Origin of the sequence: Bradyrhizobium roseum (assembly GCF_030413175.1) — a bacterium.
In the GTDB taxonomy this organism is placed as follows: domain Bacteria; phylum Pseudomonadota; class Alphaproteobacteria; order Rhizobiales; family Xanthobacteraceae; genus Bradyrhizobium; species Bradyrhizobium roseum.
On sequence record NZ_CP129212.1, the window covers coordinates 3,233,272 to 3,452,740 of the forward strand.

General features: G+C 63.7%; 240 protein-coding genes, 4 tRNA genes and 3 pseudogenes (1 of these 247 cut by a window edge). 150 read left to right on the forward strand and 97 right to left on the reverse strand.

Annotated features, from left to right (window positions below):
* The first annotated feature begins 118 nt into the window (after positions 1–118).
* Positions 119–1,681 carry a porin gene (locus QUH67_RS15325; protein WP_300947508.1) on the forward strand — a complete coding sequence of 521 codons (1,563 nt, stop codon included), beginning with the start codon at positions 119–121 and terminating at the stop codon, positions 1,679–1,681.
* A 208-nt stretch (positions 1,682–1,889) separates the two neighbouring features.
* Here the strand turns inward: QUH67_RS15325 and QUH67_RS15330 are convergent, their stop codons facing one another.
* On the reverse strand, positions 1,890–4,040 hold the full coding sequence (locus QUH67_RS15330; RefSeq protein ID WP_407080460.1) for a lytic transglycosylase domain-containing protein: 2,151 nt from the start codon (positions 4,038–4,040) through the stop codon (positions 1,890–1,892).
* Between the two features lie 331 nt (positions 4,041–4,371).
* Between QUH67_RS15330 and dapA the strand changes: the two genes are divergently transcribed.
* From dapA to QUH67_RS15350, 4 genes are read left to right on the forward strand one after another with little or no spacing between them, the layout of a single operon-like run.
* A complete protein-coding gene (dapA, locus tag QUH67_RS15335; RefSeq protein ID WP_300947509.1) occupies positions 4,372–5,262 on the forward strand; it encodes a 4-hydroxy-tetrahydrodipicolinate synthase in 891 nt (296 codons plus the stop codon).
* 46 nt (positions 5,263–5,308) lie between these two features.
* On the forward strand, positions 5,309–5,725 hold the full coding sequence (mscL, locus tag QUH67_RS15340) for a large conductance mechanosensitive channel protein MscL (RefSeq protein WP_300947510.1): 417 nt from the start codon (positions 5,309–5,311) through the stop codon (positions 5,723–5,725).
* 1 nt (position 5,726) lies between these two features.
* The gene (gene smpB, locus QUH67_RS15345; RefSeq protein ID WP_300947511.1) at positions 5,727–6,200 is read left to right on the forward strand and encodes an SsrA-binding protein SmpB; all 474 of its coding nucleotides are present in this window, start codon (positions 5,727–5,729) and stop codon (positions 6,198–6,200) included.
* Positions 6,201–6,243: 43 nt separating this feature from the next.
* The gene (locus QUH67_RS15350; RefSeq protein ID WP_300947512.1) at positions 6,244–6,819 is read left to right on the forward strand and encodes a peroxiredoxin; all 576 of its coding nucleotides are present in this window, start codon (positions 6,244–6,246) and stop codon (positions 6,817–6,819) included.
* Between the two features lie 59 nt (positions 6,820–6,878).
* Here QUH67_RS15350 and QUH67_RS15355 read toward each other — a convergent pair whose 3' ends face one another.
* Together QUH67_RS15355 and QUH67_RS15360 are read right to left on the reverse strand one after the other, a co-directional pair.
* Positions 6,879–8,132: an ABC transporter substrate-binding protein gene (locus QUH67_RS15355; RefSeq protein ID WP_300947513.1), complete on the reverse strand. Its 1,254-nt coding sequence runs from the start codon at positions 8,130–8,132 to the stop codon at positions 6,879–6,881.
* A gap of 52 nt (positions 8,133–8,184) precedes the next feature.
* Positions 8,185–8,892, reverse strand: a complete 708-nt coding sequence (locus QUH67_RS15360) for a DJ-1/PfpI family protein (protein ID WP_300947514.1) — start codon at positions 8,890–8,892, stop codon at positions 8,185–8,187.
* A gap of 104 nt (positions 8,893–8,996) precedes the next feature.
* On the opposite strand from QUH67_RS15360, the gene QUH67_RS15365 reads away from it, so the two are divergent.
* Positions 8,997–9,983, forward strand: coding sequence for a GlxA family transcriptional regulator (locus tag QUH67_RS15365; protein ID WP_300947515.1), 987 nt, complete (start codon positions 8,997–8,999; stop codon positions 9,981–9,983).
* An 87-nt stretch (positions 9,984–10,070) separates the two neighbouring features.
* Here QUH67_RS15365 and QUH67_RS15370 read toward each other — a convergent pair whose 3' ends face one another.
* On the reverse strand, positions 10,071–10,724 hold the full coding sequence (locus tag QUH67_RS15370; protein WP_300947516.1) for a uracil-DNA glycosylase: 654 nt from the start codon (positions 10,722–10,724) through the stop codon (positions 10,071–10,073).
* 133 nt (positions 10,725–10,857) lie between these two features.
* A complete protein-coding gene (locus QUH67_RS15375) occupies positions 10,858–11,490 on the reverse strand; it encodes a LabA-like NYN domain-containing protein (RefSeq protein WP_300947517.1) in 633 nt (210 codons plus the stop codon).
* Between the two features lie 355 nt (positions 11,491–11,845).
* Between QUH67_RS15375 and rpoZ the strand changes: the two genes are divergently transcribed.
* The 4 genes from rpoZ (at position 11,846) to acpS (ending at position 16,146) form a co-directional block, all read left to right on the forward strand.
* The gene (gene rpoZ, locus QUH67_RS15380; RefSeq protein WP_024512695.1) at positions 11,846–12,238 is read left to right on the forward strand and encodes a DNA-directed RNA polymerase subunit omega; all 393 of its coding nucleotides are present in this window, start codon (positions 11,846–11,848) and stop codon (positions 12,236–12,238) included.
* A gap of 280 nt (positions 12,239–12,518) precedes the next feature.
* Entirely contained in the window at positions 12,519–14,813 is a 2,295-nt protein-coding gene (locus tag QUH67_RS15385; RefSeq protein ID WP_300948054.1) for a RelA/SpoT family protein, read from the forward strand.
* A 152-nt stretch (positions 14,814–14,965) separates the two neighbouring features.
* Entirely contained in the window at positions 14,966–15,730 is a 765-nt protein-coding gene (locus tag QUH67_RS15390) for a pyridoxine 5'-phosphate synthase (protein ID WP_300947518.1), read from the forward strand.
* A complete protein-coding gene (acpS, locus tag QUH67_RS15395) occupies positions 15,727–16,146 on the forward strand; it encodes a holo-ACP synthase (RefSeq protein ID WP_300947519.1) in 420 nt (139 codons plus the stop codon). Before QUH67_RS15390 ends, acpS begins: the two co-directional genes overlap by 4 nt.
* A 180-nt stretch (positions 16,147–16,326) precedes the next feature.
* Here the strand turns inward: acpS and QUH67_RS15400 are convergent, their stop codons facing one another.
* Complete coding sequence (locus tag QUH67_RS15400) at positions 16,327–16,494, reverse strand: hypothetical protein (RefSeq protein WP_300948324.1); 168 nt, start codon at positions 16,492–16,494, stop codon at positions 16,327–16,329.
* Between QUH67_RS15400 and lepB the strand changes: the two genes are divergently transcribed.
* From lepB to QUH67_RS15440, 8 genes are all read left to right on the forward strand, one after another.
* Complete coding sequence (gene lepB / locus QUH67_RS15405) at positions 16,433–17,191, forward strand: signal peptidase I (RefSeq protein WP_300947520.1); 759 nt, start codon at positions 16,433–16,435, stop codon at positions 17,189–17,191. The two genes, QUH67_RS15400 and lepB, sit on opposite strands and share 62 nt — an antisense overlap.
* Positions 17,188–18,003 carry a ribonuclease III gene (rnc, locus tag QUH67_RS15410; RefSeq protein WP_300947521.1) on the forward strand — a complete coding sequence of 272 codons (816 nt, stop codon included), beginning with the start codon at positions 17,188–17,190 and terminating at the stop codon, positions 18,001–18,003. Before lepB ends, rnc begins: the two co-directional genes overlap by 4 nt.
* A complete protein-coding gene (era, locus tag QUH67_RS15415; protein WP_300947522.1) occupies positions 17,993–18,919 on the forward strand; it encodes a GTPase Era in 927 nt (308 codons plus the stop codon). The genes rnc and era overlap by 11 nt, the downstream gene beginning before the upstream one ends.
* A 47-nt stretch (positions 18,920–18,966) precedes the next feature.
* A complete protein-coding gene (locus QUH67_RS15420; protein ID WP_300947523.1) occupies positions 18,967–19,347 on the forward strand; it encodes a hypothetical protein in 381 nt (126 codons plus the stop codon).
* Between the two features lie 150 nt (positions 19,348–19,497).
* Positions 19,498–20,250 carry a DNA repair protein RecO gene (recO, locus tag QUH67_RS15425; RefSeq protein ID WP_300947524.1) on the forward strand — a complete coding sequence of 251 codons (753 nt, stop codon included), beginning with the start codon at positions 19,498–19,500 and terminating at the stop codon, positions 20,248–20,250.
* A 201-nt stretch (positions 20,251–20,451) separates the two neighbouring features.
* Entirely contained in the window at positions 20,452–22,707 is a 2,256-nt protein-coding gene (gene parC, locus QUH67_RS15430) for a DNA topoisomerase IV subunit A (RefSeq protein WP_300947525.1), read from the forward strand.
* 105 nt (positions 22,708–22,812) lie between these two features.
* Entirely contained in the window at positions 22,813–23,760 is a 948-nt protein-coding gene (locus QUH67_RS15435; RefSeq protein WP_300947526.1) for a cation diffusion facilitator family transporter, read from the forward strand.
* A 154-nt stretch (positions 23,761–23,914) separates the two neighbouring features.
* On the forward strand, positions 23,915–25,153 hold the full coding sequence (locus tag QUH67_RS15440) for an MFS transporter (RefSeq protein WP_300947527.1): 1,239 nt from the start codon (positions 23,915–23,917) through the stop codon (positions 25,151–25,153).
* Between the two features lie 9 nt (positions 25,154–25,162).
* Here the strand turns inward: QUH67_RS15440 and QUH67_RS15445 are convergent, their stop codons facing one another.
* Positions 25,163–25,417: a hypothetical protein gene (locus QUH67_RS15445; protein WP_300947528.1), complete on the reverse strand. Its 255-nt coding sequence runs from the start codon at positions 25,415–25,417 to the stop codon at positions 25,163–25,165.
* Positions 25,418–25,817: 400 nt separating this feature from the next.
* Between QUH67_RS15445 and QUH67_RS15450 the strand changes: the two genes are divergently transcribed.
* Complete coding sequence (locus QUH67_RS15450) at positions 25,818–26,033, forward strand: hypothetical protein (protein ID WP_300947529.1); 216 nt, start codon at positions 25,818–25,820, stop codon at positions 26,031–26,033.
* A gap of 15 nt (positions 26,034–26,048) precedes the next feature.
* Here the strand turns inward: QUH67_RS15450 and QUH67_RS15455 are convergent, their stop codons facing one another.
* The 7 genes from QUH67_RS15455 to QUH67_RS15485 all read right to left on the reverse strand — a co-directional run bounded on the left by QUH67_RS15455 (position 26,049) and on the right by QUH67_RS15485 (position 33,406).
* Positions 26,049–27,203, reverse strand: a complete 1,155-nt coding sequence (locus QUH67_RS15455; protein WP_300947530.1) for an MFS transporter — start codon at positions 27,201–27,203, stop codon at positions 26,049–26,051.
* A complete protein-coding gene (locus tag QUH67_RS15460) occupies positions 27,200–28,363 on the reverse strand; it encodes an MFS transporter (protein WP_300948055.1) in 1,164 nt (387 codons plus the stop codon). The genes QUH67_RS15455 and QUH67_RS15460 overlap by 4 nt, the downstream gene beginning before the upstream one ends.
* Positions 28,364–28,415: 52 nt before the next feature.
* Positions 28,416–29,780: an NAD(P)-binding domain-containing protein gene (locus tag QUH67_RS15465; protein ID WP_300947531.1), complete on the reverse strand. Its 1,365-nt coding sequence runs from the start codon at positions 29,778–29,780 to the stop codon at positions 28,416–28,418.
* A gap of 56 nt (positions 29,781–29,836) precedes the next feature.
* Positions 29,837–30,166: an ArsR/SmtB family transcription factor gene (locus tag QUH67_RS15470; protein WP_300947532.1), complete on the reverse strand. Its 330-nt coding sequence runs from the start codon at positions 30,164–30,166 to the stop codon at positions 29,837–29,839.
* 94 nt (positions 30,167–30,260) lie between these two features.
* Positions 30,261–31,490 (reverse strand): organoarsenical effux MFS transporter ArsJ, encoded by a 1,230-nt coding sequence (gene arsJ / locus QUH67_RS15475; protein ID WP_300947533.1) that lies wholly within the window; start codon positions 31,488–31,490, stop codon positions 30,261–30,263.
* 2 nt (positions 31,491–31,492) lie between these two features.
* Positions 31,493–32,536: an ArsJ-associated glyceraldehyde-3-phosphate dehydrogenase gene (locus QUH67_RS15480; RefSeq protein ID WP_300947534.1), complete on the reverse strand. Its 1,044-nt coding sequence runs from the start codon at positions 32,534–32,536 to the stop codon at positions 31,493–31,495.
* Between the two features lie 12 nt (positions 32,537–32,548).
* A complete protein-coding gene (locus tag QUH67_RS15485; RefSeq protein WP_300947535.1) occupies positions 32,549–33,406 on the reverse strand; it encodes a metalloregulator ArsR/SmtB family transcription factor in 858 nt (285 codons plus the stop codon).
* Positions 33,407–33,652: 246 nt separating this feature from the next.
* Between QUH67_RS15485 and arsB the strand changes: the two genes are divergently transcribed.
* The 3 genes from arsB (at position 33,653) to QUH67_RS15500 (ending at position 36,353) form a co-directional block, all read left to right on the forward strand.
* Positions 33,653–34,711, forward strand: coding sequence for an ACR3 family arsenite efflux transporter (gene arsB / locus QUH67_RS15490; RefSeq protein ID WP_300947536.1), 1,059 nt, complete (start codon positions 33,653–33,655; stop codon positions 34,709–34,711).
* 82 nt (positions 34,712–34,793) lie between these two features.
* Positions 34,794–36,050, forward strand: a complete 1,257-nt coding sequence (locus tag QUH67_RS15495) for an adenylate/guanylate cyclase domain-containing protein (protein WP_300947537.1) — start codon at positions 34,794–34,796, stop codon at positions 36,048–36,050.
* A gap of 87 nt (positions 36,051–36,137) precedes the next feature.
* Positions 36,138–36,353, forward strand: a complete 216-nt coding sequence (locus QUH67_RS15500; RefSeq protein WP_300947538.1) for a hypothetical protein — start codon at positions 36,138–36,140, stop codon at positions 36,351–36,353.
* On the opposite strand, the gene QUH67_RS15505 is transcribed toward QUH67_RS15500, so the two are convergent.
* Complete coding sequence (locus QUH67_RS15505) at positions 36,340–37,560, reverse strand: multidrug effflux MFS transporter (protein WP_300947539.1); 1,221 nt, start codon at positions 37,558–37,560, stop codon at positions 36,340–36,342. The two genes, QUH67_RS15500 and QUH67_RS15505, sit on opposite strands and share 14 nt — an antisense overlap.
* A gap of 160 nt (positions 37,561–37,720) precedes the next feature.
* On the opposite strand from QUH67_RS15505, the gene QUH67_RS15510 reads away from it, so the two are divergent.
* Positions 37,721–39,340: an ABC transporter substrate-binding protein gene (locus QUH67_RS15510; RefSeq protein WP_300947540.1), complete on the forward strand. Its 1,620-nt coding sequence runs from the start codon at positions 37,721–37,723 to the stop codon at positions 39,338–39,340.
* A gap of 107 nt (positions 39,341–39,447) precedes the next feature.
* Positions 39,448–39,615, forward strand: a pseudogene (locus tag QUH67_RS15515) (EamA family transporter); the annotation flags it as partial.
* A gap of 24 nt (positions 39,616–39,639) precedes the next feature.
* Here QUH67_RS15515 and QUH67_RS15520 read toward each other — a convergent pair.
* A complete protein-coding gene (locus QUH67_RS15520; RefSeq protein WP_300947541.1) occupies positions 39,640–40,239 on the reverse strand; it encodes a TetR/AcrR family transcriptional regulator in 600 nt (199 codons plus the stop codon).
* 112 nt (positions 40,240–40,351) lie between these two features.
* Here QUH67_RS15520 and QUH67_RS15525 point away from each other — a divergent pair, with 112 nt between their 5' ends.
* The gene (locus QUH67_RS15525) at positions 40,352–41,125 is read left to right on the forward strand and encodes an oxygen-binding di-iron domain-containing protein (protein WP_300947542.1); all 774 of its coding nucleotides are present in this window, start codon (positions 40,352–40,354) and stop codon (positions 41,123–41,125) included.
* 39 nt (positions 41,126–41,164) lie between these two features.
* Here QUH67_RS15525 and QUH67_RS15530 read toward each other — a convergent pair whose 3' ends face one another.
* The 3 genes from QUH67_RS15530 to QUH67_RS15540 form a co-directional block, all read right to left on the reverse strand.
* Entirely contained in the window at positions 41,165–42,409 is a 1,245-nt protein-coding gene (locus QUH67_RS15530; RefSeq protein WP_300947543.1) for an MFS transporter, read from the reverse strand.
* 99 nt (positions 42,410–42,508) lie between these two features.
* The gene (locus QUH67_RS15535) at positions 42,509–43,225 is read right to left on the reverse strand and encodes a formylglycine-generating enzyme family protein (RefSeq protein ID WP_300948056.1); all 717 of its coding nucleotides are present in this window, start codon (positions 43,223–43,225) and stop codon (positions 42,509–42,511) included.
* A 10-nt stretch (positions 43,226–43,235) separates the two neighbouring features.
* Complete coding sequence (locus QUH67_RS15540; RefSeq protein ID WP_300947544.1) at positions 43,236–44,234, reverse strand: aldo/keto reductase; 999 nt, start codon at positions 44,232–44,234, stop codon at positions 43,236–43,238.
* Positions 44,235–44,457: 223 nt separating this feature from the next.
* Here QUH67_RS15540 and QUH67_RS15545 point away from each other — a divergent pair, with 223 nt between their 5' ends.
* Positions 44,458–45,402, forward strand: coding sequence for a helix-turn-helix domain-containing protein (locus tag QUH67_RS15545; protein ID WP_300947545.1), 945 nt, complete (start codon positions 44,458–44,460; stop codon positions 45,400–45,402).
* A 26-nt stretch (positions 45,403–45,428) separates the two neighbouring features.
* Here QUH67_RS15545 and QUH67_RS15550 read toward each other — a convergent pair whose 3' ends face one another.
* The 3 genes from QUH67_RS15550 to QUH67_RS15560 are packed head-to-tail and all read right to left on the reverse strand — an operon-like array spanning position 45,429 to position 48,975.
* Complete coding sequence (locus QUH67_RS15550) at positions 45,429–47,183, reverse strand: flotillin family protein (protein WP_300947546.1); 1,755 nt, start codon at positions 47,181–47,183, stop codon at positions 45,429–45,431.
* A gap of 5 nt (positions 47,184–47,188) precedes the next feature.
* Positions 47,189–47,848 (reverse strand): OB-fold-containig protein, encoded by a 660-nt coding sequence (locus QUH67_RS15555; protein WP_300947547.1) that lies wholly within the window; start codon positions 47,846–47,848, stop codon positions 47,189–47,191.
* Complete coding sequence (locus QUH67_RS15560) at positions 47,845–48,975, reverse strand: PspA/IM30 family protein (protein WP_300947548.1); 1,131 nt, start codon at positions 48,973–48,975, stop codon at positions 47,845–47,847. Before QUH67_RS15560 ends, QUH67_RS15555 begins: the two co-directional genes overlap by 4 nt.
* 121 nt (positions 48,976–49,096) lie before the next feature.
* On the opposite strand from QUH67_RS15560, the gene QUH67_RS15565 reads away from it, so the two are divergent.
* On the forward strand, positions 49,097–50,491 hold the full coding sequence (locus QUH67_RS15565; protein ID WP_300947549.1) for an Nramp family divalent metal transporter: 1,395 nt from the start codon (positions 49,097–49,099) through the stop codon (positions 50,489–50,491).
* A gap of 126 nt (positions 50,492–50,617) precedes the next feature.
* Here the strand turns inward: QUH67_RS15565 and QUH67_RS15570 are convergent, their stop codons facing one another.
* From QUH67_RS15570 to hemB, 3 genes are all read right to left on the reverse strand, one after another.
* Complete coding sequence (locus QUH67_RS15570) at positions 50,618–51,394, reverse strand: arginyltransferase (RefSeq protein ID WP_300947550.1); 777 nt, start codon at positions 51,392–51,394, stop codon at positions 50,618–50,620.
* A gap of 198 nt (positions 51,395–51,592) precedes the next feature.
* On the reverse strand, positions 51,593–52,159 hold the full coding sequence (locus QUH67_RS15575; RefSeq protein ID WP_300947551.1) for an RDD family protein: 567 nt from the start codon (positions 52,157–52,159) through the stop codon (positions 51,593–51,595).
* 221 nt (positions 52,160–52,380) lie between these two features.
* Entirely contained in the window at positions 52,381–53,442 is a 1,062-nt protein-coding gene (gene hemB / locus QUH67_RS15580) for a porphobilinogen synthase (RefSeq protein WP_300947552.1), read from the reverse strand.
* Between the two features lie 216 nt (positions 53,443–53,658).
* Here hemB and QUH67_RS15585 point away from each other — a divergent pair, with 216 nt between their 5' ends.
* From QUH67_RS15585 to QUH67_RS15655, 15 genes are all read left to right on the forward strand, one after another.
* Positions 53,659–54,117, forward strand: coding sequence for a DUF6163 family protein (locus tag QUH67_RS15585; protein ID WP_300947553.1), 459 nt, complete (start codon positions 53,659–53,661; stop codon positions 54,115–54,117).
* Positions 54,118–54,568: 451 nt separating this feature from the next.
* Positions 54,569–55,081, forward strand: a complete 513-nt coding sequence (gene ldtR, locus QUH67_RS15590) for a transcriptional regulator LdtR (protein WP_300947554.1) — start codon at positions 54,569–54,571, stop codon at positions 55,079–55,081.
* A 275-nt stretch (positions 55,082–55,356) separates the two neighbouring features.
* Positions 55,357–55,581, forward strand: coding sequence for a hypothetical protein (locus tag QUH67_RS15595; protein ID WP_300947555.1), 225 nt, complete (start codon positions 55,357–55,359; stop codon positions 55,579–55,581).
* 30 nt (positions 55,582–55,611) lie between these two features.
* Complete coding sequence (locus tag QUH67_RS15600; protein ID WP_300947556.1) at positions 55,612–55,833, forward strand: hypothetical protein; 222 nt, start codon at positions 55,612–55,614, stop codon at positions 55,831–55,833.
* A 342-nt stretch (positions 55,834–56,175) separates the two neighbouring features.
* Positions 56,176–56,799: a glutathione S-transferase family protein gene (locus tag QUH67_RS15605; RefSeq protein ID WP_300947557.1), complete on the forward strand. Its 624-nt coding sequence runs from the start codon at positions 56,176–56,178 to the stop codon at positions 56,797–56,799.
* Between the two features lie 303 nt (positions 56,800–57,102).
* Positions 57,103–58,410: a serine hydroxymethyltransferase gene (glyA, locus tag QUH67_RS15610; protein WP_300947558.1), complete on the forward strand. Its 1,308-nt coding sequence runs from the start codon at positions 57,103–57,105 to the stop codon at positions 58,408–58,410.
* 11 nt (positions 58,411–58,421) lie between these two features.
* Positions 58,422–58,904, forward strand: coding sequence for a transcriptional regulator NrdR (gene nrdR / locus QUH67_RS15615; RefSeq protein WP_300947559.1), 483 nt, complete (start codon positions 58,422–58,424; stop codon positions 58,902–58,904).
* Positions 58,901–60,052, forward strand: coding sequence for a bifunctional diaminohydroxyphosphoribosylaminopyrimidine deaminase/5-amino-6-(5-phosphoribosylamino)uracil reductase RibD (gene ribD, locus QUH67_RS15620; protein ID WP_300947560.1), 1,152 nt, complete (start codon positions 58,901–58,903; stop codon positions 60,050–60,052). The genes nrdR and ribD overlap by 4 nt, the downstream gene beginning before the upstream one ends.
* Positions 60,052–60,660, forward strand: coding sequence for a riboflavin synthase (locus QUH67_RS15625; protein ID WP_300947561.1), 609 nt, complete (start codon positions 60,052–60,054; stop codon positions 60,658–60,660). Before ribD ends, QUH67_RS15625 begins: the two co-directional genes overlap by 1 nt.
* 187 nt (positions 60,661–60,847) lie before the next feature.
* Complete coding sequence (ribH, locus tag QUH67_RS15630; RefSeq protein ID WP_300947562.1) at positions 60,848–61,339, forward strand: 6,7-dimethyl-8-ribityllumazine synthase; 492 nt, start codon at positions 60,848–60,850, stop codon at positions 61,337–61,339.
* A gap of 2 nt (positions 61,340–61,341) precedes the next feature.
* Positions 61,342–61,836 carry a transcription antitermination factor NusB gene (nusB, locus tag QUH67_RS15635; protein WP_300948057.1) on the forward strand — a complete coding sequence of 165 codons (495 nt, stop codon included), beginning with the start codon at positions 61,342–61,344 and terminating at the stop codon, positions 61,834–61,836.
* Entirely contained in the window at positions 61,829–62,824 is a 996-nt protein-coding gene (gene thiL, locus QUH67_RS15640) for a thiamine-phosphate kinase (protein ID WP_300947563.1), read from the forward strand. Before nusB ends, thiL begins: the two co-directional genes overlap by 8 nt.
* A gap of 229 nt (positions 62,825–63,053) precedes the next feature.
* Positions 63,054–63,263, forward strand: coding sequence for a cold-shock protein (locus QUH67_RS15645; RefSeq protein WP_028345703.1), 210 nt, complete (start codon positions 63,054–63,056; stop codon positions 63,261–63,263).
* A 323-nt stretch (positions 63,264–63,586) separates the two neighbouring features.
* Entirely contained in the window at positions 63,587–65,707 is a 2,121-nt protein-coding gene (locus tag QUH67_RS15650; RefSeq protein WP_300947564.1) for a sodium-translocating pyrophosphatase, read from the forward strand.
* 103 nt (positions 65,708–65,810) lie between these two features.
* Positions 65,811–65,966 carry a hypothetical protein gene (locus tag QUH67_RS15655; protein WP_300947565.1) on the forward strand — a complete coding sequence of 52 codons (156 nt, stop codon included), beginning with the start codon at positions 65,811–65,813 and terminating at the stop codon, positions 65,964–65,966.
* Positions 65,967–66,032: 66 nt separating this feature from the next.
* On the opposite strand, the gene QUH67_RS15660 is transcribed toward QUH67_RS15655, so the two are convergent.
* Together QUH67_RS15660 and QUH67_RS15665 are read right to left on the reverse strand one after the other, a co-directional pair.
* Positions 66,033–67,004 carry a Bug family tripartite tricarboxylate transporter substrate binding protein gene (locus tag QUH67_RS15660; protein ID WP_407080434.1) on the reverse strand — a complete coding sequence of 324 codons (972 nt, stop codon included), beginning with the start codon at positions 67,002–67,004 and terminating at the stop codon, positions 66,033–66,035.
* A 180-nt stretch (positions 67,005–67,184) separates the two neighbouring features.
* Complete coding sequence (locus tag QUH67_RS15665; protein WP_300948058.1) at positions 67,185–69,167, reverse strand: AI-2E family transporter; 1,983 nt, start codon at positions 69,165–69,167, stop codon at positions 67,185–67,187.
* 337 nt (positions 69,168–69,504) lie between these two features.
* Here QUH67_RS15665 and QUH67_RS15670 point away from each other — a divergent pair, with 337 nt between their 5' ends.
* Positions 69,505–70,032 (forward strand): Isoquinoline 1-oxidoreductase subunit, encoded by a 528-nt coding sequence (locus tag QUH67_RS15670; RefSeq protein ID WP_300947567.1) that lies wholly within the window; start codon positions 69,505–69,507, stop codon positions 70,030–70,032.
* Positions 70,033–70,551: 519 nt separating this feature from the next.
* Here the strand turns inward: QUH67_RS15670 and QUH67_RS15675 are convergent.
* On the reverse strand, positions 70,552–71,028 hold the full coding sequence (locus QUH67_RS15675) for an outer membrane protein assembly factor BamE (protein WP_407080461.1): 477 nt from the start codon (positions 71,026–71,028) through the stop codon (positions 70,552–70,554).
* Positions 71,029–71,158: 130 nt separating this feature from the next.
* On the opposite strand from QUH67_RS15675, the gene QUH67_RS15680 reads away from it, so the two are divergent.
* The 6 genes from QUH67_RS15680 to QUH67_RS15705 all read left to right on the forward strand — a co-directional run bounded on the left by QUH67_RS15680 (position 71,159) and on the right by QUH67_RS15705 (position 75,723).
* Positions 71,159–71,704 carry a ubiquinol-cytochrome C chaperone family protein gene (locus tag QUH67_RS15680; protein WP_300947568.1) on the forward strand — a complete coding sequence of 182 codons (546 nt, stop codon included), beginning with the start codon at positions 71,159–71,161 and terminating at the stop codon, positions 71,702–71,704.
* Positions 71,701–72,288 carry a YceD family protein gene (locus tag QUH67_RS15685; RefSeq protein ID WP_300947569.1) on the forward strand — a complete coding sequence of 196 codons (588 nt, stop codon included), beginning with the start codon at positions 71,701–71,703 and terminating at the stop codon, positions 72,286–72,288. Before QUH67_RS15680 ends, QUH67_RS15685 begins: the two co-directional genes overlap by 4 nt.
* 301 nt (positions 72,289–72,589) lie before the next feature.
* On the forward strand, positions 72,590–73,645 hold the full coding sequence (plsX, locus tag QUH67_RS15690) for a phosphate acyltransferase PlsX (RefSeq protein ID WP_300947570.1): 1,056 nt from the start codon (positions 72,590–72,592) through the stop codon (positions 73,643–73,645).
* Entirely contained in the window at positions 73,642–74,619 is a 978-nt protein-coding gene (locus QUH67_RS15695; protein ID WP_300947571.1) for a beta-ketoacyl-ACP synthase III, read from the forward strand. Before plsX ends, QUH67_RS15695 begins: the two co-directional genes overlap by 4 nt.
* A 131-nt stretch (positions 74,620–74,750) precedes the next feature.
* Positions 74,751–75,080, forward strand: coding sequence for an integration host factor subunit alpha (locus tag QUH67_RS15700; protein ID WP_300948060.1), 330 nt, complete (start codon positions 74,751–74,753; stop codon positions 75,078–75,080).
* Between the two features lie 79 nt (positions 75,081–75,159).
* Entirely contained in the window at positions 75,160–75,723 is a 564-nt protein-coding gene (locus QUH67_RS15705; protein WP_300947572.1) for a MerR family transcriptional regulator, read from the forward strand.
* A 122-nt stretch (positions 75,724–75,845) separates the two neighbouring features.
* Here QUH67_RS15705 and QUH67_RS15710 read toward each other — a convergent pair.
* Positions 75,846–75,923, reverse strand: a tRNA-Pro gene (locus QUH67_RS15710).
* Between the two features lie 445 nt (positions 75,924–76,368).
* Positions 76,369–76,890, reverse strand: a complete 522-nt coding sequence (locus QUH67_RS15715; RefSeq protein ID WP_300947573.1) for a hypothetical protein — start codon at positions 76,888–76,890, stop codon at positions 76,369–76,371.
* Here QUH67_RS15715 and QUH67_RS15720 point away from each other — a divergent pair.
* Entirely contained in the window at positions 76,880–77,083 is a 204-nt protein-coding gene (locus tag QUH67_RS15720) for a hypothetical protein (protein WP_300947574.1), read from the forward strand. The two genes, QUH67_RS15715 and QUH67_RS15720, sit on opposite strands and share 11 nt — an antisense overlap.
* Here the strand turns inward: QUH67_RS15720 and QUH67_RS15725 are convergent.
* Both QUH67_RS15725 and QUH67_RS15730 read right to left on the reverse strand, forming a co-directional pair.
* Entirely contained in the window at positions 77,080–77,208 is a 129-nt protein-coding gene (locus QUH67_RS15725; protein ID WP_300947575.1) for a hypothetical protein, read from the reverse strand. The two genes, QUH67_RS15720 and QUH67_RS15725, sit on opposite strands and share 4 nt — an antisense overlap.
* A 90-nt stretch (positions 77,209–77,298) precedes the next feature.
* Positions 77,299–77,619 carry a c-type cytochrome gene (locus tag QUH67_RS15730; protein ID WP_300947576.1) on the reverse strand — a complete coding sequence of 107 codons (321 nt, stop codon included), beginning with the start codon at positions 77,617–77,619 and terminating at the stop codon, positions 77,299–77,301.
* Between the two features lie 209 nt (positions 77,620–77,828).
* On the opposite strand from QUH67_RS15730, the gene QUH67_RS15735 reads away from it, so the two are divergent.
* The gene (locus tag QUH67_RS15735) at positions 77,829–78,734 is read left to right on the forward strand and encodes a dihydrodipicolinate synthase family protein (RefSeq protein WP_300947577.1); all 906 of its coding nucleotides are present in this window, start codon (positions 77,829–77,831) and stop codon (positions 78,732–78,734) included.
* A 120-nt stretch (positions 78,735–78,854) separates the two neighbouring features.
* A complete protein-coding gene (locus QUH67_RS15740; protein ID WP_300947578.1) occupies positions 78,855–79,823 on the forward strand; it encodes an SDR family oxidoreductase in 969 nt (322 codons plus the stop codon).
* A 59-nt stretch (positions 79,824–79,882) separates the two neighbouring features.
* On the opposite strand, the gene QUH67_RS15745 is transcribed toward QUH67_RS15740, so the two are convergent.
* Complete coding sequence (locus QUH67_RS15745; protein WP_300947579.1) at positions 79,883–80,374, reverse strand: GcrA family cell cycle regulator; 492 nt, start codon at positions 80,372–80,374, stop codon at positions 79,883–79,885.
* A gap of 47 nt (positions 80,375–80,421) precedes the next feature.
* A complete protein-coding gene (locus QUH67_RS15750; protein ID WP_300947580.1) occupies positions 80,422–80,622 on the reverse strand; it encodes a hypothetical protein in 201 nt (66 codons plus the stop codon).
* A 289-nt stretch (positions 80,623–80,911) separates the two neighbouring features.
* Here QUH67_RS15750 and QUH67_RS15755 point away from each other — a divergent pair, with 289 nt between their 5' ends.
* On the forward strand, positions 80,912–81,259 hold the full coding sequence (locus tag QUH67_RS15755) for a GrlR family regulatory protein (RefSeq protein ID WP_300947581.1): 348 nt from the start codon (positions 80,912–80,914) through the stop codon (positions 81,257–81,259).
* Between the two features lie 10 nt (positions 81,260–81,269).
* Here QUH67_RS15755 and QUH67_RS15760 read toward each other — a convergent pair whose 3' ends face one another.
* Complete coding sequence (locus QUH67_RS15760) at positions 81,270–82,211, reverse strand: acetamidase/formamidase family protein (RefSeq protein ID WP_300947582.1); 942 nt, start codon at positions 82,209–82,211, stop codon at positions 81,270–81,272.
* Between the two features lie 153 nt (positions 82,212–82,364).
* On the opposite strand from QUH67_RS15760, the gene QUH67_RS15765 reads away from it, so the two are divergent.
* From QUH67_RS15765 to QUH67_RS15775, 3 genes are all read left to right on the forward strand, one after another.
* Positions 82,365–83,168 carry a YdcF family protein gene (locus tag QUH67_RS15765; protein WP_300947583.1) on the forward strand — a complete coding sequence of 268 codons (804 nt, stop codon included), beginning with the start codon at positions 82,365–82,367 and terminating at the stop codon, positions 83,166–83,168.
* A 77-nt stretch (positions 83,169–83,245) separates the two neighbouring features.
* Positions 83,246–84,031 carry a DUF169 domain-containing protein gene (locus QUH67_RS15770; RefSeq protein WP_300947584.1) on the forward strand — a complete coding sequence of 262 codons (786 nt, stop codon included), beginning with the start codon at positions 83,246–83,248 and terminating at the stop codon, positions 84,029–84,031.
* Positions 84,032–84,208: 177 nt separating this feature from the next.
* The gene (locus QUH67_RS15775) at positions 84,209–85,387 is read left to right on the forward strand and encodes a saccharopine dehydrogenase family protein (protein ID WP_300947585.1); all 1,179 of its coding nucleotides are present in this window, start codon (positions 84,209–84,211) and stop codon (positions 85,385–85,387) included.
* Here the strand turns inward: QUH67_RS15775 and QUH67_RS15780 are convergent.
* From QUH67_RS15780 to QUH67_RS15790, 3 genes are all read right to left on the reverse strand, one after another.
* On the reverse strand, positions 85,371–86,660 hold the full coding sequence (locus QUH67_RS15780) for an O-antigen ligase family protein (RefSeq protein WP_300947586.1): 1,290 nt from the start codon (positions 86,658–86,660) through the stop codon (positions 85,371–85,373). The genes QUH67_RS15775 and QUH67_RS15780 overlap by 17 nt on opposite strands.
* A gap of 50 nt (positions 86,661–86,710) precedes the next feature.
* Complete coding sequence (locus QUH67_RS15785) at positions 86,711–88,237, reverse strand: undecaprenyl-phosphate glucose phosphotransferase (protein ID WP_300948061.1); 1,527 nt, start codon at positions 88,235–88,237, stop codon at positions 86,711–86,713.
* 139 nt (positions 88,238–88,376) lie between these two features.
* On the reverse strand, positions 88,377–89,510 hold the full coding sequence (locus tag QUH67_RS15790) for a glycosyltransferase family 4 protein (protein ID WP_300947587.1): 1,134 nt from the start codon (positions 89,508–89,510) through the stop codon (positions 88,377–88,379).
* 262 nt (positions 89,511–89,772) lie between these two features.
* On the opposite strand from QUH67_RS15790, the gene QUH67_RS15795 reads away from it, so the two are divergent.
* The gene (locus QUH67_RS15795) at positions 89,773–92,049 is read left to right on the forward strand and encodes a GumC family protein (protein WP_300947588.1); all 2,277 of its coding nucleotides are present in this window, start codon (positions 89,773–89,775) and stop codon (positions 92,047–92,049) included.
* Positions 92,050–92,175: 126 nt separating this feature from the next.
* On the opposite strand, the gene QUH67_RS15800 is transcribed toward QUH67_RS15795, so the two are convergent.
* On the reverse strand, positions 92,176–93,366 hold the full coding sequence (locus QUH67_RS15800; protein ID WP_300947589.1) for a GNAT family N-acetyltransferase: 1,191 nt from the start codon (positions 93,364–93,366) through the stop codon (positions 92,176–92,178).
* A gap of 167 nt (positions 93,367–93,533) precedes the next feature.
* Here QUH67_RS15800 and QUH67_RS15805 point away from each other — a divergent pair, with 167 nt between their 5' ends.
* Positions 93,534–94,562: a polysaccharide deacetylase family protein gene (locus tag QUH67_RS15805; RefSeq protein ID WP_300947590.1), complete on the forward strand. Its 1,029-nt coding sequence runs from the start codon at positions 93,534–93,536 to the stop codon at positions 94,560–94,562.
* Here QUH67_RS15805 and QUH67_RS15810 read toward each other — a convergent pair.
* Together QUH67_RS15810 and QUH67_RS15815 are read right to left on the reverse strand one after the other, a co-directional pair.
* Positions 94,546–95,910 carry a PAS domain S-box protein gene (locus QUH67_RS15810; RefSeq protein WP_300947591.1) on the reverse strand — a complete coding sequence of 455 codons (1,365 nt, stop codon included), beginning with the start codon at positions 95,908–95,910 and terminating at the stop codon, positions 94,546–94,548. The two genes, QUH67_RS15805 and QUH67_RS15810, sit on opposite strands and share 17 nt — an antisense overlap.
* 129 nt (positions 95,911–96,039) lie before the next feature.
* Positions 96,040–96,252: a DUF2842 domain-containing protein gene (locus QUH67_RS15815; RefSeq protein WP_300947592.1), complete on the reverse strand. Its 213-nt coding sequence runs from the start codon at positions 96,250–96,252 to the stop codon at positions 96,040–96,042.
* A 105-nt stretch (positions 96,253–96,357) separates the two neighbouring features.
* Here QUH67_RS15815 and QUH67_RS15820 point away from each other — a divergent pair, with 105 nt between their 5' ends.
* Together QUH67_RS15820 and QUH67_RS15825 are read left to right on the forward strand one after the other, a co-directional pair.
* Positions 96,358–97,449: a COX15/CtaA family protein gene (locus QUH67_RS15820; protein ID WP_300947593.1), complete on the forward strand. Its 1,092-nt coding sequence runs from the start codon at positions 96,358–96,360 to the stop codon at positions 97,447–97,449.
* 149 nt (positions 97,450–97,598) lie between these two features.
* A complete protein-coding gene (locus QUH67_RS15825; RefSeq protein WP_300947594.1) occupies positions 97,599–98,411 on the forward strand; it encodes an FTR1 family iron permease in 813 nt (270 codons plus the stop codon).
* Positions 98,412–98,420: 9 nt separating this feature from the next.
* Here the strand turns inward: QUH67_RS15825 and nadC are convergent, their stop codons facing one another.
* From nadC to QUH67_RS15865, 8 genes are all read right to left on the reverse strand, one after another.
* Positions 98,421–99,290: a carboxylating nicotinate-nucleotide diphosphorylase gene (gene nadC, locus QUH67_RS15830; RefSeq protein WP_300947595.1), complete on the reverse strand. Its 870-nt coding sequence runs from the start codon at positions 99,288–99,290 to the stop codon at positions 98,421–98,423.
* Positions 99,287–100,840 (reverse strand): L-aspartate oxidase, encoded by a 1,554-nt coding sequence (locus QUH67_RS15835; protein ID WP_300947596.1) that lies wholly within the window; start codon positions 100,838–100,840, stop codon positions 99,287–99,289. Before QUH67_RS15835 ends, nadC begins: the two co-directional genes overlap by 4 nt.
* Entirely contained in the window at positions 100,837–101,823 is a 987-nt protein-coding gene (gene nadA, locus QUH67_RS15840; RefSeq protein ID WP_300947597.1) for a quinolinate synthase NadA, read from the reverse strand. The genes QUH67_RS15835 and nadA overlap by 4 nt, the downstream gene beginning before the upstream one ends.
* 54 nt (positions 101,824–101,877) lie before the next feature.
* Positions 101,878–102,831 carry an NUDIX hydrolase gene (locus QUH67_RS15845; protein WP_300947598.1) on the reverse strand — a complete coding sequence of 318 codons (954 nt, stop codon included), beginning with the start codon at positions 102,829–102,831 and terminating at the stop codon, positions 101,878–101,880.
* Positions 102,832–102,868: 37 nt separating this feature from the next.
* Positions 102,869–103,435 carry a hypothetical protein gene (locus QUH67_RS34955; RefSeq protein ID WP_407080435.1) on the reverse strand — a complete coding sequence of 189 codons (567 nt, stop codon included), beginning with the start codon at positions 103,433–103,435 and terminating at the stop codon, positions 102,869–102,871.
* Between the two features lie 185 nt (positions 103,436–103,620).
* Complete coding sequence (locus QUH67_RS15855; RefSeq protein ID WP_300947599.1) at positions 103,621–104,901, reverse strand: O-acetylhomoserine aminocarboxypropyltransferase; 1,281 nt, start codon at positions 104,899–104,901, stop codon at positions 103,621–103,623.
* Positions 104,902–105,038: 137 nt separating this feature from the next.
* Positions 105,039–105,623 carry a CoA-binding protein gene (locus tag QUH67_RS15860; protein WP_300947600.1) on the reverse strand — a complete coding sequence of 195 codons (585 nt, stop codon included), beginning with the start codon at positions 105,621–105,623 and terminating at the stop codon, positions 105,039–105,041.
* A 119-nt stretch (positions 105,624–105,742) separates the two neighbouring features.
* Entirely contained in the window at positions 105,743–106,567 is an 825-nt protein-coding gene (locus QUH67_RS15865; RefSeq protein ID WP_300947601.1) for an enoyl-CoA hydratase, read from the reverse strand.
* 86 nt (positions 106,568–106,653) lie between these two features.
* On the opposite strand from QUH67_RS15865, the gene QUH67_RS15870 reads away from it, so the two are divergent.
* The 6 genes from QUH67_RS15870 (at position 106,654) to QUH67_RS15895 (ending at position 110,389) form a co-directional block, all read left to right on the forward strand.
* Entirely contained in the window at positions 106,654–107,082 is a 429-nt protein-coding gene (locus tag QUH67_RS15870) for a PaaI family thioesterase (RefSeq protein ID WP_300947602.1), read from the forward strand.
* A gap of 154 nt (positions 107,083–107,236) precedes the next feature.
* Positions 107,237–107,701: a 50S ribosomal protein L13 gene (gene rplM / locus QUH67_RS15875; RefSeq protein ID WP_300947603.1), complete on the forward strand. Its 465-nt coding sequence runs from the start codon at positions 107,237–107,239 to the stop codon at positions 107,699–107,701.
* A gap of 1 nt (position 107,702) precedes the next feature.
* Positions 107,703–108,182, forward strand: a complete 480-nt coding sequence (gene rpsI / locus QUH67_RS15880; RefSeq protein ID WP_300947604.1) for a 30S ribosomal protein S9 — start codon at positions 107,703–107,705, stop codon at positions 108,180–108,182.
* A gap of 231 nt (positions 108,183–108,413) precedes the next feature.
* Positions 108,414–109,631, forward strand: a complete 1,218-nt coding sequence (locus tag QUH67_RS15885; protein ID WP_300947605.1) for a GGDEF domain-containing protein — start codon at positions 108,414–108,416, stop codon at positions 109,629–109,631.
* Between the two features lie 117 nt (positions 109,632–109,748).
* The gene (locus tag QUH67_RS15890; protein ID WP_300947606.1) at positions 109,749–109,985 is read left to right on the forward strand and encodes a hypothetical protein; all 237 of its coding nucleotides are present in this window, start codon (positions 109,749–109,751) and stop codon (positions 109,983–109,985) included.
* 101 nt (positions 109,986–110,086) lie between these two features.
* Complete coding sequence (locus tag QUH67_RS15895; RefSeq protein ID WP_300947607.1) at positions 110,087–110,389, forward strand: antibiotic biosynthesis monooxygenase family protein; 303 nt, start codon at positions 110,087–110,089, stop codon at positions 110,387–110,389.
* Between the two features lie 6 nt (positions 110,390–110,395).
* Here QUH67_RS15895 and QUH67_RS15900 read toward each other — a convergent pair whose 3' ends face one another.
* Positions 110,396–111,520 (reverse strand): AI-2E family transporter, encoded by a 1,125-nt coding sequence (locus QUH67_RS15900; RefSeq protein ID WP_300947608.1) that lies wholly within the window; start codon positions 111,518–111,520, stop codon positions 110,396–110,398.
* A 118-nt stretch (positions 111,521–111,638) separates the two neighbouring features.
* Here QUH67_RS15900 and QUH67_RS15905 point away from each other — a divergent pair, with 118 nt between their 5' ends.
* The 5 genes from QUH67_RS15905 (at position 111,639) to QUH67_RS15925 (ending at position 117,272) form a co-directional block, all read left to right on the forward strand.
* Entirely contained in the window at positions 111,639–112,373 is a 735-nt protein-coding gene (locus QUH67_RS15905) for a hypothetical protein (RefSeq protein WP_300947609.1), read from the forward strand.
* A 123-nt stretch (positions 112,374–112,496) separates the two neighbouring features.
* On the forward strand, positions 112,497–113,267 hold the full coding sequence (locus QUH67_RS15910) for a gamma-glutamyl-gamma-aminobutyrate hydrolase family protein (RefSeq protein WP_300947610.1): 771 nt from the start codon (positions 112,497–112,499) through the stop codon (positions 113,265–113,267).
* Between the two features lie 292 nt (positions 113,268–113,559).
* Positions 113,560–114,627, forward strand: a complete 1,068-nt coding sequence (locus QUH67_RS15915; RefSeq protein ID WP_300947611.1) for an extracellular solute-binding protein — start codon at positions 113,560–113,562, stop codon at positions 114,625–114,627.
* Between the two features lie 258 nt (positions 114,628–114,885).
* Positions 114,886–116,775 (forward strand): hybrid sensor histidine kinase/response regulator, encoded by a 1,890-nt coding sequence (locus QUH67_RS15920; RefSeq protein WP_300947612.1) that lies wholly within the window; start codon positions 114,886–114,888, stop codon positions 116,773–116,775.
* Between the two features lie 74 nt (positions 116,776–116,849).
* Complete coding sequence (locus tag QUH67_RS15925; RefSeq protein ID WP_300947613.1) at positions 116,850–117,272, forward strand: RidA family protein; 423 nt, start codon at positions 116,850–116,852, stop codon at positions 117,270–117,272.
* Between the two features lie 53 nt (positions 117,273–117,325).
* On the opposite strand, the gene QUH67_RS15930 is transcribed toward QUH67_RS15925, so the two are convergent.
* On the reverse strand, positions 117,326–118,117 hold the full coding sequence (locus QUH67_RS15930; protein WP_300947614.1) for a hypothetical protein: 792 nt from the start codon (positions 118,115–118,117) through the stop codon (positions 117,326–117,328).
* A 121-nt stretch (positions 118,118–118,238) separates the two neighbouring features.
* On the opposite strand from QUH67_RS15930, the gene QUH67_RS15935 reads away from it, so the two are divergent.
* Positions 118,239–119,690, forward strand: coding sequence for a glycosyltransferase family 87 protein (locus tag QUH67_RS15935; RefSeq protein WP_300947615.1), 1,452 nt, complete (start codon positions 118,239–118,241; stop codon positions 119,688–119,690).
* A gap of 128 nt (positions 119,691–119,818) precedes the next feature.
* On the opposite strand, the gene glnA is transcribed toward QUH67_RS15935, so the two are convergent.
* From glnA to QUH67_RS15950, 3 genes are all read right to left on the reverse strand, one after another.
* Positions 119,819–121,228, reverse strand: a complete 1,410-nt coding sequence (gene glnA / locus QUH67_RS15940; RefSeq protein WP_300947616.1) for a type I glutamate--ammonia ligase — start codon at positions 121,226–121,228, stop codon at positions 119,819–119,821.
* A gap of 171 nt (positions 121,229–121,399) precedes the next feature.
* Positions 121,400–121,738 carry a P-II family nitrogen regulator gene (locus QUH67_RS15945; protein ID WP_027537227.1) on the reverse strand — a complete coding sequence of 113 codons (339 nt, stop codon included), beginning with the start codon at positions 121,736–121,738 and terminating at the stop codon, positions 121,400–121,402.
* A complete protein-coding gene (locus QUH67_RS15950; RefSeq protein ID WP_300947617.1) occupies positions 121,725–121,898 on the reverse strand; it encodes a hypothetical protein in 174 nt (57 codons plus the stop codon). The genes QUH67_RS15945 and QUH67_RS15950 overlap by 14 nt, the downstream gene beginning before the upstream one ends.
* A 240-nt stretch (positions 121,899–122,138) precedes the next feature.
* Between QUH67_RS15950 and QUH67_RS15955 the strand changes: the two genes are divergently transcribed.
* Positions 122,139–123,638, forward strand: a complete 1,500-nt coding sequence (locus QUH67_RS15955; RefSeq protein ID WP_300947618.1) for an NAD(P)H-hydrate dehydratase — start codon at positions 122,139–122,141, stop codon at positions 123,636–123,638.
* Positions 123,616–124,068 carry a GNAT family N-acetyltransferase gene (locus QUH67_RS15960; protein WP_300948063.1) on the forward strand — a complete coding sequence of 151 codons (453 nt, stop codon included), beginning with the start codon at positions 123,616–123,618 and terminating at the stop codon, positions 124,066–124,068. Before QUH67_RS15955 ends, QUH67_RS15960 begins: the two co-directional genes overlap by 23 nt.
* Positions 124,069–124,075: 7 nt before the next feature.
* Here QUH67_RS15960 and QUH67_RS15965 read toward each other — a convergent pair whose 3' ends face one another.
* Positions 124,076–125,161: an enolase C-terminal domain-like protein gene (locus tag QUH67_RS15965; protein ID WP_300947619.1), complete on the reverse strand. Its 1,086-nt coding sequence runs from the start codon at positions 125,159–125,161 to the stop codon at positions 124,076–124,078.
* Positions 125,162–125,171: 10 nt separating this feature from the next.
* Positions 125,172–126,494, reverse strand: coding sequence for a multicopper oxidase family protein (locus QUH67_RS15970; RefSeq protein ID WP_300947620.1), 1,323 nt, complete (start codon positions 126,492–126,494; stop codon positions 125,172–125,174).
* Between the two features lie 136 nt (positions 126,495–126,630).
* Here QUH67_RS15970 and QUH67_RS15975 point away from each other — a divergent pair.
* From QUH67_RS15975 to QUH67_RS16000, 6 genes are all read left to right on the forward strand, one after another.
* Positions 126,631–126,715, forward strand: a tRNA-Leu gene (locus tag QUH67_RS15975).
* A gap of 162 nt (positions 126,716–126,877) precedes the next feature.
* Positions 126,878–128,236 (forward strand): trigger factor, encoded by a 1,359-nt coding sequence (tig, locus tag QUH67_RS15980; RefSeq protein ID WP_300947621.1) that lies wholly within the window; start codon positions 126,878–126,880, stop codon positions 128,234–128,236.
* A gap of 325 nt (positions 128,237–128,561) precedes the next feature.
* A complete protein-coding gene (locus QUH67_RS15985) occupies positions 128,562–129,197 on the forward strand; it encodes an ATP-dependent Clp protease proteolytic subunit (RefSeq protein WP_300947622.1) in 636 nt (211 codons plus the stop codon).
* Positions 129,198–129,624: 427 nt separating this feature from the next.
* A complete protein-coding gene (gene clpX, locus QUH67_RS15990) occupies positions 129,625–130,899 on the forward strand; it encodes an ATP-dependent Clp protease ATP-binding subunit ClpX (RefSeq protein ID WP_300947623.1) in 1,275 nt (424 codons plus the stop codon).
* 310 nt (positions 130,900–131,209) lie between these two features.
* Positions 131,210–133,636 carry an endopeptidase La gene (lon, locus tag QUH67_RS15995; protein WP_300947624.1) on the forward strand — a complete coding sequence of 809 codons (2,427 nt, stop codon included), beginning with the start codon at positions 131,210–131,212 and terminating at the stop codon, positions 133,634–133,636.
* Positions 133,637–133,948: 312 nt separating this feature from the next.
* Positions 133,949–134,025: transfer RNA gene (locus QUH67_RS16000), tRNA-Val, on the forward strand.
* 148 nt (positions 134,026–134,173) lie between these two features.
* Here QUH67_RS16000 and QUH67_RS16005 read toward each other — a convergent pair.
* Positions 134,174–134,857 (reverse strand): hypothetical protein, encoded by a 684-nt coding sequence (locus QUH67_RS16005; RefSeq protein WP_300947625.1) that lies wholly within the window; start codon positions 134,855–134,857, stop codon positions 134,174–134,176.
* Between the two features lie 353 nt (positions 134,858–135,210).
* Here QUH67_RS16005 and QUH67_RS16010 point away from each other — a divergent pair, with 353 nt between their 5' ends.
* Together QUH67_RS16010 and QUH67_RS16015 are read left to right on the forward strand one after the other, a co-directional pair.
* Complete coding sequence (locus tag QUH67_RS16010) at positions 135,211–136,071, forward strand: class I SAM-dependent methyltransferase (RefSeq protein ID WP_300947626.1); 861 nt, start codon at positions 135,211–135,213, stop codon at positions 136,069–136,071.
* A gap of 93 nt (positions 136,072–136,164) precedes the next feature.
* Positions 136,165–136,383 (forward strand): hypothetical protein, encoded by a 219-nt coding sequence (locus tag QUH67_RS16015; RefSeq protein ID WP_300947627.1) that lies wholly within the window; start codon positions 136,165–136,167, stop codon positions 136,381–136,383.
* Between the two features lie 46 nt (positions 136,384–136,429).
* On the opposite strand, the gene pepT is transcribed toward QUH67_RS16015, so the two are convergent.
* Both pepT and QUH67_RS16025 read right to left on the reverse strand, forming a co-directional pair.
* Entirely contained in the window at positions 136,430–137,722 is a 1,293-nt protein-coding gene (pepT, locus tag QUH67_RS16020) for a peptidase T (RefSeq protein ID WP_300947628.1), read from the reverse strand.
* Between the two features lie 99 nt (positions 137,723–137,821).
* Positions 137,822–138,121 (reverse strand): HU family DNA-binding protein, encoded by a 300-nt coding sequence (locus QUH67_RS16025; RefSeq protein WP_300947629.1) that lies wholly within the window; start codon positions 138,119–138,121, stop codon positions 137,822–137,824.
* Positions 138,122–138,446: 325 nt separating this feature from the next.
* On the opposite strand from QUH67_RS16025, the gene QUH67_RS16030 reads away from it, so the two are divergent.
* A tRNA-Asp gene (locus tag QUH67_RS16030) sits at positions 138,447–138,523 on the forward strand.
* Between the two features lie 72 nt (positions 138,524–138,595).
* Here the strand turns inward: QUH67_RS16030 and QUH67_RS16035 are convergent.
* From QUH67_RS16035 to QUH67_RS16095, 13 genes are all read right to left on the reverse strand, one after another.
* Complete coding sequence (locus QUH67_RS16035; RefSeq protein ID WP_300947630.1) at positions 138,596–139,954, reverse strand: hypothetical protein; 1,359 nt, start codon at positions 139,952–139,954, stop codon at positions 138,596–138,598.
* Between the two features lies 1 nt (position 139,955).
* Positions 139,956–140,240: a hypothetical protein gene (locus QUH67_RS16040; RefSeq protein ID WP_300947631.1), complete on the reverse strand. Its 285-nt coding sequence runs from the start codon at positions 140,238–140,240 to the stop codon at positions 139,956–139,958.
* A 2-nt stretch (positions 140,241–140,242) separates the two neighbouring features.
* A complete protein-coding gene (locus QUH67_RS16045; protein ID WP_300947632.1) occupies positions 140,243–140,473 on the reverse strand; it encodes a hypothetical protein in 231 nt (76 codons plus the stop codon).
* The gene (locus QUH67_RS16050; RefSeq protein WP_300947633.1) at positions 140,470–140,733 is read right to left on the reverse strand and encodes a hypothetical protein; all 264 of its coding nucleotides are present in this window, start codon (positions 140,731–140,733) and stop codon (positions 140,470–140,472) included. The genes QUH67_RS16045 and QUH67_RS16050 overlap by 4 nt, the downstream gene beginning before the upstream one ends.
* On the reverse strand, positions 140,730–140,954 hold the full coding sequence (locus QUH67_RS16055; RefSeq protein ID WP_300947634.1) for a hypothetical protein: 225 nt from the start codon (positions 140,952–140,954) through the stop codon (positions 140,730–140,732). Before QUH67_RS16055 ends, QUH67_RS16050 begins: the two co-directional genes overlap by 4 nt.
* Entirely contained in the window at positions 140,951–141,169 is a 219-nt protein-coding gene (locus QUH67_RS16060) for a hypothetical protein (protein ID WP_300947635.1), read from the reverse strand. The genes QUH67_RS16055 and QUH67_RS16060 overlap by 4 nt, the downstream gene beginning before the upstream one ends.
* Positions 141,166–141,423 (reverse strand): hypothetical protein, encoded by a 258-nt coding sequence (locus tag QUH67_RS16065; protein ID WP_300947636.1) that lies wholly within the window; start codon positions 141,421–141,423, stop codon positions 141,166–141,168. Before QUH67_RS16065 ends, QUH67_RS16060 begins: the two co-directional genes overlap by 4 nt.
* A gap of 10 nt (positions 141,424–141,433) precedes the next feature.
* Positions 141,434–141,688, reverse strand: a complete 255-nt coding sequence (locus tag QUH67_RS16070; protein ID WP_300947637.1) for a hypothetical protein — start codon at positions 141,686–141,688, stop codon at positions 141,434–141,436.
* Between the two features lie 57 nt (positions 141,689–141,745).
* Positions 141,746–142,051, reverse strand: a complete 306-nt coding sequence (locus tag QUH67_RS16075; RefSeq protein WP_300947638.1) for a host nuclease inhibitor protein — start codon at positions 142,049–142,051, stop codon at positions 141,746–141,748.
* A 79-nt stretch (positions 142,052–142,130) separates the two neighbouring features.
* Positions 142,131–142,454, reverse strand: a complete 324-nt coding sequence (locus tag QUH67_RS16080; RefSeq protein ID WP_300947639.1) for a DUF7673 family protein — start codon at positions 142,452–142,454, stop codon at positions 142,131–142,133.
* Positions 142,451–142,789, reverse strand: a complete 339-nt coding sequence (locus QUH67_RS16085) for a hypothetical protein (protein WP_300947640.1) — start codon at positions 142,787–142,789, stop codon at positions 142,451–142,453. Before QUH67_RS16085 ends, QUH67_RS16080 begins: the two co-directional genes overlap by 4 nt.
* Positions 142,786–143,229 carry a hypothetical protein gene (locus QUH67_RS16090; protein WP_300947641.1) on the reverse strand — a complete coding sequence of 148 codons (444 nt, stop codon included), beginning with the start codon at positions 143,227–143,229 and terminating at the stop codon, positions 142,786–142,788. Before QUH67_RS16090 ends, QUH67_RS16085 begins: the two co-directional genes overlap by 4 nt.
* A gap of 485 nt (positions 143,230–143,714) precedes the next feature.
* Positions 143,715–144,080, reverse strand: coding sequence for a hypothetical protein (locus QUH67_RS16095; protein WP_300947642.1), 366 nt, complete (start codon positions 144,078–144,080; stop codon positions 143,715–143,717).
* Between the two features lie 93 nt (positions 144,081–144,173).
* Here QUH67_RS16095 and QUH67_RS16100 point away from each other — a divergent pair, with 93 nt between their 5' ends.
* The 11 genes from QUH67_RS16100 (at position 144,174) to QUH67_RS16150 (ending at position 150,095) form a co-directional block, all read left to right on the forward strand.
* A complete protein-coding gene (locus QUH67_RS16100) occupies positions 144,174–144,380 on the forward strand; it encodes a helix-turn-helix domain-containing protein (RefSeq protein ID WP_300947643.1) in 207 nt (68 codons plus the stop codon).
* A gap of 189 nt (positions 144,381–144,569) precedes the next feature.
* Positions 144,570–144,761 (forward strand): hypothetical protein, encoded by a 192-nt coding sequence (locus QUH67_RS16105; RefSeq protein WP_300947644.1) that lies wholly within the window; start codon positions 144,570–144,572, stop codon positions 144,759–144,761.
* Positions 144,758–145,840 (forward strand): helix-turn-helix domain-containing protein, encoded by a 1,083-nt coding sequence (locus QUH67_RS16110; protein WP_300947645.1) that lies wholly within the window; start codon positions 144,758–144,760, stop codon positions 145,838–145,840. Before QUH67_RS16105 ends, QUH67_RS16110 begins: the two co-directional genes overlap by 4 nt.
* On the forward strand, positions 145,837–146,079 hold the full coding sequence (locus QUH67_RS16115; RefSeq protein ID WP_300947646.1) for a hypothetical protein: 243 nt from the start codon (positions 145,837–145,839) through the stop codon (positions 146,077–146,079). The genes QUH67_RS16110 and QUH67_RS16115 overlap by 4 nt, the downstream gene beginning before the upstream one ends.
* 99 nt (positions 146,080–146,178) lie before the next feature.
* The gene (locus QUH67_RS16120) at positions 146,179–146,385 is read left to right on the forward strand and encodes a hypothetical protein (protein ID WP_300947647.1); all 207 of its coding nucleotides are present in this window, start codon (positions 146,179–146,181) and stop codon (positions 146,383–146,385) included.
* A 51-nt stretch (positions 146,386–146,436) separates the two neighbouring features.
* A complete protein-coding gene (locus tag QUH67_RS16125; RefSeq protein WP_300947648.1) occupies positions 146,437–146,778 on the forward strand; it encodes a hypothetical protein in 342 nt (113 codons plus the stop codon).
* Positions 146,779–146,813: 35 nt separating this feature from the next.
* Positions 146,814–146,990 carry a hypothetical protein gene (locus QUH67_RS16130; RefSeq protein WP_300947649.1) on the forward strand — a complete coding sequence of 59 codons (177 nt, stop codon included), beginning with the start codon at positions 146,814–146,816 and terminating at the stop codon, positions 146,988–146,990.
* Positions 146,962–147,579 carry a transcription termination/antitermination protein NusG gene (gene nusG / locus QUH67_RS16135; protein WP_300947650.1) on the forward strand — a complete coding sequence of 206 codons (618 nt, stop codon included), beginning with the start codon at positions 146,962–146,964 and terminating at the stop codon, positions 147,577–147,579. The genes QUH67_RS16130 and nusG overlap by 29 nt, the downstream gene beginning before the upstream one ends.
* Positions 147,580–148,203: 624 nt before the next feature.
* Entirely contained in the window at positions 148,204–148,707 is a 504-nt protein-coding gene (locus QUH67_RS16140; RefSeq protein WP_300947651.1) for a hypothetical protein, read from the forward strand.
* Positions 148,708–148,719: 12 nt separating this feature from the next.
* On the forward strand, positions 148,720–149,646 hold the full coding sequence (locus QUH67_RS16145; RefSeq protein ID WP_300947652.1) for a site-specific integrase: 927 nt from the start codon (positions 148,720–148,722) through the stop codon (positions 149,644–149,646).
* A gap of 56 nt (positions 149,647–149,702) precedes the next feature.
* The gene (locus QUH67_RS16150; RefSeq protein WP_300947653.1) at positions 149,703–150,095 is read left to right on the forward strand and encodes a DUF2513 domain-containing protein; all 393 of its coding nucleotides are present in this window, start codon (positions 149,703–149,705) and stop codon (positions 150,093–150,095) included.
* Positions 150,096–150,276: 181 nt separating this feature from the next.
* Here the strand turns inward: QUH67_RS16150 and QUH67_RS16155 are convergent, their stop codons facing one another.
* Positions 150,277–150,438, reverse strand: a complete 162-nt coding sequence (locus QUH67_RS16155; RefSeq protein WP_300947654.1) for a hypothetical protein — start codon at positions 150,436–150,438, stop codon at positions 150,277–150,279.
* Between the two features lie 122 nt (positions 150,439–150,560).
* On the opposite strand from QUH67_RS16155, the gene QUH67_RS16160 reads away from it, so the two are divergent.
* The 8 genes from QUH67_RS16160 to QUH67_RS16195 are packed head-to-tail and all read left to right on the forward strand — an operon-like array spanning position 150,561 to position 160,320.
* A complete protein-coding gene (locus QUH67_RS16160; RefSeq protein WP_300947655.1) occupies positions 150,561–150,782 on the forward strand; it encodes a hypothetical protein in 222 nt (73 codons plus the stop codon).
* Positions 150,770–151,063, forward strand: a complete 294-nt coding sequence (locus QUH67_RS16165) for a hypothetical protein (RefSeq protein WP_300947656.1) — start codon at positions 150,770–150,772, stop codon at positions 151,061–151,063. The genes QUH67_RS16160 and QUH67_RS16165 overlap by 13 nt, the downstream gene beginning before the upstream one ends.
* Positions 151,064–151,109: 46 nt before the next feature.
* The gene (locus tag QUH67_RS16170; protein ID WP_300947657.1) at positions 151,110–151,721 is read left to right on the forward strand and encodes a terminase small subunit; all 612 of its coding nucleotides are present in this window, start codon (positions 151,110–151,112) and stop codon (positions 151,719–151,721) included.
* Positions 151,696–153,219: a terminase family protein gene (locus QUH67_RS16175; protein WP_300947658.1), complete on the forward strand. Its 1,524-nt coding sequence runs from the start codon at positions 151,696–151,698 to the stop codon at positions 153,217–153,219. Before QUH67_RS16170 ends, QUH67_RS16175 begins: the two co-directional genes overlap by 26 nt.
* Positions 153,216–155,564 carry a hypothetical protein gene (locus tag QUH67_RS16180; RefSeq protein WP_300947659.1) on the forward strand — a complete coding sequence of 783 codons (2,349 nt, stop codon included), beginning with the start codon at positions 153,216–153,218 and terminating at the stop codon, positions 155,562–155,564. Before QUH67_RS16175 ends, QUH67_RS16180 begins: the two co-directional genes overlap by 4 nt.
* Positions 155,564–155,806, forward strand: coding sequence for a hypothetical protein (locus QUH67_RS16185; protein WP_300947660.1), 243 nt, complete (start codon positions 155,564–155,566; stop codon positions 155,804–155,806). Before QUH67_RS16180 ends, QUH67_RS16185 begins: the two co-directional genes overlap by 1 nt.
* A gap of 8 nt (positions 155,807–155,814) precedes the next feature.
* Positions 155,815–157,128 carry a hypothetical protein gene (locus QUH67_RS16190; RefSeq protein ID WP_300947661.1) on the forward strand — a complete coding sequence of 438 codons (1,314 nt, stop codon included), beginning with the start codon at positions 155,815–155,817 and terminating at the stop codon, positions 157,126–157,128.
* A 15-nt stretch (positions 157,129–157,143) separates the two neighbouring features.
* On the forward strand, positions 157,144–160,320 hold the full coding sequence (locus tag QUH67_RS16195) for a hypothetical protein (RefSeq protein WP_300947662.1): 3,177 nt from the start codon (positions 157,144–157,146) through the stop codon (positions 160,318–160,320).
* A 2-nt stretch (positions 160,321–160,322) separates the two neighbouring features.
* On the opposite strand, the gene QUH67_RS16200 is transcribed toward QUH67_RS16195, so the two are convergent.
* Both QUH67_RS16200 and QUH67_RS16205 read right to left on the reverse strand, forming a co-directional pair.
* Entirely contained in the window at positions 160,323–161,057 is a 735-nt protein-coding gene (locus QUH67_RS16200; protein WP_320416145.1) for an FkbM family methyltransferase, read from the reverse strand.
* 139 nt (positions 161,058–161,196) lie between these two features.
* Positions 161,197–162,081, reverse strand: coding sequence for a hypothetical protein (locus QUH67_RS16205; protein WP_300947663.1), 885 nt, complete (start codon positions 162,079–162,081; stop codon positions 161,197–161,199).
* Positions 162,082–162,114: 33 nt separating this feature from the next.
* On the opposite strand from QUH67_RS16205, the gene QUH67_RS16210 reads away from it, so the two are divergent.
* The 16 genes from QUH67_RS16210 to QUH67_RS16285 all read left to right on the forward strand — a co-directional run bounded on the left by QUH67_RS16210 (position 162,115) and on the right by QUH67_RS16285 (position 176,586).
* Complete coding sequence (locus QUH67_RS16210) at positions 162,115–162,459, forward strand: hypothetical protein (protein WP_300947664.1); 345 nt, start codon at positions 162,115–162,117, stop codon at positions 162,457–162,459.
* Positions 162,460–162,513: 54 nt separating this feature from the next.
* Positions 162,514–163,758 (forward strand): hypothetical protein, encoded by a 1,245-nt coding sequence (locus QUH67_RS16215; protein WP_300947665.1) that lies wholly within the window; start codon positions 162,514–162,516, stop codon positions 163,756–163,758.
* Positions 163,759–163,781: 23 nt separating this feature from the next.
* Positions 163,782–164,798: a phage major capsid protein gene (locus QUH67_RS16220; RefSeq protein ID WP_300947666.1), complete on the forward strand. Its 1,017-nt coding sequence runs from the start codon at positions 163,782–163,784 to the stop codon at positions 164,796–164,798.
* 95 nt (positions 164,799–164,893) lie between these two features.
* On the forward strand, positions 164,894–165,397 hold the full coding sequence (locus tag QUH67_RS16225; protein WP_300947667.1) for a hypothetical protein: 504 nt from the start codon (positions 164,894–164,896) through the stop codon (positions 165,395–165,397).
* An 87-nt stretch (positions 165,398–165,484) separates the two neighbouring features.
* Positions 165,485–166,387: a hypothetical protein gene (locus tag QUH67_RS16230; RefSeq protein WP_300947668.1), complete on the forward strand. Its 903-nt coding sequence runs from the start codon at positions 165,485–165,487 to the stop codon at positions 166,385–166,387.
* Positions 166,384–167,085 carry a hypothetical protein gene (locus QUH67_RS16235; RefSeq protein ID WP_300947669.1) on the forward strand — a complete coding sequence of 234 codons (702 nt, stop codon included), beginning with the start codon at positions 166,384–166,386 and terminating at the stop codon, positions 167,083–167,085. Before QUH67_RS16230 ends, QUH67_RS16235 begins: the two co-directional genes overlap by 4 nt.
* Entirely contained in the window at positions 167,085–168,704 is a 1,620-nt protein-coding gene (locus tag QUH67_RS16240) for a hypothetical protein (protein ID WP_300947670.1), read from the forward strand. Before QUH67_RS16235 ends, QUH67_RS16240 begins: the two co-directional genes overlap by 1 nt.
* Complete coding sequence (locus tag QUH67_RS16245; RefSeq protein ID WP_300947671.1) at positions 168,701–169,087, forward strand: GNAT family N-acetyltransferase; 387 nt, start codon at positions 168,701–168,703, stop codon at positions 169,085–169,087. Before QUH67_RS16240 ends, QUH67_RS16245 begins: the two co-directional genes overlap by 4 nt.
* Positions 169,087–170,106: a tail fiber domain-containing protein gene (locus tag QUH67_RS16250; RefSeq protein WP_300947672.1), complete on the forward strand. Its 1,020-nt coding sequence runs from the start codon at positions 169,087–169,089 to the stop codon at positions 170,104–170,106. Before QUH67_RS16245 ends, QUH67_RS16250 begins: the two co-directional genes overlap by 1 nt.
* Entirely contained in the window at positions 170,106–171,551 is a 1,446-nt protein-coding gene (locus QUH67_RS16255; RefSeq protein WP_300947673.1) for a hypothetical protein, read from the forward strand. Before QUH67_RS16250 ends, QUH67_RS16255 begins: the two co-directional genes overlap by 1 nt.
* Entirely contained in the window at positions 171,551–173,737 is a 2,187-nt protein-coding gene (locus tag QUH67_RS16260; protein ID WP_300947674.1) for a hypothetical protein, read from the forward strand. Before QUH67_RS16255 ends, QUH67_RS16260 begins: the two co-directional genes overlap by 1 nt.
* A 211-nt stretch (positions 173,738–173,948) precedes the next feature.
* Positions 173,949–174,842, forward strand: a complete 894-nt coding sequence (locus tag QUH67_RS16265; protein ID WP_300947675.1) for a hypothetical protein — start codon at positions 173,949–173,951, stop codon at positions 174,840–174,842.
* 24 nt (positions 174,843–174,866) lie between these two features.
* Complete coding sequence (locus tag QUH67_RS16270; RefSeq protein ID WP_300947676.1) at positions 174,867–175,580, forward strand: hypothetical protein; 714 nt, start codon at positions 174,867–174,869, stop codon at positions 175,578–175,580.
* Between the two features lie 2 nt (positions 175,581–175,582).
* A complete protein-coding gene (locus tag QUH67_RS16275; RefSeq protein WP_300947677.1) occupies positions 175,583–175,939 on the forward strand; it encodes a hypothetical protein in 357 nt (118 codons plus the stop codon).
* A 4-nt stretch (positions 175,940–175,943) separates the two neighbouring features.
* Complete coding sequence (locus tag QUH67_RS16280; protein ID WP_300947678.1) at positions 175,944–176,327, forward strand: hypothetical protein; 384 nt, start codon at positions 175,944–175,946, stop codon at positions 176,325–176,327.
* 22 nt (positions 176,328–176,349) lie between these two features.
* Entirely contained in the window at positions 176,350–176,586 is a 237-nt protein-coding gene (locus tag QUH67_RS16285; protein WP_300947679.1) for a hypothetical protein, read from the forward strand.
* A 106-nt stretch (positions 176,587–176,692) separates the two neighbouring features.
* Here the strand turns inward: QUH67_RS16285 and QUH67_RS16290 are convergent, their stop codons facing one another.
* From QUH67_RS16290 to QUH67_RS34965, 14 genes and pseudogenes are all read right to left on the reverse strand, one after another.
* Positions 176,693–177,790 carry an SEC-C metal-binding domain-containing protein gene (locus QUH67_RS16290; RefSeq protein ID WP_300947680.1) on the reverse strand — a complete coding sequence of 366 codons (1,098 nt, stop codon included), beginning with the start codon at positions 177,788–177,790 and terminating at the stop codon, positions 176,693–176,695.
* 108 nt (positions 177,791–177,898) lie between these two features.
* On the reverse strand, positions 177,899–178,099 hold the full coding sequence (locus tag QUH67_RS16295) for a hypothetical protein (protein ID WP_300947681.1): 201 nt from the start codon (positions 178,097–178,099) through the stop codon (positions 177,899–177,901).
* A complete protein-coding gene (locus QUH67_RS16300) occupies positions 178,089–178,298 on the reverse strand; it encodes a hypothetical protein (RefSeq protein ID WP_300947682.1) in 210 nt (69 codons plus the stop codon). The genes QUH67_RS16295 and QUH67_RS16300 overlap by 11 nt, the downstream gene beginning before the upstream one ends.
* Positions 178,298–178,651, reverse strand: a complete 354-nt coding sequence (locus QUH67_RS16305; RefSeq protein ID WP_300947683.1) for a Gp49 family protein — start codon at positions 178,649–178,651, stop codon at positions 178,298–178,300. The genes QUH67_RS16300 and QUH67_RS16305 overlap by 1 nt, the downstream gene beginning before the upstream one ends.
* Positions 178,629–179,120, reverse strand: a complete 492-nt coding sequence (locus QUH67_RS16310) for a hypothetical protein (protein WP_300947684.1) — start codon at positions 179,118–179,120, stop codon at positions 178,629–178,631. The genes QUH67_RS16305 and QUH67_RS16310 overlap by 23 nt, the downstream gene beginning before the upstream one ends.
* 10 nt (positions 179,121–179,130) lie before the next feature.
* The gene (locus tag QUH67_RS16315) at positions 179,131–179,502 is read right to left on the reverse strand and encodes a hypothetical protein (RefSeq protein WP_300947685.1); all 372 of its coding nucleotides are present in this window, start codon (positions 179,500–179,502) and stop codon (positions 179,131–179,133) included.
* 421 nt (positions 179,503–179,923) lie between these two features.
* Positions 179,924–180,136 carry a hypothetical protein gene (locus QUH67_RS16320; protein ID WP_300947686.1) on the reverse strand — a complete coding sequence of 71 codons (213 nt, stop codon included), beginning with the start codon at positions 180,134–180,136 and terminating at the stop codon, positions 179,924–179,926.
* A gap of 14 nt (positions 180,137–180,150) precedes the next feature.
* Positions 180,151–180,417: a hypothetical protein gene (locus QUH67_RS16325; protein WP_300947687.1), complete on the reverse strand. Its 267-nt coding sequence runs from the start codon at positions 180,415–180,417 to the stop codon at positions 180,151–180,153.
* Positions 180,414–180,761, reverse strand: coding sequence for a DUF3307 domain-containing protein (locus tag QUH67_RS16330; protein WP_300947688.1), 348 nt, complete (start codon positions 180,759–180,761; stop codon positions 180,414–180,416). Before QUH67_RS16330 ends, QUH67_RS16325 begins: the two co-directional genes overlap by 4 nt.
* Positions 180,758–181,054 (reverse strand): hypothetical protein, encoded by a 297-nt coding sequence (locus QUH67_RS16335; RefSeq protein WP_300947689.1) that lies wholly within the window; start codon positions 181,052–181,054, stop codon positions 180,758–180,760. Before QUH67_RS16335 ends, QUH67_RS16330 begins: the two co-directional genes overlap by 4 nt.
* Before the next feature lie 2 nt (positions 181,055–181,056).
* Positions 181,057–182,763, reverse strand: coding sequence for an ATP-binding protein (locus tag QUH67_RS16340; RefSeq protein ID WP_300947690.1), 1,707 nt, complete (start codon positions 182,761–182,763; stop codon positions 181,057–181,059).
* A gap of 297 nt (positions 182,764–183,060) precedes the next feature.
* A complete protein-coding gene (locus QUH67_RS16345) occupies positions 183,061–183,255 on the reverse strand; it encodes a hypothetical protein (protein WP_300947691.1) in 195 nt (64 codons plus the stop codon).
* 31 nt (positions 183,256–183,286) lie between these two features.
* Entirely contained in the window at positions 183,287–183,751 is a 465-nt protein-coding gene (locus QUH67_RS34960) for a hypothetical protein (RefSeq protein WP_300948325.1), read from the reverse strand.
* Positions 183,752–183,911: 160 nt separating this feature from the next.
* Positions 183,912–184,043, reverse strand: a pseudogene (locus tag QUH67_RS34965) (Rieske 2Fe-2S domain-containing protein); the annotation flags it as partial.
* A 681-nt stretch (positions 184,044–184,724) separates the two neighbouring features.
* Here QUH67_RS34965 and QUH67_RS16360 point away from each other — a divergent pair.
* Genes QUH67_RS16360 through QUH67_RS16465 form a run of 22 tightly spaced genes read left to right on the forward strand, consistent with a single transcriptional unit; the run spans position 184,725 to position 204,534 of the window.
* Positions 184,725–185,090, forward strand: coding sequence for an NADH-quinone oxidoreductase subunit A (locus tag QUH67_RS16360; RefSeq protein ID WP_057856661.1), 366 nt, complete (start codon positions 184,725–184,727; stop codon positions 185,088–185,090).
* Complete coding sequence (locus QUH67_RS16365; protein ID WP_407080436.1) at positions 185,081–185,671, forward strand: NuoB/complex I 20 kDa subunit family protein; 591 nt, start codon at positions 185,081–185,083, stop codon at positions 185,669–185,671. The genes QUH67_RS16360 and QUH67_RS16365 overlap by 10 nt, the downstream gene beginning before the upstream one ends.
* 11 nt (positions 185,672–185,682) lie before the next feature.
* Positions 185,683–186,294, forward strand: coding sequence for an NADH-quinone oxidoreductase subunit C (locus QUH67_RS16370; protein WP_300947692.1), 612 nt, complete (start codon positions 185,683–185,685; stop codon positions 186,292–186,294).
* Between the two features lie 2 nt (positions 186,295–186,296).
* On the forward strand, positions 186,297–187,493 hold the full coding sequence (locus tag QUH67_RS16375; RefSeq protein WP_300947693.1) for an NADH-quinone oxidoreductase subunit D: 1,197 nt from the start codon (positions 186,297–186,299) through the stop codon (positions 187,491–187,493).
* Positions 187,493–188,452, forward strand: coding sequence for an FkbM family methyltransferase (locus QUH67_RS16380; protein WP_300947694.1), 960 nt, complete (start codon positions 187,493–187,495; stop codon positions 188,450–188,452). Before QUH67_RS16375 ends, QUH67_RS16380 begins: the two co-directional genes overlap by 1 nt.
* A gap of 11 nt (positions 188,453–188,463) precedes the next feature.
* Positions 188,464–189,075: an NADH-quinone oxidoreductase subunit NuoE gene (gene nuoE, locus QUH67_RS16385; protein ID WP_300947695.1), complete on the forward strand. Its 612-nt coding sequence runs from the start codon at positions 188,464–188,466 to the stop codon at positions 189,073–189,075.
* Positions 189,072–189,287: a hypothetical protein gene (locus tag QUH67_RS16390; protein WP_300947696.1), complete on the forward strand. Its 216-nt coding sequence runs from the start codon at positions 189,072–189,074 to the stop codon at positions 189,285–189,287. The genes nuoE and QUH67_RS16390 overlap by 4 nt, the downstream gene beginning before the upstream one ends.
* Positions 189,288–189,305: 18 nt before the next feature.
* The gene (gene nuoF / locus QUH67_RS16395) at positions 189,306–190,631 is read left to right on the forward strand and encodes an NADH-quinone oxidoreductase subunit NuoF (protein WP_300947697.1); all 1,326 of its coding nucleotides are present in this window, start codon (positions 189,306–189,308) and stop codon (positions 190,629–190,631) included.
* Positions 190,632–190,633: 2 nt separating this feature from the next.
* A complete protein-coding gene (locus QUH67_RS16400) occupies positions 190,634–191,128 on the forward strand; it encodes a hypothetical protein (protein ID WP_300947698.1) in 495 nt (164 codons plus the stop codon).
* A gap of 7 nt (positions 191,129–191,135) precedes the next feature.
* Positions 191,136–193,211, forward strand: a complete 2,076-nt coding sequence (gene nuoG / locus QUH67_RS16405) for an NADH-quinone oxidoreductase subunit NuoG (RefSeq protein WP_300947699.1) — start codon at positions 191,136–191,138, stop codon at positions 193,209–193,211.
* A 10-nt stretch (positions 193,212–193,221) separates the two neighbouring features.
* Positions 193,222–194,292, forward strand: a complete 1,071-nt coding sequence (nuoH, locus tag QUH67_RS16410; RefSeq protein WP_300947700.1) for an NADH-quinone oxidoreductase subunit NuoH — start codon at positions 193,222–193,224, stop codon at positions 194,290–194,292.
* A 7-nt stretch (positions 194,293–194,299) separates the two neighbouring features.
* Positions 194,300–194,794, forward strand: coding sequence for an NADH-quinone oxidoreductase subunit NuoI (nuoI, locus tag QUH67_RS16415; RefSeq protein ID WP_300947701.1), 495 nt, complete (start codon positions 194,300–194,302; stop codon positions 194,792–194,794).
* Positions 194,795–194,803: 9 nt separating this feature from the next.
* Positions 194,804–195,442: an NADH-quinone oxidoreductase subunit J gene (locus QUH67_RS16420; RefSeq protein WP_300947702.1), complete on the forward strand. Its 639-nt coding sequence runs from the start codon at positions 194,804–194,806 to the stop codon at positions 195,440–195,442.
* Positions 195,439–195,747, forward strand: coding sequence for an NADH-quinone oxidoreductase subunit NuoK (gene nuoK / locus QUH67_RS16425; protein ID WP_171581897.1), 309 nt, complete (start codon positions 195,439–195,441; stop codon positions 195,745–195,747). The genes QUH67_RS16420 and nuoK overlap by 4 nt, the downstream gene beginning before the upstream one ends.
* 7 nt (positions 195,748–195,754) lie before the next feature.
* Positions 195,755–197,827: an NADH-quinone oxidoreductase subunit L gene (gene nuoL / locus QUH67_RS16430; protein WP_300947703.1), complete on the forward strand. Its 2,073-nt coding sequence runs from the start codon at positions 195,755–195,757 to the stop codon at positions 197,825–197,827.
* Entirely contained in the window at positions 197,827–199,335 is a 1,509-nt protein-coding gene (locus QUH67_RS16435) for an NADH-quinone oxidoreductase subunit M (RefSeq protein WP_300947704.1), read from the forward strand. The genes nuoL and QUH67_RS16435 overlap by 1 nt, the downstream gene beginning before the upstream one ends.
* Positions 199,336–199,345: 10 nt before the next feature.
* Positions 199,346–200,788 (forward strand): NADH-quinone oxidoreductase subunit NuoN, encoded by a 1,443-nt coding sequence (gene nuoN, locus QUH67_RS16440; protein ID WP_300947705.1) that lies wholly within the window; start codon positions 199,346–199,348, stop codon positions 200,786–200,788.
* Positions 200,785–201,597: a biotin--[acetyl-CoA-carboxylase] ligase gene (locus QUH67_RS16445; protein WP_300947706.1), complete on the forward strand. Its 813-nt coding sequence runs from the start codon at positions 200,785–200,787 to the stop codon at positions 201,595–201,597. The genes nuoN and QUH67_RS16445 overlap by 4 nt, the downstream gene beginning before the upstream one ends.
* Positions 201,597–203,267 carry a ribonuclease J gene (locus tag QUH67_RS16450; RefSeq protein WP_300947707.1) on the forward strand — a complete coding sequence of 557 codons (1,671 nt, stop codon included), beginning with the start codon at positions 201,597–201,599 and terminating at the stop codon, positions 203,265–203,267. Before QUH67_RS16445 ends, QUH67_RS16450 begins: the two co-directional genes overlap by 1 nt.
* A gap of 18 nt (positions 203,268–203,285) precedes the next feature.
* Positions 203,286–203,834 (forward strand): hypothetical protein, encoded by a 549-nt coding sequence (locus QUH67_RS16455; RefSeq protein WP_300947708.1) that lies wholly within the window; start codon positions 203,286–203,288, stop codon positions 203,832–203,834.
* 14 nt (positions 203,835–203,848) lie between these two features.
* Positions 203,849–204,253 carry a methylmalonyl-CoA epimerase gene (mce, locus tag QUH67_RS16460; RefSeq protein WP_300947709.1) on the forward strand — a complete coding sequence of 135 codons (405 nt, stop codon included), beginning with the start codon at positions 203,849–203,851 and terminating at the stop codon, positions 204,251–204,253.
* A 5-nt stretch (positions 204,254–204,258) separates the two neighbouring features.
* Entirely contained in the window at positions 204,259–204,534 is a 276-nt protein-coding gene (locus QUH67_RS16465; RefSeq protein ID WP_300947710.1) for a DUF1467 family protein, read from the forward strand.
* Positions 204,535–204,546: 12 nt separating this feature from the next.
* On the opposite strand, the gene QUH67_RS34970 is transcribed toward QUH67_RS16465, so the two are convergent.
* The gene (locus tag QUH67_RS34970) at positions 204,547–205,146 is read right to left on the reverse strand and encodes a PilZ domain-containing protein (protein ID WP_407080437.1); all 600 of its coding nucleotides are present in this window, start codon (positions 205,144–205,146) and stop codon (positions 204,547–204,549) included.
* 159 nt (positions 205,147–205,305) lie between these two features.
* On the opposite strand from QUH67_RS34970, the gene QUH67_RS16475 reads away from it, so the two are divergent.
* The 4 genes from QUH67_RS16475 (at position 205,306) to QUH67_RS16490 (ending at position 208,162) form a co-directional block, all read left to right on the forward strand.
* On the forward strand, positions 205,306–205,659 hold the full coding sequence (locus QUH67_RS16475) for a hypothetical protein (protein ID WP_300947711.1): 354 nt from the start codon (positions 205,306–205,308) through the stop codon (positions 205,657–205,659).
* Positions 205,660–205,661: 2 nt separating this feature from the next.
* On the forward strand, positions 205,662–206,270 hold the full coding sequence (locus QUH67_RS16480; protein WP_300947712.1) for a class I SAM-dependent methyltransferase: 609 nt from the start codon (positions 205,662–205,664) through the stop codon (positions 206,268–206,270).
* Positions 206,271–206,402: 132 nt separating this feature from the next.
* Entirely contained in the window at positions 206,403–207,713 is a 1,311-nt protein-coding gene (mtnK, locus tag QUH67_RS16485) for an S-methyl-5-thioribose kinase (protein ID WP_300947713.1), read from the forward strand.
* A gap of 2 nt (positions 207,714–207,715) precedes the next feature.
* Positions 207,716–208,162 carry a hypothetical protein gene (locus QUH67_RS16490; protein WP_300947714.1) on the forward strand — a complete coding sequence of 149 codons (447 nt, stop codon included), beginning with the start codon at positions 207,716–207,718 and terminating at the stop codon, positions 208,160–208,162.
* A gap of 34 nt (positions 208,163–208,196) precedes the next feature.
* Here the strand turns inward: QUH67_RS16490 and QUH67_RS16495 are convergent, their stop codons facing one another.
* The 7 genes and pseudogenes from QUH67_RS16495 to QUH67_RS16525 all read right to left on the reverse strand — a co-directional run.
* Complete coding sequence (locus QUH67_RS16495) at positions 208,197–208,511, reverse strand: hypothetical protein (RefSeq protein ID WP_300947715.1); 315 nt, start codon at positions 208,509–208,511, stop codon at positions 208,197–208,199.
* A 60-nt stretch (positions 208,512–208,571) separates the two neighbouring features.
* On the reverse strand, positions 208,572–209,459 hold the full coding sequence (locus QUH67_RS16500; RefSeq protein WP_407080462.1) for a translation factor GTPase family protein: 888 nt from the start codon (positions 209,457–209,459) through the stop codon (positions 208,572–208,574).
* Between the two features lie 94 nt (positions 209,460–209,553).
* Positions 209,554–210,588, reverse strand: a complete 1,035-nt coding sequence (locus QUH67_RS16505; RefSeq protein WP_300947716.1) for an ABC transporter permease — start codon at positions 210,586–210,588, stop codon at positions 209,554–209,556.
* A gap of 10 nt (positions 210,589–210,598) precedes the next feature.
* Entirely contained in the window at positions 210,599–212,101 is a 1,503-nt protein-coding gene (locus QUH67_RS16510; RefSeq protein WP_300947717.1) for a sugar ABC transporter ATP-binding protein, read from the reverse strand.
* Positions 212,102–212,107: 6 nt separating this feature from the next.
* Positions 212,108–213,121 (reverse strand): sugar ABC transporter substrate-binding protein, encoded by a 1,014-nt coding sequence (locus QUH67_RS16515; protein ID WP_300947718.1) that lies wholly within the window; start codon positions 213,119–213,121, stop codon positions 212,108–212,110.
* Positions 213,122–213,261: 140 nt separating this feature from the next.
* Complete coding sequence (locus tag QUH67_RS16520; protein ID WP_300947719.1) at positions 213,262–213,453, reverse strand: globin family protein; 192 nt, start codon at positions 213,451–213,453, stop codon at positions 213,262–213,264.
* A gap of 66 nt (positions 213,454–213,519) precedes the next feature.
* Positions 213,520–213,772 (reverse strand): annotated as a pseudogene (locus QUH67_RS16525) (globin); the annotation flags it as partial.
* A gap of 476 nt (positions 213,773–214,248) precedes the next feature.
* Here QUH67_RS16525 and QUH67_RS16530 point away from each other — a divergent pair.
* From QUH67_RS16530 to QUH67_RS16555, 6 genes are all read left to right on the forward strand, one after another.
* Positions 214,249–214,617, forward strand: a complete 369-nt coding sequence (locus tag QUH67_RS16530; RefSeq protein WP_300947720.1) for a DUF2946 domain-containing protein — start codon at positions 214,249–214,251, stop codon at positions 214,615–214,617.
* Positions 214,618–214,713: 96 nt separating this feature from the next.
* On the forward strand, positions 214,714–217,110 hold the full coding sequence (locus QUH67_RS16535) for a TonB-dependent receptor family protein (protein WP_300947721.1): 2,397 nt from the start codon (positions 214,714–214,716) through the stop codon (positions 217,108–217,110).
* 30 nt (positions 217,111–217,140) lie between these two features.
* Complete coding sequence (locus tag QUH67_RS16540; protein WP_300947722.1) at positions 217,141–218,355, forward strand: sialidase family protein; 1,215 nt, start codon at positions 217,141–217,143, stop codon at positions 218,353–218,355.
* Positions 218,352–218,852, forward strand: coding sequence for a TlpA family protein disulfide reductase (locus QUH67_RS16545; protein WP_300947723.1), 501 nt, complete (start codon positions 218,352–218,354; stop codon positions 218,850–218,852). Before QUH67_RS16540 ends, QUH67_RS16545 begins: the two co-directional genes overlap by 4 nt.
* Positions 218,853–218,953: 101 nt before the next feature.
* Positions 218,954–219,331 (forward strand): DUF2946 domain-containing protein, encoded by a 378-nt coding sequence (locus tag QUH67_RS16550; protein ID WP_300947724.1) that lies wholly within the window; start codon positions 218,954–218,956, stop codon positions 219,329–219,331.
* Between the two features lie 98 nt (positions 219,332–219,429).
* Positions 219,430–219,469: the start of a TonB-dependent receptor family protein gene (locus QUH67_RS16555; protein ID WP_300947725.1), read on the forward strand. The gene runs 2,186 nt beyond the window's last position; only the first 40 of its 2,226 coding nucleotides appear in the window; it begins with the start codon at positions 219,430–219,432; its stop codon lies beyond the right edge, outside the window.

Consider the following 219,469-nt stretch of genomic DNA (forward strand, 5'->3'; position numbering starts at 1 on the left):
GAGTGTCCGAAGGCGCGAAGCGACTAAGCGGGTTTCAGGGGATTAAGGGAACCAACCATAGGGTGCCAGCACCCGGCGGATCCGGAACCTTCCCTACAGAGCAAACTGGAGGTTTAACATGAAGATGGTTAAGAGCCTTATTCTCGGCTCAGCGGCGGGTCTGATCGCCATGAGCGGAGCACAGGCCGCCGATCTTCCCGTCAAGGCCAAAGCGGTCGAGTACGTGAGGATCTGCTCCCTGTACGGCGCGGGTTTCTGGTATATCCCGGGCACCGACACCTGCATCAAGCTGGGTGGCTACGTTCGTATCGACACCACGTTCAACGGCACCACCTACGGTGGACCGGCCTGGAGCGGCGATCAGGGCCAGGGCAATCGCTATCGCGATTACTTCGTCTCCCGCTCCCGTATGGCGCTGACGGTTGATACGCGCACCGCCACCGAATACGGCGTTGTCCGCACCTTCGGCCAGGGCGACTTCCAGTTCGACAACTTCAACAACGGCACCCGGAACCCGAGCTCGACGACACCTGCGCCGGCCGGCGCCGCTGTCTTCAACTCCTCGCAGCTCTCCGGTGCGGGTGGCGGCTACGTCGCGGTTGAAATGGTGTTCATCCAGTTCGCTGGTTTCACCTTCGGTAAGTCGGCTTCGGCCTATGCGACGCCCTGGAACGGCTATCCGGGCAACAACAACTCGTTCTTGATGGGTGGCCCGGACTACGTGACCGGCGTCAACAACATCCAGTACACCGCGCAGTTCGGCAACGGCGTGTCGGCCACCATCGGCCTCGATGATCCGACCGTGTTCAACCGTACCTCCGTGCTGAACCTCAGCACCGGCGGCAGCTTCGCGACGGCCGGCTCCAACGCCTACGGCGGAACGCATGTTCCGGATATCGTCGGCAACATCCGCGTCGACCAGGCTTGGGGTCTGTTCCAGATCGCAGGTATGCTGCACAACGTAACCGCTTCCTACAACACCCTCGGCGCCGGCGGCGTTCCGAACAATCTGTCGGAAATCTCCGGTCATCCCGAAGACAAGTGGGGCGGTGCTGTGACGGCGGCGTTGCAGATCAAGAACCTCCCGACGGGTGCAGGCGACGACTTCAAGATCGATGCCACCTACGCCCATGGCGCCACCAAGGCGGTGGTCTCCACGAGCGGCGGTTCGCCCAGCTTCGCGATGTTCAGCGGCAGCGGAAACGGCGCTTACCAGAGCATCGGTTTCGGTCAGACGGCTGATGCCGTTTACCGGCCCGGGTTCACCGACGGAATCAAGTTGGTGGATGCATGGGGTGTCCGTGGTGCGTTCAACCACAACTGGGATCCCTACTGGTCGACCAGCCTCTGGGGCAGCTACGGCTCGGTTCGCTACGGCGGCAATGTCCTGGACGGCGCTTCGGCCAAGGGTGCTTGGTGCTCGGTGTACACTGCTGGCAAGGTCGTGTCCGCGAACTACTCCTGCAACCCGGACTTCAACTTTGCCCAGGTTGGTGTGGTCACCCGCTGGACTCCCGTCAAGAACCTGACGTTCTCGGCTGAAGTCGGTGCATTCTTCCTCGATCAGAAGATGGTGGGATCTGCCATTCTGACCCCGACGGCTCCGAAGCCGACCGCCGTGTACGAGTTCAAGGACCAGAGCACTGTGTTCCTGAACGTTCGCGCTCAGCGTAACTTCTGATCCCGAAAGACTTGAAACACTAGTGAACCCCCCGGCAGGCAACTGCCGGGGGTTTTTCATTGTGCGGTGCTGTTCAGAGTTTTATAGCAAGCGATTGAATAATATAGGATTTTCACGCCCTTGTGGGGTGGGTCGCTCTACTTTGCATGGGGTTGTTTTCGAGATTTTGTTGCAGGCGCCTGCGGTGCAGGCGTCGATGCGAGATCGGCTATTGGACGCTGGCGCCGCGGTGCAGGTCGGCTTCGATCTGCAGCTTGGTCCCGCCGCCGAACCGCGCGCGATAGACCTGCAGGTTTTCCATGATCCGCTGCACGTAGTTGCGCGTCTCGGAGAACGGGATCTGTTCGACCCAGTCCACCGCGTCGACCTTGGGGTCGCGCGGATCGCCGTAGCGTTCGATCCACTTCCTGACGCTGCCGCGACCGGCATTGTAGCCGGCGAAGGTCAGGATGTAGGAGCCGCGATAGTCTTCCAGCAGCCCGCCGAGTTCGGCCGCGCCGAGCGTGGCGTTGTAGACCGAGTCGGTCTTCATCCGGTTGAGGTCGAAGCTGACGCCGGCCCGCTTGGCGACATAGCGTCCGGCGTCGGGCGTCACCTGCATCAGCCCGTAAGCCTGCGCCGGCGAGACCACGGCCGGGTTGAAGGCGCTTTCCTGCCGCGCGATCGAATAGACCACGCTGGGTTCGACCTCGGGGCCGATCTGCTTGAACGACGGGATGCCGGTGACGGGATAGGCGTAATGGTCGAACGGCAGGCCGCGGTTGAGCGCGGCCTTGCCGAGCAGCAGCATGCCGCGGGCATCGTTGTGGCGCGCGGTCAGTTCGCCGAGGCCGGCCAGCGCATCGGGATCGCCGTTCTCGCCCATGTCGGCAAAGATCGGGATCGCCATCTCGCGCTCGTCGAGTTCGTAGAGCAGCTGCACGGCGCGGACGATCTCCAGCCGCTCCGATCCGCGGCCACGGGGGACGGCGTTCAGTTCGAGCTGCGGCAGGCCGAGCTTGGCGCGTGCGAGCTGGCCGTAATAGCTGGTCGACTGCTCGGCGGCGCGGCCGTAAGCAGCGCGGGCCTCCTGCTGGCGTCCCGCCGCTTCCGCCGCGCGTCCCTGCCAATAGCCGGCGCGCGCCAGTGCGGTCGGATTGACGCTGCCGACGCCGATGCGCGCGAAATGTTGCGCGGCGACCGCGGGGTCTTTCAGGAAGCGCAGCGCAATCCAGCCCGCGGTGAATTCCTGCTCGGTCTTGTAGATGTCGCGCGACGGCAGGGCGGCGTCGCGCGCAATCAGATAGGCGGTGCGGTGCTCGCCGACGTCCAGCATCTTGCGCGCCAAAAGGCGCCGCTCGACCCACCATTCGTTGAGATTGTGCAGGCGATTCGGATCTTTCGGCACCGCCAGCATCAGCTGCGCGGCTTCATTGAATTTCTCTTCGCGGCGCAGCCACTGGATGCGGGCGAACATGTAGCCGGGTTCGTTGTGCAGCTCCCGCGGCACCTCGTCGAGCAGCGCCTTGAGGTTGGAGTTCTTCTTGTTGGCGGCGATTCGTGCCTTGGCCAACGCGACATGGCCGGAGCCGAGGCGTTTGGCGGCGCGCATGCCGCCGGCCTCCTGCTCGGTGCCGTACAGCAGCGTGTCCATTCGCGCCTTGTGATCGCCCGACGTCAGCAGCGCGCCGAACATGTCGAGCACCGCGCTCTCGGTGTCTTCCGACATGCCGTCACTGCGCCAGGCCTCGCGGACCAGCCGTTCGGCATTGGTGCGATCGCCGCGCGCGAGCATCGCCTTTGCCAGAACGAACTTGCCCTTCGCCGAAATCGGCGATGCGTTCTCGAACCACGACCACACCGTGCCGTCGTCGCGGCGGTCGTCCCACAGCGCCGCCTCGATTCGCCGGCGCAGGAAGGTCTGCGACGGCCAGCTCGGATTGGCGGTCACGAACGCGCGGTAGCGCTCGACCGAGGCGCCGTTGTTGTCGCTGCGCAGGATCAGCCATTCGGCGAGCTTGCGGGCGACCGGATCCGAGATCGCGGCCTGCGCCTGGGTGGCGTCTGCGGGCTTTTGCTTTCGCACCAGCTCGATGACGTTTTCCAGCGCGTCCTTGTCGGCCTGCGACGTCGAGCTGGTGGCGGCGACCGCGGCCGGCGTCACCGGCTTGCGTGGCGGCGGCAAGGCGGCGTGCTGGCGCGTCGCCGGTGCCAGAACCTGCGGGGCGGGCGCGGGCGCTGTGGCAACCGCCGCGGGCGCAGCGGCCTGCGCCACCGGCTTTGGCGCGACATTGCGGGCGATCGGCCGCGGCTTCGGCATCGGAACCTTTGGGCCGGCCCAGGTACCCGACGGGAACGCCATTCCGACGGCCAGCGCCAGGCTTGTCGCCAGTGCGGTCGATCGCAAGGCTGTGGCGCGGGAAGGGATCACGGTATTCCTTTGCGGCGGCGAATCATTCAGTCGGGTCCAGCCCTAGGTCTATTTGACCGAATATGTGGACAAAATGCTAAAACGTCGCGGCCGGACCTGTTTGCGCCATCACCGCGGCAAAATCGCGGCTATTGCTCTACCCTGCGGCGGGCCGAGAAAGAGCGTCAAAACAAAGCGCTAGGCACCCTGCGGCACGGCCCTTTCGCCTGACCGTCAGACCCGATATGAATTGAGATCAATTTTTCGCTGGTGCCGTTTCTGAAGCGTTTGGAGGAAGTCGATGGCAGCCAAGACAAAGTTCCGCGGATCGCTCACCGCCTTGGTCACGCCCTTCAAGAACGGCGCGTTGGATGAGGCGGCCTTCCGCGGTCTCATTGCCTGGCAGATCGAGCAGGGCTCGCACGGCTTGGTTCCCGTCGGCACGACCGGCGAAAGCCCGACGCTGAGCCATGCCGAGCATCACCGGGTCGTCGAGCTGTGCATCGAAGAGGCAAAAGGGCGCGTGCCCGTCATCGCCGGCGCGGGTTCGAACTCGACGCGCGAGGCGATCGACCTTGCCGTTCACGCCGAAAAGGCCGGCGCCGACGCCGTGCTGGTCGTGACGCCCTACTACAACAAGCCGACCCAGGAAGGCATGTATCAGCACTTCAAGGCGGTGAACGACGCGATCGGAATCCCGATCATCATCTACAACATCCCGCCGCGCTCCGTCGTCGACATGTCGGTCGAGACCATGACCCGGCTGTTCGAGTTGAAGAACATCGCCGGCGTCAAGGACGCCACCGCCAATCTTGCCCGGGTATCGCAGCAACGCCATGCGATGGGCCCCGACTTCATCCAGCTGTCCGGCGAGGACATGACCGCCTTGGCTTATATGGCGGCGGGCGGGCATGGCTGCATTTCGGTGGTCGCCAACGTGGCGCCGAAACTGTGCGCCGACCTGATGTCGGCGGTCATGCAGGGCGATTACACCACCGGACTGAAGATCCAGGACCGCCTGACGCCGCTGCATGATGCCGTCTTCAAGGAGCCCGGCCTTGCCGGCGCCAAGCACGGCCTCAAACTGCTCGGGCGGCTCGAAGAAGAAGTTCGCCTTCCGTTGATGAACGTGACGCCGCCGACCGGCAAGGTGATCCGTGATGCCATGGTGCATGCGGGCCTGATCAACTGAGGGTGGCCGCTCTACCCAAGCCGATTTTCAAAAAAAGGAATTTAGTATGCTGAAGGAATTTCGCGAGTTCGCGATGAAGGGCAACGTCGTCGACCTCGCCGTCGGCGTCATCATCGGTGCAGCCTTTGGGGCGATCGTGACCTCGCTGGTCGGCGACATCATCATGCCGATCATCGGTTCGATTACCGGCGGTCTTGATTTCTCCAACTATTTCACCGGCCTGTCGAAGGCGGTGACGGCGACCAACCTGGCCGACGCCAAAAAGCAGGGCGCGGTGCTGGCGTGGGGCAGTTTCCTGACGCTGACGCTGAACTTCATCATCGTGGCTTTCGTGCTGTTCATGGTCATTCGCGCCATGAACAAGCTCAAGCGCAAGGACGAGGCGGCGCCCGCGGCGCCGCCGAAGCCTTCGGCCGAGGTCGAACTGCTGACCGAGATCCGCGATCTCCTCAAGAAGGGCTGACGTGGCCGAGAAGAACGAGCGCCCGATCAAGGTCGTCGCCGAAAACCGCAAGGCCCGATTCAACTACGCGATCGAGGATACGGTGGAGGCCGGCATTGCGCTGACCGGCACCGAGGTGAAGTCGATCCGCAACGGCAAGACCACGATCGCGGAATCCTATGCGGATACCAAGGACGGCGAGATCTGGTTGATCAACGCCAATATTCCGGAATATCTGCAGGCCAACCGCTTCAACCATGAGCCGAAGCGGCCGCGAAAACTGCTGCTGCACCGAAAGCAGATCAACAAGCTGATGGGTGCGGTGGATCGCGAAGGCATGACGCTGATCCCGCTGAAGCTCTATTTCAACGAGCGCGGCCGCGCTAAGTTGCTGCTGGCGATCGCCAAGGGCAAGAAGCTGCACGACAAGCGCGAAAGCGAGAAGAAGCGCGACTGGGGCCGTGAAAAAGGCCGCCTGTTGCGGGCGAGGGGATAGAGGTTCCTCCTCACCATGAGGTTCGAGCGCGATGGGGGTGTCCATGAACCAGAAGAATCTGCTCGAAGTCGACTGGAGCAAGATCCCCGCGCCGACCGACGACGGCGCAGCGGCGCATCTCGTCGGCATGACGATGCCGCCGGTCACGCTGCTCGCGACCGACGACAGTTCGGTGACGCTGTCGGCGCTGCCGGGCCGCACCGTGATATTTGCCTATCCCCGCACCGGCGAGCCCGGCAAGATCAGCCTGGTCGACGATTGGGACATGATCCCGGGCGCCCGCGGCTGCACGCCACAGACCTGCTCGTTCCGCGACCTGTATGCCGAACTGAAGGCCGCCGGGGTCAGCCACGTGTTTGGCCTCTCGACGCAGGACAACGTCTACCAGACCGAAATGGCGTCGCGGCTGCATCTGCCGTTTGCGGTACTGTCGGACGAGAAGCTGTTGCTGACCCGCGCGCTGAAACTGCCGACCATGGAGGTGGCAGGCCTGACGCTGATCAAGCGGCTGGCGCTGATCGTCGATGGCGGCCGTATCACGCACGTCTTCTATCCGGTGTTTCCGCCCGACCGAAATGCCGCCGACGTGCTGGCGTGGCTGAGGGACAATCCTGCGTAAGCGTGTCTTGTCGTCTTGTTGGGCGGGCGAACCAGCTCACCCGACTGCTCGCAAGCCTGTCAGCGAGCCCGTTTGATCAACGGGCATTCGCTATCAGCCAACGCGGAGTAAATGTCGCCGCTCGGAACTTTTTCGAGGACGTTGTAGTATTCCCAGGGGGCCTTGACGTCGGATGGATCCTTCACCTGGACAAGGTAGAAGTCGTGCACCAGCTTTCCGTCCTCGCGGACCTTCGCGCCCCTTGCATAAAAGTCGTCAACCGGCATCGAACGCATTTTTTCCAGCACCGGATCCGTTGCATCCGTACCAACCTCAGCAACGGCCTTCAGATAGTGAGCGACACCCGAATAAACCGCCGCCTGCGGTGCCGTGGGCATGGCGCCGCGAAGCTTGTAGAAGCGCTGCCCGAAGGCCCTGGTCTCGTCGTTCAATGCCCAATACCACGCCGTGAGTGTCGTCAGGCCCTTGGCGATTTTCGGGCCCATGGCATGTACGTCGGTGATGAACATTAGCTCGGCGACGGGCTTTTGACGGCCCATATTCATGCCGAACTCGTTCCATTGTTTCATCAAAGTCACCAGCTGTTCGCCCGCATTGGCGAAGGCGATGGCCTTGGCCCCGGACGCCTGGGCTTGCAGAATGAATGAACTATAATCCGCAGTACCGATCGGGTGATACACGGCTCCGAGCGACTTGCCTCCTGTCGCCGCGAGCACACGTTGCGACTCCAGCACCATGTTCTTCCCGAACGCGTAATCGGCTGCAATGAAGAACCACGTATCGTAGCCTTGGCTGACCAGCGTACGGATCGGCCCCGACACCAGATTGTAGGAATCGTGAAGCCAGGCCAGGCCGTTTCGGGAGCATTGCTTGCCGTTGAGTTCGGTGGTCGCGACGGCCGAATAGACGGCAATCTTGTTCTTGTCGCGCGCCAGTGACTGGATGGCGAGGCCAACGGCCGAGTTGGAGACGTCGGCGACCATGTCGACGCCATCCACGTCGAACCATTTCCGGACAATTCCGACGCCGATATCCGGCTTGTTCTGATGGTCCGCGGCGACGATCTCGACCTTGATCGACGGTACCGATTTCTGAAAATCCTCCGCCGCCATCCGGGCGGCGGCGAGCGACCCTGGTCCGCTCAAATCGGACAATGGCCCGGTCTGGTCATTGATGATGCCGATCCGGACGACGCCACCGGAGAGTTCGGCAGCGCGGGCGGCCGGGAAGGATCCGATGGGTGTCCCAAGGATCAAAAGAGCAGCAACCTCGAGTATCGCTCGTCTCGGTTTCGCGCGGCCGTTCCAAATCATGCGGGTATCTTTCCAGGTGTGGCGCTTCGTTTCCGGCCCTCTCGTCAACGGGTCAAGCAACCGTCATCGCATTTGATTTGAGCTTTAGAGCAGCCCTCTGCACCGCCGCGGCGCGCTTGCGAAGCCAGGGTTCGGCCTCGAGGCGCATTTGGGCGAGCAGTTCGGGCGGCGCATTTTGCACCGTGATGTCGAACGGCGGCTGCGGCTGGTATTCCAGCATGAGCTGAAGTTTCTTCGCGACGTCTTCGCCGCACAGTTCGGCTGCGACCTGAAAGCCAAAATCAATGCCGGCGGTAACGCCACCGCCGGAAATGCGGTTACGGTCGATCACGACGCGTTCGTTGACCGCGGTGGCGCCAAAGGCGGCAAGCTGCTCACTCATCATCCAATGGCAGGCCGATTTGTATCCGTCGAGCAGGCCGGCGGCGCCGAGCAGCAGGCAGCCCGCGCAAACCGAGGTGACGTAACGAGCCGATCCGCCCTTGTCGCGAACAAACGCAATGACCTCGTCATCGCCCAGGAAGTCGACCAGCCCCGGGCCGCCGCCGATGCAGAAGACGTCCAGATCCGGGCATTCGGCGAAAATGGTGGTCGGCAGCAGCTGCAGGCCGACGTCGCTGATGACAGGTTCGATGTGTTTCCAAAGCAGATGCACGCGAACGTTCGGAAGGCGGGCAAAGACTTCGAAAGGTCCGGTGACGTCTAGTTGGGTCATCCCGGGAAAGAACAGAATTCCGATCTCGGTCGGCTTGCCGGACATGGTGCACCTCCGTTTTGAACGAAGGCAGGTTGACAGGCCGGCGAGTTTGCCAAAATGTCATAGTACACGCATTTCCTGCCAAGATGTGCTGACAAGGCCCACTCATGGCTCGTTCACAAGCCCGTCGCCTCGTCTTCGTTCTCTTCGAGGATTGCCTGCTGCTCGACTTCGCCGGGCCGCTGCAGGCGTTCGAGCTGGCCTGCGAAAACGCCGAGGCCGGCCGTGCGCCCTATGTCTGGCAGATCTGCTCGTTGAAGGGCGGGCCGGTTCGAACCTCGTCCGGCCTGGAGGTGATGACAACCTCTCTCTCCGACTGCGACCGCTTCAATATCGACACGCTCGTCGTCGGTGGCGGGCCCGGCGTTCATCGTGCTTCTGCGGAGGCCGGGCTTGTAGACTGGTTTCGCTTGGCGGCGCCGAACGTAAGACGTGTTTGCTCCGTCTGTACCGGTACGTTTGTTTTGGCCGCAGCCGGCCTGCTGCACGGGCGCCGCGCCGTCACCCATTGGGGATCCTGCGAGTTGCTCAGCGCCCAATACCCCGACGTTTCGGTGTTGGTCGATCCGGTCTTCGTTCACGACCGCGGAATTTGGACGTCTGCGGGGGTGACGGCAGGCATCGATCTTGCGCTCACCTTGCTGGAAGATGATCTCGGACACCGCGAAGCCATGCGTATCGCACGCCGGCTGGTGGTGTTTCTGAAGCGTCCCGGGGGGCAGGCCCAATTCAGCGTGCCGCTGTCACTGCAGTCGTCCGAAGACAGGGCGTTCGAAAATATCTTGACCTGGATGCAGAATAATCTTGGCCTTGATTTGCGTGTGGAGAGTTTGGCCGAAAGAGCTGGAATGAGCCCCCGGACATTCGCGCGCGTATTTCGGCAAAAGACCGGCCGCACACCCGGCAAGGCGGTGGAAGAACTTCGCGTCGAGGCCGCGCGCAGGGCGTTGGAAGAATCCGTTGCCAGTATCAAGGAAATCGCGGCGCGCGCGGGATTTCAAAGTGAAGAGCACTTGCGGCGTGCTTTCCGCCGCCGTCTACAAGTGTTGCCGCAGGATTATCGAGTTCGATTCTGTCAGGGGCAGAGGCAATAGCCGGTAGGGCGGACGACAATGCGCCGCGTGCCCACGCTCTCTTCGAATGCGTTGGCGTCAACGGTCGGCACGCTCCGCTCTGCTATTCTACGAATCAAGATCCTTCCTTACCTGCGCGAAGACGTTGCGAAACATCTCCGGCGTCAGTACGCGCGTATTCGTGTTGTAGCGCGAGCAGTGATAGCTGTCGTAGAGCCGGATGGCGCCCGCGTCATGCATCGCGCCATGCCCAAAGGGAGCGCTGGCGTTGCGCAGGCCGAGCGCCTTCAACGTCGAATCATGGGCGATGCGTCCGAGCGCCACGATCGCGCGAAGCTTCGGCATCGTCGCAATGGTCTTCACCAAAAATTGTCGGCAGGTATTGATCTCGGCGGGCAGCGGCTTGTTCTGTGGCGGCACGCAGCGCACTGCGTTGCTGATTCGGCTGTCGATCAACTTCAGTCCGTCGTCGGGGCGGGCCTGGTAGACGCCTTTGGCAAAGCCGTATTCGAGCAGGGTCGCGTACAGCAGGTCGCCGGCGTAGTCGCCGGTGAACGGGCGGCCGGTGCGGTTGGCGCCCTGCATGCCGGGGGCGAGCCCAACGATCAACAGTCGTGCATTGGGATCGCCGAACGAACTGACCGGTGCATTGTGCCAGTCCGGCTGTTTGGCGCGCGCCTCTGCGCGAAATCCGGCGAGCCGCGGGCAGAGCGGGCAATCGCGGTCGGGTTCGAAAGCATCGCGGGTGGGGGGATTGGCCATGTTTTCAAAGCGTTTTCAGGCGAAAGCCGGCCATGTAGCCGGGATCCGGGTGCGCCGACAACGCGCCGCCAAGAAAAAAAGCCCCAGTTCTGTTCAATCAGAACCGAGGCTCTAGCAGCGTACCGTCGCATTCTCAATCGTCGAAATCGTCGTCGCCGGCGCCTCGCGGCGCCACGGTGGTCGCGCGCTGCAGGAATTGCGGGGAGTGGTGGCGCGGTTCGCGCGGCGCCGGGCGCTCGGAGGGGTCGCGGCCGAGTTTCGATTGCAGTTCGACGAGGTCGGTGAAGACGTCGGCCTGCCGGCGCAGTTCGTCGGCGATCATCGGGGGCTGGCTCGAAATGGTCGAAACCACCGTGACGCGAACGCCGCGACGCTGCACCGCCTCGACCAGCGAACGGAAATCGCCGTCACCCGAGAACAGCACGATCTGGTCGACATGCTCGGCCAGTTCCATGGCGTCGACCGCGAGTTCGATATCCATGTTGCCCTTCACCTTGCGCCGCCCGGACGCGTCGATGAATTCCTTGGTCGCCTTGGTGACGACGGTATAGCCGTTGTAGTCGAGCCAATCTATCAGCGGGCGGATCGAGGAATACTCCTGATCCTCGATGATCGCGGTGTAGTAGAATGCCCGCAACAACGTCCCTCGGCTCTGAAATTCCTTGAGGAGGCGTTTGTAATCGATGTCGAAGCCGAGCGTTTTGGCCGTTGCGTATAGGTTGGCGCCGTCGATGAATAGCGCGATCTTGTTGGAAGCGGGTGACATCAAATGGTTCTCACGTTGTTGTTAGCTTTTCTAGCGCAGCAGTCATCGACCGCGCGCACTTTCTAGTTCGGTTGCCTAAAGTTCGGTGAATCGTGCCCTCCGACAGTCACCACTGCAATTATGGTGGGGCGAGGGCGAAAAGCCTATACTTTTGACAGCACAATGAAGAGATTTACTTGTCCCGTGCAGCAACCTCGCCGCGTCTGGACGCTCCGGCCGAAAACGACCCCGGCGTTGGGGTATCAGAGCCCATCAGGAAGGCAAATCACAAATTTTGTCTTGCGGAACGGGCCTTCCCCCTATAACTAGCCCCCAATACCGACATATTTGGCCCCAAACAACGGAGCGACAGTCTATGGCGCGCGTCACCGTGGAAGATTGCATTGATAAGGTCGATAACCGGTTCGACCTGGTACTGCTGGCGGCGCATCGCGCCCGTATGATTTCGTCCGGCTCGCAACTCACGGTTGACAGAGATAACGACAAGAATCCTGTCGTGTCGCTCCGCGAGATCGCCGATTCCACTATTTCCCCGGAAGATCTTCGCGAAGAGCTGGTTCATTCGCTGCAGAAATTCGTCGAAGTCGACGAGCCAGAGCCCGATACCGTACCGCTGATCGGTTCGGCCGGCGCCAGCGTCGATGCCGACGACACCGAGGTTGCGGTCGAGCGCATGACTGAGGAAGAACTCCTCAAGGGCCTGGAAGGCCTCGCGCCGCCGGAAGAGCAGCCCGAAGAGGACGAGTGATCCCAGCTCCCGGACCGTCCAGAACGTTCCGATTTTCTCAAAGGCCCGGACATGTGTCCGGGCCTTTGCTTTTGTTGACATTTTTGCGGTTAATGGTCGTCCTCGGGCCGTGCCGTGGCTCATGTGGCTGGCGGGGCACCGGGGTGATGCCGAATAGCCGCTGTCCCAAGCGAAATTGAACCGGTTTGCGGCCGGGCGGCGTGCATCGGCGTTCGAAAACGCATTAGATTGGTAAACGGCGGGGCCCGTCCGGGTCCGGTGGAAAAGGCAGTGTGACGTGATGGCGTATTGGCGCCGCAACCCCCGGCAAATGCAGGCCGCAACCAACCAGGCCGCGGTCGTGCCGAATTCGCCCGTGGCGGAAAAGCCCAAATCGCCGCGCTCGCGCATGATGCGGCAATACGATCTGGTTGAGCGCGTCCGGTCCTATAATCCCGATACGAACGAAGACCTGCTCAACCGGGCTTACGTCTACGCCATGAAGGCGCACGGCACCCAGACCCGCGCCTCCGGCGATCCCTATTTTTCCCATCCGCTCGAAGTCGCGGCGATCCTGACGAACCTCAAGCTCGACGACGCCACCATCGTGGCCGCCCTGCTGCACGACACCATCGAGGACACCGAGGCGACGCGCGCCGAGATCGACCACATCTTCGGCCACGAGATCGGCGTGCTGGTGGAGGGCCTGACCAAGCTGAAACGTCTCGAACTGGTGTCCCGCGAAGCCAAGCAGGCCGAGAATTTGCGCAAGCTGCTGCTGGCGATCGCCGACGACGTTCGCGTGCTGCTGATCAAGCTCGCTGACCGCCTGCACAACATGCGCACGCTGGAATTCGTCCCGCACGCCTCGCGCCGGCGCATTGCCGAGGAGACGCTGGACATCTATGCCCCGCTCGCCGGCCGAATGGGTATGCAGGAGATGCGGGAGGAGCTCGAGGACCTCTCCTTTCATACGCTCGATCCGGAAGCCTATGCGGTGGTGATGCAGCGGCTGGATGCGCTGGCCGAGCGCAACCGCAACCTGATCGGCGAGATCGAAAGCCAACTCTCCACGAACCTGCAGAAGAACGGTATCACCGCCCGGGTCTATGGCCGCCGCAAGCAGCCGTTTTCGATCTGGACCAAGATGGAGCGCAAATCGGTCGGCTTCGAACAGCTCTCCGATATCTATGCCTTCCGCGTCGTGATGCCGGACATCGAAGCCTGCTACCGCGCGCTCGGCGTGGTGCACACCACCTGGCCGGTGGTGCCCGGCCGCTTCAAGGACTACATCTCGACGCCGAAGCAGAACGACTACCGTTCGCTGCACACCACGGTGATCGGTCCCGGCAACCAGCGCGTCGAGCTGCAGATCCGCACCGAGGAAATGAACCAGATCGCCGAATTCGGCATCGCGGCCCACGCCTTCTACAAGGAGGGCATGGGCTCGCCGACCGAGCGGCTCAAGCACGAATCCAACGCCTTCGCCTGGCTGCGCCACACCGTCGGGATCCTGTCCGAGAGCGCCAATCCAGAGGAGTTTCTCGAGCACACCAAGCTCGAACTGTTCCACGACCAGGTGTTCTGTTTCACGCCGAAGGGCAAGCTGATCGCGCTGCCGCGACGCGCCAATGTGATCGACTTCGCCTACGCGGTGCATACCGATGTCGGCAACTCCGCCGTCGGCTGCAAGGTCAACGGCAAGTTCGCGCCCCTGTCGTCCGAACTGCAGAACGGCGACGAAGTCGAGGTGTTGACCTCGGTCGCGCAGTCGGCGCCGCCCTCGGCCTGGGAATCGCTGGCGGTGACCGGCAAGGCGCGCGCCGCGATCCGCCGCGCCACCCGTACCGCGGTGCGCGACCAATATGCCGGCCTCGGCCGCCGCATCATCGATCGCCTGTTTGCCCGCGCCAAGATCGAATATGCCGACGACAAGCTGACCGGTGCGCTGCCGCGGCTGGCGCGCACTTCGATCGAGGACGTGATGGCCTCGGTCGGGCGTGGCGAACTCAAGGCCTCCGACGTCGCCCGCGCCATGTACCCGGACTACAAGGAAGAGCGGATGGTGCGCTACGGGGTCAAGAAGAGCCTCGCGGTCAAATTGAAGCTGAAATCGGAGCCGCCGCATCCGGCGCGAAGCGCTTCCGTCATCCCGGTGCGCGGCATCAATTCGGATCTGCCGGTGAAGTTCGCGCCGAACGGCGGTGCGGTGCCGGGCGACCGCATCGTCGGCATCGTGACGCCGGGCGAGGGGATCACGATCTATCCGATCCAGTCGCCGGCGCTGAAGGATTTCGAGGAGGAGCCGGAGCGCTGGCTCGACGTCCGCTGGGATATCGACGAGACCAACCCGCAGCGGTTCCCGGCGCGGATCATGGTCCAGAACGTCAACGAGCCCGGCAGCCTCGCCCAGGTTGCCACCGTGATCGCCGAGCATGACGGCAATATCGACAACATCAGCATGTCACGCCGCTCGCCCGACTTCACCGAACTGACGATTGATCTCGAGGTCTACGACCTCAAACATCTCAGTGCAATTATCGCGCAATTGCGCGCCAAGGCCGTCGTCGCCAAGGTTGAGCGCGTCAATGGGTAGATGTTAATAGCTTGCTGCCGCTCCTCATGGTGAGGAGGCGCGATGCGCCGTCTCCATGGGGCCACAGGTAGGCCCGCATCCTTCGAGACGCGGCAAAGACGCCGCACCTCGGGATGAGGGATTGCCTAACCGAACACTGTTTGCGAGTTCTCATGCCCGTTCCTCCGCTCCGCCTCGGCGTCAATATCGATCACGTCGCCACCCTGCGAAATGCCCGGGGCGGCGAGCGGCCTGACCCGGTGCGCGCCGCGCTGCTGGCGATCGAGGCGGGGGCGGACGGCATCACCGCGCATCTGCGGGAGGACCGTCGCCATATCCGCGATGGCGACATGGCCCGCCTGAAGGCCGAAATCTCAAAGCCGCTGAATTTCGAAATGGCGGCGACCGAGGACATGCTGCGGATTTCGCTTGCGACAAAACCCCATGCGGTGTGCCTGGTGCCTGAGCGGCGGGAAGAACTCACCACCGAGGGCGGGCTGGACGTGGTCGGCCAGCACAATGCGCTCGCCCCGTTCATCGCCCGGCTCGGCGATGCCGGCATCCGGGTGTCGCTGTTCATCTCGGCCGATCCGGCCCAGATCGAGATGGCGGCAAGGTTGCGCGCGCCCGTGATCGAGATTCACACCGGCGGCTGGTGCGATGCCGTGGTCGACGGCGATACCGCGAAGGCCGAAGCGGAATGGCAGCGGATCGTCAAGGGCGTGGCTTTGGCGCGGGGCGCGGGTCTGGAGATCCATGCCGGCCACGGCCTCGACTACCAGACGGCGGAGACGATCTCGGCGCTGCCGGAGATCGCCGAACTCAACATCGGCTACTTCATGATGGGTGAGGCGCTGTTCGTGGGCCTTGGCGAGACCGTGCGGCAGATGCGCGCCGCGATGGACCGCGGCCGCGCCAAGATCGCGGCCCGGCCATGATCATCGGTATCGGTTCCGACCTGATCGATATCACAAGGGTGGCCAAGGTGATCGAGCGCCATGGCGACCGCTTTCTCGACCGTATATTCACCGATGCCGAGCGCGCCCGGGCGGCGCGCCGCGCCAATAGCGAGAAGATGGTGGTGGCGACCTACGCCAAGCGATTCGCCGCCAAGGAGGCCTGCTCCAAGGCGCTCGGCACCGGCATCCGGCGCGGCGTCTGGTGGCGTGACATGGGGGTGGTGAACCTGCCGGGGGGGCGGCCGACCATGAAACTCACCGGTGGCGCCCTGGCCCGGCTGGAAGCGCTGACGCCCGAGGGCTGCGAGGCGCGGATCGACCTGTCGATCACCGACGACTGGCCGCTGGCGCAGGCCTTCGTCATAATTTCGGCGGTCGCAGCCGCCAAACCTTGAGCCGCACGGCCATTTGCGCCGGTAGTTCACCGCGAAACTAAAAAACATTGATTTATCAATGGATTATAAAGTTTTTACGAGGCGCTTGATTGCGCGCCACCGAACAACCGTCTAAAACGCCGAGCTACATGTTCGAGCCAGGGCCGATTCCGGTTAGCATCGGGATTGGCTCTCAATATATCAGTAACAAAGACCATTTTCCTGACGCGGCCGTATCAGGCGATTCGCGCGCGGAAAACGTTCTGCCACCATGCGGGCAACGGCACCGCCGGGAATTGGGAAAGCGATGAGCGTGACCTCCAGCACAAAATCTGAAAGCGGCTTGGGTGAAACCATCCGCGTCGTCATCCACGCTCTCCTGATTGCGCTCGTGATCCGCACCTTCCTGTTCCAACCCTTCAACATCCCCTCGGGATCGATGAAGGCGACGCTGCTGGTTGGCGACTATCTGTTCGTTTCGAAATATTCCTACGGCTACAGCCATTACTCGATACCGCTCTCGCCGCCGCTGTTTTCGGGCCGCATCTTCGGCTCGGAGCCGAACCGCGGCGACATCGTGGTGTTCCGCCTGCCGAAGGACGACTCGACCGATTACATCAAGCGCGTGATCGGCCTGCCGGGCGACCGCATCCAGATGCGGGAGGGCCTGCTTTACATCAACGACAAGCCGGTCAAGCGCGAACGGCTGTCCGATTTCATCGGCGAGGACCCTTGCGGTTCGGACGCCACCGCGCGGGTCAAGCGCTGGAAGGAAACGCTGCCGAACGGCGTCAGCTATGAATCGCTCGATTGCATCGACAACGGTTTCTACGACAACACCAGCATCTACACCGTGCCGCCCGGCCACTTCTTCATGATGGGTGACAACCGCGATAATTCCACGGACAGCCGCGTGCTGTCGGCGGTCGGCTACGTGCCGTTCCAGAACATCGTGGGCCGGGCGCAGATGATCTTCTTCTCCGTCGCCGAGGGTGAACATGCCTGGATGTTCTGGCGCTGGCCGACCGCTGTGCGCTGGAATCGTCTTTTCACAATCGTGCGATGAAAGACGAGACATCAGTCATCCAGGATTCAGCGACCTCAGGCGAGCCGGGCCAGGCTGATGCGCCCCGTGAAGCTGCGCCGAAAAAGAGGCGCGGCAAGGCCGCCGCCAAGGCGGCCGCCGCGGCGATCGAAGGGCGTATCGGCTATCAATTCTCCGATCCCGTGCTGCTGACGACCGCCTTTACCCATGTCTCCGCGCTGAAGCCGGCGACGCGTCATCGCGCCGACAGCTATCAGCGGCTGGAATTCCTCGGCGACCACGTGCTCGGGCTGATCATCTCCGACATGCTGTACCGCGCCTATCCGCGCGCCGATGAGGGCGAATTGTCGAAGCGGCTTGCCGATCTCGTGCGCAAGGAAAGCTGCGCCGACGTGGCAAAGTCGCTCGGGCTGCTCGATGACATCAAGCTCGGCGCAGTCGGCGCGGGCGCGGGCGCGCGGTTGCGCAAATCCGTGCTCGGTGACATCTGCGAGGCGGTCATCGGCGCGATCTATCTCGACGGCGGCTATGCGGCGGCGTCGCAGTTCGTCGAGCGCAACTGGCTGGAGCGGATGCGCAAGCCGCGCCGGCCGCTGCGCGATCCCAAGACGGTGTTGCAGGAATGGGCGCAGAGCAAGGGACTGCCGACGCCGGTCTATCGCGAGATCGAGCGCACCGGGCCGCATCACGATCCGCAATTCCGCGTCGCCGTCGATCTGCCTGGCCTGGCGCCGGCCGAAGGCATTGGCGGCTCCAAGCGCGCGGCCGAGAAAGTGGCGGCATCCGTGATGATCGAACGCGAAGGCGTCGGCGGCGGCAGCAATGACAGTTGAAATCGCAGCCGGCGCGTCCGGCGAGACCCGCTGCGGCTTCGTCGCGCTGATCGGCGCGCCCAATGTCGGCAAGTCGACGCTGGTGAATGCGCTGGTCGGCTCCAAGGTCACCATCGTCTCGCGCAAGGTGCAGACGACGCGGGCGCTGATCCGCGGCATCGTGATCGAGGACAACGCCCAGATCATCCTGGTCGATACGCCCGGCATCTTTTCGCCGAAGCGACGGCTCGATCGCGCCATGGTGTCCACCGCCTGGAGCGGGGCGCATGACGCCGATCTGGTCTGCGTGCTGCTCGATGCGAAGGCCGGCATCGACGAGGAGGCCGACGCGATCCTGAACAAGCTTGCGACGGTGCAGCACCCGAAGATCCTGGTGCTGAACAAGATCGACCTCATTCCGCGCGAGAAACTCTTGACGCTGGCGCAGGCCGCCAACGCGCGCATGAAATTCGAGCACACATTCATGATCTCGGCGCTGTCGGGCGACGGCGTCGACGACCTGCGCAAGACGCTTGCGAAAATGGTGCCGCCGGGGCCGTTCCATTATCCGGAAGACCAGATGTCGGACGCGCCGATGCGGCATCTGGCGGCCGAAATCACCCGCGAGAAGATCTATCGCCATCTCCACCAGGAACTGCCGTATCAATCGACGGTGGAGACAGACAGCTGGACCGAGCGCAAGGACAAGTCCGTGCGCATCGAACAGACGATCTTTGTCGAGCGCGAGAGCCAGCGCAAGATCGTGCTCGGCAAGGGTGGCGCCACCATCAAGTCGATCGGCGCGGATTCGCGCAAGGAAATCGCCGAGATCCTTGGCGTGCCCGTGCACCTGTTCCTGTTCGTCAAGGTGCGCGAGAACTGGGGCGACGATCCCGAGCGCTACCGCGAAATGGGACTGGATTTTCCCAGGGAATGACGTGCAATGATCAGGCCGCAATCAGGCAATGACGAAGAACAGGCCCGATGACCGTACCCAACAACGTGCTGTGGTTTGAGGTTCTGCTGTATCTGGCGCTGATGCTGGATTCTCTGTCGGCGGCGTTTCGAGACCGTACGCCGAACGACAACATGACGGAGCAGGCGATCATTGTCGGAACCGTGATGGCGGCAGGCACGATTCTGCTGCTGCTCTACTTTGTCCACCTCGCCGCGCGCCACCGCATGGCCTGGGCGCGTTGGGTGCTGGTCGTGGCCGTGGTGCTGTCGGTGATTTCCCTGGTACCGGTGATCGGCCAGCGCGGCATCGAGTTCGACAGCGGCATCGAGGCGATCACCTGTGCGCTGACCGCGATGGGGCTGTATTACTCCTTCACCGGCGACGCGGTGGGGTGGTTCGATACGTGAGGATTGCGGTGGGCGGATGAGCCACCGGGTCGCGCGAATGCGCGCCCGGTGATGAACCCCGCGTAATCCGCCGCTGGAACGATGCGGTGAATTGGCGGATGGCGCTGCGCTAATCGCCCTATGTGCCTCGAAATCCTGTAAACTCCCGCCATGGAATGGACCGACGAGGGCATCGTGCTGGGCGTGCGGCGGCATGGCGAATCTTCCGCCATCGTCGAACTGCTGACGCGCGAGCATGGCCGGCATCTGGGGCTGGTGCGCGGCGGTGGGGGCAAGCGGATGCGGCCGTTGCTGCAACCGGGCAACAGCGTCACCACGGTGTGGCGGGCGCGGCTCGACGAGCATCTCGGATATTACGTCGTCGAGGGCACGCGCTTGCGCGCGGCCACCCTGCTGGGGTCGGCGCATGCAACCTATGGCGTCACCCATCTGGCTTCGCTGGTGCGGCTGTTGCCGGAGCGCGATCCGCACGAAGACATCTACGAGATGCTCGGCCGGACGCTGGACGATTTCGACGATGCCGGCGGCGCGGCCGCGCACCTGATCCGGTTTGAACTCGCCATGCTCGCCGAACTCGGTTTTGGTCTGGACCTGGAAAACTGCGCGGCCACCGGCGCGACCACAGAGCTGATTTATGTCTCGCCAAAGTCCGGCGGCGCGGTATCGCGCGCGGCCGGCGAGCCCTACCGCGACCGGCTGCTGCGGCTGCCGCCGTTCCTGCGCGAAGGCGAGGGCGGCGCCAACGGCTGGTCGGACCAGGACTTGCTGGACGGTTTTCGCCTGACCGGGCTGTTCCTGCTGCGCCATGTGCTGGAGCCGCGCGGGCAGGGCCATTCCGACGCCAGGGACGGGTTCATCAACGCGGTGGCGCGGAATCGGGCCCGAATCACCTCGGTTTTGTAAGTTGTTCGCGATCCCCCGGCGGGTCGCCCCTGCGAACGCAGGGACCCATACGCCGCAGCCCATCAATTGCGCTGTGGCCCCAGCCGTTTTTCGCCACAAACACCTGTGGTTATGGGTCCCTGCGTTCGCAGGGACGACAGTTGGGGGGCGCCGCGCGATTCGCGTCTTGAACGATTCAGCCGAAAAGTTTAACGCCTCCCCATGGGAAAACGACAGCTGCCGCCGGAAGAACCGGCTGAAATCCACGAGGTGATGCTGCGCGATGCGCTGGAAGAGCGCTATCTCGCCTATGCGCTCTCGACCATCATGCACCGCGCCCTGCCGGACGCCCGCGACGGGCTGAAGCCGGTGCACCGGCGTATTCTTTACGGCATGCGCCTGCTGCGGCTCGACCCCGGCACGCCGTTCAAGAAGTCCGCCAAGATCGTCGGCGACGTGATGGGCTCGTTCCATCCGCATGGCGACCAGGCGATCTACGACGCCATGGTGCGCCTCGCGCAGGACTTCTCCTCGCGCTACCCGCTGGTCGACGGCCAGGGCAACTTCGGCAACATCGACGGCGATAACCCGGCCGCCTACCGCTACACCGAAGCGCGCATGACCGACGTCGCGCGGCTGCTGCTGGAAGGCATCGACGAGGACGGCGTCGAGTTTCGTCCGAACTACGACGGCCAGAGCAAGGAGCCGGTGGTTCTGCCTGGCGGCTTTCCGAATCTGCTCGCCAACGGCTCGCAGGGCATCGCGGTCGGCATGGCCACCTCGATCCCGCCACACAACGCGGCGGAACTGTGCGACGCCGCGCTGCACCTGATCGACAAGCCGGAAGCCAAGTCGAAGTCGCTCCTGAAATGGGTCAAGGGTCCGGATTTCCCGACCGGCGGCATCATCGTCGATTCCAAGGAAAGCATCGCCGAAGCCTACATGACCGGGCGCGGCTCGTTCCGCACCCGTGCCAAATGGACCCAGGAGGAGGGCGCGCGGGGCGCCTGGGTCGTCGTCATCACCGAAATCCCGTGGCTGGTGCAGAAGTCGCGGCTGGTCGAGAAGATCGCCGAACTCCTGAACGAGAAGAAGCTGCCGCTGGTCGGTGACGTCCGGGACGAATCGGCCGAAGACGTCCGCCTCGTGATCGAGCCGAAATCCCGCGCGGTCGACCCGGCGCTGATGATGGAATCGCTGTTCCGGCTCACCGAGCTCGAGAGCAAGATTTCGCTGAACCTCAACGTGCTGATCAAGGGCAAGATCCCCAGGGTGGTGGGGCTGGCGGAATGTCTGCGCGAATGGCTCGACCATCTGCGCGACGTGCTGGTGCGCCGCTCGAACTACCGCAAGACCCAGATCGAGAACCGGCTGGAAATTCTCGGCGGCTACCTGATCGCGTATCTGAACATCGACGAGGTGATCAGGATCATCCGCACCGAGGATGAGCCGAAGCCGGCGCTGATCAAGGCGTTCAAGCTGACGGAAGTCCAGGCCGACGCCATCCTCAACATGCGGCTGCGCTCCTTGCGCAAGCTCGAGGAATTCGAGATCCGCACCGAGGACAAGAACCTTCGCGGCGAACTGAAGGGCCTCAAGGCGCTGCTCGGCTCCGAGACCGAGCAATGGTCCAAGGTCGGCGAGCAGGTCCGGAAGGTGCGCGACCTGTTCGGGCCGAAGACGCCGCTCGGCAAGCGCCGCACGCAATTCGCCGACGCGCCCGAGCACGATCTGGCCGCGATCGAGGAAGCCTTTGTCGAGCGCGAACCGTGCACGGTGGTGATCTCCGAAAAGGGCTGGGTGCGCACGCTCAAGGGCCATGTCGAGGATATCTCGGGGCTTGCGTTCAAGACCGACGACAAGCTCGATCACGCCTTCTTCGCCGAGACCACGTCCAAGCTGCTGCTGTTCGCCACCAACGGCAAATTCTATTCGCTCGATGTCGCCAAACTGCCGGGCGGCCGCGGCCATGGCGAGCCGATCCGCATGTTCATCGACCTGGAGCAGGACGCCGCGATCGTGTCGCTGTTCGTCCACAAGGGCGAACGCAAGTTCCTGATCGCGAGCAGCGAGGGGCAAGGATTCGTCGTCAAGGAAGAGGATTGCGTCGGCAACACCCGCAAGGGCAAGCAGGTGCTCAATGTCACCATGCCGAACGAGGCCTGCGCGATCGCGACTGTCTCCGGTGATACGGTGGCCGTGATCGGCAGCAACCACAAGATGGTGCTGTTCCCGCTCGACCAGGTGCCGGAGATGGCGCGCGGTCGCGGCGTGCGGCTGCAGAAATATACCAGCGCCAAGCTGTCCGACGTCGCGGTGTTCGAACTGAAGGCCGGCCTGACCTGGAAGGACTCCGCCGGCCGCGAGCAGAGCATGAGCGCCAAGGAACTGGCCGACTGGCGCGGCAACCGCGCCGACGCCGGCCGCCTCGCGGGCGGCCTGCCGAAGTCGAACAAGTTCTTGCGGGGCGTGGAGTAACCCTCACTCGTCGTCCCGGCTCAAGGCCGGGACGACGGAGGAGATGACGGCGCGCTCTCCTCGCTGTGATAGTATTCAAATTTTGCCGCGCTATATACCGCGACCATGGCGCACGATCACGTTCACCACGATCACTCCCACGCGCATGATCATTCCCATGGTCACGCCGGGCACAGCCATGCGCCGGACAGTTTCGGCTGGGCATTTGCGATCGGCGCTGCGCTCAATACCGCTTTCGTCGTCGCCGAACTGACCTTCGGCTACGCTGCCAACTCGCTGGCCCTGATTTCGGACGCCGTTCACAATCTCTCCGACGTGTTCGCGCTGCTCTTGGCATGGGGCGCGGCCTGGCTGGCGCAGCAGAAGCCGACGCAGCAGCACACTTATGGCTATCGCCGTGCCTCGATCCTGGCGGCGTTGTTCAACGCCGGACTGCTGCTGGTCGCGGTCGGAGGCATTGCCGTCGAGGCGGTCAACCGGTTTTACAGTCCGGCCCCCGTCGCGGGCGGGACAGTCGTGGCTGTCGCGGCGCTTGGCGTCGCTATCAACGGCGGCACGGCGCTCTTGTTCATGCGCGGCCGTCACGGCGACCTCAATATTCGCGGCGCCTATCTGCACATGGCGGCCGATGCCGGTGTTTCGCTCGGCGTGGTGATGGCGGCGTTGATCATCATGGCGACGGGCTGGCTGTGGCTCGATCCCGCGATCAGCCTCGCGATCGCCGCCGTCGTGTTCTGGAGCGGCTGGGGCCTGGCGCGCGACAGCGTCAATCTCGCGCTCGACGGCGTGCCGCGCGGCATCGAGCTTTCCAAGGTGAAGGATTATCTCGGCCGGCTGGAGGGCGTCACCGAGGTGCACGACCTGCACATCTGGGCCATGAGCACCAACGAGACCGCGCTGACCGCGCATCTGGTGCGGCCCGGCGGCAGCGACGACGCCTTCCTGCACGGGGTCTGCGAGGAACTCGCGCACCGCTTCAACATCCACCACGCCACGCTGCAGATCGAGGCCGCCGCCGAGGTTTGCAAGCTGGCGCCGGCGGAGCGGGTGTAGGCGGTTCGTTGGAAGGGTTCAGCCCCTCCCACAAGAGCGCTTGCCTCACCCCGGCTTGGGTCCTACCTTGCCTGCACCGGGGACGAAGCAGGCTCCCCGTCAGACGGTCCGCCGTCCAAGCTCTGCGCACTCTCGATCGTGTCGAGGATGGCGCATGGACGGAAACGAGACCAGCATTGCGATTGAACCGAAACCCGCCGTCACCGCGCTGATCCGGCTACTCTATGTTGCGCGGGGCCTGCGCGGCTTTGGCGACGGTTTTGCCATCATCATCCTGCCGGCCTACATGACCGCGCTTGGCTACGATGCGGTTGCGGTCGGCATCGTCGCGACTGCCTCGCTGCTCGGCACGGCGCTGCTGACTCTGGTCACGGGCTGGATCGCGCCGCGCTACGATTTGCGGCCGTTGCTGATCGCGGGTGCGGGCCTGATGGCGGCGACCGGCGTTGCCTTTCCCGGCGTCGAGCATGTTGTGCTGATCGCGCTGGTCGCTTTCATCGGGACCATCAATCCCTCGGGCGGCGATCTCGGCGTGCTGGTGCCGCTCGAACATGCCGTGCTGGCGCATGGCGCCACCGACCAGCGCCGCACGCAGGTGTTCGCGCGCTACAGCCTGATCGGCGCGCTATGTACCGCGGCAGGTTCGCTGGCCGCTTCGCTCCCCGATTGGCTGGTGGCCGGCGGCACCACGCAACTCGCCGCATTCCGCCTGATGTTCTATGCTTATGCCGTGCTCGGCATCGTCTGTGCGATGCTCTATCGCTACGTGCCACACACTCGCGGTGAGGAGACGCCGCCGCAAACCCCGCTCGGACCGTCGCGGAGCACGGTCTACAAGCTCGCGGCGTTGTTCAGCATCGATTCCTTTGCCGGAGGTTTCGTCGCCCAGTCGCTGCTGGTGCTCTGGCTGTTCGAGCGGTTCGATCTGTCATTGTCGGCGGCCGGGTTGTTTTTCTTCTGGTCGAGCACGCTGAGCGCCTTTTCCTATCCGGTGGCGGCCTGGATCGCCAAACGCATCGGCCTCGTCAACACCATGGTGTTCACGCATATCCCGTCAAGCATCTTCCTGATCCTGGCGGCGTTCGCGCCGGATCTCTATGTGGCGCTTGCCCTGCTGTTGATGCGCTCGGCGCTGTCACAGATGGACGTGCCGACCCGCACTTCCTACGTCATGGCCGTGGTGACGCCAGCGGAACGACCGGCTGCCGCCAGCGTCACCGCTGTGCCGCGCAGCCTGGCATCCGCAATCAGTCCAGCGATCTCCGGCGTCCTGATGATGACGTCGTTTGGGGGATTGCCCCTGGTGGTCTGCGGCACGCTGAAGATCGCCTACGATCTCGCGCTGCTGTTGTCGTTCCGCCACATCAAGCCGCCGGAGGAGCGGGGGCGTTAGAGCGCGCGGCTACCAGGGCGTTCGGCGTCCGTCGGGGAGGGGGTCCATCATGCGTCGCTCATCGCGCACGTGCGACCATTGCACCAGTTTGATTTCAGGCGTGTCGGGGGCGCTGGGCCCCTCCGACTGAAAAGCAAGTTTCTGGTTGGCCTGCACCTGGTATTTGGCGGCTTGCGCCAGCCAGTACCATTTCTTGTCGGGTTCGCTGACGGCGCGTTGACGGCATTCAGCTTCCAGTTCGCGAAGGCGGGTCGCATCATTCATGGTCAATTCCAGAATCTGGAGGCTCCATCGTGCCGGAGCCACGTACCATTGAATCCCCCTCCCGCCAGCCTGTGTGACAAGAAGTTGTTATTGATCGGCTATAGAGGTGCGAGGTAATTTATTGAAATTTAGGAATGGATTAGCGCGATAATGAAGCCTTCGGCACGCAACCCATCGTAATTGCAAGCTTTCGAGGGCCGGTGGGCGTCTGTGCTTGTCCAGTCTGTGCGCGAAGCAACCCTGGCCATTATTTCTGCATAGAACAACCAGAGCGAGCTGTAAGAAAGTCAGCAATTCGCGACAGTTGCATGGCGACGTTCATTCGGGAGCCGGGAGCGGCGCGTTCGCCCATCCGCGCAGTACACAGGCGGTCGCATCATCCATTGGAAAGAAGCTCTCAATGCGAAGCTCCTGCAGCGTGATATCCTGCAGCGCGCTGGCGTTGCTGGCGCTGGAGCGGGCCTCACCGACGCGCGTCGCCAATACCATGACCGTTGATGTCCTCGCGGCGGGCCTGCTTGCCACGCAACTCGTCGGAGAGGCCATCACGCCTAACCTCGTGCTGGGGCTTGTCGCGGTGTTCACCGGAATCTGGATCGCGACTTCGGCGCGATAGCTGGCAAACTTTTAGTCACTCCTTCGGCGGGGCCTGCAGCAGGTATAGCGCCAGCAGTGCGGAGAGGCTGAGCGCCGATGATACGATCAGAATACGGCTGCCCATGACGTCGATCAGGAGGCTGAACGCCAGCGGCGCGCCGGCCTGCGCGATCCGCGCCGGGGCACCGATGATGCCGAGGCGGTAGGCGTAGTTTTGCGGCCCGAAGATCGCGAGCGGCATGGTACCGCGGGCAATGGTGAGGATGCCGTTGCCGGTGCCGTGGAAGACGGCGAAGACGCTCGCTGCGGCGCCGCCCCACAGTCCGATGATGGCCGCGCCAACGGGGTGGGTGAGGCAGGCCAGCCGGCCCGACACCAGGGGATGATAGCGCGACAGAAAGCTCGCCTCGAAGATGCGGGCGGCCACCTGCGACGGCCCGATCAGCGCCCCGGCGGCGACCGCCTGCAGCGAAGTCGCGCCGGCGGATTCGAGAATGCGCGGCAGGTGCGCGGCCATCGCGCCGGCGACGCCCCACGCGGCGGCAAAAGCGAATGCCAGCAGGATCATGGTTCGGTCAAGCGGGATATGCGGCTTGACGGCGGCGGCGACCGCCGCCTTGGCGCCGGCGACCGGGGGCAGCATCAGCCAGTTGATCGGCAGGCCGATCAGGATATGCGCCGCTGCCCACGCAAAGCAGGTGTTGCGCCAGCCGATCGTTTCCAGCCCCCACGCGGTCAGGGGCCATCCGACCGTGGAGGCGAAGCCCGCGATCAGGGTGATGCCGGTGATCGAGCGCCGCGCGGAGTCGCCGTAGATTCGGCCGAGCGCGCCGAAGGCGGCGTCGTAGAGTCCGGCTCCCATGCCGATGCCGAGCAGGAGCCAGGCGACCAGTAGCAACGGGATCGAATAGGACAGGCCGAGCAGCGCCAGCCCCGCGGCCAGCACGAGGTTGGAAAGCGACAGAACTGAACGGCCGCCGACCAGATCGATCTGCCGCCCGATGCGCGGTCCAAGCATCGCCGAGATGACGAGCGATGCCGAGAACGCGGCGAAAATCCAGTTCGAGGATACGCCGAGATCGCGTGCGATCGGATCGGCGAGGATCGCCGGCAGGTAATAGCTCGAGGCCCAGGCGAGCGTCTGCGTGGTGCCGAGCGCCGTAATGATGGAAAGCTGGCTGCGGTTCACGGTGTCTCTCTTCTCGACCAATAGAGCGCCAGCGGCCCGAGCAGGATGCCCGCCGCCAGCACCAAAAATGCCGCCGTCCAGGCTGTCGAATTTTGTGGGCCGCCGGCAGCGTCCAGCGCGATACCCAATGCCCACGCGCCGACCGCGGACATGCTGAAGCCGACGGTCGTATGCATTGCCATGGTCGCGCCGCGATAATCAGGTTCTGCCGCCATCGACATGCCCGAGGTCAATGCACCGGAATCGGCAGGAACCGTGATGGCGTAGACGAAAACCAGCGGCAGCAGAAGCCATGGCGACTTGTCCGCGAAGACGCCGATCAGAAGGGCTACCACGGCGGAGGCGAACATCACGGCTGAGATCGCGCGGTGACGACCGAATCTGAGCGCGAATTCATTGCCGAGAATGCTGGCGGGCATGGCGAGCACGGAGAATACCACGCTGACAACGATCGGCGTGAGGATTGAAGAGACCGGATTCCTTGCGGCCACGAACGTCCAGAACGCCACGATCCAGGTCCTGATCGCGTATATCTCGAAGCAATGCGCGCCGTAGCCGAGAATAAATCCCATGGCTTTGCGGTTCTGGAACACGGGGGTGAAATCCAGCAGCCGTCGCGTCGCCGGCTTCGGTTCGGCCGGTCGCAACAGCACGCAGACGGTGAGCATGACCAGTGGTCCGACGGCGGTGACGAAAAACGCGTTGCGCCAGCCCCAGGCTTCCGCGACGAGTTGGGAAACCAGGAACGACACGCCGACTCCGACCGAAAAGCTCGATGTATAGAGTGTGATGGCGCGGGATGAATCGCCCGGCGCGAGGCGATCCGTCAACGCCTTCAGTCCCGGCATGTAGGCGCCGGCAAAGCCTGCGCCGGCAATCGCGTTAAAGAGGGCGCCCGACCACAGGCCGGTCGCGAGCAGGCCGAACAGAAGCGTACCGAGTGCGCTGACCGCGGAGCCCACGATCAGGATCTTGCGCGCGTCGATGCGGTCTGTCAGCGTCGCCAGCACCGGCACGGTCAGCATGTAGCCGGCGGCGCCGGAGCCCGCCAAAAGGCCTGCCTGCGCGCCGCTCAATTGCCATTCCGGAATCAGAAACGCCGCGAGAATGGAGGGCACGACGACGTGCGGGAGCAGGCTGCCAAGTTGCCCCATGCACATCGCGACGATGACGGATCGGCCTTCCAGCGAGATTGCGCTCACTCCCGGTTGATCAGGACGCGCAACCGCATCCCGTCTTGCCCTGTTGTTTTGCTTTCTCGTCCGCGACGCAGCACGCGTCAACATCCGATATTGCAGGTCCGCCGCAGCAATTGCTGGCATCTGTGGCGACTGCGCGGCTGCAGACGCCGGTCTCGGGCAACACCAGTTCGACCCGCTCCGCGGCGTCGCGATCGCCGGCGATGTCGGCGGCGATCGAGCGCACCTGCTCATATCCCGTGAGCATCAGGAAGGTTGGCGCGCGGCCGTAGGATTTCATGCCGGCAAAATAGAAGCCCGGCTCGTCCTGCGCCAGTTCGCGCGCACCATGCGGCCGCACCGTGCCGCAGCTATGTTCATTGGGATCGATCAAGGGCGCCAGCGCGACCGGACACTCGATCGCCGGATCGAGTCGGATGCGCAGCTCGCGCACAAAGTCCAGATCCGGGCGGAAGCCGGTCGCGACGATGAGTTCATCGACGACGATGCGGCGGGCCGGGCAGCCGGCGAGCGCGCCGACGACGAGGCGAGGGCCGTCGGTCACGAGATGAGAAGCCCGGAACTCGCTCTCGACCTCGATGCGGCCTGCCGTCACCAGCGCGGCAAAGGCAGCGCCGAGTTCGCCGCGGGCAGCCAGCTTGTCGTTGGTGCCGCCGCCAAACGCCTTGGCGGGATCGTTGCCGCGCAACAGCCATATCGGCCTGGTCCCCGGCGCTTCGAGCGCCAGCGTTGCGAGGTCGGTCAGCGTGCCGATCGCGGAGTGGCCGGCGCCAAGCACGGCGACGGTCTTGCCGGCGTAGCGCGCGCGCTCCTTTCCCAGCACGTCGGGCATGCCGTAGGCGATCCGGTCCGCAACCTCGCCCTCGCCGATGGCCGGCAGGCCGTTGGCGCCTGCGGGATTGGGCGAATGCCAGGTGCCGGAGACGTCGATGACCGCGTCGGCCTTCACCATCTTCGGCCCTTGCCCGTTCTGGTAACGGATTTCGAAGGGCGCCTTGTCCCGGCCCCTGGTCTTCATCTTGTCGAACCCGATGCGGCTGATGCCGGTGACGCGGCTCGACGTCTGGATGTGCGGCTTGAGCGCGGCATGGTTGGCCAGCGGTTCGAGGTAGCGCTCGACGACTTCAGCGCCGGTCGGATAGTGGTCCGGCGCCGGCGAATTCCAGCCTGTCGCCGCCAGCAGCCGCGCCGCCGCCTTGTCGACGTTGTATTCCCAGGGCGAGAACAGCTGCACGTGGCCCCATTGCCGCATGGCATGGCCGATTTGGTTGCCCGCCTCCAGCACGATCGGCTGCAGGCCGCGTTCCACTGCGTGGGCGGCGGCGGCAAGGCCCACGGGGCCGGCTCCGATAATTGCGACGGTCCTGGCTTCGCTCATGATGTTCTCCCATCATACTAGAAGTATCGAAATAGATATTAAAGCGACATATCCGACTAGGCCGCGGACTTGGCAGAACCTTTAGCTTCAGCAGTCTCTGCGCTTTCCGCGCAGCATTCGGCGGCGAGAAAGCCGAGCAGCTCCCGCATCACTTGGTAGTTGGCGTGGCAGATCAGCGTGGTCGCATCGCGCTCCTGGGTCACGAGGCCGACCACCACCAGGCTCTTGATGTGATGGGACAGCGTGGAGGGGGCGATCTTCAGCTTTTCCTGCAGGCGCCCGACCGCAAGCCCGGCACCACCGGCGCGGATCAGCGCGCGGTAGATTTTCAGCCGGGTCGGATTGCCCAGCGCTTCGAGGTGGGTCGCGGCGTCATCGAGTTTCATGACGGTGATATCTCATACATTCGGCGACGCGTCAACCGTATTTCTAGAATGATGGAAGTAAGAGGGAAGGGCTGTCGCCGCGTGATATGCCGGATCAAACCGGCGCGGGCCTTACCCTCGACAGATCTGCGTTCTGTGGCAGCAGGAACGTGATCAGCGAGCATAACAGCAACATCGCCGCGGAGCCGATCAGGCAGCCCGTGATGCCCGCGACCTGATACAGCACGCCGGAGAGCGCAATGCCGAGAAGGCGGCCGACCGCATTGGCGGCGTAGTAAAAGCCGACATCCTCCGCGGCCTTTTCCGATCCGGCGTAGGCCAGAATGAGGTACGAATGCAGGGACGAGTTGACGGCGAAGGGCAGTCCGAACAGCGCCAGCCCGACCACCAGGACGATATCAGGGCGTCCGACGTCGGTTGAGTTCATGATCACGGCCAAGGCGACCGGCACGGCCGCAAGCAGCGCCGCCCAGATTCGTGCCGCCGGCACCTCACGGCTGAGGCCGTCCGTGCTGCGGCTTACGAGCGAGGGTGCGACCGCCTGCACGCCACCATAGGCAATGGTCCAGGCGGCCAGGAACGCGCCGACTTCGAGGAACTTCCACCCGTGGGCGTAGAGAAAGACCGGCAGTCCCACGACAAACCAGACGTCCCTGGCGCCGAACATGAAGATGCGCGCGGCCGCCAGAAGATTCACGCCGCGCGACTTGCCGAACAGCTCACGAATGGTTTTCGACGATTTCGCCTTGCCAAGCTGCGCCGGCAGCAGCAACAGCCCTGCGACGAAGACCACGCCGAGCAGGGCGGCCATCAGCCATAGCGCAGGGGCAAATCCTGCGACATCGAGCAGAAGGCCGCCGAGGAAGAACCCGATTCCCTTCATGGCGTTCTTCGAGCCGGTGAACCAGGCGACCCATCGGAACAGTTGCCCACTGCCTTCCGCTGCGGTTGCCTTGATCGCCGATTTCGATGCGGTCTTGGTCAGGTCCTTGGCGACGCCCGCGACGCCCTGGGCGATAACGACCCATGCGACCGATGCGGCTGCGCCCCAGCCCGGATCGAGCGCCGACAACATCAGCAGGCCGGAAATCTGGAGCACCTGTCCGATGGCGAGCATGCGGGGAATGCCGAAGCGCGACGCGAGGTAGCCGCCGGCGAGGTTGGCGCCGATTCCCGCCGCTTCATAGAGCAGGAACAGAAACGCCAGGGTGAACGGGGTGTAGCCCAGCCTGAAAAAATGAAACAGCACCAGCATGCGCAACGCGCCGTCGACCAGCGTGAAGCCCCAATAGGATGCCGTGACAATCAGGTAGTTTCGGACCATGGCTACACGCCCGAACGTTGAACAATGTTGGCGAGGTCGACCATTCGGCAGGCGTAGCCGACTTCGTTGTCGTACCAGGCATAGACCTTCAGCAGCGTTTCATCGGTCACCATCGTGCTCAAGGCATCGACAATAGAGCTGCGCGGATCGTTGTTGTAGTCGGCCGAGACGAGGGGCCTGGTCTCCAGACCCAGGATGCCGGCCAGAACGCTTTCGGAAGCCGATGTGAACAGCTGGTTGACCTCCTCGACCGTGGTCGGGCGCTTCAACTCGAAGACACAGTCGGTCAGGCTGGCGTTCAGGACGGGAATCCGCACGGCGTGGCCGTTCAGCTTGCCCTTGAGTTCAGGATAGATCAATGAAATCGCCGTGGCGCTGCCCGTGGTCGTCGGTTGCATCGAAAGCATCGCGGACCGTGCGCGGCGGAGATCCTTATGCGGCGCATCCACGACGACGTTGGTGTTGGTCGGATCATGGATCGTCGTGATCTGTCCGTGACGGATACCGATCGAATCGTGGATGACCTTGACGACGGGCGCCAGGCAGTTGGTGGTGCAGGATGCCGCCGTCAGCAGCCGATGCCGGGCGGGATCGTAGAGATGATCATTGACGCCGACGACGATGTTGAGCGCCGCTTCGTCCTTGACGGGAGCGGCGACGATCACCCGTTTGACGCCGCGGTCGAAATAGGCCTGAAGCTGGTCGGGCTTGAGAAACTTGCCGGTGCACTCCAGCACGATGTCGCAGCCGAGATCGCCCCAGGCGACGTCGCCCGGAGCGGCCTTTTCGCTGAAGCTGACGCCCTGCTTGCCGATCGTGAGGGCATTGTCGGAATCGACCGCGACCGATGCGTGCCAGCGCCCGTGGATGCTGTCGAATTCGAGCAGATGCGCGGTCGCCGCGATGCCCCCTTTCAACTCGTTGACATGGACGACGTCCAGCCGGTTCTCGGCGCGCGGATCGCTTGCTGGACGGTGTATGCCGCCGAGCGCGGCGCGCAGCGCGAGCCTGCCGATGCGGCCCATGCCATTGATGCCAACTCTCATCGAGAACTTCCTCTAAGGGGATACGCGGTTCGTATCGCCGATTTCGTCGAGGCGGGCCTTGATCGCCATGCGGTCCAGCGAGTCGAACGGGAGGCTGGTGAAGATTTCGATCCGGCGCCGGATCATGGCATAGAGTTCATTCAGCAGCGTGGTGCGCTCGGTCGGCGACCCCGTGAAATGCGCCGGATCGGGCAGGGGCCAGGCGCCGGTGACGAACTGGTTGCCAAAATCCGGGCAAAACTGATTGTTGGGGGCGTCGCAGAGCGCGATGATGAAGTCCATTCTGGGAGCGTCCGGTCCCCTGAATTCATCCCATGACTTTGAATGCAGGTGTGACACGTTGTGCCCGAGGGCCTTCAACCGCTCGATGACCTCGGGAACGGGTTCTGCGGCCGGCTCCGATCCGGCGGAATAGGCCCGGAAGCGGCCACGGCCGATCTTCTCCAGCAGCGCTTCGGCGATGATCGAGCGAGCCGAATTTTTGGTGCACAGAAAAAGGACGTTGAACGCAGGTGTCATGAACCTCCCCGTCGCTTCGGATGGCAGATCGAAGGCATCACCGCACAGCTCCGGACGGCCGTTGCAGCAGTCGCGCGAGAGAAATTCGAGCAGACCTCTGAATCCGTCGATATCTGCCCGGTAGTTCATCGAGCGGCCGTCCTTCTCGGCGGAGATCAGGCCGGCTCGGCTCAAAATGCTGAGGTGCGATGACATCGTATTGTGCGGCACCTCGCACAGCCGGGCGATTTCACCGGCGGGGAGGCTTCCCGGGTGCGCCGCCAGCAGATGGCGTACCGCGGCAAGCCGGGTTGGTTGCGCAAGCGATCCAAAGCCTTCGATGGCGCTGGCTTCGCGACTGGTGGCTTCCATTTACTGTCTCGCAGTCGGATTATGTCGATATTTATCGACGAATTTGATGACGTCGGGATGACGATATGAGATTATCAGGGCGGAATACGGACGATTCCTGCCCAATAATCGTGTCGATATGTCGAATAATCAAGACATATTTCTTGCGAGCCGGTCAAGCCTGCCATACCGAGAGGTCATCTCGCGGTCACGGCTGTGCGGGATAGCCTGTAGATCGCTCCCACGTCGCACCCGGATGTCATCGCCATGAACCTTTTCGAACGTTATCTCTCGCTCTGGGTGGCGCTCTGCATTGTCGCCGGGGTAGCGCTCGGACATCTGCTGCCTGGTCTGTTTGCGGCGATCGCGGGTGCCGAAATCGCGCGGGTCAACCTGCCGGTGGCCGGGCTGGTCTGGCTGATGATCATCCCGATGCTGCTGAAGATCGATTTCGGTGCACTCGGCGAGGTGCGCGGGCACTGGCGCGGTGTCGGCGTCACGCTATTCATCAACTGGGCAGTAAAGCCGTTCTCGATGGCGTTGCTGGGTTCGATATTCATCGGCCACCTGTTCGCGCCCTGGCTGCCGGCGGCGCAAATTCCGTCCTATATCGCCGGCCTCATTCTGCTGGCGGCGGCGCCGTGTACGGCGATGGTTTTCGTGTGGTCGAACCTGTGCGAGGGCGAACCGCATTATACGTTGAGCCAGGTCGCGCTGAACGACGTCATCATGGTGTTTGCGTTCGCGCCGCTGGTGGGCCTCCTGCTGGGCGTGGCGTCGATCACCGTGCCGTGGGCGACGCTGCTGATATCGGTCGTGCTGTATATCGTCGTTCCCGTGATCGTCGCGCAGCTATGGCGTCGCGCGCTGCTGGCCAACGGGCCGGCGGCGTTGCAGCGAACCCTGAATGCGCTGCAGCCGGTTTCGCTGGTGGCATTGCTGACGACGCTGGTCATGCTGTTCGGGTTCCAGGGCGAGCAGATCATTGCGCAGCCGCTCGTGATCGTGCTGCTGGCCGTTCCGATCCTGATCCAGGTCTATTTCAATGCGGGGCTTGCCTACTGGCTGAGCCGGCGCTTCGGCGTGGCCTGGTGCGTTGCCGCGCCGGCGGCGTTGATCGGCGCCAGCAACTTTTTCGAACTGGCCGTTGCCGCAGCCATCAGCCTGTTCGGCCTCAACTCCGGGGCCGCGCTGGCCACCGTGGTCGGCGTGCTGGTCGAGGTGCCGGTGATGCTGTCGGTGGTCCATCTGGTGAAGGCGTCGCGCGGCTGGTACGAGTCCGGCGCCACGGCATCCGGCACGGCCAAGGAGACCGCGCGGCCATGACCGTCACGATATAAACCCGGCGCGCGAAGGGCTGAGGCGCGCGAGGCTTTTACTCGTCGCGATTGCGCGGCATAATCGTCGGATGGACCTCGCGCCCCGCTTGAGCCTGATGAACTGGCTGGTGAGCCAGGGCCTCACAGGCCTGCCCGAAAATGATCTGATCCGCGGTTTCTGCGAACGCTGCCGCGCCGAAGGTCTATCCCTGTCGCGCGGCATGGTCTTCATCGACACGCTGCACCCGATCTTCGAGGGCCGTGGCTTCCGCTGGAACGACGCCGAGACCAACGAGAGCGACGTATTCGAATATGGCTCGACCAGCGAGGGCGAGGCCGCGGAGGCGTGGCGGAGCTCGATATTCTACCACATGCTCGAAAACGGCCACGAGGAAATGCCGGTCGACCTCGCCAACGGCGTGGCCAATTTCAAGTTCATGAGCGACCTTGCCGAAAAAGGCCACAAGCATGCGGTGGCCTATGTGCACCGCTTCGGCGAGGCCGGCACCATGGGGCAGATGGATTGCGTCTATTCCTACTGGGTAACCCGGCGCGACGAGGGCTTTGGCGCGCAAGAGATGGCGACGCTGCGCGACCTCGTGCCGGTGCTCGGGCTCGCGATCAAGACCGCGGCGCAGGCCGATATCGCCAAGACGCTGGGCCGCGTCTATCTCGGGCGCGATGCCGCCGAACAGGTGCTGCGCGGAAGAATCGCGCGCGGCGTCACTGAGCGCATCAATACGGTATTGTGGTTCTCGGATCTGCGCGGCTCGACCGCGATCAGCGAAAGCATCGATCCCGGCGAGATCATTCCGTTCCTCAACGACTATGCGCAGGCCTCGATCGACGCCATCCATGACGCCGGCGGCGAAGTGCTGAAGCTGATCGGCGACGGCGTGCTGGCGATGTTCACCCACGAGAATCTCGCAGCGGCCAAGCGCGCCGCGCTGCGCGCCGAGCATCGCTTTCGCCGCAACATGAAGGCGCTGACCGCCCGCCGCGTCGCCGAAAGCCGCCCGGTGACGACGGCCCATGTCGGCCTGCATGTCGGCGAGGTGTTTTACGGCAATATCGGCAGCGACGACCGGCTCGACTTCACGGTGGTGGGGCCGGCCGTCAACGAGGTCAGCCGGATCGCCTCGATGTGCCGCTCGGTCGACCGCGAACTGCTGATGTCCTCGGCGTTCCGGTCAGGCCTCGACGCGGCGGGGCGGAATTATCTGGTGTCCACAGGTCGCTTTGCGCTGCGCGGCATCGGCCGCGCGCAGGATCTCTATACGCTCGACCCGGATATCGCAGCCGACGAAGTCGTGGCGGGGAAGTACGAGCGGTATCTGGCGTCCTGAGCCAGCGCCTGCCGCGGTAGCGACCTTGATTCACGTCAAGGCGCGCATCTCCGTCGCCAGCTTAATTGGGCGCGGAGGCGGAGTCACATGTCCACGACCGAGATCGCACAACGGCATTTCGCGGCTGCGCTGGCCGATGCAGAGTCTGAGGGGCAGGGCGCCGACGCTGTCTGCCGCGCGCTGCTCAGTCTCGTCGTCGCAAAATATCTGGAGAGCCGGCCGCTGGCCGACGTTCAGTCCGAGCTTCGTTTCGTCGCCGACAATTGCGATCCCGACACTGACTTCATGTTCATGCGGCCCTGACTTTCGTCCGCAGCGTATAGAGCCCGATCGCGGCAAGCGAAAATACCGTCAGCACCACGCCCAGCGCGAACAAAGCTTCATGCGAGATCGTGGCGGCGAGCCAGACGCCGATCGCGGCCATCATCATCTGCCAGAAGCCGACCAGCGCGGAGGCCGCGCCCGCCTTGTCGCCGAACGGGGACAGCGCCTGCGCCGTCCCCAGCGGATTGACGATGCCCATGCCGAGCAGGAACACGCTGAGCGCACCGAGATAGGAAAGGAAAGTCGGGCTGTAAAGCGAGACCAGCAGCATCGCGATGCCGCCGGTGACGGCGGCCAGCAGGCCACCCCGGATCGAGCGGTCGAGCCCGTGGCGCGGCGCGAGCCTGGTCGCGAGCATGCCGGCGGCGAACACGATCAATACGGTGCCGGCGAAGAACAGGCCGAGTTGGATCGGGGTGAAGTGCATCGCCTCGATCAGGATGCGCGGCGCCGCCGAGAACACCGAGAACAGGCTGCCCATGATCAGGCTCACCGTCGCGGCCGGCACGACGAACCGCCGGTCCGCGATAAGACCGAGATAGGTCTGGGTAATGGCAAGCGGATCGAGCGGTGTGCGCGTGGCGTGATGGGTCTCGCCGAACACGGCGGCGTAGGCGAGCGCGCCGAATGCCGCAAAGGCCGCAACCAGCACGAATTCGGAACGCCAGCCGAACGCGTGGTCGAGCGCGCCGCCGAGCAGCGGCGAGAAGCCGGGCGCCGCGGCCATGGCGATCATGATCAGCGCCATGGCGCGGGCGAGCGCTGCGCCGGAAAACAAATCGCGGGCGATCGCGCGGGACAGCACCGAGGTAGCGCAGGCGCCCGCGGCCTGGATGACGCGGCCGATCAGAAGCCCGGTCAGATCGGTCGCCAGCGCGCACCAGACGCTGCCGATGAAGAACACACCGAAACCGATCAGCACCGGCCAGCGGCGGCCGTAGCGGTCGGAAATCGGCCCGACCGCGAGCTGACCGATGGCGAACACGGCCAGAAAGATCGTGATCGCGGAGGTGACCGCCGCGCTGGTGACGTTCAGCGACGCCGCCATCTGCGGCAATGACGGCAGCAGGATGTTGGTGGCGAGCGTACCGGTGGCGGCGAGGCCGGCCAGAACGGCGATCTGCAGGGCCGTCGAGGATTTTTCGGCGCGGGGCGGGGCGTCGACCGCGGCGGTCTGCTCGGTCATGGCGAGGTTCCGATCTAAATAAGATTATTATCATCATATAAAGCGGAAATGCCGATGGTCCAAGTTGAATTCCGCACGGGCGGCCTGCCGCCGGCGACTGGCGGGGTGGCATAGACCTTGCCTGCAAAAAGGGCAGCCGCACCGTCAAGGAGACGCCGTCATGTCCGCTCCAGTCATCCTGAACCGCCGGAACTTCCTGCGAACGAGCCTGGCCGGCGCTTCAGCCGCGGCGTTCGGCGTGGATCCGGCCGGGGCGCAGGGACGTTCGGAGACGCTGCTGGTGGTTCAGGAGCTTGGCCCTAATTCGCTCGATATGCAGGGTGTTGGCTCAAACCAGACGGTCAACGGTCTGTCCTGGAATTGCTACGACCGGCTGCTGTCCTACGCGGCCAAGACGCTGCCGGACGGGACGCTGTCCTACGACCGAGAGAAGCTGGCCCCCGAACTCGCCGAGAGCTGGGCGGTCGCTGCCGACGGCATGTCCTGCACTTTCAAGCTGCGCAAGGGCGCGATATTCCACGACGGCAGCCTGGTCACGGCAAAGGACGTCAAATGGTCGTTCGACAGGGCCGTCAAAGTCGGAGGCTTCCCGACATTCCAGATGTCGGCCGGTTCGCTGGAAAAGCCCGAACAATTCGTGATCGTCGACGATCACACCTTTCGCATCGATTACGTCCGCAAGGACAAGATGTTGCTGTTCAACGTCGCCGTCGTCGTACCGTTCATCATCAACTCGGAACTCGCAAAGAAGAACGCCACACCCGAAGACCCCTGGGCGATGGCCTGGCTGAAGAACAACGAGGCCGGTGGCGGGGCCTACCGGATCGAAAGCTGGAAGCCCGGGATCGAGACCATCTTCACCCGCTTCGACGGTTGGAGCAGCGGGCCGTTGCCGAAGCTCAAGCGCATTATCGCGCGCGACATCCCCTCGGGCGGTACGCGGCGTGCGATGCTGGAGCGGGGCGACGCCGACCTATCCAGCGGCTTCGCGCCGCGCGACTTCGATCAGATCATGAAGGAAGGCAAGATCAAGGTGTCGGGCGTCCCGATTCCGAACGCATTGTGGTATCTCGCGCTGAACACCGCCAAGCCGCCATTCGATAACGCCAAACTGCGTCAGGCGCTGGCATGGGCGATGCCCTACGAGCAGATCCAGAATGGGGCCTTCTTCAATCGTGCCCTGCCGATGTACGGCGGGCCCGCTGAAGTATCCAGGGCTGCATGGCCGCAGCCGTTTCCTTACGTGACGGATATTGACAAGGCGAAGGCGCTGATGAAGGAGGCCGGTCTCGAAGGCGGTCTCGAAACGACATTGTCACTGGACACCGGCACCGCCACCGTCGGCGAACCAACCGTCGTGCTGATCCAGGAGAACCTCGCCAAGATCGGTATAAAGACGCAGATCAACAAGATTCCCGGCGCCAACTGGCGGACCATTCTGAACAAGAAGGAATTGCCGCTGGTGCTCAACCGCTTCAGCGGCTGGCTGGACTATCCCGAGTATTATTTCTACTGGAATTTCCACGGCAACAATTCGATTTTCAACATCTCATCGTACCAGAACAAGGACATGGACGCGCTGATCGACAAGGCGCGCTTCACGGAAGACCCGGCCGAGTATGAAGCTGCCGTGAAGGCGTTCATTGGGCTCTGCATTCGCGACGTGCCGGTGATTCCGCTCAACCAGCCGATCCATGACGTCGCGATGCAGAAGAACATCAGCGGATACGAGTTCTGGTTTCACCGCGAGCCCGACTTCCGCCAATTCGCGAAGGGCTGATCTCCACTCAGCACGCCCGCAGTGCACTTGGCGGGATCCCCCACCATCGCGGCATCATGACGACAAAAGTGAAGCAATCCATCTTCCCACGGAGAGGATGGATTGTTTCGATGGGCCGCGTCGCACCCTTCGGTCTGCTGCTTCCGGTATTCGCCCTGATTTCGAGCGTGCTGTTCCTCGGCGACCGCATGCTCCCAAAGCCGATTGTCGGCGGGCTGCTCCCGATCTCAGGCGTTGCCATTACACAGGTCAGACCGAGCGCTCGACCAGTTTGAGCATCTGTCCAAACGTTTTGAACTTCACTTTGCGCCATCGACAGCTTGAACCATGGCTTCTACGGCATCGCCTGGTTTCAGGCCACCTTGGCGCAACAACGTCTGCCAGGTGTGGAAGCTGAGCGCGAGATGCAGCATCGCGCGCTGCCGTTTTTTCAGCTTTTCGCCCAGCACGTCGCGATAGGCTGCGGTGTACGGCCCCCATCGCATGTCGGAGATTTCCCGGGTGAGGGCGTGATACTCGGCGTCGCGCAGCACGCAGGCGGCAAGCGATGCGTTGCGCGCGTACCAGCCGTAGATCGCCGTGAGGCCGGTCCGCAGACGCTCGCGTCGATCCGCTATCGAACGCCACGGCTCCGGCTCCGGAAGCGGGTCGCGATCCATCGCATATCCGGAGCAGGCGAGATGGAGGCTGCGTTCGTCGGGAAAGTGCGCGTAGAGCGTATGGCGCTGCACGCCGGCGCGATCGGCAATCATGCTGATCGTCGTCGCTGCCGGACCGACACTGCTGTGCAGATCCACGGCGGATTCCACGATGCGTTGCCGGGTCTGCGCCTGCTGCTCGGCGCGGCGCTTCAGGGTGTAAGTCCGAGACATCTTTTTTAATTGCACAAGTGCGTGCACCCATTATTGACAGTCGCGCAAATTTCACTGTACATATATGTATTATCAAATCTGACGTATGTACATTGCCCCCCAGTGCTTCTCCTAAATTATTGTCGTGATGGAGGAATTCATGGAGACCAAGGTCAGCGAAATCGCCAACGGGATCTACCGCCTTTCGACCTATGTGCCGGACATTGCTCCGCCCTCGGGCTTTACCTTCAACCAGTTCCTTGTCCTCGGCGACGAGCCGCTGATGTTTCACACCGGCCTGCGCAAGATGTTTCCGCTCAACCGCGAGGCGCTCAGCCGGATCATCCCGCCCGAGCGACTGCGCTGGATCGCCTATGGCCATTTCGAGGCCGACGAGTGCGGCGCGATGAACGAGTGGCTCGCCGTGGCGCCACAGGCGACGCCCGCGCATGGCCAGACCGGATGCATGGTGTCGCTGGCCGATTTCGCGGACCGTGAGCCGCGCGCGCTCGCGGATGGCGAGGTGATCGCCATCGGCGGCGGCAAGCGCGTGCGCTTCATCGATACGCCGCACACGCCGCACGGCTGGGACGCCGGAGTCCTGTTCGAGGAATCGACGCGAACCCTGCTGTGCGGCGACCTGTTCACGCAACTCGGCAACGACAAGGCGTTGACCGACGGCGACGTGGTTGGGCCTGCGATCGCGGCGGAAGACATCTTCAACTATTCAAGCCTCAGCCCGGGCATGGGCAGTACCATCCGCGGTCTCGCCAGCCTCGCGCCACGCACGCTGGCACTCATGCATGGTCCCTCTTTTACGGGCGACGGCGCCGCAGCCTTGCGTGCCCTTGCGGACGACTACGACCGCCGCATTTCCGGTCAGGTGTTCACGGGCGCTGTGAGGGCCGACGGCATGAGCGCTCGACCAAACTGAACCTGAAAGTCGCGTCGCGGTGACTTCCGGGTTTTGGCCTCAACACCGCGCCGGCTCTCCCACCATGTCCGGCTGCCGCGCCAGCGCGACGGCCGGCGAGGTCCAGATCAACAGCGCCTGCGCGCCGAAGATCGCGGCCGCCAGATAGAGGCAGGCTTCGGCGCCATAGAAACCGCCGACGATGGCGCCGAGCGCGGAGCCGAGCGGGCGGGCGCCGTAGCTCATGATGTTGATCGCGGAGACGCGACCCAGCAGCGACGGTGGCGTCACCGATTGACGCAGCGTGGTGGTCGAGATCACCCACAGGATCGGGCCGGCTCCGAGCAGGAAGAAGCTGAGCGACGCCAGCCACGGGCTCGGTGCGACAATGGTGAGCGCCATCACGAGTGCGGCGGCGAAGCCGGTGACGGGGCCGAGCCCGATCACGGTGCCGAAGGTGAGCCGCTGCATCACCCGCGTCGCCGCCAGCGCGCCGACCACCATGCCGACGCCATACATTCCGAGCGTGACGCCGACACCGGTCGCCGAAAGTCCGAGATGGCGCACGGCGTAGGGCACGAACACCGCGAGCAGGAGGAACGACGCCGTGTTGAAGATGAACTGGGTGATGAACACCGGCCGCAGCAGCGGATGATGCATCACGAAGGCGGCGCCTTCCTTGATTTCCTGCAGCGGATGGCGGCGCGGGGTGGGCGCGCGCGCCGGCTCATGGATGCCCGACAGCAGGGCGACCGCGACAACCGATAACGCCGCGGCAAAGCCGAACGCCGGCGCGGCGCCCAGCCATCCGACCAGCACGCCGCCGAGCGCCGGCCCGCTGGCAAACGCGATCGTGCGCGCCAGTTCGATCCGCGCGTTCGCCGCGGGCAGTTGTGGCGAGGTCACCAATGAGGGCACCAGCGCGGGCGCGGCGACGCTGTAGGCCACGGTGCCGCACACCGCGACGAAGCCGAGCAGCGAAAGCAAAGGTAGCGTCATCTGGCCGAACCAGATCAGCAGCAGGATCCCGGCCAGCGCCGCGGCCCGCAGGGCTTCGGAAGCCACCATCACAAAGCGCCGCGAGATGCGGTCGGCAATCAAGCCGGCCGGGATCGCAAATAGAATGAACGGCAGCGTCAGCGCGGTCTGCAGCAGCCCGGTCTGGCCTTCGCCGACGCTGAGCAGCAGCACGGCGACGATGGGGGCTGCGGCCAGCGCGATCTGTTCGGCCGACTGCGCCGCAAGGTTGGACCAGGCAAGGCGGTTGAAGGTGGCGGGCAGGCGAGGGGGCGGAGCGGGCGACATGACGGAGGTCCTTGGCAGATTCGATCTTTCCGCATTGTCTGCGCAGAGGACGATCGAACCCACCCGTTTTCCGACACAGGTCGCGGATGAGTGACCAATTCAAAGATCATACGCGCAGCGGAAACCGACATAGACGGCATAGAAATCCGCCGGCTTCCACTGCACCGCCGCGGCTTGCGTCTTGTCGGGGCCGTACCACCAAGAGCCGCCAGCGGTGAGGGCCTGATCGCCCTGGCGATCGGCGAGCCACTCCCAGACGTTGCCACCCATGTCGAATATGCCGTTCACGCCGCGCCGGGTTTCACCGGCGACCGCATGGCGCGGCCAACGATCATTGGCCGATGTATTCATGCCATCGGGCTTGTCGCCGACGGGATAGGGGTAGGTGCGTCCATTGGTGAACCCATCTGTCGGTTCGGTCCGCATCTCCGTGAAAGCAGCCTTGCGCCATTCTTCGAGGCCCGGCAGCCGGCCGCCCCGGGCAAGGCAGAAGTCGCGTGCCTCGCTCCAGCTCACATGGACGACGGGCTCATTGTCCAAGCCCGGTTTCCCATAGGGCGATGACCAGGTCCAGCCGCCCCGGCGTTCCCAGCCGTTGCCGAACTCAAAACCTCCGCCCGCGCTCTCGGCTTCGGTGACGAGCGATCGGGAGTCGCGATAGGTACGAAACTCGCCGATCGTCACTTCGGTCTGATCGATGGCAAATCGACCTAGCCTTTGCGCGGAGTCGGGTACGGCCAGCACCGTGGTCGATTGGGTTGCGAACAGCAGACCAATTGATACCGTCGTTCTCACCGGCATTCCAACACCGCGCATCTTCAAGACCTCAGCTCAGGCGCTGCCGCAGGGCGGCCTGCGAGCGGCGGATCACACCCTGATACATCGTCGCCTTGTCAGGATACCACGGCATCGACGCCAGTGACGTGAAGCCTGGGATGCCTTCCATGTGCCGGACCATGCGTTGCCGCATCTCCTGATCCGGCAACGCGCCGTGAAGCGCGCCGATATTTTCACTGGCATGGTCAGGGCTGGAGGTCGCCGCCAATACGGTCGTTACCGCCGGATTGCCAATCACCCATTTCAGGAAGAATTGCGACCAGTTCGACGCGCCGGTTTCGCGGATAAAATCGGGCAGCGGCCGGCCGGCGGTGATCTTGTGAAGCCTGCCTTTCTCGAGGCCCATGTTGATGAATACGCCGACGCCCTTGTCCTGCGCCGCCTTGAGCACCCGATCCTCAGCGCCGCGATTGAAGATCGAATAGTTGACCTGCACGACATCGACCAGGTCGCGTTCGATCAGACTGGCGAGAATGGCGTGATAGTCGTTCTCGTGAACCGAGGCGCCGATGTAGCGGACGCGGCCTTCTTTTTTCCAGGCCCGCAAGGTCGGCAGCACCACGTCGACATTGACCAGGCTGTGACAGAACAGCAGGTCGATCTTGTCGCGCCACAGTCGCAGGCGCGACTGCTCGTAGCTGCGCAGCGCGTGGCTCTCATCCGCCAGATAGTCGCCGGTCGACCAGATCTTGTTGCTGACGAACATCTGGTCGGTGACGCCCATGCAGCTCATGAAATTGCCCACGCTGACTTCGCCGGTGCCGTAGAGCGGCGAGGTATCCACGACACGCACGCCGGCGTCGATATAGATCTTGGTCACAGCACGGAGCGGCTCGCGGGGTGCGCCGGGCAGCATATCGAAGGTCAGGAACGTGCCAAGTCCGAGCACCGGCAGGCTCTCGCCGGTGCGACCAATTGTCCGTGTCAGCACTGGGCGCGGCGGCGCCGTGGCGGGCGCGCTCTGCGCCGAAGCCGATGTGATACCCACGCCGCCAGCCTGCATAGATGCAGCAGCCACTGCGCCGAGAGCTGTCACCGAGCCGATAAAGCTGCGGCGATCGGTCCCAACAGTGCTTTTCTGAGTAGTCTCGTCCATGTTTCACCGTTCTGTGATCTCTGCCCGCCGAAAGCAACGGACCGATGGCCACGAAAGCCGATCCTGACTAAGCCGTCGCGCGCGATCCTGATCCGACGCGTCGGATCCTGCGGTCATGTTGAGTTTCGGTCGCGCAGCTTCTAGATTGCCGAACAAGGTTGGCCCGCGATCGAGCAGACATGTGCGGCACGGCATCGATGGATTGAGTGCGGCGTTCGAACGGCTGAGTTCGCGCCCGGACGGCTGGCGATGTGTACGGTGGCCGGGCGGCACGTTCGAAACGGCGCATCGGCCGCTCACGGCCTTTGTCGAGGGTAGCATCGCGTCCTCCAGCCACCTCATCATGACGACGTTGAGCGGCGGTGCCGAGCGGCATGAGTTCACCATCGACGGCGGCCGGCGTCATGACGGGCCGGACCTTCCGGCGTCGATTTCCTTCCTGCCTGCGCAGTGCGAGCGCCGTCTCCGCCTGCACAATGTCGCCTGGCGCTGGGCCACGATCGCCTTCGATGCCGATGCGATCGAGCGTCTGGCTCCAGGTTCGCTTGGCGGCCTCGCGCCGATCGCGGGCGCGGAGGATCGGTTCGTCTGGAATCTCCTCGCGGAATTCGATCGTCTCGATGCGCAGGAGTCCGGCCTGGACGAGGCCTACTGCGAGACCATGAGTCACGCGCTCGTACTATATCTGGCGAAACGTTATGGTCGCCCGGCAACGCTGCCGCAGCGAATCCGCCTGCCTGGCTATCGTTTGCGCCGCGTAGCCGACTTCATCGACGCGCATCTTCACAAGGCGATCCGGATTGCCGATCTGGCCCGGCTCGTGGACCTGTCAGAGGGACATTTCCACCGCGCTTTTCGCGCGAGCACCGGTAAGACGCCGCTGCAATTCATCAACGGCCAGCGGGTCGCACTTGCGAAGCATGCACTGGTGCGAAGCGACGCATCGGTCACGCAGATCGCGTTAGATGCCGGCTTCGTCAGCCCGACCCACTTTGCCCGTATCTTCCGCAGTGAAACCGGACAAAGCCCGTCTGACTATCGGCGGACTTTTCGTCTGTAGCGATCGACGGCCCGAAGTCAGCCCAATCAGGTCTTCGGTCCGAGCGTCGCCTTGCCCGTTCCCGAGATCGTCGCCGGCGGCGTCACCGCATCGTCCACCTCGGGCGATTCGGCGGGACCGGCCAATTGCTGTGCGGCCAGCGCATTGGTCAGGGTGGTCAGCGCGTCGGGGCCGGCGGCAAAGCCGCCTTCGGCCAAAATCTTGTCGATGATCGGCTTGAACGCCGAGACCGACAGCAGCTGCGCGGCGAGACCGTCGCCGAGGCCGATGCCGTTGCCATGGCCGTTCATGGCGCCGTTGCCGCCGCCGCGGCCGAGCATGCCGCCGGTATCGAAGATCCGGATGTCGGAAATCTTCTCGATCGGCTTGACCGCCTCGGCGAGCGCGTTCGGGATGATGTTGATGCGCGCCAGCGTGAGGTCGTAGTCAACCATCTCCTGCGACAGCTTGTTGCGCGCTTCCGCCTTCAGCGCCGCCACTTCGGCCTCGGCCTGGCCGAGCGATTTGACGCCGGTGGCGCGGGTGATCGCCGCATCGGCGTCGGCCTTGGCCAGCATGGTGATGGCTTCGGCCTTGTTGGTCGCGGCCTGGTTTTCGGCTTCCGCCATCACGGTGATTGGCATCGCCTCGGTCTCGGCGGCCTTGCGGGCTGCGATCACGTTGATGATCTTGTCGCGTTCGGCGATTTCGACCGCCTTGGCGGTGGTGACCTTTTCCTCGGCCGCGATCGCCAGCGCCCGCGCGGTCTCGGCGACGGTCTGGGCTTCCGATTGCTCCTTGCTCTTGGTGGCGACCGCGATCGCGCTTTCCTGGGCGACGATCTGCAGGTCGCGCTCCATTTCGGTGTTGCGGCGCTTCACGGCGAGGTCGGCCTCGATCTTGCGGGTGTCGCGGGCCTGGTTGGCTTCGGTCTGCTTGTTGGCAACCGCCAGTTCCTGCTGGATGCGGTATTCGGCCTCGTTCTGCAGCGCGGTCTGCTCGACCTGCGCGGTCTGCGCGCGCATCGCGGCGGTCTTGTTGGCGATGTCGCGCTGCTGCGCCAGCTCCGCCTCGCGCTTGGTGGCTTCGATCGTCAGCGTGGTCTGGCGGGCGACGAGGTCCTGCTGGGCGATGTTGACCTCGGTGGTGCGGACGATCTGGTTGCGTTCCTGCTCGCGCTCCCGGGTGATCTTGGTCAGCGTCGTCAGGCCGTGGGCGTCGAAGAAGTTGCTGGGATTGAAATGCTTGATGTCGCTCTGGTCGAGCCGGGTCAGCGACACCGACTCCAGTTCGAGGCCGTTATTCTGGATGTCGGCGCCGACCGCTTCCTGCACCGATTTGACGAAGGTCGCGCGCTGCTCTTGCAGCTCCTCGAGGTTCATGGTGGCCGCCACCGAACGCAGGCCGTCGACGAACTTGGCCTCGATCAGTTCGCGCAGTTCGCCGGCGTTATTGGTGCGGCTGCCCAGCGTCTGCGCCGCGAGCGCGATCGACGAGGCATCGGGTTTGACGCGCACGTAGAATTCGGCGCCGATGTCGACGCGCATGCGATCCTTGGTGATCAGCGAATCCGGGCCGCCGCGGGTGACCTCGAGCCGCAGGGTCTTCAAATTGACCGCAGCGGTCGAATGAAAAACTGGAAGCACCAGTGAGCCGCCGTCGAGCACGACCTTCTGGCCGCCGAGGCCGGTGCGGACATAGGCTTCGTCACGTGTCGAACGGCGATAGAGTTTGGCGAGCAGGAGACCGATAACGAGAATGGAAATGACAGCAATAGCGACGGGTACGGCGAGTTCCCACATGTTGTTTAAGCCCTGTCTGAATGTTGTTGCGCAATGAGGTCGGCGGGTGCGGAAATCGCGATGAAGCTTTTGGCGTCACGGTCGACCAGCAGCACGCTGGCGCCGACCGGAAGCGGCGTGGATTCGGGACCGGCGCGTGCGACGAGAGAATGCCAGTTGCCGAAGACATCCTTGAGACGGACGCGGCCGGGCAGCCCCTGGTCGAGTGGGCCGACGGAGACTTCGGCGACGTGGCCGACGAAGTCGTCATTATCGACCACATAGGTCTCGTCGCGCGGAATGATCCGCGCGATACCGCGGCTGGTGACGCGGATCGCGGGCAGGCTGGCAGCCGCCGCCACGAGCGAGGCGATCAGCGGAGGAATTGAAATCCCGACGCCATGGGCAAGGCCCTGCAGAAAGAACCCGGCGATCGCGAATATGCCGAGCGCGAGGATGAGCAGGATGAAGAGCGGAAGCCGGCCGGCATTGATCCACAGGAACAGGCCGTTCAGTCCGGAATCGGCATTCATCTCTGCTGCGAAATCTTTGCCCATGACCTGGCTGAGCGAAAAGCCGACCAGCGTGGTCAGCAGTTCGACGCCGCCGAGAACGATCATGATTGCAGCCGATATCGCGAACGGGCGTACGTCGGGCGCCAGCAGCATGTCGGTCATGGCACTCATTGCTGCGATTTGATCCTTTCAAGGCGGGCCGCGATTTCCTTTTCGCGGTGCAACCGGTCGAGCTCGTCGAGCTCCTTGTCGCCGGGCGCGCCGGACGCCGGCACGCCGGTGACGCGTGCGATCGCCGCCATGGCCCGATCGGGACTCACTGTTTTAGTCGCGCCAGCCGCGCGACCGGTTTCCTGCGGCGAATGTTTTTCGAGGCTTGCCTGGAGATCGGCGAGGCGGGCTTCCGCTTCACGCCGCGCGCCAAGCATTGCCTGTAACGCCTTGGTCTGCTCATCGATTTCGAGTTCGATGAAGTCCATCGCGCGTTCCAGCGCGGTACCCTGCGATTCCAGATCAATTTGCCGTGCGACGCCGGCGCGCGCGAGGTCTTCGCGATTCTCTGCAACTGCAAGTCGAATCTTGTCCGTCAGCGCTGCAACCTCGGCATCCAGTTCTTCGCGCCGGCGCTTCAGGCGGAATTCCTCGGCGCGCGACTTGCCGAGTGCGTGGCGCGCCTCGTCGGCGCCGGCGTCGATCTCGCGGATCGCCTGCTTGACCAGCGCGACCTTGTTGCTGTTCTCGGCATTATCGATCGTCTCGCTGGCGATCGCGGCCAGAAGTCTGCCCATACGCGCAAGAATACCTTCGTGAACCATGGTCTGCTCCTCCGGTGGTGATGATTTGGATTTGACGGCGAAATGGATTTCGTAGCCGCGGCTGTCCGCGACTAGGTGAGCCGGGAAGGGACTTTCCCAGCCGGGCAAGTAGCCCGGGACTTCGAACGGCACCAGGATGCGTCCGCGAACGGTGCTGATTGTCAGTGACGTGGGCCCCTTGATCGCAAACAGTTTGTCGTCGAGGGGAATCCGGCGCAACGCCGCGCCGGCGGCGTAACTGGCGCGGTCGCGCAGGCCGAGCGTTACGAGGCGGGCCGGCAGGCCGGTCTCGGTGCGGATCCGGTCGTAGGCCTGGGCGTGAAGCGCGACGAGGTTGGCGCCGACAGGGGCGACCTCGGCGAGGATCTCCATCATCCGGTCGTAGGCGGCAAACGTCGCCTCGAAGGCCGCAATGGCGGCCTCGTCCGGGACGAGAGCGTACCGCAGGGCCGCCGTCGGCATCACAGTGGGCAGCTTGACCATGGAAACATCTTAAAGCACTTCATTGGTGCTTTACAGAGCGGTCACGGTATCATTTTCGTGATCCCTAGATGCAGTTGCACATTAGTTGCACTAAGAGGAATGCTCAGCTACCGTTATCTGAATGAATGTGCGAACGCCCGATTTGGGCTCCGAAATTCCGGCCAGCCGTCCGACTTCGACCGAGACGACCGCCGCCGGCTGGCGCGCTGACGCTGCCGCCGGCACCCAGCAGAGTCTGCCTGAGGTCAACTCGACGATCGCGGTGCCGCTTGGTGGACATTGGTCGCGCCGGCTGCTGGCCTTTCTCGGCCCCGGCTACCTCGTCTCCGTCGGGTACATGGACCCCGGCAACTGGGCCACCGACCTCGCCGGCGGTTCGAAGTTCGGTTACACGCTGCTGTCGGTGATCCTGCTGTCGAACCTGATGGCGATCCTGTTGCAGGCCTTGGCCGCGCGGCTTGGCATCGTCACCGACCGCGACCTCGCGCAGGCCTGCCGCGCCAGCTTTTCCCGTCCCGTCAACCTCATGCTCTGGCTGGCCTGCGAGGCCGCCATCATCGCCTGCGACTTGGCCGAAGTGATCGGCACGGCCATCGCGCTGAAATTGCTGTTCGGCATTCCGCTGATCGGCGGCGCGCTGATTACCGCGCTCGACGCCTTCCTGCTGCTGCTGTTGATGAACAAGGGCTTTCGCTTCCTCGAAGCCTTCGTCATCTCGCTGTTGATCGTGATCGCGGTCTGCTTTGCGATCCAGATCACGGCAGCAGCACCGCCGGTGGCGGCGATTCTCAAAGGCTTCATGCCGTCGACCGAGATCGTCACCAACCCCGAGATGCTCTACATCGCCATCGGCATCATCGGCGCCACCGTGATGCCGCATAACCTCTACCTGCACTCCTCGATCGTGCAGACCCGCGCCTATGAGCGTAACGACGAGGGCCGCCGCGATGCCATCAAATGGGCGACGACGGATTCGACGATCGCGCTGATGCTGGCGCTGTTCATCAATGCCGCGATCCTGATCGTCGCGGCCGCCACCTTCCATGCGAGCGGCCGCACCGAAGTCGCCGAGATCGGACAGGCGTACGAACTGCTGTCGCCGCTGCTCGGGCTGGGCATCGCCTCGACCTTGTTCGCGGTGGCGCTGCTCGCCTCCGGCCTGAACTCCACGGTAACCGCGACGCTCGCCGGCCAGATCGTGATGGAGGGCTTTCTGCATCTGCGGCTGCCAAACTGGGCGCGACGGCTCTTGACCCGCGGCATCGCCATCGTGCCGGTCGTGATCATCACCGCACTTTATGGCGAGCGCGGCACCAGCCAGTTGCTGGTGTTCAGCCAGGTGATATTGTCAATGCAACTGCCATTCGCGGTGATCCCGCTGGTGCGCTTCGTGTCCGACCGCCGCAAGATGGGCCAGTTCGTCATCCCGCGCGGCGTGGCCGTGGTGGCGTGGATCGTTGCCGGCGTGATCGTGGCGCTGAACGTGAAACTGCTGTTCGAGACGTTCTTCGGATAATGCTCCATACGCCGCTGTCATCGTCCGGCCTGACCGGACGGTCCAGTAGCCCAGAGACGGTGGTGATTTGATCGAGAGGCCGCGGCCTATTGGGTCACCCGGTCAAGCTCGGTGATGACAGGTCACTCAATCCTGCGGCTCGGCCAGCGTTTCGCCCGATGCATCGATCCGCAGCCAGCCTGACGGCGCCAGCCGTTGCTGCGGCAGGAAGCGGCCCTTGTAGTCCATCTTCTTGGAGCCCTCGATCCAGTAGCCGAGATAGACGTAAGGCAGTCCCAGCCGCCGCGCGCGGGTGATGTGATCGAGGATCATGAAGGTGCCGAGCGAGCGGCTCTGCTGCGACGGATCGAAGAACGAATAGACCATCGACAGCCCGTCGCTGAGCACGTCGGTCAGCGCCACCGCGATCAGTTCCTCGCCGCGCCCGGTGATGCCGGTATCGATGCCGCGTTTGCGGTATTCAATGATGCGGGTTTCGACGTGGCTGTCCTCCACCATCATGGCGTAGTCGAGCACCGTCATGTCGGCCATGCCGCCGTGGCGGTGCCGCTTGTCGAGATAGGCGCGGAACACCGAATACTGCTCGGATGTAGGCACTGCGCTGCGCTGCTCGCCGACGATATCGGCATTGCGCGCCAGAACCTTCTTGAAGTTGCGCGAGGGACGGAATTCGTTCGCGACCACGCGCACGGAGACGCAGGCCCGGCACTGGTCGCAGGCCGGGCGATAGGCGATCGACTGGCTGCGGCGGAAGCCGCCATGGGTCAGGAGGTCGTTGAGGTCGCCGGCCTTTTCGCCGACCAGATGCGTGAACACCTTGCGCTCGTGCCGGCCCGGGAGATAGGGGCAGGGCGAGGGCGCCGTCAGATAGAATTGCGGGGTGTCACGCGAATGCTGGGTCACGAGGGGTCGTCAGTCCTCCGAAACAAATCAACCATAGCGTTTCCGTGCCAAAGTAGACACCGGTCCGCGTTAAGAAAACGCGTCAAAACGAAAAAAGAGCCGCCCCGGCCCGGATACATTTCCTGGCCGGACAACCGCAGCATCGCGCCGCCGGGGCCGACCGTCAATTACAGTTTGCAGCTACGGTTTATTGCTCGCCTAGTAGCTGCCGCGACCCGCAGGCGCTACCTGGGTACGAACCGAGCTGTTGATGATCACGGTTCCCAGGATGATGTCGTGCAGCAGCCGGCGCCGGCCGTTGAACAACCCGACCAGGAGCACAAGCGGGGTCAGGAACGTCATCGAAACCCAGTACAGCACGGCGTGGCAGGCGCCGAGCACGAAGTAGCCCGGGGCGCCGTACCAGGTGCGCACCTCCAGATCCATCGCGCGCATGCCCATGGTGGCCGAGTGAGGCCCGCCGATCGAAGCGCCGTAATAGACGATCGCCCACACGATGGTGGCCGGCCAGGCCAGCCAGAACAGCATCCAGCCTAGCCCGAGCGTGATCACCCCGAACACGGCAATGAAGATGTAGCCGAGGATGACCGGCACCGTCAGCACGACGAGGTCGATCAGGAACGCAAATACCCGCCGCGTCAGCACGCCGCGAAACAGTTCCGGCTGCAGGTCGGGATCGAACGCATGCGGCGGCACCCCGCCGTCGTTCCGCCAGGCGCCGCCAGCGTTTGCGCCGCCGCTTTCGCCAGAGCTGCTATAAGACATGGTCCGTCCTCCAGACATATTCCCGCGGCTCAAATGGGAAACGGCCGCGCTCCCGCCAAGGGGCTGCGACCATTAACAGCGTGCAATATTGTGCGTGATCTTGGTGGAACGCCGCCCACCCGACGTCAATGCGAGCGAATCGAAGCAATCCATAGTGCCGCATAAAGGATGGATGGCTTGCTTCGTTGCTTCGCGCCTCGCAATGACGCGAGGTCCGGGGACTAGCCCCCCGCCTTCAACTTCTCCGCCGCCTTCGGTGCGAAATATGTCAAAATCCCGTCGGCGCCGGCGCGCTTGAAGCCAAGCAGGCTTTCCATCATGGCGCGGTCGCCGTCGATCCAGCCATTGTTGGCGGCGGCGGCGATCATCGCGTATTCGCCGGACACCTGATAGACGAAGGTCGGCATGGAGAACGTGTCTTTGACGCGCCGCACCACGTCGAGATAGGGCATGCCGGGCTTCACCATCACCATGTCCGCGCCCTCGGCGATGTCGAGTTCGACTTCGCGCAGCGCCTCGTCGGAATTGGCGCTGTCCATCTGGTAGGTGCGCTTGTCGCCGGTCAGCGTCTTCGCCGAGCCGATGGCGTCGCGGAACGGGCCGTAGAAGGCGCTAGCATATTTCGCCGCATAGGCCATGATCTGCACGTCGAGAAAACCTGCCTCGTCCAGCGCTTCGCGGATCGCGCCGACGCGGCCGTCCATCATGTCCGACGGCGCGATCACGTCGCAGCCGGCTTCGGCCTGGGTCAGCGCCTGCCGCACCAGCACCGCCACCGTCTCGTCGTTGAGGATCTTGCCGTCCTCGATCAGCCCGTCATGGCCATGGCTGGTGAAGGGATCGAGCGCCACGTCGCAGAGCACGCCGATCTCAGGAAATTCCTTCTTGATCGCACGCACCGACTGGCAGACCAGGTTGTTCGGGTTGAGCGCCTCGGAACCGGTTTCGTCGCGCAGGGACGCCTCGGTATAGGGGAACAGCGCGATGCAGGGGATATCGAGCTTCATCGCCCGCTCGGCGTCGCGCACCGCCTGATCGACGGTGAGGCGGTCGACGCCGGGCATCGAGGCGACCGGCGTGCGCGTGTTGTTGCCGTCGACCACGAAGATCGGCCAGATCAGGTCGTTGGTGGTCAGCACGTTTTCCCGCACCAGCCGCCGCGCCCATTCCGACTTGCGATTGCGCCGGGGGCGGATCGCCAGGTCCAGCGAGGTAGAGGCGAGGGTGGTCTGCCGCCGCGGTGTGTCGCGCATTTCGATCGGACGCCCGAATTTGATCGCCATGGATGGGGTGCTCCTGATGCGCGGGTCAGTTTTGATTTGTTCCAGTTCTAGCACCTTGCGGCGCTGCCGTCACCGAGCCTTGGCCATCTCATCGGCAATTGATTTTGCCGCCCCGGCGGGCCAAGACAGGCCATGAGACCACCGAACCACGCATCGTCCTCCATGCCGAGGCCGCCCCCAAGACCCAGCCCCCGGCCGAGCCCAAGGCCGACGTCGATGTCCGACGCCTCGCGGGATCAGGGGCGCGACAATGCGATGTCGATGGCGGCGATGTCGTCGGAGCGGATCGAGCCCGACGAAAATGTGTGGACGCGCCGCCTGGTCATGTTCCTGCGCGTCATGGCGATGATCTCGATCGTGAAGGGCCTGTTCCATTGGGCGCAGGTGACAGGGTTCATCGGCGGCGAGGAAGAGGCGTTCGAGAACCAGTCGATGGCCTGGCAGACCGCCACCGTCTATTTCGCCGTGATCGAACTCGTCGGTGCGGTTGGTCTGTGGCTTGCGACGCCCTGGGGCGCCGTGGTTTGGCTCACCACGGTCGTCTCGATGGCGGTGATCGAATTGATGTTTCCCGGCATCTATGGCGGCAGCCTCACGGTGGTGGGATTCGAGGCCTTGATGCTGGCGGCCTATCTGGCGCTCGCCTGGATGGCCGCGCGCGAACGGCCGCCGTAGATATTCTGTCGACCTCGCAGAGCGGCGAGGGGGGCCGAGCGACCGTACTTATTCAACGCGTCAGTTTCCCGCCATAATTTACCTGCGTGGAGAAATTGCCACGCGATCCCGGATTATTTTCGCAAATCTTTCCGGGTCCGATTCAATCACCGTTAAGGGCCGTAAACGGTTTAACCACACACCTTACGCGAGCGTTTCGATTTCAGACGGACCTGTTTCCGAATGCGACAGGGGCCGCACACGAAGCGTGAACATCGGCCGCCCACCGTCAATGAAATATTGCAAAAAGCATTGATCCAAGAGGCTTAATCGACAATTCACTCTGTTAAATTCATGATCTCTTTATTCTCTTATTTAAGCGGATGTTCAAACCGCCCCCTTAAGTTGAACCTATCAGGCGGGACAGAAGTTTCGTCGAAATAAGTCGAAAAACGACGACAGGGGAAGTGTCATGATCAAAGCCGTTGCAACGGCGGTGGAAACCGCCGAGCGCGCTCCCGGAGCTCCGGTACAGCCGCTCTATCTGGAAGCGCTGACGTTGGTGGAGCGCCTGCACCGTCGTCTGCTCGACGTTATCAAGGACGAATTCGATCGCCGCGGCCGCGCCGACATCAACTCGGTGCAGGCACTGCTGCTCTATAACATCGGCGACAAGGAACTGACCGCGGGCGAACTGCGCACACGCGGTTACTACCTCGGCTCCAACGTGTCCTATAATCTGAAGAAGCTCGTCGAGCTCGGCTTCCTCGATCATCAGCGCTCCCGCGTCGATCGCCGCTCGGTCCGCATCCGCCTGACGGCGCAGGGCCAGGAAATCCGCAAGATCGTCGACGCGCTCTACCAGAAGCACGTCAAGACGGTGGAGCAGGTCGGCGGCATCTCCAACGAGGAGTTCGCGACACTGAACAAGTCGCTGCACCGCCTTGAGCGCTTCTGGACCGACCAGATCCTGTATCGGCTCTGAAAACGACGCGGCGTTTTCGGGCGACGCGGACGCCGATTCGCGCAACGAAAACGCGCCAAAACTCTTCCGCTCGCGGTCAAGCCGGCCATCTGAGAAGACCGGCAGCCAACAGCAGTTAAAGGTACTGGCAAGGCAGTAAGCCCTGCTGAAAGCGCATCGGCTCCGGTGTTCCGGGGCTGGTGCGCTTTGTTTTTTGCGGCGAACGGCCCGGTTTACCGGGATGGAACCTTGTCGGACCTCGCGCATTGTTGAGCTTGTCACAGAACAGGTGAAGCATGCTGGCCGAGCGGGGAATCCAGGTACTGAACTTCGAGGTGGTGAGCGACGCCTACGCCATTGCGTCGAACTACCTGCACAAGACCGGCGCCATCGCTGATAGCCCCGCTCCGGACAAACGGCTGCTCGAGATCATCGCGAAGATGGTTCAGCACGGCGAATTCAACACGATCCGGCTCGCCAACAAGGCGATCTCCGAATTTGAAGCCCAGACGGCGGCCTGACCGCATCATCCGCATTCCCAGGAGAAGACCATGGAAGCCGCGATCGACCGCATCATGCAGACGTACGACCTGCTCGTGAACCGCACCGCAGCCGCCAGCGATGAGGCGCGCGGCAAGGTGACCGAATATCTGACCACGCTGGTGGAAGCAGGCGAGAAGGATACCCATCGGCTCACCGTGTGCGGGCTGACCTATCTGCGCCAGCTCGACGGCAGCAGCGATCCGGTGAAGGCAGGGTTCACGGGGCTGTAAGGCGGTTTGCCAGCGTGTCGATCGCGATGGCGGTGCTGGCGGCACAACACAACTAGCGGCCTTCAATCCTCGCACCCCTGGTCCGATTCCGGTTGGCGATTACGGCCTCGTATCTGATCGCCTTTGCGGCGGTCTGGAGTGGCGTGCCTCTAACCCTGCAGCGAGCGGTTCGAACTGGCCCTGCGTTCGCGCCCCCGTCAGCAAAACCCGTCACCGTCTGTAATAAAAGGTGGCTTTGATGGGGTCTGTTCGCTCTACCCATCCTGCGGGATGATTGCCTCGCGGTGCGGGCAGTGACAGTCTCGGGCCAACAACACGCAATCAACAAAACGAGGAAACCTCATGCTGACGCTTCATCACCTCAACGACTCCCGTTCGCAGCGAATTCTGTGGCTGCTGGAGGAGCTGGGCACGCCTTACGAGATGAAGCGCTATCAGCGCGACGGCGAGACGCGGCTGGCGCCGCCGGAGCTGAAGCAGGTCCATCCGCTCGGCAAATCGCCAGTCATTACGGACGGCGACACAACGATCGCCGAATCCGGCGCCATCGTCGATTACATCATCCGCCGCTACGGCAAGGGCGCGATGATGCCGGCGCAGGATGGCGCGGACTACGAGGCCTATAACGAATGGCTGCATTACTCGGAGGGCTCGGCGATGCTGCCGCTGATGCTGAACCTCTATGTGTCCCGGCTGAAAGAGGCCGGCGCTCCGCTGCATCCCCGCATCGACAGCGAACTGGCCAACCATCTCGGCTATGTCGACGCCGCGCTGAAGGACCGGGAGTTCTTCGTCGGGCCGGCGCTGACCGGCGCCGATATCCAGATGAGCTTCGTCGGCGAGATGGCCAAAGTGTTTGGCAAGCTCACCCCATACCCGAACCTCGCGGCCTGGCTGGGACGGATGCACGCCCGGCCGGCGTTCAAGCGGTCGCTGGAGAAGGGCGGGGCGTACAGGTTCGCCTAACTCACCGATAACTCTCCGTCGCCACGGGCTGGACCGGGGCCTATACCCCGCGGCCGTGGAGGGGTACGCTGGCGGACGCCTTCTTCGCCCAACGAGCTTCGGTGGCTATGGGCCCCGGGTCACGCCCGGGGCGACGAGGTCGGCCCTTCCTTCCCACCATATCTGGCATAAATACCAGCCCTGTACCGCAAGCGCTTGGCCAATTCCGGGCGATGTGGTATCTCGCAGGCGCTTCTTTCGACCGCCACACATAGCCGACCGCTTTGTCCCTAGGGGCTTGCGGCGGTGGAGATATTTCGCCCCATGACCTCGTCCTCCAGCTCCAAGACGGCCTCCGCGCCCGACTCGTTCTTTACGGCCACGCTCGCCGAGGCCGACCCGGAAATCGCCGCCGCGATCAAGGGCGAGCTCGGCCGCCAGCGGCATGAGGTCGAACTCATCGCGTCCGAGAACATCGTCAGCCGGGCGGTGCTGGAAGCGCAGGGTTCGGTGATGACGAACAAATACGCGGAAGGGTATCCGGGTGCGCGCTACTACGGCGGCTGCGAATGGGTCGACGTCGCCGAGACACTGGCCATCGAGCGCGCCAAAAAGCTGTTCGGCGCGCAGTTTGCCAACGTGCAGCCGAACTCGGGCAGCCAGATGAACCAGGCGGTGTTTCTGGCGCTGCTGCAGCCCGGCGACACGTTCATGGGCCTCGACCTCGCCGCCGGCGGCCATCTCACCCACGGCTCGCCGGTCAACATGTCCGGCAAGTGGTTCAAGGCCTCGCACTACACGGTGCGCCGCGACGACCACCTCATCGACATGGACGAGGTGGCAAAGCAGGCCGAGCAGGTCAAGCCGAAGCTGATCATCGCCGGCGGTTCGGCCTATTCGCGCCCCTGGGACTTCAAGCGTTTTCGCGAGATCGCCGACTCTGTAGGCGCGTACCTCCTGGTTGACATGGCGCATTTCGCCGGCCTGGTCGCCGGTGGCGTCCATGCCTCGCCGGTGCCGCATGCTCACGTCACCACGACCACGACGCACAAGTCGCTGCGCGGCCCGCGCGGCGGCCTGATCCTGAGCAATGACGAGGCGCTGGCCAAGAAGTTCAACTCGGCGATCTTCCCGGGCCTGCAGGGCGGTCCGCTGATGCATGTAATCGCCGCCAAGGCCGTCGCCTTCGCCGAGGCGCTGCGGCCGGACTTCAAGGTCTACGCCAAGAACGTGGTCGAGAACGCCAAGGCGTTGGCGGAAACATTGCGCGGTCACGGCTTCGACATCGTCTCCGGCGGCACCGACAACCATCTGATGCTGGTCGACCTGAGGCCAAAGGGCCTGAAGGGCAACGTGTCGGAGAAGGCGCTGGTGCGTGCTGCGATCACCTGCAACAAGAACGGCATTCCGTTCGATCCCGAAAAGCCGTTCGTCACCTCGGGCTTGCGTCTCGGTACGCCGGCGGCGACCACCCGCGGTTTCGGCGTCGCCGAATTCCAGCAGGTCGGCGGCCTGATTGCCGAGGTGCTGAATGCGCTGGCGCAGTCGGAGGACGGCAAGGCCCCGCTGGTCGAAGCCGCGATCAAGGAGCGCGTCAAGGCGCTCACCGACCGTTTCCCGATCTATCAGTAAGGTCGCATTGGATGCGTTGTCCCAGCTGCAACAGTCTCGATACGCAGGTGAAGGACTCGCGTCCGACCGAGGATTCGGCCGTGATCCGGCGGCGGCGGGTGTGTATCGCCTGCAACTTCCGTTTCACGACGTTCGAGCGGGTGCAGTTGCGCGAGCTCACCGTGATCAAGCGCAACGGCCGCCGGGTGCCGTTCGACCGCGACAAGCTGGTCCGCTCTCTGCAAATATCCTTGCGCAAGCGCCCGGTCGATCCTGAAAGGGTCGAAAAAATGGTTTCCGCGATCGTGCGCGAGCTCGAAAGCGGCGGTGAGGCGGAGGTTTCCTCGGAGATGATCGGCGAGATCGTGATGGAGCATCTGCGTCAGCTCGACGACGTCGCCTATGTCCGCTTCGCCTCGGTCTACCGCAATTTCCGCGAAGCCAAGGATTTTGAAGCCGTGCTCGGCGAGCTCTCTGCAGAAGACGCCGCGCGGGTCGCCACGTTGCCCAAATGATCTTCCGCATTCTGGAAGACCAGTACGGGCAGAAGCTGAAAGACGCCAAAGCGGCGGACCAGCGCTTCATGCAGCTGGCACTGTTGCTCGGCCGGCGTGGACTGGGGCGTACCTGGCCGAACCCGGCGGTTGGTGCGGTCGTGGTCAAGGACGGCGTGATCGTCGGCCGCGGCTGGACGCAGCCCGGTGGGCGCCCGCATGCCGAGCCCCAGGCGCTGCGGCGGGCCGGAGAGGCCGCGCGGGGCGCTACGCTCTATGTGACGCTGGAGCCCTGTTCGCATTTCGGCAAATCGCCGCCGTGTGTCGATGCGGTGATCGCCTCGGGCATTGCGCGCGTCGTGTCGGCGGTCGAAGATCCCAATCCGGAGGTCGGCGGGCAGGGCCACGCCAGACTTCGCGCCGCCGGTATTACGGTCGATGTCGGCCTTTGTGCCACGGAAGCGACCCATGATCACGCCGGACACTTCCGCCGCATCCGCGACAAGCGCCCGCACGTGATCCTGAAGCTCGCGGTCTCCGCCGACGACAAGATCGGCGCCGCCGGCCACACGCCGGTCACGATCACGGGCGAGCCGGCGAGGACGCGGGTCCATCAATTGCGCGCGCAATGCGACGCCATCCTGGTCGGCATCGGCACGGTGCTGGCGGACGATCCGGTTCTGACCTGCCGCCTGCCGGGGATGGAGGCGCGCTCGCCGGTCCGGGTGGTGCTGGATCGGGCGCTGCGGCTGCCAGGCGACAGCCAACTGGTTCATTCCGCCCGCCAGACGCCGCTCTGGGTGATGACGTCGGATTTCGCCGAAGCGCCCGCGGCCATGAAACTGGGCGCGGCCGGCGCGCAGGTGATGCGTGTGGCGACGACCGCGCAGCCCCCGGGGCTCGATCTGCCGGCGGTGCTGCATGCGTTGTCCGATAAGGGCATCACCCGGCTGATGGTGGAGGGCGGCTCACGGGTCGCCGCATCCTTTGTCGCCGCGGACCTGGTCGATGAAATCTGGCTGCTGCGCGGGCCTGACGAGATCGGGGCGGACGGCATTCCCGCGCTGGACGCATTGCCGCTGTCGTCTCTCACCGGGTCGCCTGCCTTCAAGACACGTGCTAGCGAAAACCTCGGCAAAGATATTCTTACCGTTTACGGGCGGGCCTGATGTTTACCGGAATTGTCACCGATGTCGGCGAGATCGCGAGCCTGACGCCAACGGCGCAGGGCCAGTTGCACCGCCTGCGCATCGCCTGCCGCTACGACCAGGCCACCATCGCCGATGGTGCGTCGATCGCCTGCAATGGCGTCTGCCTGACGGTGGTCGGTTCCGGTGTCGAAGGCGGCAGGACCTGGTTCGACGTCGATGCCGCCGCAGAAACCCTCGGCATGACGACCGCAAAGCACTGGGCCGAGGGGACAAGACTCAACCTTGAACGCGCGCTGAAGATCGGCGACGAACTCGGCGGCCATATTGTCGCGGGCCATGCCGACGGCATTGCGACCATCGTCAAGCGTGACGATCTGCCTGACATGGCGCGATTCGAACTGCGCACCGCGCGAGAGCTGGCGCGCTTTATCGCCGCCAAGGGCTCGGTGACGCTGGATGGCGTGTCGCTGACGGTGAATACGGTCGAAGATGTCACGTTTTCGGTGCTGATCATCCCGCACACGCTCAGCGTGACCACATTGAACGGCTGGCGCGGCGGTAGCGAGGTCAATATCGAGGTCGACCTGATGGCCCGATACGCGGCGCGGCTGTCGGAAATGAAGTGACAGGGTAACAAGCGGCGCTTAAAACGCCCGCCACCCCCTCTCGGTGAGGAGGCGGCCCTCGCGCCGTCTCGAGCCATGAGGCCCTGATATCGCCATCCTTCGAGACGCGGCCGATTGGCCGTTCCTCCAGCAATAACGGCGAAGCCGTTATGCAGGGATGAGGACCGAGCAAGACGGAAGAGAGCAGATGGCAGACGCACGGCGCGCACCGCTGAAGGACCAGACCGACATCTCAGGCGCGCGCGCGCTGATTGTCGAGGCGCGGTTCTACGACGACATTCAGGATGCGCTGCTGGAAGGCGCGGTTGCCGAGCTCAAGGCGGCCGGTGTGACGCATGACCTCATCACGGTGCCGGGCGCGCTGGAAATTCCGGCCGCCATCGCCATCGCGCTCGATGCTGCTGAAAAGAACGGCAAGCCCTATGATGCGGCAATCGCACTCGGCTGCGTGGTGCGCGGCGATACCATCCACTTCGAAATCGTTTCGATCGAATCCTCGCGCGCGCTGATGGATCTGGCGGTCTCCAGAGGTTTCCCGCTCGGCAACGGCATCATCACGGTCAATACCGATGCGCAGGCCTGGGCGAGGGCGCGTGCCAGCGAGTTGAACAAGGGTGGCGACGCCGCGCGCGCGGCGCTGGCGATGTTGCGGATCAAGCGGCGGCTGACAAAGGCCTGATGATGGCAGACAGCAAGAAGCCAGTGAAAAGTCCCGACAGGAAAGCCAACCGGCGCGGCGCGGCGCGGCTTGCCGCCGTGCAGGCGCTCTACCAGATGGACATCGCAGGTGCGGGGATCAACGACATCTTTGCCGAGTTCGAAAGCCATTGGCTCGGCAATGAGGTCGAGGGCGACAAATATCTGCCGGCCGAGGCTGCGTTCTTCAAGGACGTGGTGGCCGGCGTGGTGCGCGACCAGGCCCAGCTCGATCCCCTGATCGACGACGCGCTGCAAAAGGGCTGGCCGCTGAAGCGGATCGACGCGATCTTGCGCGCGGTGCTGCGTGCCGGCTCGTATGAGCTGGAACACCGCAAGGACGTTCCGGGCCGCGTGGTCGTGTCCGAATATGTCGACGTCGCGCATGCCTTTGTGGAGAAGGACGAAACGGGCATGGTCAACGCCGTGCTCGACCAGATCGCGCGCCAGTTCCGCGCCGACGAGTTCGCGCGTGGCTAGCGGCAAACCCGCGTCCGGCGAGGACTCGCTGATCGCGCGCTACTTTCGGCCGCTCGCCACCGACCCCGGCGCCTTCGGCCTCGATGACGATGCCGCGGCGCTGAAGCCCGACGGTTCCGATATCGTGGTGACGACGGACGCCATCGTCGAGGGCGTGCATTTCCTGCCCGACGATCCTCCCGACACCGTCGCGCGCAAGGCGCTGCGGGTGAACCTCTCCGATCTCGCCGCGAAAGGGGCGATCCCGGCCGGTTTCGTGCTGACGCTGGCCTTGCGGCATGCCGACGAAGCCTGGCTGAAGCCGTTTGCGGCGGCGCTGGGCGAGGATGCCGCGCAGTTCGCCTGTCCGCTGCTGGGTGGGGATACCGTTTCGACGCCGGGCCCGCTGATGGTCTCGGTCACCGCGTTCGGCCGGGTGCCGCCGGGCAGGATGGTCCATCGCAACGGCGCAAAGGCGGGCGAGCGGGTGATGGTGACCGGCACGATCGGTGACGCCGCGCTGGGTCTCGCCATCCTGCGTGGCGGAGAAGTGCACGCCGCGGCGACCGACAAGTCTGCCCGCGACGCACTGATCAGCCGCTATCGGGTGCCGCAGCCGCGCGTAGCCATGGCGAATATCGTTCGCGACCATGCCAGCGCATCGATGGATGTGTCGGACGGCCTGGCCGGCGACCTCGCCAAGCTCTGCGGCGTGTCCGGCGTGTCCGCGGTCATCGACTTGCCGTCGGTCCCGCTGTCGGGCGCGGCGAGGGACCTGGTGTCGCGCGGCATCGTCAGGCGTGAGATGCTGGTGGCTGGCGGCGATGATTACGAGATCCTGTGCACGTTGCCGGAGCATCGCGTCGAAACGTTCGTGCAATCTGCACGGGATGCCCGCATTGCGGTGAGTTCCATCGGCACGGTGGTTGCGGGAAGCGAGGTGCCGAGGTTCGTCGATGCGAACGGCGCTGAAATCGCACTGCAACGGCTCTCTTACAGCCATTTTTGAAGGCTGGTCCCCCGCGCGCCAAAAGCTTGATTCCCGGCCGGCTTTATTTCCCGCTAGCCATTGCTATTCTGTGGAAAACCTATAGGTGTATTGCCATTCGATTATCGTCGTGCCTTTTCGAACGCGCCTCCCTGAGAGGCTTCTTCCAGAGACATCGTCGTAAGATTGGATTTTGAATCCGTGCGATCGCCGCGCGGAATGAAAGCCTATGTGCTTTGGAGAAGAGAAAATGGCTACGGGAACAGTGAAGTGGTTCAACGGTCAAAAGGGTTTCGGTTTCATTGAGCCGAGCGATGGCAGCAAGGATGTGTTCGTGCACATCTCCGCCGTTGAGCGCGCCGGCCTCGGCGGTCTGGCCGAAGGTCAGAAGGTTCAGTTCGAACTCAAGACCGACAAGATGCGGGGCAAGGTGAGCGCGGAAAACCTGTCGCTCGTCTAAGACCTCGAAACGGTCGTTTCACGGATGTACTGGAATGGCTAGTGAGCCCGCTCGATCCTGATGGGATTGGGCGGGTTCTTGTATTTTGGGCTCGGCTCTACCGCAGGGTCGGCCACGCTTTCAGCAGTTCGGCCCTCGCTTCGCGGTGACTCCTTCCAAAAATCGACGGATTCTGACCTCCCCGGCGTTGCGTCGAGGAAACGATTTTGGCATGGTCCCGCCGATTTGAGGCCACCCCTAAGGGCAGGGAAGGCCTCCAAAATAAGCGCCGGCCGCGCTCGCGGGATGGCGTGGGGCGGATACCAGCATCTGAGGCAACTTCTATGACAGCATTATGGGTGATCGTGCTCTGCGGAGCGCTTTCGATCGTTTACGCCATCTGGGCGACGTCTTCCGTCATGAAGGCGGATGCCGGCAACGCGCGCATGCAGGAAATCGCGGCGGCGGTGGCCGAAGGCGCGCAGGCTTACCTGAAGCGCCAGTACATGACGATTGCCATCGTCGGCGTCGTGATCTTCGCCCTGCTGGCGTACTTCCTCGGCATGCTGGTGGCGATCGGCTTCCTGATCGGCGCCGTGCTGTCGGGCGCCGCAGGCTTCATCGGCATGAACGTCTCGGTCCGAGCCAACGTGCGCACCGCCCAGGCCGCGACCACCTCGCTGGCTGGCGGTCTCGAACTCGCCTTCAAGGCGGGCGCGATCACCGGCCTCCTGGTCGCTGGTCTCGCGCTGCTCGGCGTCACCATCTACTTCGCCTACCTCACCCACGGCATGGGGCTTAAGGCCAACGACCGCGTCGTCGTCGACGCGCTGGTGGCGCTCGGCTTCGGCGCCTCGCTGATCTCGATCTTCGCCCGTCTCGGCGGCGGCATATTCACCAAGGGCGCCGATGTCGGCGGTGACCTCGTCGGCAAGGTCGAGGCCGGTATCCCCGAGGACGATCCGCGCAACCCGGCGACCATTGCCGACAACGTCGGCGACAATGTCGGCGACTGCGCCGGCATGGCGGCCGACCTGTTCGAGACCTACGCGGTAACCGCGGTCGCCACCATGGTGTTGGCCGCGATCTTCTTTGCGACCTCGCCGCTGCTGGTGAACATGATGACCCTGCCGCTCGCCATCGGCGGCGTCTGCATCATCACCTCGATCATCGGCACCTTCTTCGTCAAGCTCGGCGCCAGCCAGTCCATCATGGGCGCGCTGTACAAGGGCCTGATCGCGACCGGCGTGCTGTCGCTATTCGGCGTTGCCGCCGTCATCAACTGGCTGATCGGCTTCGGCCCGCTGGCGGGCGTGAAGTACACCGGCCTGGCGCTGTTCGAATGCGGCATCGTCGGCCTCGTCGTCACCGGCCTGATCATCTGGATCACCGAATACTACACCGGCACGGATTATCGCCCGGTGAAGTCGATCGCCGCTTCGTCGGTTACCGGTCATGGCACCAACGTGATCCAGGGTCTGGCGATCTCGATGGAATCGACCGCGATGCCCGCGATCGTCATCATCGCCGGCATCCTCGTCACCTACAGCCTTGCCGGCCTGTTCGGCATCGCCATTGCGACCACGACGATGCTGGCGCTGGCCGGCATGATCGTGGCCCTCGACGCCTTCGGCCCGGTGACGGACAACGCCGGTGGCATCGCCGAAATGGCCGGCCTGCCGAAGGAAGTCCGAAAGTCGACCGACGCGCTCGACGCGGTCGGCAACACCACCAAGGCGGTCACCAAGGGTTACGCGATCGGCTCGGCCGGTCTCGGCGCACTGGTGCTGTTCGCGGCCTACAATGAAGACCTCAAATTCTTCATCGCCAATTCCGCGAAATATCCGTACTTCCAGGGCGTGCTGCCCGACTTCTCGCTGAACAACCCCTACGTCGTGGTCGGCCTGCTGTTCGGCGGCCTGCTGCCGTATCTGTTCGGCGCGATGGGCATGACCGCGGTCGGCCGTGCGGCCGGCGCGATCGTCGAGGAAGTGCGGCGGCAGTTCCGCGAAAAGCCCGGCATCATGCAGGGCACCGACAAGCCGGATTACGGCCGTGCGGTCGACCTGCTGACCAAGGCGGCGATCAAGGAAATGATCATCCCGTCGCTGCTGCCGGTGCTGTCGCCGATCTTCGTCTACTTCGTGATCTACGCGGTCGCGGGCGGCGGCGCGGCCGGCAAGTCGGCGGCATTTTCGGCCGTTGGCGCCATGCTGCTCGGCGTGATCGTGACCGGCCTGTTTGTCGCGATCTCGATGACTTCGGGCGGCGGCGCCTGGGACAACGCCAAGAAGTACATCGAGGACGGCCACTACGGCGGCAAGGGTTCCGACGCCCACAAGGCGGCCGTGACCGGCGATACCGTCGGCGACCCCTACAAGGACACGGCGGGCCCCGCGGTGAACCCGATGATCAAGATCACCAACATCGTTGCGCTGCTACTGCTGGCGATCCTGGCGCACTGAGCGGCGAGAACTCACTTGAAGAAAAACCCCGCGGCGCGAGCCGCGGGGTTTTTAGTTGGTTCAACCTCGTTCGCTGCACGCGGACCCATACGGAGATTAATCCATGTCGCTTTCATCCGCCCGCAACTACGCGCTCCGTGCTGCTAAGTCGCAGGACCAAAAGGAGGCCGCCGAACTGCTGTCCAAGGCGATCCTTGAACTGGCCATGTCGATCGAGGCCACTGACGCCAAGGTCAAGAAGATCAACAAGTCGTCCTGACGAACGAAAATCCCGCGGCCGAGACCGCGGGATTTGGTTTGGAAAGCCTTGCGGCGGGCGACGCGATCAGTTCACGTCCATCTGCAGGCCTTCGCGCTTGATGATCTCGCCGAATTTGTTGGTTTCGGCCTGCACGAATTCGGAGAATTGCTGCGGCGTGCCCCAGTCGGCGGTGGCGCCCATGCCACCGATGGTCTTTTTGATATCCTCGCGCGCCAGCATCGCCTTGATCTCCTTGTTCAGCGCCTCGACGACGGGAGCGGGCGCGGCTTTCGGCAGGAAGATGCCGAACCAGGAGGAGACGTCGAATTTGGCAAGCTCGGGCACCCCCTCGCGGATGGTCGGGATGTTCGGCGCCGCCGGGGTGCGTTCGGGCGTGGTGACGCACAGCGCGGTGAGCTTGCCGTCCTGGGTTTGCGGCAGCGATGGGTAGAGGTTGTCGAACAGGATCTGGATATCGCCCGCCAGCGCAGCCTGCAGGGCCGGGCCGGCGCCGCGGAACGGCACGTGCACCATCTTCAGGCCGGTGAGCTGCAGGAACCATGCGCCGGTCAGGTGAGGGCTCTGTCCGACGCCGGAGGAGGCGTAGGTCAGCTTGTCCGGATTGGCCTTGATGTAGGCGATCAGTTCTGGAATCGACTTGATGCCGGTCGAGGGATGGGCTGAGACGATGTTCGGAATCCGGATCAGGTTGCTGACCGGCTGCAACTGCTCCGCCTTGTAGGTCATGTTGCGGAAGATGCTGTAGGCGATCGCGTTCGGGCCGGGATTGCCGACCAGGATGACATGGCCGTCCGCCCTGCCGCGCACCACTTCGGCGGTGCCGATGGTGCCGCCGCCGCCCGAGCGGTTTTCCACGACGGCCGACTGGCCCCATGCGGTCTGCAGGTGCGCGGCCAGCAGCCGTCCCATCACGTCGGTGCTGCCGCCGGCCGCCGCCGGCACGATGACGCGGACGGTTTCTGTCGGCCGCCAGTCCGAACCGTAGCTGGCGCGCGGCAGGATCGCCGCGGCCGAAATGGCTGCAGCTCCGGTCAAGGCCCGGCGTCGAGAAATAGCTTTAATCGTCACAAGTTCGCTCCCTGCTGAATCATCTGCTTGCAAGGAACCTAGGCACGGCGCGCGAGGAGGGCAAGCGGCGACCTGCGAAGGGATTTCCACCTTACGGAAATAGGCTGTGCCCGTCCTTCAATTCCTTGCCGGACGCAGGAACGCGAGTCAGGTCGCCGAAACCACGAGGGGCGGCTCAAGGCGATCTGCCGGCGTCAGGGGCTGTTGTGGGGGTGCTCGCGCAGCCTCGATACAGAGCCTTACGGCTTCGCCGATGGTTCCTGCCACGAGGTCGGCCTTCGCGCTTTCCTGCACCGATTTCAGGAACGTCTCATCGGCTTCCCGTGTGCAGCAGATCAGCATGATGGTTGCATTAGGCAGCCGTCGTCGCAAGCGACGAACGGAATATCGCATGTGCGCATCACCTGAAGCACCGAGGTAAATCAGGCAGACGACGGCAATGCCGACAGGTTCAAGCCTGACCACGTTTGTCGTCGAAAGCGCTTCTGCACCCTCGACACGCGCGGCCAAGCCGTGAACGGTTGAGAGCTGTGCCAGCATGGTCGCGGCCGCTTCATCGATCAGGCTGCGGCCGGCGATGCACAGCACGGGATGCTCGCCCTGCCACTCCGGCAACAGGTCTAGCTTGCCAAGAACCGGAAGATTTTCATTGGCAGCATTTCGGGACACGCTTTCGATGGCGGAGGAGGCTTCCGCGTCGGTCGTCGACTCGCCAATAGTTGGGTCATCATCCCGTTCGGAAAGATCGCCGGCAAACTCGCTGACGGCGTCTCGAATCTTGACGAGGCGCTCCTGGTCGAGCGCGCCTCGCTCGGCATCGGCTTGCGCGAGCTGCAGGCCCTTCACAGCGACCTCGTCGTAGTAGGAGGCTAGCGATCGTTCCTTCAGAAACGCCTCGGCCTTTTCGGCGGCTTCGGTCGGATCGCCGGCGAGCATGCGCTGGTAGAAGATTTCCGGAGGCGAAAGCGCAGGACGGTCGCCAAACATGACGTCGAGGAATTCCAGGCGCTCGACGTGACGTCCCATCACGACCAGGCACACGGTGAGGGGAGTTGCGAGAACCAGTCCGATCGGTCCCCAAAGCGCAGTCCAGAAAGTGGCTGAAGCCACCACGGCGACGGGAGACAGACCGGTACTGCGGCCATACACCATCGGCTCGATCACGTGGCCTGCAATCGGCTCGACGACAAGGAAAAGGACCAGCGTCCATACCAGCATCGACCAGCCCGGATCGACCGCTACGGCGAGAGCCAGCGGGAACGCAGCCGAGATTATGGCGCCGATATAGGGCACGAAGCGCAGCGCTGCGGCGAGGATGCCCCAAAGGACGGCGCTCGGGATGCCGATGAGCCACAGCCCGATTCCGATGGAGACACCGAATGCGCTGTTCAGGGCAAGTTGAGTGAGAAACAGGCGGCTGAGCCGATGGGCTGCGTCGTCCAACGCGGCCGTCGTACGCTGCAGATCCGACGACCCCGCGAGCCGTATGAGGCGGTTTCGCAAGTCTTCCCGCTGCAGCAGGATGAAGATGACAAAGATAACGATGATGCCGGTGGTCGCGAGCGGATGGATCAGCGGCGATATCAGCGTGCGCAGGCTTTCCAGCGCACCGGGATCGGGCTGGCGGACCTCTACCGGTACCGGCGTCAATGGTGCTGATGGATTTGGACTGAGGGACGGGCGGGCGGCCGAAACGTCTTTTGGCTTGTCCAGTTCCTTGCCGAGATCCTTCAGCATGTCGGACGCGCGCTCCAGCGTCTTGCTGCCTGCCTGCGCGTCCCGGAACGATTGAATCTTCTGACTGATCGTCGATTGATAGTTCGGGAGTTCCCCGGCGAGTTGGGAGAGCTGGGTCGCGAGCAGACTGCCCATCGCAAAAATCAGCACGAACGCAAGCAGGACAACGCTCACGACCGATAGCCCGCGGGGCACGCGAAGGCGCTGCAGGAGATTCACCAGCGGCGCCAAAACGAAGCTCAGCAGAATGGCCAAGGCCACCGCAACAAGAATGTCGCGGCCGAAGTAGAGCATCGAGATGATGACGACGGCGAGGATGGCGGTTGCCGCTGCGCCCAGTAGCCCCAGGACTTCTTCACTGGTGCGGGCCTTGAAGGGCTGCCGAGCGATCATCTTCATGAGGGTGTTCCAGCCAGACGGCGCGAAGCGACGCTGCTCGGTTGAGAGTGAATGGCGAGCTGGCCCGAAAGCTCCGTCCCCTGTCGGATAACGGAGGCGTGAGGCGCTGGTTCCGTAGTCGGAAAATGGATTCTGCCTCAGCTACGTCAGGCAGCCACGGGCGCGGATCCGGGTCCAGCCTGCCGGAACTTGATTCTGCCGAGCTTGTTGTCGTGCGATGATGCTTCCGAGAACAAAGTCGTTCCTGAGCTTTTCCGCACTCGCTCTGGCGGCGGTTCTGGCACACGCGCAATCCACGGCCCATTCCGAGCCGCTCCCCGCGAAGCAGACGTTGCAAGAGCCCGGAGCATTTCAGTCGATAGCCGATCCCGCGGCGCGCTCGCGCGCCATCTTTTCCGAGGTCGCCAAGGTCATTACGCATCCACGCTGCATGAACTGTCATCCGGCGGGAAATCATCCGCTGCAAGGCGACGATCAGCGCGATCATATGCCACCGGTATGGCGCGCCGAGACGGGACATTTCGAAGCCAGTTGCGGCGGGTGCCATACGACGAAAAACACGACGCTGCGCGACGCGGCGTCCTACAAGAGCATCCCCGGTCATCCGCGCTGGGGTTTTGCGCCGTTATCCATGGCCTGGCAGAACAAGTCCGTCGGCGAGATTTGCCGGCAACTGAAGGACGTGAAGCGCAATGGCGGTCGCGATCTCGCTGCCTTGCATGAGCACATCGCCAAGGATGATCTCGTGGCCTGGGGCTGGAATCCCGGCGAGGGCCGCCAGCCCGCTCCCGGCAGTCAGGAAGCCGCAGGCAGACTGGTTCAGGCCTGGATCGACACCGGCGCAGAGTGCCCGCCGTAGGCACCAGCATCGTCCTGAACCGTATTGATGCCGTCGCTGTGGAGCGCGGTTAGCGCACGCTATCAAAGAAGCGCGCCTTTGCGGCAGTGGTTAATCCTTCGCTGCCGAAATCATCAACCACCCCTAAGACGCTTCGCTCGCGTTGCACCGGGAACGATCGGCACTAAAGCTGGTTTAGTCTCGAACCCGCAATGACGTGGGACATCTACCGAGGTGCGATAAATGAAATTCGTGTTGGGCTTCTCTCTCGTGGCGGCTGCTTTCGCAGGATCGGCAACCAGCGCATCTTGCGAGGAAAAGATCCAGGCAACCCTTGCCGGCGACCGAGCGGAAGCGACCGACTGTTCGAAGCAGGTGTGGCCGAACTTTTCCCCGACCTGCCTTCGCAATGCCGATCAAGCCACGACGGTTCGCATCATTACCGCGGATCGGCGGTAATGCGGCTCAACGCCGCAATCCGGTTCCTACCGGTCGAGCGATTGTCGCACTGATCACGGTCGCCAGGCTTGGAAGGGGCGGCTAGTTGAAGCTCAACAGCTTGAACAGCGGCGTCAGGTAGCTGAGTTCCTGGCCAGAGGTCGGCGTGGTGCGGCTGATGAAGTCGAAGATCTTGCCGTCCTGCAATCCGTAATTGGCAAGCCGCTGCACTTGGCGATTCTTGTCGAAATAGATCGCGATCACGCGCTGGTCGACGACCTGCTGGTTCATGAACGCGACTTTGCGCTCCGAACGCTGCGAGATGTAATAGAATACCTCGCCGTTCAGGGTCGCCACCGTCGACGGCGTTCCCATCACGATCAGCACCTGGTCCTGGCTGGCGCCGATCGGGATCTGCTCCAGCGCGTTGGGCGGCAGGATGTAGCCCTTCTGGAACTGCTCACCGGTACACCCGGCGAGCGCCGCGCAAATCAGGGCCACGGCTGTGGCCGCTCGAAAACCGCGCCGGCGCACGGTCAAGCGGCGCGGCGAGGGCACGGGCGTGCTCGGCTGGCTCATCTCGGTCATGTCAGGAATTAGTCCGTCCTCTTGCATCGCGCGGTGCGTTGACGTACCGGGCAGCACGCTGGATTGCAACTCGCGCGGTCTCCGGGCAAAGACTCCGGAGGGCTCGCTTGCGGAACCCCCGATGCTTTGGCCGTTCAATCACTTCAGGAAACCCCGGCCGCCGTTGCGCGGCACCATCGAGGCCATCTATGGCATGATCGTGACGCAGGCGCGAGAACCGTTGTTTTATCGGGACTTGGCGGTTCCGGACACGGTTAACGGCCGTTTTGACCTGCTTCTCCTGCATCTGTGGCTGGTCCTGCGGCGCCTGAAAGCGGCGGAAGGCGGCGCGGCCCTGTCACAGGGGCTTTTCGACCATTTCTGCAACGATATGGACGATAATCTGCGCGAAATGGGCGTCAGCGACCTCAAGGTACCAAAGCGCATGCAGGCCTTCGGCGAAGCCTTCTATGGCCGGACGGCGGCCTACGACATGGCGCTGACCGAAGGCCGCGAGGCCCTGGCGCAAGCGATCAGCAAGAATATCCTCAACGGCGAGAACATCGAAAACGCCCGCCGGCTCGCGGCCTATGCCGAGGCGGCAATGGCCGCACTCGATCGAATCGACGAGGCGGCACTGGCGAGCGGTGCGGTCCGGTTCCCGGAGAGGGCAGGCGCGCAACAATGAGCAAGATTGGTACGACCGAAAAGCCCGATCCGTGGCGCGTCCCCATCGCGGTGGCGCAGATACCGGAGACCGGCCTGCACCGCGACATCGAGGCCGACCATGCCGTCCGCAACGCGGTGGCCGATGTCGGAGGCTTGCGGGAGGTATTGCTGGTGCAGGCGTCGTTCGACGTGACGCCCGAGCGCGGCGGCCGGTTCCACGTGGCCGGCCGTGTCCGGGCGCGGGTCGGGCAGACCTGCGTGGTGACGCTGGAGGAGATCGAGAGCGACATCGATGAACCGGTGGATCTGGTCTTCGCCCCGCCCGAACAGATCCCGGAGATGGCTGCGCTGGTCGACGAGGCCGAGGAGGGCGACGACGAGGCACCCGATCCGCCCGAGCCGATCGAGAATGGCACGATCGATCTCGGCCGGATCGCTACTGACGCCTTGTATCTCGCGGTCGATCCCTATCCGCGGAAGGCCGGCGCGGTGTTCGAGCCAGTGGTTGAGCCCGCCGATCCCGAGGATCACCCGTTCGCGGCGCTCAAGGCATTGAAGGCGGAGCCCAAAAAATCGGGCCCCCGGAAGCCTAAGGGCAAGTAACCGGCCGTTGCGGGGGACCGAGCGACTGCGACAGCGCTTGGGCGGTTACGATGGCTCGCTAGGATCAGTCCCTAAGGCATTGGATTATATCAATCTATTGCGTTTTCGTGATTCCGGGCCACAGCGCTCGGCTTTCGCCAAAAGGGCGTGGTCAAGAGGTTGTGTCGGGGCGGGGACACGCTATTGTCGCGGCCCGACGGGGGGCGCGGAGTTGCGTTTCGCCAGGCACCGGCTAACGGTGCCGTCCAGCGTGCGGTCAGGCTCCACCAAGGCCGCGAGAGATCAGGTTTCCGGAACGTCCATGCCGAAAAAGGTTCGAATCGCGCTTGACGCCATGGGCGGCGATGTCGGCGCATCGGTGGCCATTCCGGCGGCCGCTACCGCATTGACCCGGCATCCCGACACCGAATTCCTCTTGTACGGCGACCGCGCCTGCATCGATCCCGAACTGGCCAGGTATCCGGCGCTCAAGGCGGCCTCGCGCGTCATCCATACCGACGTCGCCATCAGCATGCACGACAAGCCGAGCCAGGCGCTGCGCCGCGGTCGCAAGACCTCGTCCATGTGGCTGGCAATCGAGGCAGTGAAGAAGGACGAGGCCGACGTTGCGGTCTCGGCCGGCAACACCGGCGCATTGATGGCGATGGCGCGGTTCTGCCTGCGCACGGTGCCTGGAATCGACCGTCCGGCGATTGCCGCGGTATTGCCGACCAAGCGGGGCGTTTCCGTGGTGCTGGATCTCGGCGCGACCATCGGAGGCGACGCGCAGCATCTGGTCGATATGGCCGTGATGGGCAGCGCGATGGCGAGCGTGCTGTTCGATCGGCCGCGGCCGACCGTCGGCCTGCTCAATATCGGCGTCGAAGAGGTCAAGGGCCACGAGGAGATTCGCGAGGCGGGCGAAATGCTGCGCGCGATGAACCTCCCGCAGCTCGAATATATCGGCTTCGTCGAGGGCGACGGCATCAGCAAAGGCGCGGCCGATGTCATCGTGTCGGAAGGCTTCAGCGGCAATATTGCACTCAAGGCTGCCGAGGGCACGGCGCGCCAGATCGTCGACGTTCTCCGCGCCGAAATATCGAAATCATGGAGCGCCAGGATCGGCTACTGGCTCGCACGTGGCGCCTTCAGGGCGCTGCGGGAAAAGCTCGACCCGAACCGGCTCAATGGCGGCGTGCTGCTCGGGCTGACCGGCATGGTGGTCAAGAGCCACGGGGGAGCGGATGCCGAAGGCTTTGCCTACGCCATAAATGTTGGTTATGAGACGGTCCGCAACGATCTCCTCACCAAGATCAATGGAATGCTCAATCGCGACGGCAGTGCACGGGCACAGACCGCGCAGGAGGTTGTCTCGTGACTGCGAAACGTTCGGTCGTGCTGGGTTGCGGCTCCTACCTGCCGCAGAAGGTGCTGACCAATGCCGAACTCGCTGCCCGGATCGACACGTCGGACGATTGGATCGTTCAGCGCACTGGAATTCGCCAGCGCCACATCGCGGCCGAAGGTGAGTTCACGTCGCATCTGGCGATGAATGCCGCGCGCGCCGCGCTGGAACATGCAGGGCTCGATGCGCAGGCAATCGACCTGATCGTGCTCGCGACCTCGACGCCGGACAACACCTTTCCGGCGACTGCGGTCGCCGTCCAGAACGGGCTCGGCATCCATCACGGCGCCGCCTTCGATCTGCAGGCGGTGTGCTCCGGCTTCGTCTTCGCGCTCGCGACCGCCGACAATTTTCTGCGCGCCGGCGCCTACAAGCGCGCGCTGGTGATCGGAGCCGAGACTTTTTCACGGATCCTCGACTGGAACGATCGCGGTACCTGCGTGCTGTTCGGCGACGGCGCCGGTGCGATCGTACTCGAGGCGCAGGAGCAGCCCGGCAAGCCTTCCGACCGCGGCGTGCTCACCACGCATCTGCGCTCGGACGGCCGGCACAAGGCCAAACTGTTCGTCGACGGCGGTCCTTCCACCACCCAGACCGTTGGCCATCTCCGGATGGAAGGCCGTGAAGTGTTCAAGCACGCGGTCGGCATGATCACCGACGTGATCGTCGATGCGTTCGAAGCGACCGGCGCAACGGCCGATTCGATCGACTGGTTCGTTCCGCATCAGGCCAACAAGCGAATCATCGATGCGTCGGCGCACAAGCTTCATATTGCGCCGCAGAAGGTGGTGTTGACCGTCGACCTGCACGGCAACACGTCGGCGGCGTCGATCCCGCTGGCGCTTGATGTGGCCGTCAAGGACGGCCGTGTGAAGAAGGGCGATCTGGTGCTGTTCGAAGCCATGGGCGGCGGCTTCACCTGGGGTTCCGCGCTCGTGCGCTGGTAGGCGTAACTTCACACATTCGAATAAAATTGTGGCGGGGTTTCATGCGTCTGCATGATGCTCGCTGTTGACCATTGCAAGCTAACCTCATAATTTCAGAGAATAAATTGTTCGCCGAGAGTGCGGGGCAGGCGATGACCGGGACCGGAAAAACAGTCACACGCGTCGATCTATGCGAGGCGGTCTACCAGAAGGTGGGCCTGTCGCGCACGGAATCGTCGGCGTTTGTCGAGCTCGTTTTGAAAGAGATTACCGATTGCCTAGAGAAGGGCGAGACGGTGAAGCTGTCATCGTTCGGTTCCTTCATGGTGCGCAAGAAGGGTCAGCGTATCGGACGCAATCCGAAGACCGGTACGGAAGTGCCGATCTCGCCGCGCCGTGTGATGGTGTTCAAGCCATCGGCCATTCTGAAGCAGCGCATCAACGGCCATGCGGTCGGAAATGGCGAAGGCAAGGCCGATTAGCGAGTTCGCGCCATAACCTTCACTTAACAAGTCGAGTACTGCGTCTTCACCAACGAGATGAGTTGAGAGGAGCTGGCATTTGGACAAGGCGCCGGATGCGTTCCGCACCATCAGCGAAGTCGCGGAAGAACTCGACATTCCCCAGCACGTGCTGCGGTTCTGGGAGACGCGGTTCGCTCAGATCAAGCCGATGAAACGAAGCGGCGGACGGCGCTATTATCGCCCCGACGACGTTGACCTGCTCAAGGGCATCCGCCGGCTGCTCTATGGCGAGGGCTACACCATCCGCGGCGTGCAGCGGATCCTGAAAGAACATGGCATCAAGTCGGTGCAGGGTCTTGCCGACCAGGCCTCCGCTGTCACGTTCGGCGCGGTCGAGGAGGCGATCGGCCTCAGCCTGCAGGAGCCCGACGAGGAGGCTGATGCGCCGACTGCCGACGCCGAGCCCGAGGACGAGGACGACGAAAACGACGAGAAGGAAATCGACTACCGTTTCGTCGACACCGACGATGACGGCATGTTGCTGCCGTTCGTCAAGGGCAAGCCCGGGCCGTCGGACGCCGACCGCGAGCGCCTGGAGCGGGTGCTGCAGGACCTGGTTGCCTGCCGCCAATTATTGGACAATGCGATCAAGGACGGCTGAGGGACGGCGGCGACGCGCTCAGCCGCTTTGGCTACGCGCCGGGCAGACCGCCTCCAACATGGGGTAGGCCCCGCCACGCCCCGGGAAGCAAATCAGAAACTTAAGGGAATCAGTAGGTTAAATGGTCGGAGCGAGAGGATTTGAACCTCCGACCCCTAGTCTCCCAGACTAGTGCGCTAACCGGGCTGCGCCACGCTCCGATGCCGTTCCATTAGCTGCGATCAGCGCCCGGCGCAAGGCGCGCGCGACCGGCTTAATGAAGCCGCAGCCGGTCTGTTCCCGTTGACCCGTTAAGGTTTGACCGGCGCTCGGGCTCGCCTTGGCGAGCAGTCGCGCCATCTTCATCCAAGGCGAGCCCCGAGATCTGTTCCAAGGCATGAGGTGCCGGTTCGCCGGCTTTGATCGACGGCGCTTCGATAAATCGATACGGCCGAGCAGGAAGGCCGGCCGCGAATTTGCAGACGGCGCCATCACGACCAGCGGAACGACCGGGCAGCAAATGAACCAGGCGACAATACGAGGTTTATCAACTGGTTGGTTATTAACGCGGGGTCGATGGGTCGTTGGTACTTGCCGCTGGTGCGCGTGCTCATGTTTCAGAGTCTTGGCGATAAAAACAGTCTGATCGGTTCCTTCATCCTTTCGTCACGCCTCTGCAAAAAATGTCGTGCATCGGACGTGCGCAGACGTTACAGATTCCATTATGGCCGCGCGGATCATGGTGACTGTCAGCGACTGAGAGCTTTGCGCTCCCGTGTTTGTGTGAGTGCGCGTCTCGAATTCCACCACGCGTTTACCCAAAGTGTAAATCGAACCACGACGCTGGAGTTTTTCAGCCGGGCGCAAAGGTGCGACGCGTATTCCAATGCGGGATGGCGTGCGTTCCGGCCCGGTGAAAGCCGTCAGCGTCACGCAAGGATCAGGCAATATGGTGGCTCTCATGCCCAGAATATTTTTCGCGGTCACGTCCGTGGGAATTGCTGTGCTGATCACCGCCTTGATCCTGACGGCACTCAGGCTGTAGGGGCGCCGGTCGGCTCGGCGAGATTTGGAACGCTCCAACGTGGTCCCCTGAAACAAATATGGCCGTCCATCGTCTTCTGAAGACAATGGATTTTTCGCCATGCCCCACGCAAACCAGCGCGTCGAACTCGAAATGAAAATCATGCGCCATCGGCAGACGGCGCGAAGGATCACCGACGAAGAGTCCCTGAAGCGCATCAAGGAACAAATCGCAGCGCCGGAGCAAAAGCTCCGGGCGACCGACGCGTCATCCGCCAATGCGGCTACACCGGCAGGTCGCCTGGTGAAGGTGGCCTGCCTGGTGCGATGGGAACTAGGGCGTTTCGCGCGCAGCTAGATGCCGAGAATCCAGACGGCAACAATAGCGCCGAGTACAAAAACGCCGCTGACGGTCCAGCCCGTGACATAGGCCGCACCATCCGCTTCCGGCCGATCGACCATGGTATCGTGCCAAGGGGTCATATAGGGGTCTCCTATAAATCGCCGCTGGTATCTAGGTCGCGGCCTCCCGCTCGAGGTTCAAGTCCCGGTCCGAAATAATTCTCCAAGCGTCTATTTCAGCGTCGCGATATAGGCCGCGATATCCGCTGACTCGGCCCGGCCGAGCGTCATGTTCGGCATTTTCGGATGGGGGTCGCGTAGGAAGAATTCGATCTTCGCGAGATCAAAGTCTGGCCGCCTGGCGATGGCGGCGAACGGCGGTGCGTCGGTGGTCGCTGCTTTCTGATCGGTCGCGACCAGATGGCAGTCCGCACACCAGCGCCTGGCGAGCGTCTCGCCCTGGTCGGGATCGGCCGCAAGGCACGACGTCGCGGCTAGGCTCGCGGTCAGGATCAAATGATACCGGCCGATCCGAAGCAGGTGATTACGCATACAGTTTGGCCTCCGATAGTCCCTATTCATCGTCCAGTGCGGCGAAGGCGCCCTTGCTCCAGATCAAGTAAATGGCCGGTGCGACGCTTCCGCCGCCCGCCGTGTCAATTCCGCAACTGGATCGCGGTGCCGACCTTGGGTAGGCTTGTTGGGTGAAGGCGGGGGATACATCCCGCTACACAGCGGATGGAAACAGCGAGGGTCACCCCATGAAAGCACGTCCGAGCGGCGTGATACCGCCGATGACGACGCCGTTCCGCAAGGATGGCGAGATCGATTTCAAGCTCGTCGCGCCCCAGGTCGACTGGCTGATCGGCGCCGGCAGCCACGGCATGGCGGCGGGCGGTTCGACCGGCGAGGGGCATACGCTCGACCACGAGGAATATCGCGACCTGGTGGCGGCCACTGTGGAAGCCGCGAAAGGGCGCGCGCCCGTGATCGCCGGCATCATCGTCGATTCCACGCGCGACGCGATCCGGCGCGGCAAACTGGTTCGCGACATGGACGTGGCTGCGCTGCAGGTGACGCCGGTGCACTATCTGTTCAAGCCGGACGACCAGGCGATGGTCGATCACTTCCGCCGCATGGCCGATGAAACCGGGATGCCGATCATCATCTACAACGTGGTGCCATGGTCCTATCTGTCGCCGGCACTGCTGACGCGGATCATGACCGAGGTGCCGCTGGTGGTCGGCGTCAAGCAGAGCGCGGGCGACCTGAAGCTGTTCGCCGATCTCATGATGATGGCGCCGGACAAGCTGATTTTCAGCGCCGTCGACGCGCTGATGTATCCGTCTTATGCACTCGGCGCCCATGGTTCGATCGCAGCGATCCTGAGCGCGGCGCCGCACGCGTCCGTCGAACTCTGGAACGCGGTCAAGGCGGGCAATCACGCGCGCGCGCTCGAACTGCACCAGAAGCTGCTGACGCTGTGGAACGCGATCGTCTCCGACAATCTGCCGGCCTGCACGCGCTACGCGCAGTCGCTGCAGGGATTGCCGCCCACGTTCTCGCGCGCGCCGATGCCGGAAGCGTCGCCCGCGCAGCAGGGGGCCATCCGGCAGGCGCTGGAAGGGCTGGGTGCGCTCGGCGGCTCGCGCGAGGCCGCCGAGTAATTCCGCGCTACGAAACCTGCCCGCGCTTTACCGGCGGTTTCCACCTGCTACTGTCCTCACGTACGGGCTCCATTGGCATGAGCTCCAACTCAGAAAAACAAAACCGAGGTAACGATCTCCATGAAGGATTTTGCCGGAAAATTCGCCGTGATCACCGGGGGCGGCACGGGCATGGGCCGCGAGCTCGCGCGCCAGCTCGTGGCCGAGGGCTGCAACGTCGCGATGTGCGACGTGTCGGTGGAGGCGATGGCCGAAACCAGGCGGCTGTGCGAGGCGGAAAAGCTGCCGCAGGGCCTGCGCGTGACGACCCATGTCGCCGACGTCTCGATCGAGGCCCATCTGCAGCGTTTTCGCGACGAGCTGATCGAGCAGCAGGCGACCGACAAGATCCATCTGCTGTTCAACAACGCCGGCATCGGCGGCGGCGGCAGCCTGTTCACCAACACGCGCGAGCAGTGGGAACGTACCTTCAACATCTGCTGGGGCGGTGTCTATCTCGGCGTCCGCACCTTCCTGCCGCTGATGATGAAGGCCGACGAGGCGCATATCGTCAACACATCGAGCGTCAACGGGTTTTGGGCCTCCGTCGGTCTCGGCGTTCCGCACACCGCCTACAGCGCCGCCAAGTTCGCGGTGAAAGGGTTTAGCGAAGCGCTGATGACGGACCTGCGGCTCAACGCCCCGCACATCAAGTGTTCGGTTGTGATGCCCGGCCATATCGGCACCTCGATTGTTTCGAATTCGCGCAAGATCCAGAGCGGATCGGAATCCGACGCGTTGACTCCGAACGAAATCCTGGCGACGCGGCAGCGCCTGCAAGGCATGGGAATCGACACCGCGCCGATGTCGGATGGCGATATCCAGAACATCGCGCTCGACCGCGCGCGCAAGTTTCGTGACGAGGCGCCGACCACGGCGGCGGCCGCGGCCAAAATCATCCTTGACGGCGTCAAGGCCGAGCGCTGGCGCATTCTGGTCGGCGATGATGCCCACAAGCTCGATGAGAGGGTGCGGCAGGCCCCGGAAAAGGCCTACACGCCGGAATTCTACCACAGCTTTTCGGAAGAGGTCGGCTGGCGGTTGGGATAGCAGGCGATCGGTTCTGATCGATTCAGAACCGATGCGCTTCTCTCTGCTGTGCAATCGCGTTATGCGAACCGGTTGCCCGATTCTCTCACGACGCGCTGGCGCGAGCCGGGACGGTAAGCGAGGCGGTGGTGGCCCGAGCAATAGGGCATGCCCTCCACCGGCGGATTGCCGCAGAAGCAGAAATCCTCGGCACCGGGCGTGCTGATCGGCCAGCGGCATCGCTCGTTGCTGAGTTCGAGCAGCGAGCAGCGGAACTCGCTGGCGATGGGATCTTCCTGGGTCGGCGGCTGCGGGTCTTCGTAGACGGCCTGCAGGATCTGGTACTGCAGGCGCGGAATGGATTTTCGGGAGCGGTCCCGCGCCGCCTTGGTGGGGCGGGGTTCCGCGCGCGCCGGCCCGCGGGTCAAATGGAGCCGGGCGAGCTTGCCGATCACGGCGTTGCGGCTGACGCCAATGCTGGCTGCGATCTCGCGGCAGGTGAGGCCGGCTTCAAAATGACTCTTCAGCAATTCGACGCGATCGGTGGTCCAGGTCGGTACGTTCGTAAGCATGTTTTCGGTTCCACATTCTGTGTGAACCGCCGCATCCCCGTTTGCCGTCAGGACGCCTTTCCATTGTCGCGGATCGCAAGCAACCCGTCCTTGATGGCGAGCCGAATGCCTTCCTCGATCAATGTTCTAGCGACGCCGGGAACGCTGGTGCCGTGGGTGCCCTGTCTCACCAGTCTTTCGAGATAGTTGATGGTCGAGAGCGCCAACGTAACGGGAATGCGGTCGGTTTCGGCTTTTTCTGTAGCCATGGGGAACGCTAACTTTTAAACGGTGTACTGAAAAGTTACTATTTAGACTCTATTTAGTTTTGCACACATGAGTCAAACGGCTTGTGGATAGCTTTCTATCCAATTGGAATCGCGGTTAAAAATGCCGTCAAGGGTCTGTGGATCAATTTGGCGGCCGTTGTCCGCGGCGCGCCGGAGGTCCCGGGCCCGGTTCGCGTCAGCGGCGAAACGATTCAGCCGCACACCCATTTCTTGATTGCCTGATACGACCGCAAATGCCGATGATGTCCGGGGACGATGGCAGGGCGTAATGACGGTCAAGAACGGGCTCTACACCATCCAGATCGAGATGACAGACGGCGGGCATGGCCGGGCCAGTGGCGTGATCGTCCTGCACGACGGCAAGATCGCCGGCGGCGATTCATATTTCTTTTACACGGGCTCGTATCGCGGCGATCACGGCAAATGGCGCGGCGAATTGATCACCACCGAGCATACGAAATCCGCAGGCGTACTGCCGTTGTTCGGCGGGCGTGAAGTGACCTGTGGCTTCACCGGCGTCTATTCGGCCGACACGGCTGATGTGAACGGCACGGCGCTGGTCGGGAAGACCAGCGTGACGTTTCATGCAAGGCTGCAACTGCGCTCGGAGTTTTGACCCAACGACTTTAGCCGTGCACCACCGACTTCGCGATCATGCAGTGAATGCCCTTGCTGCCGTTGACGGTCTGCGTCACGCGCAGATCGGCGGCAAGGCTGCATAGCGTGTAGGCATCCTCACGCGATAAATTGCGCTTTTCGCCGAGCAGCACGATCATGTCGCGCAGCGCGCGCACCGCGCATTGATCGAGATCGGGATCCATCGCCATCGTCATGTAGTGATCGACGGTTTCCGCGCGGGGATAATCGAGCCGCAGATCCTTGCGGAGCGTCAGGCGGAAGCGGCCTTGGAGGGCGGTTTCGATCGCGGTGACGCAGACTTCGCCGTCGCCCTGCACGCCGTGGCCGTCGCCACAGGAGAACAGCGCGCCGGCCGTGAACACCGGCAGATACAGTTTGGCGCCGGCGCCGAGTTCCTTGTTGTCGAGATTGCCGCCCATGGCGCGCGGGATCAGCGACGTGATGGGGCCCCAGCCGGGCGGCGGCGCCACGCCCATCACGCCGAAGAACGGCTTGAGCGGCAGGTCGAGGCCCCAGGGCAACCGGCCCACCATCCGCTCGCGGTCGAGCGGAATGTTCAGGATCCGTGTTTCGTGAAAGTCGTCGGGCAGGGTGCCCGCCAGCGGGCGGATCAGATTCCAGCCCCAATCCTGCCGGAGCTGGACATCGAGGATGTCGACTTCCAGCACGTCGCCCGGCTCGGCGCCGGCGACCGCAACCGGGCCGGTGAGAATATGCCCCTGCAGTTTCCGCTCGCATTTCGCATGAATGTCCAGGAGTTCGGGCGGGACGTGAAAGCTGGATTGGTCGGGTACGACCTCGGGCCCGCCGCTGACGGTGTCGATGGTGACCTCGTCGCCGCTGGCGATGGTCAGCACGGGCTTCAATTGCGCGTCGAAATAGCCCCAGTGGCAGGTTTCGGGGCTGGAATGCAGGTGATGAGCGGACATGCGGGGGGCTTTCTTGCCGGAGAAGGTACTGCTCAGTCTGTCACTGCAAGACTCGGTCCAGCAATCCATCTTTTCCGAAGGGGCCTTTGCGAAGAGGATGGATACGCGGGGCAAGCCCGCGTAAGACGGCTTTACCAATTCGCGAGGCCTGCTTTGTTTTTTGTTCTGTCCAAGACGCTCGGCTATTTGCTGTTGCCGACGAATTTCCTGATCGCGATCGGGGTCGTCGGCGCCGTTCTGATGGCGACGCGCTTTGCGTCGCTCGGTCGCAAGCTGGTGATTGCGTCCGTGCTGCTTTTGGTGATCTGCGGGCTGTCGCCGCTCGGAAAGGCGTTGCTCTACCCGCTGGAACAGCGTTTTCCGCAATGGGACGTGAGCCGCGGCGCGCCTGACGGTATTATCATTCTCGGGGCATCGATCGAACCCGATCTCTCCGTGGCGCATGGCACGCCGGTGGTGCGGGGTGCGCCCGATCGCATCATTGCCGCCGCAGCGCTGGCCAGGCGCTACCCGAACGCGCGCGTGGTCTTTTCCGGCGGCAGCGCCAATCTGATTTCGAACGATGCAAAGGAAGCCGATTTCGCCGGCGCCATCTTCGAAAGCCTCGGTGTCGACAAATCGCGGCTGATCATGGAACGGCAATCGCGCAACACGCAGGAGAACGCCGAATTTTCCAAGGCGCTGGTTGCGCCGAAGGCAGGCGAGCGCTGGGTTCTGGTCACCTCGGCCTTTCATATGCCGCGCTCGGTCGGCCTGTTTCGAAAGGCGGGATTTGCGGTCGAGCCCTATCCCGTCGATTGGCGCGTCGGCGGACGCGACGATATGATGACGCTCTCGCATGTCACCGTCGAGGGACTGGCGCGGACCGACCTTGCGATCCGCGAATGGATGGGCCTCATCGCCTACCGCCTGACCGGAAAGATCGATGAATTGCTGCCGGGGCCGGCGGCGAAGTAAGAGGTCGCAACGCCCATCGGGCCGGGTTACAATTGGCTAAGGCGCTTGTCCAATGCGCTGTTTTGGGAGTTGACGACATGCAACAACAGACACCGTCGGAAACGTTCGATCTGGCCGGCATGGTGGCCGACCTCAACAGCCTGCTTCGCCTGAAAACGACGGTGATCGGCATCAAGATGTTCGCCCGCGTCGAGGAGATGACGGCGATCCCGAAAATCCGGCGGCCCTCGGCGGTGCATACCACCGACCAGATCGTCAGCATGGCCTCGCGGCTCGGCTGGACCGTCGGCATCACGGGTGACGATTTGGTGGGCGCGCAATGCCGCGCCGTGATCGGGCTGGCGCCGCAGGATGAAAAGTTTCTCGCCGGCGAAAACTATGTCGGGGTCTGGCACGGCACCGCGGAAGATGCCCGCAAGCGCCAGGAGGCGCTGGATGTCGTGCCGTTCGGCCGCTATCAGGCGATGGCGGTGAGCCCGCTCACCAGCGGCCGGCTCGACCCGCCGGACATCTGCCTCGTCTACGCCACGCCCGGCCAGATGATCATCCTGATCAACGGCCTGCAATATACCGGCTACAAGAAGTTCGAATGGGGTGTCGTTGGCGAAACCGCCTGCGCGGATTCCTGGGGAAGGGCGCTCAAGACCGGCGAGCCGTCGCTCTCGCTGCCGTGCTTTGCCGAGCGGCGCTATGGCGGCGTGCCTGACGAGGAGATGCTGATGGCGCTCAAGCCGGAGCATCTCGCCAAGGCGATCGTCGGCATGAAGCAGCTTGCCAAGAACGGTTTGCGCTATCCGATCGCGCCCTATGGCATCCAGGCCGACGTGCGCGCCGGCATGGGTGTTTCGTACGCCAAGAAATAAGTTCAAAACGGATTGCGTCGTCATTGCGAGGAGCGTAGCGACGAAGCAATCCATTCTTCCTTCTTTTCCGCGGCGAGATGGATTGCTTTGCGGAGCCTGTCACCCGGCGGCACTTCGCGCCGACCGGGTGGCTCGCAATGATGGAAGAATAAGTGATCACCTGAAGGAAACCAGTCTATGTCTTCGTCGAAATTCGACATCGTCGTCTACGGCGCCACCGGTTTCACCGGGCAGCTCGTCGCCGAATATCTCGCCGCGCATTACAAGGGCGACACGAGCCTGAAATGGGCCATGGCCGGGCGCAGCAAGGACAAGCTCGCCGCCGTTCGTGACGCGATCGGCGCGCCGGCGGACACGCCGCTGATCGTGGCCGATGCGGCCGATCCGGCATCGTTGAAGGCGATGGTCGATCAGACGAAGTCGGTGATCTCGACGGTCGGCCCCTATCAGTTCTACGGTAACGAACTGCTGGCGGCTTGCGTGGCCTCCGGCACCGACTATTTCGATCTCTGCGGCGAGCCGCTGTGGATGCGGCAGATGATCGACAAGCATGAGGCGGCAGCGAAGGCGAGCGGCGCCCGCATCATTTTCTCGTGCGGGTTCGATTCGGTGCCGTTCGAACTCGGCGCTTTTTTCGTGCAGGAGGAAGCGAAACGGGTGTTCGGTGCGCCGGCGTCCCGCGTCAAGGGCCGTGTGCGCGACATGCGCGGCACGCTGTCCGGCGGCACCGCGGCGAGCGCCAAGGCGACGTTCGAGGCAGTCGCCAAGGATCTCAGCCTCGTGGCGATCCTCAAGGATGCGTTCGCGCTGACGCCCGGCTTCAAGGGGCCGAAGCAGCCGCCGGGCAGCAAGCCGCTCTACGAGCAAGACCTGAAGTCCTGGGCAGCCCCCTTCATGATGGCGCTCATCAACACCCGTAACGTGCATCGCTCGAACATGCTGATGGGATTTCCCTATGGAAAAGAGTTCGTCTACGACGAGATGGTGCTGACAGGCGACGGCGAAAGGGGCGAGGCCAACACCAAACTCGTGATGGCCGCCAACACCGAAAAGACCGGACCCGATGCGCCGAAGCCGGGCGAAGGACCGTCAAAGGAGGAGCGCGAGAACGGGCGCTACGATCTGCTCTATGTCGCGATTGCGCCCGACGGCCGGCAGGTCCGCGCCGCGGTGAAGGGCGACCGCGATCCCGGCTATGGCTCGACCTCGAAGATGATATCAGAGTGTGCCATCTGCCTGCTGCGCGATACGCCCGACGTGCCGGCGGGAATCTGGACGCCGGGGGCCGCGATGCAGGACAGACTGATCAAGCGCCTCGTCGATCACGCGGGATTGACGTTCACGGTGGAGAAGTAGCTCCCCAGGTGGCTTTCGCAGGCGCCGTGGGCGCGGGCGCGGCGCCCGCCTTCCACCGTTCAGCGGCAACGAACATGCCCCACATGGTGCCGAGCATCATCCAGAAGTGGCGCCAATGGTCGGTGTCGATGATAAAGCTCTCGCCGACGGTGCCGACGAAAGCGGTGAAGATCGCGATATAGGCCGGCTGCCACGGTACGCGGACAAAGATATAGCGGAACCCGGTCAGCACGGTGACGAAGACGAGCGCCGGGTAGCAGACGCCGGCGAGCCAGCCGCCCGACATGAATGCGTTCAAATAGGAATTGTGGGTATCTTCCGGGAAGAAGCGGTTGAACTGCAGCGGTCCGATGCCGAGCGGCAGTCCGAGCGCCATCTCCGCGCCGAGAACATGTCGGCCGAACCGGCCGAAGCGGCCGGTGTCGTAACTCTGGTCGAAGCTGGCGCGCTGCTTGAACAGGTCCGCCACCGAGCTCAGCGACAATAGTACCGCGACGAGCGCGGCCGCCAGAACGACGGCAACGATCGCGGTGATGATGATGCGTGAGCGCTGCGCCTGTGAGCGACCGGTCAACACCATCAACACGAGCATGAAGCCGGAAACGACGATCAATTGGCCCCACGCCGCGCGCGAGAACGACAGCAGGATGGCCAGCGAGATGATGCCGAAGGCGATCGCGCTGCGGAGCGACCTGCCGAACCGGTCGGTGACGACGCTTTGCAGCGCGAGCACCGCCGGCAGAATCAGGAACGCGCCGAGCACGTTCGGGTCCTTGAACGTGCCGCGGGCGCGGTCATACAGCGTCAGCAGATCGCGCCCGCCCGGAACGAGGTTGAAATAGCCGGCAATGCCCGCGAGCGAGGCAATCACCCCGCCGACGACGAGACCGCGCCGGAGCATGTCGAGCCGGGCGGCGGTATCCTCCGAGATCACCATGGCGAACAACACGACTGATATCGCCATGTACCAGGACGTCATGATCCAGTTCGGCACGCTGGGTCGGTCGAACACGGCGACTGAGCTGATGGTGTAGCCGATATTGATCAGGAACAGCAGCAGAAGCAGCGGAACGAATACCAGCCGCATCCGCAGGCCCGTCGCGAAAAAGATCACGGTGGCCAGCAGCGTGACGATCTCGTAGGGCGATGGTTCGATGAAGACGATGGCGATCGATGCGCCGGCGAGCCACACCAGCGCGCGCTGCAAGGCCAGCACGCCGGGGGCCGCCGTCGCAGGCGCGTGGAAATTCCCGGCTGTTGCCGCATACGCCATTACATACTCACGCAACTCAACTAACTAAGACGCAGAATGACGGCGAGGTCTCAATACGCGTTCTCGCTCTTGGTGATCAGCGCCACCGGCGTCTTGAGCAGGATGTAAAGGTCGAACAACACCGACCAGTTCTCGATGTAATAGAGATCGAACTCGACGCGCTTCTGGATCTTCTCGTCGGTGTCGACTTCGCCGCGCCAGCCGTTGATCTGCGCCCAGCCGGTGATGCCCGGCTTGACGCGGTGACGCGCGAAGTAGCCGTCGACGGCCTCGTCGTACAGCCGGCTCTGCAGCTTGCTCTGCACGGCATGCGGGCGCGGGCCGACCAGCGAGAGGTTGCTCTTGAACACGACGTTGAACAGCTGCGGCAATTCGTCGAGGCTGGTCTTGCGGATGAAGCGCCCGACGCGGGTGACGCGCGCGTCGTTCTTCGTCACCATCTTGGCGGCGGCCGGATCGGCCAGATGGTGATACATGGAGCGGAATTTGAGGACGTCGATGCGCTCGTTGTTGAAGCCGAACCGCTTCTGGCGGAACAGCACCGGCCCCGGACTGTCGAGCTTGACCGCGAGCGCGACCAGCCCCATCACCGGCAATGCCAGCACCAGGATCGCGAAGCCGACGACGTGGTCGAACAGCCACTTCATCACCAGGTCCCAGTCGGTGATCGGCGCCTCGAATACGTCGAGTGTCGGCACCTGGCCGAGATAGGAATAGGAGCGGGGACGGAAACGCAACTTGTTGGTATGGGCCGAAAGCCGGATGTCGACCGGCAGCACCCACAGCTTTTTGAGCATTTCGAGGATGCGGGTCTCGGCCGAGATCGGCAGCGCAAACAGCACGAGGTCGATACGGGTGCGGCGCGCCAGTTCGACGATGTCGTCGACCTTGCCGAGCTTGGGGCTGCCGGCGCAGGTATCCATGGCGCGGTCGTCGTTGCGGTCGTCGAACACCCCGAGCACCTTGATATCGGAATCATCCTGGATCTGGAGCGCCCGGACCAGATCTTCGCCGTTCTCGTCAGCGCCCACGATGATGGTGCGGCGATCGAGCTTGCCCTGACGGGCCCAGCCGCGCACCAGCGAGCGCAAAAACAGCCGCCCGGTCACCAGCGCGGCAAGGCCCGAGAAGAAAAACGCCGTGAGCCAGAGCCGCGAGATTTCGCTGCCGAGCTTGGCGATGAAGGATGCGCCGATGAACAGCAGGAACACCAAAGCCCAGGACGAGATTAACCGGGTGATCTGTCGCAGATGGCCGCGGAACAACTGCACCTGGTAGAGATCGGCGGCCTGGAAGCAGATCACGGCTGTCGCGGCCATGCCGATGATTGCTGCGAGGAACTCCCAGGCAAAGCCGCTGATCGGGACGACATATCCGAAATAGAGCGCGATTCCGATCGCGGAGAGAACAACAAAGTCGATGACGCGGACCACGCCTGCGATCACGATCGGCGAGTAGGCGCGGCCGACCTTCTGGCTGCTGACGGCGATGGCGGCCGGCGTAAGCCGGCGGCGCCGTTCGAGCGGCGGGTGACCGGCGGTGGCGGTCATCGCGGCCGTCGCCGCGGCATCGAGCATCGAGCGTGCGTTAATCGGTTCCACTTGTCCACGTCCGTTCTGGAAGCAAGCACAGAGGAGCGTGCCTGCCGGTGCGGAATTCCCCACACCACGGCTTAAGTGACAAATCGGAAGAAACGGTTACGGCGGTAACGTACGGTTAACGATTTCCAAACGCCTCGCGGTAGCCGGCAAACACGCCTTCGACCATCGCCTTCTGCGAGAAATGCATGAAGATTCGCTCGCGCAACGATTTCGCGCGCTCTCGCGTTGCGGCCGCATCCTTCAGTGCGGCTTCGATGGCATCGGCCATTGCAGCGGTGTTACCAGGCGCAAACAGGGCGTCGCCATGCTCACCGAAAATCTCGGGGATGCCGCCGACCTTGGCGGCGATCATGGGAATGCCGGCCGCCGCCGCCTCGATCACGACATAGGGCATCGAGTCTCCACGGGAAGGAACCACCAGCAGCGAGCCCTTGGAGAAGCCGTAGCGCGCCTTGACGTGGCCGATGAACCGCACGGCCTCGCCGAGGCCGAGCCGTTCCACCTGGGCTTTGAGGCTTGCGCTTTCCTCGCCGTCGCCGGCGAGCGTCAGCGTCACCGGATGTCCGGCGGCGCGCAGCTTGGCCACTGCGTCGATCAGGAGGTCGGCGCCCTTGATGTGGCGGAACTCGCCGACGTAGATCAGGTCGGTGGCATCATCAGCCTTCACGACCGGATCGAATTCGGCTGCGGTGACGCCGTTGAAGACGCATTTTACCAGGCCCTTCGGGGTGCCGATGGTGCGCTGATAGGTATCGCGCGCAAACGCGCTTTCGAACAGGAACAGGTCGGTATCGTTCATCAGTGCGCGTTCGACGCGGGCGTAGATGTTACCTTTCACTGTCGACAGCGGATAGTGCAGCGATCCGCCATGCGGGGTGTAGACCCGGATGCGGTCGCGACTGGCGGTCCTGAAGCGCATGAAGGTGCCTGCCTTGGCGCCGTGGCCGTGCAGCACGTCGGGCTTCAGTTCGCGGATCATGCGCTGGAAGCGGGCCCACACCAGCAAGTCGGTCGGGAGCGGTTCGCGACGGATCGCCGTGCGATGGACGCCGAGCTTGAGGCGCGGGGCGATTTCCGCCAGCGCCTGCTCGGCGCGCTCGCCGCCGGTGAGGCTGTCGGCGATGATGCCGACGTGATGGCCGCGATCGGCCTGGCCGTTGGCGAGATCGAGGATGTGACGAAAGATGCCGCCGACAGGCGCGCGCGTGGCGTGCAGGATCCGAAGCGGCTGACCGTCGACAAAAGGCATGATTCAAAACCAGCGTGGGCCGGCGGAGAAGGGCGCAGCAACCAGACGTAAGTTGGAGGAGAGTGCGCCTTGCATCGCGGGAATCCCGAAAATCTTGCCGCCAGATTAAGGCCTTCGATGGTTAACAAAAAGTGACGGTACACCAACGGCCGGTCCTCAGGGCCAGCAAAAATGGGGCGAATTAACTCAGCGGCAACCATAATCAAGTGTACTCGCTCCCGGGTTTGGGTGGACCGGCAGTTGGCGTCCGCGGGAGTGTGCGATGCGTTTGGCGTTCTGGCGAGCAGGCAAGGACGAGCCGGTGGTGCAGCGGGCGGTGGTCGGGCCCGCGCCCTTGGCTTCGAAGCCCGTCGCCACCCCTTCGGTTGCCGCCTTATCCGGCGATCTCGATCTGCGGGCGCTCGGCCATGCGCTGATGCGCAAGCGGGGCTGGATCATCGTCCCGACGGTGTTGGCCCTGGTGGGATCGCTCACCGCGGTCAACATGATCACGCCGCGCTATAAATCCGAAGCGCGCATTCTGGTCGACGGGCGCGAGAACGTGTTCCTGCGGCCCAATGGCGAACGTGGCGAGGAACGCAGTGCGCTCGACGCCGAAGCCGTCACCAGCCAGGTGCAACTGGTGCAGTCGCGCGATCTCGCTCGCGAAATCATCAGGAAGAACAGGCTCGCCGAACTTCCGGAATTCGACCCCGTTTTGCGTGGTTCGTCGCCGATCAAGTCGTTGCTGGCCTTGATCGGCATCGGGCGCGATCCGTTTTCGCTCACCCCGGAAGAGCGCGTGCTGGAGGCCTATTACGAGCGCTTCACGGCCTATGCGGTCGACAAGTCCCGCGTCATCGTTATCGAATTCCAGTCGCGCGATCCCGATCTGGCCGTCCGCGTCGCCAACTCGATTGCGGAAGGTTATCTGGTGCTGCAGCAGGACGCGCGGCAGGATCAGGCAAAGGACGCTGTCAAGTTTTATACCCGCAGGATCGACGAGTTGCGCCAGGAGGTTTCGGAGGCCGAATCGCGTGTCGAGGAGTTTCGTTCCAAGTCGAGCCTGTTCGTCGGCACCAACAACACGACGCTGTCCAACCAGCAGATGGGCGAGCTCAACACCCAGCTCATCAACGCGCGCGCACTGAAAGCGGACGCGGAAACCAAGGCGCGGCTGATCAAGCAGATGCTCGATACCGGCAGGCCGATCGAAGCTTCCGAAATTCTCAATTCAGAGCGGATCCGCGGATTGTCGGAGCGGCGCGCCACGCTGCGCAGCCAGCTTGCCGAACAATCTTCCACACTGCTTGGCGGCCATCCCCGTATCAAGGAATTGAAGGCGCAACTCGTAGATATCGATCGGCAGTTGCGCGAGGAAGCGGGCATTGTGTCCGGCTCGCTGGAGAACGAGGCGCGCCTTGCCAGCGGCCGGGTCGAAAGTGCCGTGGCAAGCCTCGAACAGTCGAAGCGACAGGCGTCCTCGAACAATGGCCAGGACGTTCAGCTCCGCGCGCTCGAGCGCGATGCCAAGGCCAAGCGTGACCAGCTGGAGTCCTTTCTTGCCAAGAATCGCGACGCGAGCGCGCGTGAAAACCTCGAGGCGACGCCGACCGACGGCCGCATCATCTCGCGCGCTACTGTTTCGAACACCCCGGCCTATCCGAAGAAGCTGCCGATCGTGCTGATCGCGACGCTGGCGACCTTGCTGCTCACCTCGGGCATGATTGCGACCAGCGAGTTGTTGCGCATGACCGCCCCACCGGTGCGCGACGCGATTACGCCGGAAGTTGCGTTTCAGGCCGCAGCGGTTTCCATTCCGGTCACGCTGCAGGAACCAGTAAAACCGGTGCCGGCGCCGGCGATCGCGCCCGAGCTTCCGGTCGCGTTGGCGGTCGAACATGAGGAGCCGGAACTCATCGCGCCCGCGGCAGAAGCGCCCCGGATGGATCTCGCGCTGGAAACCATTGAAGTCGAGCGACTGGCCGAGAGGTTGCGCGATGCAGGCGCACGCAAGGTTTCCGTGCTGGGCACGGCATCGGGCGACAGCATCACGCTGACCGTGCTGACGCTGGCGCGGCTGATGGCGCGGCAGGCGAAAGTCGTGGTCGTCGATCTCGTGGGGTCGTCGCCGACGATTGCCGCGATATCGTCCGATCCGGTTGCGCCCGGCCTTGCCGAGCTGATGGAAGGGCAGGCGTCGTTTTCGCAAATCATCACAAAGGACCGGCGGTCGCGCGTTCATCTCGTCAGCGCCGGACGTCCCGGTTTTGACCGCGCGCACCTCCAGTCGCCACGATTGACGCTCGCGATCGACGCGCTGCAGCGGGTCTATGATCATGTGCTTTTGGATGCCGGCGCGGCCTCCGACCTGCCGGCCGAACTGCTGATGTCGCAGGCGCTGGCGGTGGTCGTTCCCGAAGCCTCGATGCCGCAGGACGCGCGCGACGTGATGTGCGACCAGCTCAGGGCGGTCGGCTTCTCCGAGGTGACGATGCTGAGCCGGCCGTGCGAGGCGTCGGATGCCGTCGAACTGAGCCCACGATTCGTGGCGGCGTGACCGTACCAAACCCTCATGGTGAGGAGGCGCGCGAGCGCCGTCTCGAACCATGCGGCCCCGCTCGTGCCATTCATCCTTCGAGACGACCGCTGCGCGGTCTCGTCAGGATGAGGTCCAAAGCCAAGCCTAGCTGAACGCGTTGCGCAGCTTTTGCGCCATTTCCAGCAGCGCCGGATTGTGCTTCACCAGCCGTTTGGTGCGGTTGAGGCCGGACATCAATCCGGCGGCCAGCTTGCCGCGCTGGCTGAGCGGAATGAAGCTGTCGAAGATCGGCTCGTCGTCCTTGCAGAACAGCCGCTTGTAGTCGTCGGAGCCGATCCCGAGGTCGAGCGCGCGATAATCTTTTGCGGCGTAGTGATCGATGATGTCACGCATCAGGATCAGGCCCGGGCTGTATTTCGAATGCGCCGACATCGTGTAGGTATTGAACATCATCGAGAAGCGGTGGCCGTCGGCGACGCCCGCAAAAATTGCGATCACCTCCTCGTCGCATTCCAGCGCGTGGATGTCGATGGCGTGGCCGCCGCCGGCGAGCGGCGCGGTGCAGGCGCTGCGGACGAATTCCTCGATGCCGGGATCGGCGAACACGTTGGGCAATTTCTGTTCGGCCATGCGCTGCGGCTTGACCAGGAAGAACCAGTCGAGCAGCCGCACGATATCGGCCTGCGATGACGCCAAATAGCTGCGATATCCCGTCAGGGACTGCAGCTTGCGTTCCTTGCCCTTGAGGCGGCGGCGGAACGAGTTGCTGACGCGTGCCGCGGGCGCCGCGCCGGGTTCCATCACCAGTAGCGGGCAATCGTTGGCGGAGGGCTGATAGGGCAGCAGGGCGAGCGGGTTGGGCAGGTCGCGCCAGCGCAGCGGCTGCTGATGCAGCGTAAGCACGTCGGCCTCGGATCGCTGCGCGATCGCCGCCACCAGGCCTTCGAGATCGGCCCGCGTTGCGCTTGCGGCGAAATCGCGGTCGAACAGCGCCATGTTGAAGGTGGAATGCTTGCCGCCCATGAAGCTGGCGCAACGCGCGCCATAGGCATGCCGGAGCGCGAGCGGGAGCAGCAGCAGCGGGCGCCGCTCGGCGTCATAGGCGATCACGATGAACGGCGCGAACCCTTCGCGTTCGCCGACCTGCCGCTGCCAGGCGCTGAGAAAATCGAAGCGCTGATACGGCGTGAAAGAAGTTGGCGCGGCTTCGAGGCCGCGCCAGATACTTTCCGCCGCGCTCAGATCGTGAGCGATGTCGATGCCGGCGATGCGGCCCGCCTTCGACCACGCATTTGCATCCGCCGTGCGGTCTTCAATCGCGGCAGCCATGGTCATCGCAGAGCCCGTGTTATATGAATTCGTTTACAATTTGCGGCTTTGGCCGACCTTCGCAGGGAAATGTCAACAAAGGGTAATACCATCCGGTCGCGACGGGGGCGCGCGGCCGCATGGTTGAGCGCGGGACGGTGGCGTTGGATATGGGATTTTGGCGGCGGGCCGGGATGGAGCTTGCCTTTTTCAGCGGCTATTTCAGGCTGAGGGAACGCAGCAGAGGTGGCGCCGGCGTCATCCTGCGGTTCGAGCGCGTGCGCCCGCGCGATGCCCGGCCGTTTCAGCCGAACCGATGGCGAGAGATCACGCCGCAATTTCTCGATCAGACGATTCGTGCGCTGAAGCGCTGGAATTTTGATCTCGTCACGATGGACGAGGTGTGCCGGCGAGCGGTTACGTTGCCGAACGCCAATCGATTCGCCTGCCTGACGTTTGACGGCGCCAGCAAGGACGTCGTCACGCAGGCTTTTCCCGTGCTGTCGAAGCACGGCGTGCCCTTCACCGTCTACCTGCCGACCGCATTTCCGGACGGGATCGGCGAAGCCTGGTGGCTCGCGCTGGAGGACGTGATCGCGCGCGAGCCCCGCATCAGCCTGGTCATCGACCGCCAGGAGCGGCGATTTGCGACCGGCACCGTGCCGGAGAAGCACGACACCTACGAATTTCTGGCAAGCTGGCTGCGAACGTTGCCGCCGCCGGATCTGTCGTTCGCGATCCACGACCTCTGCAAGCGCTACTCTGTCGACCTCGCAGCGCTGTCGCGCAGCGCGTCGATGGATTGGGATGATCTGGCGAAGCTCGCCGCCGATCCGCTTGTGACGATCGGCAGCGCGACGGTGAATTACCACGCGCTGTCCAACCTGAAGGAAGCCGACGCGCAACGCGAAATAACCATGGGCAAGGCGGTGGCGGAGACTGCGTTGCGCCGCCCCGTCGCGCATTTCGCGTATCCGTTCGGCGACCCGAAATCCTGGCGCCGCGCACATGTCGTGATGGGGCAGGAGGCTGGTTTCGCCAGCGCGGTATCGACGAGCCCGGGCGTTATCGAGGCCAGCGGATATACCAATCTGCACGCGCTGCCGCGGATCGCCTGGGATGGGCGGCTGGCCTCGCTGCGCCTGATGCGCGTGATGCTGTCCGGGATCATGTCTCCGCAGGTCAGGCCGACCGCGGACAATTCGATCATGCTTCGGGAATAGCGACGCGGTCCAGAGGAGCTGTCAGCCGCCAGACAAGACCTGGCGCCAGGTATTCGATTTCCACCTCTGCGCCGATTGCGAAACGGGGATTCCGGTCAATCATGACGGTTCCGAATCCCACGTTCGAGGGCTTCACCACCGGCGGCCCTCCGAACTCGCGCCATTCGATCGCGAGCTCCTTGCGGCTGACATCGACGGAGACGCGAATCGTGATGCCGCCGGTCGAGCCAGACAGGGCGCCATACTTGGTTGCATTGGTGGTCAGCTCATGAATTGCCAGACCGATGGTTTCGGCGGCGGATGGCACGACAAAGAAATCGAGGTCACCCTTCACATCAATCCGCTTCCATAGCAGGTCACTGACGGCCGCGAGCTGTGATATGATGAGTTCGCCGATCGGTGTTCCCTTCCAGTTCCTCTTGGTCAGGATATCCTGGTTTCTAGCCAGGGCTTGCAATCGGTTTGCCAGGCTTTCCGAATATTTTCTGTCGACGGTTCGTGACACAAGGGCTTGCACGACAGTGATCATATTCTTGGCCCGGTGACTCAGTTCTCCCATCAGTAAGCGGATCTGTTCCTCGTTTTGCATTTGGGCGGTGATGTCGGTATTGGTGCCGAACCATCTCCAGACCTTGCCATCTCTGCCGAAAATGGGCTTGGCGCGCGAGAGAAACCAGCGATAATCCCCGTCATGACGGCGTAGTGGGAATACATCTTCCCATTCCTGGCCGCTGTCCCAGCTTTGTTGGATACGTTCCCTTACCCTTTGAACGTGGTCAGGGTGGTGGACCCTGGTCCAGCCCCATCCCTGCATCTCGTCAAAATTCGATCCAGTGTAGTCGTACCACCGTTCATTGTACCAAAAGATGTAGCCGTCGCTATCCGCAATCCAGGCAAGCTGGGGGATGCTGTTCGCGAGGGTGCGGAATTGCTGTTCGCTCTCCTCCAGCCTGATGCGCGCCTCGAAAGCTTCGCTGCAATCATGCGCGATCTTGGAAGCGCCGACGATGTTACTCGTGCGGTCGCGCAGCGGTGCAATGGTGATTGCTACATGGACCGGCTTTCCCGATCTGTGCTGCCGAATGGTCTCAAACTTTGGAACCAGTTCTCCCGCTTTGATGCGTTCCAGAATGCGGTCTTCTTCGCCCTGTCGATCTTCAGGGATAATCAGGCGGATCGGCTTGCCGATGATTTCGTCAGTGGACCAACCAAAAATTCGTTCGGCCGCAGGATTCCAAGTTCGAACCGTGCCGTGCAGGTCCTTTGAAATGATCGCGTCGAATGAGTGTTGAACGAGGGCGGCAAAGAGGCCATCGCCCGTCCATATCGCTTCTGTACCCTGGCTCATACCGGAAGTTGCTTTTTGCAAACTCGTTCGAGCGATGATAGATTGGGAAGCCGAAATTACAAGCGGGACCGGCCGCGCGGGTAAGTGCCCGCCAGTTTCTAATCAATAACGATAAAAAGAAGCCAATACCTAAGCCACCCGGTCCGGCCGCGACATCCAGCTCACGATCGGCATCGCCGGCAGCACCCATCCGAGCCCCGCCACGACATAGAAGATCGCCTGCCGCAGGCCAGAATTGGCCAGCCACGGCGTCTGGGCGATGGTCATGCCCAAAAGTGACCACACCACGACCAGCACCAGCAGGGCGATGGTTCCGAAGAATTTGCGGGTGCGTATCGTCATGGCGGGTATGCTGACCTTAGGCGGGTTGCGCACGGGAAGGGGCGGACTATAAGGGGCGCGCTGATGCAATCAAGCGTGCCTTCGGGTTGCGCCGAGATGGGTTTCATGACCGCTGGTTCCGCACAACAGGGCCCGTATCACGGGGCCGTCAAGGGTTGGCTCACCGTCGTGGCCGCGCTGATAGCGATCATGGTGCTGGTCGGCGGCGCCACGCGGCTGACGGAATCCGGATTGTCGATCGTCGAGTGGAAGCCGGTCACCGGCACGCTGCCGCCGCTCAACGCGACGCAGTGGGAACAGGCGTTCGAGGGCTACAAGGCGATCCCGCAATATCGCGAACTCAATGCCGGCATGAGCCTCTCCGAATTCAAGACCATCTTCTGGTGGGAATGGAGCCACCGCCTGCTCGGGCGCGTGATCGGGGCGGTCTATCTGCTGCCGTTCCTGTACTTCCTGTGGCGCGGCGCGTTCGGTGCCGAGCTGAAAAAGCGGTTGTGGGTGATCTTTGCCCTCGGCGCGCTGCAGGGCGCGGTCGGCTGGTGGATGGTCGCGTCGGGCCTGACGCATCGGACCGAGGTGTCGCAATATCGGCTGGCGACCCATCTCATGCTGGCGCTGATCATCTTTGCCTCGATCGTCTGGACGCTGCGGCAGATGAGCGGGCGTCCGCAGCTTGCCGTTCCCGGACGGTTGAAATTCACCGGCGTGGCCTTGCTCGCCCTGACGTTCATCCAGCTCTATTTCGGCGCGCTGGTCGCGGGACTGCGGGCGGGCAAGGTGTACAACACCTGGCCCGAGATCGACGGCGCCTTGATTCCGTCGGCGGCGCGGCTGTGGTTCGAGACGCCGTGGTGGCGCAATCTGTTCGACAACACGCTCACCGTGCAGTTCGAGCATCGGATGACGGCCTATGCGCTGTTGATCCTGGCCGTCGTTCACGCCATCGACGCCATGCGGTTGCGGGGCGGCGGGGCCGTTGTCGGCGGCGCATGGGCGCTGGTGGTGGCGATCGTCCTGCAGGCTGTGCTGGGTATCCTCACCTTGCTGCATCAGGTGCCGATCGATCTGGCGCTGGCGCATCAGGCTGTCGCCATCGTGGTGCTGACGCTCGCGGTGCTGCAGACCGAACGCCTCGTCGCACGCCGCGCGGCGCACGATCGGCAGGAATTGGTTCTGCCGCTCGGCCAGCCCGGCTGAAATTGAGCGATTCTAATCTGCCGCCGTTCCTCGAAGTGCTCGATTTGCAGGGGTTTTCTGCAGCGCATGGCGCTTGACGCGCTTGTGTGGGGCGGCCCCGCTTTACTTGGATGGTCGGAACGATAAAACGGGCCAAACAGGTTCGCTCCATGTCCTCAGCATTCATCCAGGCTGCCGTCATCCTGCTCCGCGAGGGGCTCGAAGCCATGCTCGTGATCGCAGCCCTGGCGGGCTATCTCACCAAGGCCGGCGCCGGTCATCGCGTTCAGGCGCTCTATGGTGGCGCGCTCGTTGCCGTTGGCGCCAGCTTCGTGGCGGCATGGTTGTTTGCGGTGTTCAATTCGGGCGACCACAGTGACGTCCTCGAAGGCGTCATCATCCTCTTCGCCGCCGCTTTGATGCTCTATGTCAGCGGCTGGCTGATGGTGAAGCAGGACCCGCGCGGCTGGCAGGATTATCTCGCGCACAAGGCGGACCAGGCGCTGTCGCAGGACACGGTGTGGGCGGTCGGAGCGCTGGCCTTCCTGGCGGTGTTTCGCGAGGGCGCCGAAACCGTGCTGTTCATCAACGCGCTGGCGACGGCCGAGGGCGGCTGGAGCGCCGGCCTGTTCGCCGGCCTCGCGGCGGCGACGGTGGCCCTCGCCGTGCTGTTCTATTTCATCAACCTGATTGCACGAAAACTGCCGCTGCGGCCGCTCTTCATTTTCACCTCGGCCTTCCTGTTCTTGATGGCGATCAAGTTCATCGGCGAGGCCGTGCAGGAATTCCAGGAGCAGGCGATCATCACGGTCACCGAGGTCAAGGGCTCGGCCTTCCTGACCGCCATCGGCCTCAATCCGTCGATGGAAGCCCTGACCATCCAGGGCCTGGTGATCCTGTTTGCGCTGGCGACCTATTCGGTCTTCCAGCGCAACAGCCGCCTGATTCGCGAGGCCAAGGCTCCCATGCGTCCGGCCGAGTGACGCTCCGCGCTACGCGGCCTGCCGATTGAGGTCGAGATAGTCGAGGCCGATATCGAGCGCAGCGGAGCTGTGGGTCAGCCAGCCGGCGGAAATCAGGTCGACGCCGGTTGCGGCGATCGCTTTGGCGGTTTCGGCCGTGATGCGGCCGGAGGCTTCGGTGATCGCCCGGCCGGCCGTCATCGCCACCGCCTTCCGCAATTCGTCCACCGTCATGTTGTCGAGCAGCACGGCATCCACGCCGATCGCGAGAACCTGTTCGAGCTGGACCAGGGTGTCGACCTCGATCTCGATCTTGACGAGGTGGCCGGCATGCGCCCTTGCGCGCTCGATCGCGGTCCTGACGCTGCCCGCCAGTGCGATGTGGTTGTCCTTGATCAGGATGGCGTCGTCGAGGCCAAAACGGTGATTGCCACCGCCGCCGGCGCGGACCGCGTATTTTTCCAGCGCGCGAAGTCCGGGCGTGGTCTTGCGGGTGCAGACGATGCGCGCCTTGGTGCCTTGCGCCGCCGACACCAGCGAGGCCGTCGCGGTGGCGACGCCGCTGAGATGGCAGAGGAAGTTCAGTGCCGTCCGCTCGCCGGTCAACAGCCCGCGTGCAGGTCCTTCGATGGCGGCGATCACGTCGCCAGGCGCCACCACGCTGCCGTCCGGCCGCTCGGCGGTGAGGCGGATGGCGGGATTGACCAACTGAAAGGCGGCGCGTGCGATGTCGAGTCCGGCCACCACGCCGGGTTGGCGCGCGCGCAGCACCAGCGATGCCGCCTTGTCGGCCGGTACGATCGCATCCGCCGTGATGTCGCCGGCGCGTCCGAGGTCTTCAAGCAGGGCGGTTCGCACCAGTGGCTCGTACATCAGGGGAAGAAGTGGGGTAAGCGTCATGGCTGGGCACTCCCGACCGACAGGGATCTGGTTTCAACGACGTGGCGCGCGGTGTCGAGCGCGTCCGCCAGCGAGAGGAATGACGGCGCCGCCGTAGGCAAGACGTCCGGATAATCGCTGCGGAAATGCCCGCCACGGCTTTCCTCGCGCCGCCAGGCCGCGACCGCCATCATCAGTCCCACCAGCGCAGGATCGGACGCCGCGTTCGGGCCGCTGGCGAGCGGATAGAGGCCGCGGATCGCGCGTTCGATTCCATGCCGTTCGCGGAGCACGCCGAGGCCTAGCGACAGGATCGGCCGCACGGCCGAAGGGTCTGACGCGGGCGGCGGCGCATTCGCACCGCGCGACCTCAACGGGCCGCGGTTCGAGCCGAGGACGCTTTCCGCCACCCATTGCGCAAAGACGATCGCTTCCATCAGCGAATTGCTGGCGAGCCGGTTGGCGCCATGCAGCCCGGTGCGGCTGGCTTCGCCGCAGGCCCACAGGCCGTCCACCGTGCTGCGGCCTTCAATGTCCACGGCGATCCCGCCCATGTGATAGTGCACCGCCGGCCGCACCGGGATCGGATCGGTCGCGGGATCGATCCCGGCCATCCTGCAGAAGGCGGAGATCACCGGATAGCGTTTTGCAAAGGCCGTTCCGGGGTGTTTGCGCGCGTCGAGGAAGACGCGATGTCCTGCGGCGCGGCGACGCCACACCGCACGCGCCACGATATCGCGGGCTGCGAGTTCGGCGCCGGGCTGATCGGCCATGAAGCGCTGCCCGGTGTCGTCGATCAGGATCGCCCCGTCGCCGCGCACGGCTTCGGTGACCAGCGGCATCGGACGCGACGGTCCGTCGAAGGCGGTCGGATGAAACTGGATGAATTCGAGATCGGCGAGCTTTGCGCCCGCGCGTGCCGCCAGCGCCAGCCCCTGGCCGAAACAGCCGGCCGGGTTGGTGCTGTCCAGAAACAGTCCGCCGATGCCGCCCGTTGCGATCACGACGCGGCCGGTATCGATCACGAGCGGGCCCTGCGCGTTCACCGCCAGCACGCCCTTGATGGCGTTGTCCTCGACGATCAGGCTCCGCGCCTCGGCGCCTTCCAGCAGCGTGATCGTCGGGCAGCGGCGGACGGCTGCGATCAATGCCCGCATGATCTCGCGCCCGGTGCCGTCACCGGTGGCGTGCACGATGCGATGGCGGCCGTGCGCGGCTTCGAGGCCGAGCTGCCAACCGCCGTCCACCCGGCGGTCGAAGCCGACACCAAGTTGGGCCAGATGTTCGACGGCCGCGGGCGCCGCGTGGACGATACGGCTTGCGACCGCTTCGTCGCAAAGACCCGCGCCGGCGGCGAGCGTGTCGGCGAGGTGCAGGGCAGGGGCATCGTCGTCGCCCATCGCCGCGGCAAGCCCGCCCTGCGCCCACAGGCTGGAGGCTTCCGCGCCGAGCGGCGCCTTCGAGATGAGAACGACCGGCTCCGGCGCCATTTGCAGGGCCGTCATCAGGCCGGCGGCGCCGCCGCCGATAATGACCGGACAATTGTTGAGCGATGAAATATCGATCCTCATAGCGCCAACATCCTTTCGACCGCCCGACGGGCCGGTGCGGCGATCGCGGGATCGATCGTCACCTCATGCCGGCCGGTCTCCAGGGCATCGCGGATGTTCTTCAGCGTGATCCGCTTCATGTGCGGACACAGATTGCAGGGCCGGATGAACTCCACGTCGGGATGGAGCACCGAAACATTGTCGCTCATCGAGCATTCCGTCAGCAGCACGACGCGGGGTGGGCGCTTCTGGCCGACGAAGTCGGACATCGCCGCCGTCGAGCCTGAAAAGTCCGCTTCCGCGACCACGTCGGGCGGGCACTCCGGATGCGCCAACACCGTGACGTCAGGGTGGTTTTCGCGCAACTGCCTCACGTCGGCCGCCGTGAACAGTTCGTGCACCTCGCAATGGCCCTTCCACGCGATGATCTTCACGTCGGTCTGTGCGGCGATGTTCTGCGCGAGATATTCATCCGGCAGCATGATGACGCGCCCGGCGCCGAGTGACTGCACGACCTTCAGCGCATTGCCCGAAGTGCAGCAGATATCCGACTCCGCCTTCACGGCGGTGGTGGTGTTGACATAGGTGACGACGGGAACGCCGGGATAGCGCTGCCGCATCAGCCGCACGTCCTGCGCCGTGATCGAGTCGGCGAGCGAACAGCCCGCCGAAAGGTCCGGGATCAGCACGGTCTTGTCCGGGTTCAGGAGTTTTGCCGTCTCGGCCATGAAGTGCACGCCGGCCAGCACGATGATGTCGGCATCGACCTTGGTGGCCTCGCGCGCGAGCAACAGGCTGTCGCCGACGATGTCGGCGACGCCGTGGAAGATTTCAGGTGTCTGGTAGTTGTGCGCGAGCACGACCGCGTTGCGCCGCCGCTTCAGCTCGAGGATGGCATCGACGTCATCGGCGAAGGTGGCCCATTCCGGCGGCGGGATCACCCGCTTGACCCGGTCGTACAGCGCCGCGGAACCCTTGCGTGCAGTCAGGACGGAATTCGCCATTTATACTCTCCTTGAGTATATCTTGGCTTATACTTATCCTGAGCATAACCGATGTCAAGTGCGCGAAAGCGGGAGCTTGGTGCCGGCGACCGCCCGTTCCGCCAGCACGCCGTGGCGAAACCGGAACAGTTTGGCGGGGCGGCCGACCGTGTCGGCGGCGATTGCGCCAGTTTCCTCAACGAGTTGCTGCTGCTCGATGAGGCGGCGGAAGTTCTGCTTGTGCACCAGCCGGCCTGCAAGCGCCTCAACACTGCGTTGCAGTTGCAGCAGGGTGAATTCCGCCGGCATCAGTTCGAATACCACGGGGCGGTATTTGATCTTGGCGCGCAGCCGCGCGATGCCGGTGGCGAGAATGCGGCGGTGATCGCCGGTCATCGGCCGGCCGGGAATGACGGATGTGCCGCTTGCGCCGTCCCGCACGGCTTCCGGAATCAGGCCGGCCTCATAGAGCAGCTCATAGCGCTGCAGCACCAGCTCTTCATTCCACTCGCGCTCATCGAGGCCGAACGTGATGGCAACGCGCTGCCAGCGCTCGCGCTGCAGGCTGGCGGTGTCGGCCGATTTCGACCAGGCGCGCAGCCGCGAGGACAATGTCTTCGCCAGCGCTGCGGGAAGGCCGGACCGTTGATCTTCCCAGGGGAAATAGTCGTACCAGCCCGACCAATGCGCCTCAAAACCCTGGCCGACCTGGTCTTCGCGCGTCAGGCCGAGATAGCTGATCGAGATCGAATGCGGCGACTTGGCATCGCCGCCGCGGCCGCGGTCGGCGAACGTGTACAACTGCTCGACGTAGCCGAGCGGATGGCCGGTCTGCGCCTCGACCCAGGCGCGCAATCCCGTCTGCAGCGAGCGGTGGGTGAATTCAAACGGCCCGCTCGGCAATGCGCCGGCGTTGGCGATGGTCATGATCTTGGGCTCGCCGTCGGTAACGGCGACGAGGACGGCGACCAGGTCCACCGTGGTCGCATTGGCCGCTGTCTTGCTGGCTTTCCGCAGTCCCCCTGCCACGTCGGTGTTCCGTCTCCGTTGTTCGGTGAGGGCGTGTTTAGCAGTAGCCATAGACGCCGCAAGCATAGGGCAGCCGGTTCCAATAGGAGGGACTGCCGTAATAGGGGCCGTCATAACTGTAGGAATGGCTGGTGCCGTAATAGCCGGGCAGCGTCGACGAGCCCGGCAGCAGCGGCGCGCCGAAGATGCGCGGCGCATAGGGTTTGATGCCGCCCGATATCAACGGCAGATCGATGGTCTCTTCCTCGACGACCACCGTGCGGCCGCGGCGCACGTAAAGCGGCGCGGCGCCGGGGGCAACGGTGGTGCGGTATTTGTAGTGCGCGCGAGGCAGGCCGGGCGGCAACTGGCCGGCGGCGCGAGCCGCGGCGGCCTGCTTCTCGGCGCGCCTTGCGCCGGCCGGGCTCGCGGCGGGTTTCGTGGCTGCCGGGGGCACTTCTGTCTTGGCCCCAGCTGGAGGCTTCGCAGATTTCGTGGCGGCGGAACTATCGGCCGGGGTCGCGGCGGCGGTGGCGTCGGCCGGCTTGGCGGCGCCGGAATCCTGGGCCGCAGCGGTTCCAAGCGCAAACATCGCGGCCAGGAATGGCGTCATCCAGCGCAGCATCGTCGGCTCCGAATCATCAAGGGCGGCTCAGCGCCACTTTATGCCGGAATGCACGTTAACGAGAGGGGGTGATGTTGGACGGCGAGTGGGCGCCCACGAGGGGCGCCCCAACGATCGACGGATCGGTAGGGGCGACCCTCGTGGGCGCCCTCTCTGCCTCCACGCTGTTCCCGGCGACGAGCCCTCTACGCGCTCAGCGCCTGCTCCAGATCCGCAATCAGGTCTTCCTTGTCCTCGATGCCGATCGACAGCCGCACCACGTCGGGCGCGGCGCCGGATTTCACCTTGGCGGCGTCGTCGAGCTGGCTGTGGGTGGTCGAGGCCGGATGGATCACCAGCGAGCGGGTGTCGCCGACATTGGCGAGATGCGAGAACAGTTTGAGGTTCGACACCAGATTGACGCCGGCATCGTAGCCGCCACGCAGGCTGAAGGTGAACACCGCGCCGGCGCCCTTCGGCGCGTATTTGCGGGCGAGCTTGTTGTACTTGTCGCTGGCAAGCCCGGCATAGTTCACCGCCGCCACGGCGGAGTGGCCGGCCAGGAATTCGGCGACCGCCTTGGCGTTCTCGCAATGCTTCTGCATGCGCAGCGGCAGCGTCTCGATGCCGGTCAGGATCATGAAGGCGTTGAACGGCGAGATCGCCGGACCGAGGTCGCGCAGGCCCAGCACGCGGCAGGCGATCGCGAAGGCGAAATTGCCAAAGGTCTCCTGGATCCGGATGCCGTGATATTCCGGCCGCGGCTCGCTCAGCATCGGATATTTGTTGTCCTTCGCCCAGTCGAAGGTGCCGCCGTCGACGATGATGCCGCCGAGCGAATTGCCGTGGCCGCCGAGAAACTTCGTCAGCGAGTGCACGACGATGTCGGCGCCATGGTCGATCGGGCGGATCAAATACGGCGTCGCCAGCGTGTTGTCGACGATCAGCGGCACGCCGGCCTTGCGCGCCACTTCCGCGATCGCCTCGATGTCGGTGATGCTGCCGGCGGGGTTGGCGATCGATTCGATGAAGATCGCCTTGGTGCGCGGCGTCACGGCGCGTTCGAAGCTCGCGATGTCGTCGGGATCGGCCCAAGCCACGTTCCAGCCAAAGCTCTTGAACGCGTGCGTGAACTGGTTGATCGAGCCGCCATAGAGTTTTCGCGCGGCGATGAACTCGTCGCCCGGCATCAATAGCTGTTGAAGCACGACGACCTGCGCGGCGTGGCCCGAGGCGACCGCGAGCGCCGCGGTGCCGCCTTCCAGCGCCGCAACGCGCTCTTCCAGCACGGCGGTGGTGGGATTGCCGATGCGGGTATAGATGTTGCCGAACGCCTGCAGCCCGAACAGCGAGGCGGCATGGTCGGCGTCGTTGAACACAAAGGACGTGGTTTGATAAATCGGCGTGACCCGTGCGCCGGTGGTGGGATCGGGCTGTGCGCCGGCATGCACGGCGAGGGTCGAAAATCCCGGCAGACGATCGGTCATTCTGTGCGTCCTGTTGTTCTGGCTTGTTCGAAAGCGCGGCATGCTGATCGCAGCCGCGTGCGCCGTCAAGTTGGGTGGATCACAAAACAGGCGTACTTCTTCAGGCCACCTTGTCGAAACGTTATGTCACATTCAGGCTACGTGGATTCGCTTTTGTTCTTTGCGGCGCGATCCGATGCCGCGGTGGCGCCGCCGCCGACGCTGGTGCGGTTCAGCGACAGCCGCATGCCCTGAACGGGAACCGGCGCGCGCTTCGAACTCAGCGTGCGCGAATTGACGCCCATCCATGAAATCTCCGACGACAGCCGGCCATACTCGATCTTCGGGCAGCGGTTCATCACCACCTTGATGCCGGCGGCTTCGGCCTTCGCGGCCGCCGCGTCGTCGCGTGCGCCGAGCTGCATCCAGATCACTTTCGGAAGCGTCGGCAATTTAAGCGCCTCTTCGACGACCGGCATGATGTGGCTGGAGTTACGAAAAATGTCGATCATGTCGATGGGGCGGCCGATCTCGGAAAGCGAGGCGACAAACGGTTTGTCGAGCAGGCTCTTGCCGACATGGCCGGGATTGACCGGAATCATGTCGTAGCCGCGCTGCGCCAGATACTTGAAAGCAAAATAGCTCGGCCGCACATTGGCCGGCGAGGCGCCGACCATCGCGATCGACCTGACGCCGTTGAGAATGCCGCGGATATAATTGTCGTCGTAATTGTCGTGGTTCATTTGGTTTCCTCGGACCCTCATGGTGAGGAGCGCGGAACGCGTGTCTCGAACCATGAGGCCACAATCGGGCCTGCATCCTTCGAGACGCGCGGAGACGCGCTCCTCAGGATGAGGAGCAGCTATTTGTCCTGCCACTTCGGATCGCGCTTTTCGATGAAGGCGCCGATGCCTTCCTCGGCGTCGCGCGCCATCATGTTTTCGGTCATCACTTCCGCCGCATAGCGATAGGCGTCGGCGAGGTTCATTTCGGCCTGGCGATAGAACGCCTCCTTGCCGAGCTTGACGGTATAGGAGGATTTCAGCGCGACCTTCTGCGCCAGCGCGATCGCAGCGTCGCGCTCGGTGCCGGCGGCGACGACGCGGTTGACGAGGCCGATGTTTTTCGCGGTCTGCGCCGAAATCGGCTCGCCCGTCAGCAGCATCTCCATCGCCTGCTTGCGCGGGATGTTGCGCGACAGCGCCACCATCGGCGTCGAACAGAACAGCCCGATATCGACGCCGGGGGTAGCGAAGCCCGCGGCCTCCGAGGCGACCGCGAGATCGCAGCTCGCCACCAGCTGGCAGCCGGCGGCGGTCGCTATCCCCTGCACGGCGGCGACCACCGGCTTCGGCAGATGCACGATCGCCTGCATCATCGCGCTGCAGGCGTTCATGATCTGCCCGAAATAGGCGCGGCCACGGTCGGCATCGCTGCGCCGCGCGGTCAGTTCCTTCATGTCGTGGCCGGCGGAAAACGCCGGACCATTGGCGGCGATGACGACGGCGCGGACGCTATTGTCGTCATGGATCTGTTTCAGCGCGGCGTGCAATTCGGCGATCAGGCCCTCCGACAGGCTGTTGCGCGCAGCCGGCCGGTTGAGGGTGAGCAGGCGGATGCTGCCGACGTTTTCCTGCAGCAGGACCGGAGGTTGCGGCGTGGCGGCGCGGGCAGTCTGGGCGGGCATTTCGGAAACTTCACTCCGGATTTTCACTTGGGTTTTGATGACAACCTAATGTAACAGGCAGCCTTAAGCGAGGGGGCGCGAGGTTCATGGCGGCAGCGAAAATGAGCGTGGCTGAGCTGGAGGAGTTCCTTCACCGCGAGTTTCCGCAGGCGTTCAGCGGCGGCGACATCACCATCGAGAGCGCCGACGGCGAGACCTGCCTGCTGCGCCAGCGCTACGACGAGCGCATGCTGCGCCCCGGCGGCACCGTGTCGGGGCCGACGCTGATGGCGATGGCCGATTTCGCGATGTATGTCGTGCTGCTCTCGGCCATCGGCCCGGTCGGCCTCGCGGTGACGACCAATCTCAACATCAACTTCCTGCGCAAGGGCCAGCCCGGGCAGGACGTGCTGGCTGCCGCGAAGCTCCTGAAGCTCGGCAAGCGGCTGGCGGTCGGCGAGGTCAGCCTTCTTTCGGGCACATCGCCCGATCCGATCGCCCATGTGACGGCGACCTATTCCATTCCAAACAAATAGCGTTTTCGGTGGTAATATAACACCATATTTTTAAGCTGTTGTTTTCGCAGCGCTAATTTGTACGTTTCGGCGTTGACGGATAACGTGCCGTTCTCTAGAAACCGCCCAGTTCGGCGCATCTGGCGCCGATTTCCATTTTCACGGATTTCCTCACATGAAAACCTATTCGGCAAAGCCCGCCGATGTGACGAAGAAGTGGGTCTTGATCGACGCCAAGGGTCTGGTGGTCGGCCGGCTTGCTACCCTGGTCGCCATGCGTCTGCGCGGCAAGCACCTCCCGACCTACACGCCCCACGTCGATTGCGGTGACAACGTCGTCATCATCAACGCGGCGCATGTTGTGCTGACCGGCCGCAAGCGCGACAACAAGGTCTACTACAAGCACACCGGCTTCATCGGCGGCATCAAGGAACGCACTGCAAAGTCGATCCTCGAAGGTCGCTTCCCCGAGCGCGTGCTCGAGAAGGCCATCGAGCGCATGGTTCCGCGCGGCCCGCTCGGCCGCGTCCAGATGGGCAATCTGCGCGTCTATCCCGGTCCCGACCATCCGCATGAAGCCCAGCAGCCCGAGACGGTTGATATCGCTTCGATGAACCGCAAGAACATGAGGGCCGCATAAGATGTCCGATACCATGCAGTCGCTCGACCAGCTGGCGTCGCTGAAGACGGCGGTTTCCCCGGAAGCGCCGAAATACGTCAAGAAAGTCGACAAATACGGTCGCGCCTATGCCACCGGCAAGCGCAAGGACGCGGTCGCCCGCGTCTGGATCAAGCCGGGTGCCGGCAAGATCGTGGTCAACACCCGCGAGGTCGAAATCTACTTCGCCCGTCCCGTTCTGCGCATGCTGATCCAGCAGCCGCTGGTCGCAGCCGCCCGCGCCGGCCAGTACGACGTCATCTGCACGGTCGCCGGCGGCGGCCTGTCGGGGCAGGCGGGTGCCGTGCGTCACGGTATCTCGAAGGCCTTGACGTACTTCGAGCCGGATCTGCGCGGCGTGCTGAAGAAGGGCGGCTTCCTGACCCGCGACTCCCGCACCGTGGAGCGCAAGAAGTACGGCCGGGCCAAGGCGCGCAAGTCGTTCCAGTTCTCGAAGCGCTAATTGCTTCGCTAAAATTTGCAGCGATTGCTGCATGCATCGAACGAAAAAGGGCGCCGATCGGCGCCCTTTTTGCTTACCAATTGGTGACCCGCCGCTCCGGAATTTCGTGAAAACTTGCTTACCCGCACGAACTAAAATGGAAGACGGCGCTCCTAGTGTCCGCCATGCTCCGGCGCGAAACTACTTCTTTACTGCGCCGAACAGTTGCATCACACGCGTTCGGGTGAGCCCATGTCGTTTGATACCTCCACACTCTATCTGTTCGCCACGATGGTTGCGGGTATGCTCGGGGCCATGCTTCTGCTGTTCGGCAAGCAGGAAAACATCGCGGCCTTGAAATGGTGGGGGACGGCCTACCTGCTCGGCGCTTCGTCGGTGGCGATCTGGACCGTCGGCGGCGCCAGGCTCGGCGAACCGGTCTTGCTGGCGCTGCATGCGCTGGGCTTCGTGGCCTGCGGCATGGTCTGGAACGCCTCGCGCGTCTTCCACGGCCGCAAGCCCAACTGGCCGGGGCTCCTGGCCGGCGCGATCGCCTGGAGCGGCATGGTGCTGGCGGTGCCGTCGATCAATTCCGCCCTGCGGCTGATCGCAGGCGCGGCGGTCGTCGCGATCTATGCGGGCCTGACGGCGTCCGAGTTGTGGCGCGAACGGCGGCGGACGATGCACAAGCGCTGGCCGACGATCGTCGTGCCTGTCATGCATGGTTGCGTGCTGGCGCTGCCGATCCTGCTCGGCAGCCTGCTGCGCCCGCATGATGAGACGTTCACCAGCAGCATCTGGGTGACGGCGTTTTCGATCGAGCTGATACTGTATGCGATCGGCACGGTGTTCGTGATCTTCATGCTGGTGTCGGACCGCGCCGTCACGGTTCACAAGACCGCAGCGTCGGTCGACCCCTTGAGCGGCATGTTGAACCGCCGCGGTTTTTCGGAGGCCAGTAACCGCGTGATCGCGCGAGAGGCCGCCGCGGGGCGGCCGGTGACCGTGATGATCTTCGACATCGACCATTTCAAGAGCATCAACGATCGCTTCGGCCATCCTGCGGGCGACGAGATTCTCAAACTGTTCTCCACCGTCGTGATGAACAATCTGCGCGCCAACGACCTGTCGGGGCGGATCGGCGGCGAGGAGTTCGCGGCGTTGCTGGCCTGTTCGCTGGCCGAAGGCGTGATCGTCGCCGAGCGGGTCCGCGAAGCGTTCGAAGGCTCCAACATCGCCTGCGAGGACGGCCCGGTCGACACGACGGTCAGCATCGGCGTCGCCGGCGGGCCGGCGGGCACGGAACTCGAGGTGCTGCTGGCGGCGGCCGATACCGCGCTCTATGAGGCCAAGCGCAGCGGCCGTAACCGGGTCGAAGCCGCCGAGGAGCTGCCGCTGTCGCTGGAGAACTGGCGGCGCAAGACCGCCGGCCGTGCCGCGTCGCAGCGCCATGCGCCCGCGGCGACCTGAACCTCTGCGCGAACAAGGCGATAGGTTCGGCGATTGATCCAATGCTTTCGGATCACCCGCACGGGAAACGGTGCGTGGTAACCTTTCATTTACCATTCCGTTCCTATCATCGGCGCCATGGATTCATCTCGCGGACGAAATGCCCAAGCCACCTTGCTGTCGCTCGAAGCGGCCGCTGCCTCGGCCCGCGGCGGTTTCGGTTGCCTGTTCTCGACCTCTGAAGAATTCGAGATGGCGCTCATCACGCAGCGTCGTGCGCAGGGGCGTTACGTTCAGCGCAGAATGCGCTGGCCTGCCATCCTGTTCATCGGCTGCGCTTTGATGGTCGCCGCCACGGTGCTGCTGTTCCGCTGAGCTGCCTGGACGATCGCAGCTATCGTGACGCCGCGAGGCGTCTTTTTCTTTTGTCGCCGTCGGGTTAGACACGCCCTTTCTCATGAGAAGGCGTAACTCCCATGATCACCGAAATCGCACAAATCGACGTCAAGCCCGGCACCGAGAAGGATTTTGAGGCGGCCGTCGCCAAGGCGCGTCCGCTGTTCCTGCGCGCCAAGGGCGGCAAGGGGTTCGAACTGCACAAATCCATCGAGAAGCCGCAGCGCTACCGGCTGATGGCGCAGTGGGAGACGCTGGAAAATCACACCGTGGATTTTCGCGGTTCGGAAGATTTCACCGCCTGGCGCGGGCTGGTCGGGCAGTATTTTGCCGCGCCGCCCGAGGTCGAGCACACCGAGACGGTGCTGACCACGGACGGCTGATGCGGGTCAGGCGCTCGCGCCCGCAGGCAGCCCGTCCGCCTTGAAATGGTCGATCATCACCTTGGCGATCGCCATCAGCGGCAGCGCGAGCGCCAGCCCCCAGATGCCGAATACGACGCCGAGCAGGATCTGGAACGCAAACAGCGTGGCGGGCGGGATATCCAGCGCCTGGCGCTGAATGATCGGCGTCAGCACGTAGCTTTCCAGCGCGTGCACGCCGAGGAACAGGATGAAGGCGGAAAGTGCGGCGACCCATCCGGAGGCAAGACTGGCCAGCACCACGATCAGCCCCCCGAGGATGGCGCCGACGGTCGGGATGAAGGCGAGAAGGCCGGCCTGGATGCCCAGGATGAACGAACTCTGGATGCCGATGATCGACAGCCCGATCCAGGTCACCAGAAACACCGCGACCATGGTGATGATCTGCGCAATCAGCCAGCGTTCCAGCGTCTCGCCGATCCGGTCGACGATGGCTGTCGCCCGCGTGCGATGCTTTGACGGCGCCATGAACAGCAGGCCGTCGCGGTAGACGCTTGGCTGGGTCGCAAAGGCGATGCCCAGAAACAGCACGATGAAGAAGTTTCCGACCGCGCTCGCCGTGCCCAGGATCAGTTTCAGGCTCTGGCTGAAGATGGCGCCGCCACTGGCTGCAATCGTGCCGGCGCTGGGAAGGTTGTTGTGCGGCGTCGGCGGCGCTGCGGCGGGCGCGGGATCATCCGAAGTCTGCGACAGGCTGCCGAAGTCGAAGAAGCTGGTGTCGATGCCGTTGCGTTCCAGAAAGCCCTTGACGTTGACGAGCTGCGATTTGAGCGTGTTGCTCAACGCCGTGGTCTGTTTGCCGATCGTGGTGCCGCCGAGAAAGACGATGCCGGACAGCATGCCGGCCACGACCAGGCAGACCGCCGTCAGCCGCAGCGCATGCGGCAGCCGCACCACGCGTCCGAGCAGATTGCTCATGGCATTCAGCGCAACCCCGAGCAGCACGCCGGCAAAGATCAGGAACAGCGTCGCGGCGAACTGCCAGGCGAACGCGAGCAGGGCGATGAACAGCACGACGCCGATGCCGCCGACCGAGATCGCCCACGCCAGATCGTTGCGGGCCTGAGGGCGATTGTCAGCGGGACCTGTCACGGTGATTCCTTCTCGAGATAAATATTGCCGGGCCAGTCTTTCGGCAAAACGCCGCCGGGATCAAGCAGCAGCGAACGCGCCGGTTTGACGCCGCCGCGCCTATTATGCCAAGCGTTTCATGGACCTGACAGTGCGGGCCGGCGAGGGCGAGATGATTCTAAAATGGTTCGGCCCGCTTGCGCTGCTGGCGGCGCTGGTGATCGGCGACCAGGTCAGGATCAACCGGCCTGCCCACAAATATCGCCTGACGCTGGAAGTCGAGACGCCGGACGGCCGTAAATCGGCTTCCAGCGTCCTGGCTGTCCATCCTGACCGCAGCTACGCTCGCCGCGGCCAGACCCGTACGCTGGGCGAGGCCGTTTTCGTCGATCTCGGGCAGGGCAAGAACCTCGTCGCGCTACTGGCGCATGTCGACAACGACAAGCTCGAACTCGACGGCATCAATTATGTCGCCTTGCGCGCCTATACGGTCGCTTCCGGGGGCAAACGGGTCTCATTCAACGCGATGAGCGCGCAGACCGGCATCGTGCCGGTGAAGGCAGAGCTCGTTCCGGTGCTCGTGACCTTCGCCGACCCGGCCAATCCCGCCTCGGCGCGGGCCGTGGCGCCGGACGAAGCCGAAGCGGTGTTCGGGAAGGGTTATCGCCTCCAGGGAATGACCGCCGAGGTGGTGCCGAACGGATTTTGGCCGCTGGATTTCGGTGGCGTCCTAGGCGAGCCGGTGACGCGCTCAATCCCGGCAAAACTGCCCTGGCTCGCCGGCACCGGCAACTCGGCTGCCACTGCGCTCCGGGCCGCCGGTTTGCCCGGGATCGACGGCATCGATGCCGGCGAAGCGTTCACGCGAAAATAGCAACGCAGCCCCGCTGCTGCCCTTCGGATATTGATCCGAAGCCGCTGCGCAGGCATTATCTTCTGTGATCATGGCCCAACCCAGAAGATTCTTGCACAGGACAATGACAGCGGAAGTCTCGCGATGAGGCGTCCCGTGGTCGGGGTGATCGCGAACGCCCATCGCGTCGAAAACCGCTTCCAGACCCAAATGGTCGGAGAGCGCAATTTGCGCGCGGTCACCGACGTGTCCGGGGCGTTGCCGCTGATGTTTGCCGGATCGCCCGAGATCACCGACATCGGCGCGCTGCTCGACGTCGTCGACGGGGTGATCTTGACGGGCGCGCGGGCCAATGTTCATCCGACGCGCTTCAAGACCGAGCCGCATGAGAAGCACGAGCCCTACGACATCCACCGCGACGACGTCGCGCTGGCGCTCACCGAGGCCTGCGTTGCCCGCGGCGTCCCCATCTTTGGCATCTGCCGCGGCCTGCAGGAGATGAACGTCGCCTTCGGCGGCTCGCTGCATCCGGAAATCCGCGAGATTCCCGGCCGCATGAACCACCGCATGCCGCGGCTGGAGAACGGCGAGATCCATCCCGATCCCACCGTCGTGTTCGCCGACCGCCACGACGTCTACCTGACGCCCGGCGGCACCTTTGCCAGCCTGCTCGGCTGCGAGACCATCCGGGTCAATTCGCTGCACGGGCAGGGCATCCTCGACCCCGGCGAGCGCGTCGTGATCGAAGGCATCGCCGAGGACGGCACCATCGAAGCGATCCGCATCGCGGACGCCGCAAGTTTTGCGCTGGGTGTGCAGTGGCACGCCGAATACGATCCGCAGCACAACCCGATCAACCGAAAACTGTTCGAGGCGTTCGGCGCGGCGCTCAAGGCGCACACGCGGGTGGCGTAGGCGGCTACGAACCGCCGGTGCGGCACAACTCTCCTGACGTCGTTGCGAGCGCAGCGAAGCAATCCATCGGGCGGCAAGCGGAGAGGTGGATTGCTTCGCTACGCTCGCCAGGACGGTGGATACAGTTTCCGCCCTTTTTCAATACGCTATCCTCCCTGACGCCCGTGTAGCCACGTTCGACCGCGCCATTCCTGCCATGCATGCGGTCGCTGGCCCGCTCCCCATCCCTTCTGCTATCGTCATGCCCAACAGCACGGCCCGCTCAACGGCCGCAACACACTGGGAGGATGCGATGGGCGACCGCAACTGGTCGAGACGCGACCTGCTCAAGGCGTCGACGGTTTCCGCCGCCGGCCTTTTGTTTGCCGAGCCCTTGCGGGCCGCGGCGCCGCCGGCGGAGGAAGTGACGCCGGCGCTGATCGAAGCCGCGAAGAAGGAAGGCAAGCTGTCATTCTATTCGGCGCTCGAACTCAACACCGCCGAGCGGCTGGCGCGGACGTTCGAGGCGAAATATCCCGGGATCGCCGTCCGCGTCGAGCGCTCCGGCGCGGAGCGGATCTTTCAGCGCATCGCGCAGGAGCAGGGCAGCGGCATCAAGGCCGTCGACATCGCCAACTCGACCGATCCGGCGCATTATCTCGAATGGAAGAAGAACGACTGGCTGGCGCCATACCTTCCCGCGGACGTCGCCAAACATTTTCCAGCCGATCAGATCGATCCCGGCGGCATGTATGCGACCTCCTGCGCCTGGATGGAGGTGATCGGCTACAACACCAATCTCGTCAAGCGCGAGGACGCGCCCAAAAGCTATGCCGACCTGCTCGATCCGAAATGGATCGGCAAGATGGTCAAGGCCCATCCGGGCTATAGCGGCGCCATCCTGACCGCGACTTTCGTTCTGGCACGCGATCTCGGCTGGCCGTATCTGGAAAAGCTCGCGCAGCAGAAGATCATGCAGGTGCAATCGGCCGCCGATCCGCCAAAGAAAATCCTGCTCGGCGAGCGCGCCGTGATGGCCGACGGCAACGACTACAATCTCGTGCTGGCAAAAGACCAGGGCAAGCCGGTGGAGGTGGTGTATCCTGCGGAAGGATCGCCGCTGATCATCGTGCCGTCGGGCATTTTTCGCGGTGCGCCGAATCCGAACGCGGCAAAGCTGTTCCAGAACTTCTTCTTCGGCGCGGAGGCCCAGCAATTGCTGGTCGACGTGTTTGCGCACCGCTCCTTTCATGCGCAGGTCAAGGAAAAGGACCAGCACGTCCCGCTCTCGAGCCTGAAGTTGCTCAAGGCCGACCCGGCCCAGGTGCAGGTACAGAGCGAGGCAATCAAGGCGCGCTACAGCAAGCTCTTCGGCGTTTGATTGCCGCCGTCGTGGGGCGCGCCACGGGAAGTCGTGAATACAATCATTGGTAGTTAAAACACAACCAGTTGTTTGCCTGGCTCATGATGGTTGCGGCCCCTACCAGGCGGCGTCCGTACTTTTACGGGCCTGAAAGTTTGGCAGCTCGAGGCTGAAGTCGGATATGCAACGAGGCGCCGCTGCCGCGTCGCGCGATGCCGCCGCCATGGCCTGATCAAAGCCCGTGCTTGTCCCATCACATCGCGACCGGGAGAGGCTATGAAGATTTCCGGCCGTCTCGCGCTTGCGATGGTTTCGCTGGCTGTGGCGACGTCTGGCATTGTCGGCGCTTTGGCGTGTTATTTCGTTGCCGAGGCTGCGTCGCGCGGGGTGTTGATCTCGATCGCGGGCGCCGCGCTGGCCGGTGGCGGAATTGCGTCGGTGCTGGCGATGGCGCTTGCTGCCGGCATCGCCAGGAGGTTCCTAAGACCGCCGTCCGCGGATGACGTCACGGAAACCGTGCGGGCCAGCGCCTATCAGGCGCTTGTCGATCGCGAGCGGATGGCGCAGGCGATCATCGAAAACGCGCTCGATGCCTTTGTCCAGACCGATGGATCCTGCGTCGTTCTCGACTGGAGCCCGCATGCCGAAGCCTTGATGGGATGGACGCGCGCCGAGGCGGTCGGGCGGAGCGTGGAAGATCTGGTATTTCCTGAGGCGGAGCGCCCCGTGCACCGGCAATGGGTCGACCGTTTTCTCAGCGAGGCATCGGGCGACGCCGCCGGCGGGCGATACGAAACACCGCTGCGGCACAAGGATGGACGCGAATTCTTTGCCGAGGTGTCGCTGACGGCGCTGCCCAGCGGCGAGGGCTACATCATCAACGCCTTCGTCAGGGACATCACCGAAAAGCGCGCGGCGGAAGAACAATTGTTCCAGTCGCAGAAGATGGAATCGGTCGGGCAATTGACCGGCGGCATCGCCCACGACTTCAACAACATGCTCACCGTGATCACCGGCACGATCGAAATCCTGGCCGAAGGCGTCAAGCACGATCCGGCGCTGACCTCGATCACCAGGATGATCAACGACGCCGCCGACCGGGCGGCGCAACTCACGGCAAACCTGCTGTCCTTCGCGCGCAAGCAGCCGCTGCGCCCGCTCGAGACCGACGTCAATGCGCTGATCGAGGAGGCGGTCAAGCTGCTGGCGCCGACGCTCGGAAGACAGATCGAGATCCAGACGGTGTTGAGCGATGAGGCCTGGCCGGCCCTGGTCGATCGCAGCCAGCTCACGTCGGCGCTGGTCAATCTGGCGATCAACGCCCGCGACGCCATGCGCGATGGGGGGAAGCTGCTGTTCAGGACGGGAAATTTCACCCGCCACGCGAATGATGCGGAGGTGGGCGACCTCGGCGCCGGCGACTACGTCACCATCGAGGTCATCGACAGCGGCGCCGGCATTCCGCTGGCGATTCGCGACCGGATTTTCGAGCCGTTCTTTTCGACCAAGCAGTTCGGCACCGGCACCGGGCTGGGACTGAGCATGGTGTTCGGATTTGCCAAGCAATCCGGCGGCGCCGTCGTCGTCGACGGCGCGGAGAGCAAGGGCGCCTGCTTTCGCATCTATCTGCCGAAAGCCGACGCCGGGCCATCCAACGCGCGGGCCACCGGCGATACCGCGATGCCCGACGATGACGAACTGATCGGCGGATCTGAAACGATTCTCTGCGTCGAGGATGATGACGTCGTGCGCGCGCATGTCACAGGCCGCCTGCAAAGCCTCGGCTACACCGTCATCACGGCATCCCATCCGGCCGAGGCGCTCGACATCGTCAATGCCGGCGTGGCGTTCGATCTCCTGTTCACCGACATCGTCATGCCCGGTTCGATGAACGGGCGGCAGCTCGCGCAAAAGATCGCCGGGCTGCGGCCGCCGCTCCGGGTGCTCTACACCTCGGGCAATACGGTCGGCGCCCTTGCCAATGCGCGTCCCGGCGAGGGCGTGCTGCTCTTGAAAAAGCCGTATCGCAAGTCCGAACTGGCGCGCATGGTCCGCCTCGTCCTCGATCGCCCGATCGATCACATGGGCGACCCGATCCCGCTGCCCTATTCGGTGCAGGAGGATCTCGAGCGTTTCCTGCAGGAAAATCCGCCGAAGGGCGGATAGGGCACGCGCGACTTGCGCGGCGCGTTGCTGTCGGTCCAGCTATGTGCTCCGAATCCATCAAGCGAGGCAGGCCGATGAAATCTCGCGTCGAGACGCTCACACCACCGAACACGCCGACCCCGATCGGCCCTTACAATCACATCGCCAGGGTCGGCGAGCAAATCTGGATCGGCGGCACCGCCGGCGCCGATCCGGCGACCGGTCAACTGGCGGGGGCGGATGTCGCCGCCCAGACCCGGCAAATCCTGAAATCGTTCGCCGTGATGCTCGATGCCGTCGGCTCTGATCTCAATCACGTCACGCACATCAACATTTTTCTGCAGCAGATGTCGGACTTCGAGGCAATGAACGCCGCCTATGTCGACATCATGGGCGATCACCGGCCAGCGCGCACGGTTTTTTCAGTCCGGGAATTGCCCAAGCCCGGCGTCTTGCTGACGATGAACCTCACCGCGGTCACGAAGGCGCGGGCCGCATCGCCTGACAACGGCCAATGACGGAAATAGAGAAGGCGCCTGAATGACGCGCCTTTTTTATTTTTCCGCCAGACCTAGCGAATACCGAGACTTTGAAAGAACGACGGCGGCTGCGCATTTTGCGGAGCCGGGTCCGGTGCGCGGGGATCGGCCACGGGCGGCGCCTGCCCCCCTGCGTCCTGCTCTTCGCGGACCCTTGCGCGCTGATTGCGCCGCGGGCGGACTTCCGCGCGCGCATTTTGCACGGACTGAGCCCGCCGCGGCTTCTTCACGGGGCGCGCCTGCGCCGGGGCATCCTCCGCTACCCGCGCCCGGGCCGCTCGCGCGGACGCGGCACGCGCCTCTTCCTCGGCGGCCCAGGCCTGGAATTGCTTGAACAATTCTTCGGTGACGGGCGGGCTGGTCTCGGCCTGGCTTTGTGCGACCTCGACCGGGCGCGGGCCGCTCTCGGCCTGCGCCTGAACGGGCTCTGGCTCACGCCGGCTGGCCTCGGCCTGGGTCGGCGCGGCTGGTTCGGCAGCCGCGGCAACTTCCTCGCGCGCCGGCGCATCCGTCGCCGCAGGCGCGTCCTGGGCATCGGCCACCGTTTGAACGGTTGCCCCTGACGCGTCGGCTTCGAGCTGAACCGCGGGTTTGTCGTTCCACCAGTCCGTTACGTTCGCAACGAGCAGGACGGGATTTCCGACCGATAGAGCGCCGACGCCGATCGTCGTCACGGCAGCCGCCAACGCACTCGCCTTGAGAATTCGCGACGAGATCGCCGCCACGTCCCAGCGCTTTTCGATCTCCGGGTGCCCGGTTTCTTCCGCGTGCCGGGAGAGAAAGATTGGAGGACGATCCGGCTGAAAACCATTGTCTGTCGTCATGTGGTTCGATGCGCCTCTCGTTGGTCGGATTCCCCGATACCCCGCGAGCACGGTCTAAAAGCGACGATCGCCGCCACGATTTGGGAGAAGTCTTGGCTTCACTGCGATTGTGGAACTCGCGATGGCAGGGGAAACAGGCATGTTTCTTGTGTGTTGGGCGTTGCGGACATGGCTGCCGGGCTGGCTCCAGCTGTTGCTGCGTCCGCGTGGAGCAACGCTGAGGGAACGTTTTGGCAGCGTCTGTCGCTGGTCGATTTCCGCGAATAAATCGTTTACTTTTTGGTTGTATCAAAAATATATGACAACTTCAGGTCAAACGACGGCTTTTGCGGCCACTGAAAAGGCTTACGGCGCGTCCACTGCGGTGGCTGCGATCTTTTTGGTGTTTTTCGCTACGCTTGCCTTCAAACAAGCGGCGGATCACACGTCATCGGCATTCATTGTCGACCCTTGGGGTTTTCCGCTCGGCAGGGATTTTCTGAACAGTTGGATGGCTGGCCGCGCGATGTTTTCCGGCGGTCCGGCAGCGTGGTTCGACGCCGATGTCTACATGGCTGTGTTGCGGAAGGTGACCGGTCTTGACGGGCTCGAACCGATGTACTGGTCGTATCCCCCACATCTCGTCTTACTGGTCTGGCCGTTTGGTCAGCTGGGCTACTTGCCGTCATATGTCTTCTGGTGTGTGGCCGGTCTCGCGCTCTATGTCTGGGCTGCGGTCGCGGGCGGCGTCGACCGCAGATACTGGCTGTTCTTGGCGATCTCACCTGCTATCATCGTCAACGTCTTGTTGGGCCAGAACGGCTTCCTGACGGCGGCGCTGCTGATCGGCGGACTAATCAATCTCGATCGGCGACCGGTCTTCGCCGGGATATTGCTCGGTGTCCTGACCGTCAAACCACAACTCGGCTTGTTGCTTCCGGTCTTGTTGCTGCTGGGCGGACACTGGCGCGTCATCGCCTCGGCGGTTGCCACCACGGTGCTGCTGGTCGTCGCGACGGCAGTATGGTTCGGGCCGGACATCTGGATGGAATATTGGCAGAAGGTCGGGCCGCAACAGCACGAGCTGATAAATACGGCTGGCATCAAGGGCTGGCCAATCGTAGCCTCCGCCTTCGTCAACGCGCGCCTTGTCGGACTTTCCGATCATGTTGCCTGGATGATTCAGGGGACAGCATCGGCCGGCGCATTTGGCGCCGTGGTTTGGACGTTCTGGCGCAAGCGCGATCCGGTGCTGTCGCACGCACTCTTTGTGGTCGCGATCTTTGTGTTTTCGCCCTGGATAATGAACTACGACATGGTCGTGTTCGGATGGATCGTTGCGCTCCTGCGGCAGCGCGACGACCAAACCCTCCTGGATCATTGTCTCGCGTTGGCGCTTTGGATGTTGCCGCTTGCGATGATTCCATTGGGGGTGGGGCATATTCCCGGCGCGCTGATGATCCTGCCGCTGTTCGCAGTCCGCCTGTTGTGGCGGTTGGCCCATGAGGCGTCCGAGCGGGCGCCACCAGCAGAACCCGCAGCGATCCGCGGTCGGGGTATTCCACCGCCTGAGCAAGCCGGCCGCGCATCATGATGTGCGAGGCCGCTTTGGCGCCGTCCGAAAGCCGCTCTGCTCATCCCGACGACGAATAAAAGGCGCCCCGCAAGGAGCGCCTTTCGTATCGTTGGTCGCAATCCCGGCGGCGCGAGCGCCGCCAGCCATCACAGCGAATAGTACATGTCGAACTCGACCGGGTGCGGGGTCATCTCGAAGCGCTCGACTTCGGTCATCTTCAGTTCGATATAGCTGTCGATGAAGTCGTCGTCGAACACGCCGCCGTTCTTGAGGAACGCGCGGTCCTTGTCGAGGTTTTCCAGCGCCTCGCGCAAGCTGCCGCACACGGTCGGGATCTGCTTCAGCTCTTCCTTCGGCAGGTCGTAGAGATCCTTGTCCATCGCCGGGCCCGGATCGATCTTGTTCTTGATGCCGTCGAGGCCGGCCATCAGCATCGCGGCGAAGCCGAGATAGGGATTGGCCATCGGATCGGGGAAGCGGACTTCGACGCGCTTGGCCTTCGGGTTCGCCGTGTAGGGAATGCGGCAGGAGGCCGAGCGGTTGCGCGCGGAGTAGGCGAGCAGCACGGGGGCTTCATAGCCCGGGACCAGGCGCTTGTAGGAATTGGTCGACGGGTTGGTGAAGGCGTTGATCGCCTTGGCGTGCTTGATGATGCCGCCGATGTAGTGCAGGCAGGTCTCGGAGAGATCGGCGTATTTGTTGCCGGCGAACACCGGCTTGCCGTCCTTCCAGATCGACTGGTGGCAGTGCATGCCCGAGCCGTTGTCGCCATAGACCGGCTTCGGCATGAAGGTGGCGGTCTTGCCGTAGATATGCGCGACCTGGTGGATGCAGTACTTGTAGATCTGCATCTGGTCGGCCATCAGCGTCATGGTGTCGAACTTCATGCCGAGCTCGTGCTGGGCGGAAGCCACTTCGTGGTGATGCTTCTCGACCTTGACGCCCATCTTGGCCATGGCGCCGAGCATTTCCGAGCGCATGTCCTGCACCGAGTCCTGCGGCGGCACCGGGAAGTAGCCGCCCTTGGTGCGGATGCGGTGGCCAAGGTTGCCGCCTTCATATTCGGTGTCGGAGTTGGTCGGCAGTTCCGAGGAGTCGAGCTTGAAGCCGGTGTTGTACGGAGTGGTCTGGAAGCGGACGTCGTCGAACACGAAGAACTCGGCTTCCGGTCCGAAGAACACGGTGTCGCCGATGCCCATCGACTTCACCATCGCCTCGGCCTTCTTGGCCATGCCGCGCGGGTCGCGGTTGTAGGGCTCGCCGGTGGTCGGCTCCAGCACGTCGCAGGTGATGACCATGGTGGTCTCGGCGAAGAACGGGTCGATCGTCGCGGTGACCGGATCGGGCATCAGGCACATGTCGGATTCGTTGATCGCCTTCCAGCCGGCGATCGAGGAGCCGTCGAACATCGTGCCTTCGGCAAAGATTTCCTCGTCGATCATGCTGATGTCGAAAGTCACGTGCTGCCACTTGCCGCGCGGATCGGTGAAGCGCAGGTCGACGTATTTCACGTCGTTGTCCTTGATCGATTTCAGGACGTCTTTGGCGGTCTTCATGAATACCCCTTTTGGCTACTACGGGTCGGTTTCCAGGCGTGAGGCGACAACGACAAATTCGCCGACAATCGGTGAGCTATCGCGAACGAAATCAGGCCGCCGAAGCAGCCCTTTTCTTGTTTTTTGGTCGCAAAATCCGGATAGCACCCGGCTCAGAGAGCGTCCAGCCCGTTAGATGGCATCCAGCCCGGATTCTCCGGTTCTGATCCGGATCGCTTCCTCGATGTTGGAGACGAAGATCTTGCCGTCGCCGATGCGCCCGGTCTGGGCGGCGCGGCGGATCGCGTCGATCGCCTTTTCCACCAGTTCGTCCGAGATCACGATCTCGATCTTCACCTTGGGCAGGAAGTCGACGATGTATTCCGCACCGCGATAAAGCTCGGCGTGTCCCTTCTGCCGGCCAAATCCCTTGGCCTCGGTGACGGTGATGCCCTGCAGCCCAACCTCCTGAAGCGCCTCCTTCACCTCGTCGAGCTTGAATGGCTTGATGATGGCTTCAATCTTCTTCACTGAGCGCCTCCCGGGCATTTCCGAATAGCAGATAGGTTCGATGTCGCAGCCTGGTGAAATCCATGGCGCCGTCTGGTTTGATCCTTGCTTCCCGGCCAATGCCAGGATTGATCCAAAGCAAGCCGGATTGCTCATAATTGACGCGGAGTGCGTCGATCATAAGCTCTCTCGTTTAACCGGCTTCCTCAAAAGCAGGGTCTATGCCAAGTTGTTAACGCGGCTGATTTCGAAACGTTATCAGACTTTTAACGGGCAAGTGGAAGAGGTTGAGCCGGACACCGCATGATAGTGGAGATTACAAAATAGGCAAATGGGTCGATTCATGTGCAGCCGAGGCGCTAAGCCCCGCGGCGCGATGGCGATATGCCTGCGGAAAAGGCTGACGGACTGAGGTTTCGGCATGGAAGTGTTGACCACGACGGAGATGGAGCGTGCCGACCGGCTGACGATCGCTGCCGGCACGCCGGGATTCGCGTTGATGATGAGCGCGGGCCAGGCCGTGGCCGAGGCCGCGATGAATCTCGTCGAAGAGGGGCCGATCGTGGTGGTCGCCGGCCGTGGCAACAATGGCGGCGACGGTTTTGTGGCCGCGGCCGAGCTGGCCGCACGGGGCCGGGACGTCTCCGTCATCCTGCTGTGCGAACGCGACAGCCTGAAGGGCGATGCGGCGCTTGCGGCCCGCGGCTGGAAATATCCGGTGTTGCCGTTCAACCCGCAGGCGATCGGCAGGCCGGCGCTGATCATCGATGCGCTGTTCGGCGCCGGCCTCGACCGTCCCGTCAAGGGCGACCCGCTCGAGATCATTGAGGCGGTCAACGCCAACGGCGCGCCGGTGCTGGCGGTCGACCTGCCGAGCGGCATCAACGGCACCACGGGCGCGGTGATGGGGGCGGCGATCAAGGCCGCGGAGACCGTGACCTTCTTCCGCCGCAAGCCCGGGCATCTCTTGATGCCGGGACGCAAGCATTGCGGCCGCGTACGCGTCGCCGATATCGGCATCGACGCGCAGGTGCTTGCGGAGATCAAGCCGCAGACGTTCGAGAACGTGCCGTCAAGCTGGCAGAAATCCTTCCCCGTCCCCGACATCGACGGCCACAAATACGCCCGCGGCCACGCCGTCGTCGTGTCCGGCGAACTGGCGTCGACCGGTGCGGCGCGGCTCGCGGCGCGCGGCGCGCTGCGGGCAGGGGCGGGACTGGTCACGGTGGCATCGCCGCGCGATGCACTGGCGGTCAACGCGGCGGCGCTGACAGCGGTGATGGTGCGCGCGATCGACAATGCGATTCAGTTCGCCGAACTGCTCGACGACCGGCGGCTGGGCACGGTCGTGATCGGGCCGGGCGCCGGCGTCAGCGCCCGCACCCGCGATTTCGTCCACACCGCCTTGTCGGCCAGGCGCAGCCTCGTGCTCGACGCCGACGCGCTGACCAGCTTTGCCGAGGCGCCCGAGCGGCTGTTCGAGCAGATAAAGGCGAGCGGGGACGTGAAAGTCGTGCTCACGCCGCACGAAGGCGAGTTTCCGCGCCTGTTCAGCGACATCAGCAACAAGCATCCCGGCCGCTCCAAACTGGAACGGGTACGCGCCGCCGCCGAACGCTGCGGCGCCGTGGTGCTGCTGAAGGGGCCGGACACCGTCGTCGCATCACCCGACGGCCGCGCCAGCATCGCGTCCAACGCCCCGCCCTGGCTCGCCACCGCAGGCGCCGGCGACGTGCTGGCCGGCATGATCGCAGCTTTTCTGGCGCAGGGCGTGCCGGCGTTCGAGGCCGCCGGCATCGGCGTCTGGCTGCACGGCGAAGCCGCGGGCGAGGCGGGACCAGGCCTGATCGCAGAGGATCTGCCGGAGGTGCTGCCCGCGGTGTTCAGACGGCTGTATGATGAGTTCGGGATTGAGTATTAAGCAGCTCGACTTCGCAGATGCGGACGCCGCCGCGCGCATCCACCGGGCTTCTTTCGATCACGCCTTGCCCTGGCTCGCCGGCCTGCACACGCCCGATCAAGATTTGTGGTTCTATCGCGAGCGCGTGTTTGCGACATGCACGGTCTGGGGCGCCTTCGAAGGCCATGAGATGCGCGGCGTGATTGCCTTCCGCGACGACTGGATCGAGCAGCTGTATATCCTGCCTGAAGCGCAGGGCCGGGGGCTTGGCAGCCAATTGTTGGATATCGCCAAGCGGTCATCCGAGCGTCTGCAACTCTGGACGTTCCTGCGCAATGTGCCGGCGCGCCGCTTCTACGAGGCGCGCGGTTTTGTGCTGGTCGTACGAACCGACGGTGCCAGAAACGAAGAGAAGGAGCCGGACGCCCGCTATCTCTGGACGCGCGGGTGAACGCAATCTACGTCACCAAATACTTCGCCACCGCCGTCTCGTTCCACTCCAGCCCCAACCCCGGTCCTCTTGCCGTCACCGTGCCGTCGACGATCTCCGCCGGCTTCGCAAGGATCACCCCCGCAAAATCCAGGAACTCAAGCCAGTGCGCGGTCGGCGTCACCGCGAGCATGTGGGCGCTGGCTTCCGCGAACAGATGGCTCGACATCGGAATGTTGGCGGCGTGCGCCTGGGCTGCGACCTGCAGCCAGCCGGTGACGCCGCCGCACTTCATGATGTCAGGCATGATGAAGTCGCTGGCGCCGGCTTCGATCGCCTCCGCAAAGCCGCGCGGGAACCACCAGTTCTCGCCGGCCTGGATCGGCGTCGGCGACATCTCGCGCACTTTTGCGTGCCCGGACAGGTTCTCCTGCGGCACGGGCTCCTCGATCCAGTGCAGGTCGTAGGGTTCGAGGCGGGCGATGCGGCGCGTGGCCTCCGCCGGATCGAGCGACTGGTTGAAGTCGATCATCAGCGCCACGTCCGGGCCGAGCAAGGCGCGCACGCCCTTGACCACGCGCTCGTCATTGGCGGCATCGCCGTCGCCGCCCTTGATCTTGATGCCGCGAAACCCCTGTTCGAGCGAGCCGCGCAACGCGCGTTCGTCGGCCTTGGGATCGACCACGCCGTAGCTGTCATACGCCTTGACCGGTTTCGGCGAGCCGCCGAGCAGTTCGACGACGGGTTTGCCGGCCATTTGGCCGAGCGCATCCCAGTAGGCCATGTCGAGGCCTGACACCGCCATGCCGACCAGCCCCTGCCAGCCGAGCAGGCGAAACTTGGCGTCCATCGCCGCCATCAGATCGTAGGGCGCGACCGGCTTGCCGATCAGCTCCCGCCCGATTTCCTCGATCAGATGCATCAGGGGCTTCATCGTCATGTTCGCATAGGCGAAGATGTACGCGTGCCCGGTCACGCCCTGATCGGTCTCGACATCGATCAGCACCAGCGGCCCGGAATCGAACACGCCAAATGCGTTCTTCAGGGGACGTTTCAGCGGTACGACGACGCCGCGCGCCTTGACGCTGCGGATGGCGGGGACGGGCTTGCTCATGGCGTGCTCCTCACTCGACGGCGTACCATCGCACAAAGCGCGGGGCAGCCCAATCGGCGGCGATGGATTCGATCAGCCACCGCCCGGCATGTTCGGCCGCAAAGGCGATGCGCTGGGTCTGGCCCGGCTCGAATGCCAGCGTGTCCAGCCAATACGGCTTCCAGCCGTCGTCGAGCTTGTCGAGCAGCCGGAAATGGTGGCCGTGCAGGCGAAACACGGTTGGCAGGGCGGCACGGTTGGTCACCGCCAGCACCACGACCCGCCCGGGTTTGGCGCGGAAGGCCGGCTTGGGCGTGGCAGCAAGATCTGACGTCACGATCCACTCGGGGCCGCTCAGCGCGAGATCGGTGCGAAGCGCGTTCTTCAGGTCCAGTTGCGCCGGCAACCCGTTGGATGGCAGCGGCGGGGGAGGCGGCAGCGGTGCCGCGCGCACGGGGGAATCGGATGACACGGTCAAAAAGCCGATGGTCCGCGCTTGCCTGCCCTCGTGGAGAAGGATCTTGAGGTTCGAGCCCGGCGGCGCTTTCACGTCGACAAAGGCGTCGACCCGGCTGCCCGGTGCGAGCACGATCGCGCCGTTGCGGGCTAGAAAGGGTTCCGAAGGCTGGCTGTCGATCGCCATGACCGTGACATCGACGGATTCCAGTTTCAGGGCGATGATGCTGCGCCGGCTGCCGTTGATGAAGCGAAGTCTCAAGCGCTCGTTGGATCGGGTTGACACGTCCACTGAGGCTTTGCCGTTAAGTGTATAGAAAGTCGTGGTTTCGGCCGGGTCCGCCCCTGGCACGACCGCGGTCCCGTCGGCCCGCAGCCGCCATTCTTCCACCAGCAGCACCTCGTCGCGATCGGCGCTGACGGGTTCATTTTCGGCGACCACCAGCGGGCGGCCGCGCGCCTGCCGCTGGCTTTGAAGGTCGAGCAGAATCATGTCGCAGAGGAAGGTCCCGGCGTGACGCAGTGGAATCCTGATGTTTTCCCAGCCTGAGGGGGCCAGCAGCCGGCGGCTGATCAGCGGCTCGATGGCGGGAACCCCGCCGATCCCTCGCCAGTCGAGGCCTGCGGGGACCGTGAGGTCGTTGGCAAACTCGACCTGCAGATCGTCGCCGCGGCGGAAGCGCAGTTCCGGGCTTTCAAGCATCCATATCGGCGTTTCCGGGCCGCCGTTGCGGATGCCCAGGCCACCTTGCTGCGCCTTGATGGCGATGGCTGGCCGTCCTTGCGCAAGGGAACGGCCGGGCATCAGCACGCCAAGAGAGGCTGCCCCAACCCCCGCCATCCAGTCTCGCCGGTTCATTCGCAAAACCTGCTTTGCCATGCGTTCGATCCGGACCATTTTTCGGGTGGGATGTCCAGTTGCGGCGCATTGGCCCAAAGCGGCCGGGCAGGGCCATTTTTTTGCTGCGGAGGTGGTGGCTCATGTTATAAGCCCGCCGCCCGCGGCATCGCGGCCGGGTATGGATGCTTTTCACGCGGGCGTGGCGGAACTGGTAGACGCGCTGGATTTAGGTTCCAGTGACGAAAGTTGTGGGGGTTCGAGTCCCTCCGCCCGCACCAAGCGCTCTATCCAGGCGTTTGCATGATGAATACTGGCGGGCCTGCTTCCCCCTCGGGAGGCCAGGGTCAGCCGAACCACCGGCAGGCCGCAAGGCCGCGCCTTGAAATATTGAACACTGCCGGGCCGCACTGGCCCGGCGCAAGCGGAAGAAGATTGACGCCATGCAGGTCACCGAAACCCTCGCCGAGGGATTGAAGCACGAGTTCAAGGTCAGCGTCCCCGCATCGGATCTCGATGCCAAGGCGGGTGCCAAGCTGATTGACCTCAAGGACAAGGTGAAGCTCAACGGCTTCCGTCCGGGCAAGGTGCCGGTGAGCCATCTGAAGAAGGTCTATGGCCGCTCGGTGATGGCCGAGACCATCGACCAGACCATCCGCGACACCAACACGCAGATCTTCACCGACCGCGGCTTCCGTCTCGCGACCGAGCCGAAGATCACCATGCCGACCGAGCAGAAAGAGGTCGAGGAACTGCTGGCCGGCAAGTCCGACCTGACCTACACGGTGGCGATCGAGGTGGTGCCGACGATCCAGCTCGCCGATTTCAAGACTTTCGCGGTGGAGAAGCCGGTGGTCGAGGTGACCGACGCCGAGGTCGATGAGGCGATCAAGCGCATCGCCGACCAGAACCGTCCGTATGCGGCGAAGTCCGAGGGCGCCAAGGCCGCGAACGGCGATCGTGTCACGATCAGCTTCAAGGGCCGCATCAACGGCGAACTGTTTGACGGCGGCACCGGGGAGGGCATTCCGCTGGTGATCGGCGCCGGGCAGTTCATTCCTGGTTTTGAGGAACAGCTCGTCGGCATCGGCGCCGGCGAAACCCGTACGCTGAACGTGACCTTCCCGAAAAATTACGCCAGCGAAAAGCTCGCCGGCCAGCCGGCCGAATTCGAAACCACGGCCACCCTGATCGAGGCGCCCGGCGAGGCCACGATCGACGACGAGTTCGCCAAGACGCTCGGCCTCGAATCGCTCGACAAGCTGAAGGAGGCCGCGCGTGAGCGGCTGGTCGCCGAGTTCGCCGGCGCCACCCGCCAGCGCGTCAAGCGCGCGCTGCTCGACCGTCTCGACGACAGCCACAAATTCGAGGCGCCGCCGTCGCTGATCGAGGAAGAGTTCAATCTGATGTGGAACTCGATCAAGGCCGAAATGGAATCCTCCGGCAAGACCTTTGCCGACGAGGACACCACCGAAGACGCCGCGAAGGAAGAGTACAAGAAGATCGCCGACCGCCGCGTCCGGCTCGGCCTGGTGTTGTCGGAGATCGGCGAGAAGAACAAGATCACCGTGACCGACGACGAAGTCGGCCGCGCGGTGATCGAGCGGGCGCGTTCGATGCCCGGCCGCGAGAAGGAAGTCTGGGACTACTATCGCAGCAATGCCAACGCGCTGGCCCAACTTCGTGCGCCGATCTATGAAGACAAGGTGGTCGACTTCATTCTCGAACTCGCCAACGTGACCGAGAAGAAGGTGTCGCGCGAAGACCTGTTCAAGGAAGACGACGAGAAGAGCGCGGCCTGACCGTTTGGTCAGCTGACGTTAATGTCAGGCTGATGTTAATGATGAACGGCGAATCCGTCGTGGCTGCGTCTTCCGCAGCTATGACATCGCCTGCGAATCAGCTTGAACTCGTCTAACCGGCTCGCAACGGCCCGGCCTTGTCGCCGGGAAATTGGTCCATATCTGTGGGCGGCTCGCTGATCCCGCGAGTTCCGAGTTGAAGTCCTGCATCACGGGACGTTCGTCCTCACCCGGCAATCATGGCGATTGGCCTGTCTTGCCGATGGATGTTCGCCCCCACCGATTTGATCCTTTGCCAACCCTCTACCAACCTTTGGGGTGACTAATGCGCGATCCCGTCGAAACCTACATGAACCTCGTGCCCATGGTGGTCGAGCAGACCAACCGCGGTGAACGCGCCTACGACATTTTCTCGCGCCTGCTGAAGGAGCGCATCATCTTCCTGACCGGCCCGGTCGAAGACGGCATGTCGACGCTGGTTGTCGCGCAGCTGCTGTTCCTTGAGGCGGAAAATCCCAAGAAGGAAATCTCGATGTACATCAACTCGCCGGGTGGCGTGGTGACGTCGGGGCTTGCGATCTACGACACCATGCAGTTCATCCGCCCGCCGGTGTCGACGCTGTGCACCGGGCAGGCGGCCTCGATGGGCTCGCTGCTGCTCGCGGCCGGCGCCAAGGACATGCGCTTCTCGCTGCCGAATTCGCGCATCATGGTGCATCAGCCTTCCGGCGGTTTCCAGGGCCAGGCCACCGACATCATGCTGCATGCGCAGGAGATCCTGAATCTCAAGAAGCGCCTGAACGAGATCTATGTGAAGCACACCGGCCAGACCTACAAGGCGATCGAGGATGCGCTGGAGCGCGACAAGTTCCTGACCGCCGACATGGCCCGCGACTTCGGTATCGTCGACAAGGTGATCGAGCAGCGTCCCGAAGAGGGCGGTCCGGTGAAGACGTCGTAAGGTAGCGGACAACGATACCCTTGGTCGACCTTAACGGCTGGTTTAATCCGCAAAATAGGGCCGAAAGCGGCGCGTTGCTTCGCCTGGGCAGAAAGTTCCGCTTTCGTCCCGTCATTTCGGCGTGGCAGTTGCGCAACGCTTGGTCGATTTTTTGAACTTCTCCCCGTGCCAACGCCACAAATCACGGTATTGTCACGGGTAGCCGTTCGGCCTCCGATTAGCGAATTCTTGATAGTCGGCTGTCAGCATGGTTGGCTGTGTGGGATGGACTAAGATCGCGGGGGATTCGATAAACCGTGATTCGCACGGTGGTTATGTGAGTTAAGGTCTTTTTTGGTACGGAATTTGCTCTATCTACCTTTAGGTCCGGTGTGAGTGCCGGAATGGGTCGGTCGGGTGACGGATCGAACGGCGGACGGAGACAAGAATGAGTAAGGTTGGCACGAGCGACTCCAAGAACACGCTGTATTGCTCGTTCTGCGGCAAGAGCCAGCACGAAGTCCGCAAGCTCATCGCAGGTCCCACCGTTTTCATCTGCGACGAATGCGTCGAACTCTGCATGGATATCATCCGCGAGGAGAACAAGTCCTCGCTGGTGAAGTCGCGCGACGGCATCCCGACGCCGAAGGAAATCTGCAAGGTGCTGGACGATTACGTGATCGGCCAGAGCCACGCCAAGAAGGTGCTCTCGGTCGCCGTCCACAATCACTACAAGCGCCTCAATCACCAGACCAAGCACAACGACGTCGAGCTCGCGAAGTCGAACATCCTGCTGATCGGTCCGACCGGCTCGGGCAAGACGCTGCTGGCGCAGACGTTGGCGCGGATTCTCGACGTGCCGTTCACGATGGCGGATGCGACGACGCTGACCGAGGCCGGCTATGTCGGCGAGGACGTCGAGAACATCATTCTGAAGCTGCTGCAGTCGGCCGACTACAATGTCGAGCGCGCGCAGCGCGGCATCGTTTATATCGACGAAATCGACAAGATCAGTCGCAAGTCCGACAACCCGTCGATCACCCGCGATGTGTCGGGTGAGGGCGTGCAGCAGGCGCTGCTGAAGATCATGGAAGGCACCGTCGCCTCCGTGCCTCCGCAGGGCGGCCGCAAGCATCCGCAGCAGGAATTTCTGCAGGTCGATACCACCAACATCCTGTTCATCTGCGGCGGCGCGTTCTCCGGCCTGGAAAAGATCATCTCCGCGCGCGGACGTTCGACCTCGATCGGTTTCGCCGCGCAGGTGCTGGCGCCCGAAGACCGCCGCACCGGCGAGATCTTCCGCCATGTCGAGCCGGAAGACCTGCTGAAGTACGGCCTGATCCCGGAGTTCGTCGGCCGTCTGCCCGTCGTGGCGACGCTGGAAGATCTTGACGAGACCTCGCTGAAGAAGATCCTGGTCGAGCCGAAGAACGCGCTGGTGAAGCAGTATCAGCGCCTGTTCGAGATGGAGAATATCGAGCTCACCTTCGCCGACGAGGCGCTTGGCGCGGTCGCCCGCAAGGCGATCGAGCGCAAGACCGGCGCGCGGGGTCTGCGTTCGATCCTGGAGGCCATCCTGCTCGAGACCATGTTCGACCTTCCGGGCCTGGAAGGCGTCGAAGAGGTCGTGATCTCGCGCGAAGTGGTCGAGGGTACGGCCCGTCCGCTCTACATCTACGCGGACCGTTCCGACCGGGCCGTCGAGAGCAGCGCCAGCGCCTGATACCGTCAGGCGGGCCAGACCTGCAACTTCTGATAATGCGGCTGCCGGAGCTTCCGGCGGCCATTGTAGCGTAAGCGTTTTTCGCACGTTTCAGCCGCAATTAGCGGTCATTTTCCGTGACTTGACACCCCCATACCCGATAGCCACCTAATGCGTATGGTGGCGGAAATCACATTCGAGATTCGTCGCAAATCATCCGGCGTGACGCGGCTGCGAAGGCGGCCGGGTGACCTGGAACTCCCGGCACCTTGTGGCGGTTGCGCAAGCGAAGCGGACTGCGAGCAAGGGGGCAAAACAAAAGGATAAGGCCATGACGACCCCAAAAACCAGGCCAACCATCGTTCTCGGCGAAAGCCATTCCTATCCCGTATTGCCGCTTCGCGACATCGTGGTTTTCCCGCACATGATCGTGCCGCTGTTCGTCGGCCGCGAGAAGTCGATCCGCGCCCTCGAAGAGGTGATGAAGAACGACGCGCTGATCCTGCTCGCGACGCAGAAGAATGCTTCCGACGACGATCCGAACCCGGATTCGATCTACGAGGTCGGTACGCTCGCAAGCGTTCTACAGTTGCTGAAGCTCCCCGACGGCACCGTGAAGGTGCTGGTCGAAGGGCTCGAGCGCGCGCGCGTGCAGAAATATTCCGACCGCAGCGAATATTACGAGGCGACCGCAGTCGCGCTCGCCGACACCGACGCCAATTCGGTTGAAGCCGAAGCCCTGGCGCGCTCGGTCGTGTCCGATTTCGAAAGCTATGTGAAGCTGAACAAGAAGATCTCCGCCGAAGTCGTCGGCGTGGTTCAGGCGATCACTGATTTCGCCAAGCTGAGCGACCAGGTTGCCCAGCATCTCGCCGTCAAGATCGCCGATCGCCAGGGCATCCTGGAGACGTTGTCCGTCACGCAGCGCCTGGAGAAGGTACTGGGGCTGATGGAGAGCGAAATCTCGGTGCTGCAGGTCGAGAAGCGCATCCGCTCGCGCGTCAAGCGCCAGATGGAGAAGACCCAGCGCGAGTATTATCTGAACGAGCAGATGAAGGCGATCCAGAAGGAGCTCGGCGACGACGAAGGTCGCGACGAACTCGCTGATCTGGAAGAGAAGATTGCCAAGACCAAGCTTTCAAAGGAAGCGCGGGAGAAGGCGCAGCACGAGTTGAAGAAGCTGCGCCAGATGTCGCCGATGTCCGCGGAAGCGACCGTCGTGCGCAACTATCTCGACTGGCTGCTGTCGATCCCGTGGAACAAGAAGTCCAAGGTGAAGAAGGATCTGGAAGCCGCGCAGGCGGTGCTGGATGCGGACCATTATGGGCTCGAGAAGGTCAAGGACCGCATCGTCGAGTATCTCGCGGTGCAGTCGCGCGCCAACAAGCTGACCGGGCCGATCCTGTGCCTGGTCGGACCTCCCGGCGTCGGCAAGACCTCGCTCGGCAAGTCGATCGCGAAGGCCACTGGCCGCGAATTCGTTCGCGTGTCGCTCGGCGGCGTGCGCGACGAAGCCGAGATCCGCGGTCATCGCCGCACCTATATCGGCTCGATGCCCGGCAAGATCATCCAGTCGATGCGCAAGGCCAAGAGCTCGAACCCGCTGTTTCTGCTGGACGAGATCGACAAGATGGGCGCCGACTTCCGCGGCGACCCGTCGTCGGCTTTGCTCGAGGTTCTGGACCCCGAGCAGAACGGGACGTTTGCCGACCACTATCTGGAGGTCGACTACGATCTGTCGAACGTCATGTTCATCACGACCGCGAATACGCTGAATATTCCCGGACCGCTGATGGACCGCATGGAGATCATTCGGATCGCCGGCTATACCGAGAACGAGAAGGTCGAGATCGCGCGCAAGCACCTGATCCCGAACGCCATCTCCAAGCATGGCCTCGATTCCAAGGAATGGTCGATCGACGACGATGCCTTGCTCCTGATGATCCGCCGCTACACCCGCGAAGCGGGCGTGCGTAACCTGGAGCGTGAGCTCTCCACACTCGCCCGCAAGGCGGTGAAGGAGCTGATGATCTCCAAGAAGAAGTCGGTCAAGGTCACGGAAAAGACCCTGGAAGACTTCCTCGGCGTGCCGAAGTACCGCTTCGGCGAGATCGAGAGCGAGCCGCAGGTCGGTATCGTCACTGGATTGGCCTGGACCGATGTCGGCGGCGAGTTGCTGACCATCGAAGGCGTCATGATGCCCGGCAAGGGCAAGATGACGGTCACGGGCAATCTGCGTGACGTGATGAAGGAGTCGATCTCGGCGGCAGCGTCCTACGTCCGCTCCCGCGCGATCAACTACGGCATCGAGCCGCCGCTGTTCGACCGGCGCGATATCCACGTTCACGTGCCTGAAGGGGCGACCCCGAAGGACGGGCCGTCGGCGGGTGTGGCGATGGCCACCGCGATCATCTCGGTCATGACCGGCATTCCGGTTCGCCACGATGTCGCGATGACCGGCGAGATCACCTTGCGTGGTCGCGTGCTGCCGATCGGCGGCCTGAAGGAGAAGCTGCTGGCTGCCGCGCGCGGCGGCATCAAGACGGTGCTGATCCCCGAGGACAACGCCAAGGATCTCACGGAGATTTCCGATGCGATCAAGGGCGGCATGGAGATCATCCCGGTGGCCCGCCTCGACGACGTCACCGCCAAGGCGCTGGTCCGCGCCCCGGTGCCGATTGTCTGGGAAGAGGACACCAAGGTGCCGGTCAAGGCCGACGCGACGGATGAAGCCGCTGGTGGGCTGACCGCCCACTGAGACGGATCGAACCAAAAAGATGAAAAACGGCGCCTTCGGGCGCCGTTTTTGCGTGTGTGCACCGGAGGCGCGCTGAATGACCGGGGCGCCGGCGAGGGTCCATCCGCCAGCGCGACCAGATCTAACCGGCGCGGGCAGATCGGGTGCCGCTCTGCGGCGCCATGGATCAACGATATCAAAGATTTGCCGGGACGGCCGACCGGCTAGGGCAGGCGGTCCGGGCTACTTTGCATGGGGTTGTTTTCGATATTTTGTGCCGTGACGTGCAACCCTTGCATCCGGGGGCGCCGCAGGGCTAAACAGGCGCCGTGAGGGCGGCTAGCTCAGCTGGTTAGAGCATCTCGTTTACACCGAGAGGGTCGGGAGTTCGAATCTCTCGCCGCCTACCAGCCTTCGCCCTGTGGGCTTCGGCCGGGCAGGCCAGCCTTCGCGGCGGCGGCGCCACATTCATTCTGCTCGCAGGGCGTAGAGCGAAGTCGGTCCGCTGCTCAGCATTGCAGGCGCGGGACCGAAGTCCCACGCCGCGTTCTCTGCTCTTCAGCTCTGCGGGGTCGGGGTGGCCGACGGGAGCGTTAGCGGAGCGCCGCCAAGCGAAATGGGGCCAATCGGGTTCGGCTGACGCGCCATCTTCTTGCGAGCGCGGGAGAACCGGTGGTTGGCCTGCTTCGCCGAAATCGAGGCGGTGACGTCCGAGGCCATCGCATTTTTCAGCGAGTCGACCTTGGCCGTCAGCGCGGAGATCTGGCTGGAGATCTTCTTTACGTCCTGATGCTCGTCCGCGATCTGGGCGGAAAGTTTCTTCGTGCCGGCCTGTTCGTCCACGCTCTGCCGCAGAGAAGCGAGCGCAATGGAGTCCTGCTGCAGCAGGGCTGCGTTCTGCTGCAGCAGGACGTTGTTCGCCTGCAGCGCGGCAAAGTGGTTTTGCTGGGTCGACTGGATTTCCTTCAAGGCGACGAGCGTCGGATCCTGGGTCGGTTCGGAAGTCTTCGGCTGCGGAAGCCACTCGGCCAGACGGCTGACGTCGGGCAGGGTGAGGTTGCTGATGTTCGGCAGCGCAAAATCGGAAGGCGACAGCGTGTAGACGGCCGCCGTCGAGTTGATGCCGAGCGCGAGAATCGCCAGCGCCAGGATCGATTTGCGGGTCTTGCTCGGCGCATTGGCGACGGCTTTTTCGTTTTGGTTCTGGGCTTCCAGGGTCTTGATTTCGGTTGTCTCGGTCACGCGGGTTACTCACAAAGGGGTGAACAAAAAAGGAGCCGTCGCCGGATGGTCCGTCGCGACGGCTCCTCTACGCGGCACCCAACTACAACTGTCGGAGAGAATAAGCGGGCGATATTAATTCCGCGTTACGCCTGCATGCCCGGCATCAATTGCAGATCACCGCGATGCTGCACACATTGGTTGCGCGATGACGTGCGATGAAAATGTCCGTCCCGTTCGTTCGTATCATGTGATCGTGAGTTCGATTCTTCGCCGTCTTGTCAGCCTTCATAACCGTGGTACCACGGATGAACTGCGTGCATGGTGAACGCCTGCGCCTGCGAATATTCCGATCGAGAGAAGGGACCGCACCCATGGACGCCCCAGTCAGTCACGATCAAAACGCCGACCAGGTCGCTTACTGGAACGGGCCTGCCGGCCAGCGCTGGGCCGATCGGCAGGCGGCGCAGGATGTGCTGCTCAAGCCGGTCGCCGACCTTGTCGTCGACCGGGCGAAGCTGCAGCCGGGCGAGCGCGTGATCGATGTCGGCTGCGGTAGCGGCGCCACGTCGCTCGCATTCGCGCGCGAGGTTGCGCCGTCAGGCCGCGTGCTCGGCGTCGATGTCTCGGAGCCGATGCTGGCGCGGGCGCGGCAGGCGGCGCCGAAGGATTTGCCGGTCGATTTCGTGCTGGCCGACGCCACCGTCTATCCGTTCGAGCCGGCGAGTTTCGACGTGCTCGCCTCGCGCTTCGGCGTGATGTTCTTTGCTGATCCCGTGCTGTCGTTCGCCAATCTGCGCAAGGCCCTGAAACCCTCGGGGCGGCTGGTCTTCGCCTGCTGGCGCGAGCCGCGCGAAAACCCGTTCTTCATGGCGCCATTGGCTGCGGCCTACAAGCACGTGCCAAAGCTGCCGCAGCAGGGGCCGGAAGATCCCGGACCGTTCGCGTTCGCCTCGGAGGCGCGTGTGCGCCATATCCTTGGCGAGGCTGGCTTTACGGGCGTCGGGATGGAGGCGTGTCCGCTGTTGCTGGATGCCGCGATCGGCCGCGGTCTCGACGGGGCCGTACAGGGGACGCTGGAAATCGGCCCGGTCAGCCGGGCGCTGGACGGGCAGCCCGAACATCTGCGCACCGCCGCCGTCAATGCGATCCGGGAGGCGCTGACGCCGTTTGCCAAAGGCGATGCAGTGCTGCTGCCGGCGTCGGTGTGGATCGTGACGGCGAAGGCCTCGTAACGCAGGATCGCCACGTCAGCGCCACCAAATCGCCAGACGAATCGCCGACGACTTTCCAATCGGGCCGGCGGCGTATGCGCACGAGTAACAGTAGTGATGCGCGAACTTGATCCCTATTTAACGCCGGCCCGAGCCGGATTGATCACGATTGCGGCCTTCGTATTCGTGGTGATCTTCGCGCGCGTCGTCACGATGTCCGATCAACAGGCTGAAGTCCGCGCGCGAACTGCGGAAGCCCCGCCCGCTGAAAGCGCTGAGCCGATCACGCAGGGCATCGGCGGCATCAAGGGCCTGCGCGGTACGTTGCCTTGAGGTCCTTTGCAGCGGACGGCCAAGGCTAAGCGCCGCGAGCGGGTGGTTACGCCCGCTCTTCCCATATCATTGCCAAATGTACGATGGTCTCCGCCGCCTTTTCCATGTCCTGCCGGCTGACCCATTCCAGCCGCGAGTGGAAGGCGTGTTCGCCGGCGAAGATGTTGGGGCACGGCAGGCCCATGAAGGATAGCCGCGAGCCGTCGGTGCCGCCGCGGATCGAGCTGCGCACCGGTGTCAGACCGGCGCGGCGGATCGCCTCCATGGCGTAGTCGATGGTCTCGGGATGGCGGTCGATCACCTGCTTCATGTTGCGGTATTGCTGCTTGACCTCCATCCGGTAGGTCGAATGCGGATAGTCCTTCATCACCTCTTTGACGATGCCTTCCAGCAGGGCTTCCTTTTCTTGCAGGCCCTCGTCGGTGAAGTCGCGCACGATGAAGCCGATGGTCGCCTTCTCGAGCGCGCCCGAGATACCGATCGGATGCAAAAAGCCTTCCTTGCCCTCGGTGGTCTCCGGCGAACAGGTGTTCTTTGGCAGGCGATCGATGATGGCGGCCGCGATCTTGATGGCGTGCTCCATCTTGCCCTTGGCGAAACCGGGATGGGTGGAGACGCCCTCGATGGTGATGGTGGCGCCGTCGGCCGAAAAGGTCTCGTCCTCGATATGGCCGGCGCTTTCGCCGTCCATCGTATAGGCGAAGTCGGCGCCGAGTTTCTTCAAATCGACCTTGTCGACGCCGCGGCCGATTTCCTCGTCGGGCGTGAACAGGATCTTGATGGCGCCGTGCTTGATCTGCGGGTTCTGGACCAGGAATCGCGCCGCATCCATGATCTCGGCGAGGCCGGCCTTGTTGTCGGCGCCCAATAGGGTGGTGCCGTCGGTCGTGATGATGTCATGGCCGATCTGGTCGGCGAGCGCGGGATGATCGGCGGCGCGGATCACCGGCGCCTCGATGCGCCCGCCCTGGATCCCGGTCATCGGCGCACGATCAGGCAGCAGCACGATGTCGCCGCCCTGGTAGTTCTTCACGATCTGCGGCTTGACGTTGGCGCCGGTACAGTCGGGCGAGGTGTCCATGTGCGAGCAGAAGCAGATCACCGGCACTGTCTTGTCGGTATTGGCCGGGATCGTCGCATAGACGTAGCCGTGCTCGTCGAGATGGGCGTCGGCCAGCCCCAGTTCCTGCAACTCGGACGCCAGCAGGCGGCCCAGGTCCTTCTGCTTCTCCGTGGAGGGGCAGGTCGGCGAAGCCGGGTCGGACTGGGTGTCGATCACGACATAGCGCAGGAAGCGTTCGGTGACATCGTGGGTGAAGGCGAGGGACGAAGCCGGCATGACCATCCAAGAGCTATGGCAAGGGAAGCGCTCTATACCAGAAAAACGCCATCCCGGCGCGCGGCCGGAATGGCGCTTCGGGTCACGGATGTCGCAGGGTTACACGGCTTCCTTGAGTTCCTTGGCGGCGCGGAACGCGACCTTCTTGCTGGCCTTGATCTGGATCGGCTCGCCGGTGGCGGGGTTGCGGCCGACGCGGGCGGCGCGCTTGCGGACCTGGAGGATGCCGAGCCCGACGATACGGACCCGCTCGCCCTTCTTCAGGTGTTTTGCGATCCGGTCCACCATGCCGGTCAGGATCGCCTCGGCGGCCTTCTTGGAGAGTTCATGTTCCTCGGCCAGCGCCGCTGCCAGATGTTTCAAGGTGATGGTGGCTGGAGCCGCTGCTTTTTTTGCCATGTCTGGCCCTCTGATTGATGGGTGGGGTGGCCTGGCCGCGCCCGTGAATGGCGGTCCGTGCCAGGAAATGCCTTGCGTGATGATGTGAAACCCTGCGGCTCCCGGCAACCGGCGCAAGGAGGGTTTCAGGAAACCCGAGCGTAGCAGGCCTTAGACGATTCGGACGATTGCTGCCTACGCCGTTTTGCCGCCAAAACCGGCCATAATCTGCTGCGGAATCGCGGAAATGCCTGCCCGAGAGGAGGATTCGCAACCTCCTTGACTAAGCGGGGACGGCCCTTTATGCCCTCGGTTCTGCGCGGATCGATATCCGATTTCGGCATCCGCGGGAGTAGCTCAGTTGGTTAGAGCGCCGCCCTGTCACGGCGGAGGCCGCGGGTTCGAGTCCCGTCTCTCGCGCCATTCTTTTCAATGGCTTAGCCGAAAAACCCCGGCCATTTTCCGACTCCCTGAAGGGCCACTTTCCGACTCTTTTCACGTCTTTGGCCCCTTTGTGTTCGCGGCCGCCGCCCGCATCACCTTGCGGCCGCGCTCGCGCGCCTCGTCGGCGAGATTCACGACGGCCGCCTGGTTCGGCAGGTAGGTCGCCTGCAGGCGCTTGTTGGTGTCGATGCTGTTGGCCATCTTGCCGGCCAGCGCCGCCGGATCGACCTGGCCGGCGATCGCCTCGATCGCGCCCGATCGGCGGAAATCCATGATCTTCCGCGTGTCCGGGAATTTCGATTTCAGCTTGAGCAGCTCGACATCGGTCTTCCCGGCGGCGAGGTCCGGTCTGGTGACCTTCACCAGGCCGAGCCAGACGCGGTCGGCCGCCAACACCATCCGGAAGTCCTTCGACAGAGTGTCCTTCGAGTAGGGCGCCGGCGCCCGCGGCCGGCCACCCTTCGGACCAGGTGCGGCGCCCCGGGTGCGGAAGATCGGGCTCTCGGGATGCAGGGTGGCGCCCAGGCCCCCGATATAGGCCTTGAGCAGCGCCTGGGTTTCGGCGCTGAGCGTGCCGATCGCCGCCTTGCCGGTCTTGGCGCGGTCGACCTGGAATTGCCCCTCCGGCCCGTCCCCGCTGAGCTGGGACAGGGTCAGCGTGCGAACGTCGACCGGCGACAGCATGGTGTCCCAGGCGACGGCGAGGGCCGCCTGCAGGCCCTTGAAGCCAAGCTCGCCGGCGCCGTCGATGACAATCCGCGCCTCGTCGTAGAGCCAGATCGCGTTGCGCGCCTTCGGGGTCTTGCGGCGGATGCCGAGCGAGGGATCGTCGCCCAGGCAATAGCGTGTATCGTCGGCGCGATTGATCGTCTTCAGCTTGGCCCAGATCGCGCGCCAGTACTTCATGGCGATGTAGGCCTCGCCGACGCCGTGTTTCTCCAGGATGCCCTGGACGGCATCGTCTCTGGGATCGCCGTGGTACCAGAGATCGATGTGCTCGAGCGCGACGGTGCGCGGGTTGACGTCGCCGAACGTCGGCTCGATGTACTTCCAGCCGCGCAGCCAGCCTTCCTTGGTGCGCGGCTTCATCTGCTTCCACTCGCCGGTGGCGCGGAATTTCGCAAAACCCTCGCCGAGGCTGTCGGAGGGATAGATGCGGTCGGTCGAATCGGGAGCCATGCCGGCGCGGTGCGCCTTGCGGGCCTCGTCCCATTTCCTGTTCCAGCTCTCGGCGACCGCCCAGGCGAGCGGGCCGTCGACGCCGCAATCCACGTGCTTGAAACCGAGTTTGGCCATCAATGTCGGCTCGAAAACGCCCGTGAGCTTGTTCGGCCGCGCGAGGCACGGCGCCCAGTAACCGCGCGCGGGACGATCCTTGAACTTTCGCCGCACGTAGTAGCGAATCGTCACGTCACCCACTCCGGACCCCCGTCATCCGCGCGCGCACAACATCGGAAGCGTTGCGCGCGGTGGTGACGGGAGTCAAACGGTCGGCAAACAGGTGTGGAAAACGCGACCGCCGCCAGGCGTTGATCGCGTCCATGTCGAAGTTGCCAGTCGTCTGGTCCGGCGGCGGAAATCCGCGCGAGATCAGTTCGGGCAGCTTCTTCTGAAAATCTTCGAGGGAGAGCCACAGCACTCGCGCGGCGGCAGCCGGCGGACAATCGCCGGAGCCAGGCGCCAGCTTGTAGCGCATGCTCATGTCGCGTCGGCCTCCGCCCTTGAGATGACGTCGAACCAGTGCGCCTCGATCGCGTCGTCCTGGGCGACGCAGCCGGCGCCGGTGGCTTTGGCGCAGGCCGCCCAGCCGCATTCGCAGGTCGCGACGTTGACGGCGTCGCCGTCAAACCATTCGCGGGTCATCCTGACGAGATGGCCGGGCCAGACGGCGGGATGTTTCCAGGGTTCGGCTTTGCGCGCCTTGTTCATGCCGCCTCGCTTCCGCCCACGACGGACAGCGCCGGCGCATTGAGCAACGCGAGCAGCTCGCGGCAGCCGAACACTTCGATGCCGTCGACGAAGAACCGCTTGGCGGGCTCCACCTTGGAGCCGCGCCGGCGCGGCATGGCGACGAAGCAGGTCAGCCGCGGATAGGCGTCGTTGCGGTAGTGGTCCTGGTAGCTGTCGCTCAGATCCAAGTGCATCGTGAAATGCATTTTGGAGTTCTTGAGATCCTCGCGCGTGATCACGTCGCGTCTCCCTTGCCCAGCCGATCGCGCTGCAGCTTGAGCTGCTCGAGCAGCTGCTCGGCGCTCCGGATGCCGGCGTCGAGATAGCGGCCGCGCTCGTCGTAGGACGTCGTCGCGAGCGAGGCCTTGACCACGCTGCGCGTGATCAGCGGCGTGATGGTCATGCAGGCGTTGACGGCTTCCGCCAGCGGGATGCGCGGGTTGATCTTGGCGCCGATCATGCGACCTCCTGCGCGACGAAGGGCAGGCGGCAGGCCTCGCAATAGCCGCTGGTGCGGTTGAGCCAGGTCAGCTGGTGCTCGCCGTCGACGGCCGCCTCGCACAGCTTGCCGTTCTGGATGCAGGCCGAGCAGACCGGCGGGTTGGTGCTGACCCAGCTGCAGCCGCCGCGGCAGGCGCGATCGTCGGTGCAGCCACAACCGATGCAACGCATCATTCGCCTCCCGTGCGGTCGAGTACCCCTTGGCGATGGCCGTCCATGTAGGACAGCGGGTCGATATCGCGATCGCCGCGCTGCAGCAGATCTTCCGGGCGTAACCGCCACGGCTTGCCGGCCAATGCGTCGGCGTGACCGAGCTCCCACGCCGGCAGATCGAAAATGAGGGAGCGGGAGGCGGATTCGACACCGCGTCTCCGGGGAGGGAACCCCCGGCGCTCTCGTTGAGCTATGCCCGCATAAGCGAATTTCATGATGCCCTCGTCAGCCGTTGGCCGCGCGGCGCTGCCGCAGGCAGGTTTCGACTTGCTCGATGGCCTTCAAATATTCGTCGCTCGGATCCGCGAGGAATGCCGGCGGGCCGTCGGCAAGCGCCTCGAGCTCCCGCTGCGCTTCCTCGAAGTCGCGCAGTAAAGCCAACTCGGCATCGAGCTCTGCGCACAGGCCGGCTTCGTCGAGCACAAAGCGACGATCCGGATCGGGCTGTTCGACAAACGGGATTAAGGGAAGATCGGCCATCCGGCTGCTTCTCCAGAAGTGCCGGGCTGCTCGCCGGCGAGAGACGCAGGGAAACTGTCATCGCGGCAACACCCGCACGCCCTTGGGCGGATTGATCCCGATCCATTTGACCCAACGGCAGAGGGCCTCGAGCGCGGCCAACTGGCTGTCGGCTTCGGGGATGCCGGGCACGAGCAACTGCACCGTGCCCGGCATCCTTCCGCGCCGCCCGCCGATCACCCGTGCATGACGCGCATTGACGTCGATGAACTCGCGAAGCTGCTTTTCCGGCCCGCGCGCGAACACGATCGCGCCTTTCGGCACGGCGGTACCGAACTCGATCAGGCCGGACGGGAAGCACCAGGCGCGAAGCGTTTGCGTCATAGCGGCCTCCACAGCGCCGCGGCGAACATCGCCGCCACGAAGAAGCCGAGGACGATCGCGCCGATGGTGTCGGTGTCGATCATCCGCGCACCGCCTTTCGCGACGGCCGCCGCGGCTGCCGGCGCCAGCGCAGCACGATCGCCTCGAAATCAGGGCCGACGCCCAGGCCGTCGGGATAGCAGTGGCTTTTGGCGATGTAGGCAAACACCACCATCATGTCGTCGCAGATCGCCTGATCCACGTTCCAGAGATCGGTGAGATGGAAGCCGCCGTCGCGAGAGGGATTCCACCAGGCGAGCAGGAAATCGGCTACCAGCCGGCTCTGGCCGGTGTCCCCATGCGCGATCTTGACGAGTCGTTCGAGCGCGTCGCTGACCTTGAGAAGGTCGACATCGATGATCATGTGTGCACCTCGATGGCCCCGTCGAAATCCTTGATGGTGAGCGCGACCACGCGGCGGTCGCCGTTGCAGAGCATCTGCCACTCGACATGCGAGATCGCGGCCTTGTCGGCGTCGATCGCCGCGTCATAGGCGGCGAACGATTTGGCCGCGCTGGCGACGGCGCGGCGCAGGCCGTCGATCGAGGCCTCGGCGCCGTGCAGATCGCCGCCGCGCAGGATGGCCGCTTCCTCGAGGATCCTGGCGCCGATGCCCATCAGGTCGCAGATCAACAGGAATCGCGGCGCGTGTTGCTGCGCCGGCGCGGCCGCGGCTGCCTTTTTCGGGGCGCGGCTCACGGCAACACCTCAATGAAGAGGTAGCGCTTGCGCATGAACGCGGCGTGCTTCTGCGCGCCGGTCAGCCGCGGCTGCACGCCGTGGCGCATGGTCTTGCTCTGCAGCGAGCGGCGGCCGCCTTGCATCGGCGTGGGCCCGAGGCCGACGCCCTTGATGCCGACGAACTTCTTGAACGTCTCGCGCGCCTTCGCCGCCGCCGGCGTCACCACCAGGTGGTTGTCGTCCTGGTTGCAGCGGCGGTGCGCGACGCCGACGGATTTGCCGCCGAACGCGCGCGGCACGGTGATGTGCGCGCGGTCCCAGGCCTGGTCGGGCGTGACCGGCCCATCGCAGTGAACGCAGATTGGGAATTTGCCGCGCTCGGCCTTGTGGGCGGCGAGGCATTCGAGCTGCCACACCTGCTCGCGCTCGCGGCTTCCGAAACGTGGTCTGTACGCCATGGTTTCCCTCATGAGCGTGATGAAAAAAGCGCGGGCCGGTTTCCGGATGGGGATCTCCCCAGGGCTGAAGTGGGGAGGGACCGGCCCGCGCTGGCACCGGCAGTTGACGCGCCGGTAAGTCTCGGGAGGGACCGGGTCCAATTCCCGGCCACCCGACTCATCGCCGGGCAAGGGAAACGCTAATCCGCAAAACTCGGATTTGCAACACAGGAAATCCGAATTTCTCGGATGATGCGTTTTTGTGAATGCGGGCCAGCGGTAATGGGCGCTACCTTAGGGTGTGCGCGGTGCGGTTCAGTGCGCACTTCGGGGGTGAGTATGGAAGCCAAACCAAATAATTGGCACCAGCGGCAGGCGCTCCAAATAGCCGCGCAACTGCCGGAAGAGACGGAAGATGCTCTCGCGATCCTGCGCTGCGCGGTGCAGCTCATTTTGTTCTGCGATGGGGAGGGCGATCCAGATCCGGCGCCGGTTTCGCCAGAGGATCAGTCGATCTTGGCGTTTCCGAAGACGCCAAGACGACGAGCCAGCTCTAGCGGCAGGCCCTCCGGCCTACCGAAGTAGAGCCAATCCAGGGAAAGTCCCGGGATCTTGCGGACCATCAGAAATGCGGCCTCGCGGCTGAGCGGCTTGCCTTTCTCGAATGGATGGTAGGTGGTGTAGCCCATCTCCAGGAAGGCGGCGAACGCCATCGCGGTGTTATAGCCGAGCGTCTTGCGAAGTAGCTTCAATCGCGCGCTCTGGCCTCGCAGGCCTTCCTCGGCTTGTCGCTCGGAGGCTGGTGATGCTGTCTTCTTCCTTGCCATCGGCCCAAAGGGTGAACGCGCAAGGGATTCGATGCTATCGAGCATGTGCGTATCGTTGCCAATCCGTGAATTTCGGATTATTCCGATTCGATGGCGATGAGTCGGAGGGGTGCGCCGTCACTCCAGAGCACGTCCGAGGTGATTGATGCGCTTGGCGGTTTGACCGCCGTCGCGGCGTTGACGGGCGCTGCGTACAAGCTCGTCTCCGGTTGGAGGAACGCGAAGCGCTTCCCGGCACGCTACTACCTCGTGATGACGTGGGCGCTGAAGCGCGAGCGCTTCTCGGCGCCGCCGTCGCTGTGGGGGCAGGTGACGACGGCGGAAATGGAAAAGGCGGCGGCATGATCGCGATCGGTACTCCACGCGGGACAATGGCGCGCGATCGTTTCGGGCGGCTGTCACAGAGTCGAGTCGGTGTCGAGCGGGTTTTCCGGGGCTGTGGATAGCCGGAATCGACCTGTGGAAAAGTGTTTTGGCGTTTTCGGGCGTTTTGTTGCGTGCGTCTCCCTATCCCCTCAAGTGACTGAGGCCGCAATGCTATCTCTGCGCGAATGCTGGCGGCGAAGCTGGCCCCACCGTTTTTATGCCGATCTCGAACCGATGGACCGCGTCAATGCCCTGATTGCGCTGGTGCTGTCGGCTGCGATCGCGGTCAGCTTCGCCGCCCTGGTGCGGGGGTATGCGGCCGAGCGCGCGCCGGCGCCGCTGGAATTGCGGCTTGCATGACGGCCCCGCCAGCCAGCGACGCCAAGGCTTTCAGCACGCAGAAGCTGGCGCTGGCCGACCGGATCCGCCATGACGGCCGGCTGTCCTCCTCGATCCGGCTGATCGGCGCCGAGATCTGCTCGCTGACGAATTTTCGCACCGGCTATTCGTGGGCACCGCAGAAGTACCTGTCGGAAAAACTCTCGGTCACTGACCGCACCATCAAGCGCGCCATCGTCGAGCTCGTGGCGGCCGGCTATCTCGTGGTCGAGCGGGTGGGGCGCAGCAACCGCTACCGGCCGAATTTCGCGGCGCTCGAACAGGGGACATTTTTGCCCCTTTCCGATCCCCAACAGGGGACAAATTGTCACCTATCCGACGAGAATAGGGGACAAAAAGAGCCGCAACAGGGGACATTTTCGACCGAAAATAGGGGACAAAAAAGCCCCCCTATCTCTTTAGAGATCTCTTTAGGGATCTCTTCGGGCGCGGAAGCAGGGGCCGTCGGCGCAGCGCCTGACGGCGCCGCCGGCCCCGTTTTCGACCTCGGCGTTCCCGGGGTGGTGTTGCGGCAGCGGCTTGGCGATGAGGTTTTCCGCAGCTGGCTCGGCAAGGTCGGCTTCGTCCGGGTCGCGGAGGACGAGCTGGTGCTGCAGGCGCCGTCGCGTTTCGTCGCCAGTCACATCCGATCGAACTTCGAAGGGCCCGTGCTGGCCGCTTGGCGGGTGCAGCATCCGTCGATCGTGCGCTTGAGGGTGGAAGTGGCTCCCGAGGTCGTGACCACGCTCAGCGAGGCCCGCGGGCATGCCGTGAACCATGCCGACGCGCGCTGGCTGGTCGATGTCGGGATCTCGATCGTGGCGGCGCGACTACACATGACCCGCGCCAGCGCCGACAGGACGCTGGTAGGCTGGCTGCAGCGCTCGGGCCGAGACGCTGCCGGCCTGCGCCGGATCATCGCCGAGGCCGACCAGCAGAACCTGGACGAGCAGCAATTCGCCAACGTGGTGAAGCAGCGCACCCGAGCCCTGCTGCACGCCGACCAGCCGGCGCTGAAGTTCGGCCCTGAGGCAATCGTGAAACGAAGGAGCGCATCATGAAGGCCACGATCGAGAGCACCGATTGCATCGTCGAAATCTCCGATCCGTCCGGGCGCCGCGCTTCGGCGCGCGTCTGGGAAGGCGTCACCGAGGGCGGCGTCAAGTTCACCGCCTACATCACGCAAACCCAGGTGCGCGCAGGCGCCGGACGCGAGGCCGAGTTCAACCGCGATCTGATCCGGAGCGGCCGGCCGTCGGTGGAAACGGCCAAAGCGATTGATCACCGCTACGTCGTGTGAAGCGCGGTACGCCATCACCGCCGCGCCAGCGTTTCTCACCAACCGATTGCAATTGCCGAAGTTTTCGCCCCTGCCTATATTGTGGCGGGGAAGGGACCCATGCCGTCGCTGAAGATGAAAGCGGGCGACACCGGCTATGTCCGGATGAAGGTGCTCGAGGCCGGCGCGGACTATTTCCAGATCGTCGTCGAGGGCCGGATCATGACGGTCACGCTGTGGGTTCCTGCGGACGAGTGTGCGCTCTACCAGGACATCGGCGAGCTGCGTCCGCCGCGCCGGGCAAATCCTGCCCATATCGAGCGTTAACCGGCTCACAACTTGTTGCCCTTAACCCTGCATGGCCAAGGGGTTATGTGCATGCGTTCAGTCCCCGGATCATTCGATTTGTCGTTCCTGGTGCCGCGCGCCGTACTGCTCGGCATCGCGCAGGCCGAGATTACCGCAACGCGCGGCTGCACCATCGAGCTTGAGTTTCCGCTGGTCCGGATCCGCGGCGATTCCCGCGTGGCCGTGTTCGATGCGGCTTCCGACCTAGTACGGCATATTCCCCGCAGGGACACGCCGATCTCGATCAGCGCCATCCTGCACACCCCGGAGCGGCCATCGGGCTTTGACCGCTGGTCGATCATCGTCGGCGCCGACGTCGCGTTTTCGCCGACATCGCTGGACCCGCATTTCCCAAGAGCTCCGACGGCATGAGAAACTGGCGTTCACCAGGCCGCGGATCCGCGCCGGTGGGCCGCCGGTTCACCATCGGATTCGACGACGAGACGGCGGACCAGGTGCGGGCGCTGGCCGCGGCCGATCGCGTCTCGTTCGCCGAGAAGGCGCGCCAGCTCGTCGAGTGGGGCCTCGAGGCCGTCAAGGAAGAGGGGCAACCAGGTGCGACTGCTCGATCTCAAAATCGGTGACATCCTGGATTATTCCGGCCGGCAAACGCGCTGGAAGGCGCCCGCCGGCGCGCGCACGATCTGGCATATCGTCGTCACCGAGCCCGGCAGCGACAAGACGGTGGCCAGGCGTCTCGAGGATATCGACCTCAAGCCTTACGTGCCGCTGGTCTACAAGACGATTCTCGCAGGCCGCGGCCGCCGGCGCGAGGTCTCGCTGTCGATGTTTCCCTGCTACATCCTGCTGCCGATGCCGGGCGATGGCGACGCCTGGCACCACGTCAGGACAACGCGCGGCGTGTATGATTTCCTGACCGTCGACGGCTTGCGGCCGGCGACGCTGTCGGAGGCCGCGATCGAGGCGATCCGCTTCAAGGAGCGACAGATCGACAACAAGCGCCAGCAGCGCCTGGCGCTCGAGGGCAAGAGCGAGTGGCGCAAGGGCGACCAGGTCTGGGTCGATCTCTTGCCGGCGCCGTTCAACAAGATGCTGGCTGTGATCGAGGACCTCGACGACCGCGGCCGGATCAACGTGCTGCTCGAAATGGAATTGTTCGGCCGCAAATCATGGCCGGTCGAGCCGAAGCAGGTCGCGCGCGTGGCGCAGTGATGCACATCAGATCGGAGCTGGGGCATCATCAGCCTTACATAGTGAACGCGGCCGTTCTCAGCGGCCGCGGGCTGGCGCATCGACCGATCAAAAGGGACGTGAGCCGGCGCGGCGCTCAAACCGCCGCCACAGCGAGCGACCTGCAGAAGGTTTGCTCTGCGCGAAGCGTGGAGACCGATTATGTGACGCCCATCGTCGAAGAGACGGGGGCCTGAGGTGCTTCAACACCTCGAGCCGCGAGCTCGCACTCGCATGACCTGACCCGGCCGAAGCCCGGCCATCCCGCCACCGCGCACGCGGCGGGACGATTAAGTCTCAGATCATGCAATCACTGGAGTCCCCGGCGTTCGTTCGGCCGGCGAAGTTTGCCCACATAGTTAATTACCAGCGCGCGCCGAAAGTAATCGCCGCTTACCTCAACTGCGAGTCGCCGGGCAACGAGGCGCTTCCATGATTGGGGGGCCCACGCTGCGGTATTCGCTCAGCTGCCAAGCGAGGGAGAAAACCGAGCAACCCGGCTCGTTGGTGCACGCACCAAGCCCGCTAGGGTCGCTTTCGGCGCGTCGCGCGATCTATTCACGAAATTCGGTTTCATGGGCGTCTACGCGGGCTTGGCGCCACGATTTGAAACAGAGCGACATTCGGGCGCTGCGGACTGCAAAGCAGAACGTCGATGAGGGCGTCATCGCCGGCGCGGCCACCGAAGTCGCCGAGCTAGTCGGCGCACTCTTCGGTCCTTTGAATAGTTGGCTGGTTTCTACCGTGGCGGTCGGACACTCACGGCGACCCGACAGCTTTGCGGTCAGGTTGGCAGCTGCTGTTGCGCTTGAGCTGAGGCTTCCGTTCGACAAGATCTTTGCCGACCGGTTCGTCGATGGCGTTTCGCATCCGAAAGAGTTTCGGAAGCTGCCTGCGCTGCAGCGGGTTCTTGATCCGCAATCGCCGGTGTTGCTGATCGACGATGTCGCGACCAGTGGGTGGCACATTGAGGAAGCGGTCAACAGCCTCCGCGCCTTCGGCGTGGGGTGTTTCGCGGTGTGCTGGATCAGCGGCACCTTGAAGGCATCTCAGCGGGCTACGATCGACCACGCCCGCGGTCTCAGACACGCGCATCCAATACGTGGCTAAAGGACGGGCTGCATGTCGACCGCGCTCGTCGATCCGATGGCCTCGGTGCGCGCTTACTTGGCAGCCGAGAAGAGCAACAATACCCGCCGCGCCTATGGGGCTGACTGGGCCGATTTCACCGCCTGGGCCGACACTGTAAATCTGAACAGTATGCCGGCCGAGCCCGCCACCGTGGCGCGCTACCTGGCCCAGCTCGCCGACGGCGGCAAGAAGGCTTCCACGATTCAGCGGCGCGTTGCTGCGATCCGCGCGGCGCACAAGGCCGCCGGCCATGAACCGCCGACCAACGCCGAGGGCGTCAAGGCGACCATGCGTGGCATCCGGCGCCGTCTCGGCGCCAGGCCAACCCGCAAGGCGCCGGCGACGGCCGAGGTGCTGGCGAAGATCCTCGAGAAGCTGCCGACCACGCTTGCGGGCCTGCGCGACCGCGCGCTCCTGCTGATCGGCTTTGCCGCAGCTCTGCGGCGTTCCGAGCTGGTTGACCTGGAGGTCAACGACATCGAGCGGCGGTCGCGCGGCATCGTGCTACAGATCCGCGGCTCGAAAACCGACCAGGAAGGCAAGGGCGAACTGATCCCGGTGCCGAACGGCCGCGAGTTGCGGCCCGTCGACGCGCTCGATGCGTGGCTCGGGGCTGGCGGAATCACCCAAGGGGCTATCTTTCGGAATGTCGATCGACACGGCCGCGTTGGATCCGCGGCGCTCTCCGATCGAGCAGTCGCCGATATCGTCAAGCGCGCGATCGCTAGCTGCGGGCTCGACGCCAAGCTGTTTTCCGGCCACTCGATGCGCGCCGGCTTTATCACCTCGTCCCTCGATCGAAAGGTCGATCTGTTCAAGATCATGAAGATCAGCCGGCATGTGAAGGTCGACACGCTTAAGGTCTACGACCGGCGGGAAAGTGGCTTTGATGATCACGCCGGCGGTGAGTTTCTCTGAAGCTTGTCTAGCGTCTGGCGCCCTCGTAATGTCGCCAGGCCGCCGGGAGCCCTGACATGACGCGTGACATGGACCTTGTTCGAGACATTTTGCTCCGGTTGGAGCAACTGCCTGCCACGAGAGACGAATACGTGCAGGTCGCGGTCGACGGTGAGATCTTTCGGGATCTTAAGGCGAGCGCCCCAGAGATTGGCTATCACGTCAAGCTGCTGATTGATCACGGTTTCATCCTATCGCGGTCAAAAAGGCATCCAACCATAGGCTTTCTATTCGAGGGCCTCAGTTGGGAGGCTCACGATTTCGTCGACTCGGTCCGAAACGACGACATCTGGAATAAGACAAAGGCTGGGGCGCAGCGCGCTGGCGGCTGGACTTTCGAGCTGCTGCGTGAACTGGCAAAATCGATCATCAAGCACGAACTCGGGAAATATATTCCCGGTGTCACTTAGTTCACATCTGATAACAGCCCTTAACGGAAGCCAGAACTTGCGTGCCCAATCGGCCGCTGCGGGCCAAATTTATGACGACGTCGCTCAAATCGAGGCGACGGAGTGCAAGAACGTCCGCACCCTGCGCGATCACGATCGCCGCGAGTGTGGGTTCGACGAAAGTGCTGAATTTGTTGAGGGGCTATTTGCCGCCTCGGTTCAATTTGTCCAGCTCGCCCACTCCGTCCTTAATAATATCTTTAACCGTCGGGTCCTTGCTGGAATAGTCTTTGTTGGGATCCTTGGTGTCTTTGCTTTGGTTGACGTTCTTGTCGCCGGGATCCTTGTTAGGGCCTACAGCCATTTTAATTCCTCCCGTTTAAGTAGATGGATGATCAGTCTAAACCTTTCTGAGAGCACAATACAATGGGCCGTTCTGGGAGAGGCCGCCAGAGATTGGCGGCCTCTTTTTCATTGCGAGGACGCATGCAGGCAAAGCCAGCTGCGCCAACCGTCGCGCCAACCCTAAAACGGAACAGCGTCACGCACGCCTGGATCACGGACCCAGTGTTTATCGAGCTCGCCAGCGAAGCGCAGCGCCGGCGCGTGCATCCCGATCGCCTGACGGCCGCGATCGTCGAGAAGGTGATCCGCAATGGCTTGGTCGACGCGCTGTTAGATGATCCGAGGTTCGCATGTACGAAGTGAAGCTTTCTGCGCTTGGTTGCCCGACCGAAGAATTCGCCGCCGCGCTCGAGAAGCATCGCACGGCTGTCGAAGATCACATGATGGGCGAGCCTGGCCGTGCGGCGCCGATCGCGGGCGAGCTCGTGGCGTTCCTGGTGCAGCGGATCCCTGACAAAGGACCGGTCGCCGATCGCGGACCCGACCGCATCGTGATCGTGCCGTACACGATCATCGACGACACGCCGTTGCCGGCTGAAACGCAGGCCGCCCTGGACGTATTGCGCGAGACGATTTCCGGCTGATCGACGGCCGACGAGGGGAGCGTGGGCTCAGACCCCGCGAATCCGCATGCCCAAAGCTGCTAAAAACGCTGCTGATTTTGCTGAGAAGCCGCTCAAAAATGCCAAGCACGAGGCAGTTTTGCAGGCTTACATCGCAGATCCAAAGCGCATTGGCTTCAAATCCTATCTTGTTGTTTATCCTAATTCTTCCGACGCTGCGGCGTCGACCGGGTTCAGCCGGTTGCTCAAGAATGCGGGGTTCGCGGCTCGACTGAGCTTTCTGGACGCCCGCGTGACGGAGAAAGTGGTCGAGCAGGCCGCCGTCACCAGGGAGCAGGTGATCGAGGAACTCGCCAAGATCGGCTTTGCCAACATGCTCGACTACGCCCGCGTGACGGATGACGGCGAGCCGTACATCGACCTTTCCGGGGTGACGCGCGACAAGGCCGCGGCGATCGCATCGTTCACGGTGGAGGATTTCAAGGACGGCCGCGGCGAGGATGCGCGCGACGTCCGCAAGGTGACCTTCAAGCTGCACGACAAGCGCGCTGCGCTGGTCGATATCGGCCGCCACCTCGGCATGTTCGAGGAGAAGCACAAGCACGAGCACACCGGCAAGGACGGCGCTGCGCTGGTGCCCGTGATCAACATCAATGGCCAAAAGCGCAGCGGCGCTTAAGCCGGAGAGCGCCGAGCTCGACTTCGATCTCCACGCCAAACAGGAGCAAGCGCTCAACTCGGTGGCGACCGAGATCCTGTATGGCGGCGCCGCCGGCGGCGGCAAATCGCATCTGATGCGGGTCGCCGCGGTGCTGTGGTGCTCGATGATCCCGGGCCTGCAGGTCTATCTGTTCCGCCGGCTGCGCGACGATCTGATCAAGAACCACATGGAAGGCCCGAACGGCTTTCGCGCGATGCTGGCCGGTTGGGTCGCGTGCGGCTTCTGCGTCATCATCGAGGACCAGATCAGGTTCTGGAACGGCTCGAAGATCTATCTCTGTCACTGCAAGGACGAGGCGCACCGGTTCAAATACCAGGGCGCTGAGATCCATGTGCTGCTGATCGACGAGCTGACGCACTTCACCGAGAAGATCTACCGCTTCCTGCGCAACCGCGTGCGCATGGTCGGCATCACGCTGCCGAAGGAGTACAGAGGCAAGTTCCCGCGGATCGTCTGCGGCGCCAACCCCGGCGGCATCGGCCACCAGTTCGTCAAGGCGACGTTCATCGACGGCGCGACGCCGTTGAAGGTCTATCGCGCGGCCAACGACGAGGGCGGCATGCTCCGCCAGTACATTCCTGCGAAGCTCGAGGACAACCCCTCGATGACCGAGCAGGATCCCGGCTACGAGGCGAGGCTCTCCGGCCTCGGTTCGGATGCCCTGGTCCGCGCGATGCGCGACGGCGACTGGGACATCATCGAGGGCGCGTTCTTCGACTGCTTCAGCCGCGGCAAGCACGTCTGCAAGCCGTTCCCGATTCCGAAGGGATGGACCAAATTCCGCGCCGGCGACTGGGGTTACGCCAAGCCGTTCGCGTTCGGCTGGTACGCGGTGGTTGGCGACGACTTCCTGACGCCTGATGGCCGCATGCTGCCCCGCGGCTGCCTGGTGAAGTACCGCGAGTGGTACGGCGTCGCCAAGGACAGGCAGGGCAAATACCGGCCCGACGTCGGCTTGCGGATGAGCTCCGCCTCGGTCGGCATCGGGGTTCGCTTGCGGGATTACGCGGACGAGATCTCCTACGGCGTGCTGGATCCTGCCGCGTTCTCGCAGAACGGCGGGCCCTCGATCGCCGAGGACATGAAGGCCGAAGGGAAGGGCGCCACCTTCCGCCCCGCCGACAATGCGCGCGTCGCGGCCCGCGGCGCGATCGGTGGCTGGAGCCAGGTGCGCGGCCGCCTGCAGGGCGACGAAGACGAGCGGCCGATGCTCGTGTTCTTCGACACCTGCATTCACTCGATCCGAACGATCCCGGCGCTGCAGCACGACGAGGCGAAGCCGGAAGATCTCGACACCACGCAGGAAGATCACGCGGCCGACGAGACCCGCTACGCCTGCATGTCGCGGCCCTGGATCAGGAAGCCGCCCGAAGAGAAGAAGCCATTCGCCAAGCCCGGCCAGGTGCCGCTGCCTGGTCCGCCGATGCCCACGACGGGGAGCAAGATCCGCTTATGACCGATGCCGTCGACGAGCTGATCGAGGACCGCGACGACGCGGCGGAGGCGGCGCTGGCCAAGGAGCCGAAGTCGTCAAAGGTCTGGCTGGACCTGATCGGCGACGCCGAGCGCATCTTCCGGAACTACCAGGACAAGGCCGACTCGATCGACAAGCTCTATGCGAGCCTGGAGCGGCTTTCGAAGGACAACCGCGACCGCGAATTCCAGCTGTTCTGGGCCAACATCGAGGTGCTCAAGCCGTCGGTCTATTCGCGGCCGCCGGTGCCAGTGGTCGTGCCGCAGTTCAAGGACCGCAAGTCGGTGCCGCGGATGGCGGCCGAGCTGCTCGAGCGGTCCTCGATCGTCACCTACCGGACCGAGAGCATTCATGACGTGCTGATGGCCGTGCGCGATGACCTGGTGATCCAGGCCCGCGGCGCGGTGTGGCTGCGCTACGAGGCGGAGCAGAAGAAGGGTTATCTCTGCCAGAAGGTCTGCGTCGACAGGGTTGCGCGCAAGGATTTCCTGCACGATCCGGCGCGGATCTGGAAAGAGGTCGACTGGGTCGCAACCGCCTCGCATTTGCCGCGCTCGAAGATGCGCAAGCGCTTTCGGGAGACGTCCGGCGATGCCTACAAGAATGCCGCCTACGAGGTTCGCAAGGACGACGAGACCGACGACGGCAAGAAGAAGGCCCGCGTCTGGGAGCTGTGGTCGAAGTCGCTGGACAAGGTGGTCTGGGTCACCGAGGGCGTCGAGGTCGTGCTCGACGAGGACAAGCCGCATCTTGAGCTCGAGGGCTTCTTCCCGTGTCCGAAGCCGGCCTACGGCACGACGCAGCGGGAATCGCTGATCCCGGTCCCCGATATGGTCTTCTACAAGGACCAGCTCGAGGAGATCAACGAGCTCACCGCGCGGATCTCCGCGCTCGCGACCGCGGTCAAGGTCCGCGGCTTCTATCCCGCGGGCGCCGGCGACATCGGCGATGCGATCGAGGCGGCCGTCAAGGCCACCACCGACAACCAGCTGCTGATCCCGATCGCGAACTGGGCCCTGGTCGGCAACGCCGGCGTCAAGGACATGATCGTCTGGCTGCCGATCGACCAGATCGTCAACGCCATCAAGGAGCTCGTGGCGCTGCGCAAGGAGCTGATGGACGACGTCTATCAGATCACGGGTCTCTCCGACATCATGCGCGGCCAGACCGAGGCCAGCGAGACGCTCGGCGCGCAGAAGCTCAAAAGCCAGTACGGCTCGGTCCGGATCCGGGATCGCCAGGGCGAGATGGTGCGGATCGCGCGCGACATCACCCGGATCGCCGGCGAGATCATGGCGGAGAACTTTTCCGCGCAATCGCTGCTCGACATGAGCCAGCTGGACGTCGAGACCGAGGCGTCGATCGCGACCAAGGCCAAGCCGATCGAGGCTCAGATCCGGGCGATCCTGGCGAAGGTGGAGCAGGCCAAGGCCGATCCGCAGGCCCAGGCGATGGCGCAGCAGAACCCGCAGGCCGCCCACCAGGCGATCGCCCAAGCCAAGGGCCAGGTCGACCAGCTGAAGGCCCAGCTCGACAAGCTCAAGCAGGTGCCGACAATCGAGAGGATCATGGCGCTGCTGCGCGACCAGCGGATGCGGCCGTTCGCACTCGACATCGAGACCGATTCCACGATCCAGCCCGACGAGGACGCCGAGAAGCAGCGCGCCACCGAGTTCACCACCGCGATCGGCGGCTACATGAAGGAGACGCTGCCGCTGGTGCAGAGCATGCCGCAGGCCGCACCGCTGGCCGCGCAGTTCCTCAAATACATCGCCAGCCGCTTCCGCGCCGGCCGTGAGCTCGAGGGCGTGATCGACGAGTTCGCCGACCAGATGGCGCAGCTCGCCAGCCAGCCGAAGCCGCCGGATCCGGAGCAGCAGAAAGCGGCCGCCGACGCCGAGGCCAAGCAGCTCAAGGCCAAGACCGATGCCGAGACCGCCCAGGCCGATAACGCCGAGCGCCAGGCCAACGCGCAGAAGACGGCGGCCGAGGCCCAGGCGAAGTCGCTCGAGGCCCAGACCAAGGCGGCCGACGCCGAGAGCGCGCGCAGGATCTCCGAGCAGCAGGAAGTGGACGCGGCCGAGGCCAGGCGCATCGAGCGCGAGGGCAAGATCGCCGTGACCAACAAGCAGATCGAGCTGATGGAAGCCGACGGCGTCCGCAAAACACAGATTGACGACCAGACGCTCAAGAAGGGCGCGCTCGAGCTGCAGCTGCTCGACAAGAAGATCGAGCAGTCGCAGGTCGCCACCGAGAATTCGATCGTCGCCACCGAGGCCGCGGCCAGGGCCAAGCAGCAGGCAGCACAACCGAAGGAGCCGGCCTGATGGGTTTCCCCGTCGTCATCGTCCCGAGTGGCGGGCTGCCGGTCACCGAAGCCGCCAACGGCTTCGGCACGCCGGTGGAGATCGCGGCGAACGGGTTTGGATTCGCGGTGACGATCGTGGCCTCCGGCGGGCTGCCGGTGATCGGGACGGGCGGGGCGTCCGCCCACTCATTCATCCTGCTCGAGGATGGATCGAAGGTCCTTTTGGAAGACGGCGTCGGCCGCATCATTCAAGAACCATGAGGTCAATCATGAGACGTTATCTAGCGGCCTTCGCGACCGCGTGGCTCCTGCTGTCCGGACCTGCTGTTGCGGCCGACAGCAAGCTCAGCGACTTGCCGGCGGCGTCCGCACTCGATGGCTCCGAGCTGCTGCTGGGCGTCCAGGGCGGTACCAACAAGAAGATCACCGGCAACCAGGTCAAGGCGCTTGTCGGTGGCGTCACCTCCGTCGCCACCGCATGCGGCGTCACCGGCGGCACGATCACGACGACGGGCACGATCCAGGGTGCGGCGCAGGACAGCGTCATCTCCGGCACGACGTACACGCTGCTCAGTACCGACTGCGGCCTGGTCAAGCGCACGACGAACGCTTCGGCGACCACGATCACCGTACCGGTGCCGACGGGCTTCGGGGCGAACTACTTCACAACGGTAAAATGCGAGAGCGCCGCTGGCTGCACGCTGTCGCCCTCGAGCACGACGATCGACGGCAGCGGCAGCAACATTTCGCTAGCCAACGGTGCGAGCACTGACCTGTATCTGGACGGCTCCAGCGCATGGCATCGGTTGCCTGGCGGCGGTGGTGGTGCCGGCACGGTTACCACGACGGGTTCGCCAGCGAATGGCAATCTCTCGAAGTTCTCCGGCCCGTCGTCGATCACGAACGGGGATCTTGCGGGCGACGTAACGACGAACGGAACGCTGGCCACGACGGCTAAGGGCACTGTTCCGCTTAGCTACGTAGCGTCCAACTGGAGTTTTGCCCCGCCAGCGTCGGGTATGACCGGGGGGGCGACGTTCATTGCCAATCAGATTTACTGCCGGCTGTTTCAGTTCTCCACCACCATCACGATCGGAACGGTTGGACTCAACGTCACGACGAGCGTCGGCGGGGGGAACGTCCAGATCGCCTACTACACCAACAACCCGACATCTAACGTGCCGGCCGCGCTGATCAGCAACACCGGCAGCATAAGCACTGCAACAACCGGAAATAAATCCGGTGCCTTGGGGGCAAACATTCAGCTCGGGCCTGGCTCTACCGCAGGACGAGACATCTGGATTTGCGTCAACAGCGACAACACGACCCATGTCATGTCGGCCTACACTACAGCCGACAATGGCTTCAGTATGCGGGCCAGCGCGCCGACGCAAGCTGGCATCTCGGTCGCCGGCAACGCCCTTGGCTTGGACAATATCAGCTGTAATGGCGCGAACTGCCAGCCTGCGGGCAACAGCACGTTCGGTTCTTGGAACGCAAGTCTCGTCGGCACGACGTGGACTTACAACACGCAGGTGTCACGCTTTCCCGCTCAGCAAATCCAAGTCCTTTCCTCGCCGTAGGGTGAATTTTTAGAAATGCGAAAGCTCCTCATCCTCCTGGCCTGCCTGCTCGTCACCAGCGGTGCCGAAGCGCGCCCTCGTGGCGTCGCGCCTACCAACGGCTTCAACGGCGGCGGCGCGCAGATCAACACCAATACGACGTCGTACTACTACAACCAGAAGCGCGATCTGAACTACTGGCAGACCGGGGCTCAGCAGAAGATCGTCAGCTCGCTGAACGGCACGCTTCAGGGCAAGGGCGCGTGGGACGCCTTGGGGGCGTCTAGTCAGCCCTATTTCAATTCGACGACCGGCGAACTCAATGTGCCCGTTCAGTCGGACGTCACTTCGTATTGCCGTGGCGTATTCACTGACCCGCTGGGGGTTCCGGGCGCGAGCCCAACGGGCGTATACGGCCCCCCGAATGTCGGTTTCTCGGGACCGCAGGGCAAATGGTGGCTTGGGCAGGTCTGGAACCTTGAGTGGTCGGGGACCATCAGCACGGCCGGAACGAAGTTCACAAATTTCGGAAGCGCCGGAACGGGAGGCTCTCCTGGCTTCGGAGCAGTAGGAAGCTGCGGCGCAAACTGCGCCACGGTGACGTTCGGCAATGCGACGTCTGCCAGCAATTTCGAACCGTGCTTCGTCATCGATGCATCAAACCGAAGCGACCCGCCACGGAACATAAAGTTCTACCGTTCGGAGCATGTTACCCAGGCACGAAGCGCCGATTTGGCGACCAGCATGCTCAATCCGGACTGGCTCGCGCAGTGGGGCACGGCCGGCAAGAACGGCATAGGCAAAATCCGCTGGATGGATCCGATCGGTGCGAATCTCAACGCCACCACGGACTTCTCTCAACTCGCCGAATACACGTTCGCCACCTACGGCACGACCGACGGCATCACCGGCGGCGGCACGGGCAAGGTATTTTCTAGCGGATATAACGGCGCCGCCGGCCCCAAAATGGGTATCGGTCCGCAGACTATTTGCGTCGTCTCAAACAAGGTGGGCGCGCACGCTCATTTCACGTTCCCTTATGCGTTCACGACGGCCGCGGCACTTTCTCTCGGTCATGCCTTCAACGGCTGCATGAACCAAGGGCTCGTGGTCGAGTACGAGTACTGCAACGAAGTTTGGAATTTCGGCGGCGGCTTCAACTGCTTTCGCTATGCTCGACGGCAGGCGTGGCCACCGCTTGGCCCGAGCCCTCCGTATCAGCAGGCCGTGACGGTCAACAGCATCACGCCCGGCAATCCGACGACGATCAATGTCACGACGAACACGTATGTTAACGGAGACGTGATCTCGTTCTCCATCCCCGGCGGCAATACGATTGCGACCGCGCTCGACAATGATGGAACGAATGCGAAGGGGCCGTTCATCGTTGGCAATGCCACTGGAGCCAGCTTCACGGTGCCTGTCGACACCACCGGACTGTTATACGCCTCCGGCGGTACTGTGTTTTTGGCTGATGGCGCGGCTACGCGATGGGCAGGATATCGATCAGCCCAGCTGATGGATCAAATCTACGCTGGCTACGGTGCCGCCAATCGATCGCGCTGGAAGGGCGTCCTCGGCGGTCAACTTGAAAGCGCTGCGCAGTCGTTACAGAACGCCCTCACTGGCGCGATGTTTTTCATTTCCAACGAGAGCGTTGGAACCGGTGCCTGCGCGCCGCGCAAGTGTCTGCAGGAACTCTACGACAAGGGCATGGTTGCTCCCTACGCCGGCAACAGCGCCTACAATGGCACGCCGGTGCAGGGCATCCAGACTGGCACGGCAACGCCGACGGTGAACGCCAGCGGCCACTCCTTCGTCAATGGCCAGGTGATCCGCTGCTATGCCACGACCGGCATGACGCAAATCAACAATCTGACTGGGACGGTATCTGGTGTCGGTGCCGGCGTCTTTACCCTGAACATCAACACAACCGGCTTTAGTCCATGGGTTATTGGCAACGGCAATTTCTGTATCGACAACGCGCTGCCAAAAGCAGCTGAAGACAGCATTGCGCTCAATATCTCGACGCCGGCTACCTATCCGACGAAGTATTCTTACTTCGCCGAGCAGATGTCAGATGCGACGATCAACGGCACCTCGGTGTCGAACCCGTCGTTTGGCTACACGATCCAATCCGCGGGAAATTGGCGATCTTTCGCCAGCTGCGGCGTGTCCTGCATGCCCGGGATTTTCTTGCGCAATGCCCTCAAGGCCAAATCCTACGGTCTGACTTTTGACGAGTACGAGGGGGCGAATGCCTCCGAATATCTCGACACGATAGGCACCTACGTCACTGTCTCGGGCAACTCTGCGACTGCCCAGCTTTTTGATTTCAAGGCGAACTGGCAATACGACGCCGGTACCGCGACGAAGGGCCCTGCGGACATCACCGCGGCCCACATTGCAGCTAGCCAAGCCGCGGGAGCTCCATTTCCTTCCACCTATCTCGAAATCGGTGGTGGCCCGGCTCCATTCTCGGCGACGAGATATGCTGGCGACGCAAATCCTGCCATCACCCGGATGTACGCGCAAAACGCGCTGGGGCCCCACGTGGAGTCCTATACGCCACCTGCTTGGACGGCGACCTATCCGGGCAACGCCACCAACAAATACACCGCCAGCGGCGCCTGCACGAACTGCACCGAGGGGCCGCCGGCCCATACGGTCTTAATCGGGACGGCGGCCACCACCGCGATTGTCGTCGTGGCCCAGCAGAGCGGCTCAGTCACGCAGGTGCAATGTGATGGGGTGTCCTCGACAACCCCCGTAATCGCCAACGCCACGTCGTTCAGGGTTTCTATTTTCGTCCTGTCTCTGAACGCGGGGGCGAATGCCCGCACCTGCCAGATGACGACATCGGGGGCGGGTGGAGCTCCCCGGACGTTCTACGTCGCTACGGTAGCCGGATTGCTGAGCACGACGCCAGTCAGTGCCATCGCATCTAACCCGAACGGAACCTTTACCGCCGGCTACACGGGCGGCAACTTGATGGTCGCCGCATCGGCCTGCGGCTTGGCCTCTGGCGCATGGGCGAACACGAGCGGCGTCTCGACGCCTACGGCGGCCAATCCCGTGACCACGACCATTGCAAGCGACAGCGACAATCCGAATAAGGCACAGTTCATCTTGCTGTGGGCACCGTTCGGAAGTCCGATTTTCTCGGTAGCGCCGGGCTGTAACGACAGTTCGGCGGCGGCGACCTTCCGATAACTTCAGCGCGAATTCTTCAGTACGAACGCGGCATCAAAGCGCCGCAAGCGCGGCCCTGAGGAAAGCGTATCCTCTGACTGATCATAGAAACCGAACAGTCGATAGCCGAAGCGGTGCAGGTAGTCCGAAAATTCAAACAGGGACGTGTGATAGTTGCTGTCCGGATCAAGTGCGACCTCGGCCTTGATCACGCCAATGGCGCCTGCCGTAAGCAGCCTGGTCGCTCCGCGAAGGGCCTGCATCTCGTAGCCCTCGGTATCGATCTTCATGATGTCGATTCTTGCGATGGCGTTTTGGCGGCAATAGTCGTCCAGCGTCACGAGATCGATGGCCTCGGTCGTACCGCCGGGCGCGGTATGCGCCACGCTGGCCATCGATGGGTGGGCGGGATCCATCGACAGTGACGCGGACGAGTTGCTGTCGGCTATCCCTAGCTGGACGAATTGGACGTTGGAGGTTCCGACCAGGTTAGCCCTCATCCGGTGAAAGTTTTCGGTGCTAGGCTCGAACGCATAGATCTTCGCCTCGGGGAACGCGTCGGAGAATTCCAGCGCGGTCATGCCGATGTGCGCTCCGACGTCGAAGATGACGCGGGGAGATAGGTGTAGGCGAGACCGGACTTCAGTGATGAAGTCGGTGCCGAATGAAGGGCGCGGCGAGCGCTTTGCGTTTCGCATCGCTCGGCCAACCGCTTGACGGGTCGCTGGGGGTACGAATGCCTTTAAAGCTTTCAGCATCCAGCAACGCTATCCGAAGTTGCCGTTTCCATCTAGGTCTTGACAACCGAAGGTAGGCGCAATCAGCGGTAGGATCTAGCACCAGATACCCGCTTTCTACAGAAGCCAATGGCCCCGGCCGCGAGCCCGCCCAGCGGTCCTAATCAGTTGGAAAGCCCGGCACCTCGATGATCCTGAAGGCCAAATGGTCCATATACTGCCTGGATTCTGCAGTTGGAGCGCTGCCGTCCTTGAAAAATCGACGCGTGGGGATGAGCAGCGGAGATCCGTGGACGACATCAAGATTGCTCAAATGAAACTGTCGCAACTCTGCGTCCAGCTTTTCGCGCTCCACTTGGAAGTCCTGGATGAACTGCTCCGTTGTCGCGCCTTCATCGAGAGGTTCAGTCGGGTCAGCGGGTTTAACAGTTCGGACGTGCCCAGTTAGCGAAGTGTGGTGCGATGGCAACGACACGAACGTCCAAACCACTATCAGCTTTACCTTTCCCGTCAGCAACTCGATGGCGTTGGAATCGTCTAAGCCTGATAAGTCCAGTCGATTGTCGGGGTGGGTGGCCAGCACCGAATAGATTGGCGTGAAGTGATCGCAATCGATTGTCCCGAGGTTCACCTGCTCGACGTTTGGCGGAGGGGGCTCAAAGCGATCGGACCGCAAATCAGAGCACCTGCGCACAAAAAGCAAAGCGAATTTGCCGTCGTTCCTTTTTACGGCGTGGGTAACATGGGTGGTGTCAACCTTTTTACCGTCCTTCGAGCCGTCCTCGTAGACGACCGTGTGATGGATGGAGTTGATACCGCGTGGACTATTTTTACTTGGATGAACCGAGTAATGTTGCTCTCGAACTTCGAGCCCGATCATTAGGCCAGCCACGCCACCCAGGCCCGGTAACCGCGAGCGCCGATCGCTTCTGAGCGGGATGGTGATCTCGCCGTTCCGCTGGTTTTCGCGGACCGTGAAAATGCTTCGGTCCTTTCCAGCGGCATTGAAGCAGAAATGCACTGTGCGAAGTTTTTTCTTGCTCATGCAAAACTCCAGCTGCACTTCCTCGAGGTTAGCATGTCCTACGCTGACAATTACCGATTGATCGACTTTTCCCGGGAAATCACAGCGCCTCCGAAGCGCCAGCGGCTGCCGCCGGCTCGCTCGGACCTGCCGTGCCCGCGGCTGGCGTCGGACGTCATGGCGCCGGTGCAGTCGCAGCTCGACGGCCGGATTTACGATTCGAAGTCGGCGTTGCGGGCGACGTACCGCGCCGCCGGCGTCATCGAGGTCGGCAACGATCCGGCGCGGCTGCGGCCGTTTAAGCGCAAGCCGATCGACGAGAAGGCGGTGAACGAAAGCGTCGAGAAGGCCGCGGCGCGGGTCGAGCGCGGCGAGCGGAATTTGTTTCCCGGCAAATAGCCGGCCGCGGCGAGCGGGTTTCTCGCCAAGCACCCTCTCAGACAGGAAAATCCCATGACCGACGCTTCTGGCGCCGCGCCCGCGGCTGCGCCCGTTTCCGATGCCCTGCCGGTTGGCAACGACGCCATCTCGGCGCCGAACCCGATCAACAACGACGGCGGGCCGGCCAATGTCGATCCAGCGCCGCAGCCGGCCGGGAAGGGTGTCTCGATCGACGACGCGCTCGATCGCGCGGCCGCCAAGGTTGACGCGAAGGACAAGGGCGCGCCGGCGGGCAAGGACGCCAAAGAGGCAGCCAAGGATCCGGCCAAGGGCGCCGACCTGGTGCGGGACGACAAGACAGGGAAATTCGCGCCGAAGGATCCCGCGGCCGCGAAGGACGGCAAGGATGCCGCCGCGGCGCCGCCGGCGAAACCCGCGGTCGATCCGGCCGCCAAGCAGGCGGTTGCGGATCCCGCTGCGAAGCCGGCGGCCGCGGCTGATCCAAGCGCACCCAAACATGCCGCGCCGGCGCGGTTTTCCGAGGACGCGAAGGCGGTGTGGGACACCGCGCCCGAGCCGCTCAGGGCCGAAGTGGCGCGGATGGAGCGCGAGCTCACGGCCGGCCTCGAGAAGCACAAGGCGAGTGCTGCGAAGTTCGAGACGATCAAAGAGTTCGACGAGATGGCGGCGCGCGGCGGTACCGACCTGAAAACCGCGCTGACCAAGTACACCCAGATGGAAGGGTTGCTGCGGCAGAACCCGCTGAAGGGCCTCGAGGCGGTCTGCGAGAACATCGGCGTGTCGCTGAAGGACGTCGCGCGCATCGTGCTCGAGCAGCCAGCCGACCAGGCGCAGTCCCAGGCCGACGCCACGATCCGCGACCTGAAGGGCAAGATCGCCCAGCTCGAGGAGAAGGTCGGTGGCGTCACCCAGCATTTCCAGAAGCAGAGCGAAGACGCGCTACAGGAGCACATCGGCAAGTGGGCCGAGAGCCGCCAGCATTATTTTGAAATCATCGCCCCGCATGTTGCTGCAGAGATGCAGGACGGGGCGGTCGATCTCGACGACGCCGAGGCGCGGGTGTTTCAGAAGCACCCGGCGCTCGCGGTGCTCGCGAAACAGGGCGCGAAACCTGCGCCCGATCCTGTTCCAGATCCTGCGGCCTCAACCGCCGCGGATCCCGACCTCGAGGCTCAGACCCTCAAGGGCAAGAAGTCCATCACCGGTGCTCCAAGTCCAGGCTCAAACCCTGCCGCGAAGAAGCGCTCCAAATCCATCGACGAAGCCATCGACGCCGCGTTCGCCGCGGCGGGCTGAGTCTTTTCCATCAGGAGGGCATGATGCCCCTTACCGCAGTCGAGAAGAACCAGGAGATCCTGTCTCTCGCGCTCGAGGATCGCTCCGCGGGCTACCAGGACCTGGTCTCAAACTCCAACGCCGCCCTGGCGGTGCTGAAGCGCAAAGGCCTGTGGGAGACCTATTCCGGTCCCCGCATCCGTCAGACGCTGCTCTACAACAAGACCGGCTCCGCGGTCTGGTACAACGGGTTCGACTTCCTCAACCCGCGCCCGGCCGAGCTGTTCAACGACGCCGAATTCACCCCGAAGATGCTCGCGGTGGCCGTCGTGATGTCGAACGAGGAAATCCTCAACAACCAGGGCACCGCGCAGCTCAAGAACGTCATGAAGTCGCATATCAAGGCGGCCGAAATGGAGCTCGAGGACGTCACCGACGCCTCGATTCACTCCAACGGTTCGGGCTTCGGTGGCAAGGAACTCGGCGGTTTGCAGCTCGCGATTCCGACGATCACCAATACCGGCACCTATGGCGGTATCGATCGCGCGTCGAATGCGATCTGGCGGACGTCATCGTTCGATGCGCATACCTTCGCGCCCGACATCGGCACGCAGGTTACCGCGACCACGGTGCGCCCGATGTTCAACCGCATCATGACGCAGCGCTCCCGCAACAAGCGCGGCGCCGATCTGCTGTTGTGCTCGCGCCAGCATTATGAGGCGTACGACGCGGCCACGGTGGCGATCCAGCGCATCAACGACGAGACCCAGCTCGGCAAGCTCGGCTTCCAGACGCTGAAGTACTTTGGCGGCGGACGCACGGCCGAGATCGTCCAGGACGGCGGCATCGGCTCCAACATGCCGGACAACGCGACCTACGGTCTCGACACCGACAGCTTGCGCATGCGCTACCATCCCGAGCGCAACTTCTCGAAGATCGGCTCTTCCATGATGCCGATCAACCAGGACGCGGTCGTGCAGTACATCGGGCTCATGGGCGAACTGACCATGGAAAACCCGCTGTTCAACTGGAAGCTCTACGACAGCAACCCGGCGGCCTGATCGGCCCCTCCATCCAGCCTTAACCCGACAGCCTCTGGCAGCCGCGTACGCGCGGCCGCCTTGCGCTGCCTCACATCCAAACGAAGGAGGGCCTCATGGCCTTTGTACCCATGTCCCACGCGATCGGCATGCCGCCGATCGACCAGACGCTTCCCGCATTCACCGGAGCCGGCCGCTCCGCTCCCTGGAAGATCGGCGACATCATCAAGGCGGTCGACCCCGTGCTCGGCGTCGGCGAATTCATCTACCTGCAAGGCCTGGCGTCGACCGCGGTCAGCGAGATGGTGATCTACGACCACAACGCCGGCACCACCAAGCGGGCGGTGGCCGGCGATCGCGGCCCATGCGCGTTCGCCATGAGCGCCAACGTCGCCAGCCAGTTCGGCTGGTACCAGATCACGGGCCTGGCCAGGGTCAAGGCGGGCACCGTGGCGGCGAACGGTGCGCTCTACGCGACCGCAACCCCCGGCACCGTCGATGACGCCGTGGTCGCCGGCGACAAGGTCGACGGCGCGCGCTTCAAGACCGCCGACGGCACGCCGGCGGCGGGCTTCGCCTACGCCATGCTCGATCGGCCCGCGCTGAACGGCAACGGCTAACCGAGCGGCCGCCGCGGCTGTGCCCCTGGCCGCGGCGGCCACCCTTCCATTTCCCCTTTGCATTCCCTCAGACGGAGGAGATCCACCATGCCCAGGATTGAAAAGCTCGCGACCGATAACCTGACGGTCGCCACGTTCTCGAATTTGTCGATCAAGGATGACGCCGCCAGCAAGACGGCTGGCCGACCGATCTACAACGACGTGCCGGTCTGCACGCTCAAGTTTTCCGCGAACAAGCAGACCGTCGGCGTGTTTCCCGCCCACGAGATTTTCCGCTGGCATGACGATCCCGAAAGCGGCGAGCGTACGCCGCTGACCTACGCGCTGGCATTCCCGGACCAGTACCGCGCCTTCATGAACGGCGAGGCGCAGTTCGCTTCGGGCACGCCGCTTTCCGAGCTGCCGTTCATCACCCAGGGCAAGCGCCTCGAGCTCAAGGCGATCAACATCCACACCGCTGAAGCGCTGGCCGTGATCGACGGCAACGCGCTGAAGATGCTGGGCCTGGGCGGCCGCGCGCTGAAGGAACAGGCGCAGGCCTATCTCGACACGGCGGCCGGTACCGCCGACGTCACCGCGATCGCGGCCGAGAATGCCGATCTGAAGGCGCGCCTGGCCGCGCTCGAGGCGAGGATCTCCGGCGCGCCGGCGGGCGAGACCATGGCGATCCCGGCCGCTGCCGCTGCGGCCGACGACCAGTCGCCGTTCTTCATCATGGAGCCGGAAGACATCCGCAACTGGCTGGTCGAGACCACCGGCAAGACGCCGGCGGAGGGCCTCAACCATCCGGCGCTGGTGAAACTCGCCGACCAGGTCAACGCGGCGCTGGCGGCCAAGGCTTCCGGCCTCGATCGGCCGCTCGACGATCTCAGCGACGACGAGCTGCGCGAGCACATCAAGGCGAAGTCCGGCAAGGCGCCGGCGCACAATGCCGGCCGAGCATCGCTGCTGGCTCGCGCGGCCGAGCTGGGCAACCTGGCCGCGGCATGACCGTTCTCGCCGCCGCGCAAGCCGCCGGACAATTGCTGCTGGGCCGCAAGCCCGGCAGCCTGTTCGGGTCCGACCCGTTTGGGCTCGAGCTCGGCGTGCTGGCCAACGAGGCGGCGCTGGCGATCGCGGAATATCACGACTGGCAGAAGCTGAAGATCCTCAAGACCGAACCGGGCAACGGGGTCGCAATCGCGTTCAATCTGCCGACCGACTACGGCCGCATGCTCAAGAAGCCGGTGATTCACTCCTCGACCTGGCGCAATGCGAACTACCGCCAGGCACGTGACGAGGACGAGTGGATCTATCTGCAGGACACCAATATTTCCGGCACCCCCGGCGTGTGGATCATGCTGGGCGGCCAGCTGCAGATCTTCCCGCCGATGCCGGCGAGCGAGAACGCGCGCTACTACTACATTTCGAACAAGCTGGTCGCGACGTCGGACGGCGCGGCCGGCAGCAAGGCGAGTTTCACGGCCGACGGCGACGCGTTCGTGCTGTCGGAGCGCCTGCTCAAGCTGGCGCTGATGTGGCGCTGGCGATCGCTGAAGCGGATGGAATATTCCGAGGATCTCACCAACTACGAGATTGCGCTCGCCGAAGAGGTCACCAAGGACCGGCCGCGGCCGCCTTTGGTGGCCGGCCGGCAGCGGGTGCCGACCGAGGCGTCCATGGCCTATCCCGGGACGATCGTGCCCTGATGCGCCGCCCCGCGCAGCTCCGAAAACCTGCCGCGATCTCGGCGCCGACGCCGAAGACCGCCAAGCCCGCCACGTTCCCGGCGCCGGTGGGCGGCTGGATCAAGAACGCGGCGCTCGCAACGCCCGGCGCGCGATTGCCCGACGGCAGCAAGGTCAACGGCGCCTACATCCTCGACAACTGGTTTCCGACCACCACGGCTGTGCGCATGCGCGGCGGCTCGCAGGTGTTTGCCACGCTCGGCGACGGCAGCCGCGACGTCGTCGCGATGTTCGCCTACGTCAACGGCAACAACAAGAAGCTGTTCGGCGCGACCTCGAATGCGATCTACGACGCGACATCAGGCGGCGCGATCGCGTCCGCGGCGGTTGGCAGCCAGACCGGCGGCGCCTGGTCGGCGGTGCAGTTCGCCACCTCCGGCGGCGTCTTCATCCGCGCGGTGAACGGCGCCGACCCGCCTCAGGTCTATGACGGCGCCAGCTGGTCGACCTCGCCGGCGATCACCGGCTCGGGCCTGACGCCGTCGACACTGTCGAATGTCTGGGTGCACCAAAAGCGCCTGTTCTTCATCCAGAAGGATACGCTCAACGCTTGGTACCTGCCGGCCGACGCGATCGGCGGCGTCGCGGTGGTGTTCCCGCTCGGCGGCGTGTTCAAGCTCGGCGGCGCGCTGCTGTTCGGGGCGACCTGGTCGATCGAGAGCGGTAGCGGCCTGACCGAGCTATGCGTGTTCGTCACCACCGAAGGCGAAGCCGCCATCTACCAGGGCACGGATCCGGCTTCGGCCTCGACCTTTTCCAAGGTCGGCGTCTACCGGATCGGCAAGCCGCTCGGGCCCAACGCGCTGATTAGCGCCGGTGGCGACCTCGCGATCGCGACCAATATCGGTCTGGTTCCGCTGTCGCAGGCCGTGCAGCGCGATTTCGCGGCGCTGTCGCCGATCGCGATCTCCTACAAGATCGAGGAAGGCTGGAACGACGCCGTCGCCGACCGCATTTCGTCGGGCTGGAGCTGCGCGGTGTGGCCGACCAAGCAGCTGGTGCTGGTCGCACCCGCCGAGAGCAGCGCCGGCGAGCGGCCGGTGATGTTCGCCACCAACGCCCGCACCGGAAGCTGGGGCAGGGCGATCGGGTGGAACGGCCGCTGCCTGCAGCTGTTCGGTGACCGGATGTTCTTCGGCTCGACCGGCGGCAAGATTATCGAGGCCGAGGTCACTGGTGCCGACCAGGGCATGCCCTACACGTCGACCTGCGTCTGGCTGTTCGATCCCCTGAAGGCCGCGGCTTCCCTGAAGACCTGTCTCCTGATGCGGGCGGTGATCCGCAGCGTAGCGCATATCCTTCCGCAGCTGTCGCTGCAGGCCGATTACGTGCTCAGCCTGCCGACGGCGCCCGACGACGCCGGCCTGCCGACCGGCAGCGTCTGGGGCACCGGCACCTGGGGCGTCAGCCTGTGGGGCGGCACCATCGAGCTTTCTGTGTTCAAGGATTGGCAGTCGGTCGGCGGCGCCGGCTATTCGATCGCGCCGGCGGTGCAGATCACGTCCGGCTCGATCGTGTCGCCGAAGGTCGAGCTGGTGCAGGTCGACATGACCTATGACCAGGGCGATATCGTTTCGTGACCGATGTCATTCTGATCGACGACAGCGTGGCGCGGTTTGTCGGCGAGCGCTGCAACACGATCATCTACCCGCCGTTCACGGCGATGGGTATCGCGCGCGATGACGAGATCATCGGCGGCGTGGTGTTCAACTGCTTCACCCAGAACGACATCGCGGTGACGGTCGCCGGCCACGGCTTTACCCGCCGCTTCATCCGCGCCGTCGGCGCTTACGTGTTCCAGCAGCTTGGCTGTCTGCGGATGTCGATCACGACCGAGCAGGATAGCGTCGTCGATTATGCAAAGCGGCTTGGCGCTCAGACCGAAGGCAGGAAACGCAACCACTTCGGCCGGGGCCGACACGGTATCGTGCTCGGCATCCTGAAAGAGGATTGGAAGATCTGATGGACACGCCTTCGCCGCCGCCAGCGCCGGATCCGGTCGCCACCGCCAAAGCCCAGGGCGACATGAACGCCAACACTGCGATCACCTCGCAGCTGTTGAACCAGACCGACCAGGTCACGCCCTACGGCACGCTCAAATACGATCAGACCGGCTCGTCGACCTTCACCGGCGCCGACGGCAAGACCTATACCGTGCCGAAGTTCCAGGCGACGCAGACGCTGTCGCCGACCGAGCAGGCGCTGTTCGACCTCGCCAACAAGACCAAGACCAACCTCGGGCAGATCGGCGTCGACCAGTCGGCGAAAATCGGCTCGCTGCTCGGCACCAACGTCAATCTCGACACCGCGGCCGAGGACAAGATCAACAAGCTGGCTTCGGCGCGGCTCGATCCGCGCTTTGCCCGCGACGAGGACGCGCTGCGGACCCGCCTGACCAACCAGGGCATCCAGCCGGGCTCGCAGGCCTGGAACGCCGAGATGACCAATTTCCAGCAGGGCCGCAACGATGCCTATAACCAGCTGGCGCTGACCGGCCGCTCGCAGGGCGTCTCGGAGGCGCTCGCCGAGCGCAACCAGCCGATTAACGAGATCAGTGCGCTGTTGAGCGGCTCGCAGGTCTCGCAGCCGAACTTCGCCGCCACGCCGCAGACCAACGTCGCCGGCGTCGACTACACCGGGCTGGTCAACAACAACTACAATGCGGCCAACCAGCAGTACAACGCTCAGGTCGGCCAGCAGAACGCCATGATGGGTGGCATGTTCGGCCTGGCCGGCACGCTCGGCTCGGCTGGCATGAAATACGGCCCTGGCCTGATGGCGATGTCCGACCGTCGCCTCAAGTCCGACATCGTCCGGATCGGCACCACGCCGCATGGCCTGCCGTTCTACGAATATTCGATCTTCGGCCGGCGCGAGCAGGGCGTCATGGCCGACGAGGTCGAGGCGGTCATGCCTGAAGCGGTCGCCGTGCACCCGAGCGGTTTCAGGATGGTCGATTACCGCATGTTGGGGCTGCGCTGATGGCGGAAAGCAACTCACCGTTCGTCTGGGGTGCCGCGGGCGAGCAGCTGACGCCCGGCCAGATCGCCGCGCGCCGCAAGGTCGCCGAGGCGATGATCGCGCAAGGCGGCGACTATTCGCCGATCCGATCGGCCTGGCAGGGCGCCGCACGCATCGCGCAGGGCCTGCTCGGTGGGCTTGACGCCCGCGAGGCCGACAAGGCCGAAGCCGCCAACGCGACCGCCGAGCGGCAGATCATCGCAGCGATGCTGGCGGGCGCCGGCGGAGGGTCGGCTTCAAATGCCGCGCCGGCCGCCAGCCCTGCGCCGCCCGTTGCGTCGCCGATGCCGCCCGCGGCTTCGGTGCCGTCCGGTCCGGACGCACCAGTGACTCCCGTAAGCCGTTCGGCGGTGCTTCCGAGCGCCAGGGTGTGGGGCGACAAGGAGGCGGAGGACGCCGGGATCTACGAGAAGCCGGCTTCCGGCGTGGCGACGGTGGCGGCGGCGATGCCCAAGCAGTCCGCCTCGGTGCCGGCCGCGGCGCCCGCCGGGCCCGCCAACCCGGGCGTCGCGACGGTCGCGGCCGGGATGAACCCGGCGATCGTGCAGGCGGTATCTTCGCCTTACGTCTCCGACCGCACCCGCAGCCTCGGGATGACCATGCTGGCCGCGGCGATGAAGCCGAAGGAAAAATTCACCCAGGAGACGGACGCCGCCGGCAACGTCTGGAACGTCAATGGGCTCACGGGCGAGCGAAAGCTCGAGCTGAAGAGTGAAAAGCCGGAGGAGGCGTCGCGTCCGATCACGGCCGAGGAGCGCCGCGCCTACGGCATTCCTGACGGTATGGCGGTGGCGATGACCAAGAACGGACCGAAGGCGATCGGCACCGGGCCCGGGACCACGGTCAATGTAGGCGGCGGTTCGGACAAGCAGATCTTTGATGCCTTCGACGAGCGCGCCAAGCTGGCGAAGTCGGCGGCGACGGGTCTCGTCGCGCTGCGCGATGCCCGCGCGGCGCTCGATTCAGCCGGCGGCGCCATCACCGGCGCCGGTGCCGACACCAAGCTGTTGCTGTCGAAAGCGGGTGCCGCGTTCGGCATCACCGATCCGAAGGCGGCCGAGAATACCGAAACGTTTCGCGCGGCGATCGCGCCGCAGGTCGCCGCGATGCTCAAGAGCACGGTGGGCACGACGAACATTTCCAACAGCGACCGCGAATTCGCAGAGAAGGCCGCTGGCGGATCGATCACGCTCGAGGCCGGCTCGATCAAGCGGCTGCTCAACATCATGGAGCGCGCCGCGGTCGCACGCCTTCAGGAACACCAGGAACAGCTCGACGCGGTCTATCCGGATCCCGAAAAGCACAAGCGCGAGCGCGCGCTGTTCGGCGTGAAGGTGCCGGACCTGGCCGCCCCGCCGCCGCCCGCCGGCGCGACCAAAACCGGCGTCAAGTGGAGCGTTGAATAGTGGCCACGCTCAACATCGAAGGGCGCAAGGTCACCGTCGACGACAGCTTCCTGAAGTTGTCGCCAGACGAGCAGAATGCGACCGTCGAAGAGATCGCGAAGTCGCTGGCGCCTCGGGCGCCGGCCGCGCCGCCGCTGCTGGCGCAGGCCGCGGCCGCGGCGCCGACCGAGCCGATCGCAGCAGCAGCGCCGTCCGCCGACGGTAGTTTCAGCGATACGGTGCGCGCGATTCGCGACGCCGTGCATGCGCCGACGCGGATCCTCGAGAACGGCATTCTGCTCGGCCTCGGCGACCGTGCACGCGCCGGGATGGGCGCGATCATTGGCGAGGGCCGGCCGAAACTCAGCGGGCTGGTGACCGGAGAGGAGAGCGGTTATGGCGGACTCCTGAAACGGGAGCAGGCCGAAACCGAGCGGTTTCAGAAGGAGCATCCGATCGCGGCGCCGGCGGCGGAAATCGTCGGCGGCGCGATGTCGCCGGTCGGTGCGATCGCCGCAGCCGGCAAGGGCGTCTCGCTCGGCGCCAAGACGCTCTATGCGGCGCTTGCGGGCGGCGGCATCGGCGGTCTGCAGGGCGGATTCTCTTCGAAGGACTGGACCGATGTCGCACAGACCGCAAAGGACACCGCGGTCGGTGGCCTTGTCGGCGGCACGCTTGGCGCAGCCATTCCCGGCGCGGCCAAGGTGGTCGGATCCGGCTACAACCTGATCGCCAACGCAATCCGCGGCCGCGCCGAGGGCATGTCGCGGGGCGCGAGCAAACATCTGGTGAACGCCATGGAAGCCGACACGCCGGCGGCCGTGAAAGCCGAGCTTCAGCGGCTCGGGCTCGACGCCATGCTGGCCGACTCGGGACCGACGATGTTGGGCAAGACGCAGGGCGCGGCATTGCTGTCCGACGAAGGGCGCACGGTGGCGACCAATGCGCTCAAGGGTCGCGACACCGGCACGAATTCCCGAATTATGGATGACGTCGAGCGCGCGTTGGGCCCGGCGGAAGATCCGGCGACGGCGACGCGCAATATCATCGACTACCGCTCCCATGTCGATTCGCAGAACTATCCGCGGGTGCTGCGCGCTGCGCAGCCGGTCCGGACCGCGCCGCTGATGGTCGAGCTCGAGGACGCGATCATCAGCGCGCCACACGGCGGCGCCGAACGGCGCGCGCTGGAACATCTGCAGCAGATGCTGACGCGCGAGCAGCTCCGGCCGCGCCCGGATCCGTTCGCTCCGGGGCGCCAGGCGCTCGATGCCAACGGCCAGCCAGCGTTCGATCGCATTCGCGTCAACCAGGACCGGGCCGAGGTGCTGCACAAGGTCAAGCAGGAACTCGACAACGTGATCGAGCACGATGCGCCGGGCCTGGGCATCCAGGCCGGCGCCCTGCGTAATCAGCAGGCCCAGTTGAAGCGCTTCCGGCATGACCTCAACCAGGCGCTCGAGAACCAGGTCGACGGCTACGCGCGTGCCAACCGGGTTTCGGAGCGGCTGGCACGGCGCGCCGAGGCAGTGAAAGAGGGCACCGGCTACCTCGGCGAAGGCAGGACCACGCCGTCGCCGGCGCGCTTCCGCGATGAGCACGAGCAGCGCGACGTCGGCACGCGGATCGCATTCGCGAAGGGCAGCCGCGGCGAGATCGACCGCAAGCTCGGGACCAAGGCCAACGACCTGCAGGCGCTACGCGCCGAGTTGCAGGGCGAGGGCGGCTGGAACACGGAAAAGATCGCGACGGTACACGGCGACGATGCGGCCCGCCAGCTGATGGATACCGTGGAGCGCAACCTCAAATTCCGCGACACCCACACCAAGGTGGTCGAGAATTCGCAGACCGAGATCCGCAGATCCGCCCGCGAGGCGATGAAACCGACCAACGCCGGCGATGGGCCGATGATTCATTCTGGCGCGACTTCTACCGGTCTGGTGGCGACCGCAGCCAAGAAGGCGGTGGCGGCGATCGCCAACGCGATGCTGCGGACCGATCCGACCAAATCCTACGGCGAGGTGGCGCGGGTGTTGACAACGCAGGGCGCGCAGCGCGATGCGCACTACCAAGCGATCCTAAACGCCCTGGAGCGGCGCAATGAGAACAGCGCTATCGCATCGACGGTGGGCGATCGTTCAGCTCTCGCAGCGTCGATCGCCGCGAGCGCGCTTCTAAATGATCGTATGCGAAAGCACCGGCAATAGCGCAGCCGGTGATGCTGAGGCAGATCACCGCGAACGGGCCGAATCCCCACACATCGAGCGCCTGCATGAGGCCGTACTTCAGCGCAGCGATGAACGCCGCGAGCACGCCGGTGCAAATGAGGATCCGTACCATCCTCGCTCCTAGTCCGATTCCGCGAAAATCTCAAAGCCTTTTGTTCGGCCTTCGTTCTTTTTCAGGGGATGCCTGCGCATGCCATCAGACGCAAACGGCAATTATGCGCTGCCTGCCGGATACCTGGCCATTACCGGCCAGACGATCCAGCCGAGCCAGCACAACCCGCCGCTGGAAGACATCGCCACGGCGATGACGGCGCGGCTGTCCGTCAACGGCGCCAACCCGATGACGGGCCCGCTCAAGCTCGCCGACGGCCTGGTCGGCGCGCCGAGCCTCACGTTCAACACCGCGCAGACGACGGGCTTCTACAAGACCGCCGGCGGCAATATCGGCGTGGCGATCGCGGGCGCCGAGACGGTGGAATTCGGACCCTCCGGCATCCACAAGGGCGGCAAGCTGATCGGCGAGCTGTTCGACTGGACCGGCACCACCGCGCCGGCGCTGTGCGTGCTGCCGTTCGGCCAGACCCTGTCGCGCACGGCCTATGCGGATCTCTGGGCCTTTGCGCAGATCCAGATCGCGGCCGGCAACACGCTTTACAACAACGGTAACGGCACCACGACCTTCGGCATCATGGACCAGCGCGGCCGCGTGCGCGCCTGCAAGGACGACATCGGCGGCGTGGCCGCTGGCCGCCTGACCTCGACCTATTTCGGCGCCAGCGCCGTCACGCTCGGCAACGTCGGCGGCCTGGAGAGCCACACACTGACCACGCCGCAGCTCGCCGCGCACAATCATGGCATCACCGATCTCGGACATTTTCACGGCGGCGTCATGACGGGAACGAACGCTGCAGCCAGCGTTGGCGGTCAGGTCGTTGGTTCCGGGGTCGCCCAGTACGGAATCAGAGATCAAAATTCTTCCTCGGCTACCACCGGCATCACGATCAACAACGCCGGCACCGGCACCGCGCACAACAACGTGCAGCCGACGATCATCGTCAACGTCGCGCTGTTCGCCGGCGCCTGATCTGCAAACTCCACGGAGCATCTGATGACCGACCTCAACGCCCTCACCAGGGCGAATGCGAAGCGCTGGGCCGATGCCAGGCTGACGCGCAATTTCACCGCCGTCGCCCGCCGCCTGGTCGCGCCAGCCGCCAAGGCCAGGTACCAGGCCGTCGCCGTCAAAACCGGCGTGCCGTGGGCGGTGATCGCGGTCATCCATCAGCGCGAGAGCTCGCAGGACTGGACCGGATCGCTGGCGCAGGGCGATCCCTGGGACCGGGTTTCGGTGCACGTGCCGGCCGGCCGCGGGCCGTTCTGCTCCTGGGAAGAGGCGGCGATCGACGCGCTGGTCAACTGCGCGCCCTATGCCGCCCGCAACAAGGACTGGAGCATCGGCGGGACGCTCGCGATGCTCGAGCGGTACAACGGCCTCGGATATGCCAGTAAGGGCCGGCCGTCGCCCTATATCTGGGCCGGCACCGATCAGTACGTCAGTGGCAAATACGTCCGCGACGGCGTCTACGATCCCAATGTCGTCGACAGCCAGCTCGGCTGCGCCGGCCTGCTCATCACCATGATGAAGCTAGATCCCACGATCAAGTTCGCGGGCGCGGCCGCGATCGCGCCGCCGGTGGTACCGAAGCCGCAACCGGCGCAGGCGCCCGCCGCCAAAACTCCGGCCTCCATCACCAACCCGGCGAAGGGCTCGATCGGCGCCGTCATCGCCAACATCCTCACCGCCATCTTAAAAGGAAAATAGCCATGTGGTCGTTCGTCCTCATCGTTCCGGGCCTGGTTGTCGCTTACCTGATGTTCGTTCGGCCGGTGCTGCGCGCCGTGCCGGCGTTCAGGTCGTTCTATGCCGAGGCCGACAGTGTCTGGCAGAAGGTGTGGGCGGTCTGCGGCAAGTCGCTGACCGTGGCCTGGTCGTACCTGGTGCTGGCCGCCAGCACCGTCCTCAGCCAGATCGACTTGCTCGCGGCGACGCTCGGCGACCCAAATTTCAAGGAGCAGGTCACGGGCGTGATCGGCACCGACCCGAAGGTGCTGGGCTATTTCGCCATGGTCGTTTCGACGGTCACGATCGCCGCGCGGCTGCGCTCCATCGGCAAGGCCTAAGCCGATGTGGATGACGATCATCAGCTTCGTCGGCGGGCCGGTCATCAAGGGCCTGATCGAGGCCTATCAGGCCAAGCTTGCGGCCGGCAACACCTCGGAAAAGATCGCCAGCGAAACGGCCTCCGCCGAAATCGCGGCGCAGGTCTCCGAAACCAACGCGATCATGCAATACCGCATCGCCGAGATCGGGCACTGGTACGAACCCGACAAGCTGATGGGTTATTTCGTGGCCATCTATTTCGGAAAACTCCTGATCTGGGACAAGGTGCTCGGGCTCGGCGTCACCGATCCGCTGGCGGGATTCGCCTCGGTGACCTCGAACCTGGTGGTCTCGTTCTATTTCGCCAAGCGTGGCTTTGAAAACGTGGCAAGGATCATCAAGCGATGACCACCTTGGGGATTATCAAGCGATGAAACTCGCCACCGATCGCCCCACGACACAATCCGCGCGGATCTACGCGCTCGAGCAGGCGAGGGCGACCGACAACGATCGCCTCGAGAAGATCGAGAAGACCGTCAGCGAGATCCGCGAGCTGCTGCTCGGCGCCAAGGCGATTATCTGGTTCGTCGGGAAGATCGTCGCCTGGGTCGGCGGGCCTTCGGCGATCGCCGGCGCGGGCTACGCGGTGTGGCGCGTGCTGCACTGATCGACTAATTGGATCAATCCATCGACGCCGTCGGCACCGCGCCGGCGGCGTTTCGTTTCAGCTATTCCGTGATGATCGCGCGAAGAGGAGTTCGGCTAGCGGGGAGTCAGTCATCTTTCGTTGGCTCGTTCCCAGCCGCCTTCGATCGCAATTTGGCGCGAGCGCGCTTGTCGAGTCGGACGGTCATGGCCTGATGTCGTTTTGAGTTTGACTGAAGAAGCTCCGGAACATTGAACACCAGCTTGCCTGCCATTCCATAGCTCGGGTCTTGGTAGTCTATGTCCCAAGTAAAAAATGCGCTGTTCGCTCGATGATGACATTCCTTGTACCGCAGTCCTGATTTGCAAGGGCACAGCTTATTGCGTCCGACCAACGGCACCGCCAGAAACGGTCCGTTGTCTACGGCCGTGCTGTATGTCATGGCATTATTTCCCCGAACGTTCGGTGGGGTGGCAACAATCTCGGCTGGATAGTAGATCGAACGCTGCGGCGCCAGAACGTGGTAATCGCACGTTGCGGGGGTCGCCCAACTGTTCGGGAAGGTGATGCTGCTGACTTGGCCTCCTATAATCCTGCTGCGCTTGGAGGCCTTTTGAACGAGCCGTACAAGTCTCGCACGGACGGCGAGTGCTGTCAGCCTGGGGGCCTGCTCTCTCAGTTCGATGAACTGATCCCCATCAAGTGCTGTCGTGTCTCCGATCGCAAATCCCCAAGAAGCAAGGTCCTCCGGGAAATCTGCGAAGAATGGCCGAAATTCGTCCCATGCTTCAGCCGCATCTTCGCCCGTTTCCAGATTTTGAAAATTCGAGATAAACCCGAACGTTGGACGGTCGACTTCATACCGCCGGCGGAAGCCGATCATCAGCAGGCTGAACCGGCGCAGGCGGCGCGAAATTCCCCGAATTTGCGGGTCTTTGAGAAAGTCGGCGTTCAATCGCTCCGTTAAACGGGAGAAAAGGTGAGGGGGGGTAAGGAGAAAATCCGGCAAGGCGCATGATCTGATATGGTCAAGAAGCCTGATTTTTGAGTTGTATCGGCCGGCCGTCGCCAGCCCGGAAAAACTGATCGCCACTCGCGCTTCGCGGGTCATCAAGAGGCACATTTTGTCAAATTCGTCGTTTGCTTGGAATCCGTTGGCGCTGGTTCGCCGATCGGAAACAAGGCACGTAAACTCGCGTGTTAAGATCCCCAGGCCCAGTGTCATGGGTGGTACCTCCCGATCCGTCAGCATATGCTAGATTGGCGCTCGGGAAGAGGCGCTGGGATTGCTTGGGCACTTAATGCACCGGAAATGCTGTGCGCCGGCAGAAGCTTATTGAGCCTGACCGTCTATCGGAAACAGGCTCTGCTGCATGTTGGCTTGTAAGTTCTTGGTCGAGAGCAGCTCGACCTTGTCGCCGGCGTGGACGATCGCTTTGGTAATGCCGCGCCGGGCGCGGTCCTCGAGCGAACCCGAGATCCAGCCGGCGCGGCCGCGGAGGGCACCGCGGAGGACGATGATTTCAGTTTTCACCTGAGGGGCGAGGCATGGCCTGGGCCTGGCGATCCAGGCACCACTTATTGATCTGCGTCGCGCAAATTCCGCCACCTTGGCCGAGCGTGTTGTGAACATGAATGGCAGCATTCTTGCCGAAATGCAGCCATACGCCGTCGCGGCCGACGGCGACCGCCAGGTCGCACTGCTCGATCGGAAGCTGAATTGCCGTGTCCATCACTGCGCACCGTCGGCGAGGCGATCGCGCAGCGCGAAGCCCATCAGCGGCCAGAGCTGGCGGACGCCGTCGTCGTACGCAAATTTGCGGCCGAGGTCGGCGTTGAAGTTTTCCGGCGACGCCGGCGCGCTCTTTCCGACGATGGTGAAGCCGTTTTTCAGCACCATCAGGCAGACCGTCAGCACCTCGAGCTGGCGCGGAACGTGCCGGCCGACCGGCTGCGTCAGCACTGCAGCCTGATGGCCGGTGAAGTAGAACGTGTGCTCGATCGCACCTTCGATGTTGGCGAGGGTGACGCGCGGCGCGACGGCAACAGCCGCGGCCGCGGCGTCAGAAGCCTGCAGGCTGTCCATGGGAGGTTTCCTCGGTTGGCGGCTTCGGTGGCGTGCCTGACGGTACCGGCGGGCTTTCCAGCGCGCCCAGGCGCTGGAACACGCCGTCGAACGTCGACGTCAGCCAGCTGCCGAGCTCGGAGAACTTGGCCTCGGTGCCGGTGGCGATCGAATCGAGCGCGCTGTGGATGGACGTGAGCTGCTCGGGTGTCAGAGTAGGCACTGCCGGCGTCTCGTGCCTGGCAGCCTGGCCCTTCTGGAACGGCATCCAGCAGGCGTAGGCGGTTTCCGGCTCGGCGTCGTCATCCTGCAGCAGCTGGACGTTTTGGGCGGCGTAGGTGGTGCCATCGCCGTGGCTGACGGTGAGATTGACACAGCGCTCGCCGAGCACCTTGGCCACCATCGCGGCAAGCGGCTGACCGTTCGGGTCGCGGCCGACCTCGAGCGCGGGGAAGAACCAGACGATGCGGCCGGGGGCAGGCTGGATCATGTCGACCTCGTTAGGTTGCGTGGAGTTCGGTGCGGACCTGCCCGTAAGAGGCCTTCTTGACGATCGGCTCGAGCCTGATCAGGCCATCGGCGATCAGCTTGTCGCGCTTCGGCTGTTTCAGGCCCTGCCAAGCGTCGATGACGATGATCGGGGCTTCGCCCATCGTGACGGCCGGCTTGGAAGGCGACACGGACACCCAGCCCAGGTTGGGGAACGTCTCGCGGAAGCTGCCGGCAACGTCCGCATCGATCTTCAGGAGATTCTTGATCTCCTTGATGCGCGCGAAGATTTCCGGGTTGTCGCGCTCGATCTCGAGCAGCTCGCGGCAGAGCTCGACGCGGGTCGGAACCTTGGCTTTGGACTTAGCGGCGACGGGCGGCATGGCGGTCCTGGCGCGCGGGGAACGCGGCACAAGGCAACCGCGCGCGGGAGGGAGAATGTTCCATAACGCGTTAAAGAATGTTTACCTTGGTCGCCGATGGGGTCGAATTTATGCGCTTCCGGAGGTGGCAGCCGGAACCGGGAGGGCGATTCGTACGGCTTGTTCGAGCGCATGACGCTGTCTTCGTCCGTCAGCGTGTAGGAGAAGATCGAGCTGCCGCCGTACCAGTGCGTTTCCCAGCCATTGGCCGCGGCGTCGCCTTTGATCGGCACGTCGATGCGCAGCATTCTGGCGCCGAACCGCTCTTCCTCGCGCGCGCGGCCGGCGTGGCTGCGGTGACCGAAGATCTCCACGATCGCCCATTCCCAGCCGTCCGTCTCGGTCATCGCTGTCGTTGTCTCGTTCATGTCACTCACTCGCGTCATCGTCGCAATTCGCGCACGATCCAGCCTCGGCCAAGGAAGTCGCGGAAGCCGCCCCGATGCTGGAAATAGCCGGCTTCTCGCGCACGCTTGAACGCCTGGTACTTGGCAGCCGCGGCGGTGCCAGCCTGCAGCTCGATCTCGCCGAGGCTGTCGCATCGGACGACGTACCACCTCACGGCAAGCCGCAGCTGGTTCGCGTTGCGGATCATTGGGCTGGTGCGTCTCATTGATCCTCGTTCCTGTTTTCGTCCAGCGTGAGGCGAATTTCCGGTGTCAGTTCGGCGTGGTGCCGGAGAATGTCGCCGAGATCGTCGACATCCTGGATCTCGCGCATCGAGCAGCCTTCCCAGAGCACGAGCTTCTCGTCGTCATCGCCGGCTTCTTCGGCCTTGCGAACGATCACCTGGACGAAGAAGGTTTGCAACGGCGGGTCCCAGCCCACGATGACCTTGTTGAGCGGATCGAACGCCTCGATCTCGTGCCGGCTCATGGTCGCACCGCCAGCAATGCAACCCAGAGCGCCTTGCACAGAAGGTGCAGAATTTGGTCGCCGTTATAGGTCAGGAGCCCGCGGCACTTTTCGTAATCGATGAGCGCATGCGTGAAGAATTCGCAGGCGGCAAGCCAGGGCGAGCCGGTAATGAACAACACGGCGGCGGCGTGAATCGTGGCGTGCGAGAGCAGTGCCAAAGGCCAAATCATCTCACCGGCGACGAGGTCCAGGGTTGGGTTCTTGGCTTTGGAGAGCCAATCGCCTTGCAGCGGATAGTCACATAGCGCGTGGGCTGCGACCAAAAGGAACAGCGTGTGCATCAGCTCGCCGTATTCACTCATGCTGCTTCTCCCGCTTGCTTGATCAGGGCCTCGAGATCGTCGGCGATGCCTTGCGCGAGATCCGGCGCAGAGTTGCCAAACTGGTAGGAGCGCAGCGCATGCATCGCCGCTTTCAACGTCTCCACGACCTGATCGTGCGCGTTGACGTACAGGATCAGGTGATGTGCGAGGTCAAGCGCGTTTTCGCACTCGATCGTGATGGTGTGTTCCTCGCGGCCGTCGACGATCAGCACGGCCTCGTCGAACGGCGAGCGGTGATGATCGGAGAGCTCGATGCGCGGCAGGGTGGTCATGCTTAACCCATCAGTGAAGGCGAGCATCGGATATTACCGCCATCGGTTTCGATCAGACCTGGCGACCGCAGCCGGGAAATGTAGGTACCGAACGAACCGCCGCCGGCGGCCATGTTGATTTCGGCGGCGAGATCCTCGCGCGACGTCCAGTCCGGATAGCGCTTCGCGAGCGCGTCCAGCATCGGGCCGATGCTTTGGATTTTCGACTTCCAGAACGCGACGAGCTCGGGGCCGGGCGGCGGCAGCGGCACGACGCTGTCGCCGGCGGCCTCGACGCCGGTTTCTGTGGCGAAGAATTCGTCGCCGCGGCGTTCGATGCAGCCGGCAGTGCGGAGGCGGGAGACGTAGGTGCCCCAGGTGCCACCCTTTCGCTTGAGGCCGGCGGCGATCGCCCATTGCGCCTCGGTCATGCCGGCGGGATGCACCGCGGCCAGGGCGGCGAGGGGGCGCCGCTCGGCGCCGAGTTTGAGGTTGCCGTCGCCACCCGCATCCACAGGCTTCGGCTTGCGTGGTGCCGTTGGAGGTGCCGGCCCGCGCATCGGGGTGTCCACGGTATTGCTTTTCACCGTTGGCGGGCCCGATTTCTGGAGTTCCTTGTCGACGATGGTGCGTTGAGACTTGATGTCCGCGACGGCGCGACTGAAGCCGACGCCGATCAAGGCGAGATGCTTGTCGAACGCCTCGTAGGCCGCGGCGCACCAGCCCAGGCCGCGCTTGAATCCGCGCACTTCGGCCGCGGCGATCGCGCCGGGATCCGCGGCCGGAGGTGCGGGCTTGCGCAGCTGTGCCTCGAGCTCGGCGACGCGCTTTTGCAGGATCTTCGGATCCTTGGCCGCGGCCTCGGTCCGGACCTGGGCGAACTTGGCCTGCAGCTTCTCGACGTCGATCGGCGCCAGGCGTTTTGCGGTTTTGCCGGTGCCCTGGACCTTGCTCGAATCGTAGGTCGACGGCATCGGAAAGGTGACGCGCTTGAGGAAGCCGGCCTCCGGCGACCACGCCCAGGCTTCGCCGGTTTTCAGGCTGGGCAGCGAGGCGATGATCTCCTTGCCGGTGTCCTTGTCGGCCTGGTCGGCGATCCACTCCTCGACGGCCTTGCGGTCCTGCGGCGCGATCAGGCGCATCGCGACCAGCGTCTCGACCTGGGTCAGGCTGTCCTTGTGCACTTTCGCCGGACGCTGGCTGATCAGCACGATGCGCAGGCCGCGGGAGCGGCCGAGGCTGATCAGGTTGTTGGCCGCGTGCAGCATGTCCGGCATGGCGCCGGCTCCGCGGGTTCCCGCCTGCGGGGCGAACAGATGCGCCTCATCGATAACGAGCCGCAGCGGGCCGCGGTTGACCCGCAGGATAGTGTCGGCGAAGTCGGTAAAGAACCGCATCCGCTCGCCGGTCTTGAGCCTCGTCGTGTCCAGGATCGCCGGCGTGGACGTCTCGCCGATCGCCTCGGCCATCATTTCGCCCTGGTTGGCCAAAAGCGGGAAATCGCCATGGTCACCGCCGAACACGTAGATCGGCAGACCCTTGCGCTTGCCGTCGGCGGCCAGGCGCAGCCCCCACCAGGCGCCGGTAGGGTCGATGATGCAGACGCGCTCCTCGGCCGCGAGTGCGGGCTCGATGATGCCGCTCTTGGCGGAACCGGTCTTGCCGCTGCCGGTCTTGCCGACGAAGGCGATGTGATGCTCGAGCGCCGACCGGGGGATCGGGTTTTTCATGGGTTCCGTCCTGGAATGAGCTGGGGACAACGCGACGCAACACGCACAAAAAAATTTCCGACTCCGCGGTCAGGCAGAGTCGGAAATGCGGGCTTAGGGGCCGGTTTTGCCGGCCGAAGAGTCGGAAAGGGTGTTGAGAACGCTAGAAAAGCGCCGCCCTGTCACGGCGGAGGCCGCGGGTTCGAGTCCCGTCTCTCGCGCCATCCCTCGATGGCTTGACGTCAATCTCAGTGATCGCCGCAAACAAAAAGGCCGCCCTCAAGGCGGCCGTTTTTATTTCAAGGCCAGCAGGATCGTTTAGCGGACCGTCGAGGTGTTCGAGCTGGTCACAACCACCGGCTTTCCGGCCTTCACCACCTGCGCGGTCTGGCTGTAATCGGCACCGGTACGGGCGGAGATGCCGAGCGCCGCCACGGCGATACCCGCCACCAAGGCGACGACCACGATCTTCAAATGCGTACTGCGGTCCGCAGAGTGGATTGAGTGGTTCATGTGATGCCTCCCGGACGCCTGCCGCGCCCTGTTAAGCGAGAGAACTACGCCCGATGTGTTTCAGGATCGTTTCGCGGTTCCGGCAAAATGGTTTCATTCGGCCAGTTTCTGGCCTGTTTTTCGCCAAAGCATCGTGATGCAGGTCACATAGGATTTTGCCCCCGCCACGCGGGCCGGCGGTGGGAAGCGGGGCGGGGTCTCGGTTTCGCCGGATCATCAGGACGCCGCGGTCGCTCCGGCCGAAATGTTCTTCCGAATGCAGCGTCACCGGCCCCTGGCCGACCTGCGCCACATAGACCCGGAACAAGGTGTCGTCGATCGGCAGCGTCCAGCCGATCGATTCGACGCGGGCGAATTGCGCGACGCGCGGGTTGGGCACGCGCAGCGTGGGGAGGGCGGCTTCCGTCACGCGGTAAGACACCTTGCCGTCGTCCTGATGCCGGATCGAGCGCATGGTGACGCCGCGCGGCGACATCTCGAATTTCACCTCCGGCATCGAGACCATCATTACGGTGAGTTGCGGGGCCTGAGAACGATCCGTGCAGCCACGGGGTACCAGGGCCTGGCGCATCTTGTCCTTGAACAGGCCGCCCCTCGGGCTCGCAGGGCTGTTCGAGGCAATGGCTCTCGATGTCGAACTTCAAGCCGTGGTAGCAGCAGTGGATACCGTCGTCCTCGACCTTGCCGTAGCGCAGCGTGGTGCCGCGGTGGCGGCAGCGCGCGTGGAGCAGGCCGGCACGGCCATGCCTGTCGCGAAACAGGACCAGGTCCTCGCCCAGCACGCGCACTTTTCTGGGGATATCGGCGGCGTCACTGAGGAGGCCGACCGGGTGCCAGTAGCGCGCAACAGCCCGCCCATCGGTGTGCCGCGGCTGACTGAGGTCAGTTCGGTCCGGGTCATCGACGGCCTCATGGCGTAGCCGGTCCCGAGATCGCGATCCCGCTGCGTAACGTTCATGCCGCTTCCTCCCGCGACGGCTTTGGCGCCGCTATCGTCCGATGCCACAGTGAAAGGCAGATCGATGACAATGGCGGAACTGGTCACGCGGAATTTGGTCGCCAAGGAGGTCAATCCACGGGACAACCGCGAGACCTTGGTCTGTCTGACTAAGGCGGGGCTGGCGGCGCAGACGTCGTAGTGGCAGGTGCGCAGGAACGTAACCGGCGGCTCCTGGAACGGTTCGGCAAGGACGAGTTCAGCGTCCTGCGTGACAGATCGATCGGCTCACCGACACGACTGCCCGGATGCTCGCCGACGAGAAGGATCTGCACTAAATTTCCGCATGGTCGGGCCAAACGCGTCGGCCAGCGAGGTAGGAGCACAACACCTTTTGACTTCGGCCGACGTGCCAAGAACCTGGAATAAGGTCAAGTTGGCTTGTCTTGCGCCCTCTGTTGCGCTGCGCTAAGCCAAGAATAATTCCAATCAACGAATCTGCGGGCGAAATCCGCAGGAAAAGGCACCGCCGATGACCGGCATCCTGCAGAATTACCTTCCACTTGTCGTGTTTATCGGGGTGGCGAGCCTGATCGGTCTGGCGCTATTGATCGCCCCGTTCCTGGTCGCGTTCCAGCAGCCGGACCCGGAAAAGCTGTCCGCCTATGAATGCGGATTCAACGCATTTGACGACGCCCGCATGAAGTTCGACGTCCGCTTCTATCTGGTCGCGATCCTCTTCATCATTTTCGATCTCGAAGTAGCGTTTCTGTTCCCGTGGGCGGTCGCCTTCGGCAAGTTGGGCGCTACCGGCTTCTGGTCGATGATGGTGTTCCTCGCCGTCCTCACGGTCGGCTTTGCTTATGAGTGGAAGAAAGGCGCGCTCGAATGGGATTGAGCCCGACTGCGACAGGCTCTTCGCCTGCGATCGCGCAGGCGCCGAAGGGCATTCTTGACCCGTCGACCGGTAAGCCGGTCGGGGCCAATGACCCGTTCTTCCTCGAGGTCAATCACGAACTGTCTGACAAGGGGTTCTTCGTCGCCACCGCTGACGATCTGATCACGTGGGCGCGCACGGGCTCGCTGATGTGGATGACGTTCGGCCTGGCCTGCTGCGCGGTCGAGATGATGCAGGTGTCGATGCCGCGCTACGACGTCGAACGCTTCGGCTTTGCGCCCCGCGCCTCGCCGCGGCAGTCCGACGTCATGATCGTGGCGGGCACGCTGACCAACAAGATGGCGCCGGCGCTGCGGAAGGTCTACGACCAGATGCCCGAGCCGCGCTACGTGATCTCGATGGGATCGTGCGCCAATGGCGGCGGCTACTACCACTATTCCTATTCGGTCGTGCGCGGCTGCGACCGCATCGTGCCGGTCGATATCTACGTGCCCGGGTGCCCGCCGACGGCGGAAGCGCTGCTGTACGGCGTGCTGCTGCTGCAGAAGAAGATCCGGCGCATCGGGACCATCGAACGCTAAGGTTTTAGGGAATGGACGACGGCAAACTCGACGCCCTTGGGCAGACGATTGTTAGCGCGCTTCCGGGCGCGGCCTCTGCCCATGCGGTCGCGTTCAACCAGCTCACCGTCACGGTCGATGCGATGAAGATCGTCGAGGTGATGAAGCACCTGCGCGACGATCCGGCGCTGCGCTTCGTCAACTTCACCGACGTGACGGCCGTGGACTATCCCGGCCGCGAGAAGCGCTTCGACGTGGTCTATCATCTGCTGTCGCCGACCCTGAACGAGCGTATTCGTATTCGCAGCGAGGCCGACGAGACCACGCAGGTGCCGTCGATCATCGACGTGTTTCCCGGCGCCGACTGGTTCGAGCGCGAGGCCTACGATCTCTACGGCGTGATCTTCACCGGCCATCCCGACATGCGGCGGCTGCTGACGGATTACGGTTTCGACGGCCATCCGCTGCGCAAGGACTTTCCGCTCACCGGCTTCGTCGAGGTTCGCTACGACGACCAGGAGAAGCGGGTGCTGTACGAGCCGGTGCGTCTGAACCAGGAATTCCGCAAATTCGATTTTCTCTCGCCATGGGAAGGCGCGGACTATCCGCTGCCGGGCGACGAGAAGGCTGAGCCGAAGGCCTGACCATGAATGAACAACCGGAACACCTCCGCAATTTTACGATCAACTTCGGGCCGCAGCACCCTGCGGCTCATGGTGTGTTGCGGCTCGTCCTTGAATTGGACGGCGAAGTGGTCGAGCGTGTCGATCCACATATCGGCCTCCTGCATCGCGGTACCGAAAAGCTGATCGAGCAGAAGACGTACCTGCAGGCGATTCCCTATTTCGACCGTCTCGATTACGTCGCTCCGATGAACCAGGAGCACGCGTTCTGCCTTGCGGCGGAAAAGCTGCTCGGCATCACGGTGCCGCGGCGCGGGCAGTTGATCCGCGTGCTGTATTGCGAGATCGGCCGCATCCTGTCGCATCTGCTTAACGTCACCACGCAGGCGATGGACGTCGGCGCGCTTACTCCGCCGCTGTGGGGCTTTGAAGAGCGCGAAAAGCTGATGGTGTTTTACGAGCGAGCCTCCGGCTCGCGCATGCACGCGGCGTACTTCCGCGTCGGCGGCGTGCATCAGGACCTGCCGCCGAAACTGATCGACGATATCGACGCCTGGTGCGACCCGTTCCTGCAGGTCGTCGCGGATCTCGAGACGCTTCTGACCGGCAACCGCATCTTCAAGCAGCGCAACGTCGACATCGGCGTTGTCTCGCTGAAGGAAGCCTGGGAGTGGGGTTTTTCGGGCGTGATGGTACGCGGCTCCGGCGCGGCCTGGGATCTGCGCAAGTCGCAGCCCTATGAGTGCTACGCCGAGATGGATTTCGACATTCCGATCGGCAAGAACGGCGACTGCTACGACCGCTACTGCATCCGCATGGAAGAGATGCGCCAGTCGGTGCGGATCATGAAGCAGTGCATTGCCAAGCTGCGGGCGCCTGACGGGCAGGGGCCCGTTGTCGTCGAGGACAACAAGGTAGCGCCGCCGCGTCGCGGCGAGATGAAGCGCTCGATGGAAGCGCTGATCCATCACTTCAAGCTCTATACCGAGGGCGTCCACGTGCCGGCCGGCGAGGTCTACGTCGCGGTAGAGGCGCCGAAGGGCGAGTTCGGCGTGTACCTGGTGGCGGACGGCACCAACAAGCCCTACAAATGCAAGATCCGCGCGCCGGGCTTTGCCCATCTGCAGGCGATGCATCACATCTGCAAAGGCCATCTGCTCGCCGACGTCTCGGCGATTCTCGGCTCGCTCGACATCGTGTTCGGAGAGGTCGATCGGTGATGGCGCAGGCGCCCATCCAGTTTGACCGGGCATCGGGCGTGCTTGCGGGCGCCAACGCGTGGGAGCGTTTGGCCGCGGTGGCGCTCGTGCTGGGCTCAAAAGTGGGGGCGCATTTCTCGCATCGCGGCTACAACATGTGCGCCAACCTGTTGCGCACGACGCTGCCCGAGCGCGGCATCCAGGTCAAACTCAACCCGGACGCCCTCTTCGAGTTTCCCTATGGCGACGGCTACTGGAGCAAGCTGCTCAACCGCACCTATCACTACGAGGACGAACTCGAACTGCTGTTCAAGGACTCCGCCGACGTCGACTACACGCTGCTCGATTGCGGCGCCAATTATGGCTACTGGTCGGTGCTGGTGTCGAGCAAGCCGTTCGGCTCGCACAAGGCGATCGCGATCGAGCCGTCGGGACAGAATTATCCAAAGCTTGCCAACAACGCTCGGATCAACGGCAATCGCTTCGAGACGATGAAATGCGCGATCGGCGCGGCGCGAGGCACCGCGCGGCTGTCCGGCACCAAGCATGAGGCGTTTTCGATCGCCGGCGACCAGTCGGGCGGCGAGGAGGTGCCGGTTCTCGCGCTCGATAACCTGATCGATGACGGCAAGGTCGCCGCCGACGGCAAATTCCTGATCAAGCTCGACGTCGAGGGCGTCGAGATCGAGGCCATGAAGGGCGGCGCGCGGCTGATGCAGGGCGACAGCGTTTTGCTATGCGAGGAGCACGGCAACGATCCCGCCCACACCGTGTCGCGCTATATCCTCGAACAGACTCCGCTGACGCTGATCGTCTATGATCCGCGCAGCAATCGCCTTGAAACCGTGACCGACCTGTCGATTCTGGACCGGATCAAGGTTTCAACCCATGTCGGCTACAACGTGTTCGGCACCGCAAGTGCATTCTGGCTCGCCCGGATCGATGCGCTCAATGCGAAGGCCGGGCGCCGCGTGCAATGAGAGACTAAACGATGTCCGTCCGCCGCCTCGCACCGAAGGAATTGCAGCCCGCGAGCTTTACGTTCTCGGATGAGAACCTCGCCTGGGCCAAGGCGCAGATCGCAAAATATCCGCCGGGCCGGCAGGCGTCCGCGGTGATCGCGATCCTGTGGCGCGTGCAGGAACAGCACGAGGGATGGGTGTCGGAAGCCGCGATCCGCGCTGTCGCTGACCTGCTGGAGATGCCCTACATTCGCGTGCTGGAAGTGGCGACCTTCTACACGATGTTTCAGCTGCAGCCGGTCGGCAAGAAGGCCCATGTGCAGGTCTGTGGCACCACGCCCTGCCGCCTGCGCGGCGCCGGCGATCTGATCGAGGTGTGCCAGCACCGCATTCATCACGATCCCTTCGAACTTTCGAAGGACGGTAATTTCAGCTGGGAAGAGGTCGAGTGCCTGGGCGCCTGCGTGAATGCGCCGATGGTGCAGATCTGGAAGGACACCTACGAGGACCTGACCAAGGAAAGCTTTGGCAAGGTGCTGGACGGCTTTGCGTCCGGCAATCCGCCGAAGCCGGGCCCGCAAATCGACCGTCAGTTCTCGGCGCCGGTGGGCGGACCGACGACGCTGAAGGAAACCACATGACGCGTAACGGCACATGGCCCGCGATCGGGCAGGGAGGGGTCAGCGCGATGAAGAACTGGCGCTATATCGCCATGCACACCGTTGCAGCGGCCGCATTCATCTTCCTGCTGCAGCGTTACGGGTTGAACGCAACCCTCGAATCCAGCCTGCTGTGGGCGATCACCTTCGGCGGATGCGCCGCGGGCCTCGCCTACGCGCAATCCAATCGTTGATCCCGGGAAATTCAAGTCATGCTCGACGACAAGGATCGCATCTTCAAGAACCTCTACGGGCTCCACGACTGGGGGCTGGAGGGCGCGCGCCGCCGGGGGGCGTGGGACGGCACGAAAGCGATCATCGACAAGGGCCGTGACTGGATCATCAACGAGATGAAGGCCTCCGGCCTGCGCGGCCGCGGCGGGGCGGGATTCCCGACCGGGCTGAAATGGTCGTTCATGCCCAAGGAATCGACCGACGGCCGGCCAAGCTATCTGGTCGTCAACGCCGACGAGTCCGAGCCCGGTACCTGCAAGGACCGCGAGATCATGCGGCACGATCCGCATCTGTTGGTCGAGGGCTGTCTGCTCGCCAGTTTCGCGATGAACGCGCATGTCTGCTACATCTATGTGCGCGGCGAATTCATCCGCGAGCGCGAGCATCTGCAGGCCGCGATCGACCAGGCCTATGACGCAAAGCTGGTCGGCAAGGACAATATCAACGGCTGGCCGTTCGATATCTATGTCGCGCATGGCGCCGGCGCTTATATCTGCGGTGAAGAGACCGCGCTCCTGGAGTCCCTCGAAGGCAAGAAGGGCCAGCCGCGGCTGAAGCCGCCATTCCCGGCCAATGTCGGCCTCTATGGCTGCCCGACCACGGTCAACAACGTCGAATCCATCGCGGTCGCGCCCGACATCCTGCGGCGCGGTGCGGCGTGGTTCGCCGCGATCGGCCGGCCGAACAATGTCGGCACCAAGCTGTTTTGCGTTTCCGGCCATGTCGAGCGCCCCTGCAACGTCGAAGAGGCGATGGGGATTCCGTTCCGCGAATTGATCGAGCGGCATTGCGGCGGCATTCGCGGCGGCTGGGACAATCTGAAGGCGGTGATTCCGGGCGGCTCGTCGGTGCGCATGGTGCCGGCCGAGCAGATCATCGACACGCCGATGGATTTTGACAGCCTCGGCAAGCTCCGTTCCGGCCTCGGCACCGCCGCGGTGATCGTGATGGACAAGTCGACCGACCTGATCCGGGCGATCGCGCGCATTTCCTATTTCTACAAGCACGAGAGCTGCGGCCAGTGCACGCCGTGCCGCGAAGGCACCGGCTGGATGTGGCGCGTGCTGACGCGCATGGCCGACGGCCGCGCCCACAAGCGCGAGATCGACATGCTGCTGGAAGTGACCAAGCAGGTCGAAGGCCACACCATCTGTGCGCTCGGCGACGCGGCGGCGTGGCCGATCCAGGGCCTGATCGCGCATTTCCGTCACGAGATCGAGGCGCGGATCTCCGAGTATTCGCACAAGGCCGACATCGACGATATCGGCGTGCGCGATCCCGTGAACATGGTCGCGGCGGAGTAGAGATGACAATTTCGCAACCGAGCTTCTGGTGGCAGAGATACGGGACGCTGGCGCAGATGGCGCAGGCGGCCGTGGCGCTGCTCGGCTTTGTTGCGATTCTGATCCAGATCAACGAGATCCGCACCAACAACCGCGCGTCGAGCGCGCGGGCTGCGTTTCTGGGCTACACGGATCTGGCGTTCAAGAACCCGAGATTCGCGCAGCCCGACTACGAGAAGATCAAGGCGGCCGGCCGCGACGAGCAGGTGCAGTACGAGAGTTTTGTCACCTACTTTCTCTATTCCTGCGAAGAAGCCATCAGCGCGTTCGCTGGAAAGCGCGAGTGGCTGGCCTCCTGCGATTACGACCTGAAGCCGCATCTGCCGTTCCTCTGTGAGAAGAACGTGGCGCAGCCGGCCTGGCTCGCCACCTACGGCGCCGAGACCCAGCAATGGGTCAAGGCGTCGCTGAAGACCGCCAGCGTTACACCGCCAGACTGCAAGCTGGGAAAGACCTGAGACCGCAATGACCAAACTCATCATCGACGGCAAAGAGATCGATGTCCCCGCGGAATACACGCTGCTGCAGGCCTGCGAGGCCGCCGGCGCCGAAATCCCGCGCTTCTGCTACCACGAGCGGCTGTCGATCGCCGGCAATTGCCGGATGTGCCTGGTGGAAGTGAAGGGCGGCCCGAAGCCGGTCGCGAGCTGCGCCTGGGGCGTGCGCGATTGTCGGCCGGGCCCGAAGGGCGAGCCGCCGGAAATCTCGACGCGTTCGCCGATGGTCAAGAAGGCGCGCGAAGGCGTGATGGAGTTTTTGCTGATCAACCATCCGCTGGATTGCCCGATCTGCGACCAGGGCGGCGAATGCGACCTGCAGGACCAGGCGATGGGCTACGGCGTCGACACCTCGCGCTTCGCCGAAAACAAGCGCGCCGTCGAGGACAAATATCTCGGCGCGCTGGTCAAGACCTCGATGAACCGCTGCATCCAGTGCACGCGCTGCGTCCGCTTCTCCGCCGAAGTCGCCGGCGCGCCGGAGATGGGCGCCACCGGCCGCGGCGAGGACATGGAGATCACGACCTATCTGGAGCAGGCGCTGACCTCCGAACTGCAGGGCAACCTCGTCGATATCTGCCCGGTGGGCGCGCTGACTTCGAAGCCTTACGCATTCGCCGCGCGCCCGTGGGAGCTCGGCAAGACGCAGTCGATCGACGTCATGGACGGCGTGGGCTCGGCGATCCGCGTCGATACCCGCGGCCGCGAGGTGATGCGGATCCTGCCGCGCATCAACGAGGCGGTGAACGAGGAGTGGATTTCCGACAAGACCCGTCACGTCGTCGACGGGCTGCGGACGCAGCGGCTCGACCGGCCGTATGTCCGCGAAGCCGGCAAGCTGCGCGCCGCGTCCTGGCCGGAGGCCTTTGCGGCCATTGCGGCCAAGACCGCCCGCATCGACGGCAAACGCATTGGGGCGATCGCCGGCGATCTCGCCGCGGTCGAGGAAATGTTCGCGCTGAAGGAATTGCTGTCGAAGTGCGGTTCTTCCAATCTGGCGGTGCAGGGCGGCGATGCCTTCGATCCTGCGCTCGGCCGCGCCAGCTATATCTTCAATCCGACCATCGCCGGGATCGAGCAGGCCGACGCGCTGCTGATCATCGGCTCCAATCCGCGACGGGAAGCCGCCGTGCTCAACGCGCGGATTCGCAAGCGCTGGCGCACCGGCCAGCTCAAGGTCGGCGTCATCGGCCCCAACGCCGATCTCACCTATGATTACGATTATCTCGGCGCGGGCACGGATACGCTGACCGACCTCGCCAGCGGCAAGCATTCCTTTATCGATGTGCTGAAGGGTGCCAAGAACCCGATCGTGCTCGTCGGCGCCGGTTCGCTGTCGCGGCACGACGGCGCGGCGGTGCTGGCGCTCGCCGCCAAGATCGCCACGGGCACAGGCGCGCTGAAGGACGGCTGGAACGGTTTTGCCGTGCTGCACGACACCGCCTCGCGCGTCGGTGCGCTCGATATCGGTTTTGGGACGGGAGCCGGCGGCCTCACCCTTGCGCAGATGACGACGTTCGGCACGATGGACGTTCTGTTCCTGCTCGGCGCGGATGACGTGAAGGTGCCTGACGGCACGTTCGTGGTCTATATCGGCACCCACGGCGACCGCGGCGCGCACCGCGCCGACGTCATCCTGCCGGGCGCGGCCTATACCGAAAAATCCGGCCTCTACGTCAACACCGAGGGCCGGGCGCAGATCGCGGCCCGCGCGGCGTTCCCGCCCGGCGAGGCGCGCGAGGACTGGGCGATCATCCGCGCGCTCTCCGACGTGCTCGGCAAGAAGCTGCCCTATGATTCCCTGCAGGCGCTGCGCCAGGCGCTGTTCAAGGCCGCGCCGCATCTGATGCGGATCGACCAGATCGAGCCCGGCAAGGCCGGCGACGTCAATGCGTTGGCCGGCAAAGGCGGCAAGGTCGACAAGACCCCGCTGAAATCGTCCGTCGAGGATTTCTATCTGACCAACCCGATCGCGCGGGCCTCCGCTGTCATGGCGGAATGCTCCCGGCTGGCGGCCGGTCGAATGCTGACGGCAGCAGAGTGAGCATGAACTGATGGCTGATTTCTTCGCAAGCCCGTTCTGGACCGGCTTTCTCTGGCCGCTGATCGTGATGGTCGCGCAGAGCGTCCTACTGCTCGTCGTGCTGCTGGTCGCGATCGCCTACATCCTGCTCGCCGACCGCAAGATCTGGGCGGCGGTGCAGATCCGCCGCGGCCCCAACGTGGTCGGCCCGTGGGGCCTGCTGCAATCCTTCGCCGATCTGCTCAAGTTCGTGCTGAAGGAGCCGATCATCCCGTCCGGCTCCAACAAGGGCGTGTTCCTGCTGGCGCCGCTGGTGTCCTGCGTGCTGGCGCTGGCCGCCTGGGCCGTGATCCCGATGGATCTCGGCTGGGTGATCTCCGACATCAATGTCGGCGTGCTCTATATCTTCGCGATATCGTCGCTGTCGATCTACGGCATCATCATGGCCGGCTGGTCGTCGAACTCGAAATATCCGTTCCTGGCAGCACTTCGCTCGGCGGCGCAGATGGTGTCCTACGAAGTCTCGATTGGCTTCGTCATCATCACGGTGCTGCTGTGCGCCGGTACGCTCAACCTTTCGGCCATTGTGGAAGCGCAGAACACGCGTGGCCTCGCCAACCTGATCGGCCTGCCACAGCTCACCATCCTGAACTGGTATGTGTGGCCGCTGTTCCCGATGTTCGTGGTGTTCTACGTCTCGGCGCTCGCCGAGACCAACCGTCCGCCGTTCGACCTGGTGGAAGCGGAATCCGAACTGGTCGCGGGCTTCATGGTCGAATACGGCTCGACGCCGTATCTGCTGTTCATGCTCGGCGAATATGTCGCGATCACCACGATGTGCGCGCTGGCGACGATCCTGTTCCTCGGCGGCTGGCTGCCGCCGGTGGATCTGCCGCCGTTCAACTGGGTCCCGGGCGCGGTGTGGTTCGCGCTGAAACTGTTCTTCATGTTCTTCCTGATCGCGATGGCGAAGGCGATCGTGCCGCGCTACCGCTACGACCAACTGATGCGACTCGGCTGGAAAGTATTCCTGCCGTTGTCGCTGGCGATGGTGGTGATTGTGGCCGGCGTGCTGCAATTCGCCGGCATCGCGCCGAAGTGAGGTTGCTATGAGCGTCAACATCAACGCAACGGCCCGGGCGCTTCTCCTGACCGAATTCGTATCGGCGTTCTTTCTCGCCATGCGGTATTTCTTCAAGCCGAAGCCGACGCTGAACTATCCGTTCGAGAAGGGCCCGATCTCGCCGCGCTTTCGTGGGGAGCACGCGCTGCGCCGCTATCCGAACGGCGAGGAACGCTGCATCGCCTGCAAGCTGTGCGAGGCGATCTGCCCGGCGCAGGCGATCACGATCGAGGCCGGTCCGCGCCGCAACGACGGCACCCGCCGCACCGTGCGCTACGACATCGACATGGTGAAATGCATCTATTGCGGCCTGTGCCAGGAGGCCTGCCCGGTCGATGCGATCGTCGAGGGACCGAATTTCGAATTCGCGACCGAGACCCGTGAGGAACTCTATTATGACAAGGCGAAACTGCTCGCCAATGGCGACCGCTGGGAGCGCGAGATTGCAAAATCGATCGAACTCGACGCGCCGTACCGGTGAGGTGAGGGCATGATCCTTCCGGCGCTGTTCTTCTACCTGTTCGCCAGCATCTGCGTGGCGTCGGCTGTCATGGTGATTGTGTCGCGCAATCCCGTGCACTCGGTGCTGTATCTCATTCTGGCGTTCGTCAACGCTTCCGGCCTGTTCATCCTGATGGGCGCCGAATTCCTCGGCATGATGCTGATCGTGGTCTATGTCGGCGCGGTCGCGGTGCTGTTCCTGTTCGTGATCATGATGCTCGACGTCGACTTCGTCGAGCTGCGCGAAGGCTTCATGCAGTACCTGCCGATCGGCCTCGTCATCGGCGGTATCTTCATGTTCGAGCTGCTGCTCGTGGTCGGCGGCTGGGCGATCAACCCGACCGTGACCAAGCAGATCACCGCGGCGATCCCGACCAATGTCAGCAATACCGAGGCGCTCGGGCTGGTGCTCTATACGAAGTACATCCACTACTTCCAGATCGCCGGCATGGTGCTCCTGGTCGCCATGATCGGCGCCATCGTGCTGACGCTGCGCCACAAGGCCAAGGTCAAACGGCAGGACATCAACGTGCAGAACGCGCGGACGCCGGAACTGGCGATGGCCATCCGCAAGGTGGCGTCGGGGCAGGGCCTGCAGGATGCAGACGCGGCGGAGTGGGTGAAATGACGATCGGTCTGGGGCACTATCTCGCGGTCGGCGCCATCCTGTTCACGCTCGGGATCCTCGGCATCTTCCTGAACCGCAAGAACATCATCGTCATCCTGATGTCGATCGAGCTGATCCTGCTCGCCGTCAACATCAACCTCGTCGCGTTCTCGACCTTCCTTGGGGACATCGTCGGCCAGGTGTTTGCGCTGCTGGTGCTGACGGTGGCCGCCGCGGAAGCTGCGATCGGCCTGGCGGTGCTGGTCGTGTACTTCCGCAACCGCGGCTCGATCGCGGTTGAAGACGTCAATCTGATGAAGGGCTAACGCAGCTATGGTTCAGGCAATCGTCTTTCTGCCGCTGCTGGGCGCCATTCTGGCCGGCCTGATCGCGCTGTTCGGGGCGCATGCGCGCCACCCGAGCGGCGACGAGGTCGAGCATCACGACCATGGGCACGGCGGTCATGCGCACGCCGCCGCTGTTCATGACGATCATGGCCACGATGCTCACGGCCACGACGACCACCACGTCTCGGAGCCGCCGGCGCAGGGCTCGCGCGCGGCCGAACTGATCACGACGGGGCTGCTGTTGGTTGCCGCGGCATTGTCCTGGGTGACGCTGGTCGATGTCGGCTTCATGCACCACGATTACAGGATCACGTTGCTCCCCTGGATCAATTCGGGCGATCTGCAGATATCGTGGGCACTCCGCGTCGATACGCTGACCGCCGTGATGCTGGTGGTGGTCAACACCGTCTCATCCCTCGTGCACCTCTATTCCATCGGCTACATGGACGAGGACCCGAACCGGCCGCGCTTCTTCGGCTATCTCAGCCTGTTTACCTTCGCGATGCTGATGCTGGTGACCGCGGACAACCTGGTCCAGCTGTTCTTCGGCTGGGAAGGCGTCGGTCTCGCCAGCTACCTCTTGATCGGCTTCTGGTACCAGAAACCTTCCGCGAATGCGGCCGCGATCAAGGCCTTCGTGGTCAACCGCGTCGGCGATTTCGGCTTTGCGCTCGGCATTTTCGCCGTCTACATGCTGCTCAAGACCACCGATTTCGAGACGATCTTCGCCGGCGCGCAGAGTCTGCAAGGCAAGACCATCGACTTCTTCGGCTGGCACGCGGACGCACTGACGCTGATCTGCCTGCTGCTGTTCATGGGCGCGATGGGCAAGTCCGCGCAATTCCTGCTGCACACCTGGTTGCCGGACGCGATGGAAGGCCCGACGCCCGTGTCGGCGCTGATCCACGCCGCGACCATGGTCACCGCCGGCGTGTTCATGGTGGCGCGCTTGTCGCCGCTGTTCGAGCTAGCGCCCAATGCGCAGGCCGTCGTGATGTTCTTCGGCGCGACCACGGCGTTCTTTGCCGCCACCATCGGCCTGGTTCAGAACGACATCAAGCGCATCGTGGCCTATTCGACCTGTTCGCAGCTCGGCTACATGTTCGTGGCGATGGGGGCCGGGGCCTATTCGGTCGGCATGTTCCATCTGTTCACGCACGCCTTCTTCAAGGCGCTGCTGTTCTTGGGCTCGGGCTCGGTGATCTACGCGATGCACCACGAGCAGGACATCCGGAACATGGGTGGGCTGAAGGACAAGATCCCCTACACCTACAGCGTGATGGTGATCGGCACGCTGGCGCTGACCGGCTTCCCGCTGACCGCCGGCTACTTCTCCAAGGACGCGATCATCGAGTCGGCTTACGTCTCGCATAACCCGTTTGCGTTCTACGGCTTCGCGATGACCGTGATCGCGGCGGGCCTGACCTCGTTCTATTCCTGGCGCCTGATCTTCAAGACGTTCCACGGCGAGCCGCACGACCGGCATCACTACGAGGCCGCCCACGAGGCGCCGATGTGGATGCTGGTGCCGATCGGGATTCTCGCCGCCGGATCGATCCTGGCCGGCTTCCCGTTCAAGGAATTGTTCGCAGGCCATGGCGTGGAAGAGTTCTTCCGCGAGTCCCTGAAGATGAAGCCAGGCATCATCGAGGAGATGCACCATATTCCGGCGGCAATCGCCTACCTGCCGACGGTGATGATGGTGCTGGGCTTCCTGGTGTCGTGGCTGTTCTACATCCGCCGGCCGTACATCCCGGTCGAACTCGCCAACCAGCACCAGATGCTCTACCAGTTCCTGCTCAACAAATGGTACTTTGACGAGTTGTACGATGTCATCTTCGTCCGCCCGGCGAAGTGGCTCGGCTACACGCTCTGGAAAAAGGGCGACGGCTTCGTCATCGACGGCTTCGGCCCGGATGGCGTTTCGGCGCGGGTGCTCGATGTCACCCGCAATGTGGTGAAGGTCCAGACCGGCTATCTCTATCACTACGCCTTTGCGATGCTGATCGGTGTCGCAGGGTTGATCACCTGGTTCATGTTCGGCTTGGGAGGCCAGTAATGACAACCTGGCCCATCCTGTCGGTCGTCACCTTCCTGCCGGTCATCGGCGCGCTGGCGATCTATCTTATCCGCGGCGACGACGAGGCCGCGCGGCGCAACGCGCGCTGGATCGCGCTGTGGACCACGCTGGTTACCTTTGCGGTGTCGCTGATCCTGGTCTGGCGCTTCGATGCCTCGAGCGCAGACTTCCAGTTCGTCGAAAAGGCGAGCTGGCTCGCCAGCGGCATCAACTATCACATGGGTGTCGACGGCATTTCGCTGCCGTTCGTGATCCTCACCACCGCCCTGATGCCGTTCTGCATCGTCGCGAGCTGGAAATCGATCACGTTGCGCGTGCGCGAATACATGATGGCGTTCCTGCTGCTGGAAACGCTGATGGTCGGCACCTTCTCGGCGCTGGATCTCGTGCTGTTCTATTTGTTCTTCGAAGGCGGCCTGATCCCGATGTTCCTGATCATCGGCGTCTGGGGCGGCCCGCGCCGGGTCTATGCGTCCTTCAAGTTCTTCCTCTACACGCTGCTCGGCTCGGTGCTGATGCTGCTGGCCATCATGGCGCTGTACTGGAATGCCGGCACCACCGATATCCCGACCCTGATGACGACCGCCGTGCCGCGGTCACTGCAGACCTGGGCGTGGCTGGCGTTCTTTGCTTCGTTTGCAGTGAAAATGCCGATGTGGCCGGTTCATACCTGGCTTCCCGATGCCCACGTCGAGGCGCCGACCGCGGGCTCGGTGATCCTGGCCGCGATCATGCTGAAGATGGGCGGCTACGGCTTCCTGCGCTTCTCGCTGCCGATGTTCCCGCTGGCGTCGCACGATTTCGCCTGGATCATCTTCTCGCTTTCGGCGATTGCGATCATCTACACCTCGCTGGTCGCCTTGATGCAGGAAGACATCAAGAAGCTGATTGCCTACTCGTCAGTGGCCCATATGGGATTCGTCACCATGGGTATCTTCGCCGGCACCACGCAGGGCGTGGCCGGCGGCGTGTTCCAGATGATCTCGCACGGCATCGTCTCCGGCGCGCTGTTCCTCTGCGTCGGTATCATCTATGACCGGCTGCATACTCGCGAGATCGCGGCCTATGGCGGCCTCGTCAACCGGATGCCGCTCTACGCGCTGGTGTTCATGGTGTTCACCATGGCCAATGTCGGGCTGCCCGGCACGAGCGGCTTCGTCGGCGAGTTCATGACGCTGCTCGGCACCTTCAAGGTCTCGATCCCGACGGCGACATTCGCCACGCTGGGCGTGATCCTGTCCGCCGGCTATGCGCTGTGGCTCTACCGGAAAGTCGTTTTCGGGGCGCTGACAAAGCCGTCGCTGGCCAGCATCAAGGACCTGACCTGGCGCGAGAGCCTGTTGCTGTTCCCGCTGGTGGCGCTGACCATCCTGTTCGGCGTCTACCCGAAGCCGGTGCTCGACATGTCGGCGGCCTCGGTTCAGCAACTCGTCAACAATTACAATGCCGCCGTGACTGCCGTGAAGGCAGCCGCGCTGATCCAGTAAGGCCGCAGCCATGAGCTTCTCAAGTGCAGGTTATCAGTTGCTGCCGGTGCTGCCGGAACTGGTGCTGGCCGTCGGCGCCATGACGCTCCTGATGCTGGGCGCCTATCGCGGCGAAGGAATGACCCGGACGGTGACAGCTCTCGCGGTGGTGCTGCTGGTCGTCGTCGGCGTGCTGGAGCTGATGTTACCGGCCGGGAAGCTCGTGACCTTCGGCGGCAGCTTCATCGTCGACGATTTTGCCCGCTTCCTGAAGATCCTCGCCATCATCGGCTCGGCGGTGACGCTGGTCCTGTCGACGGAATTCCTGTCCGATCCGTCGCGGCGGATTTTCGAGTATGCAATCCTGGTGCTGCTCTCCACACTCGGCATGATGGTGCTGATCTCGGCGGCAGACCTGATCATGCTCTATCTCGGGCTCGAACTGATGAGTCTCGCGCTTTACGTGGTCGCAGCCTCCAACCGCGACAACGCCAAGTCCACCGAAGCCGGTCTGAAGTACTTTGTGCTCGGCGCATTGTCGTCGGGCATGCTGCTGTACGGCGCGTCGCTGATCTACGGCTTCACCGGCACGGTCGAATTTGCCGGCATTGCCGCCGCGGTGAAGACGGGCAGCGTCGGCATCGTGTTTGGCCTCGTATTCCTGCTGGCCGGGCTCTGCTTCAAGGTTTCTGCGGTGCCGTTCCACATGTGGACGCCCGACGTCTACGAGGGCGCGCCGACGCCGGTCACGGCGTTCTTTGCTTCGGCGCCGAAGGTCGCGGCACTGGCGGTGTTCACCCGCGTGACGCTGACCGCGTTCCCCGGCATCGTTCCGCAATGGCAGCAGATCCTCGTCTTCGTCGCCATCGCCTCGATGGCGCTGGGGTCGTTTGCCGCAATCGGGCAGAAGAACATCAAGCGCCTGATGGCCTATTCCTCGATCGGCCATATGGGCTTTGCGCTGGTCGGGCTGGCCTCCGGCACGGTGGAGGGCGCGCAGGGCGTGCTGGTCTATATCGCGATCTATGTCGCGATGACGCTCGGCACCTTCGCCGTGATCCTGTCCATGAAGCGCGCCGGCCAGCCGATGGAGCAGATCAGCGATTTCTCAGGGCTGTCGCGCACCAACCCGCTGCTGGCGTTCTTCTTCGCCATGCTGCTGTTCTCGCTGGCCGGCATTCCGCCGCTCGCGGGCTTCTTTGCCAAATGGTACGTGTTCGTGGCCGCGATCAAGGCCGGCCTGTTCACGCTCGCCGTCGTCGGCGTGCTGACCAGCGTCGTGGGCGCGTTCTATTACCTGACCATCATCAAGGTGATGTATTTCGACGAGCCGACCGGCGAGATCGAGCCGATGCGCATTGAGCTGCGCACGGTGCTGGCGGTCGCGGGCATCTTCAACATCTTCTTCTTCGTCTATCCGGGGCCGCTGGTCAGCGTCGCCACGACGGCGGCGAAGTCGCTGTTTCCAGGATGACTTTCTCGCTCGGACCCAGGGCCATAGCGGCGGGCTACCGTCTCGTCGCCTTCGATCAGGCCGGTTCGACCAATTCGGAAGCGATGGCGCATGCGCGCCGGGGTGGGCCTGGCTCGACCTGGTTCGTCACCACGCTGCAGACGGCGGGACGGGGACGCCGGCAGCGCACCTGGGTCGCGCCGCGCGGCAATCTCGCCAGCAGCGTGCTCGAGGTGATGGATGTTACGCCCGCTGTTGCGGCGACCATGGGATTCGCCTTTGGTCTGGCGCATGAAGCCGCGCTGCAGCGTGTCAGCGTCGAGGCCAATCTTCGACTGGCCGGATCGGATCGTTTGCAATATCTCCTGAAATGGCCGAATGACATTCTGGTCCGCGGGCAGAAGCTTTGCGGCTTGCTGGTGGAGGCTGAAGCCATGATGGACGGTAGACTTGCCGTCGTGGCGGGAATTGGCACCAACATCATCGCAGCACCGGAGGGTACGCCGACGCCGGCCGTTTCGCTGGCGGGGCTGGGTGTCCATGTCAGCGGTGAAGAGCTTTTCGCCGCGCTGTCGGAGGCCTGGGTCGAGTTCTGCGGCATCTGGGACAACGGACGCGGCTTTAGAGAGATTCGTAAGCTGTGGCTGGAGCGTGCCTTTGGCGTCGGCAAGCCGGTGGCTATCCAGACCGGAACCGCAAAGCTGGAAGGCACATTCGATACGATCGATGAAGCCGGTTGCCTCATCGTCCGCACCGCGGACGGCAGGCGCATGCCGATTACAACCGGCGAAGTCTATTTTGGTACGGCAGCGTCGATAGGAGCAGCCTGATGGCGCGGCCGGATGAATTGACCTTTGCGCCGCTCGGCGGCGTCGGCGAGATCGGCATGAACCTGTCGATCTATGGGCTCGGCAATCGCCAGCAGCGCTCGTGGCTCGCCGTCGATCTCGGCGTCTCCTTCGGCGACGAGGAACACCTGCCGGGTATCGACCTGATCATGCCCGACATCCGCTTCCTGGAGAAAGAGCGCAAGAATCTGATGGGGCTGGTGCTGACCCACGCCCATGAAGATCATTTCGGCGCCATCATCGACCTCTGGCCGAAACTGCAGTGCAAGATCTACGCGACCAAATTCAGCGCCGCGTTGTTCGAGGCCAAATGCGCCTCCGAGCGTAACCCGCCGAAAATCCCGGTGACGGTGGTGCCGTCGGGGGGCCGGATCGAACTCGGGCCGTTCATCGTCGAATTCATCCCGGTCGCGCATTCGATCCCGGAATCGCACGCGCTTGCCATCCACACCGCGGCCGGCACCGTGCTGCACACCGGCGACTGGAAGATCGATCCGACGCCGATCATCGGACTGCCGACCGACGAGCGGCGGCTGCGCGAGCTCGGCGATGCCGGCGTGCTGGCGCTGGTCGGCGATTCCACCAATGCGGTGCGGGAAGGGCGCTCGCCTTCGGAAACCGAGGTTGCTGCCACCATCGCCAAGCTGGTGAAGGCGGCCAAGGGCCGGGTTGCCGTCACGACCTTTGCCTCCAACGTTGCGCGCGTGAGGGCGGTGGCGGATGCTGCGAAGGCCGCCGATCGCGAGGTCGTGGTGGTCGGCCGCGCCATGGAGCGCGTGGTGCAGGTCGCGCGCGAAACCGGCTATCTCGACGGCGTGCAGAATTTCCGCAGCGCCGATTACTACGGGCATTTTCCGGCGGACAAGGTGCTGGCGCTGTGCACCGGCAGCCAGGGCGAGGCGCGCGCAGCGCTGGCGCGGATTGCCAACAATGATCATCCGCAGGTGACGCTGAACAAGGGCGACAGCGTGATATTCTCCTCGCGCACCATTCCCGGCAACGAGAAGGCGGTCGGCGCCATCATCAACGGCCTGGTCACCCAGGGCATCGAGGTTATCACCGACCGCACCGATCTGGTCCACGTCTCCGGCCATCCGCGCCGCGACGAACTGCGCGACATGATCTCATGGGTGCGCCCGCAGATCCTGATCCCGGTCCATGGCGAGGCGCTGCATCTGTCCGAGCACGCCAAGCTGGCGCGCACCGCCGGCGTGCCAAAGGTATTGACCATCCGCAATGGCGATCTGGTCAAGCTCGGGCCCGGCGATCCCGGAGTCATCGATGAACTGCCGTCGGGGCGGCTCTACAAGGATGGTAACATCCTGGAGGATTCAAAGTCTCGCGCCGTGGTCGAGCGGCGCCGGATGGCATTTGCCGGCTGCGCCTTCGTGGCGATCGCCATGAGCGACAAGGGCGAACTGGCCGACGATCCCGAGGTCGATCTGGTCGGCATCCCCGAAAAGAATGCGGCCGGTGAAGTGATCGACGAGATCGTGTTCGATACGGTGGTGTCCACTGTCGAGAACCTGCCGCGGGCGCGGCGGCGCGATGCGGACGCGACCGCGGAATCGGTGCGCCGCGCGGTGCGGGCCGTCATCAACGAGCACTGGGGCAAGAAGCCGATTTGCCTCGTTCATGTACTGACCGTTTGAACGCAAGGAGTGAGTGCAGTGCGAATCGCTGGAGGCAAACATGCCATCGCCTCCGTGGTCTTGTGCGTCGGCCTTGCGACATTTTTTATGTTGGAATGGTCCAACTCTGCCCGGGCGACACAGGTGCTTGCAGCCGACCTCGCACTTCATTTTGTCTGCAGCCACACGGTGCGTAGCGACGTTGAAGCGAAGACCGAACTATTTCTGAGGGGGAACAGCTTCCGCGTTTTGAATCTGGCGGAAATTCAGCGTCGACACAATTTCTATTTCTTTGAGACGCAGATGGAGGGCATGAGGCACGGTCAGGCGACAATCAGGTTGAGTTCAGTGCTTGGCGCCCATTCACGATATGCCTTTGCGCTATATTCCAGGCCACCGACAAGCCGCTTGAGTGATTTAGAAGATGCTGTTCTGAGATTCATATCCAGTGACTTGGGGTGTCAGACCCGCCAGATTCAGCGCGGGGCCAACGGAAAAGAGCGGCAGCGTTACTTCGATGCCGATCTGAAGCGGATTGAGAACTTGTTTGAACAGGCGGATCAGATTAACGCTGAACGCCGCATCTAGTCTCGGAGGAACGCATGCTGGGCCGGCTCAATCATGTCGCGATCGCGGTCAAGGACGCCGAAAAGGCCGCGAAGATTTATGGCGGTGCGTTCAACGCGGAAATCTCCGGCGCAGTGCCGCTGCCGGAGCATGGCGTCATCACCGTGTTCGTGACGCTGCCCAACACCAAGATCGAGTTCATCCAGCCGCTGGGCGACGCTTCGCCGATCGCCAAATTCGTCGAGCGCAACGCCGACGGCGGCATTCATCACATCTGCTACGACGTGCCCGACATCATCGCGGCGCGCGACAGGCTGATCAGCGAGGGTGCGCGCGTTCTCGGCGACGGCGTGCCGAAGATCGGCGCCCACGGCAAACCGGTGCTGTTCTTCCATCCGAAGGATTTTTCCGGCGCGCTCGTCGAAATCGAACAGGCCTGAACCAGATGGTCTACAGCATCTCGACCGCGTTTGCGATCTACTTCGTGCTCTGGTGGGTCGTGCTGTTCGTGACGCTGCCGTTCGGCGTCCGCAGCCAGCACGAGGACGGTGACGGCGCGCCCGGCACCGATCCCGGCGCGCCGGTGCTGGCGCGGATGGGCAAAAAGTTGCTCTGGACCACGGTCATTTCAGCCGTCGCGTTCGGCATCGGGATGTGGGCGTATCAGCAGGGCCTTCTCAACATCGAGCGGCTGTCGCGGCTGATGGGATTGCCGTTCTGATCTTGCAAGGCGTCAGTCGAACGCGACGCCGATCCGCTTGTTCGTGCGCCAAGCTACCCGGCAATATCGGCGCGTGTGATCTCCCTGTAACACCAACCAGAAGCTTTCGGGGACTCCCGTCGGACTGGCGACTTCGAGGGCCGCACCGGTGTTCGATACATCCCGGACGGTGCAGTCGATGACGCCGCCGTTGAACTCGATGGAACCTGCCTTCAGCACCCGGTGCCGGGGCGCGGCGCGATGGTTCTCCAGCACCTGAAGCGGTTCGGGCGCCTTGGGCGCTGCGCCCTTCGCCGCCGCTTGTTCCAGCAGATCCTGGACATGCTGCTTGGCGGCCCGGATGATCTCCTCGGTCAGCGTCGGCCTGATCCTGGCCCAGGCTAGCCGGAAACGAAGCTGACAGTCTTTGTAGTTGATGGCCTGTCCACGGTCATTGGCGGTCGAGGGCAGCCCATACACGGTGCACGCCCACCACCAGTACGGGCTGTCCGCCTGCTTCATGATCCGGCCGACCGGGAAGCCGCGCCAGACGACCTCAAAGTCGTTCTCCTGGCTGATTCCGCCGATGGCGGTGGGTCGCAATGCAATCGCGTCGGGGTCGTCAATCGTCATCGGATGTTCCTGATCCGATTTTGGGAATCAGCGATACCGTTAGTCCCATATGGGCTGTTGCGACAATAGTCCGGTAGACCATTACCCGAGTAGTCCTACGATTCTGCCAAATCCAACGGGATCGGTTAATTTTCTGCTGCTCTGGTCCAGGGAAAACGAATGAATTTTCAGCGTATCTTACTATTGCTCGTGGTTCTGCTCGCCGCAGGCCTGGCCGGCGCCTTCTACATGAACTGGAAGACGCTGGGACAGTTGCGGACGGTCAAGGCGTTTGTGGAGAGTTCGGTGTTTGCGGAAGCGGTAGCAGCCTGCGAGAAGGCGCCGAGCACCACGCCGTTCAAATGGACCGGCGGCAAGCAGACCGCCGTGATCGGGCTGACGTCGGTCAGGCTCAACAAGGACACGATCTTCCCGAGCTACACGCTGGTCGCCGACAGCGTGTTTTGCGACTACGACCCCGTGAAGAAAAAGGCCGACATCGGCTCGAACTTCCTGGAACGGGAAACATTCTAGGCATGGCGCCAGCGGATGCCGCGGGGATCATCGACCTGTACCAGCGCAAGGCGTCGGACTGGATCGAAAGTCGCGCGCGCACCGGGTTGATTGAAAAATCCTGGCTCGACCGGCTCCGCGCGCTGTTGCCGCCGGCCTCGCCGGTTCTCGATATCGGATGCGGAGGCGCACAGCCAATGGCCGCGTATCTGATTGAGGCAGGGCATCCCGTCGTCGGTGTCGATTCATCTCCGGCCATGATCGATGCCTGCCGTCAGCATTTCCCCGCGCAGGAATGGATCGTCGGCGACATGCGTATCCTTGCCCTGCAGCGGAAGTTTTCCGGCCTGCTGGCGTGGGACAGTTTCTTTCATCTTTGCGACGACGACCAGCGCAACATGTTTCCGGTGTTTCGGGCGCTCGCGGCGCCGAACGCGGCGCTGATGTTCACCAGCGGTCCCGCACATGGCGAGGCGATCGGCGAGTTCGGCGGCGAGCCGCTGTATCACGCCAGTCTCGATGCGGCGGAATATCGCTACCTGCTCGACCGGAACGGGTTTCGCGTGGTGGCGCACGTTGTCGAGGACCCGGAGTGTGGTGGTCACACCGTCTGGCTGGCACAGCTCATTTGAGACGTTCGGGCAAGCCGGGGCGGCGAACGCGCTGGCCGCCAGCCGCGCCTTGCGGCTATGATCCGCTGAACACAGGCCGGCCCGAATTCGTCAAACAGGAATCAACCGCCGCGCCGGCACGGGGAGACGGGGATGAGTTCACAGCGTCGATCGTCGGCTGATCCGCAGCAGGACGAATACCGTATCCTGCACGAGGCCGATCTGCGGGACTACCTCGCGGCAGTGCCCGAGATCGCGGCCCGGCTCGGTGGCGCTGCCGCAGCCTGGACCATCATCGAGGTCGGCGACGGCAATCTCAACCTCGTGTTCATCGTCAAGGGGGCGGCGGGCGGCGTCGCCGTCAAGCAGGCGCTGCCTTACGTGCGTCTGGTCGGCGAAAGCTGGCCGCTGCCGCTGTCGCGCTCGCATTACGAATATCTGGCGCTGACGCATCAGGCGCGGCTGGTGCCCGGCCTGGTGCCGGCCGTGCTGCACCATAACGAAGGGCTCGCCCTCGTTGTGATGGAATTGATCGAGCCGCATGTCATCATGCGCAAGGGGTTGATTGCCGGCGCGCTCTATCCGAATTTCGTCGGCGGCATCGCCACCTTCATGGCCCGCACGCTGTTTTTCTCGTCCGACCTCGCGCTTCCTGCCGCCCAGAAGAAGGAGGGGATCGCGGCGTTCGCCGGCAACCATGCGCTCTGCAAGATCACCGAGGACCTGATCTTCACCGATCCCTACCGCATGGCCGAGCAGAACCGCTGGACGCAGCCGTGGCTCGATGCCACCGCCGCCGAGTTCCGCGAGGACCTCGACCTGCATGCTGCGGTTTCGCGCCTCAAGCTGAAATTCCTGAACGCGCCGGAAGCGCTGATCCACGGCGACCTCCACACCGGCTCGATCATGGTGACGGAAGATTCGACGGTGGTGATCGATCCCGAATTCGCGTTCTACGGCCCGATGGGTTTTGACGTCGGGGCCGTCATCGCCAACCTGCTGATGGCCTACCTGGCTTCCGTCGGCCATGAGACGTCGCCGGGCGGACGGCGGGTGTTCGAGGTCTGGATGCTGGAGACGATCGAAAACGTCTGGACGGAGTTTTCCAACGAATTCCTCGAACTGTGGCGCACGGAAAGTCACGGCGACGCCTATCCGTTGTCGCTGTTTCCGGGGGCCGCCGGCGCTGCCCGGCTGGAGGCCGAACGGCAGGCCTACATGACGCGGCTGTTCGCCGACACCGTTGGATTTGCGGCGGCCAAGATCATCCGCCGCATTCTCGGGCTGGCGCACAATGCGGACTTTGAACTGATCGAGGATACGAGGCTGCGGGCCGTGTGCGAGGCGCGCAGCCTGCGGCTGGCGCGGGCGATGATGGTGGAGACGGCGTCGTTTACCACGATCGGCGCGGTGACGATGGCGGCCCGAATGGTGCGCGACTGGCAGCCGGAGTTCGCCGAGTAGCGATGATGGATCAGCTCGAACTTGCGCCTCTTCTTCGGAAGGGAAGCGCCAGTCCCCGGAAGCGGGAGCGGTACTCATTCGATCTCGTGGTCAACGGAGTATCTCTGTTCGAGGTCACCCGGGCCTCCGAGTACGATATGTGCGGGTCACTTTCGAATCCGCGGTTCGAGCCTGAAGCGGCCCGACAGATCAATGTTGGAACGACTGCCATGTTGACATCGGATGTGCCGGTCGGCGCGACATCGCGTCGCGCTGTTCGTTTGCGCGGAGTGCGTAGATTCGCCTGTGGCACCATCACCGCACGTGTTTTGCGAACTAAACTCGGAGTGGAGTGGTCTGATTTCGCATACGAAAATGGATTTGATGCCGCTTCTGAGCTTGACATAGGATCTTTTGAATTCGAGTGGGCCTCGTATCTGAGCGAGATCGAGCGCTCGAAAAGCGATTGAGTCGGCTTCCAAAATCACGGCGCAAAGGCGGAGACTAATTTTCGATTTCGAGCCGAACCTCAACATCCTCACCAACGCGCGCGAGCCTGCGAGCCCGCGTCTCTGCAATAGCGGATGAGAAGTCGCTGACCATCTCCTTCACCTCAGGTACGAGGTTCGTCGTGTTCACGACTTTGATCACATAGGGAGGTTTGAGAGTGTTCATCCCACCTCCAAAAATGGAGTCCAGGAATGCCCCCACGATTTCGCCATGCCATTCCGGCGCTCCTATCGCAGCCTTAAGCGCCAGTCGAAAATCTTGAGCAGTTTTCCAACTACTGGCATCGAGCTCTATTGTGTGCAGGGTCATGTTTCGAGGCACCACCTAATCTAGAATCCGCGTCAACAGCCATCGCATCCAGTCTCCCGTTCAGGCTCGCATTCCTATAGCAGGGCGAAATGGCGTATCGTCTTCGGGCACGGGTGCTGGAGCGTAGTGATCGAATTGCATCGTAAAGGTTGCGCGCCCCTGACTCATCGAGCGCAAGTTATTCACGTACCCGAACATGTTAATGAGCGGCACCATCGCGTTGATGACGTTGGCGTTGGCGCGCATGTCCCGGCTCTGGATCTGGGCGCGCCGCAAATTCAGGTCGCCGATGATGGAGCCGGTACAGTCTTCCGGGCTCGCCACCTCGACCTTCATGATCGGCTCGAGCAGTACGGACTTGCCCTTCTGCAGCGCTTCGCGGAATGCCGCGCGCGATGCAATTCCGAACGCCTGCGGCGACGAGTCGACGTCGTGATACTTCGCGTCGACCAGTTGGACTTTGACGTCCACCACCGGAAAGCCCGCGACCACGCCGCAGGAGAGCACGCTTTCGAGACCCTTTTCGACGCCGGGGATGTATTCCTTCACCGCGCCGCCGACGATCTTGGACTCGAACTCGTAGCCCTTGTCTGGCTCGTTGGGCTCGACGATGAATGTAACGCCCGCGAAGTCACCTTTCGGGCCGAGAACCTTCTTGTAAGTGTATTCCACTTCGACACGCTGAGTGATGCGTTCGCGGAACGCCACCTGCAGCGCGCCGATGTTGGCCTCGACTTTGTGGATGCGTCTGAGGATGTCGATCTTGGTGTCGAGATGGAGTTCGCCCATTCCCTTGAGAATGGTCTGGCCGGAATCCGGGTCGGTCGACACGCGGAACAACGGATCTTCGGCCGCAAGCTTCGTCAGCGCAATATCAAGTTTTTCCCGGTCGGCCTTTGACTTCGGCTCGATCGCGACTTCGACCAGCCAAGGCGGCTGCGTGCGGATGTCATCTCCCATCGCTCAATCCCAAACCTTCAATCAGGCGACTATTACGTAGGATCGCGAGGGATAATACCCAGATTTGTCCACGGCAGCGCGGCTATTCCACCGCCCGTTCCCGCAGCCGCTGCGCATAAACATTGATGATCAGCGCCGCCAGCAGGATCAGTCCCCGGATCAAGATCTTCAAAAAACTGTCGATGTTGACGTGGTCGAGGCCATTGTTCAGGACGCCGAGCACGAACAGGCCGACGATGGTGTTGCCGATGCCGCCGCGGCCGCCGAACAGGCTGGTGCCGCCGACCACGACGGCGGCGATGGAGTCCAAAAGATACGTGTCGAACTCGTTCTGCTGCGCGCTGCCGAAATGCGCCACGCCGAGCATGCCGCCGATGCCGGCGCAGACCGCCGAAATCACCATGACGCTGCCGAGGATGAGTTTGACGTTGAGGCCGGAATATTCCGCGGCCTCGCGGTTGCCGCCGACCATGTAAACATAACGTCCGAAGCGGGTGTAGGTCAGCACCAGGTGGCCGCCGAGCAGCATCAGCGCCGCCACGATCACGATCCAGGGGATGCCGCCGATCGACGTCGATCCGAGCGTCGTCACCAGCGGCGGCACCTTGTAGGCGATCTGCCCGCGCACCAACAGCGCGGAGATGCCGGCGGCGATCTGCATCATCGCCAGCGTCATGATGAAGGAGGGGATGCCGATCACCGTGAGCCCGAACGCGTTGACGAGGCCGAGCAGGGCGCACAGCGCCAGCGCCAGCAGGATGGCAGCCCAGCCGGGCATCGGGACATTGGCGATGTTGACGTAGGAGTCCTGCAGCGTGAAATAGGCCACCGCGATGCCGGTGACGTTGGCGATGGCGGCGATCGACAGATCGATCTCGGCGCACAGGATCACGAAGGTGAGGCCGACGGCGATGATGCCGGTGACCGAGATCTGCGTGAGGATGTTGCCGAAATTGTCGAGCGTCGCGAAAGAGGGGCTGGCGACTGCGAAGAAGGAAAACAGGCAGATCAGCGTCAGGAACGGCGCGATGTTGCGCATCTGGGAGCGCAGCACCCCACCGAGCCCGCGGGGCTTTTTCCCGTCCGCTGTGACTGCCGCGCTTTCACCTGAAGTCATGCCGGTCTCCTCACGCCGCTTCGAGCAGGCGGTCCTTGCTGATCTGTTCGTTGGCGAATTCACGCACCACCGCGCCGCGCTTGAGGACGAGGACGCGGTCGGCGAGCGACAGCACCGTCTCGGGCTCGGTGGACAGCACGATGATGGCGAGGCCTTTCGCGCGCAAATCCCTGACGATGTGGATGACGTCGTTCTTGGCCCCGACGTCCATGCCGCGGGTCGGTTCGCACAGCACCAACAGCCGCGGCGGATAGCTCAGCCATTTCGCCAGCGCCACTTTTTGCTGGTTGCCGCCGGACAGCATGCCGAGGTCGAGATCGACCGTCGCGGGGCGGATCCGCAACTGCTCGACCTGCCGGGCCGCAATCGCGCGCTCGCGCCACGGCTTCAGCAGCAGCGACGAAATGCGATCGAGGATGCTGATCGAGACGTTCTTGTAGACCGGCTCCTGCAGGAACAGCATGTCGCGGCGGCTCTCGGGCACGAAGGCAATCCCGGCGCGGCGGGCGCCGGCCGTGCTGCGGAAGGTTTTCTGTTCGCCGGCGATGGCGAGGGCGCCCTGGTCGGGCCTGAGCTTGCCGAACAGGATCCTGGCCAGTTCGAGCTGTCCGCAGCCCATGAAACCGTAGATGCCGAGCACCTCGCCCGCGCGGACGTCGAACGAGACGTCGCGCAGGCTGCGGGCGAGTGACAGGCCGCTGGCGCTCAGCACCACCGGCTGATCGGTCGGTTGCGGCAGCATGATGTCGTGCGCGTAAGTTTCTCCCAGCGCCTCGCTGCCCTTGCCGATCATCGCCTCGATCAGCGCCGGCTTCGAGGTCTCGGACGCCAGGGTCTCCGCGACCTTCCGACCGTTGCGGAACACGGTCACGACGTCGGAGACGCGCAGGATGTCCTCGATGAAATGCGAGATGAAGACGATGCTGGCGCCATCGTCACGCAACCGCTTCAGCGTTGCGAACAGGCGCTCCACTTCCGGCGGCGACAGCGCCGAGGTGGGCTCGTCGAGGATGATGATGCGGGCGCCCGAGGACAGCACGCGGGCGATCTCGATCAATTGCTGCAGCCCGATCGGCAGGTCGCCGAGCCGCGACATCGGATCGACGTCGATGCCGAATCGTTTCAGTTGCTCGCCGGCCTCGCGGGCCATGCGCCGCCATTGCACGAGGCCGAGGCGGTTGGTCGGCTGGTTGCCGAGAAACACGTTCTCGGCCACCGTCAGGTCTGGCGCGACGCTCAGTTCCTGATGCACCATCGCGATGCCGGCTGCGTTTGCGTCGCTCACCCTGCGAAAGCGGGTTTCCCGGCCGTCGAGGATGAACCGGCCGGAAAAATCGGCATGCACGCCGGCGATGATCTTCATCAGCGTGCTTTTGCCGGCGCCGTTCTCGCCGACGAGACCATGGATCTCGCCGGGCGAGAGGGCAAAATCGACACCACGAAGCGCCTCGACGCCGCCGAAGGCTTTTGTGATGTCGCGCAGTTCGAGGATGGGCTGAAGTCCCGCGGGCATGGTGGATCAGATCAGGAAGTGATCCTCCATCCATTGCATGCCGGCCGCATTGGCCTTGGTGACCACCGGGCCGTCCGTGATGACGTGCTTCGGAATGCCCTGTCCGCTCTTCTCGCCCGCGGTCACCGCGGCGACACCGGCCACGATGGCGCCGCCATGGATGCGGCAGGAGGGGTTGCGGACGGTCGCGAACATGCGGCCTTCGCTCACCGCCTGGATCGCCGGCGGCATGGCATCGACGCCGCCGATCAGGATGTTGGTGCGGTTGCGCGCCTTCATGATGTTGTAGGCGGCCAGCGCCATGTCGTCATTGTGGAAGAAGGCCGCGTCGATCTGCGGGTATTTCGTCAGATAGGTTTCCCATAGCCGCGCCGCCTTGGAGACGTCCCAGTCCGCCGGTTGGGTGTCGAGCACCTCGATGTTCGGAAACTGCTTGACGACGGATTCAAAGCCCTTGGCGCGGCCCTGCGCGCCGGTGTGACCGAGCGCGCCCTGCGTCATGATGACCTTGCCTTTGCCGCCGATGGCGTTGCAGAGCGCCTGCGTCACCGACGCGCCCATGAATTCGTTGTCGGGCGCCAGGAACGAATGAACCTTGATCTGGTCGAGCGGGGCGATCAGCGTGTCCATGTCGATCACGGGAATGCCGGCATCGATCATCTTGTTCACCGGCGCGGTCAGCGTGCCGATGCCGAACGCCTGGATGGCGACGAAATCCCATTTCTGCGAGGCCATGTTGTCGATCGCGGCGCGCTGCTTGACGGCGTCGAGCTGGCCGTCGAACCAGGTGACCTCGACGTTGAACAGCTTGCCCCACCATTCCGCCGCCTGCTTGCCTTGCGCGCACCAGGTGGCCTGAAGGCCAGCGTTCGAGAACGCCGCCTTCAGCGGCTTTTCGGAACGCGCCACCGCCGCCAGCGCCGGGTTGATGCCCAGCCCGCCGAACAGTGCGGCGCCCGCAGCCGCGCCGGTTTGAAGAAGATTACGCCTTGTCGTAGAGGATTGGTCAGTCCCGGACATCGCTCGCTCCCTCGTTTGTTATTACCGACGGTGTCGATTGCCCGCACCGCGGCTCGAAGGCAGTCTTTCACATCAGACGCATTTCCGCCACCGGCCGACTTGATCGCCAGTCTCAATGAGCTCCAGAAGTTTTTCTTATCTCACTGCACTGCAACGAAACGCTTAATGTCGCCGAGCAGCGCTCGCCACGCCGCGTCGATCTCCTCCGACCAGTCCGCGCCGACGATCTCACGCAGCGTCTGCGCAATGATGCCGAAGAAGGCGACGAATAATTCGCGCGGCGTGCCAGCGCATGATTCGCCAAAGTGTCCGCGGTTTGGCGACAAGATCATGCGCCGATTCAAAGGAATAGCGCGCGATCGGACGCAAAACCGGTTTCCACTTTTGCTGATCGCGCGCGGGCGTCGTGCGAGGAAATCTCCGAGGTGATCAGGCGGAAATGCCGGTGCGTTCTCCGGCAAAGTCCAGGATGGCGTCGATGGTCAAGGCCAGCATCGAACCCTTGACGGGTTCGCTGCCCTCGGTGCGGAACATCGTTCGTGCTTCGGGATGCGCGTCGAACAGCCGTCGATAGACCAGCGGCGTCAGATCATCGCAGCGCTCGGCGGCCAGTTCAAAGCTTCGTTCGATCGGATTTGACGAGCCCGTCATTCAGTTTGCGATCGTGTTGAAAACAACGCTCAAAAAAAAGAGCAGGGCGATAAGCCCTGCTCCAAAAATTGTGTCGACCCTTAATTTCCTCGAAAATGTGGATTTGATCTTGATTGTCGAGGCGACGCTGCTTGTGCGCGTCAGGGCTCCTCCCGAGACTTGGACCACCAAGCTGAACCTCTCGCCCAGCCTGAGCTTGAATTGGTAGACCATCTTTTTCGTCTTGTCATCATTTTCAGCAACCTTTGTTCAAAATTCCAGCAATCTGCGAAATGATTGGGAAAATACTATCGCTGGTTGTGGATATAGTGGCCTTTCGCTCGAGGTTTGGTATCCTGGTAGGGCGCCATTCAAATGGCGCAAAACGCGTCGCTTTCCGCCAGGTTTCTTCCGTAAAGCGGCAACATAGTTCCTGGAACCTCGCTCTCGACTTCGGACTCGCCTGATGTTTAAGGTCCGAGGCGGATGGGATAGCGATGCGCGGGCTGAAGAGGTTTCTGCCGATTGTTCTGGTTGCCCTGGCGGTGCAGATCTTTGCACCGATCGGCGCATGCTGGGCGGCGGCCATCGCGGCGTCCGATCCGCTCGCCGGCACCGTTATCTGCCACGGCAATGCCGCACCTGGCGAAGGGCAGACTGACCCGGCCAGCCACCGCGCGCACGACGGATGCTGCTCGGTCTGCAGCATGCTGCAGGGCGGCGCGCCGGTCGATGTGCCGCAAATCGCAACGATCGATATCGATCGGGTTGCCGAGCAGGTGGCTTGGCGCGATTTCGCCTTCCGGCTGACGAACGCGCGCGCCGGCTCCCACGCGCAGGCCCGCGCCCCTCCCGCCATTTCCTGACGACTTCGAACACCCAATGTGACCGGTGCGGCGATAGCCGTGGCGGTTGGTGCAGTCATTCGAGCCGGCCAGAGAACCGGCGTCAGGATTTATCTTATGTCTCGTTATCACGCCCTTGGCGGCGCGAGCCTTGTTGTGCTCGGCAGCGCGCTGTCCCTCATGCCCTCGGCCACCACAGCCCAGACGTCGCTGCCGGCGGTGACCGTCGAGGCGCCGCGCGGCACCGCCGCCAGACCCGCGGCCCGCAAGCCGGCCGTTCGCTCTTCCGCCCGGACGCCGCAGGCACGTCCGCCGGCGGCCAACCCCGCTCCATCGGCATCACTCACCGCGGGCATCACGCCCAGCGTGGCGCGCGCGCTGCTCAATACGGCGCCCAACGGTCAGACCGAAACCACCATCGATCGCAGCCGATTCGAGAATCGACCGGCATTCTCCGTCGCCGACGTGTTGCGCGAGAGCCCGGGTATCTCGATCAAGCAGGGCAACGGCCCGCGCGACATGGGCATATCGATTCGCGGTTCCAACGCCCGCAACGGGTTTGCGATTCGCAATATCGTGATCTTCGACGACGGCTTTCCGGTCACCCAGCCGGACGGGCTTTCGCGCAGCGACCTGATCGATCCAAAAGCCTATGGCGCGATCGATGTGGTCCGCGGGCCGTCATCGGCGCTGTACGGCAACTATGCGACCGGCGGCGCGCTGAATTTCCGCACCCGTCCGGGCCGCAGCATCGACGGGGTCGAATACGGCGTCGAAGGCGGCAGTTTTGGTTATCTCAACAACTATATCGCCGCCGGCAAGAAGATCGGCAACTTCGAATATTCGCTGTTTACCAGCGATGCGCGCGGTGACGGGTTCATCCAGAACAGCTGGTTCAACACCCAGACGGTGAACTTCCTCGGCACGTTGCATCTCACGCCCGACGACCGGTTCACGGTCAAATTCATCAACAACAATCTGGAGACGCGGCTGCCGATCCGGCTGTCGCTGAACCAGTACAATCAGAATCCGTTCCAGCGGGGATGCGAGTTCGCCGGCATCACCGCCTGCGCCTCGGTCGGTCTCCTCAACAATGGCTTCAATGGAGGGCGCACTCCAACCACCGCCATCCAGGCAGGGCTCGGCCGCGAGGATCGCCGCACCATCGTCGGCGGCCGCTGGGAGCACGATTTCGACAACACGACCACCTGGCGCAACCAGTTCACGTTCGACGATCGCAACATCAGCCAGCCGACGGGCGCCACCACCGCGATCGGCGACTTCCCGTCCTACAACTACATGAGCGACGTCACCAAGCGCGGTGAGATCCTCGGGATGGAATCGACGACGTATTTCGGTGCCTGGTACAACACGCTGGCAGCGTCGAGCGACAGCCGCAACGTCATGCCGGGCGGCAACGCGAGGCTCGGCCTGCTGGCAAGCAATACCTTCAGCAGCACCTCCAACTATGGCGTTCGCGCACGCGAGGAGATCAAGATTGCTCCGAACCTGACGGCGATTGCCGGCATCGGTTGGGAAACCACTATCCTGAGGGGCGTCAATACGGCCTATGCGTATCCGACGACGAATGTCCCGACGGCGGTGACCACGCTGATATCCGCCGACCGGCAATTCCAGAACACCGCGCCTGAACTGGCGCTGCTCTACAAGCTCAATCCCGAATGGCAGTTCCGCGCGCGGGTCGCCACGGGTTACGGCACACCGCAGGTCGGCAACCTGTTCGTGGACTCTCAGGGCAACAGCGGCAACAACACGCAGCTGAAAGCGCAGAGAAACCTTGGCTATGACCTCGGCTTCGATTGGACGCCGAACAGCGCGCTGACGTTCAGCCTGACAGGGTTTTACGAGTTCTTCAGAGACGAACTGGTCACTCAGGCGACGCCGGCGAACGCCCGGAATGCGAGCTTCACCTTCAACGCGCCAAAGTCCGAGCATCGCGGCGTAGAGTTGGCGGCTGACTGGAAGTTCTATCCCGGCTGGCGTTTGACGGCGGCTTATACCTATCTCGATCAATACTATACCGAATACACGGAGACCCTCAGAAGCACCGGCGCAGGCGCTGCGGCCTTCAACTTCAATCGTGCCGGCAACAAGATTCCCGGGATATCGCCGCACGAACTGACGGCGCGGCTCGGCTACGATCACATGTCGGGGCCACTCGCGGGCCTCGGGGCGTTCGTCGAGGTCCAGTGGAAGGACTCGTTCTACATGGACAACGCCAACTTGCTGAAGGCGCCCGGCTACGAGCTGGTCAATCTCAACGTGCACTACAACACGGACTTGAAGTCCGACACCTTCAAGTCGATGAGTGTGTTCGCCGAAGTCAGGAACGTGTTTGACCGGACTTATGTGGCGTCAGCCAACAACATCGCGAATACGGTGCAAGGCACCGGCATACAGGATGGGGCGCTCACATTGGCAAACACCACCGGCTCGATCTACGCCGGCTCGCCGCGCGCGTTCATGGCGGGGATGAGGCTGGCGTTCAAATGACAGCGACACACGGCAGAAGGAGTTGAGGCCATGCTGCGAATGAGCTTGCTTGCGACGCTCGCGTTTTCGCTTTGCCACACCACCGCACAGGCGCAGATGAGCCATCACAACCACGCCTCGGAAGCGGCGTGCGAGGAGGTCGAGCTGCGCTGCGCCTCCAAGGTGACGCCGGCCTTCGCGTCCGACGGCACGCTGTGGCTGGCCTGGATGGCGGGTGGCAAGATCTCAGTGGCGAGTTCGAAAGATCTCGGGCGCAATCTTTCGACGCCGGTTCAGGTCATGAAAGAGAAGCTCAACCTCGACTGGGGCCCGGATGCGCGGCCCCAGATCGTGGTCGCGAAGAACGGCGCCATCGCGCTGGCGTTCTCGATCTTCAAGGACAAGGCGTTCAATGGCCAGGTGCTCGCGACACGGTCGATCGACGGCGGCAAGAGCTTCGCGGAGTTGCAGCCGATCACGTCGAACAACGAAAGCCAGCGCTTTGCGGCGCTCGGCCTCGATGCGGACGGTTCGGTGTTCGCGGCCTGGATCGACAAGCGCAACCGCGTGCCCGCCAAGCAGGAGGGCAGGAAATACGAAGGCGCCGGCCTGTTCTTCGCGTCCTCGAAAGACGGCGGCGCATCCTATGCCGAGGCGCGGCTGGCCAGCGACAACACCTGCGAATGCTGCCGGCTCGGCCTGGCGTTCGCCGGCCCCGGCCGTCCTGTCGTCGTGTTCAGGAACCTGTTCGAAGGCGGTGTGCGGGATCACGCCGTCATGACGTTCAGCGATCCGGCGAAGCCGGGCGAGGTGCGCCGCGTCAGCACCGACGACTGGCAGATTTCCGCGTGCCCGCATCACGGGCCGAGTCTCTCGATTTCATCGGCCGGCACGTATCATGTGGCGTGGTACACCAACGGCAAGGCCCGCAAGGGGCTGTTCTATGCCCGCTCGGATGACGAAGGCCGGACCTTTTCCAATCCGCTTCCGCTCGGCCGCGCCGATCGCAATCCGACGCGGCCGTATGTGCTGTCGGGTCCGCGCGGCGCCACCATGGTCTGGAAGGAATTTGACGGCGAGAAGACCACGGTCAACGCGATGATCTCGCATGACGAGGGCAGGAACTGGTCCAAACCATCCGTCATCGCCGAGACCACGGACACATCCGATCACCCTCTGCTGATCAGCGACGGGCAGGCGGTCTATCTTTCCTGGATGACCAAGGCCGACGGATATCGCCTGCTGCCGATCGGAGACGGATCATGAAACCTCGCCTGCTTGCCGCACTATTCCTGATGGCGTCTCTCGCCGCCGCGCCGGCCGCGGAGACGCGGTCCGAACTCAAGCCGTTCGTGCGCGGGAGCTGGCAGGAGATGCTGCGTTCGCACAAGGGTCGCCCCACGCTGGTGCATTTCTGGGGCGTCACCTGCGGCCCCTGCAAGATCGAATTGCCGCTGCTCGGACAATTCATGAAGGACCATTCCGAGATCGACGTCGTGATGATCAGCGCCGATCTCGTGCCGAATCTGCCCGGCCCAACGCGCGCGATGCTGGAAAAGGCCGGGCTTGGGGCCGCCGAGAACTGGCTGTTCAGCGATGGCTTTGTCGAACGGCTGCGCTTCGAGATCGATCCGGCCTGGCAGGGCGAAATCCCGCGCACGATGCTGATCGCCCGGGATGGCACGGTCACGACGATCGAAGGTTCGGCCGAAATACCCGACCTCGAAAAATGGCTGGTCCAGCAAAAGGTCGCGGCGAAGTGAGAAGCGATCGAGCCGCCGCGCGCGGTGGCTTGCGCATGACGAAGATATGTCGACAGGTTGCATCGCGGATGGTACGAGCATCCAGGTTCTTGGGGACAATCATGCGACGGCGACTGGAAATCTTTATTCCAATCGTACTGCTTGCGATCGTGGTGCAATTGCTGGCGCCGATCGGAGCCTTTCGCGCGGTCGCCCATGCGCTTTCCGATCCGCTGCATATGTCGATGATCTGCTCCGGCATGACGTCGTTGCAGGATGACTCGCAGACGAGCCCCGCCAAGCCGCAGCACGGCGCCAATTGCTGCGGGTTCTGCGGCGTCAGTCATGGCGGCGCCGTTGCGGTCGATCCGCCCCCGTTGATCTTTGTCGTCCTGCAGCGTCAATACCAGCTCATCACGTGGCTGGAAGCTGCGGATCCGATCCCGCCGGCACGTGCCGGCTGGCACGCGCAGGCGCGTGCGCCACCGTCCTTTTCCTGACGACCTCGCGACTTCCCATCAAGATTGGTGCGGCCAATGGCCGTGCCAGTTCGCGCAGTTGAGCAGGCCGGCCAAGGAGCTGGCGTCAGGATTATTTCATGTTTTGCATCCCGCCATCTGTCGGGGTCGTGCGCAGCA

What these genes read in the sequence shown, in the direction of transcription:
- QUH67_RS15325 (WP_300947508.1), top strand. Translation starts at nt 119, where the DNA reads ATGAAGATGGTTAAGAGCCTTATTCTCGGCTCAGCGGCGGGTCTGATC.
- dapA (WP_300947509.1), top strand. Translation starts at nt 4,372, where the DNA reads ATGGCAGCCAAGACAAAGTTCCGCGGATCGCTCACCGCCTTGGTCACG.
- mscL (WP_300947510.1), top strand. Translation starts at nt 5,309, where the DNA reads ATGCTGAAGGAATTTCGCGAGTTCGCGATGAAGGGCAACGTCGTCGAC.
- QUH67_RS15350 (WP_300947512.1), top strand. Translation starts at nt 6,244, where the DNA reads ATGAACCAGAAGAATCTGCTCGAAGTCGACTGGAGCAAGATCCCCGCG.
- QUH67_RS15355 (WP_300947513.1), bottom strand. Translation starts at nt 8,132, where the DNA reads ATGATTTGGAACGGCCGCGCGAAACCGAGACGAGCGATACTCGAGGTT.
- QUH67_RS15360 (WP_300947514.1), bottom strand. Translation starts at nt 8,892, where the DNA reads ATGTCCGGCAAGCCGACCGAGATCGGAATTCTGTTCTTTCCCGGGATG.
- QUH67_RS15365 (WP_300947515.1), top strand. Translation starts at nt 8,997, where the DNA reads ATGGCTCGTTCACAAGCCCGTCGCCTCGTCTTCGTTCTCTTCGAGGAT.
- QUH67_RS15370 (WP_300947516.1), bottom strand. Translation starts at nt 10,724, where the DNA reads ATGGCCAATCCCCCCACCCGCGATGCTTTCGAACCCGACCGCGATTGC.
- QUH67_RS15375 (WP_300947517.1), bottom strand. Translation starts at nt 11,490, where the DNA reads ATGTCACCCGCTTCCAACAAGATCGCGCTATTCATCGACGGCGCCAAC.
- rpoZ (WP_024512695.1), top strand. Translation starts at nt 11,846, where the DNA reads ATGGCGCGCGTCACCGTGGAAGATTGCATTGATAAGGTCGATAACCGG.
- QUH67_RS15385 (WP_300948054.1), top strand. Translation starts at nt 12,519, where the DNA reads ATGGCGTATTGGCGCCGCAACCCCCGGCAAATGCAGGCCGCAACCAAC.
- QUH67_RS15390 (WP_300947518.1), top strand. Translation starts at nt 14,966, where the DNA reads ATGCCCGTTCCTCCGCTCCGCCTCGGCGTCAATATCGATCACGTCGCC.
- acpS (WP_300947519.1), top strand. Translation starts at nt 15,727, where the DNA reads ATGATCATCGGTATCGGTTCCGACCTGATCGATATCACAAGGGTGGCC.
- lepB (WP_300947520.1), top strand. Translation starts at nt 16,433, where the DNA reads ATGAGCGTGACCTCCAGCACAAAATCTGAAAGCGGCTTGGGTGAAACC.
- QUH67_RS15400 (WP_300948324.1), bottom strand. Translation starts at nt 16,494, where the DNA reads ATGACGACGCGGATGGTTTCACCCAAGCCGCTTTCAGATTTTGTGCTG.
- rnc (WP_300947521.1), top strand. Translation starts at nt 17,188, where the DNA reads ATGAAAGACGAGACATCAGTCATCCAGGATTCAGCGACCTCAGGCGAG.
- era (WP_300947522.1), top strand. Translation starts at nt 17,993, where the DNA reads ATGACAGTTGAAATCGCAGCCGGCGCGTCCGGCGAGACCCGCTGCGGC.
- QUH67_RS15420 (WP_300947523.1), top strand. Translation starts at nt 18,967, where the DNA reads ATGACCGTACCCAACAACGTGCTGTGGTTTGAGGTTCTGCTGTATCTG.
- recO (WP_300947524.1), top strand. Translation starts at nt 19,498, where the DNA reads ATGGAATGGACCGACGAGGGCATCGTGCTGGGCGTGCGGCGGCATGGC.
- parC (WP_300947525.1), top strand. Translation starts at nt 20,452, where the DNA reads ATGGGAAAACGACAGCTGCCGCCGGAAGAACCGGCTGAAATCCACGAG.
- QUH67_RS15435 (WP_300947526.1), top strand. Translation starts at nt 22,813, where the DNA reads ATGGCGCACGATCACGTTCACCACGATCACTCCCACGCGCATGATCAT.
- QUH67_RS15440 (WP_300947527.1), top strand. Translation starts at nt 23,915, where the DNA reads ATGGACGGAAACGAGACCAGCATTGCGATTGAACCGAAACCCGCCGTC.
- QUH67_RS15445 (WP_300947528.1), bottom strand. Translation starts at nt 25,417, where the DNA reads ATGAATGATGCGACCCGCCTTCGCGAACTGGAAGCTGAATGCCGTCAA.
- QUH67_RS15450 (WP_300947529.1), top strand. Translation starts at nt 25,818, where the DNA reads ATGCGAAGCTCCTGCAGCGTGATATCCTGCAGCGCGCTGGCGTTGCTG.
- QUH67_RS15460 (WP_300948055.1), bottom strand. Translation starts at nt 28,363, where the DNA reads ATGTGCATGGGGCAACTTGGCAGCCTGCTCCCGCACGTCGTCGTGCCC.
- QUH67_RS15465 (WP_300947531.1), bottom strand. Translation starts at nt 29,780, where the DNA reads ATGAGCGAAGCCAGGACCGTCGCAATTATCGGAGCCGGCCCCGTGGGC.
- QUH67_RS15470 (WP_300947532.1), bottom strand. Translation starts at nt 30,166, where the DNA reads ATGAAACTCGATGACGCCGCGACCCACCTCGAAGCGCTGGGCAATCCG.
- arsJ (WP_300947533.1), bottom strand. Translation starts at nt 31,490, where the DNA reads ATGGTCCGAAACTACCTGATTGTCACGGCATCCTATTGGGGCTTCACG.
- QUH67_RS15480 (WP_300947534.1), bottom strand. Translation starts at nt 32,536, where the DNA reads ATGAGAGTTGGCATCAATGGCATGGGCCGCATCGGCAGGCTCGCGCTG.
- QUH67_RS15485 (WP_300947535.1), bottom strand. Translation starts at nt 33,406, where the DNA reads ATGGAAGCCACCAGTCGCGAAGCCAGCGCCATCGAAGGCTTTGGATCG.
- arsB (WP_300947536.1), top strand. Translation starts at nt 33,653, where the DNA reads ATGAACCTTTTCGAACGTTATCTCTCGCTCTGGGTGGCGCTCTGCATT.
- QUH67_RS15495 (WP_300947537.1), top strand. Translation starts at nt 34,794, where the DNA reads ATGGACCTCGCGCCCCGCTTGAGCCTGATGAACTGGCTGGTGAGCCAG.
- QUH67_RS15500 (WP_300947538.1), top strand. Translation starts at nt 36,138, where the DNA reads ATGTCCACGACCGAGATCGCACAACGGCATTTCGCGGCTGCGCTGGCC.
- QUH67_RS15505 (WP_300947539.1), bottom strand. Translation starts at nt 37,560, where the DNA reads ATGACCGAGCAGACCGCCGCGGTCGACGCCCCGCCCCGCGCCGAAAAA.
- QUH67_RS15510 (WP_300947540.1), top strand. Translation starts at nt 37,721, where the DNA reads ATGTCCGCTCCAGTCATCCTGAACCGCCGGAACTTCCTGCGAACGAGC.
- QUH67_RS15525 (WP_300947542.1), top strand. Translation starts at nt 40,352, where the DNA reads ATGGAGACCAAGGTCAGCGAAATCGCCAACGGGATCTACCGCCTTTCG.
- QUH67_RS15530 (WP_300947543.1), bottom strand. Translation starts at nt 42,409, where the DNA reads ATGTCGCCCGCTCCGCCCCCTCGCCTGCCCGCCACCTTCAACCGCCTT.
- QUH67_RS15535 (WP_300948056.1), bottom strand. Translation starts at nt 43,225, where the DNA reads ATGCGCGGTGTTGGAATGCCGGTGAGAACGACGGTATCAATTGGTCTG.
- QUH67_RS15545 (WP_300947545.1), top strand. Translation starts at nt 44,458, where the DNA reads ATGTTGAGTTTCGGTCGCGCAGCTTCTAGATTGCCGAACAAGGTTGGC.
- QUH67_RS15550 (WP_300947546.1), bottom strand. Translation starts at nt 47,183, where the DNA reads ATGTGGGAACTCGCCGTACCCGTCGCTATTGCTGTCATTTCCATTCTC.
- QUH67_RS15555 (WP_300947547.1), bottom strand. Translation starts at nt 47,848, where the DNA reads ATGAGTGCCATGACCGACATGCTGCTGGCGCCCGACGTACGCCCGTTC.
- QUH67_RS15560 (WP_300947548.1), bottom strand. Translation starts at nt 48,975, where the DNA reads ATGGTCAAGCTGCCCACTGTGATGCCGACGGCGGCCCTGCGGTACGCT.
- QUH67_RS15565 (WP_300947549.1), top strand. Translation starts at nt 49,097, where the DNA reads ATGAATGTGCGAACGCCCGATTTGGGCTCCGAAATTCCGGCCAGCCGT.
- QUH67_RS15575 (WP_300947551.1), bottom strand. Translation starts at nt 52,159, where the DNA reads ATGTCTTATAGCAGCTCTGGCGAAAGCGGCGGCGCAAACGCTGGCGGC.
- hemB (WP_300947552.1), bottom strand. Translation starts at nt 53,442, where the DNA reads ATGGCGATCAAATTCGGGCGTCCGATCGAAATGCGCGACACACCGCGG.
- QUH67_RS15585 (WP_300947553.1), top strand. Translation starts at nt 53,659, where the DNA reads ATGTCCGACGCCTCGCGGGATCAGGGGCGCGACAATGCGATGTCGATG.
- ldtR (WP_300947554.1), top strand. Translation starts at nt 54,569, where the DNA reads ATGATCAAAGCCGTTGCAACGGCGGTGGAAACCGCCGAGCGCGCTCCC.
- QUH67_RS15595 (WP_300947555.1), top strand. Translation starts at nt 55,357, where the DNA reads ATGCTGGCCGAGCGGGGAATCCAGGTACTGAACTTCGAGGTGGTGAGC.
- QUH67_RS15600 (WP_300947556.1), top strand. Translation starts at nt 55,612, where the DNA reads ATGGAAGCCGCGATCGACCGCATCATGCAGACGTACGACCTGCTCGTG.
- QUH67_RS15605 (WP_300947557.1), top strand. Translation starts at nt 56,176, where the DNA reads ATGCTGACGCTTCATCACCTCAACGACTCCCGTTCGCAGCGAATTCTG.
- glyA (WP_300947558.1), top strand. Translation starts at nt 57,103, where the DNA reads ATGACCTCGTCCTCCAGCTCCAAGACGGCCTCCGCGCCCGACTCGTTC.
- nrdR (WP_300947559.1), top strand. Translation starts at nt 58,422, where the DNA reads ATGCGTTGTCCCAGCTGCAACAGTCTCGATACGCAGGTGAAGGACTCG.
- ribD (WP_300947560.1), top strand. Translation starts at nt 58,901, where the DNA reads ATGATCTTCCGCATTCTGGAAGACCAGTACGGGCAGAAGCTGAAAGAC.
- QUH67_RS15625 (WP_300947561.1), top strand. Translation starts at nt 60,052, where the DNA reads ATGTTTACCGGAATTGTCACCGATGTCGGCGAGATCGCGAGCCTGACG.
- ribH (WP_300947562.1), top strand. Translation starts at nt 60,848, where the DNA reads ATGGCAGACGCACGGCGCGCACCGCTGAAGGACCAGACCGACATCTCA.
- nusB (WP_300948057.1), top strand. Translation starts at nt 61,342, where the DNA reads ATGGCAGACAGCAAGAAGCCAGTGAAAAGTCCCGACAGGAAAGCCAAC.
- QUH67_RS15645 (WP_028345703.1), top strand. Translation starts at nt 63,054, where the DNA reads ATGGCTACGGGAACAGTGAAGTGGTTCAACGGTCAAAAGGGTTTCGGT.
- QUH67_RS15650 (WP_300947564.1), top strand. Translation starts at nt 63,587, where the DNA reads ATGACAGCATTATGGGTGATCGTGCTCTGCGGAGCGCTTTCGATCGTT.
- QUH67_RS15655 (WP_300947565.1), top strand. Translation starts at nt 65,811, where the DNA reads ATGTCGCTTTCATCCGCCCGCAACTACGCGCTCCGTGCTGCTAAGTCG.
- QUH67_RS15665 (WP_300948058.1), bottom strand. Translation starts at nt 69,167, where the DNA reads ATGATCGCTCGGCAGCCCTTCAAGGCCCGCACCAGTGAAGAAGTCCTG.
- QUH67_RS15675 (WP_407080461.1), bottom strand. Translation starts at nt 71,028, where the DNA reads ATGAGCCAGCCGAGCACGCCCGTGCCCTCGCCGCGCCGCTTGACCGTG.
- QUH67_RS15680 (WP_300947568.1), top strand. Translation starts at nt 71,159, where the DNA reads ATGCTTTGGCCGTTCAATCACTTCAGGAAACCCCGGCCGCCGTTGCGC.
- QUH67_RS15685 (WP_300947569.1), top strand. Translation starts at nt 71,701, where the DNA reads ATGAGCAAGATTGGTACGACCGAAAAGCCCGATCCGTGGCGCGTCCCC.
- plsX (WP_300947570.1), top strand. Translation starts at nt 72,590, where the DNA reads ATGCCGAAAAAGGTTCGAATCGCGCTTGACGCCATGGGCGGCGATGTC.
- QUH67_RS15700 (WP_300948060.1), top strand. Translation starts at nt 74,751, where the DNA reads ATGACCGGGACCGGAAAAACAGTCACACGCGTCGATCTATGCGAGGCG.
- QUH67_RS15720 (WP_300947574.1), top strand. Translation starts at nt 76,880, where the DNA reads ATGAAAATCATGCGCCATCGGCAGACGGCGCGAAGGATCACCGACGAA.
- QUH67_RS15715 (WP_300947573.1), bottom strand. Translation starts at nt 76,890, where the DNA reads ATGATTTTCATTTCGAGTTCGACGCGCTGGTTTGCGTGGGGCATGGCG.
- QUH67_RS15725 (WP_300947575.1), bottom strand. Translation starts at nt 77,208, where the DNA reads ATGACCCCTTGGCACGATACCATGGTCGATCGGCCGGAAGCGGATGGT.
- QUH67_RS15730 (WP_300947576.1), bottom strand. Translation starts at nt 77,619, where the DNA reads ATGCGTAATCACCTGCTTCGGATCGGCCGGTATCATTTGATCCTGACC.
- QUH67_RS15735 (WP_300947577.1), top strand. Translation starts at nt 77,829, where the DNA reads ATGAAAGCACGTCCGAGCGGCGTGATACCGCCGATGACGACGCCGTTC.
- QUH67_RS15740 (WP_300947578.1), top strand. Translation starts at nt 78,855, where the DNA reads ATGAAGGATTTTGCCGGAAAATTCGCCGTGATCACCGGGGGCGGCACG.
- QUH67_RS15745 (WP_300947579.1), bottom strand. Translation starts at nt 80,374, where the DNA reads ATGCTTACGAACGTACCGACCTGGACCACCGATCGCGTCGAATTGCTG.
- QUH67_RS15750 (WP_300947580.1), bottom strand. Translation starts at nt 80,622, where the DNA reads ATGGCTACAGAAAAAGCCGAAACCGACCGCATTCCCGTTACGTTGGCG.
- QUH67_RS15755 (WP_300947581.1), top strand. Translation starts at nt 80,912, where the DNA reads ATGACGGTCAAGAACGGGCTCTACACCATCCAGATCGAGATGACAGAC.
- QUH67_RS15760 (WP_300947582.1), bottom strand. Translation starts at nt 82,211, where the DNA reads ATGTCCGCTCATCACCTGCATTCCAGCCCCGAAACCTGCCACTGGGGC.
- QUH67_RS15770 (WP_300947584.1), top strand. Translation starts at nt 83,246, where the DNA reads ATGCAACAACAGACACCGTCGGAAACGTTCGATCTGGCCGGCATGGTG.
- QUH67_RS15775 (WP_300947585.1), top strand. Translation starts at nt 84,209, where the DNA reads ATGTCTTCGTCGAAATTCGACATCGTCGTCTACGGCGCCACCGGTTTC.
- QUH67_RS15780 (WP_300947586.1), bottom strand. Translation starts at nt 86,660, where the DNA reads ATGGCGTATGCGGCAACAGCCGGGAATTTCCACGCGCCTGCGACGGCG.
- QUH67_RS15785 (WP_300948061.1), bottom strand. Translation starts at nt 88,237, where the DNA reads ATGCTCGATGCCGCGGCGACGGCCGCGATGACCGCCACCGCCGGTCAC.
- QUH67_RS15790 (WP_300947587.1), bottom strand. Translation starts at nt 89,510, where the DNA reads ATGCCTTTTGTCGACGGTCAGCCGCTTCGGATCCTGCACGCCACGCGC.
- QUH67_RS15795 (WP_300947588.1), top strand. Translation starts at nt 89,773, where the DNA reads ATGCGTTTGGCGTTCTGGCGAGCAGGCAAGGACGAGCCGGTGGTGCAG.
- QUH67_RS15800 (WP_300947589.1), bottom strand. Translation starts at nt 93,366, where the DNA reads ATGACCATGGCTGCCGCGATTGAAGACCGCACGGCGGATGCAAATGCG.
- QUH67_RS15805 (WP_300947590.1), top strand. Translation starts at nt 93,534, where the DNA reads ATGGAGCTTGCCTTTTTCAGCGGCTATTTCAGGCTGAGGGAACGCAGC.
- QUH67_RS15810 (WP_300947591.1), bottom strand. Translation starts at nt 95,910, where the DNA reads ATGAGCCAGGGTACAGAAGCGATATGGACGGGCGATGGCCTCTTTGCC.
- QUH67_RS15815 (WP_300947592.1), bottom strand. Translation starts at nt 96,252, where the DNA reads ATGACGATACGCACCCGCAAATTCTTCGGAACCATCGCCCTGCTGGTG.
- QUH67_RS15820 (WP_300947593.1), top strand. Translation starts at nt 96,358, where the DNA reads ATGACCGCTGGTTCCGCACAACAGGGCCCGTATCACGGGGCCGTCAAG.
- QUH67_RS15825 (WP_300947594.1), top strand. Translation starts at nt 97,599, where the DNA reads ATGTCCTCAGCATTCATCCAGGCTGCCGTCATCCTGCTCCGCGAGGGG.
- nadC (WP_300947595.1), bottom strand. Translation starts at nt 99,290, where the DNA reads ATGACGCTTACCCCACTTCTTCCCCTGATGTACGAGCCACTGGTGCGA.
- QUH67_RS15835 (WP_300947596.1), bottom strand. Translation starts at nt 100,840, where the DNA reads ATGAGGATCGATATTTCATCGCTCAACAATTGTCCGGTCATTATCGGC.
- nadA (WP_300947597.1), bottom strand. Translation starts at nt 101,823, where the DNA reads ATGGCGAATTCCGTCCTGACTGCACGCAAGGGTTCCGCGGCGCTGTAC.
- QUH67_RS34955 (WP_407080435.1), bottom strand. Translation starts at nt 103,435, where the DNA reads ATGCTGCGCTGGATGACGCCATTCCTGGCCGCGATGTTTGCGCTTGGA.
- QUH67_RS15855 (WP_300947599.1), bottom strand. Translation starts at nt 104,901, where the DNA reads ATGACCGATCGTCTGCCGGGATTTTCGACCCTCGCCGTGCATGCCGGC.
- QUH67_RS15860 (WP_300947600.1), bottom strand. Translation starts at nt 105,623, where the DNA reads ATGAACCACGACAATTACGACGACAATTATATCCGCGGCATTCTCAAC.
- QUH67_RS15865 (WP_300947601.1), bottom strand. Translation starts at nt 106,567, where the DNA reads ATGCCCGCCCAGACTGCCCGCGCCGCCACGCCGCAACCTCCGGTCCTG.
- QUH67_RS15870 (WP_300947602.1), top strand. Translation starts at nt 106,654, where the DNA reads ATGGCGGCAGCGAAAATGAGCGTGGCTGAGCTGGAGGAGTTCCTTCAC.
- rplM (WP_300947603.1), top strand. Translation starts at nt 107,237, where the DNA reads ATGAAAACCTATTCGGCAAAGCCCGCCGATGTGACGAAGAAGTGGGTC.
- rpsI (WP_300947604.1), top strand. Translation starts at nt 107,703, where the DNA reads ATGTCCGATACCATGCAGTCGCTCGACCAGCTGGCGTCGCTGAAGACG.
- QUH67_RS15885 (WP_300947605.1), top strand. Translation starts at nt 108,414, where the DNA reads ATGTCGTTTGATACCTCCACACTCTATCTGTTCGCCACGATGGTTGCG.
- QUH67_RS15890 (WP_300947606.1), top strand. Translation starts at nt 109,749, where the DNA reads ATGGATTCATCTCGCGGACGAAATGCCCAAGCCACCTTGCTGTCGCTC.
- QUH67_RS15895 (WP_300947607.1), top strand. Translation starts at nt 110,087, where the DNA reads ATGATCACCGAAATCGCACAAATCGACGTCAAGCCCGGCACCGAGAAG.
- QUH67_RS15905 (WP_300947609.1), top strand. Translation starts at nt 111,639, where the DNA reads ATGGACCTGACAGTGCGGGCCGGCGAGGGCGAGATGATTCTAAAATGG.
- QUH67_RS15910 (WP_300947610.1), top strand. Translation starts at nt 112,497, where the DNA reads ATGAGGCGTCCCGTGGTCGGGGTGATCGCGAACGCCCATCGCGTCGAA.
- QUH67_RS15915 (WP_300947611.1), top strand. Translation starts at nt 113,560, where the DNA reads ATGGGCGACCGCAACTGGTCGAGACGCGACCTGCTCAAGGCGTCGACG.
- QUH67_RS15920 (WP_300947612.1), top strand. Translation starts at nt 114,886, where the DNA reads ATGAAGATTTCCGGCCGTCTCGCGCTTGCGATGGTTTCGCTGGCTGTG.
- QUH67_RS15925 (WP_300947613.1), top strand. Translation starts at nt 116,850, where the DNA reads ATGAAATCTCGCGTCGAGACGCTCACACCACCGAACACGCCGACCCCG.
- QUH67_RS15930 (WP_300947614.1), bottom strand. Translation starts at nt 118,117, where the DNA reads ATGACGACAGACAATGGTTTTCAGCCGGATCGTCCTCCAATCTTTCTC.
- QUH67_RS15935 (WP_300947615.1), top strand. Translation starts at nt 118,239, where the DNA reads ATGGCAGGGGAAACAGGCATGTTTCTTGTGTGTTGGGCGTTGCGGACA.
- glnA (WP_300947616.1), bottom strand. Translation starts at nt 121,228, where the DNA reads ATGAAGACCGCCAAAGACGTCCTGAAATCGATCAAGGACAACGACGTG.
- QUH67_RS15950 (WP_300947617.1), bottom strand. Translation starts at nt 121,898, where the DNA reads ATGATCGACGCACTCCGCGTCAATTATGAGCAATCCGGCTTGCTTTGG.
- QUH67_RS15955 (WP_300947618.1), top strand. Translation starts at nt 122,139, where the DNA reads ATGGAAGTGTTGACCACGACGGAGATGGAGCGTGCCGACCGGCTGACG.
- QUH67_RS15960 (WP_300948063.1), top strand. Translation starts at nt 123,616, where the DNA reads ATGAGTTCGGGATTGAGTATTAAGCAGCTCGACTTCGCAGATGCGGAC.
- QUH67_RS15965 (WP_300947619.1), bottom strand. Translation starts at nt 125,161, where the DNA reads ATGAGCAAGCCCGTCCCCGCCATCCGCAGCGTCAAGGCGCGCGGCGTC.
- QUH67_RS15970 (WP_300947620.1), bottom strand. Translation starts at nt 126,494, where the DNA reads ATGGTCCGGATCGAACGCATGGCAAAGCAGGTTTTGCGAATGAACCGG.
- tig (WP_300947621.1), top strand. Translation starts at nt 126,878, where the DNA reads ATGCAGGTCACCGAAACCCTCGCCGAGGGATTGAAGCACGAGTTCAAG.
- QUH67_RS15985 (WP_300947622.1), top strand. Translation starts at nt 128,562, where the DNA reads ATGCGCGATCCCGTCGAAACCTACATGAACCTCGTGCCCATGGTGGTC.
- clpX (WP_300947623.1), top strand. Translation starts at nt 129,625, where the DNA reads ATGAGTAAGGTTGGCACGAGCGACTCCAAGAACACGCTGTATTGCTCG.
- lon (WP_300947624.1), top strand. Translation starts at nt 131,210, where the DNA reads ATGACGACCCCAAAAACCAGGCCAACCATCGTTCTCGGCGAAAGCCAT.
- QUH67_RS16010 (WP_300947626.1), top strand. Translation starts at nt 135,211, where the DNA reads ATGGACGCCCCAGTCAGTCACGATCAAAACGCCGACCAGGTCGCTTAC.
- pepT (WP_300947628.1), bottom strand. Translation starts at nt 137,722, where the DNA reads ATGCCGGCTTCGTCCCTCGCCTTCACCCACGATGTCACCGAACGCTTC.
- QUH67_RS16025 (WP_300947629.1), bottom strand. Translation starts at nt 138,121, where the DNA reads ATGGCAAAAAAAGCAGCGGCTCCAGCCACCATCACCTTGAAACATCTG.
- QUH67_RS16040 (WP_300947631.1), bottom strand. Translation starts at nt 140,240, where the DNA reads ATGCGCTACAAGCTGGCGCCTGGCTCCGGCGATTGTCCGCCGGCTGCC.
- QUH67_RS16045 (WP_300947632.1), bottom strand. Translation starts at nt 140,473, where the DNA reads ATGAACAAGGCGCGCAAAGCCGAACCCTGGAAACATCCCGCCGTCTGG.
- QUH67_RS16055 (WP_300947634.1), bottom strand. Translation starts at nt 140,954, where the DNA reads ATGATCGGCGCCAAGATCAACCCGCGCATCCCGCTGGCGGAAGCCGTC.
- QUH67_RS16060 (WP_300947635.1), bottom strand. Translation starts at nt 141,169, where the DNA reads ATGATGCGTTGCATCGGTTGTGGCTGCACCGACGATCGCGCCTGCCGC.
- QUH67_RS16065 (WP_300947636.1), bottom strand. Translation starts at nt 141,423, where the DNA reads ATGAAATTCGCTTATGCGGGCATAGCTCAACGAGAGCGCCGGGGGTTC.
- QUH67_RS16070 (WP_300947637.1), bottom strand. Translation starts at nt 141,688, where the DNA reads ATGGCCGATCTTCCCTTAATCCCGTTTGTCGAACAGCCCGATCCGGAT.
- QUH67_RS16075 (WP_300947638.1), bottom strand. Translation starts at nt 142,051, where the DNA reads ATGACGCAAACGCTTCGCGCCTGGTGCTTCCCGTCCGGCCTGATCGAG.
- QUH67_RS16080 (WP_300947639.1), bottom strand. Translation starts at nt 142,454, where the DNA reads ATGATCATCGATGTCGACCTTCTCAAGGTCAGCGACGCGCTCGAACGA.
- QUH67_RS16090 (WP_300947641.1), bottom strand. Translation starts at nt 143,229, where the DNA reads ATGGCGTACAGACCACGTTTCGGAAGCCGCGAGCGCGAGCAGGTGTGG.
- QUH67_RS16095 (WP_300947642.1), bottom strand. Translation starts at nt 144,080, where the DNA reads ATGCTCGATAGCATCGAATCCCTTGCGCGTTCACCCTTTGGGCCGATG.
- QUH67_RS16105 (WP_300947644.1), top strand. Translation starts at nt 144,570, where the DNA reads ATGCTATCTCTGCGCGAATGCTGGCGGCGAAGCTGGCCCCACCGTTTT.
- QUH67_RS16110 (WP_300947645.1), top strand. Translation starts at nt 144,758, where the DNA reads ATGACGGCCCCGCCAGCCAGCGACGCCAAGGCTTTCAGCACGCAGAAG.
- QUH67_RS16115 (WP_300947646.1), top strand. Translation starts at nt 145,837, where the DNA reads ATGAAGGCCACGATCGAGAGCACCGATTGCATCGTCGAAATCTCCGAT.
- QUH67_RS16120 (WP_300947647.1), top strand. Translation starts at nt 146,179, where the DNA reads ATGCCGTCGCTGAAGATGAAAGCGGGCGACACCGGCTATGTCCGGATG.
- QUH67_RS16125 (WP_300947648.1), top strand. Translation starts at nt 146,437, where the DNA reads ATGCGTTCAGTCCCCGGATCATTCGATTTGTCGTTCCTGGTGCCGCGC.
- QUH67_RS16145 (WP_300947652.1), top strand. Translation starts at nt 148,720, where the DNA reads ATGTCGACCGCGCTCGTCGATCCGATGGCCTCGGTGCGCGCTTACTTG.
- QUH67_RS16150 (WP_300947653.1), top strand. Translation starts at nt 149,703, where the DNA reads ATGACGCGTGACATGGACCTTGTTCGAGACATTTTGCTCCGGTTGGAG.
- QUH67_RS16155 (WP_300947654.1), bottom strand. Translation starts at nt 150,438, where the DNA reads ATGGCTGTAGGCCCTAACAAGGATCCCGGCGACAAGAACGTCAACCAA.
- QUH67_RS16160 (WP_300947655.1), top strand. Translation starts at nt 150,561, where the DNA reads ATGCAGGCAAAGCCAGCTGCGCCAACCGTCGCGCCAACCCTAAAACGG.
- QUH67_RS16165 (WP_300947656.1), top strand. Translation starts at nt 150,770, where the DNA reads ATGTACGAAGTGAAGCTTTCTGCGCTTGGTTGCCCGACCGAAGAATTC.
- QUH67_RS16170 (WP_300947657.1), top strand. Translation starts at nt 151,110, where the DNA reads ATGCCCAAAGCTGCTAAAAACGCTGCTGATTTTGCTGAGAAGCCGCTC.
- QUH67_RS16175 (WP_300947658.1), top strand. Translation starts at nt 151,696, where the DNA reads ATGGCCAAAAGCGCAGCGGCGCTTAAGCCGGAGAGCGCCGAGCTCGAC.
- QUH67_RS16180 (WP_300947659.1), top strand. Translation starts at nt 153,216, where the DNA reads ATGACCGATGCCGTCGACGAGCTGATCGAGGACCGCGACGACGCGGCG.
- QUH67_RS16185 (WP_300947660.1), top strand. Translation starts at nt 155,564, where the DNA reads ATGGGTTTCCCCGTCGTCATCGTCCCGAGTGGCGGGCTGCCGGTCACC.
- QUH67_RS16190 (WP_300947661.1), top strand. Translation starts at nt 155,815, where the DNA reads ATGAGACGTTATCTAGCGGCCTTCGCGACCGCGTGGCTCCTGCTGTCC.
- QUH67_RS16195 (WP_300947662.1), top strand. Translation starts at nt 157,144, where the DNA reads ATGCGAAAGCTCCTCATCCTCCTGGCCTGCCTGCTCGTCACCAGCGGT.
- QUH67_RS16200 (WP_320416145.1), bottom strand. Translation starts at nt 161,057, where the DNA reads ATGCTGAAAGCTTTAAAGGCATTCGTACCCCCAGCGACCCGTCAAGCG.
- QUH67_RS16205 (WP_300947663.1), bottom strand. Translation starts at nt 162,081, where the DNA reads ATGAGCAAGAAAAAACTTCGCACAGTGCATTTCTGCTTCAATGCCGCT.
- QUH67_RS16210 (WP_300947664.1), top strand. Translation starts at nt 162,115, where the DNA reads ATGTCCTACGCTGACAATTACCGATTGATCGACTTTTCCCGGGAAATC.
- QUH67_RS16215 (WP_300947665.1), top strand. Translation starts at nt 162,514, where the DNA reads ATGACCGACGCTTCTGGCGCCGCGCCCGCGGCTGCGCCCGTTTCCGAT.
- QUH67_RS16220 (WP_300947666.1), top strand. Translation starts at nt 163,782, where the DNA reads ATGCCCCTTACCGCAGTCGAGAAGAACCAGGAGATCCTGTCTCTCGCG.
- QUH67_RS16225 (WP_300947667.1), top strand. Translation starts at nt 164,894, where the DNA reads ATGGCCTTTGTACCCATGTCCCACGCGATCGGCATGCCGCCGATCGAC.
- QUH67_RS16230 (WP_300947668.1), top strand. Translation starts at nt 165,485, where the DNA reads ATGCCCAGGATTGAAAAGCTCGCGACCGATAACCTGACGGTCGCCACG.
- QUH67_RS16235 (WP_300947669.1), top strand. Translation starts at nt 166,384, where the DNA reads ATGACCGTTCTCGCCGCCGCGCAAGCCGCCGGACAATTGCTGCTGGGC.
- QUH67_RS16240 (WP_300947670.1), top strand. Translation starts at nt 167,085, where the DNA reads ATGCGCCGCCCCGCGCAGCTCCGAAAACCTGCCGCGATCTCGGCGCCG.
- QUH67_RS16250 (WP_300947672.1), top strand. Translation starts at nt 169,087, where the DNA reads ATGGACACGCCTTCGCCGCCGCCAGCGCCGGATCCGGTCGCCACCGCC.
- QUH67_RS16255 (WP_300947673.1), top strand. Translation starts at nt 170,106, where the DNA reads ATGGCGGAAAGCAACTCACCGTTCGTCTGGGGTGCCGCGGGCGAGCAG.
- QUH67_RS16265 (WP_300947675.1), top strand. Translation starts at nt 173,949, where the DNA reads ATGCCATCAGACGCAAACGGCAATTATGCGCTGCCTGCCGGATACCTG.
- QUH67_RS16270 (WP_300947676.1), top strand. Translation starts at nt 174,867, where the DNA reads ATGACCGACCTCAACGCCCTCACCAGGGCGAATGCGAAGCGCTGGGCC.
- QUH67_RS16275 (WP_300947677.1), top strand. Translation starts at nt 175,583, where the DNA reads ATGTGGTCGTTCGTCCTCATCGTTCCGGGCCTGGTTGTCGCTTACCTG.
- QUH67_RS16280 (WP_300947678.1), top strand. Translation starts at nt 175,944, where the DNA reads ATGTGGATGACGATCATCAGCTTCGTCGGCGGGCCGGTCATCAAGGGC.
- QUH67_RS16285 (WP_300947679.1), top strand. Translation starts at nt 176,350, where the DNA reads ATGAAACTCGCCACCGATCGCCCCACGACACAATCCGCGCGGATCTAC.
- QUH67_RS16290 (WP_300947680.1), bottom strand. Translation starts at nt 177,790, where the DNA reads ATGACACTGGGCCTGGGGATCTTAACACGCGAGTTTACGTGCCTTGTT.
- QUH67_RS16300 (WP_300947682.1), bottom strand. Translation starts at nt 178,298, where the DNA reads ATGGACACGGCAATTCAGCTTCCGATCGAGCAGTGCGACCTGGCGGTC.
- QUH67_RS16305 (WP_300947683.1), bottom strand. Translation starts at nt 178,651, where the DNA reads ATGGACAGCCTGCAGGCTTCTGACGCCGCGGCCGCGGCTGTTGCCGTC.
- QUH67_RS16310 (WP_300947684.1), bottom strand. Translation starts at nt 179,120, where the DNA reads ATGATCCAGCCTGCCCCCGGCCGCATCGTCTGGTTCTTCCCCGCGCTC.
- QUH67_RS16315 (WP_300947685.1), bottom strand. Translation starts at nt 179,502, where the DNA reads ATGCCGCCCGTCGCCGCTAAGTCCAAAGCCAAGGTTCCGACCCGCGTC.
- QUH67_RS16320 (WP_300947686.1), bottom strand. Translation starts at nt 180,136, where the DNA reads ATGATCCGCAACGCGAACCAGCTGCGGCTTGCCGTGAGGTGGTACGTC.
- QUH67_RS16325 (WP_300947687.1), bottom strand. Translation starts at nt 180,417, where the DNA reads ATGAGCCGGCACGAGATCGAGGCGTTCGATCCGCTCAACAAGGTCATC.
- QUH67_RS16330 (WP_300947688.1), bottom strand. Translation starts at nt 180,761, where the DNA reads ATGAGTGAATACGGCGAGCTGATGCACACGCTGTTCCTTTTGGTCGCA.
- QUH67_RS16335 (WP_300947689.1), bottom strand. Translation starts at nt 181,054, where the DNA reads ATGACCACCCTGCCGCGCATCGAGCTCTCCGATCATCACCGCTCGCCG.
- QUH67_RS16340 (WP_300947690.1), bottom strand. Translation starts at nt 182,763, where the DNA reads ATGAAAAACCCGATCCCCCGGTCGGCGCTCGAGCATCACATCGCCTTC.
- QUH67_RS16345 (WP_300947691.1), bottom strand. Translation starts at nt 183,255, where the DNA reads ATGAACCACTCAATCCACTCTGCGGACCGCAGTACGCATTTGAAGATC.
- QUH67_RS34960 (WP_300948325.1), bottom strand. Translation starts at nt 183,751, where the DNA reads ATGCCGGAGGTGAAATTCGAGATGTCGCCGCGCGGCGTCACCATGCGC.
- QUH67_RS16360 (WP_057856661.1), top strand. Translation starts at nt 184,725, where the DNA reads ATGACCGGCATCCTGCAGAATTACCTTCCACTTGTCGTGTTTATCGGG.
- QUH67_RS16365 (WP_407080436.1), top strand. Translation starts at nt 185,081, where the DNA reads ATGGGATTGAGCCCGACTGCGACAGGCTCTTCGCCTGCGATCGCGCAG.
- QUH67_RS16370 (WP_300947692.1), top strand. Translation starts at nt 185,683, where the DNA reads ATGGACGACGGCAAACTCGACGCCCTTGGGCAGACGATTGTTAGCGCG.
- QUH67_RS16375 (WP_300947693.1), top strand. Translation starts at nt 186,297, where the DNA reads ATGAATGAACAACCGGAACACCTCCGCAATTTTACGATCAACTTCGGG.
- QUH67_RS16380 (WP_300947694.1), top strand. Translation starts at nt 187,493, where the DNA reads ATGGCGCAGGCGCCCATCCAGTTTGACCGGGCATCGGGCGTGCTTGCG.
- nuoE (WP_300947695.1), top strand. Translation starts at nt 188,464, where the DNA reads ATGTCCGTCCGCCGCCTCGCACCGAAGGAATTGCAGCCCGCGAGCTTT.
- QUH67_RS16390 (WP_300947696.1), top strand. Translation starts at nt 189,072, where the DNA reads ATGACGCGTAACGGCACATGGCCCGCGATCGGGCAGGGAGGGGTCAGC.
- nuoF (WP_300947697.1), top strand. Translation starts at nt 189,306, where the DNA reads ATGCTCGACGACAAGGATCGCATCTTCAAGAACCTCTACGGGCTCCAC.
- QUH67_RS16400 (WP_300947698.1), top strand. Translation starts at nt 190,634, where the DNA reads ATGACAATTTCGCAACCGAGCTTCTGGTGGCAGAGATACGGGACGCTG.
- nuoG (WP_300947699.1), top strand. Translation starts at nt 191,136, where the DNA reads ATGACCAAACTCATCATCGACGGCAAAGAGATCGATGTCCCCGCGGAA.
- nuoH (WP_300947700.1), top strand. Translation starts at nt 193,222, where the DNA reads ATGGCTGATTTCTTCGCAAGCCCGTTCTGGACCGGCTTTCTCTGGCCG.
- nuoI (WP_300947701.1), top strand. Translation starts at nt 194,300, where the DNA reads ATGAGCGTCAACATCAACGCAACGGCCCGGGCGCTTCTCCTGACCGAA.
- QUH67_RS16420 (WP_300947702.1), top strand. Translation starts at nt 194,804, where the DNA reads ATGATCCTTCCGGCGCTGTTCTTCTACCTGTTCGCCAGCATCTGCGTG.
- nuoK (WP_171581897.1), top strand. Translation starts at nt 195,439, where the DNA reads ATGACGATCGGTCTGGGGCACTATCTCGCGGTCGGCGCCATCCTGTTC.
- nuoL (WP_300947703.1), top strand. Translation starts at nt 195,755, where the DNA reads ATGGTTCAGGCAATCGTCTTTCTGCCGCTGCTGGGCGCCATTCTGGCC.
- QUH67_RS16435 (WP_300947704.1), top strand. Translation starts at nt 197,827, where the DNA reads ATGACAACCTGGCCCATCCTGTCGGTCGTCACCTTCCTGCCGGTCATC.
- nuoN (WP_300947705.1), top strand. Translation starts at nt 199,346, where the DNA reads ATGAGCTTCTCAAGTGCAGGTTATCAGTTGCTGCCGGTGCTGCCGGAA.
- QUH67_RS16445 (WP_300947706.1), top strand. Translation starts at nt 200,785, where the DNA reads ATGACTTTCTCGCTCGGACCCAGGGCCATAGCGGCGGGCTACCGTCTC.
- QUH67_RS16450 (WP_300947707.1), top strand. Translation starts at nt 201,597, where the DNA reads ATGGCGCGGCCGGATGAATTGACCTTTGCGCCGCTCGGCGGCGTCGGC.
- mce (WP_300947709.1), top strand. Translation starts at nt 203,849, where the DNA reads ATGCTGGGCCGGCTCAATCATGTCGCGATCGCGGTCAAGGACGCCGAA.
- QUH67_RS16465 (WP_300947710.1), top strand. Translation starts at nt 204,259, where the DNA reads ATGGTCTACAGCATCTCGACCGCGTTTGCGATCTACTTCGTGCTCTGG.
- QUH67_RS34970 (WP_407080437.1), bottom strand. Translation starts at nt 205,146, where the DNA reads ATGACGATTGACGACCCCGACGCGATTGCATTGCGACCCACCGCCATC.
- QUH67_RS16475 (WP_300947711.1), top strand. Translation starts at nt 205,306, where the DNA reads ATGAATTTTCAGCGTATCTTACTATTGCTCGTGGTTCTGCTCGCCGCA.
- QUH67_RS16480 (WP_300947712.1), top strand. Translation starts at nt 205,662, where the DNA reads ATGGCGCCAGCGGATGCCGCGGGGATCATCGACCTGTACCAGCGCAAG.
- mtnK (WP_300947713.1), top strand. Translation starts at nt 206,403, where the DNA reads ATGAGTTCACAGCGTCGATCGTCGGCTGATCCGCAGCAGGACGAATAC.
- QUH67_RS16490 (WP_300947714.1), top strand. Translation starts at nt 207,716, where the DNA reads ATGATGGATCAGCTCGAACTTGCGCCTCTTCTTCGGAAGGGAAGCGCC.
- QUH67_RS16495 (WP_300947715.1), bottom strand. Translation starts at nt 208,511, where the DNA reads ATGACCCTGCACACAATAGAGCTCGATGCCAGTAGTTGGAAAACTGCT.
- QUH67_RS16505 (WP_300947716.1), bottom strand. Translation starts at nt 210,588, where the DNA reads ATGACTTCAGGTGAAAGCGCGGCAGTCACAGCGGACGGGAAAAAGCCC.
- QUH67_RS16510 (WP_300947717.1), bottom strand. Translation starts at nt 212,101, where the DNA reads ATGCCCGCGGGACTTCAGCCCATCCTCGAACTGCGCGACATCACAAAA.
- QUH67_RS16515 (WP_300947718.1), bottom strand. Translation starts at nt 213,121, where the DNA reads ATGTCCGGGACTGACCAATCCTCTACGACAAGGCGTAATCTTCTTCAA.
- QUH67_RS16520 (WP_300947719.1), bottom strand. Translation starts at nt 213,453, where the DNA reads ATGATCTTGTCGCCAAACCGCGGACACTTTGGCGAATCATGCGCTGGC.
- QUH67_RS16530 (WP_300947720.1), top strand. Translation starts at nt 214,249, where the DNA reads ATGCGCGGGCTGAAGAGGTTTCTGCCGATTGTTCTGGTTGCCCTGGCG.
- QUH67_RS16535 (WP_300947721.1), top strand. Translation starts at nt 214,714, where the DNA reads ATGTCTCGTTATCACGCCCTTGGCGGCGCGAGCCTTGTTGTGCTCGGC.
- QUH67_RS16540 (WP_300947722.1), top strand. Translation starts at nt 217,141, where the DNA reads ATGCTGCGAATGAGCTTGCTTGCGACGCTCGCGTTTTCGCTTTGCCAC.
- QUH67_RS16545 (WP_300947723.1), top strand. Translation starts at nt 218,352, where the DNA reads ATGAAACCTCGCCTGCTTGCCGCACTATTCCTGATGGCGTCTCTCGCC.
- QUH67_RS16550 (WP_300947724.1), top strand. Translation starts at nt 218,954, where the DNA reads ATGCGACGGCGACTGGAAATCTTTATTCCAATCGTACTGCTTGCGATC.